Source organism: Candidatus Pseudothioglobus sp. Uisw_041 (genome assembly GCF_048087625.1).
Taxonomy (GTDB): domain Bacteria; phylum Pseudomonadota; class Gammaproteobacteria; order PS1; family Pseudothioglobaceae; genus Pseudothioglobus.
In genome coordinates, this window is the sequence record NZ_CP159805.1 from 1,210,072 (window position 1) to 1,440,757 (window position 230,686).

General features: G+C 36.2%; 230 protein-coding genes, 5 tRNA genes, 1 other RNA gene, 2 pseudogenes and 1 riboswitch (2 of these 239 running past the window's edge). Of the genes and pseudogenes, 95 read left to right on the top strand and 143 right to left on the bottom strand.

Features of this window, described 5'->3' with window-relative positions; all coding sequences use genetic code 11:
- The 3 genes in view from rlmE to dinG are tightly spaced (at most 8 nt apart) and all read left to right on the top strand, a layout consistent with a single transcriptional unit that may run on beyond the window.
- Nucleotides 1-432 carry the 3' portion of a 23S rRNA (uridine(2552)-2'-O)-methyltransferase RlmE gene (gene rlmE / locus ABXT44_RS06120; RefSeq protein ID WP_416686356.1) on the top strand. 186 nt of this gene lie to the left of the window's left edge, so the window shows 432 of its 618 coding nt (coding positions 187-618); its start codon lies beyond the left edge, outside the window; the stop codon is at nt 430-432.
- A gap of 6 nt (nt 433-438) precedes the next feature.
- Nucleotides 439-1,410, top strand: coding sequence for a polyprenyl synthetase family protein (locus ABXT44_RS06125; protein ID WP_416686357.1), 972 nt, complete (start codon nt 439-441; stop codon nt 1,408-1,410).
- An 8-nt stretch (nt 1,411-1,418) separates the two neighbouring features.
- On the top strand, nt 1,419-3,482 hold the full coding sequence (gene dinG, locus ABXT44_RS06130) for an ATP-dependent DNA helicase DinG (RefSeq protein ID WP_416686358.1): 2,064 nt from the start codon (nt 1,419-1,421) through the stop codon (nt 3,480-3,482).
- Between the two features lie 25 nt (nt 3,483-3,507).
- Here the strand turns inward: dinG and ABXT44_RS06135 are convergent, their stop codons facing one another.
- Nucleotides 3,508-4,107 (bottom strand): peroxiredoxin, encoded by a 600-nt coding sequence (locus ABXT44_RS06135; protein WP_416686359.1) that lies wholly within the window; start codon nt 4,105-4,107, stop codon nt 3,508-3,510.
- Between the two features lie 672 nt (nt 4,108-4,779).
- Here ABXT44_RS06135 and ABXT44_RS06140 point away from each other — a divergent pair.
- A complete protein-coding gene (locus ABXT44_RS06140; protein ID WP_416686360.1) occupies nt 4,780-5,916 on the top strand; it encodes a cation diffusion facilitator family transporter in 1,137 nt (378 codons plus the stop codon).
- A 3-nt stretch (nt 5,917-5,919) separates the two neighbouring features.
- Here the strand turns inward: ABXT44_RS06140 and ruvC are convergent, their stop codons facing one another.
- Entirely contained in the window at nt 5,920-6,390 is a 471-nt protein-coding gene (gene ruvC / locus ABXT44_RS06145) for a crossover junction endodeoxyribonuclease RuvC (protein ID WP_271537692.1), read from the bottom strand.
- A gap of 88 nt (nt 6,391-6,478) precedes the next feature.
- Between ruvC and trxA the strand changes: the two genes are divergently transcribed.
- Nucleotides 6,479-6,844 carry a thioredoxin gene (gene trxA / locus ABXT44_RS06150; RefSeq protein WP_416686361.1) on the top strand — a complete coding sequence of 122 codons (366 nt, stop codon included), beginning with the start codon at nt 6,479-6,481 and terminating at the stop codon, nt 6,842-6,844.
- On the opposite strand, the gene ABXT44_RS06155 is transcribed toward trxA, so the two are convergent.
- The 8 genes from ABXT44_RS06155 to ruvB are packed head-to-tail and all read right to left on the bottom strand — an operon-like array spanning nt 6,841 to nt 13,814.
- Entirely contained in the window at nt 6,841-7,182 is a 342-nt protein-coding gene (locus ABXT44_RS06155) for a Spx/MgsR family RNA polymerase-binding regulatory protein (RefSeq protein WP_416686362.1), read from the bottom strand. The two genes, trxA and ABXT44_RS06155, sit on opposite strands and share 4 nt — an antisense overlap.
- A 47-nt stretch (nt 7,183-7,229) precedes the next feature.
- A complete protein-coding gene (gene dtd, locus ABXT44_RS06160; RefSeq protein ID WP_416686363.1) occupies nt 7,230-7,667 on the bottom strand; it encodes a D-aminoacyl-tRNA deacylase in 438 nt (145 codons plus the stop codon).
- 4 nt (nt 7,668-7,671) lie between these two features.
- Nucleotides 7,672-9,708 carry a glycine--tRNA ligase subunit beta gene (gene glyS / locus ABXT44_RS06165; protein WP_416686364.1) on the bottom strand — a complete coding sequence of 679 codons (2,037 nt, stop codon included), beginning with the start codon at nt 9,706-9,708 and terminating at the stop codon, nt 7,672-7,674.
- A gap of 14 nt (nt 9,709-9,722) precedes the next feature.
- Nucleotides 9,723-11,264, bottom strand: a complete 1,542-nt coding sequence (locus ABXT44_RS06170; RefSeq protein ID WP_416686365.1) for a TonB C-terminal domain-containing protein — start codon at nt 11,262-11,264, stop codon at nt 9,723-9,725.
- A gap of 13 nt (nt 11,265-11,277) precedes the next feature.
- The gene (locus ABXT44_RS06175; protein ID WP_416651209.1) at nt 11,278-11,730 is read right to left on the bottom strand and encodes an ExbD/TolR family protein; all 453 of its coding nucleotides are present in this window, start codon (nt 11,728-11,730) and stop codon (nt 11,278-11,280) included.
- Complete coding sequence (gene tolQ / locus ABXT44_RS06180; protein ID WP_416651210.1) at nt 11,727-12,398, bottom strand: protein TolQ; 672 nt, start codon at nt 12,396-12,398, stop codon at nt 11,727-11,729. Before tolQ ends, ABXT44_RS06175 begins: the two co-directional genes overlap by 4 nt.
- Nucleotides 12,385-12,789: a tol-pal system-associated acyl-CoA thioesterase gene (gene ybgC / locus ABXT44_RS06185; protein ID WP_416686366.1), complete on the bottom strand. Its 405-nt coding sequence runs from the start codon at nt 12,787-12,789 to the stop codon at nt 12,385-12,387. Before ybgC ends, tolQ begins: the two co-directional genes overlap by 14 nt.
- On the bottom strand, nt 12,786-13,814 hold the full coding sequence (gene ruvB / locus ABXT44_RS06190; RefSeq protein WP_416651212.1) for a Holliday junction branch migration DNA helicase RuvB: 1,029 nt from the start codon (nt 13,812-13,814) through the stop codon (nt 12,786-12,788). The genes ybgC and ruvB overlap by 4 nt, the downstream gene beginning before the upstream one ends.
- A gap of 164 nt (nt 13,815-13,978) precedes the next feature.
- On the opposite strand from ruvB, the gene hemA reads away from it, so the two are divergent.
- Both hemA and prfA read left to right on the top strand, forming a co-directional pair.
- Nucleotides 13,979-15,247, top strand: coding sequence for a glutamyl-tRNA reductase (gene hemA, locus ABXT44_RS06195; RefSeq protein WP_416686367.1), 1,269 nt, complete (start codon nt 13,979-13,981; stop codon nt 15,245-15,247).
- A complete protein-coding gene (prfA, locus tag ABXT44_RS06200; RefSeq protein ID WP_416686368.1) occupies nt 15,247-16,335 on the top strand; it encodes a peptide chain release factor 1 in 1,089 nt (362 codons plus the stop codon). The genes hemA and prfA overlap by 1 nt, the downstream gene beginning before the upstream one ends.
- Here prfA and ABXT44_RS06205 read toward each other — a convergent pair.
- Both ABXT44_RS06205 and fur read right to left on the bottom strand, forming a co-directional pair.
- Nucleotides 16,332-17,120, bottom strand: coding sequence for a metal ABC transporter permease (locus ABXT44_RS06205; protein ID WP_416686369.1), 789 nt, complete (start codon nt 17,118-17,120; stop codon nt 16,332-16,334). The genes prfA and ABXT44_RS06205 overlap by 4 nt on opposite strands.
- Before the next feature lie 23 nt (nt 17,121-17,143).
- A complete protein-coding gene (gene fur, locus ABXT44_RS06210) occupies nt 17,144-17,551 on the bottom strand; it encodes a ferric iron uptake transcriptional regulator (RefSeq protein ID WP_416677406.1) in 408 nt (135 codons plus the stop codon).
- Between the two features lie 50 nt (nt 17,552-17,601).
- Here fur and ABXT44_RS06215 point away from each other — a divergent pair, with 50 nt between their 5' ends.
- From ABXT44_RS06215 to miaB, 10 genes are all read left to right on the top strand, one after another.
- Entirely contained in the window at nt 17,602-18,048 is a 447-nt protein-coding gene (locus ABXT44_RS06215; protein ID WP_416686370.1) for an outer membrane protein assembly factor BamE, read from the top strand.
- 81 nt (nt 18,049-18,129) lie between these two features.
- A complete protein-coding gene (gene ccmA, locus ABXT44_RS06220; RefSeq protein WP_416686371.1) occupies nt 18,130-18,732 on the top strand; it encodes a cytochrome c biogenesis heme-transporting ATPase CcmA in 603 nt (200 codons plus the stop codon).
- Entirely contained in the window at nt 18,729-19,394 is a 666-nt protein-coding gene (gene ccmB, locus ABXT44_RS06225; protein ID WP_416686372.1) for a heme exporter protein CcmB, read from the top strand. Before ccmA ends, ccmB begins: the two co-directional genes overlap by 4 nt.
- A 154-nt stretch (nt 19,395-19,548) precedes the next feature.
- Nucleotides 19,549-20,682, top strand: a complete 1,134-nt coding sequence (gene metK, locus ABXT44_RS06230; RefSeq protein WP_416686373.1) for a methionine adenosyltransferase — start codon at nt 19,549-19,551, stop codon at nt 20,680-20,682.
- A gap of 35 nt (nt 20,683-20,717) precedes the next feature.
- Nucleotides 20,718-20,786: riboswitch (S-adenosyl-L-homocysteine riboswitch) on the top strand.
- Nucleotides 20,787-20,807: 21 nt separating this feature from the next.
- A complete protein-coding gene (gene ahcY / locus ABXT44_RS06235) occupies nt 20,808-22,220 on the top strand; it encodes an adenosylhomocysteinase (protein WP_416686374.1) in 1,413 nt (470 codons plus the stop codon).
- A 140-nt stretch (nt 22,221-22,360) separates the two neighbouring features.
- Nucleotides 22,361-23,257, top strand: a complete 897-nt coding sequence (gene glyQ / locus ABXT44_RS06240) for a glycine--tRNA ligase subunit alpha (RefSeq protein ID WP_416686375.1) — start codon at nt 22,361-22,363, stop codon at nt 23,255-23,257.
- A 14-nt stretch (nt 23,258-23,271) separates the two neighbouring features.
- Nucleotides 23,272-23,850 carry a YqaA family protein gene (locus ABXT44_RS06245; protein ID WP_416686376.1) on the top strand — a complete coding sequence of 193 codons (579 nt, stop codon included), beginning with the start codon at nt 23,272-23,274 and terminating at the stop codon, nt 23,848-23,850.
- Nucleotides 23,840-24,337 carry a murein hydrolase activator EnvC family protein gene (locus ABXT44_RS06250; RefSeq protein WP_416686377.1) on the top strand — a complete coding sequence of 166 codons (498 nt, stop codon included), beginning with the start codon at nt 23,840-23,842 and terminating at the stop codon, nt 24,335-24,337. Before ABXT44_RS06245 ends, ABXT44_RS06250 begins: the two co-directional genes overlap by 11 nt.
- Nucleotides 24,337-25,371 (top strand): mechanosensitive ion channel family protein, encoded by a 1,035-nt coding sequence (locus ABXT44_RS06255; protein ID WP_416686378.1) that lies wholly within the window; start codon nt 24,337-24,339, stop codon nt 25,369-25,371. Before ABXT44_RS06250 ends, ABXT44_RS06255 begins: the two co-directional genes overlap by 1 nt.
- Entirely contained in the window at nt 25,372-26,694 is a 1,323-nt protein-coding gene (miaB, locus tag ABXT44_RS06260; protein WP_416686379.1) for a tRNA (N6-isopentenyl adenosine(37)-C2)-methylthiotransferase MiaB, read from the top strand.
- Between the two features lie 2 nt (nt 26,695-26,696).
- Here the strand turns inward: miaB and ABXT44_RS06265 are convergent, their stop codons facing one another.
- Nucleotides 26,697-27,719 (bottom strand): polysaccharide deacetylase family protein, encoded by a 1,023-nt coding sequence (locus tag ABXT44_RS06265; RefSeq protein WP_416686380.1) that lies wholly within the window; start codon nt 27,717-27,719, stop codon nt 26,697-26,699.
- A gap of 81 nt (nt 27,720-27,800) precedes the next feature.
- On the opposite strand from ABXT44_RS06265, the gene ABXT44_RS06270 reads away from it, so the two are divergent.
- The 14 genes from ABXT44_RS06270 to ABXT44_RS06335 all read left to right on the top strand — a co-directional run bounded on the left by ABXT44_RS06270 (nt 27,801) and on the right by ABXT44_RS06335 (nt 38,453).
- Nucleotides 27,801-28,715 carry a PhoH family protein gene (locus tag ABXT44_RS06270; RefSeq protein ID WP_416686381.1) on the top strand — a complete coding sequence of 305 codons (915 nt, stop codon included), beginning with the start codon at nt 27,801-27,803 and terminating at the stop codon, nt 28,713-28,715.
- A 2-nt stretch (nt 28,716-28,717) separates the two neighbouring features.
- Nucleotides 28,718-29,806, top strand: a complete 1,089-nt coding sequence (mnmA, locus tag ABXT44_RS06275; protein WP_416688453.1) for a tRNA 2-thiouridine(34) synthase MnmA — start codon at nt 28,718-28,720, stop codon at nt 29,804-29,806.
- Nucleotides 29,799-30,404, top strand: coding sequence for a high frequency lysogenization protein HflD (gene hflD / locus ABXT44_RS06280; protein ID WP_416686382.1), 606 nt, complete (start codon nt 29,799-29,801; stop codon nt 30,402-30,404). Before mnmA ends, hflD begins: the two co-directional genes overlap by 8 nt.
- A gap of 83 nt (nt 30,405-30,487) precedes the next feature.
- Entirely contained in the window at nt 30,488-30,748 is a 261-nt protein-coding gene (rpsT, locus tag ABXT44_RS06285; RefSeq protein ID WP_416651240.1) for a 30S ribosomal protein S20, read from the top strand.
- Between the two features lie 97 nt (nt 30,749-30,845).
- Nucleotides 30,846-31,340, top strand: coding sequence for a Smr/MutS family protein (locus ABXT44_RS06290; protein ID WP_416686383.1), 495 nt, complete (start codon nt 30,846-30,848; stop codon nt 31,338-31,340).
- On the top strand, nt 31,333-32,598 hold the full coding sequence (gene xseA / locus ABXT44_RS06295) for an exodeoxyribonuclease VII large subunit (protein ID WP_416686384.1): 1,266 nt from the start codon (nt 31,333-31,335) through the stop codon (nt 32,596-32,598). Before ABXT44_RS06290 ends, xseA begins: the two co-directional genes overlap by 8 nt.
- A 29-nt stretch (nt 32,599-32,627) precedes the next feature.
- Nucleotides 32,628-33,032: an RDD family protein gene (locus ABXT44_RS06300; RefSeq protein WP_416686385.1), complete on the top strand. Its 405-nt coding sequence runs from the start codon at nt 32,628-32,630 to the stop codon at nt 33,030-33,032.
- Entirely contained in the window at nt 33,033-33,392 is a 360-nt protein-coding gene (locus tag ABXT44_RS06305) for an FtsB family cell division protein (protein WP_416677436.1), read from the top strand.
- Between the two features lie 25 nt (nt 33,393-33,417).
- Complete coding sequence (gene ispD, locus ABXT44_RS06310; protein ID WP_416686386.1) at nt 33,418-34,128, top strand: 2-C-methyl-D-erythritol 4-phosphate cytidylyltransferase; 711 nt, start codon at nt 33,418-33,420, stop codon at nt 34,126-34,128.
- Nucleotides 34,129-34,131: 3 nt separating this feature from the next.
- Nucleotides 34,132-34,608 carry a 2-C-methyl-D-erythritol 2,4-cyclodiphosphate synthase gene (gene ispF / locus ABXT44_RS06315; protein WP_416686387.1) on the top strand — a complete coding sequence of 159 codons (477 nt, stop codon included), beginning with the start codon at nt 34,132-34,134 and terminating at the stop codon, nt 34,606-34,608.
- Nucleotides 34,605-36,017 (top strand): UDP-N-acetylmuramate--L-alanine ligase, encoded by a 1,413-nt coding sequence (gene murC, locus ABXT44_RS06320; protein WP_416686388.1) that lies wholly within the window; start codon nt 34,605-34,607, stop codon nt 36,015-36,017. The genes ispF and murC overlap by 4 nt, the downstream gene beginning before the upstream one ends.
- 27 nt (nt 36,018-36,044) lie before the next feature.
- The gene (gene murB, locus ABXT44_RS06325) at nt 36,045-36,857 is read left to right on the top strand and encodes a UDP-N-acetylmuramate dehydrogenase (RefSeq protein WP_416686389.1); all 813 of its coding nucleotides are present in this window, start codon (nt 36,045-36,047) and stop codon (nt 36,855-36,857) included.
- A complete protein-coding gene (locus ABXT44_RS06330; protein ID WP_416686390.1) occupies nt 36,854-37,732 on the top strand; it encodes a D-alanine--D-alanine ligase in 879 nt (292 codons plus the stop codon). The genes murB and ABXT44_RS06330 overlap by 4 nt, the downstream gene beginning before the upstream one ends.
- Nucleotides 37,725-38,453, top strand: a complete 729-nt coding sequence (locus ABXT44_RS06335; RefSeq protein ID WP_416686391.1) for a cell division protein FtsQ/DivIB — start codon at nt 37,725-37,727, stop codon at nt 38,451-38,453. The genes ABXT44_RS06330 and ABXT44_RS06335 overlap by 8 nt, the downstream gene beginning before the upstream one ends.
- Here ABXT44_RS06335 and ABXT44_RS06340 read toward each other — a convergent pair.
- The 4 genes from ABXT44_RS06340 to ABXT44_RS06355 are packed head-to-tail and all read right to left on the bottom strand — an operon-like array spanning nt 38,419 to nt 41,954.
- Complete coding sequence (locus tag ABXT44_RS06340) at nt 38,419-39,072, bottom strand: hypothetical protein (protein ID WP_416686392.1); 654 nt, start codon at nt 39,070-39,072, stop codon at nt 38,419-38,421. The genes ABXT44_RS06335 and ABXT44_RS06340 overlap by 35 nt on opposite strands.
- On the bottom strand, nt 39,069-40,607 hold the full coding sequence (locus ABXT44_RS06345; protein ID WP_416686393.1) for a LysM peptidoglycan-binding domain-containing protein: 1,539 nt from the start codon (nt 40,605-40,607) through the stop codon (nt 39,069-39,071). The genes ABXT44_RS06340 and ABXT44_RS06345 overlap by 4 nt, the downstream gene beginning before the upstream one ends.
- Before the next feature lie 2 nt (nt 40,608-40,609).
- Nucleotides 40,610-40,912 (bottom strand): BolA family protein, encoded by a 303-nt coding sequence (locus tag ABXT44_RS06350; RefSeq protein ID WP_416688455.1) that lies wholly within the window; start codon nt 40,910-40,912, stop codon nt 40,610-40,612.
- The gene (locus ABXT44_RS06355; RefSeq protein WP_416686394.1) at nt 40,905-41,954 is read right to left on the bottom strand and encodes an FAD-binding oxidoreductase; all 1,050 of its coding nucleotides are present in this window, start codon (nt 41,952-41,954) and stop codon (nt 40,905-40,907) included. The genes ABXT44_RS06350 and ABXT44_RS06355 overlap by 8 nt, the downstream gene beginning before the upstream one ends.
- Nucleotides 41,955-41,992: 38 nt before the next feature.
- Between ABXT44_RS06355 and miaA the strand changes: the two genes are divergently transcribed.
- Nucleotides 41,993-42,910, top strand: coding sequence for a tRNA (adenosine(37)-N6)-dimethylallyltransferase MiaA (miaA, locus tag ABXT44_RS06360; RefSeq protein WP_416686395.1), 918 nt, complete (start codon nt 41,993-41,995; stop codon nt 42,908-42,910).
- Between the two features lie 37 nt (nt 42,911-42,947).
- Here the strand turns inward: miaA and ABXT44_RS06365 are convergent, their stop codons facing one another.
- Together ABXT44_RS06365 and murD are read right to left on the bottom strand one after the other, a co-directional pair.
- Nucleotides 42,948-43,190, bottom strand: a complete 243-nt coding sequence (locus ABXT44_RS06365; protein ID WP_416686396.1) for a MarR family winged helix-turn-helix transcriptional regulator — start codon at nt 43,188-43,190, stop codon at nt 42,948-42,950.
- 68 nt (nt 43,191-43,258) lie between these two features.
- Nucleotides 43,259-44,575, bottom strand: a complete 1,317-nt coding sequence (murD, locus tag ABXT44_RS06370; protein ID WP_416686397.1) for a UDP-N-acetylmuramoyl-L-alanine--D-glutamate ligase — start codon at nt 44,573-44,575, stop codon at nt 43,259-43,261.
- 62 nt (nt 44,576-44,637) lie between these two features.
- Between murD and ABXT44_RS06375 the strand changes: the two genes are divergently transcribed.
- Nucleotides 44,638-45,297: a Bax inhibitor-1/YccA family protein gene (locus tag ABXT44_RS06375; protein WP_416677448.1), complete on the top strand. Its 660-nt coding sequence runs from the start codon at nt 44,638-44,640 to the stop codon at nt 45,295-45,297.
- Nucleotides 45,297-45,833 carry an RNA pyrophosphohydrolase gene (locus tag ABXT44_RS06380; protein WP_271556478.1) on the top strand — a complete coding sequence of 179 codons (537 nt, stop codon included), beginning with the start codon at nt 45,297-45,299 and terminating at the stop codon, nt 45,831-45,833. The genes ABXT44_RS06375 and ABXT44_RS06380 overlap by 1 nt, the downstream gene beginning before the upstream one ends.
- On the opposite strand, the gene csiR is transcribed toward ABXT44_RS06380, so the two are convergent.
- On the bottom strand, nt 45,830-46,492 hold the full coding sequence (gene csiR / locus ABXT44_RS06385) for a DNA-binding transcriptional regulator CsiR (RefSeq protein WP_416686398.1): 663 nt from the start codon (nt 46,490-46,492) through the stop codon (nt 45,830-45,832). The two genes, ABXT44_RS06380 and csiR, sit on opposite strands and share 4 nt — an antisense overlap.
- A gap of 128 nt (nt 46,493-46,620) precedes the next feature.
- Between csiR and glaH the strand changes: the two genes are divergently transcribed.
- Together glaH and lhgO are read left to right on the top strand one after the other, a co-directional pair.
- Nucleotides 46,621-47,580, top strand: coding sequence for a glutarate dioxygenase GlaH (gene glaH / locus ABXT44_RS06390; RefSeq protein WP_416686399.1), 960 nt, complete (start codon nt 46,621-46,623; stop codon nt 47,578-47,580).
- A 39-nt stretch (nt 47,581-47,619) separates the two neighbouring features.
- Nucleotides 47,620-48,822, top strand: a complete 1,203-nt coding sequence (lhgO, locus tag ABXT44_RS06395; protein WP_416686400.1) for an L-2-hydroxyglutarate oxidase — start codon at nt 47,620-47,622, stop codon at nt 48,820-48,822.
- Here lhgO and ABXT44_RS06400 read toward each other — a convergent pair.
- From ABXT44_RS06400 to ABXT44_RS06415, 4 genes are read right to left on the bottom strand one after another with little or no spacing between them, the layout of a single operon-like run.
- Entirely contained in the window at nt 48,814-49,533 is a 720-nt protein-coding gene (locus ABXT44_RS06400) for a glutamine amidotransferase-related protein (protein ID WP_416686401.1), read from the bottom strand. The two genes, lhgO and ABXT44_RS06400, sit on opposite strands and share 9 nt — an antisense overlap.
- Nucleotides 49,534-49,545: 12 nt before the next feature.
- Nucleotides 49,546-50,520, bottom strand: a complete 975-nt coding sequence (gene speB / locus ABXT44_RS06405; protein ID WP_416686402.1) for an agmatinase — start codon at nt 50,518-50,520, stop codon at nt 49,546-49,548.
- A 35-nt stretch (nt 50,521-50,555) separates the two neighbouring features.
- On the bottom strand, nt 50,556-51,824 hold the full coding sequence (locus ABXT44_RS06410; RefSeq protein WP_416686403.1) for an NAD(P)/FAD-dependent oxidoreductase: 1,269 nt from the start codon (nt 51,822-51,824) through the stop codon (nt 50,556-50,558).
- Between the two features lie 13 nt (nt 51,825-51,837).
- Entirely contained in the window at nt 51,838-53,211 is a 1,374-nt protein-coding gene (locus ABXT44_RS06415) for an aminotransferase (protein WP_416686404.1), read from the bottom strand.
- A gap of 166 nt (nt 53,212-53,377) precedes the next feature.
- Between ABXT44_RS06415 and ABXT44_RS06420 the strand changes: the two genes are divergently transcribed.
- From ABXT44_RS06420 to ABXT44_RS06475, 12 genes are all read left to right on the top strand, one after another.
- Complete coding sequence (locus ABXT44_RS06420) at nt 53,378-54,736, top strand: glutamine synthetase family protein (protein ID WP_416686405.1); 1,359 nt, start codon at nt 53,378-53,380, stop codon at nt 54,734-54,736.
- Nucleotides 54,737-54,827: 91 nt separating this feature from the next.
- The gene (locus ABXT44_RS06425; protein WP_271541051.1) at nt 54,828-55,919 is read left to right on the top strand and encodes a polyamine ABC transporter substrate-binding protein; all 1,092 of its coding nucleotides are present in this window, start codon (nt 54,828-54,830) and stop codon (nt 55,917-55,919) included.
- 64 nt (nt 55,920-55,983) lie between these two features.
- Nucleotides 55,984-57,114 carry an ABC transporter ATP-binding protein gene (locus ABXT44_RS06430; RefSeq protein WP_416686406.1) on the top strand — a complete coding sequence of 377 codons (1,131 nt, stop codon included), beginning with the start codon at nt 55,984-55,986 and terminating at the stop codon, nt 57,112-57,114.
- Between the two features lie 15 nt (nt 57,115-57,129).
- Nucleotides 57,130-58,035 carry an ABC transporter permease subunit gene (locus tag ABXT44_RS06435; protein ID WP_416686407.1) on the top strand — a complete coding sequence of 302 codons (906 nt, stop codon included), beginning with the start codon at nt 57,130-57,132 and terminating at the stop codon, nt 58,033-58,035.
- Nucleotides 58,032-58,835 (top strand): ABC transporter permease, encoded by an 804-nt coding sequence (locus ABXT44_RS06440; RefSeq protein ID WP_416686408.1) that lies wholly within the window; start codon nt 58,032-58,034, stop codon nt 58,833-58,835. Before ABXT44_RS06435 ends, ABXT44_RS06440 begins: the two co-directional genes overlap by 4 nt.
- A gap of 70 nt (nt 58,836-58,905) precedes the next feature.
- A complete protein-coding gene (locus ABXT44_RS06445; protein ID WP_416686409.1) occupies nt 58,906-60,360 on the top strand; it encodes an NAD-dependent succinate-semialdehyde dehydrogenase in 1,455 nt (484 codons plus the stop codon).
- Between the two features lie 123 nt (nt 60,361-60,483).
- On the top strand, nt 60,484-61,761 hold the full coding sequence (locus ABXT44_RS06450; protein WP_416686410.1) for a homoserine dehydrogenase: 1,278 nt from the start codon (nt 60,484-60,486) through the stop codon (nt 61,759-61,761).
- A 16-nt stretch (nt 61,762-61,777) separates the two neighbouring features.
- Nucleotides 61,778-62,845 carry a threonine synthase gene (thrC, locus tag ABXT44_RS06455; RefSeq protein ID WP_416686411.1) on the top strand — a complete coding sequence of 356 codons (1,068 nt, stop codon included), beginning with the start codon at nt 61,778-61,780 and terminating at the stop codon, nt 62,843-62,845.
- A 39-nt stretch (nt 62,846-62,884) separates the two neighbouring features.
- Nucleotides 62,885-63,784, top strand: coding sequence for a cysteine synthase CysM (gene cysM, locus ABXT44_RS06460; protein WP_416686412.1), 900 nt, complete (start codon nt 62,885-62,887; stop codon nt 63,782-63,784).
- A 108-nt stretch (nt 63,785-63,892) separates the two neighbouring features.
- Entirely contained in the window at nt 63,893-64,750 is an 858-nt protein-coding gene (locus ABXT44_RS06465; protein WP_416686413.1) for a transporter substrate-binding domain-containing protein, read from the top strand.
- Between the two features lie 46 nt (nt 64,751-64,796).
- Nucleotides 64,797-65,774: an amino acid ABC transporter permease gene (locus tag ABXT44_RS06470; RefSeq protein ID WP_416686414.1), complete on the top strand. Its 978-nt coding sequence runs from the start codon at nt 64,797-64,799 to the stop codon at nt 65,772-65,774.
- A gap of 2 nt (nt 65,775-65,776) precedes the next feature.
- Complete coding sequence (locus tag ABXT44_RS06475) at nt 65,777-66,532, top strand: amino acid ABC transporter ATP-binding protein (RefSeq protein WP_271541071.1); 756 nt, start codon at nt 65,777-65,779, stop codon at nt 66,530-66,532.
- 4 nt (nt 66,533-66,536) lie between these two features.
- Here ABXT44_RS06475 and ltaE read toward each other — a convergent pair whose 3' ends face one another.
- Genes ltaE through hemJ form a run of 3 tightly spaced genes read right to left on the bottom strand, consistent with a single transcriptional unit; the run spans nt 66,537 to nt 68,740 of the window.
- Nucleotides 66,537-67,598: a low-specificity L-threonine aldolase gene (ltaE, locus tag ABXT44_RS06480; RefSeq protein ID WP_416686415.1), complete on the bottom strand. Its 1,062-nt coding sequence runs from the start codon at nt 67,596-67,598 to the stop codon at nt 66,537-66,539.
- Nucleotides 67,599-67,611: 13 nt separating this feature from the next.
- A complete protein-coding gene (locus ABXT44_RS06485; RefSeq protein WP_416686416.1) occupies nt 67,612-68,268 on the bottom strand; it encodes a hypothetical protein in 657 nt (218 codons plus the stop codon).
- 46 nt (nt 68,269-68,314) lie between these two features.
- Nucleotides 68,315-68,740, bottom strand: a complete 426-nt coding sequence (hemJ, locus tag ABXT44_RS06490) for a protoporphyrinogen oxidase HemJ (protein ID WP_416651297.1) — start codon at nt 68,738-68,740, stop codon at nt 68,315-68,317.
- 149 nt (nt 68,741-68,889) lie between these two features.
- Between hemJ and ftsY the strand changes: the two genes are divergently transcribed.
- The gene (gene ftsY, locus ABXT44_RS06495) at nt 68,890-69,843 is read left to right on the top strand and encodes a signal recognition particle-docking protein FtsY (protein WP_416686417.1); all 954 of its coding nucleotides are present in this window, start codon (nt 68,890-68,892) and stop codon (nt 69,841-69,843) included.
- 9 nt (nt 69,844-69,852) lie between these two features.
- Here the strand turns inward: ftsY and ABXT44_RS06500 are convergent, their stop codons facing one another.
- Both ABXT44_RS06500 and hemC read right to left on the bottom strand, forming a co-directional pair.
- The gene (locus tag ABXT44_RS06500) at nt 69,853-70,143 is read right to left on the bottom strand and encodes a 4a-hydroxytetrahydrobiopterin dehydratase (protein WP_416686418.1); all 291 of its coding nucleotides are present in this window, start codon (nt 70,141-70,143) and stop codon (nt 69,853-69,855) included.
- Nucleotide 70,144: 1 nt separating this feature from the next.
- A complete protein-coding gene (hemC, locus tag ABXT44_RS06505) occupies nt 70,145-71,062 on the bottom strand; it encodes a hydroxymethylbilane synthase (protein ID WP_416688457.1) in 918 nt (305 codons plus the stop codon).
- 215 nt (nt 71,063-71,277) lie between these two features.
- Here hemC and argH point away from each other — a divergent pair, with 215 nt between their 5' ends.
- Both argH and fmt read left to right on the top strand, forming a co-directional pair.
- Nucleotides 71,278-72,663 (top strand): argininosuccinate lyase, encoded by a 1,386-nt coding sequence (gene argH / locus ABXT44_RS06510; protein ID WP_416686419.1) that lies wholly within the window; start codon nt 71,278-71,280, stop codon nt 72,661-72,663.
- Nucleotides 72,663-73,592 (top strand): methionyl-tRNA formyltransferase, encoded by a 930-nt coding sequence (gene fmt, locus ABXT44_RS06515; RefSeq protein WP_416686420.1) that lies wholly within the window; start codon nt 72,663-72,665, stop codon nt 73,590-73,592. The genes argH and fmt overlap by 1 nt, the downstream gene beginning before the upstream one ends.
- A 10-nt stretch (nt 73,593-73,602) precedes the next feature.
- Here the strand turns inward: fmt and ABXT44_RS06520 are convergent, their stop codons facing one another.
- Nucleotides 73,603-74,052, bottom strand: coding sequence for a tRNA (cytidine(34)-2'-O)-methyltransferase (locus tag ABXT44_RS06520; RefSeq protein ID WP_416686421.1), 450 nt, complete (start codon nt 74,050-74,052; stop codon nt 73,603-73,605).
- Between the two features lie 143 nt (nt 74,053-74,195).
- On the opposite strand from ABXT44_RS06520, the gene prmC reads away from it, so the two are divergent.
- Nucleotides 74,196-74,990 (top strand): peptide chain release factor N(5)-glutamine methyltransferase, encoded by a 795-nt coding sequence (prmC, locus tag ABXT44_RS06525; RefSeq protein WP_416686422.1) that lies wholly within the window; start codon nt 74,196-74,198, stop codon nt 74,988-74,990.
- Here prmC and ABXT44_RS06530 read toward each other — a convergent pair.
- Entirely contained in the window at nt 74,982-75,929 is a 948-nt protein-coding gene (locus tag ABXT44_RS06530) for a DMT family transporter (RefSeq protein ID WP_416686423.1), read from the bottom strand. The two genes, prmC and ABXT44_RS06530, sit on opposite strands and share 9 nt — an antisense overlap.
- Before the next feature lie 256 nt (nt 75,930-76,185).
- Here ABXT44_RS06530 and ABXT44_RS06535 point away from each other — a divergent pair, with 256 nt between their 5' ends.
- Both ABXT44_RS06535 and ABXT44_RS06540 read left to right on the top strand, forming a co-directional pair.
- Nucleotides 76,186-77,379, top strand: a complete 1,194-nt coding sequence (locus ABXT44_RS06535; RefSeq protein WP_416686424.1) for a cystathionine gamma-synthase family protein — start codon at nt 76,186-76,188, stop codon at nt 77,377-77,379.
- A gap of 18 nt (nt 77,380-77,397) precedes the next feature.
- Nucleotides 77,398-78,576: a M24 family metallopeptidase gene (locus tag ABXT44_RS06540; protein WP_416686425.1), complete on the top strand. Its 1,179-nt coding sequence runs from the start codon at nt 77,398-77,400 to the stop codon at nt 78,574-78,576.
- Here the strand turns inward: ABXT44_RS06540 and ABXT44_RS06545 are convergent.
- From ABXT44_RS06545 to ABXT44_RS06575, 7 genes and pseudogenes are all read right to left on the bottom strand, one after another.
- Nucleotides 78,569-79,072 carry an Lrp/AsnC family transcriptional regulator gene (locus ABXT44_RS06545; protein ID WP_416686426.1) on the bottom strand — a complete coding sequence of 168 codons (504 nt, stop codon included), beginning with the start codon at nt 79,070-79,072 and terminating at the stop codon, nt 78,569-78,571. The two genes, ABXT44_RS06540 and ABXT44_RS06545, sit on opposite strands and share 8 nt — an antisense overlap.
- A gap of 110 nt (nt 79,073-79,182) precedes the next feature.
- A complete protein-coding gene (locus tag ABXT44_RS06550; protein ID WP_416686427.1) occupies nt 79,183-79,914 on the bottom strand; it encodes an aspartate/glutamate racemase family protein in 732 nt (243 codons plus the stop codon).
- A 6-nt stretch (nt 79,915-79,920) separates the two neighbouring features.
- Complete coding sequence (locus ABXT44_RS06555) at nt 79,921-80,250, bottom strand: DMT family transporter (protein ID WP_416686428.1); 330 nt, start codon at nt 80,248-80,250, stop codon at nt 79,921-79,923.
- A gap of 90 nt (nt 80,251-80,340) precedes the next feature.
- Nucleotides 80,341-81,186 (bottom strand): hypothetical protein, encoded by an 846-nt coding sequence (locus tag ABXT44_RS06560; protein WP_416686429.1) that lies wholly within the window; start codon nt 81,184-81,186, stop codon nt 80,341-80,343.
- Entirely contained in the window at nt 81,186-82,082 is an 897-nt protein-coding gene (locus ABXT44_RS06565; RefSeq protein ID WP_416686430.1) for an inverse autotransporter beta domain-containing protein, read from the bottom strand. The genes ABXT44_RS06560 and ABXT44_RS06565 overlap by 1 nt, the downstream gene beginning before the upstream one ends.
- Nucleotides 82,083-82,163: 81 nt before the next feature.
- Nucleotides 82,164-82,515, bottom strand: an RNA gene (gene rnpB, locus ABXT44_RS06570) — RNase P RNA component class A.
- A gap of 66 nt (nt 82,516-82,581) precedes the next feature.
- Nucleotides 82,582-84,077: pseudogene (locus ABXT44_RS06575) on the bottom strand (fumarate hydratase).
- 92 nt (nt 84,078-84,169) lie between these two features.
- Here ABXT44_RS06575 and ABXT44_RS06580 point away from each other — a divergent pair.
- The 4 genes from ABXT44_RS06580 to mrdA are packed head-to-tail and all read left to right on the top strand — an operon-like array spanning nt 84,170 to nt 88,357.
- Nucleotides 84,170-85,201 carry a rod shape-determining protein gene (locus ABXT44_RS06580; protein ID WP_416686431.1) on the top strand — a complete coding sequence of 344 codons (1,032 nt, stop codon included), beginning with the start codon at nt 84,170-84,172 and terminating at the stop codon, nt 85,199-85,201.
- 25 nt (nt 85,202-85,226) lie between these two features.
- Nucleotides 85,227-86,030 (top strand): rod shape-determining protein MreC, encoded by an 804-nt coding sequence (mreC, locus tag ABXT44_RS06585; protein ID WP_416686432.1) that lies wholly within the window; start codon nt 85,227-85,229, stop codon nt 86,028-86,030.
- Nucleotides 86,023-86,490: a rod shape-determining protein MreD gene (mreD, locus tag ABXT44_RS06590; RefSeq protein WP_416686433.1), complete on the top strand. Its 468-nt coding sequence runs from the start codon at nt 86,023-86,025 to the stop codon at nt 86,488-86,490. The genes mreC and mreD overlap by 8 nt, the downstream gene beginning before the upstream one ends.
- A gap of 13 nt (nt 86,491-86,503) precedes the next feature.
- A complete protein-coding gene (mrdA, locus tag ABXT44_RS06595) occupies nt 86,504-88,357 on the top strand; it encodes a penicillin-binding protein 2 (protein ID WP_416686434.1) in 1,854 nt (617 codons plus the stop codon).
- An 11-nt stretch (nt 88,358-88,368) separates the two neighbouring features.
- On the opposite strand, the gene tgt is transcribed toward mrdA, so the two are convergent.
- From tgt to recA, 3 genes are read right to left on the bottom strand one after another with little or no spacing between them, the layout of a single operon-like run.
- Nucleotides 88,369-89,469, bottom strand: a complete 1,101-nt coding sequence (gene tgt / locus ABXT44_RS06600; protein WP_416686435.1) for a tRNA guanosine(34) transglycosylase Tgt — start codon at nt 89,467-89,469, stop codon at nt 88,369-88,371.
- Nucleotides 89,470-89,508: 39 nt separating this feature from the next.
- Nucleotides 89,509-89,934, bottom strand: coding sequence for a regulatory protein RecX (locus ABXT44_RS06605; RefSeq protein WP_416686436.1), 426 nt, complete (start codon nt 89,932-89,934; stop codon nt 89,509-89,511).
- On the bottom strand, nt 89,909-90,958 hold the full coding sequence (recA, locus tag ABXT44_RS06610) for a recombinase RecA (RefSeq protein WP_416686437.1): 1,050 nt from the start codon (nt 90,956-90,958) through the stop codon (nt 89,909-89,911). Before recA ends, ABXT44_RS06605 begins: the two co-directional genes overlap by 26 nt.
- Before the next feature lie 18 nt (nt 90,959-90,976).
- Here recA and ribD point away from each other — a divergent pair, with 18 nt between their 5' ends.
- Together ribD and coaBC are read left to right on the top strand one after the other, a co-directional pair.
- Nucleotides 90,977-92,050: a bifunctional diaminohydroxyphosphoribosylaminopyrimidine deaminase/5-amino-6-(5-phosphoribosylamino)uracil reductase RibD gene (ribD, locus tag ABXT44_RS06615; protein WP_416686438.1), complete on the top strand. Its 1,074-nt coding sequence runs from the start codon at nt 90,977-90,979 to the stop codon at nt 92,048-92,050.
- Nucleotides 92,047-93,240 (top strand): bifunctional phosphopantothenoylcysteine decarboxylase/phosphopantothenate--cysteine ligase CoaBC, encoded by a 1,194-nt coding sequence (coaBC, locus tag ABXT44_RS06620; protein WP_416686439.1) that lies wholly within the window; start codon nt 92,047-92,049, stop codon nt 93,238-93,240. The genes ribD and coaBC overlap by 4 nt, the downstream gene beginning before the upstream one ends.
- Nucleotides 93,241-93,682: 442 nt before the next feature.
- Here the strand turns inward: coaBC and dnaE are convergent, their stop codons facing one another.
- The 21 genes from dnaE to ABXT44_RS06725 all read right to left on the bottom strand — a co-directional run bounded on the left by dnaE (nt 93,683) and on the right by ABXT44_RS06725 (nt 119,168).
- Nucleotides 93,683-97,084, bottom strand: coding sequence for a DNA polymerase III subunit alpha (gene dnaE / locus ABXT44_RS06625; RefSeq protein ID WP_416686440.1), 3,402 nt, complete (start codon nt 97,082-97,084; stop codon nt 93,683-93,685).
- 128 nt (nt 97,085-97,212) lie between these two features.
- Nucleotides 97,213-98,667 (bottom strand): anthranilate synthase component I, encoded by a 1,455-nt coding sequence (trpE, locus tag ABXT44_RS06630; protein WP_416686441.1) that lies wholly within the window; start codon nt 98,665-98,667, stop codon nt 97,213-97,215.
- A 158-nt stretch (nt 98,668-98,825) separates the two neighbouring features.
- A complete protein-coding gene (gene rpoC / locus ABXT44_RS06635) occupies nt 98,826-103,007 on the bottom strand; it encodes a DNA-directed RNA polymerase subunit beta' (protein ID WP_416686442.1) in 4,182 nt (1,393 codons plus the stop codon).
- Nucleotides 103,008-103,021: 14 nt separating this feature from the next.
- Nucleotides 103,022-107,104, bottom strand: a complete 4,083-nt coding sequence (rpoB, locus tag ABXT44_RS06640; protein WP_416686443.1) for a DNA-directed RNA polymerase subunit beta — start codon at nt 107,102-107,104, stop codon at nt 103,022-103,024.
- A 96-nt stretch (nt 107,105-107,200) separates the two neighbouring features.
- On the bottom strand, nt 107,201-107,581 hold the full coding sequence (gene rplL, locus ABXT44_RS06645) for a 50S ribosomal protein L7/L12 (protein ID WP_416686444.1): 381 nt from the start codon (nt 107,579-107,581) through the stop codon (nt 107,201-107,203).
- Between the two features lie 24 nt (nt 107,582-107,605).
- Entirely contained in the window at nt 107,606-108,127 is a 522-nt protein-coding gene (gene rplJ / locus ABXT44_RS06650; RefSeq protein WP_416686445.1) for a 50S ribosomal protein L10, read from the bottom strand.
- A 221-nt stretch (nt 108,128-108,348) separates the two neighbouring features.
- A complete protein-coding gene (rplA, locus tag ABXT44_RS06655) occupies nt 108,349-109,044 on the bottom strand; it encodes a 50S ribosomal protein L1 (RefSeq protein WP_416686446.1) in 696 nt (231 codons plus the stop codon).
- A 2-nt stretch (nt 109,045-109,046) separates the two neighbouring features.
- Nucleotides 109,047-109,475 (bottom strand): 50S ribosomal protein L11, encoded by a 429-nt coding sequence (gene rplK, locus ABXT44_RS06660; RefSeq protein ID WP_416686447.1) that lies wholly within the window; start codon nt 109,473-109,475, stop codon nt 109,047-109,049.
- A 67-nt stretch (nt 109,476-109,542) separates the two neighbouring features.
- Nucleotides 109,543-110,076, bottom strand: a complete 534-nt coding sequence (nusG, locus tag ABXT44_RS06665; RefSeq protein ID WP_416686448.1) for a transcription termination/antitermination protein NusG — start codon at nt 110,074-110,076, stop codon at nt 109,543-109,545.
- A 13-nt stretch (nt 110,077-110,089) separates the two neighbouring features.
- Nucleotides 110,090-110,473 (bottom strand): preprotein translocase subunit SecE, encoded by a 384-nt coding sequence (gene secE, locus ABXT44_RS06670; protein WP_416686449.1) that lies wholly within the window; start codon nt 110,471-110,473, stop codon nt 110,090-110,092.
- 15 nt (nt 110,474-110,488) lie between these two features.
- Nucleotides 110,489-110,564, bottom strand: a tRNA-Trp gene (locus ABXT44_RS06675).
- Nucleotides 110,565-110,624: 60 nt separating this feature from the next.
- On the bottom strand, nt 110,625-111,815 hold the full coding sequence (gene tuf, locus ABXT44_RS06680; protein ID WP_416686450.1) for an elongation factor Tu: 1,191 nt from the start codon (nt 111,813-111,815) through the stop codon (nt 110,625-110,627).
- A 30-nt stretch (nt 111,816-111,845) separates the two neighbouring features.
- Nucleotides 111,846-111,921: transfer RNA gene (locus ABXT44_RS06685), tRNA-Thr, on the bottom strand.
- Nucleotides 111,922-111,936: 15 nt separating this feature from the next.
- A tRNA-Gly gene (locus ABXT44_RS06690) sits at nt 111,937-112,010 on the bottom strand.
- 23 nt (nt 112,011-112,033) lie between these two features.
- Nucleotides 112,034-112,118, bottom strand: a tRNA-Tyr gene (locus ABXT44_RS06695).
- A gap of 80 nt (nt 112,119-112,198) precedes the next feature.
- A complete protein-coding gene (locus ABXT44_RS06700; protein ID WP_416686451.1) occupies nt 112,199-113,422 on the bottom strand; it encodes a malic enzyme-like NAD(P)-binding protein in 1,224 nt (407 codons plus the stop codon).
- Between the two features lie 21 nt (nt 113,423-113,443).
- On the bottom strand, nt 113,444-114,382 hold the full coding sequence (gene mdh / locus ABXT44_RS06705) for a malate dehydrogenase (protein WP_416686452.1): 939 nt from the start codon (nt 114,380-114,382) through the stop codon (nt 113,444-113,446).
- 36 nt (nt 114,383-114,418) lie between these two features.
- On the bottom strand, nt 114,419-115,147 hold the full coding sequence (locus ABXT44_RS06710) for a succinate dehydrogenase/fumarate reductase iron-sulfur subunit (RefSeq protein WP_416686453.1): 729 nt from the start codon (nt 115,145-115,147) through the stop codon (nt 114,419-114,421).
- Entirely contained in the window at nt 115,144-117,072 is a 1,929-nt protein-coding gene (locus ABXT44_RS06715; protein WP_416686454.1) for a fumarate reductase/succinate dehydrogenase flavoprotein subunit, read from the bottom strand. Before ABXT44_RS06715 ends, ABXT44_RS06710 begins: the two co-directional genes overlap by 4 nt.
- Nucleotides 117,059-117,664: a hypothetical protein gene (locus ABXT44_RS06720; RefSeq protein ID WP_416686455.1), complete on the bottom strand. Its 606-nt coding sequence runs from the start codon at nt 117,662-117,664 to the stop codon at nt 117,059-117,061. Before ABXT44_RS06720 ends, ABXT44_RS06715 begins: the two co-directional genes overlap by 14 nt.
- A 163-nt stretch (nt 117,665-117,827) precedes the next feature.
- Nucleotides 117,828-119,168, bottom strand: coding sequence for an NAD(P)-binding domain-containing protein (locus ABXT44_RS06725; RefSeq protein WP_416686456.1), 1,341 nt, complete (start codon nt 119,166-119,168; stop codon nt 117,828-117,830).
- 132 nt (nt 119,169-119,300) lie between these two features.
- On the opposite strand from ABXT44_RS06725, the gene mraZ reads away from it, so the two are divergent.
- The 4 genes from mraZ (at nt 119,301) to ABXT44_RS06745 (ending at nt 122,826) form a co-directional block, all read left to right on the top strand.
- Entirely contained in the window at nt 119,301-119,753 is a 453-nt protein-coding gene (mraZ, locus tag ABXT44_RS06730; RefSeq protein WP_416686457.1) for a division/cell wall cluster transcriptional repressor MraZ, read from the top strand.
- Nucleotides 119,754-119,783: 30 nt separating this feature from the next.
- The gene (rsmH, locus tag ABXT44_RS06735; RefSeq protein ID WP_416686458.1) at nt 119,784-120,710 is read left to right on the top strand and encodes a 16S rRNA (cytosine(1402)-N(4))-methyltransferase RsmH; all 927 of its coding nucleotides are present in this window, start codon (nt 119,784-119,786) and stop codon (nt 120,708-120,710) included.
- A gap of 89 nt (nt 120,711-120,799) precedes the next feature.
- On the top strand, nt 120,800-120,979 hold the full coding sequence (locus ABXT44_RS06740; RefSeq protein ID WP_416686459.1) for a hypothetical protein: 180 nt from the start codon (nt 120,800-120,802) through the stop codon (nt 120,977-120,979).
- Nucleotides 120,976-122,826, top strand: coding sequence for a peptidoglycan D,D-transpeptidase FtsI family protein (locus ABXT44_RS06745; protein ID WP_416686460.1), 1,851 nt, complete (start codon nt 120,976-120,978; stop codon nt 122,824-122,826). The genes ABXT44_RS06740 and ABXT44_RS06745 overlap by 4 nt, the downstream gene beginning before the upstream one ends.
- Here ABXT44_RS06745 and dnaG read toward each other — a convergent pair.
- Nucleotides 122,823-124,649 carry a DNA primase gene (gene dnaG, locus ABXT44_RS06750; RefSeq protein WP_416686461.1) on the bottom strand — a complete coding sequence of 609 codons (1,827 nt, stop codon included), beginning with the start codon at nt 124,647-124,649 and terminating at the stop codon, nt 122,823-122,825. The genes ABXT44_RS06745 and dnaG overlap by 4 nt on opposite strands.
- A gap of 42 nt (nt 124,650-124,691) precedes the next feature.
- Here dnaG and lpxL point away from each other — a divergent pair, with 42 nt between their 5' ends.
- From lpxL to ABXT44_RS06775, 5 genes are all read left to right on the top strand, one after another.
- Nucleotides 124,692-125,597, top strand: coding sequence for an LpxL/LpxP family Kdo(2)-lipid IV(A) lauroyl/palmitoleoyl acyltransferase (lpxL, locus tag ABXT44_RS06755; RefSeq protein WP_416686462.1), 906 nt, complete (start codon nt 124,692-124,694; stop codon nt 125,595-125,597).
- Between the two features lie 81 nt (nt 125,598-125,678).
- Complete coding sequence (gene rpsO / locus ABXT44_RS06760) at nt 125,679-125,939, top strand: 30S ribosomal protein S15 (protein WP_416688460.1); 261 nt, start codon at nt 125,679-125,681, stop codon at nt 125,937-125,939.
- Between the two features lie 71 nt (nt 125,940-126,010).
- On the top strand, nt 126,011-127,105 hold the full coding sequence (prfB, locus tag ABXT44_RS06765) for a peptide chain release factor 2 (protein WP_416686463.1): 1,095 nt from the start codon (nt 126,011-126,013) through the stop codon (nt 127,103-127,105).
- A gap of 65 nt (nt 127,106-127,170) precedes the next feature.
- Entirely contained in the window at nt 127,171-127,551 is a 381-nt protein-coding gene (hisI, locus tag ABXT44_RS06770; protein WP_416686464.1) for a phosphoribosyl-AMP cyclohydrolase, read from the top strand.
- Nucleotides 127,544-127,861 carry a phosphoribosyl-ATP diphosphatase gene (locus tag ABXT44_RS06775; protein WP_416686465.1) on the top strand — a complete coding sequence of 106 codons (318 nt, stop codon included), beginning with the start codon at nt 127,544-127,546 and terminating at the stop codon, nt 127,859-127,861. Before hisI ends, ABXT44_RS06775 begins: the two co-directional genes overlap by 8 nt.
- 1 nt (nt 127,862) lies before the next feature.
- Here the strand turns inward: ABXT44_RS06775 and ABXT44_RS06780 are convergent, their stop codons facing one another.
- From ABXT44_RS06780 to ABXT44_RS06815, 8 genes are all read right to left on the bottom strand, one after another.
- Nucleotides 127,863-128,450 carry an ANTAR domain-containing response regulator gene (locus ABXT44_RS06780; protein WP_416677561.1) on the bottom strand — a complete coding sequence of 196 codons (588 nt, stop codon included), beginning with the start codon at nt 128,448-128,450 and terminating at the stop codon, nt 127,863-127,865.
- Nucleotides 128,451-128,515: 65 nt separating this feature from the next.
- Nucleotides 128,516-130,414, bottom strand: coding sequence for a BRCT domain-containing protein (locus ABXT44_RS06785; protein ID WP_416686466.1), 1,899 nt, complete (start codon nt 130,412-130,414; stop codon nt 128,516-128,518).
- A gap of 34 nt (nt 130,415-130,448) precedes the next feature.
- Complete coding sequence (gene bamC, locus ABXT44_RS06790; RefSeq protein WP_416686467.1) at nt 130,449-131,510, bottom strand: outer membrane protein assembly factor BamC; 1,062 nt, start codon at nt 131,508-131,510, stop codon at nt 130,449-130,451.
- Nucleotides 131,507-132,397 (bottom strand): 4-hydroxy-tetrahydrodipicolinate synthase, encoded by an 891-nt coding sequence (gene dapA, locus ABXT44_RS06795; RefSeq protein ID WP_416686468.1) that lies wholly within the window; start codon nt 132,395-132,397, stop codon nt 131,507-131,509. Before dapA ends, bamC begins: the two co-directional genes overlap by 4 nt.
- 85 nt (nt 132,398-132,482) lie before the next feature.
- On the bottom strand, nt 132,483-133,157 hold the full coding sequence (gene trmD, locus ABXT44_RS06800) for a tRNA (guanosine(37)-N1)-methyltransferase TrmD (protein WP_416686469.1): 675 nt from the start codon (nt 133,155-133,157) through the stop codon (nt 132,483-132,485).
- A gap of 31 nt (nt 133,158-133,188) precedes the next feature.
- A complete protein-coding gene (gene dapE / locus ABXT44_RS06805) occupies nt 133,189-134,316 on the bottom strand; it encodes a succinyl-diaminopimelate desuccinylase (protein WP_416686470.1) in 1,128 nt (375 codons plus the stop codon).
- A 5-nt stretch (nt 134,317-134,321) separates the two neighbouring features.
- Nucleotides 134,322-135,134 (bottom strand): c-type cytochrome biogenesis protein CcmI, encoded by an 813-nt coding sequence (gene ccmI, locus ABXT44_RS06810; protein ID WP_416686471.1) that lies wholly within the window; start codon nt 135,132-135,134, stop codon nt 134,322-134,324.
- Nucleotides 135,131-137,038, bottom strand: coding sequence for a heme lyase CcmF/NrfE family subunit (locus tag ABXT44_RS06815; protein ID WP_416686472.1), 1,908 nt, complete (start codon nt 137,036-137,038; stop codon nt 135,131-135,133). The genes ccmI and ABXT44_RS06815 overlap by 4 nt, the downstream gene beginning before the upstream one ends.
- 176 nt (nt 137,039-137,214) lie before the next feature.
- On the opposite strand from ABXT44_RS06815, the gene ABXT44_RS06820 reads away from it, so the two are divergent.
- From ABXT44_RS06820 to ABXT44_RS06830, 3 genes are read left to right on the top strand one after another with little or no spacing between them, the layout of a single operon-like run.
- On the top strand, nt 137,215-138,360 hold the full coding sequence (locus ABXT44_RS06820; protein WP_416686473.1) for an MBL fold metallo-hydrolase: 1,146 nt from the start codon (nt 137,215-137,217) through the stop codon (nt 138,358-138,360).
- Between the two features lie 23 nt (nt 138,361-138,383).
- A complete protein-coding gene (locus ABXT44_RS06825; RefSeq protein WP_416686474.1) occupies nt 138,384-139,292 on the top strand; it encodes an oxidoreductase in 909 nt (302 codons plus the stop codon).
- Nucleotides 139,293-139,298: 6 nt separating this feature from the next.
- Complete coding sequence (locus ABXT44_RS06830; RefSeq protein ID WP_416686475.1) at nt 139,299-139,856, top strand: TetR/AcrR family transcriptional regulator; 558 nt, start codon at nt 139,299-139,301, stop codon at nt 139,854-139,856.
- Nucleotides 139,857-139,877: 21 nt separating this feature from the next.
- Here ABXT44_RS06830 and ABXT44_RS06835 read toward each other — a convergent pair.
- The 4 genes from ABXT44_RS06835 to ABXT44_RS06850 form a co-directional block, all read right to left on the bottom strand.
- Nucleotides 139,878-139,962: transfer RNA gene (locus ABXT44_RS06835), tRNA-Leu, on the bottom strand.
- Nucleotides 139,963-140,026: 64 nt separating this feature from the next.
- The gene (gene cysG, locus ABXT44_RS06840) at nt 140,027-141,409 is read right to left on the bottom strand and encodes a siroheme synthase CysG (RefSeq protein ID WP_416686476.1); all 1,383 of its coding nucleotides are present in this window, start codon (nt 141,407-141,409) and stop codon (nt 140,027-140,029) included.
- A gap of 172 nt (nt 141,410-141,581) precedes the next feature.
- Nucleotides 141,582-142,250, bottom strand: a complete 669-nt coding sequence (gene hda, locus ABXT44_RS06845; protein ID WP_416686477.1) for a DnaA regulatory inactivator Hda — start codon at nt 142,248-142,250, stop codon at nt 141,582-141,584.
- Nucleotides 142,247-142,807, bottom strand: a complete 561-nt coding sequence (locus ABXT44_RS06850; RefSeq protein ID WP_416686478.1) for a CDP-alcohol phosphatidyltransferase family protein — start codon at nt 142,805-142,807, stop codon at nt 142,247-142,249. Before ABXT44_RS06850 ends, hda begins: the two co-directional genes overlap by 4 nt.
- A 52-nt stretch (nt 142,808-142,859) precedes the next feature.
- Here ABXT44_RS06850 and purM point away from each other — a divergent pair, with 52 nt between their 5' ends.
- The 3 genes from purM to ABXT44_RS06865 are packed head-to-tail and all read left to right on the top strand — an operon-like array spanning nt 142,860 to nt 145,169.
- Entirely contained in the window at nt 142,860-143,861 is a 1,002-nt protein-coding gene (purM, locus tag ABXT44_RS06855; protein WP_416686479.1) for a phosphoribosylformylglycinamidine cyclo-ligase, read from the top strand.
- A 4-nt stretch (nt 143,862-143,865) separates the two neighbouring features.
- Nucleotides 143,866-144,474, top strand: coding sequence for a phosphoribosylglycinamide formyltransferase (gene purN / locus ABXT44_RS06860; protein ID WP_416686480.1), 609 nt, complete (start codon nt 143,866-143,868; stop codon nt 144,472-144,474).
- A complete protein-coding gene (locus ABXT44_RS06865) occupies nt 144,471-145,169 on the top strand; it encodes a DUF3108 domain-containing protein (protein WP_416686481.1) in 699 nt (232 codons plus the stop codon). Before purN ends, ABXT44_RS06865 begins: the two co-directional genes overlap by 4 nt.
- On the opposite strand, the gene uvrA is transcribed toward ABXT44_RS06865, so the two are convergent.
- Nucleotides 145,166-147,982 carry an excinuclease ABC subunit UvrA gene (gene uvrA, locus ABXT44_RS06870; RefSeq protein WP_416686482.1) on the bottom strand — a complete coding sequence of 939 codons (2,817 nt, stop codon included), beginning with the start codon at nt 147,980-147,982 and terminating at the stop codon, nt 145,166-145,168. The genes ABXT44_RS06865 and uvrA overlap by 4 nt on opposite strands.
- An 84-nt stretch (nt 147,983-148,066) precedes the next feature.
- Between uvrA and pyrH the strand changes: the two genes are divergently transcribed.
- Nucleotides 148,067-148,789, top strand: coding sequence for a UMP kinase (gene pyrH, locus ABXT44_RS06875; protein ID WP_416686483.1), 723 nt, complete (start codon nt 148,067-148,069; stop codon nt 148,787-148,789).
- 3 nt (nt 148,790-148,792) lie between these two features.
- The gene (frr, locus tag ABXT44_RS06880) at nt 148,793-149,350 is read left to right on the top strand and encodes a ribosome recycling factor (RefSeq protein WP_416686484.1); all 558 of its coding nucleotides are present in this window, start codon (nt 148,793-148,795) and stop codon (nt 149,348-149,350) included.
- A gap of 22 nt (nt 149,351-149,372) precedes the next feature.
- Here frr and ABXT44_RS06885 read toward each other — a convergent pair whose 3' ends face one another.
- From ABXT44_RS06885 to ABXT44_RS06895, 3 genes are all read right to left on the bottom strand, one after another.
- Nucleotides 149,373-151,208 carry a hypothetical protein gene (locus ABXT44_RS06885; protein WP_416686485.1) on the bottom strand — a complete coding sequence of 612 codons (1,836 nt, stop codon included), beginning with the start codon at nt 151,206-151,208 and terminating at the stop codon, nt 149,373-149,375.
- A 103-nt stretch (nt 151,209-151,311) separates the two neighbouring features.
- Nucleotides 151,312-152,211 (bottom strand): hypothetical protein, encoded by a 900-nt coding sequence (locus tag ABXT44_RS06890; protein ID WP_416686486.1) that lies wholly within the window; start codon nt 152,209-152,211, stop codon nt 151,312-151,314.
- A gap of 90 nt (nt 152,212-152,301) precedes the next feature.
- A complete protein-coding gene (locus ABXT44_RS06895; RefSeq protein WP_416686487.1) occupies nt 152,302-152,802 on the bottom strand; it encodes a hypothetical protein in 501 nt (166 codons plus the stop codon).
- A gap of 87 nt (nt 152,803-152,889) precedes the next feature.
- On the opposite strand from ABXT44_RS06895, the gene cmoB reads away from it, so the two are divergent.
- From cmoB to bioC, 3 genes are all read left to right on the top strand, one after another.
- Nucleotides 152,890-153,855, top strand: coding sequence for a tRNA 5-methoxyuridine(34)/uridine 5-oxyacetic acid(34) synthase CmoB (gene cmoB, locus ABXT44_RS06900; RefSeq protein ID WP_416686488.1), 966 nt, complete (start codon nt 152,890-152,892; stop codon nt 153,853-153,855).
- A 61-nt stretch (nt 153,856-153,916) separates the two neighbouring features.
- Nucleotides 153,917-154,825: a zinc ABC transporter substrate-binding protein gene (locus ABXT44_RS06905; RefSeq protein ID WP_416686489.1), complete on the top strand. Its 909-nt coding sequence runs from the start codon at nt 153,917-153,919 to the stop codon at nt 154,823-154,825.
- Complete coding sequence (gene bioC / locus ABXT44_RS06910) at nt 154,813-155,598, top strand: malonyl-ACP O-methyltransferase BioC (protein ID WP_416686490.1); 786 nt, start codon at nt 154,813-154,815, stop codon at nt 155,596-155,598. The genes ABXT44_RS06905 and bioC overlap by 13 nt, the downstream gene beginning before the upstream one ends.
- A gap of 21 nt (nt 155,599-155,619) precedes the next feature.
- Here bioC and ABXT44_RS06915 read toward each other — a convergent pair whose 3' ends face one another.
- The 15 genes and pseudogenes from ABXT44_RS06915 to ABXT44_RS06985 all read right to left on the bottom strand — a co-directional run bounded on the left by ABXT44_RS06915 (nt 155,620) and on the right by ABXT44_RS06985 (nt 168,967).
- On the bottom strand, nt 155,620-156,462 hold the full coding sequence (locus tag ABXT44_RS06915; RefSeq protein WP_416686491.1) for an MOSC domain-containing protein: 843 nt from the start codon (nt 156,460-156,462) through the stop codon (nt 155,620-155,622).
- A gap of 18 nt (nt 156,463-156,480) precedes the next feature.
- The gene (locus tag ABXT44_RS06920) at nt 156,481-157,242 is read right to left on the bottom strand and encodes an ABC transporter permease (RefSeq protein WP_416686492.1); all 762 of its coding nucleotides are present in this window, start codon (nt 157,240-157,242) and stop codon (nt 156,481-156,483) included.
- Nucleotides 157,242-158,165, bottom strand: a complete 924-nt coding sequence (locus ABXT44_RS06925; RefSeq protein WP_416651414.1) for an ATP-binding cassette domain-containing protein — start codon at nt 158,163-158,165, stop codon at nt 157,242-157,244. The genes ABXT44_RS06920 and ABXT44_RS06925 overlap by 1 nt, the downstream gene beginning before the upstream one ends.
- Nucleotides 158,166-158,286: 121 nt before the next feature.
- Complete coding sequence (locus ABXT44_RS06930; RefSeq protein WP_416686493.1) at nt 158,287-159,210, bottom strand: carbohydrate kinase family protein; 924 nt, start codon at nt 159,208-159,210, stop codon at nt 158,287-158,289.
- Nucleotides 159,211-159,233: 23 nt separating this feature from the next.
- Nucleotides 159,234-159,569 (bottom strand): tRNA-binding protein, encoded by a 336-nt coding sequence (locus tag ABXT44_RS06935; RefSeq protein WP_416686494.1) that lies wholly within the window; start codon nt 159,567-159,569, stop codon nt 159,234-159,236.
- 8 nt (nt 159,570-159,577) lie between these two features.
- The gene (locus ABXT44_RS06940) at nt 159,578-160,588 is read right to left on the bottom strand and encodes an alpha/beta fold hydrolase (RefSeq protein ID WP_416686495.1); all 1,011 of its coding nucleotides are present in this window, start codon (nt 160,586-160,588) and stop codon (nt 159,578-159,580) included.
- Nucleotides 160,589-160,633: 45 nt separating this feature from the next.
- Nucleotides 160,634-161,947 carry a type III glutamate--ammonia ligase gene (gene glnT, locus ABXT44_RS06945; protein ID WP_416686496.1) on the bottom strand — a complete coding sequence of 438 codons (1,314 nt, stop codon included), beginning with the start codon at nt 161,945-161,947 and terminating at the stop codon, nt 160,634-160,636.
- Nucleotides 161,948-161,990: 43 nt separating this feature from the next.
- Nucleotides 161,991-163,314, bottom strand: a pseudogene (locus tag ABXT44_RS06950) (FMN-binding glutamate synthase family protein).
- A gap of 12 nt (nt 163,315-163,326) precedes the next feature.
- Complete coding sequence (locus tag ABXT44_RS06955) at nt 163,327-164,001, bottom strand: protein glxC (RefSeq protein ID WP_416686497.1); 675 nt, start codon at nt 163,999-164,001, stop codon at nt 163,327-163,329.
- 2 nt (nt 164,002-164,003) lie between these two features.
- Nucleotides 164,004-164,897 carry a class II glutamine amidotransferase gene (locus ABXT44_RS06960; RefSeq protein WP_416651438.1) on the bottom strand — a complete coding sequence of 298 codons (894 nt, stop codon included), beginning with the start codon at nt 164,895-164,897 and terminating at the stop codon, nt 164,004-164,006.
- Between the two features lie 122 nt (nt 164,898-165,019).
- On the bottom strand, nt 165,020-166,438 hold the full coding sequence (locus tag ABXT44_RS06965) for a glutamine synthetase family protein (RefSeq protein WP_416686499.1): 1,419 nt from the start codon (nt 166,436-166,438) through the stop codon (nt 165,020-165,022).
- Between the two features lie 33 nt (nt 166,439-166,471).
- A complete protein-coding gene (locus ABXT44_RS06970) occupies nt 166,472-167,023 on the bottom strand; it encodes an Lrp/AsnC family transcriptional regulator (protein ID WP_416686501.1) in 552 nt (183 codons plus the stop codon).
- 7 nt (nt 167,024-167,030) lie between these two features.
- Nucleotides 167,031-167,429 (bottom strand): cupin domain-containing protein, encoded by a 399-nt coding sequence (locus ABXT44_RS06975; RefSeq protein ID WP_416651444.1) that lies wholly within the window; start codon nt 167,427-167,429, stop codon nt 167,031-167,033.
- Between the two features lie 12 nt (nt 167,430-167,441).
- Nucleotides 167,442-167,864, bottom strand: coding sequence for a lactoylglutathione lyase (gene gloA / locus ABXT44_RS06980; protein ID WP_416651446.1), 423 nt, complete (start codon nt 167,862-167,864; stop codon nt 167,442-167,444).
- Complete coding sequence (locus ABXT44_RS06985) at nt 167,864-168,967, bottom strand: aromatic ring-hydroxylating oxygenase subunit alpha (protein ID WP_416686502.1); 1,104 nt, start codon at nt 168,965-168,967, stop codon at nt 167,864-167,866. Before ABXT44_RS06985 ends, gloA begins: the two co-directional genes overlap by 1 nt.
- A 242-nt stretch (nt 168,968-169,209) precedes the next feature.
- Between ABXT44_RS06985 and ABXT44_RS06990 the strand changes: the two genes are divergently transcribed.
- Nucleotides 169,210-170,580, top strand: coding sequence for a Rieske 2Fe-2S domain-containing protein (locus tag ABXT44_RS06990; protein WP_416686503.1), 1,371 nt, complete (start codon nt 169,210-169,212; stop codon nt 170,578-170,580).
- A 6-nt stretch (nt 170,581-170,586) separates the two neighbouring features.
- The gene (locus ABXT44_RS06995) at nt 170,587-171,615 is read left to right on the top strand and encodes a D-2-hydroxyacid dehydrogenase (RefSeq protein ID WP_416686505.1); all 1,029 of its coding nucleotides are present in this window, start codon (nt 170,587-170,589) and stop codon (nt 171,613-171,615) included.
- Here the strand turns inward: ABXT44_RS06995 and ABXT44_RS07000 are convergent.
- The 19 genes from ABXT44_RS07000 to ABXT44_RS07090 all read right to left on the bottom strand — a co-directional run bounded on the left by ABXT44_RS07000 (nt 171,612) and on the right by ABXT44_RS07090 (nt 192,607).
- Nucleotides 171,612-172,754: a glycerate kinase gene (locus ABXT44_RS07000; RefSeq protein ID WP_416686507.1), complete on the bottom strand. Its 1,143-nt coding sequence runs from the start codon at nt 172,752-172,754 to the stop codon at nt 171,612-171,614. The two genes, ABXT44_RS06995 and ABXT44_RS07000, sit on opposite strands and share 4 nt — an antisense overlap.
- A gap of 16 nt (nt 172,755-172,770) precedes the next feature.
- On the bottom strand, nt 172,771-173,637 hold the full coding sequence (locus ABXT44_RS07005; RefSeq protein ID WP_416686508.1) for a DMT family transporter: 867 nt from the start codon (nt 173,635-173,637) through the stop codon (nt 172,771-172,773).
- Nucleotides 173,630-174,331: a glycerophosphodiester phosphodiesterase gene (locus tag ABXT44_RS07010; RefSeq protein WP_416686510.1), complete on the bottom strand. Its 702-nt coding sequence runs from the start codon at nt 174,329-174,331 to the stop codon at nt 173,630-173,632. The genes ABXT44_RS07005 and ABXT44_RS07010 overlap by 8 nt, the downstream gene beginning before the upstream one ends.
- Before the next feature lie 44 nt (nt 174,332-174,375).
- Nucleotides 174,376-175,821, bottom strand: coding sequence for an NADH-quinone oxidoreductase subunit NuoN (gene nuoN / locus ABXT44_RS07015; protein WP_416679579.1), 1,446 nt, complete (start codon nt 175,819-175,821; stop codon nt 174,376-174,378).
- Complete coding sequence (locus ABXT44_RS07020; protein WP_416686512.1) at nt 175,821-177,368, bottom strand: complex I subunit 4 family protein; 1,548 nt, start codon at nt 177,366-177,368, stop codon at nt 175,821-175,823. The genes nuoN and ABXT44_RS07020 overlap by 1 nt, the downstream gene beginning before the upstream one ends.
- A gap of 9 nt (nt 177,369-177,377) precedes the next feature.
- Nucleotides 177,378-179,339: an NADH-quinone oxidoreductase subunit L gene (gene nuoL / locus ABXT44_RS07025; protein WP_416686514.1), complete on the bottom strand. Its 1,962-nt coding sequence runs from the start codon at nt 179,337-179,339 to the stop codon at nt 177,378-177,380.
- A 2-nt stretch (nt 179,340-179,341) separates the two neighbouring features.
- Nucleotides 179,342-179,647 carry an NADH-quinone oxidoreductase subunit NuoK gene (gene nuoK / locus ABXT44_RS07030; protein WP_416686516.1) on the bottom strand — a complete coding sequence of 102 codons (306 nt, stop codon included), beginning with the start codon at nt 179,645-179,647 and terminating at the stop codon, nt 179,342-179,344.
- On the bottom strand, nt 179,644-180,258 hold the full coding sequence (locus tag ABXT44_RS07035) for an NADH-quinone oxidoreductase subunit J (protein ID WP_416651466.1): 615 nt from the start codon (nt 180,256-180,258) through the stop codon (nt 179,644-179,646). The genes nuoK and ABXT44_RS07035 overlap by 4 nt, the downstream gene beginning before the upstream one ends.
- Nucleotides 180,259-180,267: 9 nt before the next feature.
- On the bottom strand, nt 180,268-180,759 hold the full coding sequence (gene nuoI / locus ABXT44_RS07040) for an NADH-quinone oxidoreductase subunit NuoI (protein ID WP_416651468.1): 492 nt from the start codon (nt 180,757-180,759) through the stop codon (nt 180,268-180,270).
- A 12-nt stretch (nt 180,760-180,771) separates the two neighbouring features.
- Nucleotides 180,772-181,839, bottom strand: a complete 1,068-nt coding sequence (gene nuoH, locus ABXT44_RS07045; RefSeq protein ID WP_416686518.1) for an NADH-quinone oxidoreductase subunit NuoH — start codon at nt 181,837-181,839, stop codon at nt 180,772-180,774.
- Between the two features lie 12 nt (nt 181,840-181,851).
- Entirely contained in the window at nt 181,852-184,095 is a 2,244-nt protein-coding gene (gene nuoG, locus ABXT44_RS07050) for an NADH-quinone oxidoreductase subunit NuoG (RefSeq protein ID WP_416686520.1), read from the bottom strand.
- Nucleotides 184,088-185,389, bottom strand: coding sequence for an NADH-quinone oxidoreductase subunit NuoF (gene nuoF / locus ABXT44_RS07055; RefSeq protein ID WP_416686522.1), 1,302 nt, complete (start codon nt 185,387-185,389; stop codon nt 184,088-184,090). Before nuoF ends, nuoG begins: the two co-directional genes overlap by 8 nt.
- Nucleotides 185,386-185,859 (bottom strand): NADH-quinone oxidoreductase subunit NuoE, encoded by a 474-nt coding sequence (gene nuoE / locus ABXT44_RS07060; RefSeq protein ID WP_416686524.1) that lies wholly within the window; start codon nt 185,857-185,859, stop codon nt 185,386-185,388. The genes nuoF and nuoE overlap by 4 nt, the downstream gene beginning before the upstream one ends.
- The gene (locus ABXT44_RS07065; RefSeq protein WP_416686526.1) at nt 185,856-187,109 is read right to left on the bottom strand and encodes an NADH-quinone oxidoreductase subunit D; all 1,254 of its coding nucleotides are present in this window, start codon (nt 187,107-187,109) and stop codon (nt 185,856-185,858) included. The genes nuoE and ABXT44_RS07065 overlap by 4 nt, the downstream gene beginning before the upstream one ends.
- Nucleotides 187,110-187,111: 2 nt before the next feature.
- A complete protein-coding gene (locus ABXT44_RS07070) occupies nt 187,112-187,726 on the bottom strand; it encodes an NADH-quinone oxidoreductase subunit C (RefSeq protein ID WP_416686528.1) in 615 nt (204 codons plus the stop codon).
- A gap of 3 nt (nt 187,727-187,729) precedes the next feature.
- Complete coding sequence (locus ABXT44_RS07075; RefSeq protein ID WP_271537727.1) at nt 187,730-188,209, bottom strand: NuoB/complex I 20 kDa subunit family protein; 480 nt, start codon at nt 188,207-188,209, stop codon at nt 187,730-187,732.
- Nucleotides 188,210-188,221: 12 nt separating this feature from the next.
- Nucleotides 188,222-188,578 carry an NADH-quinone oxidoreductase subunit A gene (locus tag ABXT44_RS07080; protein ID WP_416686530.1) on the bottom strand — a complete coding sequence of 119 codons (357 nt, stop codon included), beginning with the start codon at nt 188,576-188,578 and terminating at the stop codon, nt 188,222-188,224.
- A gap of 94 nt (nt 188,579-188,672) precedes the next feature.
- The gene (gene tldD / locus ABXT44_RS07085) at nt 188,673-190,091 is read right to left on the bottom strand and encodes a metalloprotease TldD (RefSeq protein ID WP_416686532.1); all 1,419 of its coding nucleotides are present in this window, start codon (nt 190,089-190,091) and stop codon (nt 188,673-188,675) included.
- Nucleotides 190,088-192,607, bottom strand: a complete 2,520-nt coding sequence (locus tag ABXT44_RS07090; protein ID WP_416686534.1) for an AsmA-like C-terminal region-containing protein — start codon at nt 192,605-192,607, stop codon at nt 190,088-190,090. Before ABXT44_RS07090 ends, tldD begins: the two co-directional genes overlap by 4 nt.
- A gap of 81 nt (nt 192,608-192,688) precedes the next feature.
- On the opposite strand from ABXT44_RS07090, the gene ABXT44_RS07095 reads away from it, so the two are divergent.
- On the top strand, nt 192,689-193,150 hold the full coding sequence (locus tag ABXT44_RS07095; protein ID WP_416686535.1) for a c-type cytochrome: 462 nt from the start codon (nt 192,689-192,691) through the stop codon (nt 193,148-193,150).
- 17 nt (nt 193,151-193,167) lie between these two features.
- Here ABXT44_RS07095 and ABXT44_RS07100 read toward each other — a convergent pair whose 3' ends face one another.
- The 6 genes from ABXT44_RS07100 to rdgB all read right to left on the bottom strand — a co-directional run bounded on the left by ABXT44_RS07100 (nt 193,168) and on the right by rdgB (nt 197,869).
- A complete protein-coding gene (locus ABXT44_RS07100; RefSeq protein WP_416686537.1) occupies nt 193,168-193,659 on the bottom strand; it encodes an asparaginase domain-containing protein in 492 nt (163 codons plus the stop codon).
- 32 nt (nt 193,660-193,691) lie between these two features.
- Entirely contained in the window at nt 193,692-194,330 is a 639-nt protein-coding gene (locus ABXT44_RS07105; protein WP_416686539.1) for a YggS family pyridoxal phosphate-dependent enzyme, read from the bottom strand.
- Nucleotides 194,330-195,190 (bottom strand): dihydroorotate dehydrogenase electron transfer subunit, encoded by an 861-nt coding sequence (locus ABXT44_RS07110; protein WP_416686541.1) that lies wholly within the window; start codon nt 195,188-195,190, stop codon nt 194,330-194,332. Before ABXT44_RS07110 ends, ABXT44_RS07105 begins: the two co-directional genes overlap by 1 nt.
- Nucleotides 195,183-196,055 carry an acetylglutamate kinase gene (argB, locus tag ABXT44_RS07115; RefSeq protein WP_416686543.1) on the bottom strand — a complete coding sequence of 291 codons (873 nt, stop codon included), beginning with the start codon at nt 196,053-196,055 and terminating at the stop codon, nt 195,183-195,185. Before argB ends, ABXT44_RS07110 begins: the two co-directional genes overlap by 8 nt.
- Nucleotides 196,056-196,155: 100 nt before the next feature.
- The gene (gene hemW / locus ABXT44_RS07120; RefSeq protein WP_416686545.1) at nt 196,156-197,289 is read right to left on the bottom strand and encodes a radical SAM family heme chaperone HemW; all 1,134 of its coding nucleotides are present in this window, start codon (nt 197,287-197,289) and stop codon (nt 196,156-196,158) included.
- Nucleotides 197,282-197,869: an RdgB/HAM1 family non-canonical purine NTP pyrophosphatase gene (rdgB, locus tag ABXT44_RS07125; RefSeq protein WP_416686547.1), complete on the bottom strand. Its 588-nt coding sequence runs from the start codon at nt 197,867-197,869 to the stop codon at nt 197,282-197,284. The genes hemW and rdgB overlap by 8 nt, the downstream gene beginning before the upstream one ends.
- Nucleotides 197,870-197,906: 37 nt before the next feature.
- Between rdgB and rpiA the strand changes: the two genes are divergently transcribed.
- The 5 genes from rpiA to ABXT44_RS07150 all read left to right on the top strand — a co-directional run bounded on the left by rpiA (nt 197,907) and on the right by ABXT44_RS07150 (nt 200,295).
- The gene (gene rpiA, locus ABXT44_RS07130) at nt 197,907-198,572 is read left to right on the top strand and encodes a ribose-5-phosphate isomerase RpiA (protein WP_416686549.1); all 666 of its coding nucleotides are present in this window, start codon (nt 197,907-197,909) and stop codon (nt 198,570-198,572) included.
- A gap of 82 nt (nt 198,573-198,654) precedes the next feature.
- A complete protein-coding gene (locus tag ABXT44_RS07135) occupies nt 198,655-199,086 on the top strand; it encodes a YeeE/YedE family protein (protein WP_416677649.1) in 432 nt (143 codons plus the stop codon).
- Nucleotides 199,083-199,493 carry a DUF6691 family protein gene (locus ABXT44_RS07140; protein WP_416686551.1) on the top strand — a complete coding sequence of 137 codons (411 nt, stop codon included), beginning with the start codon at nt 199,083-199,085 and terminating at the stop codon, nt 199,491-199,493. Before ABXT44_RS07135 ends, ABXT44_RS07140 begins: the two co-directional genes overlap by 4 nt.
- Before the next feature lie 47 nt (nt 199,494-199,540).
- Nucleotides 199,541-199,765, top strand: a complete 225-nt coding sequence (locus ABXT44_RS07145; protein WP_271558474.1) for a sulfurtransferase TusA family protein — start codon at nt 199,541-199,543, stop codon at nt 199,763-199,765.
- Nucleotides 199,766-199,779: 14 nt separating this feature from the next.
- Entirely contained in the window at nt 199,780-200,295 is a 516-nt protein-coding gene (locus ABXT44_RS07150) for a DsrE/DsrF/DrsH-like family protein (protein WP_271537945.1), read from the top strand.
- 1 nt (nt 200,296) lies between these two features.
- Here ABXT44_RS07150 and ABXT44_RS07155 read toward each other — a convergent pair whose 3' ends face one another.
- The 9 genes from ABXT44_RS07155 to ABXT44_RS07195 form a co-directional block, all read right to left on the bottom strand.
- The gene (locus ABXT44_RS07155) at nt 200,297-200,953 is read right to left on the bottom strand and encodes an HAD family hydrolase (RefSeq protein WP_416686553.1); all 657 of its coding nucleotides are present in this window, start codon (nt 200,951-200,953) and stop codon (nt 200,297-200,299) included.
- A complete protein-coding gene (locus ABXT44_RS07160) occupies nt 200,944-201,546 on the bottom strand; it encodes a TIGR00730 family Rossman fold protein (protein WP_416686555.1) in 603 nt (200 codons plus the stop codon). The genes ABXT44_RS07155 and ABXT44_RS07160 overlap by 10 nt, the downstream gene beginning before the upstream one ends.
- On the bottom strand, nt 201,543-202,826 hold the full coding sequence (hemL, locus tag ABXT44_RS07165; protein WP_416686557.1) for a glutamate-1-semialdehyde 2,1-aminomutase: 1,284 nt from the start codon (nt 202,824-202,826) through the stop codon (nt 201,543-201,545). Before hemL ends, ABXT44_RS07160 begins: the two co-directional genes overlap by 4 nt.
- Nucleotides 202,826-203,866: a DNA polymerase III subunit delta' gene (locus ABXT44_RS07170; protein ID WP_416686559.1), complete on the bottom strand. Its 1,041-nt coding sequence runs from the start codon at nt 203,864-203,866 to the stop codon at nt 202,826-202,828. The genes hemL and ABXT44_RS07170 overlap by 1 nt, the downstream gene beginning before the upstream one ends.
- Nucleotides 203,863-204,480, bottom strand: coding sequence for a dTMP kinase (gene tmk, locus ABXT44_RS07175; RefSeq protein WP_416686561.1), 618 nt, complete (start codon nt 204,478-204,480; stop codon nt 203,863-203,865). Before tmk ends, ABXT44_RS07170 begins: the two co-directional genes overlap by 4 nt.
- 16 nt (nt 204,481-204,496) lie before the next feature.
- Nucleotides 204,497-205,480 (bottom strand): endolytic transglycosylase MltG, encoded by a 984-nt coding sequence (gene mltG, locus ABXT44_RS07180; protein ID WP_416686563.1) that lies wholly within the window; start codon nt 205,478-205,480, stop codon nt 204,497-204,499.
- Nucleotides 205,471-206,304 carry an aminodeoxychorismate lyase gene (pabC, locus tag ABXT44_RS07185; protein ID WP_416686565.1) on the bottom strand — a complete coding sequence of 278 codons (834 nt, stop codon included), beginning with the start codon at nt 206,302-206,304 and terminating at the stop codon, nt 205,471-205,473. The genes mltG and pabC overlap by 10 nt, the downstream gene beginning before the upstream one ends.
- Nucleotides 206,305-206,433: 129 nt before the next feature.
- A complete protein-coding gene (locus ABXT44_RS07190; protein ID WP_416686567.1) occupies nt 206,434-206,745 on the bottom strand; it encodes a pyrimidine/purine nucleoside phosphorylase in 312 nt (103 codons plus the stop codon).
- Between the two features lie 9 nt (nt 206,746-206,754).
- Nucleotides 206,755-208,182 carry a leucyl aminopeptidase gene (locus ABXT44_RS07195; protein WP_416686569.1) on the bottom strand — a complete coding sequence of 476 codons (1,428 nt, stop codon included), beginning with the start codon at nt 208,180-208,182 and terminating at the stop codon, nt 206,755-206,757.
- Between the two features lie 78 nt (nt 208,183-208,260).
- Between ABXT44_RS07195 and ABXT44_RS07200 the strand changes: the two genes are divergently transcribed.
- Nucleotides 208,261-208,980 carry a DsbC family protein gene (locus ABXT44_RS07200; RefSeq protein ID WP_416686571.1) on the top strand — a complete coding sequence of 240 codons (720 nt, stop codon included), beginning with the start codon at nt 208,261-208,263 and terminating at the stop codon, nt 208,978-208,980.
- Nucleotides 208,970-210,238: a 16S rRNA (cytosine(967)-C(5))-methyltransferase RsmB gene (rsmB, locus tag ABXT44_RS07205; RefSeq protein WP_416686573.1), complete on the top strand. Its 1,269-nt coding sequence runs from the start codon at nt 208,970-208,972 to the stop codon at nt 210,236-210,238. The genes ABXT44_RS07200 and rsmB overlap by 11 nt, the downstream gene beginning before the upstream one ends.
- A 13-nt stretch (nt 210,239-210,251) precedes the next feature.
- On the opposite strand, the gene lon is transcribed toward rsmB, so the two are convergent.
- The 7 genes from lon to ABXT44_RS07240 all read right to left on the bottom strand — a co-directional run bounded on the left by lon (nt 210,252) and on the right by ABXT44_RS07240 (nt 219,917).
- Nucleotides 210,252-212,591, bottom strand: a complete 2,340-nt coding sequence (gene lon / locus ABXT44_RS07210; RefSeq protein WP_416686575.1) for an endopeptidase La — start codon at nt 212,589-212,591, stop codon at nt 210,252-210,254.
- Nucleotides 212,555-213,880: a ribosome rescue GTPase HflX gene (hflX, locus tag ABXT44_RS07215; protein WP_416686577.1), complete on the bottom strand. Its 1,326-nt coding sequence runs from the start codon at nt 213,878-213,880 to the stop codon at nt 212,555-212,557. Before hflX ends, lon begins: the two co-directional genes overlap by 37 nt.
- A gap of 40 nt (nt 213,881-213,920) precedes the next feature.
- Nucleotides 213,921-215,186 (bottom strand): ATP-dependent Clp protease ATP-binding subunit ClpX, encoded by a 1,266-nt coding sequence (clpX, locus tag ABXT44_RS07220; RefSeq protein ID WP_416686579.1) that lies wholly within the window; start codon nt 215,184-215,186, stop codon nt 213,921-213,923.
- 14 nt (nt 215,187-215,200) lie between these two features.
- Complete coding sequence (gene clpP / locus ABXT44_RS07225) at nt 215,201-215,797, bottom strand: ATP-dependent Clp endopeptidase proteolytic subunit ClpP (protein ID WP_416677676.1); 597 nt, start codon at nt 215,795-215,797, stop codon at nt 215,201-215,203.
- Between the two features lies 1 nt (nt 215,798).
- Nucleotides 215,799-217,097 carry a trigger factor gene (gene tig / locus ABXT44_RS07230; protein WP_416686581.1) on the bottom strand — a complete coding sequence of 433 codons (1,299 nt, stop codon included), beginning with the start codon at nt 217,095-217,097 and terminating at the stop codon, nt 215,799-215,801.
- Between the two features lie 69 nt (nt 217,098-217,166).
- On the bottom strand, nt 217,167-218,276 hold the full coding sequence (locus tag ABXT44_RS07235) for a mandelate racemase/muconate lactonizing enzyme family protein (protein WP_416686583.1): 1,110 nt from the start codon (nt 218,274-218,276) through the stop codon (nt 217,167-217,169).
- A gap of 18 nt (nt 218,277-218,294) precedes the next feature.
- The gene (locus tag ABXT44_RS07240) at nt 218,295-219,917 is read right to left on the bottom strand and encodes a GMC family oxidoreductase (protein WP_416686585.1); all 1,623 of its coding nucleotides are present in this window, start codon (nt 219,915-219,917) and stop codon (nt 218,295-218,297) included.
- Nucleotides 219,918-220,031: 114 nt separating this feature from the next.
- On the opposite strand from ABXT44_RS07240, the gene ABXT44_RS07245 reads away from it, so the two are divergent.
- From ABXT44_RS07245 to ABXT44_RS07265, 5 genes are all read left to right on the top strand, one after another.
- Nucleotides 220,032-220,793 (top strand): sulfite exporter TauE/SafE family protein, encoded by a 762-nt coding sequence (locus tag ABXT44_RS07245; protein WP_416686587.1) that lies wholly within the window; start codon nt 220,032-220,034, stop codon nt 220,791-220,793.
- A 123-nt stretch (nt 220,794-220,916) separates the two neighbouring features.
- Nucleotides 220,917-221,933: a glycine betaine ABC transporter substrate-binding protein gene (locus ABXT44_RS07250; protein ID WP_416686589.1), complete on the top strand. Its 1,017-nt coding sequence runs from the start codon at nt 220,917-220,919 to the stop codon at nt 221,931-221,933.
- Between the two features lie 157 nt (nt 221,934-222,090).
- Nucleotides 222,091-222,993 (top strand): ABC transporter permease, encoded by a 903-nt coding sequence (locus ABXT44_RS07255; protein WP_416679580.1) that lies wholly within the window; start codon nt 222,091-222,093, stop codon nt 222,991-222,993.
- A 9-nt stretch (nt 222,994-223,002) separates the two neighbouring features.
- A complete protein-coding gene (locus ABXT44_RS07260; RefSeq protein ID WP_416686591.1) occupies nt 223,003-224,037 on the top strand; it encodes a quaternary amine ABC transporter ATP-binding protein in 1,035 nt (344 codons plus the stop codon).
- Complete coding sequence (locus ABXT44_RS07265; protein ID WP_416686593.1) at nt 224,037-224,825, top strand: SDR family oxidoreductase; 789 nt, start codon at nt 224,037-224,039, stop codon at nt 224,823-224,825. Before ABXT44_RS07260 ends, ABXT44_RS07265 begins: the two co-directional genes overlap by 1 nt.
- 209 nt (nt 224,826-225,034) lie before the next feature.
- On the opposite strand, the gene ABXT44_RS07270 is transcribed toward ABXT44_RS07265, so the two are convergent.
- From ABXT44_RS07270 to ABXT44_RS07305, 8 genes are all read right to left on the bottom strand, one after another.
- Nucleotides 225,035-225,211 (bottom strand): hypothetical protein, encoded by a 177-nt coding sequence (locus ABXT44_RS07270; RefSeq protein ID WP_416677687.1) that lies wholly within the window; start codon nt 225,209-225,211, stop codon nt 225,035-225,037.
- A gap of 21 nt (nt 225,212-225,232) precedes the next feature.
- Nucleotides 225,233-225,421, bottom strand: coding sequence for a hypothetical protein (locus ABXT44_RS07275; RefSeq protein ID WP_416677688.1), 189 nt, complete (start codon nt 225,419-225,421; stop codon nt 225,233-225,235).
- An 18-nt stretch (nt 225,422-225,439) separates the two neighbouring features.
- Nucleotides 225,440-226,078 (bottom strand): c-type cytochrome, encoded by a 639-nt coding sequence (locus ABXT44_RS07280; RefSeq protein ID WP_416686595.1) that lies wholly within the window; start codon nt 226,076-226,078, stop codon nt 225,440-225,442.
- Between the two features lie 86 nt (nt 226,079-226,164).
- A complete protein-coding gene (locus ABXT44_RS07285; RefSeq protein ID WP_271556499.1) occupies nt 226,165-226,476 on the bottom strand; it encodes a c-type cytochrome in 312 nt (103 codons plus the stop codon).
- Between the two features lie 80 nt (nt 226,477-226,556).
- The gene (locus ABXT44_RS07290; RefSeq protein ID WP_416686597.1) at nt 226,557-227,342 is read right to left on the bottom strand and encodes an enoyl-CoA hydratase-related protein; all 786 of its coding nucleotides are present in this window, start codon (nt 227,340-227,342) and stop codon (nt 226,557-226,559) included.
- A gap of 23 nt (nt 227,343-227,365) precedes the next feature.
- Nucleotides 227,366-229,423 (bottom strand): acetate--CoA ligase family protein, encoded by a 2,058-nt coding sequence (locus ABXT44_RS07295; RefSeq protein ID WP_416686599.1) that lies wholly within the window; start codon nt 229,421-229,423, stop codon nt 227,366-227,368.
- Between the two features lie 6 nt (nt 229,424-229,429).
- On the bottom strand, nt 229,430-230,587 hold the full coding sequence (locus ABXT44_RS07300; RefSeq protein WP_271556503.1) for an acyl-CoA dehydrogenase family protein: 1,158 nt from the start codon (nt 230,585-230,587) through the stop codon (nt 229,430-229,432).
- Nucleotides 230,588-230,616: 29 nt separating this feature from the next.
- Nucleotides 230,617-230,686 carry the final stretch of a thioesterase family protein gene (locus ABXT44_RS07305; RefSeq protein ID WP_416686601.1) on the bottom strand. The gene runs 458 nt beyond the window's last position, so the window shows 70 of its 528 coding nt (coding positions 459-528); its start codon lies beyond the right edge, outside the window; it ends in the stop codon at nt 230,617-230,619.

A 230,686-nucleotide genomic window follows, 5' to 3' on the forward strand; every position in this document is an offset into this window, starting at 1 on the left:
TCACAAGTTGCAGTAAAGTTTACTGGTAAATCTGGGCAGGTAATTGCGAGCGATATTTTGCCAATTGAAGAAATAATCGGAGTTAGTTTTCTTCAAGGAGACTTTACAGAGCAGTCCGTATATGATGATTTGATATTAATGACTAATGGCAAAAAGGTTGATACTGTTTTGTCTGATATGGCACCAAACATGAGCGGCCAACTATCTGTTGATCAGCCTAAGTCGATGTATTTAGCTGAACTAGCACTAGATATGGCCGTTAAAACCTTGTCAAAAAATGGCAACTTTATTGTCAAAGTCTTTCAGGGTGATGGTTTTGATGTTTATGTTAAAAATGCTAGAAATATTTTTAAAAAAGTTTCTGTCATCAAACCAAAAGCATCTCGTCCAAGATCTAAAGAAGTTTATTTATTAGCAAGTCAGTTAAAATAAATCCTTATGCAAAATTTTAGTGAAATTCATGCTCTTATGAAGAGTGACCTAGTGATGATGGATGAAATTCTAGTTAATCGACTAGATTCAAATGTTGACCTCATTAGTCAAATGAGCCAGTACATTATTAACTCAGGTGGAAAGCGAATTAGGCCACTTCTTCTATTATTATGCGCCAGAGCAACTAACTATAAAGGTGATTATCATCACTCAATGGCAGTTGTAATTGAACTCATTCATACTGCAACTCTTCTGCATGATGATGTTGTAGATAGCTCATCCATCCGTCGAGGCCATGAAACTGCAAACGAATTATGGGGTAATGCCCCAAGTGTTCTAGTTGGTGACTTTTTATACTCAAGGGCATTTGAAATTATGGTTGAACCCAACTCGATGGAAATAATGAAAATCCTATCTAAAGCAACCAATCAAATTTCAGAAGGAGAGGTGCTTCAATTATTAAGCATTAAAAATGCTAACGTTTCTCAGACAGAATATTTTGAAGTAATTGAAAGAAAAACAGCGTGTCTCTTTAAGGCTGCATGCCAAATAGCTGGAATATTAGCTGAATCCAATAAAAACGTAATTAATGGGCTTGGTAGCTTTGGAAAGCATTTAGGTAATGCCTTTCAGATTATAGATGACACCCTTGATTATGAATCAAATTCTTCTGTTATTGGAAAAGAAGTTGGCGATGACTTGTCTGAAGGAAAAGTTACGCTTCCAATGATTTATGCCCTTGAAAATACGAAAGGGGCTGAAAAAGCAACTCTTTCCAATGCCATAACCAATGCTGACTCTTCAAACATAGATAATATTGTAAATATTCTTCTTAGTGTTAATGCATTTGAATATAGCCGCAAAGTAGCAAAAAATGAATCCACTAAAGCACTGAAGTTTCTGGAAGTTATTCCTAACTCCGAATACCGCTCTGCACTTCAACTATTATCTGAGCTTTCAATAAATAGAAACTCTTAAACCACTTAATGCTTACAACAAAACTTAAACAGCAAATACGCTCTTCCTTTGAAGATGCGAAAAAACAATTACCAAATTTTAGTAACCGCTCATCTCAAAATAAAATGATTGCTGAGATTTCAAAAACATTGACAGGTGAGTATGCCAATTCAAACCCAATCATATGTGTTGAAGCTCCAACTGGAACTGGGAAAACTATGGCTTACCTAGTGAGCTGCTTACCAATTGCAAAAGAGTCAAAAAAGAAGCTAGTTATTGCTTCTGCAAATGTAGCACTTCAAGAACAAATTCTAAATAAAGATATTGTTGAGGCAGAGAAATATTCTTCAGTTGATTTTGAATATGCTTTAGCTAAAGGAAGGTCGAGATATGTTTGTATTCGAAACTTAATTAACCTGACTGAAGACAATTCAAGCTCTCCTTCTGTTTTAGATGATGCTCTTCTTTGGGATGAAAAGCCAAGTAAAAATGACTTAGATGTTTTAAGTGAAATGACTGAAAGCTACTCTGCCACAAGGTGGAGTGGGGAAATTGACGACCTTGAGAATCCACCTGAAAATAAATTATGGCAAAAAATTGCCTGCAATCGATTTACATGCAACTCTAAAAATTGTGAATTTTATAATGATTGTGCTTTCTTTAAAGCTAGAAAAAAAGCCTCGCATGCTGACGTAATTATTGCAAATCATGATCTAGTTTTGGCTGATATTATAAATGGTAACAATGTTCTTCCTGAAGTTGAAGATTGTATTTTTGTTTTTGATGAGGCTCATCATCTATCTCAAAAAGCACTTTCTCATTTTTCACTGGGTGGCAGTACTGAGTTCATGAAAACATCTATCCGTCAATATCAGAGCGCCATAGATCAAATTATAAAAATTATTAAAATTACATCCCCTCCTAGTTATATTGAAAAGACAGACGAAGCTATAAGTGATCTAACTGAAGTCATCTCAAATCTTGAATACCAAGATGATATTCATCTATTTCCAATAACTGGCGTGCCTAGTGAAATACTGAATTTAACCAAAAAAATATTAGTCTTATTTAATTCAGCGTATAAAGATTTTTCAGAGCATAAAGATATTTGGGAAGAGCACTATAAAAGTAATAATATTGACCAGGCTATAACTGATAACTTAAATAATATAATTGGTCAAAATAATCAAAATCTATCTTCAATCTTATCGCTTTTAAATACATTTAATCAGAACCTAAATAATGAACAAGCTCCAACAAGTAACTGGATAAGTCAATCAAAGCTTGCTAATAAAAAAAATAACTATCAACTAAACACTGCAAAAATTGATGTCTCTAGCTATTTAGACAAATTAATATGGTCTAAAGCAGCAGGAGTTGTTTTTACATCGGCTACATTGACTGCTCTAGGAAGCTTTGATAGATTAAATCAACAACTTGGATTAAAGTTATTAGAAAATCAGTATCTTCGCCTGGCATCTCCGTTCAATCATGAGTCAGTTGACTTTATAATTGCCAAAATTAATGCAAGCCCAACACAGTCTTTTGATCACACTCAAGAAATTGCGCTAGAGTTAAAAAAACGTATTGATACATCAGCAGCGACACTCGTGCTTTTTGCATCAAACAATCAAATGCAGAGTGTGGCCGACTTAATAGAAAAATCATTAGATTGTGATCTATACATTCAAGGTGAATATAGCAAAAAAAATATCCTAGAAAGACATGTTGAAAATAGAAAAAATGGTAAGGGCAGCATAATTTTTGGTCTTGATAGCTTTGCTGAAGGTGTTGACCTTAAAGGTGATAATTTAAACCACGTAATTATTGCTAAGTTAAGATTTAGCGTCCCAACATCGCCAATTGAAAAAACCACTCAATCATATCTTGAGTCGTTAAACCGAAATTCATTTATGGAAATTTCTCTACCAGACGCTTCATTAAGATTAATACAAGCTTGTGGGAGGCTCATAAGAACTGAGACAGATACCGGTAAAATTACTATTTTTGATAATAGGCTAGTAACAAAGTTTTATGGAAAACATCTTATTAAAGCACTTCCAAATTTTAATATTATTATAGAAAAGCACTAATTATAAATATTTTATTTTTATCAAATTAAAGGTTGGCAGAATTTTTTGATAAATACTCTTCCACGCTTTTAGCTGATTCTTTCATTCCTTCATCACCCTTATTCCAACCTGCAGGGCATACCTCTCCATTTTCAGTATGAAAATCAAGTGCATCAACCATTCTTAGCATTTCATCCACATTTCTACCTAGAGGATGATCATTAACAACTTGATGACGAACAACAAAATTCTCATCAATTAAAAAAGATGCCCTTAAAGCTGTTCCCTCTGGGTGGACAATGCCATACTTTTCCATAATTTTATGATCCATATCAGAAACTAATGGAAAATCAATAAATCCAATACCACCATCATTTATTTTAGTATTTCGCCAAGCATTATGAGTATGTCTTGAGTCAATAGAAACTCCAATTAACTTAGTATCGAGCTTATCAAAAGCAGCAACTCTATGGTGATGTGCAAGAATCTCTGTCGGGCATACAAACGTAAAATCTAAGGGGTAGAAGAACAATACAATTTTTTTACCTTTAAAACTTGATAGTTGAAAATCCTCTACAATTTGCCCATCTGCAAGAACTGCTGTGGATATAAAGTCTGGTGCTTGCTGTGTAACTAAAACGCTCATAGTTTTGTCCTTATAGTAATGATTAATGTTTTTTTAATTCTGTAGTTAATGCAAATATAATTTATTACTTTTAATTAGTTATATTTGTAGTGATATTTGGAGATATCTCCCTTAAGTCTGAGGTCATTTTTAACCTCTTCTAAAATCACTTTTCCAATAATTTTTTTTGGAATACCTAATCTCCTCATCGATATGAAATCTAGTCGATTAGTTTTTTTTAAAATAAAGAGTTTGTATCTATACCAAAATTTCATTTCTATTTTTATATTCTATTAAAAAAGCCCTATGCAAGGAGGAAGACATAGGGCCAATTAATCACAGACATACACATTTAAAGGAAGTAAAAAAAATATGAATGTAATCAATTTATCACTTAGTTAAAACTCCTTTGATATTTGCTTCATCATAGTTCGGAGGGCTATTTTGAAGCTGTTGAAACAATTACCAATATAGAGCAGCATACGATCTTAGGAGATTGCATTAGGAAGCTGAATTTATTAGTAATCAATTTCGAACCTTTAATTAATTATTTATTAAATGATAATGATACTCATTCTCATTAACAATTGCAAGCTATATTTAAAAAAATATTTAAATTAAATGATTTCAATGAAAAAATAAAGGCATTTAACTTAAAATAGGTCGTTAAGTACTTGAACTATTAAGTTATCAATGCACTCTATAAATCGCACTAAAGAAAGTCAAAAAGCTACCGTTATAGGAGCAATTATTGATTTTTTACTTTCTGTTATAAAAGTTTCTCTTGGAATCATAGGTCAATCAGGAGCCCTTATTGCAGATGGAATTCATTCTTTCTCAGATCTCCTCACGGACTGGGTTACATGGTATGCCGCAAAACTTTCTGGAGAAGCGCCCGATGCGGATCATCCTTACGGACATGAAAGATTTGAAACGGTTGCGACTTTAGGATTAAGTATCTTTTTAGCAATAGTTGGTACTATTATTATTTTTGATGGATTTGGTCGTTTCAGCAATTCCAATGCTCTAAAGCACGAAAACTGGTTAATTGCTGCTGCTGCATTATCAATTCTTAGTAAAGAAGCTTTGTATTGGTATACAGTTAAAGTTGCTAAAAATATTAAGTCTGACTTACTTAAAGCAAATGCTTGGCATCATAGAACTGATGCATTTTCCTCTATAGTTGTTGTTATTGGAATAATAGGTGCTGCCAATGGATACTTTTTCCTAGATAGCGTTGCTGCAATTATAGTTGGCTTAATGATTATTTATATTGGCTGGCAACTTGGATTTGAAGCGACTAAAGAATTAGTAGATACTTCAATTGATCCAGAAGACATAAAAAATCTTCATAAAGCACTTGCTGATATTAAAGGTGTAAATAGCGTTCATACATTAAGAACCAGAAAAGTTGGTCATAAAAAATCGGCTGACGTTCATGTCCAGGTCAATCCATTTTTATCCGTTAGTGAGGGTCATATAATAAGTGTTAGCGTTGAGAGAGTTGCGAAAGAGTGTATAGAGGAGCTTGATGACGTTACTGTTCACATTGATCCTGAAAATGATGAAGAAAAAGAAGATGCGCCTTATAAGGACCTTCCAGAGAGAGCCCAAGCATTAAAGATCATTAGTCAGTCGCTCAAACTTGAGAATTGCTCTTATACAATTGAAAGAACCCAACTGCACTATCTAGAGGGTGAAATACTAGTGGACTTTTATCTTTCGGTTGATTATTTAGATAATAATGAAATTAGTACGATCAATTTTAATCTCAGCGAAATTATAAAAAAACTTCCAGGATTTGGCGAAGTAAAGGTTTACTTTAGTTAATTTTTATAGCGCATGGTAAGCATGACAAATGGCTCCTGCTAGTGCGTCTCCAGCATCTTCTTGTGGTGCTTTATTTAATTTGAGGAGCTGCTGCACCATAAAAGAAACCTGCTCTTTCGATGCGTGACCTCTTCCAACAACTGCCTTTTTAATTTGATTGGCTGTGTAATCTACAATTGGAATACCTTGGCCTCCAGTAGCAGAAATAATAGCGCCGCGAGCATGTCCAAGTTTAATTGCAGCATCAGGATTTGGCCTATCAGGCCTCATAAATACTCTTTCAATGACGACTATATCAATTTCATGCTTGGCGATAACCTCTTTAACGCCCTCATATATTGTAATAATTCTCTCATTTAAATCACCCTGAGTTCTGATACAACCACTACTAAGATATGTAAATTTTAGTTTATTTGCCTCAATTAAACCAAAACCAGTAATTCTAGAGCCAGGATCTATACCAAGTATTTTCATTGGGATATTTTATCAGCTATGTAAAAACTAACCAGTATTTTAGTAAAAAAGTTATAATACTTTTTAAAAATTTTTAAAAGGAAAATTTATGGCAGTAATTGAGCTTTCACAAGCAAATTTAGATGAGACTATTAACAATAATGAAATTGTAATTATTGATTTCTGGGCTCCTTGGTGTGGTCCATGTATTCAGTTTGCTCCAACCTTTAAAGAAATCTCTGAGAAGCTTGATGGAGTGACCTTTGCTAAAGTCAACACTGAAGATGAACAAGAACTTGGCGCTCAATTTCAAATTAGATCAATCCCAACTTTAATGATTTTTAGAGATGGAATTGGAATTTTTTCACAGCCAGGGTCTATGTCTGGAAAAGACTTAGAAGACTTATTAGAAAAAGCTAAATCAATTGACATGGATGAAGTAAGAAAAGAACTTGAAGATCAAAAACAAACCTAGCTAAAAAAATCTAAATATTTCTGCTCACTAAAGCCCACCATTATTTTGTCATCCCTTATCGTAACTGGTCTCTTAATTAAAGTTGGGTATTTCAAAATTAACTCAAAATTAATATTATCTTTTTCACTTTCAGTTAATGTTCGATAGGTGGTTGAGCGCTTATTTATAAAAACCTCCAATCCAACTTTTTCAATCATTTTTTGAAGTTCATTTTTTGAAATTGGATCCACTCTAAAGTCTATAAATTCATAAGCTATATCATTAGTAGATAAATACTTAAGAGCTTTTTTGACGGTATCACAGTTCTTGATGCCATAAATTTTATTATTGCTAATCATAATAAATATTGGAAAATACATTGAAGACAGATAAAAGCATAAATTACTTAAGTTTCTAAAAGAAAGGTTACTGGCCCATCATTAACAAGTGAAACCTGCATATCCACTCCAAAAATACCGCTTTCAGTAATGGTGCCCATAGATTGAGTTTTTTCAAGAAAATTATTGTATAGTTTTTCTGCTTCAGTTGGCAGCATTGCTGCTGAAAAACCTGCCCTTGTTCCGTTCTTGGTGTCAACTGCAAGAGTAAATTGAGATACGATTAAAAGCTCTCCATTTATATCACGAATACTTAAATTCATCTTCTCATCTGAATCTGGAAAAACTCGATATGAGAGTATTTTTTTTACCATCTTATCTGCGGACATCATGTCATCTTGCTTTTCAATACCAATAAAAACTAGCAGACCTTTACTAATTTGACCCACTACTTTTCCTTCAACTTCAACCTTTGAAGAGCTTACTCTTTGAATCAAAGCTTTCATTTAATTATGATGAGAGGTGAGAAATATCAGCAACAGATAAAAACAGAGCTCTAACTCGACTAATCAGAGCAAGTCGAGCCTCACGTACTTTTAAATCCTCTGTATTAACCATAACATTATCAAAGAATGTATCTATCACCTCTTTTAATTCAAGCAACGAGCGCATGGTCGTCTTGTAATCTTTCTTATCTGATAATTGTTTAGATAGTAACTCTGTAGCTTTATAAAGATTTTTTTCTGAGTCTTCAATTAACGCCTCAGAATTAAGGTCATTATGATGTTCAGTTGAATCTTTAAGAATATTTGCAATTCTTTTATTTGACTCAATCAAGCTCTTGGAATCAGCACTTTTAGTAAACTCATTAAGCGCTTCAACTCTCAAATGAAAATCAAACGGTGAATCTGGACTAACTGCCAAAACAGCTTCATACACGTTGCTATCGATATTAGCATCTTTATAGTAGGCTTTTAGTCGCTCCATCATAAATTTATAGATTGAGTCAGAGATGCTTCTATCTACTTCCTCTAGGTGTAAATCTAGAGAAAATTTAATTAATGACTTAAGGTTTAATTCTATTTTGGCCTCAAGCAGTATTCGTAGCAATCCAAGAGCTAGCCTTCTAAGTGCATAGGGGTCTTTAGAGCCTGTTGGAGCCTGTCCAATTCCATAAATACCAGTAATAGTATCTAGCTTATCCGCGATTGCAACTACAAGACCTTCACTTGTGGAGGGTAATGTATCTCCTGAAAACCGAGGTTGATAGTGCTCTCTAATAGCTATTGAAACAGCTTTTGACTCTCCATCATTAAGGGCATAATAGCCGCCCATAATTCCTTGTAAATCTGCAAATTCACCAACCATTTCACTTAAAAGATCAGATTTGCATAAAAGACCGGCGCGAGAAGATTCTTTAGGGTCAAATCCAACCAATTCAGCAATATAAGAACTTAGGTGCTCTATCCGTTTCGCTTTTTGAGCCATGGAGCCAAGAGACTTCATAAATAAAACGTTATCCAGCCCATCTATTCTCTGGTCAAGTCTGACGGCCTTATCTTGGTTCCAAAAAAACTCAGAATCTGATAGTCTAGGATGAATAACCCTCTCATTGCCCTCAATAACTACTTTTAAATTACTCGATTCAATGTTTGCAACAGAAATAAATAATGGTAACAACCCCCCCTTACTGTCTACTAAATGAAAGTATTTTTGGTGTGACTTCATTGCCGATATCAGAGCCTCGTGAGGAACTGATAGGAATTTTTCATCAAACTTTCCAGCAAAAGCTCTAGGGTACTCAACTAGGGAACAAACTTCATCCAGCAAAGATTCATCTATAACTACTTCAGCATTATTTTGCTTTGCTACTAATAAAACCTGCTCACGGATAATCTCTTTGCGCTTTTTAAAATCAACAATGATTTGAGCACTTTTTGACATAACCAACTCATACTCGCTCGCGTGTGAAAGTTCAATAGTAAGATCTTTTTGAAATCTTAAGCCCCTCGTAACTCTTCCACTTTCAAGTCCCATTATTTGTGCTGGAACAATCTCTTTATCAAGCATTACAACAAGCCAGTGGACGGGCCTAACAAACGAATGGTCTGCACTGCCCCATTTCATTGTCCTTGTAATTGGAATATTTTTAATTGAGCTTTCTATGATTCTTGGCAAGAGACTACTAATAATTTGACCAGCCTCTTCTTTTGAGTAAAAGTAGTATTCTTTGCCGCCTAATTGCTTTTTTTTAAGCTGACTTAAATCAACTCCACAAGATTTTGCAAAGCCATTAATCGCCATTTCTGGAGATTCTGTTGAAGGGCCTTTTTTTTCTATAACTTGGTCTTTTTGTTTGCTTTGTAGCTCTTTAATAGATACAGCCAAGCGCCTTGGGGTAGCGAAAGACACGATACTAGATGAAGAAATATTAATCTTTTTAAGTTCATCAGCAATATTGTTCTTAAGGGATTCTGAAAGCTTCAATAAAAGCTTTGGAGGCAGTTCTTCAGTTCCTAATTCCAATAAAAAATCATGTGTTTTCATAGATAATATTTAGATTAATTGACACTAAATATAAAGTAAAGCTCTTTGTCAAATACAGCCTCATCAGGAGCCCCAGGAAGTGGTGAGGCTTTATTTACAGCTCTTTCAATTGAGTCCTTGAATGACTTTCCAAGAGAACTATTACCAACATTAGCATTTTTAACATCTACCGCCTTAACATTTCCATCTCTATCTTGAACAACATAAACTTCAGCTGTCCAATCATCTTCAGCTGACTGGTACCTCCAAAAGGTTTTAACCCTGGCCGCTATATTATTTATATAAGCATTCTGAAGGGTATTAAGTTGATCTTCAATGATTAATGATCTTGCTGTATCTTGCTCATCTTGAACTTCTTTAGCAAGGAGCTGTCTATATTGAATTTCAGCTTCGGCCTCTTTAAGCGCTGCTATTTCTAATTCCAATTGATCCTTATTCTGCTGATCTTCTTCTAACTGTTTGGATGCCTCTTTGACGAGTAATTCAGCATCCTTAGTTTCTGCTTCAATAGCAATTTGCTTAACTTCAGCTGCTTTAATTTTAATTTCTAAGGCGACACGCTTTGCTTCTGCTAATTTTAATTTCAGCTCTTCAGCAATTCGTTTCGCTTCAGACTCCCGAAATTCTTTTTCAGCATTCTTTGCTTTAGCCTCTTCATTTATACGTATTTCCTCAGCTTCTTTTACTAATGCAGTTGCTTCTTTTGCTAATATTTCCGCTTCTTGAGTTTTAGCCTCTTCGGCTTTTCGTTTTATTTCTGCAAGTTTTGTTTTAACTTCCTCTTGCTTTCGTTTTGCTTCAGCTAGCTCAATCTTTTTAGCCGCAGCCTCAACAAGAATCTCAGCCTCTTTAGTCTTAGCTTCTTCAGCTATACGCTTCACTTCAGCTTTTTTTGCCTTGTCCTGTTCAATTTTTGTCTTTGTCTCAGCATCAGCAATTATTTCATTAGCTTTACTCGCTTGAATTTCAGCTTCTTTAGTCTTGGCCTCTTCCGATTTGCGCTGAAGTTCTGCCATAATTTTTTTAGCTTTTGCCTTTAGAGCCTCCTGCTCTGCAACTTTCTGATCTTTTTGAGCAGTCTCTGATCTCTTTTCTTCGCTTTTAATCTTTTGTTGCTTTTGTTTCTCTACGTCTTTTAACCGCTCTTGCTCTGCTTCAATTATCTCCATATCAATCATAACTGCTTGAACTGGCGCAGAAGGCAAGATACTTGAGTTTTGCTCTGGAGGACTCCAGCGCTCAACATTTGCATACAGTAAACCAAATAGAAGAGATGCATGTAAGATAACTGCGGCCCAAAAAGCGATTGGATGTTTTTTAGATATCTTAACCATTGGCTGCATCATTGTATTGATGAGGCCTAATATAAATAAGGCGAATTTTTTTAGGTACTTGTAAAGAACACTTGAAGCCTTAATAATGAAATTTTTAAATCCAGAGGTTTTAGCTTCTTGCACATCTGAAGACTTCCCTTTATCTTTTTCTTCTGAGTCTAATTCTGCTTTTTTAGGTATTAAGTTACTAAAAAACTGAGTAATTTTTTTAAAAAAATTCATAATTAGAATTCAACTAATTTGGGTTTTCGGTCATAAAGCCAACCTTATCAATCTTGCCATACTGTTTTAATACAGCAATAATTTCAATAACTTTTTCGTAAGCTACTTTTTTATCACCCCTAACAAAAACTTGCATATCTGGATAAATCTCTTTTCGAGCAAGCACTTGATTTATAGCCACATTTAATGAAACTGGTTCAAGATCTTCAATCGCGTCCATTCCAGGACTGGTCATTGGATTTATAAAGTAGTTTCCATCTACATCAACTGAAATAATTGAAGGCTGCTGGTCTTGGTAATCAACAACTCCTGCAGGGGCGCTTGGCAAGTCAACCTCAACACCTTGCTCAATAATTGGGGTAGTCATCATAAAGATAACTAAAAGCACTAGCATTACATCAATATACGGAACGATATTAATATCTGCATGGATATCAGGCCTTGAGCGCCTAGGCAGTTCTATCATTTTTGTCTCTGTAGGATTACAAAAATCTCTTCCACAAATGCGGTGTACTTATTACCAATTTCCTCAACATGCGAAACTAATCTGTTGTAAGCAATAGTAGCGGGTATTGCCGCAAAAAGTCCAAAAGCAGTTGCAATAAGAGCTTCCGCAATACCAGGAGCAACAATTGCTATCGTTGCCTGCTTAACTGATGCAAGACCAATAAATGAATGCATGATTCCCCAAACTGTGCCAAAAAGACCAATATAAGGGCTCGATGATGCAATCATCGCAAGAATAGAAAGGCTAGAGTCAAGCCGATCAATCTCATTACTCGCAGAAGTATTCATTGACCTATAAGCTCTTTCAGAATTCATAATGCGTAATTGACTTGACGTGGACTTGCTATGAGTAAACTCTTTGTAGCCAGAGCCAAAAATATCTTCCATTGCAGTCCAGTCAGAGGCTAAAGGAGGTAAATTTTTATACAGAACAGACAGCTCACTTTCTCTTTCAAATTCTTGGTGAAAATTTTCAACATCATTGGATGCATCCATCAATATCTTTTTCTTAGACATAATTACAGTCCAAGAGTAAATTGACATCAAGACCAATATAATCATAACTAACTGAACAACAAGTCCAGCGCTAAATATTAAGCCAACAATTGATAAGCTATTTTCTTCCATTTAGTTTCTCCATGATTTCTTGCGGAAAAGCGCAAGGCTTTAAATTATTTTTTAATACAGAAACCACCTTTACTTCAGCCTCAAATAATACCGTACTTTTTTCTATATTCGTTATTTTCTGAGCAAAAATTAAGCTCGCATGTTTAACTAATTCAATACTAGTTTGAACCTCAATAGTGTCATCAAGAAAAGCGGGTATTAGATAATCTGCCTTCACAGACTTCACAACAAAGACTAGCCCAATTTCTTCTGCAATAATTGCTAGCTCAAAACCAAGTTCACGGAGATGCTCAGTCCTACCCCTTTCAATATACTTTAAATAATTAGCATAATAAACAACGCCGCCAGCATCTGTGTCTTCATAATAGACTCTTATAGTTAAACTACTCATTTACCATATAAGTCTTGAGTATGGCTAAGACGAACCTCTCCTATATGAGAGAAAGCAAGGTCTGTAGCAATCCTGCCTCGCGGTGTTCTCATTATAAATCCCTGCTGAAGAAGGTAAGGCTCTATCATATCCTCTAAGGTTGATCGCTCTTCACCAAGCGCAGTAGCTAAAGTATCAAGTCCTACCGGTCCCGCTGAAAACTTAGTAATAATGAGGCTAAGGTAATCTCGATCGAGCTGTTCAAGGCCTGCCTCATCAACTTTTAACGTTTCAAGAGCTTCTTTTGCAATTTGTATATTTATTACACCATTTGTTTTAACATCTGCAAAATCACGAACTCTTCTTAAAAGGCGATTAGCTATTCTAGGAGTTCCTCTTGAGCGCTTAGCAATTTCTAATGAGCCCTGGCCTTCGATTTCAATATTTAAAATTGAAGCGGACCTTTCTACTATCTCTTGAAGCTCTTTAACATTATAAAAAGTCAAACGATGCACTATTCCAAACCTGTCTCTCAGAGGTGAAGTAAGCATTCCTGCCCTGGTAGTTGCACCAATTAGAGTAAATGGCGGCAGTTCTAGCTGGACTGAGTGAGCAGCAACGCCCTCTCCTACTAAAATATCGAGTTTAAAATCCTCTAATGCGGGATAAAGAATTTCTTCAACAACTGGGTTGAGCCTGTGAATTTCGTCTATAAAAAGAATGTCAAATGGTTCAAGCTTAGTAAGTATTGCAGCCAAATCACCAGAGCGTTCCAGAACAGGGCCAGACGTTTGTTTAATTCCTGCACCCATTTGATTGGCAATAACATTGGCAAGAGTTGTCTTACCTAATCCTGGAGGCCCATAAATTAGGCAATGATCAAGAACATCTGAACGTGACTTTGCTGCCTGAATAAATAAAGACATTTGTGATTTAACATCTTCTTGGCCAATATAATCTGCAAATGAATTTGGCCTAACTGAGGTAACTTTTAGATCCTCATTATTTTGATTTTCTCCGCCAACTAGACTGTCCTCTTCAATCATCTTTAATCATTTTATTTAAAATTTATGGTCTTTATTTTAGACCAATAGGTAGTTATATTTATTAATTATACAAAACTATCCCTTTATCTTAAACTGCTTTATCTTTTGATGAAATTGAATAGACAATGTATAATTAATGGATTAAATTATTTTCGTTTTTTTAAATGTCGAATATTGCAATACTGAGTGTAAACCATCAGATAGCCCCAGTAGCAATTAGGGAAAAAGTAGCCTTTGCTCATGGTGAGCTTGCGCCAGCTATTTCTTCTCTACTCTCACTCAAAGAAATTAAAGGCTGCGTTATCTTTTCTACCTGTAACAGGTCAGAAATTTACGTCTCCCATGACTCAAAGAATATTCGTGATGTTTTAATAAAGTTTTTAGCATCCAGTCACGGTATAGATCATCACTCTTTAATTGAGTATGTTTCTTATTATGAAGAAAATGAAGCCGTCCAACATATATGTAATGTTGCTTGTGGGCTAGAATCTTTAGTTCTAGGTGAGCCTCAAATTTTTGGACAACTAAAAGATGCTTATCAGCTCTCAAAAAATGAAAGTGCTTTAGATAAAATTTTAGAAAAATTATTTCAACATGTCTTTAAAATCGCAAAAAAAGTTCGTACTGACACAAATATAGGTTCTTCACCTGTCTCAGTTGCTTATTGCGCTGTTAAGCTAAGTGAAAAAATATTTACAAACCTTTCAAGCCAAACTGTTTTGCTTATAGGCGCTGGAGAGATGATTGAGCTAAGTGCTCAGCACCTTAGTAAAAGAGGTGTAAGAAAAATGATTTTTGCAAATAGAACTATAGAAAATGCCCAGCCAATTGCAATTAAGCATGATGCCGAGGCGATTTCATTAAAAAGCCTATCTGAAAATCTTCATAGGGTGGATATAGTTATCTCCTCAACAGCAGCGCCTATTCCAATTATTGGAAAAGGCTTAATTGAAACAGTTCTTCATCAAAGAAAACATAAACCAATGCTACTTATTGATTTAGCTATTCCTAGAGATATTGAACCAGAGGCGAATCAACTAGAAGATGTATTTCTATATAGTGTGGATGATTTACAGCAAATTGCTAATAGCAATTTAGAAGAAAGACTAAAAGAAAAAGTTATTGCTAAGAAGATAATTAATGCAAAAAGTGTTGATTTTATTGAATGGGCAAACAATATTCCTAATGAAGAGATAATTAAAAATCATAGAAGGCAAGCAAATTTACTTAAAGATGAGCTATTACAAACTGCCTTAAGAAAACTTAAATCAGGCTCAAATCCTGATCTAGTGGTAGAGGAGCTTGCTGACAAACTTACTAATAAATTACTACATAAAGCTTTAGAGAATTTAAAAAATCCTAGCAGTCTTAAAACTGACTCTCATGAAATAGTCGAAAAAGATAAAACAAATCTCCCTAAGATCGACAACTAATGAATCAATCAATCCTTACTAAATTAGAGCAATTATCCATGCGCCTTGAAGAAATCAACGTGATGCTCTCAGATCAGTCTATTGCCTCTGATCAAAATAAATTTAGAGAACTTTCCATAGAGCACTCTCAATTAAGCCCAATAAATGACAAGTACATTGAATATTTATCAGTCGCTGCTGATATTGATGCTGCAGAAGCTCTTCTCCAGGAAGATGACCAAGACATCAAAGAAATGGCTGAGGAGGAAATTGTTTCAGGTAGAAAGATTTTAGAGCAACTAGAATTAGATCTTAAGAAATCACTTCTTCCAAAAGATCCGAACGACTCACGTAATATTATTATTGAAATTCGAGCAGGAACAGGTGGGGATGAGGCAAGTATTTTTTCAGGTGATCTTTATAGAATGTACACTCGATATGTAGAAAAATCTAAATGGCAGCTAGAAATATTAAGCTCTAATTTAGGAGAGCATGGTGGCTTCAAAGAAATTATTGCTCGAATAAGTGGCACCAACGTCTACTCAAAACTTAAATTTGAATCCGGCGCTCATCGCGTTCAAAGGGTTCCTGAAACTGAGTCTCAAGGAAGAGTTCATACATCTGCTTGCACCGTTGCTGTAATGCCAGAAGTTTCTAGCATTGAAGAAGTTAATATCAATATGAATGATGTAAGGGTTGATACCTTTAGAGCTTCTGGAGCTGGAGGTCAGCATGTCAACAAAACTGACTCTGCAGTTCGCGTAACTCATATTCCTACTGGAACAGTTGTAGAATGCCAAGATGGCCGCTCTCAGCATAAAAATAAAGCTCAAGCTTTATCAGTTCTAGCATCCAGAATTTTGGATGCTCAACAACAAGAACAACAGAAGGAGCAGGCCTCTCAAAGAAAAGAACTTGTTGGAAGTGGTGACCGATCTCAAAGAATCAGAACTTACAATTACCCCCAAGGAAGGGTTACTGACCATCGGATTAATTTAACGCTCTACAAATTAAGCGAAGTCATGGAGGGTGAATTAGAAGCAATTATAGACCCATTAGTAATTGAGCAACAAACTAACCAATTGACCGCACTTAATGAATCCCTTTAACTGCCTCTATTTGGAAGGAATTGGGCAATAAAAAAGAAAACTCCTAAAGTAATAACTATGGCAGGACCAGTTGCTAAATCAAATGTAATTGAAGTGTAAAGCCCTAATAAAACAGAAACAATTGATATGATCATTGAGCTAAAAATCATTGCTATAGGTGAGTTTGAAAAAACTCGAGCTATTGCAGGCGGAATAATTAGTAAAGAGGTAATCAACAAAACGCCTACAATTTGGACTGAAACAGACACAGCCAGTGCTATTAAAAACATAAAAAGCAGCTCATAAAAGGTTTTATTAACGCCTTCAGCTTTGGCTAATTCTTCATTAAGTGTGAGTAATAACAGTTTTTTCCAATTAATAAATAATAGAAAAATAACACCGACCATAACAGAAAATATCCAATAGATATCTTTAGAGGTTATGGATAATATATCTCCAAATAGATAAGAAAAATAATCTATATTTTGATCCCCAATAAAGCCTAGAACTACAATACCTAGCGACAGAGAAATATGAGAGAAGATACCTAGCACAGCATCACTCGACCAGAAGTCTTTTTGCTGCAAAAAAACAATCAGAGTTGCAAATAGTCCTCCAACAATAACCAAACCAAAATTAATACCCAGTCCAGTTGCAAGTCCAAGAGCAACACCTAAAAGCGCACTATGTGAAATAGAGTCCGAAAAATATGAAAGGCGCTTCCAAATAACAAAACAACCTAGAGAGCCTGCGATTATTGATACGCCAATTGCCGCAATTAGTGCCCTATAAATAAAATCATCCATAATTTATAAAGCCCTAAAAAAACTTAATGACAGTCCTTGCATAAGCCATAAAGGTATAGTGAATGATCAGTCAATTCAAAGCCATGTTTTTTTGCAATTTGAAGCTGATGTTGTTCAATAACATCATCTTGAAATTCGATAATCTTACTGCACTTCACACACACTAGATGGTCGTGATGTTCTAAGCCGCATAACTCATAGACAGCCTGGTTATTTTCAAAATTTAATTTTTGAACAATTCCAGATTCTTCAAATTGAGATAAAACGCGGTAAATTGTTGCAACACCAACCTCTTCATTTTGCTCAATGAGAACTCTATAGATGTCCTCAGCACTCAAATGATGGTTTGGTGATTTCTCCAAAACTTCTAAAATCTTTAGCCTTGGAAGTGTAACTTTAAGACCAGCACTTTTTAAATCTTCTGCATCCATTTAAAAATCCTTAAGGTAAAATCTTATTTATATTTTATATGTTTTAACTAATGATGAAGAGATTAACTTTTATTCTACTTGGCTGTCTTATATTGACTGGGTGTACAAATTCTCTTCCTAAGGCGCCTGAAATTCCTAAACTGCCAAAGTTTTCTATGCCAGAGTTACCAAAAATGCCTAAGCTATCACTGCCTAGCTGGGCTAAGCCTAAGATGCCCTCAATTGATGTATATAAACCAACAATTATGCAGGGAACAATTTTAGATATTAAAGAAGTTAATCAGCTTCAATTAGGGATGTCAAAGCAGTCTGTAATGAACTTGATTGGCTCGCCAAGTATTATTGATCCTTTTCATCAATATCAATGGGACTACATTAATCACTCAACAATTGATGGTGAGATAGAAATTAGATACCGCTTAAGGCTTATATTTTCAGGTAATCTGTTATCTGAAATTGACAAGAGTGGCTTAGAGGAATTATTAAACTCTAATTAATAAAAGAATGTGTCTTTAAATTAAGTCCTAAGCTCCTTCGAATCTATCGCCTTTATTGAGCTTATCAACTAAAATAATGATATGTCAAAGCTATCGGTCAATAACTTAAGTTGCCAAAGAGGCTACAACCTTCTCTTTGAAAACTTATCTTTTGAATTAAATTCTGGTGAAGTCCTTAGAATCTCTGGTCAAAATGGATCAGGAAAAACCTCACTTCTAAAGATAATTGCTGGACTTAATACTCCAGAGCTGGGCTCCATAGAATTCGACCAAAATCAATCAAATAGCGAAAAATATCAAATAGAAACTCTATATCTTGGTCACTATGCTGCTTTAAGTTCGGAGCTTAGCTGCATCGAAAATCTAGAATATTTAACCAATCTAAATACAGAAATTTTATCGCCAAATTTTCATGACGCTTTAAAAGAAGTTGGATTAGAAAATTATGAATATGAGTCTGCTGGAAACCTTTCTGCAGGCCAGAAAAGGAGGGTAGCATTATCACTTCTTTTTATTAGTCAGTCGAAAGTGTGGCTTCTTGATGAGCCTTTCACCGCACTAGACTCAGATGGAACCAAGATAATTGAAAATCAAATTGAAAAGCATTGTGCAAATGGCGGTCTATGTATCTTAACAACCCATCAAGATTGCAATATTAAAAACCTTAAGGAGATTTCTCTTTGAATATCTTTTTAACAACTCTAACAAGAGATTTAAAAATGGCATTTAGAAATCCATCTAGCTTTCTTAACCCTCTAATGTTTTTTGTTATTTCTATTTCATTATTTCCAATTGCTATAAGCCCAGATGCTGAAACATTAATGAATATAGCGCCTGGTATTATTTGGGTTATTACAATGCTTGCAGTACTTTTATCACTTAACTCCTTGTTTCACTCCGACTATGATAATGGCGTTCTTGAGCAAATAGTTATTTCACATCACCCACTTCCCTTAATACTGCTTGCTAAAACTACTGCGCATTGGATACTTAGTGGGCTTCCAATCATATTACTTTCACCGTTACTTGGAGTAGCACTATTTTTAGACTCTAATAGCATCTATATTTTAATGTTAACGCTGTGTTTAGCCACCCCTTGTTTGAGCCTAATAGGTTCTATAGGGGCTTCATTAGTTGTTAGTATAAAAAACTCTGGAATGTTATTATCTTTATTAATACTTCCTCTTTATATACCTATTTTAATTTTTGCAACAAGCGCAGTCTCTCAATCACAATTCAACCTTTCAATTAATGGTCAGCTCTATTTTTTAGGCTCAATTCTTATTATTAGTCTTATAACTGCTCCATTTATAAGTGCGGTAGCATTAAGAATTAGCTTAGAATAATCTTTGCACATAATCATAAAAGATTATATAATTATCACGCGCTGATTTGTTTCGATTGCTAGCGTTGTCACTAAGGTGACTAAAATAAGCTAAAGTTGGTGTTTTCCGGAGAAACCCACTTTAATGGTTTTTTTATTTTTTATAGGAATGCACTATGATATTTACTTCTGAATCTGTTTCTGCTGGTCACCCTGATAAAGTTTGTGATCAAATCTCTGACGCTATTCTCGACGCCGCACTAAAACAAGACATTAATTCAAGAGTTGCTGTTGAAACTTTAGTTAAAGATAATCAAGTTGTCTTGGCTGGAGAAATAACTACTAACGCCCAAATTGATTATGAGGAAGTGGTTCGAAAAACTATTCTTGGTATAGGTTATGACAAAGAAGAATATGGCTTTAATGGGAACACTTGTTCAGTAACTAACCTCTTAGGCAGACAGTCACAAGACATTTCTATGGGCGTTACAGAAAGTGAAAATCACGAGCAAGGTGCTGGTGATCAAGGGCTCATGTTTGGTTATGCTGAAAATTCAACAGATGAATTAATGCCAGCACCTATTATGCTTTCTCATCAACTTGTTAAACAACAAGCAGAGCTAATGCTAAACGGCTCCATACCTTGGCTTCGCCCTGATGCAAAATCCCAAGTTTCTTGTATTTATGAAGGTAATCAAATAGTAGGAATTGATGCGGTGGTTCTTTCAACGCAGCATGATGGTGACATCTCATTAGAAGAGCTTAGAGAAACGATACTTGAAGAAATTATTGAGCCGATCTTGCCAGAAAAATGGCTAACAAATGATACTCAGTTCCATATTAATCCAACTGGTAACTTCGTAATTGGTGGTCCTGTTGGAGATGCTGGACTTACCGGAAGAAAAATTATTGTAGATACTTATGGCGGTATGGCTAGACATGGTGGTGGTGCTTTTTCTGGAAAAGACCCATCCAAAGTTGATAGAAGTGCAGCTTACGCAACTCGATATGTTGCAAAAAATATTGTGGCAGCTGGACTTGCTGAAAGATGTGAAATTCAAGTTTCTTATGCAATTGGCGTTGCAGAGCCAACGAGTATTAGTGTTGATACTTTTGGAACTGGAAAAATTCCTCACCATGAAATGGTGGCATTGATTAGAAAGCACTTTGATCTAAGACCTAAAGGATTAATTGCAATGTTAGATTTAAAGCGCCCTATATATCAACAAACTGCTAGCTATGGTCATTTTGGCAGAACTGAAGACTCAATTAGCTGGGAGAAAACTGATAGAGCAGATTTGCTAAAATAGTTTCTTTTTTAATTATTTTTTTGTATAATATCAAACTTACCAAGGAGCGTTGCATTGGGATACTTCTCAATCAGGCTTGGTAACCAAAACGACGCTCATTTTTTTTCAATTTAATAGGAAATAAAATGAGCGAATCAACAATAGATAATACTGGCTTTAAAGTTGCTGATCTTAATCTTGACTACAAAGTTGCTGATATTAATTTGGCAGAATTTGGCCGAAAAGAGATTGAGTTAGCAGAAGCTGAAATGCCTGCTTTAATGGCTCTTAGATCAAAATACAGAAAAGAGCAGCCTTTGAATGGAGCAAGAATTATGGGCTGCATTCATATGACAATTCAAACTGCTGTCCTTATGGAAACGCTAATAGATCTAGGCGCTGAAATTCGCTGGTCATCTTGCAATATTTTTTCAACGCAAGATCATGCTGCATCTGCGATGGCTGCAAAAAATATTCCAGTTTTTGCCTGGAAAGGTGAAACTGAAGAAGAATTTTTATGGTGCATTGAGCAAACTATTCTTCATAATGGTAAGCCATGGGATGCCAACATGATTTTAGATGATGGTGGTGATTTAACAGGAATGGTTCATGAAAAATATCCTGAAATGCTAGATAAAATCCATGGTATCAGTGAAGAAACTACAACGGGTGTCCATCGTCTTCTAGAGATGATTGAAAGTGGTGAGCTTAAAGTTCCAGCTATCAATGTAAATGATGCTGTTACTAAAGCAAAAAATGACAATAAATATGGATGTCGTCACTCATTAAATGACGCTATAAAGCGTGGAACAGATATGTTAATGTCAGGAAAGAAGGCACTTCTAATAGGCTACGGTGATGTTGGAAAAGGCTCTGCTATGTCACTTCGTCAAGAAGGAATGATTGTAAAGATAACTGAAGTAGACCCTATTTGTGCGTTTCAGGCTTGTATGGATGGCTTTGAGGTTGTTTCACCTTATATAGATGGAATCAACACAGGCTCAATGGATTGCATTAATAAAGAATTACTAAGCACTACAGACCTTATTGTTACTTCAACTGGCAATACAAATGTTTGTGATTCAGCAATGTTAAGAAGCCTAAAAGCAGGCTCTTTAGTTTGCAATATTGGTCATTTTGATAATGAAATTGATACTTTATATATGCGTGATAATTGGAAATGGGATGAAGTAAAACCTCAAGTCCACCGTATTTATCGCTCTGAAAATAAAAACGACTACTTAATTTTACTATCTGAAGGTCGTTTAGTTAATCTAGGAAATGCAACTGGTCACCCTTCTAGAATTATGGATGGCTCTTTTGCAAACCAGGTTTTAGCTCAAATGCATCTTTTTGAGAAAAAGTTTGCGAACCTTCCTAATGATCAAAAAGCTGCGAATGTCACAGTCGAGATTCTTCCAAAGAAACTTGATGAAGAAGTAGCTGCTGGAATGGTTGGAGGCTTTGGAGGCGTAATGACTATTTTGACTGACACTCAAGCAAAGTACATCAATACTCCTAAAGAAGGTCCGTTTAAGTCAGAGACTTATAAATATTAAGCTTTCTCTTAGTTAAATAAAAATGCGGGATATCTTCCCGCATTTTTTTTAATAGTATTTAATACAAAAATATAAATGCTAACCCTCAAAAGTTGCTGGTGAGGTAAAATTTTTAATATTGTTATTTTTAGTTCAAATTAATGTCAGCCGCAGAACTCGATACAACTAAATCATTTCAAAATTTGATCCTCAAATTACAAAATTATTGGGCTGAAAAAGGATGCGCTATTACTCAACCTTTTGATATGGAGGTTGGTGCAGGAACCTTTCATCCAGCAACCTTTTTGAGATCAATAGGACCTGAGCCATGGAAAGCAGCATATGTTCAGTCTTCAAGAAGACCAAGTGATGGTCGCTATGGAGAGAACCCAAACCGCCTTCAGCACTATTATCAATTTCAGGTTTTATTAAAGCCTTCTCCAAGTGATATTCAAGACCTTTATCTTGACTCGTTATCTTTTATTGGCATTGACCTACAGATGCATGATATTAGGTTTGTAGAGGATAATTGGGAATCACCAACATTAGGTGCATGGGGCCTTGGCTGGGAGGTCTGGCTTAATGGCATGGAGGTGAGTCAATTTACATATTTCCAGCAAGTTGGTGGCCTTTCATGTAAACCTATTTCTGGAGAATTAACCTATGGTTTAGAAAGGTTAGCAATGTACCTTCAAGGAGTTGATAGCGTTTATGACCTTGTTTGGACAGAAGGCTTAACTTATGGGGATGTTTTCCATCAAAATGAAGTTGAACAATCGAAATATAACTTTGAACTTGCAGATATTGAAGTTCTTTTTAGGCAGTTTGATGAAGCTGAAGCAATGAACTTAAAACTCATTGAAGAGAGCCTTCCTTTTCCTGCTTATGAGCAAACTATGAAAGCGTCACATCTTTTTAATCTTCTTGATGCAAGGCGAGCAATAAGTGTCACAGACAGAGCAAGGTTTATTCGAAGGGTAAGGTCAATGAGCCAAAAAGTAGCTCAAGCTTATCTTGACTCTAGGGAAAGGCTTGGCTTCCCAATGTTAAAAAAATAAGTCCTCATAAGTCAATGAGACCCTTTCACTTTATTTATAGCAAAATTTTAGATTGGTCAGCCAGTCGATTTGCAATCTTATGGCTATCTCTAATAAGCTTTTTAGAGTCCTCAATTCTCCCATTGCCAATTCAGGACTTATTGTTGGCTTCTATGTCTCTAAAAAATAGATCGAAGGCCTACTATTTTGCAACGATTTGTACTCTAGCTTCTGTTCTTGGTGGAATAGCTGGTTATTATATTGGAGTCTTTGCTATGGATCAAATTGGGCCTTTACTTGCTAACCTAGGTTACGAATCAAAGCTACAGAGTGCGCAAATTTATTTTAATACTTATGGAATTGTGATTATTCTTATCGCTGGCTTTAGTCCAGTTCCATACAAGCTATTTACTATTTCCGCTGGAATGATGTCCATGTCACTTATCCCCTTTGTGGCCTTTTCTTTAATTGCAAGGGGTGCTAGATATTTTTTAGTTTCGTTTCTAGTAAGAAAATTAGGAAAAATGGCAGATCAATGGTTAAATAAGTACATAGATTGGCTAGGCTACTTACTTATTTTTATTATTATTTTATTTGTGTGGTATGAATACTAAATTTTTGACTCTTTTTTTACTTATTTTTCTCTCTGGCTGCTTTACCAATGATGCCGGACAAGTTACTGTTGTTGAAAAATCATTTAACAAAGTAGAGGCTTTACAACAAAACACTAAAGCAAAAACCAGTAATTCAAATGTTAACAATGACTGGTCTTTGCCTATTGACGCCTCAATACTTAAAAGCTACTCTGAAAAAGACAGTCACTTTGGATTAACTTACAACAATTCTGCCGGTCAAGAAGTAAGGGCAATAAGAAAAGGCGAAGTAGTATATAGCGGTGATAAAATGACAAGCTATGGAAAAATGATTATTATCAAGCATGCTTATGGCTTCTATAGTATTTACAATCAAAATCAAGAGCTACTTGTAAGTGAGGGTGATATTATACAAAAAGGTGGGCTAATTGCCCTTACCAGCGACAAACCATTTTATTTCGAAATGAAAAAATACGAAGAACCTATTAATCCATTAAAATACCTCTGATGAATGAATTTATCCAAAACATTAGTCCATTTCAGATGGTTGCAGCTCTGCTAGTAATTGCTGTTATTGTTCACATTGCTTTAAGCTTTGTTCTTAAGCAAATCACAAAACATTCTGGCAGTACTAAAACGCAAATAGATGACCACTTAATTCGTGCAATCTCCGCCCCTCTTAAGGTCCTAATTTGGTATGGATGGTTATACTTGTCATTGCGTGAACTAACATCAGAAATTCAGTCACTTGATCAAATTGTTAGCTACATCAGCATCACACCTGTATTTATTTTGACATGGGGAATCTTAAGATTAATTTCAAGCATTGAAAACTTTATGCTTGAATCTGAAGGAAGCTTTGATAAAGATTCTGTAAGGTTATTTGCTCGATTAATGAAAATCCTTTTTGTATTTGCCATTATTCTTGGAGTTGCTCAATTTTATGGCTACGCTATCTCTTCAATACTAACCCTAGGTGGTGTCGGTGGTATTGTCGTAGGTTTTGCTGCTAAAGACATGCTTGCCAACGTTTTTGGCGGTCTTATGATTCAAATGGACAAACCTTTTTCTACTGGAGATTGGATTCGCACTTCAGATAGAAGTATCGAAGGCGTTGTTGAAAAAATTGGCTGGAGAATGACGCGAATTAGAACCTTTAGTAAAAATCCAGTTTATGTTCCAAACGGAATTTTTGCAACCATTCCTATTGAAACCCCTTCTCGAATGACTAACCGTCAGATTTATGAGGTTATTGGAATAAGGTACGATGATATTGCGCAAATGGAAAGTATTATTGAAAAGGTTCAAGCCTTGTTAGCAAACAACGACCATATTGCGAATGATCAGCCCTGCCGAGTATACTTTGATGTATTCAACGCGTCTTCACTTGATTTCGTAATTTGGGCCTTTAGTTCCGATACTGAGGTAGGAGAATTTAAGAAAATGAAAGGCAAGCTTCTCCTTGATATTGCTCAAATAATTGCAGATCATAATGCTGAGATTGCTTATCCAACTCAGACTTTGCATATTCAAAAGACATAAATGAGCATCTCTAAATTATACGTTCGCACCTTTGGGTGTCAAATGAATGAGTACGACTCAGATAAAATGGGTGACGTCCTTAAAGAGTCTCACGGCCTTGAATTAACTGAAGACATTACTGAGGCTGACGTTCTATTGGTAAATACTTGCTCAATTCGTGAAAAAGCCGAGGAAAAATTATTTCATCAATTGGGTCGCTGGAGAAAATTAAAAGAAAAGAAGCCAAACTTGGTAATTGGTGTTGGTGGATGTGTCGCCTCACAAGAAGGCGATCTTATTCTTAAAAGAGCGCCCTATGTTGATATGATTTTTGGCCCACAAACACTTCATAGACTTCCAAATATGCTAAATGAAGCCCTTAATGAGAATCAAATAAGCATCGATATCTCTTTCCCAGAAATTGAAAAATTTGATCACTTGCCTGAGCCTCATAGTGATGGCGCAACAGCATTTGTTTCGATAATGGAGGGATGCAGTAAATACTGTACTTTTTGTGTTGTTCCATATACAAGAGGTGAGGAAATCTCTAGACCATTTAATGATGTAATTCGTGAAGTGGAAATTCTAGCTAATCAGGGCGTTAAAGAAATCAACCTGCTAGGTCAAAATGTTAACTCCTTTAGAGGCCTAATGGATGATGGCGAAGTTGCTGATTTAGCTCTTTTAATAGCCATTGTTGCCCAAGTTTCAGGTATTGAACGCATTCGCTATACCACTTCTCATCCAGTAGAATTTAGTGACAGGCTCATTCAGGCCTACGCTGAAGTTCCGGAGTTAGTATCGCATCTTCATCTTCCTGTCCAGAGCGGCTCTGACCGAGTTTTAGGACTTATGAAACGTGGGCATACTGCAATTGAATATAAATCCAAAATTCGAAATTTAAAGAAAATTAGGCCAGGTATCTCTATATCTTCAGATTTTATTATTGGCTTTCCTGGTGAAACTGAAAAGGACTTTAATGACACAGTTAATTTAATTGAAGAGATTGGCTTTGATAAATCATTTAGTTTTATTTACTCAAAAAGGCCTGGGACAATTGCTGCAAGCTTTGATGATGATGTGAGCGCTGAAACTAAAAAACAAAGATTAGTCGTCATTCAAGATAAGCTTAATGAAAATACCGAAGAAATCTCTAAATCAATGATTGGAAGTATACAAAAAGTCCTTGTAGAAGGTAGCTCAAAAAAAGGAGCAACGTTGTCAGGTAGGACTGAAAACATGAGAACAGCTCACTTCATTGGCAATGAGCAATTAATTGGACAAATCGTATCAGTTAAAATTACTGACGGTATAGGAAACTCGCTTCAAGCAGAATTAATTTAAAACTACAACCTTAACCAGAGTTTAGAATACCAATAATATCGACCTTTTTCTTTATAGGGCATAGTGCAGTTATAGCGACTCCTTCCTGACAAGAGTGGGGCTTTTGATTGAATACTTACCGCCTGAAGGCCGCTCCAATGAAGGTCTGCTAGATCCTGTCCAGAAACAAAACAAGAAAAGTTATTTTTTTCATAAGTAGTTAGTGGCCTTGAAAAAACTAAATCTAATAAGGGCTTGTAATCATTTGAAATTATTAAAGACTTAGGGCTATAGTTTTTAATTGGCATATCCACAGTTTGAACTTTCAGTGAAAAGCTGTCCATTTTTGCATAAGGCCCTGACATTGAGAATCTAGGAAAATTTAAAAAATCACTGGCCTGACTTGCAACTCCAGACTGTTGTCCAAATGCAGTGTAGCCAAGTTCATCTAAATATGAATAAGTCTTATCGTCATACTCACCATATGGGTAAGCAAAAAATTTGTCATTAACACCCAACTCCTTTTTAATCCTGTCTTGGGCATAAGAGATTTCATTTTCTAGTGTCAAAGCATCTTGATTAACTAAATGAAGATGTTTATTACTGTGGTTATAAACATCTATTAAAGGTGCCATTTCACGAAGCTGGCTCCAAGACATCATTAAGTCATATTTTTTATCAATAGACTCCGTTGAAACAAAGACAGACATTGGAAATTGATAGTCAAATAGTAACGGAAAGGCCTCAGTATAGAATGACAAAAAACCATCATCAGCAGTCAAACTAACGCATTTCTCTGGTAAATTTTCTTTAGCTTGAAGGCTTTCAATAACTTTTTTTAAAGGCAGCACCTGGTAATCATTTTTCTTTAAATATTCTAAATGCTGATTAAAAAGATCTGGTGGAGTGCTTGTAGACTTTGGCTCTTCATCTGAAAAACGATGATAAACAAGAATCACACAACCACTTTCACTTGCGTAGGAATTTAGAGGCAGCAAAAAGCTTATTAAAATAAATAACTTTAAAAACAAATTTAATATTTTCATAAGATAAATGATAAATTAAATAGTGCACCAAATCATGCAACTTAACATTTGTTTTCAAAGTAATTCAGTAAAATAAAACCCATGAAATTTACACTCAACATTCAAAGCTCTGAGCAACTAGCAAATATTTGTGGAGGGCTTGACAAAAATATTGAGAATATTGCCACTAACCTTGGCGTTAATATCTCCAATAAAGGTTCAGACTTTAATATAAAAGGAGAGAATTCTGCTTTAGCTGTTTCAGTTTTGCAGGACCTTCTTATTGTATCTGAAACTAAAGCAATCGACTTTGGTGACATAGATCTTTGTATTAAATCACTTAACAGCCCTAATGGAGAAGTAAAATCTGTCACAATTAAAACCAGTCGAAAACATATTCATATTAGAAGCACTAATCAGCAAAATTATGTCAATGCAATTATAGAAAATGATGCTGTTTTTGCAGTTGGTCCAGCAGGGACAGGTAAAACATATTTAGCCGTTGCAAGAGCAGTTGAGGCTCTTGAAAGTTCAGATGTAAAGAGAATAGTTTTGGTTCGACCAGCAGTTGAAGCGGGTGAAAAACTAGGATTTCTTCCTGGCGACCTTAGTGAAAAAGTTGATCCTTACCTTCGTCCAATCTATGACGCACTTTATGAGTTTATAGGCTTTGAAAAAGTCAATAAACTAATAGAACAGCGAGTTATTGAAGTTGCCCCATTAGCATTCATGAGAGGAAGAACCTTAAATGAATCTTATATCATCCTTGATGAAGCCCAGAATACAACCATACCTCAAATGAAAATGTTTTTGACTCGGATGGGGTTTGGTTCAAAGATGGTAATTACAGGTGATGTTACTCAAATTGATCTGCCAAATCCAAAACAATCAGGACTAACAGATGCAATCAAAATTCTCAAAGATATTGAACAAATTGCTTTTTGTAACTTCGATGCCCAAGATGTTGTCAGGCATCAACTAGTTAAAAATATTGTAAGAGCTTACGATAATGCGTAATGATGGCAACTGACAACAAAATCATTGTTGGCCTTTCAGGAGGAGTTGACTCATCCGTTGCAGCTTTTCTTTTGCTTGAAAAAGGTTATGAAGTAGAAGCATTATTCATGAAAAATTGGGATGAAGATGATGACGATGAATATTGCAGCGCATCTCAAGATCTTGCTGATGCTCAGCAAGTAGCAGACCAGCTTGGGATCAAACTCCATACAGTCAATTTCTCTCATGAGTATTGGGAAGATGTATTTGAGCACTTCTTATCTGAACATAAAAAAGGAAGGACCCCTAATCCAGATGTTCTTTGCAATCAAAGAATTAAATTTAAAGCCTTTTTGGATTACGCAAAAGATCTCGGTGCAACAAAAATCGCAACCGGTCACTACGCAAGGATTGCAGAAGAGAATGGCAAGTTCCTATTAAAGTCAGGACTAGATGGAAATAAAGACCAAAGCTATTTTTTGCATTTACTTAACCAAGAACAACTATCTCAAAGTCTTTTCCCATTGGGTGAAATTGACAAGCAAGAGGTTCGTAAAATTGCAAAAAATAATAACTTTCTTAATGCTGACAAGAAAGACTCAACAGGTATTTGTTTTATAGGCGAGAGGCCTTTTTCAGAGTTTTTAACCACTTTCTTGCCAAAAGAGAAAGGTGATATTGTTGATCAAAATGGGGCCTTTATCAAACATCATGATGGGCTGCCTTTCTATACAATAGGTCAGCGCAAAGGACTTGAAATTGGAGGAGGCTTTAGCAATTCTCCTGAGCCATGGTTCGTTGCAGATAAAATTCTAGAGTCCAATAAAATTATTGTAGTGCAGGGTGACCACTCCTTACTTTATCATAACTCTCTAATTGCAGATGATATCCACTGGGTTGATAGCCCTCCCAAGTCATCTTTCAACTGCAGTGCTAAAATAAGGTATCGACAAGACTCACAGAAGTGCGATGTAAGCCTAAATGATGACCAGACTATTAGAGTTGACTTTATTGAATCACAAAGAGCGATAACTCCAGGGCAATCTGTTGTGTTTTATGATGGAGATATTTGCCTAGGTGGTAGCGTTATCAAATCAAAATCTAATGAATAAGACAGCAAAAAAAACGCTTGCACTAGCAAGTATATTTCAATCAACAGCTTTAGTGCATCAACTCGCTCTGACAGGTAAATGTGATGGCCATACTAATAAAGCAAGCCTTAGCAGTATTGTTAGCAAAAGTGACTCTATTGATGAAATATTTACCTCTCCCGAGGACCTAAAGTTAGGCTTTGATTCATTAAAATTAATTCTTGAGAAGAAAACAATTGATATGCACAATGTTATGCTCTATGCAACGGCCCTAATAAATTTAGAAAAAAAATTAATGAAAAAACCAGATTTATTAAATCAAATTTCAAAAGAAATTAGTGTTATTAATAAACAAGAATTTTTTGACATTCACCATAGCAATTCAATAGCTAGACTGGCAGAGCTTTATAAAAATACACTTGGAAGCCTCAATCCAACAATCATGGTCCGAGGTGAACAAATTTATCTTTCAAACCGTCATACTGCAAACCATATAAGAGCCTTGTTACTTGCAGGAATAAGAGCTGTGTCTTTATGGAAAACTCAAGGCGGTAATACTTGGCAATTATTGCTTAATAAGAAGAAAACACTTGAATGTATTAAATCTTTAGCAAATTAACCTAATGCAAACAAATGCTTGCATAAATCAAGTCGAGACTCTATAATTCATGTTTTCGTAATTTAAGCATTAACTAATAAAATATGGCCAATTCAGCAGGATCAAAAAAACGCGCAAGACAAGCAGTAAAGCGCAATAAACATAACTCTCAAATTAGAGCAAAAGTTCGTACCTTTATTAAGAAGGTTTCCTATGCTATTGATGCTGGAGATAAAAAAGAAGCAACTAGTGGTTTTACTGAAATGCAAAAAAATGTTGATCAGGCTGTAAGCAAGGGTTTAATGCATAAAAATCAAGCGGCTAGAAAGAAATCTCGTATTATTGCTCAAATTAAGGCGCTATAAAATTTGCTTACTGCAGGTTAATATATCGATAGCAAAATCATTGCTATAATTAAAGCCCTCTGTTGAGGGTTTTTTTATATTCAAATTTTTTACTAATATGATTAATGAAAGCGACAAATCATTATTTCGATCTACTATAGATCAACAGAAACCTATCGATAAAGATGGTGTTAAAAAAACTGCTACCTCTAAAAATGGGTCAAACAAACTGTTTCAAAAATATAGTTTTTTATATGAACCTAATATATCTGGCTCCGAAGCTGTAGTTCATTATAAATCTGGATTATCGCCAAAAGTTCTTAAAAAAATGAAACAAGGCAACATAGGCTCCACTCCATCAATTGACTTGCATGGCCATAAGATAGAGGAGGCATGCCAATCACTCTCTAAGTTTATTCATTTTCATTCAAACGAACGCTTTATTCATGTTATTCATGGAAAAGGTTATCACTCAGATAATGGCCTCTCAATTATGAAGTCCCAAGTAGTTCATTATCTAAAGCAACACCCAGAAGTGCTGGCATTCTGTTCCTGCACGCAGGAAATGGGCGGAACTGGGGCTGTTTTTGTTCACCTCAAAGCAAATGTTTAATATTGATGAAATTTATACCGTATCTAACTTCTTGAGGTTGTGTCGAAGCTCAATTGAAAAAAATGTGCCGCATTGTTTCATTCAAGGTGAAATTTCAAACTTATCTAAACCATCTTCTGGGCATTGGTATTTTTCATTAAAAGATTCAAGTGGTCAAATCAGATGTGCATTTTTTAGGTTAAATCAGCGAAAAGTACAATTTAATCCTGAAAATGGAATGTCTGTAATTATTAGAGGGGCGCCAACACTTTATGAACAAAGAGGAGATTTTCAGCTAATAGTTCAACAAATGGAGCCCGCAGGAATTGGAAACCTTCAGCTTGCGTTTGACCAACTAAAGAATAAGTTAAGGATTGAGGGATTATTTGAATTGGAGAATAAAAAAGATCTGCCCTTGTATCCTAAAAAAATTGGCGTCATCTCTTCATCCACTGGTTCAGTTATAAAGGACATAATTAAAGTTTTAAATTCACGCTACCCTTTTGCCGAAATTCTGCTTTATGACACAGTTGTTCAAGGTGAAAATGCGCATAAAAAAATAGTTAAAGCGCTTCAAGCTGCTGACAGTCAAAAAAATTGTGATGTTCTCATTCTGGCAAGAGGTGGAGGATCATTAGAAGACTTATGGGCTTTCAATGAAGAAGAGCTTGCTCGAGAAATATTTAAATGCTCAACTCCCATAATTAGCTCTATAGGTCATGAAACTGATACAACAATTGCTGACTTTGTTGCTGATATAAGAGCACCAACCCCATCAGCTGCTGCTGTTTCTGCAACGCCTGACCGCAACGTTTTAATCTATAAAGCATCTAAATTGAGAAAAAATTTGCAAGACTTAATGGTTCAGTCTTTGAGTCAAAAGCATGCATACCTAAATATGCTTCAGCTCAAAATTATTGATCCAAGTCAACAATTACTTCAAAATGCTCAAAAACTTGATGACTATGAGATGCGCTTATTTAGAATTACAAATAGTCTAATTGATAAAAATAAGACAAATCTTAATCAACAAATAACTCGATTAAAAAACTACTCAGATTACTTCTTTAAGCACCAAAAAAATGAATTAAGTAATAAAGCCAGTCTTCTTAATCTTCTATCACCTCTTAATACTCTTTCAAGGGGTTACACAATAACGCATAATGAAAAAGAAAAAGTTATAGTTTCATTTAGAAAAATTAATTCTGGAGACCTTATTGTTACTAAATTTCATGACGGTAAAGTCATTTCAAAAGTTACAAAGAAAGAGGATAATTAGAGCACATCAACACTCTAGTAAATTAAATTATGCAATCTAATGTTTCATTTTTACGTCGATTAGGCTCAATTACTTATGATCTATTGCTTGTATTCTCATTTGTATTTTTTATTGCCGGAATAGTAATTCTTATCAACCAAAAAGAGCCTATCACTAATAGTCTTTTCTTTTATCTTTTAACGCTTCCAGTAATCTTCTCTTACTTCTCCATATCATGGGTTAAAGGTAAGCAGACTCTGGGCATGAGAGCTTGGAAGTTTGAAATTACCCAGCAAGATGGTGAAAATGTCACTTATAAGCAATCTCTTTTAAGGTTAATATTAGCGATAACTTCATTAGCAGGAATTGGCTTTATATTTCAGTTTTTTAATAAATATAAGCTTCCATTGCATGATTACTATTCGAAAACTTACCTTACTGAAATTCATAAATAAATGAGTAATAGATCTGCCACAGGACTAATTGGGTTTATTAATAGAAATAAACTTACTCTGGTTCTCATTGTTATTTTATTTTCTCTAATAAAGCAGAATATTTTTACTAATAATTTCCCATATATTGTTTTAAATAAACAAAAAATAATCAATGATATTAAGAAAACTAATACTAATTTAATAGATCAAAATGCTCTGATTGAAGGTCAAATAAACAGCTTTACTGAAGAAGACTCAAGATTGGTTGAGTCTAAAGCTAGATTTAAATATGGCCTAATTAAGGAAGGGGAATATTTTTTTAAAATTAATAAGATTATCGTAACTGATAATTTAGAAGAAACTATTGATTCTTCTTTATAATTAATGGCATTATCTCAATCTTATAATGAAGCCTTTTGCTGACATGAATAATGATAATTATTACTTGGTAATGCCAGCTAGTGGCATGGGGAAGAGGATGAAATCTGAAACCCCAAAACAATACCTCAAGCTTAGTAATGGCCTAACTATAATAGATCAATGCCTTAAAACACTTCTAAAGGTTGACGTAATTTCGGGCTTTGTCATTGCTCTTTCTGAAAAAGACACTTTATTTAAATCTTCAATCTATTTTAACCACTCAAAAATGTTAGCAAGTGCCAAGGGAGGGAAGGAAAGATTTAATTCTGTTCTAAATGCATTAAATTCACTAGCAAAGATTGCAAAACCTAATGACTGGATTTTAGTGCATGATTCAGTTCGCCCTTGTGTTAAAAAAATAGACATTGAAATGTTGATTAATGAGTTATCAAATCATCAAACTGGTGGTATTTTAGCTACCGGTGTTGTCGATACAATTAAACAAGTTGCCATTAATGGAAAAGTGTCTACAATTGATCGAAGCAAACTTTTTAAGGCTCAAACCCCTCAAATGTTTAGGTATGGAGTCTTAAAAGATGCATTGGAAAATGCAGTAAAACTTAATCATAATATTACAGATGAGTCTGAAGCAATAGAAAACCTAGGTTATTCAATTAAAATTGTTGTTGGCTCTTCAAGTAATATTAAAATTACTCAAATAGATGACCTTGAGCAAGCGAACCACTACCTTCAGTAAATTATGACTATAAAAACAGGCATAGGACAAGACTCTCATGCATTCGAAAAAAAACCTGGAAAGCCTTTAATACTATCAGGCATCAAATTTGATCACTCTTTTGGCTTAAAAGGCAATAGTGATGCAGATGTTGTCTTTCATTCAATCACTAATGCTATATCAAGCATTACTGGTAAAAATATTTTAGGGACAGTAGCGGACAAACTTGTGCAACAAGGAGAAAAGGACAGTAGTAAATACCTTCAACTTGCACTTGATGATTTGCATGAATGGAAAATAAATCATATAGCAATATCAGTAGAATGCTTAAACCCAAAAATATCACCAAAAATTGATCTTATGAAACAAAAAATTTCTACTATCTGCAAAATAAAAATTGCTGATGTAGGCATAACTGCAACTTCAGGTGAAGGGTTGACCGCCTTTGGAAGAGGCGAAGGAATTCAAGCAATAACCATCATAACCGTTAGCAAATCATGACTCTAATAGATAACCCCACACGCTCAAAAATTAAAAAAATACACTTCATAGGAATAGGCGGCTCTGGGATGAGCGGTATTGCAGAAGTTCTTGCTAACTTAGGTTACGAAATATCTGGATCAGACATTCAGTCCAATCAAGCAACAAAAAAACTTGAAGAAATAGGCTGTAATATTAGCTATTCGCAAAAAGCTGAAAATGTTAAAGGCAAACAGGCAGTAGTTGTGTCTTCCGCAATCAATAAAAATAACCCTGAACTTCAAGAAGCTAGGCAGCAAAAACTATTAATTGTTCCAAGAGCTGAAATGCTGGGAGAGCTTATGCGCTTTCGCTTTGGAATAGCAATTTCAGGAACTCATGGCAAAACAACTACAACCAGCCTGATTGTTCACATAATGACTGAAGCAAAGCTTGACCCAACTTACATTATTGGGGGCATTATAAATGCAACCGGTATGAACGCCAAACTAGGAAAAAGTGATTATTTAATTGCCGAAGCAGATGAAAGCGATGCATCTTTTCTTCACCTTCAGCCCATGTTGAGTGTTATTACTAACATTGATGAAGACCACATGAGTACTTATAATCATAGCTATGACAACCTAACTGATGCCTTTATAAGCTTTACATCAAATCTGCCTTTCTATGGAGTTTGTGTTGCTTGTATTGATGATGGCGGAGTTAAGGACATCCTTAAAAAAATTCATAGGCCAGTTTTGAGTTATGGCTTCAGTGATGATGCAGATGTCCAGGCATCAAACGTTAAACAGAATGAAATGAAAATGTCATTTGATGTTAACTGTAAAAAATATCAAAAAAAATTTCCTGTGTCACTTAATTTAATAGGAAGGCATAATATCTTAAATTCTCTTGCTGCAATTAGTGTTGCAATTGAACTAGAAATAGAGCTTAAGGTAATACAGAAAGCATTGTCTCATTTTAGTGGAGTATCAAGAAGGCTTGATTACCACCAGAATTTAACTGTAAATACTTCTCTTATTCCACTCTTTGATGATTATGGACATCATCCCAATGAAATCACTGAGGTTGTAAGTACTTTAAGAAATACCTATCCAGATAAAAGGCTTGTGGTTATTTTTCAGCCTCATAGATATTCACGAACTAGAGACCTATTCAATGATTTTGTGAGCTGCCTATCTAAAGTAGATGTATTAGTTTTACTTAATATATATTCAGCCAATGAGTCGCCAATTAATACAATTAGCTCATCAACCCTTGCCGACTCGATAAGAAGAAGAAGTTCAATCGATCCAATCGTAGTTAAAGATATTGATGAAATAATTGAAATAATTCCAAATATAGTTACTGAAAATGATGTAATTCTTACTCTTGGAGCTGGTGATGTCAATAAAATCCCACACCAGTTAAAAGATCATTTTCATGAATAAAAGATAATGCTCAAGTTTAATGAACCAATGTCAAAACACTGTTCTTTAAGATCAGGAGGAATATCTAGTGAATTTCTTAAGCCTGAAGATGTTAATGAGCTCTCTAATTTTTTAAAAATCAATACAAAGCCTGTTTTAATGGTTGGGCTAGGAAGTAACCTATTGATCCGTGATAGAGGATTTAATGGCGTAACAATTAATACAAAAAATCTCAAAGATATTTCTATTTCAAATGGATTAATCGAGTCAGGAGCAGGAACCTCTCTCGCAAAATTATCAAGATTTTCTCAAGCAAATTTAAAATTTGGAGCTGAATTCCTTAGTGCTATTCCTGGAAGTGTAGGCGGCGCATTAGCGATGAATGCAGGTGCATTTGGCTCTGAGATATGGCAATATGTCCATTCAGTCAAAACCATTAATTTATCTGGAGAGATCCAAGAAAGATTTCCCAAAGATTATAAAATTTCTTATCGATCTACTCTTCATAAATTTAGTGACGAAGTTTTTATTAGTGCTATTTTTGACTTTAATTTAAAGCAGCCCAATGACAATGTTCGGGACTTGCTTCATAAAAGAAACTCGACACAACCAATCGGTTTAGCAAGCTGTGGGAGTGTTTTTAAAAATCCTAAAGATCATTATGCAGCTAAATTAATTGAGTCAACTGGCCTTAAAGGATTTTGTATTGGAGGAGCCTGTGTTTCAGAAATGCACGCAAACTATATTATTAATCAGAATAATGCAAGTGCTTCAGATATTGAAAATTTAATTACTCATATTCAAAGTGTAATAAAGAATAAACATAATATTGAACTTGAAACTGAAATAATAATCATATGATTGCTGTATTAATGGGAGGCTACTCAGCTGAGAGAGAAATATCACTTCTTAGTGGCCATGCTGTTTATGAAGCTCTTCTTAAAAGTAATGTGGATTGTTTCTCATTTGATCTCACCCATGAAAATCTTGAAAGTCTTTGGGAAAAAGAATTTGATAAAGCGTTTATTGTCTTACATGGCAGGGGCGGTGAAGATGGCTACATTCAATCCCAACTTATAAAAAAAGGTATCCCGTTTACAGGATCTAATGCTATTGCATCAAATCTATGCATGAATAAAGCTACTACTAAAGACTTATGGAGTAATCATAGCCTTCCCCTATCTCCCTCAATCGTGGCTATAAAAGGGCAGAATTTAGATTCAATAAATTTTCCTCTTCCATGGGCTGTAAAGCCAACTTTGGAAGGCTCTAGTATTGGTATTACAAAGGTTAAAAATCAGAATGAACTTGATGAAGCACTTAAAGCAGCATGGCATTATAACGATGAAGCATTAATAGAGCAGTGGGTTGAAGGTGATGAATATACTGTTGCAATATTAAATAACAAAACGCTCCCAAGTATAAAAATTATTTCTGACCATGATATTTACGACTATCACTCAAAATACTTTAGTAATAAAACCGAATATCTTTGTCCGTCAGGTTTAACTATAGCGCAAGAAAAAAATATTCAAATGATAGCTTTAAAGGCCTTTAATTTAACTGGCGCATCTGGCTGGGGTAGGGTTGACTTTATTCTTGATAAAAATATGAAGCCATACTTATTAGAAATAAATACAGTGCCGGGTATGACATCTCACTCACTTGTTCCAATTGCAGCTAAAGCCTCCAATATAAGTTTTGAAGAATTAGTAATCAAAATCCTTAATGGCTAGAGAAAGAAAAAATTACGTAAAGAAACCAAAAAAACCTTTTAAGTATTTTTTAAACAAAATATTTAAATTAGTTTTCTATATACTTTTTGCGCTTTCAATTGCCTTCTTGATATATCTTGTTGAAAAATCAACCCTACTCAAACCAAATATTTCATGGGAAATAAAGGGAGAATTGCAAGCCCAAGCTTATGAATATGATGAATTAATTAAACCTCTTCTTGTCAATAAATATTTACTTAATCTCTCTCAAATTAAAAATAAACTAGAACAGAGTCCGTGGGTTTCAAATGTAGAAGTTGAAAGAATATTTTGGAATAGGATTAGAATATCATTAGAAAAGCATGATATTGCTATGCGATATGGAACTGAAGGTTATATATCCTCTCGAGGCATATTATTTAAACCAAACTTAACAATTAACTCTGGAAAACCAATTGGAATAGTATCTGAATCAGAGGTTCAACAATTTTATTTTGACTTTACTATGTACCAGTCAATCCTTGAGCCGGTTAAAATTTCTCTTTTTGAAAGGACTTCCATTGATGAATTAACATTAGATAACAATATAAAGGTTATTTTAGGATATCAAAAACAAAATGAACGCCTAGAGTTATTTATCAAATCTTTTGAAAAACTAAAGAAGTATAAAAAAATTAGAACAAGAGGAATTTTTGATATGAGATACCCTAATGGCTTTGCGTTGAGCTATTCGCCATTATGACTTTGTAGCACAATGCTATGCTAATTGAAGTCCAGTAGAGTGAGATAAAACTAAAGAGAGAATCTAGATAGCTATTTTCAATTAGGCCTATCAACGAAATTAAAATAAATGGGCCTATAAAGTTGATTAAAAAAATGTTTAGGCGAGCCTGCCATGTCACTTCTATTCTCTTGTAGGGCACATCGTTTGCTATTGATACTAAATTAAGTGTTAATGGGATAAGTAAAAGATAAAACGGTAGCAAATAAATTGAAGAAAGTGTTACTGCTTGGCCAATGCCTAAAAGAATCACCAAAAGAAAGAAGCGGCCAAACCTTAGGCTAGGCAAAACAAAACCAAATCGATTTATAGAATTACCCCCTAGAATTACAACTCTATATATATTTATTAATATTGCCATTGAGGCATAAATAAACATTAGGAAATAAGTTATATGAAAACTAATATTTTCTGGCACTTCACTTCCAGGCTTTAGCATAGATAATAAATGCACCAGCTCAGGCAAGAATGGAAGAGCTAAAAGTATTGGGAAAATACTGGCCTCAAGTAACTTCTTCCAATTAGAAAAAGCAAATGCTAAGGTTGCTAAAATAGTTTTTTGTATCGGGATATTTGTCATGATAAGTTTGAGTTAACCACGTTAATAGTAATAGTTAATTTATCGCCTGGTTGTAATATATATTCTTCATTCAAATCATTCCAAGATCTAATTTCTGCAATTTTAACATTATACTTTTGGGCAATCCTTGATAGGTTATCGCCCTCCTTTACCGTGTAAAAAATATCTCTATTAATATCAATTCCAGTATTCGTTATTTTAGCCAACTCTGTCTTGTTTTTGTTATCCCTTAAGATAACTAATTCTTTTCCAATAGACAAATAGTCCGAGGGGCTAATTTGATTCCACCTTACAAGATTATTAATTGTGGTACCAAACTTAATAGAAATTTTCCATAGGCTATCTCCAGCAACAACCGTATAGATAATTTTTTCTGAATTTTTTTGAATATTTAATCTACTTTTTTCCCGTTGATTATCTGATAAAGAGTAGTAGTTCTCTGATTTTTGAGCTAAAGGGACAATTAAATACTTATCAGTCCTTATGGCATCATTATCAAGCTCATTAACGCTCATTATTTGACCGATTGTTGTATTGTAATTTTGTGCAATAAGGCTAAGACTATCGCCTTGCTTAATCTTATAACGAGTCCAACTAATTTTTGGTCTTTGGTCTTGCTTAGATAAATTGTCATTAAAGCTATAAATAACCTCTTCTGGAAGCAGCATTATGTATGGCAGGGATTCAGGAGTTGCCCAGCGTTTTAATCCAGGGTTGTAGTTATAAATCTGATCAATACTTAAGCCAGTCCACTGAGAAATAAGCGCTAAATCAAACTGTGAATCTAGTTCGACTTCATTTAAGAAGGGCTTATTATCGATCTCAAGCAGTTTTTGATTATAGCGAGAAGGATTTTTAATTACCTGACTAAGCGCTAGGAGCTTAGGAACATACTTCTCAGTCTCCTGAGGTAAATCTAGGCTCCAAAAATCTGTCTTTTTTCCAAGCTTAATATTTGTATCAATTGCTCTTTGAATTCTTCCAGGGCCTGCATTATAAGCAGCAATAGATAGAAGCCAATCTCCTTTAAACATTTTATTTAGATCATTTAAATAATTAGCAGCGGCTTTAGTTGAGGCAAGCACATCCCTTCTATCTGCATGCCACCAGTCTTCTTCTAGTCCATACATTCTCCCAGTAGAAGGTATAAATTGCCACAACCCTGCTGCCGTTCCATGAGAATATGAAAATGGATAGTAATCAGATTCAACAATAGGCAGCAAAGCAATTTCAATTGGAACGTTTTGCTTTTCTAGTTCAGAGACAACAAGATATAAAAAAGGCTCTGCTCTTTTTGAAATTAAAGATAGATACTCTGGATGATTACTTATCCAATCAATACGACTTTGAACTCTTGAATTAGAAACACTTTCAATACCCTGACGATTGGCAATAACTTGCCATAAATCATCCTCTTGAGAGTATTGAATAGTATTGACTGACTTACCCTTGGGGCTGGCTAAAGTTTGATTTTTATCAATGATCGATTGACAGCCAGAAAGAATCAAAAAGATTAATAAAAGAGCAGATCTCACTTCTACTTCTTACTTGAGCATTCGGGTGAATTAGGTGCAATCTGACGTTTTTTCCACTCTTGAGGGCTGTAGGTATGCATTGCCAAAGCATGAATATGCTTTAACTCTTCGGCAAAAAGCTTATTAATGAAACGGTGACGATCAATAAGCTTCATTTCATCAAAGGTTGGACTTACGACTACAATTTTAAAGTGCGACTCAGTAGCTGGTCCTGAATGCTGACTAGACTCATTACTAACTTCGCAATACTCTGGACTCAAAGCTAAATCAAGTTGATTTTTTAAATGATTTTCCATACTAGGCATCGTCATTACTCACATTTGCGTATTCAAAAGAATCAGAAAAGAAATTCTCTTTAACTAGTTGATGTTCAAGACAGCTTTTAGCTGCTGCATTAACCATTACAGGTGGGCCACAAGCATAAACCTCGAATCCTGTTAAGTCTTCAAAATCTTTAATAACTGAGTCATGAACATAGCCTTTATTTCCATCCCAAGACTCATTTGCTTCCGATAATACTGGAATAAAAGAGATGTTGGTATATTTTTCACTCCATTCAGATGGAAGGTTCGAGTACAAATCGACTTCATTTCTTACCCCCCAATATAAATAAACCTTCCTTTGAGACCCTATATTAATAAGGTGCTCTATTATTGCCTTAACTGGGCCAAAACCAGTTCCTCCAGCAATAAAAATGATTGGGCATTCGCTTTCTTCTCTTAGAAAAAAACTTCCTTTGGGGCCTTCAATTCTTAAAATTGATTTAGGGGTTAACGAATTAAAGATGAAGTTAGTGAGCTTTCCATCATCAACCAATCGAATATGGAGCTCAATCAGATTTGAGTTAGTTGGCGCATTGGCTATAGAGTAATATCTTGAGTCAAAATCTGAATGCTCTAAGTCGAGGTACTGCCCTGCTAAATACTGCAAAGATTGAGCGCCAGGTATCTTTAATATTAGCTGGATTACATCATGATTCAAATGATTAATTTGCTCTACTCGGCACGGCATACTGCGAACTTCAATAGCTGCCAGAGAGTCAAGCTCATCAACTGCAATATATAAATCACTCTTTGCTTTACACTGACAAAGCAATGCCATATTTGAATCAATGTCATCAGCGCTTAGAACTGATGGGATTTCACCAGCATAATCAATCTCTCCATTAAGGATAACTGCTTTACACTGACCACAAAAACCATTTTGACAGCCGTATGGAAAATTAAAGCCGTTTGAAAGCGCTCCATCTAGAACAGATTCTTCATCTCCGCACTTGAATGATTTACCACTAACTTGATTTAAAACCGTAAACATAGTTTTTGGAGATAAAAAATATAAAGGTGCCATTATAATGTAGGTCTTATAGTTATGAACTTACTATTATTATGGCAATTGAGCCAATAAATTTTGTAGTTTTTTTGATGGGACCAACAGCCTCTGGAAAGACTGAGTTAGCTATAGAAATTAGTAAGGACATTAACTCAAAATTAATAAGTGTCGACTCTGCCTTGATCTACCGGGGTATGGATATTGGCACAGCAAAGCCTAGCAAGGAAATTCTTACAGTCCATCCACATGAATTAGTTGATATTTGTGAGCCTGAAGATAGCTTTTCTGTCACTGAATTTATATCACTGGCAAAAGAACACATTAAATCGGCTCTAGCAGAAGGTAAATTACCTATTCTGGTTGGTGGCACTTCTTTCTACTTTAACGCTTTAGAGCATGGTTTATCAAAACTTCCTTCATCAACTGATGAGTCTCGAAAGCATTTTAATGAACTTTTAAAAAGTGAAGGCAGTGTAAAACTTCATTCAAAATTAGCAGAAATTGATCCTAAGTCTGCAGCGCGCATCCATTCAAATGACTCGCAAAGAGTAACCAGAGCACTTGAGGTTTTTCATCTCTCTGGAGAAACACTAAGCAAGCTTCAAGGCAAAAAAAATCAGAATAAGCTCGATCTTAGTATTAAAAAAATTGTACTCATGCCTGATAGAGCTATACTTCATCAAAGAATTGAGCAGCGCTTTATAAAAATGATTAAAGATGGATTTCTTAATGAGGTTGAAAACCTTAGAAAAAATAAAAAACTCAACCTAGATCTAGCCTCTATGAGATGCGTTGGTTATAGGCAAGCATGGAATTATTTTGAAGGGAACTATAGCAAACAAGAAATGATTGAAAAAGCAATCATCGCGACTAGGCAATTATGTAAACGTCAATGCACATGGTTAAGGGACGAAGATAAAGCCCTAACATTAAATCAAATAGAAGTTGAAAAAGTACTTAAATTTCTTCAATAAGTTGAAATTTTAATTAAGAAAAAATAATAACAAATATTTATCGAGTCTTGTCGTTTTTATTAAGCTCTTCCATTGTGTGAAGCATTGTTCTTAAACTATCTATTGAAGTTTCAAATTCATCACTTGTTAAGTTGGATACCGCATTATCTTCAATCTCACGAAATTTAGGAAAAACTTCTGCCATAAGATCTTCTCCAGTTTTAGTAATATGAACAACAACTCGTCTAGCATCTTTAGAATGAGGAACTCTTATACAATATCCATACTTTTCAATAAACAAGAAACGGTTGTTTTAAGAGTTTAGAAGATATGATAATTGGTGGAGATGGGGGGGATTGAACTCTCTACTCAAAATAAACTCTTATTTTCTTCAAGAACGAAGCGCTTAAAAGTCTCTCCACGCTCATTAAAATTGTTAAACATATCAAAGCTTGCACACCCCGGTGAAAGTAATACTGCGCCACCTTCTGCCATTGAAGTTGCCATTGATGCCGCCTTTTTCATTGATTTAACAACTTCCACATGAGGAGCAGTAATTTGCTTTGAAAAATCACTACTGCACTCACCAATTAAAACAACTGCATTAACTTTTTCATTTATTAATTTAAAAAGCTCTGAATAATCCTCTTTTTTTGATATTCCACCAGCAATTAAGGTCAAGTTATTATATTTTTCAAAAAGAGCATTAATAGCAGTTATGGTAGAAATTGCGTTGGTTGATTTTGAATCGTTGTAGTAATCTATATTGTTTATTGTTGAAACAAATTCCAATCTATGCTCCAATCCTTTAAAGTCAATTGCAGCCTGAGTCATTACTTTTAAGGATAATCCAAAACGATAGCCCAACGTTAAGGCCGCCAATAGATTTTCTATATTATGTCTTCCAACAACCTTCAAGTCATCACTTGTAATTAGACGATTGCCTTTATGAAAAACTTCATAGGTGTTACCATTTTGCTTAGCGATAAAGTCACATCTTAAGTTACTTGATTCAATTCCATAGTAGTTATCTCCATCTACGCCATTAGCCAAATCTACATCTAGATTTACAGTAGAGAATTGGCAATACTTGTATATAGAAAGCTTAGAGGAAATATAATCACTAAAGCTAGAGTACCTATCAAGGTGATCAGGAGTTATATTCGTAATCACGCCAGTTAATAAAGAAAGCTTATTTGTATAATCTAATTGATAACTTGAAAGCTCAACAACATAGAGTTCAGCTTCATCACTTAGACTGTCCATTACAGGCTTGCCAATATTGCCACAAATAACAGCATTTTTCCCATCAGCAATTGCCATCTCACCTAATAATTGAGTTACGGTTGATTTTCCATTTGAGCCCGTAATACCAATAATTGGTGCCTTTGTATAACGTCCAAATAACTCAATATCACTAATAATAGGAATACTTTGTTGCCGAGACCAGTCAACAATTGACTCAGTTTCTGAGATTCCAGGACTAATTATTATTTCTGTAACGCTTTCTAAAAGTGACTTACTCCATTCACCAAAGTGGCTATCTGAAAGTACACTCTCCTTCTCTGCTATGTCAAGCATAGGTGGCTCTTGACGAGAATCTGCAATGCGAAATGAGATATCTTTTTTAAAGAAAAAACGGGCTACAGAAAGTCCTGTAATACCTAACCCTAAAATAAGTTTCATTAAAACCTTGTGTTTTCGACCAAAATTGACTATATTTTACACTTTTACTTCACTATTTTATTATGCCTACAAATGTTCAAACAACTTCAAGCGCGATTGTAATAAATCGTACGTTAAGAAACACTTATCAGCTTTTGTCTGCTACGCTTCTTTTTAGCGGTTTAATGGCTTACTTATCAATGTACCTTAGACTGCCTTACTTCGGACTTTTAATAACGCTTGGTGGCTATTTTGGTCTCTTATTTTTGGTAGCAAAGCTTAGAAATTCGGCTTTTGGAATCCTCGCAGTCTTTGCACTAACTGGCTTCATGGGTTTAACTCTTGGGCCAATTGTTGGAGCCTACACAACGGCTTTCTCAAATGGGGCAGAGCTTGTTGGAATGGCAATGACAGGAACTGCGGTTATCTTTTTATCGCTTTCTTTCTATGCCATTACATCTCAAAAAGACTTTAGCTTTATGTCCGGCTTCCTAACTGCTGGAATAGTAGTTGCATTTTTAGCTGGTATAGCGGCGTACTTTTTTCAAATGCCTGCTTTATCTCTTGCAGTTTCATCTGCATTCATTTTATTAATGAGTGGTCTTATTTTGTATGAAACAAGTAATATAATTCATGGCGGAGAAACCAATTACATCATGGCAACGGTTACTCTATACATTTCTATTTACAATCTATTCTTAAGCCTTCTTCACCTATTAGGTGTGTTTTCTGGCGATGATTAGTGATAGATAGCGATGGATATCGCGCAAATGTTGGCATTGTAATTACCAATGAAAAAAAGCAAATACTTCTAGCAAAGCGCTTTAAACAAGATGCATGGCAACTTCCTCAGGGTGGAATTGATACCGATGAAACTGAGTTAGATGCTCTCTATAGAGAGCTTGAGGAAGAGGTTGGTCTTAATCCAGGCCATGTAACTCTTTTAGCTAAAACTCCTAAATGGCTTCGTTATGATCTGCCTGTAGAGCACATAAGGCGTCGCCAAAAACCCACCTGCATTGGTCAGAAACAGGTTTGGTTCCTATTAAAGCTTAAATCTGGTGATGACAATATTACTCTTGATTCACACCATGATATTGAGTTTGATGACTGGAAGTGGGTTGATTACTGGAAACCAGTTGATGAAGTGATTGACTTTAAAAGAGCGGTCTATGAAGACATGTTAAAAGCACTTGCGCCAATCCTTTTTGAAAATGAACACAGCATTCCGATAAAACTTTCTCGGCCTCTGCAGTTTACTGCCATCAAGCTTTATTAAGGTAAGTTTTTCTTTATAATCTCGACCGGTGTCATTATGTGGGCCTCTATAAGCTTTTGAGCAGGTATGGAATCTCTTTCAAGCACCAATACCATTAGCGCAACATGCTCGTTCTGATTTGCTTGCAGTCTTTCATAGTTAGTAACGTTTTCTTGAAGCCAAAGATTTCGGTATCGGGTAGATTTTTCATAAAGTGATTGCCTTATCTGAAAAAGTCTTGGGGAATTACAACCAGAAACTAATGCCTCATGAAATGAAAAATGTCGATTTTGCCATTCATCCATATCAATATTTTCAGATTTACTATATTTAGCTAATAAATGAGAAGCTGCAATTATTTTTGACTCCCAAAAATCACCACCTTTTTTTATAGCCATATCAAGACATAAGCCCTCTATTTTTGATCTTGCCTGATAAATGTCAGTTAAATCATCAATAGATATATTACTAACATAAAAGCCTTTTTGGTTTTCAGAAACAACTAAATCTTTGGCAATTAGTTGCGATAGTGCTTCTCTTATTGGACTTGTTCCAACTTTATAGCGATCTTTTAAAGTTTTAATTTGTAATTTTTCCCCAGGTGGGAACACGCCCTGAATAATATCACTAGTTAACGCATCAAGAATTTTAGAAGCTGTATTTTGCTTTGAAGTATCCATTCACTATTTTTTTATGTAATTTAAAGTTAGATAATTTACAATTTAACCACAGTATAGCTTGAATTATTTAAAAATGTAGTTATAATTTAATAATGTCGACATTATTGAAAAATACTTAATATATTACTATGAACTCAAAAAATACTTTAAATGTTGGTTTTGAATTGAGCCAACACAAAAATAACTCAAGAGTTCAGGTCCTTAAGCTGTCAAAAAATACTGTAGAAAAATTTTCTAAGAAAATAGTTGATCATAATGTTCAATCAATTGAATATAAACCGTTTTTAAGGTTTTATCTTGCTGATTGTCTAAACAAGCTAACTGATGATACTTTAGGTAAATTTCTATTAAAAACTCTTAAGAATCGATCAACAGGAGCAATATTACTGGAATGTGAGCTATTAAATAACTCAACGATTAATGGAATAGAGTTTATAGATTTCAATGTTCTACTTTCTACGGCAATTTCTCATCTTATCGGCATTCCAAATCTTGATTCAATGTCTGGCAAGTTTTATGCCAGATTTAGTGTTAAAAATGAAGATAATAGTGACAGCTATCTCCGTCAAGCTCATCGCAGAATGGAACTCCACAATGATGGGACTTATGTTGAAGAGACTACTGACTGGGTAATCATGCAAAAAATACTTGAAGTTGATGTCGAAGGTGGTGATTCACTTCTACTTCATGTTGATGACTGGAAGGATTTGGACAAATTTTATCATCATTCATTAGCAAAAGAAAATCTTCAATGGGGGTCGCCCTCTAGTAAAAATATTACTTATAAAACGTCTCATCCAATTTTTTTAGAGGAGATGAGTGATGGAAAGCCAATTATGTCTTTTATTGATCAATTCGTTGAACCTTTGAATATTGAGCAAGGGCTTTATTTGTATGAAATGGGAGAGTCACTTGAAAAAGAGACGAATACTTCAAATATAAAATTACCCGAAGGCAGTATGCTTATTATTAATAATTATTGCTGGCTTCATGGAAGAGACAAGTTTATAGCCAAAAAGAACCTTCATAGAGAACTTCTTCGTCAAAGAGGTGTTTTTGCTGAAAATACTGGCGATAATGATAAATAATTTATTCCATATACACTTGTATAAATGAAGACGGATCTAATGTTCGACTATGTAGTTTTAGGAGGAGGTATTGTTGGCGTATCGACGGCACTTTCGCTTATTACAAAACACCCTGATAAACGCATCCTGCTTGTTGAAAAAGAGGAATCTTTCGCTCAACACCAAACGGGTCACAATAGTGGCGTCATTCATGCTGGTGTTTACTATGAACCTGGCAGCTTAAAGGCAAAATTTTGCAGAGAAGGATTAACAGAAACAGTCAAATTCTGCTTGCTTCATAAAATCCCATATCAGCAATGTGGTAAGCTATTAGTAGCAACTAATGACACAGAATTGAAGCGGATGAAAGAGCTTTATGAGCGGTGCAAATCGAATGATATTGAAGTTGAAATTTTAAACGAAAAAACATTAAATGAAATTGAACCAAACATCTCTGGTATTGGTGCGCTTTTAGTCAAGTCAACTGGAATCGTTAACTATAAATTAATTACAAAGAAAATGTCAGAGCAATTTGAGTCATTAGGCGGCATGTTTCTTCTTAACACTAAAATAATTAATCTTAAAGAAGACGAAGATAAAATTCAAATAATAACTTCGAATGAAACATTCAGCTCAAGATATCTTGTTTGCTGCGCTGGGCTAATGGCTGATCGAATAGCAAAACTACTTAAAATTAAAATTAACTTTCAAATTGTTCCATTTAGAGGAGAATACTTCAAGCTTCCTGAAAAACATAAAAATCTCGTTAAGCATTTGATCTACCCAATACCTGATCCAACTCTCCCCTTCCTAGGAGTTCACTTAACCAAAATGATTGATGGAAGCATAACAGTTGGGCCAAATGCGGTTCTTGGATTTAAGCGTGAGGGTTATAGTCAGTTTAATTTCAGCCTAAAGGACACCCTTCAGTTATTATCATTCAAAGGGTTTCATAAAGTACTTATGAGAAACTTTAAATCGGGCTTATATGAAATGAAAAATTCAATCTTTAAGAGAGGTTATTTAAAGGAGGTGCAAAAATATAGCCCCTCAGTAAAACTTAACGATCTCCAGCCATACCCTGCAGGAATTAGAGCACAAGCAGTTTTGGATGATGGCACACTTGTGCATGACTTTTTATTTGCTGAGAGCAGGCGATCAATCCATGTATGTAATGCACCATCTCCTGCAGCAACTTCAGCTATACCAATTGGAAAATATATTACGGATAAAGCGACTGAGGCTTATAACAAACTAACTTAATTTAAAAAACTGCCTTATAGTCTCAGCAAACTGCGCTGATTGAACGCTTTCAGGCTTCGCTTTAAGCTTAATTAAAGCAGGGTCTACAAATTCTTTTGGGATTGTTATATCTCTTCGAGCAGCTAGAAGGTCCTTTGTGAAATCAACCAAAAATTCGGGATGCGCTTGCATTGTAAGAACTTTATCTTTGATATAAAAACCAGCATTTTCACAAAAATCAGATTTTGCATAAACAGTAGCGCCGACTGGTGCTTGAAGGACTTGGTCTTGATGACAAATATTTAAGGTCACCTCTTCCAACAAGTTGCTCATGTAACCTGTTTTATTGTTAATTTGGTAAGTATGAAGCCCCAAACCCCATCCTTTTATTGACTTTTCAACATGACCTCCAAGCGCCTGGGCAATTAGCTGGTGCCCAAAACATACTCCAAAGATTGGAAGGCTGTCCTTATAGATATTTTTAATCAGATCACTGACTACTGGTATCCAAGAGTGCTCCTCATAAACGCCGTGCGGAGAGCCGGTAACAATCCATCCATCACACTCAAGGTGATCTTTTGGAAATACTGAATCAAGAATATTAAATGTTTTAAACTCAAACACCTTCTCTTCAGAATTAATAAGCGCAATAAGCATTTCTGCATAAGTACCATACTCTTGAACCAAATCTGCTGAAGCCCTTCCAACTAATAATATTCCAATTTTCATCATATTCTTAAGAAATTAAATTTTTAATTTTTTCATTTTTTGCTTTGCTCTAATGACGAGATAATCATGCGCAATAGTCGCTGCAATAATTGCTGTAATCTCAGCATGATCATAAACTGGAGCCACTTCAACAACATCTGCGCCAATAAAATTTAAGCTATCTAAGCCCCTAATAATTCCTAAGGCCTGGGCAGAAGTTAAACCTCCCGAGACTGGTGTTCCAGTTCCAGGTGCATAGGCTGGGTCAAGACCATCAATATCAAACGTAAGGTATGCAGGGCGATCTTTAACGACTTCAATTATTTTTTTAATTACTTTATTTACGCCATTCTCATGAACCCACGGCGCATCAAGAATAGTCACCCCCTTGGTATTGCTATTATGAGTTCTTATTCCAACTTGTATGGAGTGCTCGGTATCAATTAAATTCTCTTTGATGGCTCTTGAAAACATCGTGCCATGGTCAAGCCTTCCATCTTCATCGGGCCAAGAATCTGTATGCGCATCAAAATGAACAAGCGCAATTGGTCCATGCTTTGCAGCGTGTGCCCTTAAAAGTGGATAGGTTACAAAATGATCACCCCCAAAAGTGAGCATCTCTGCTCCAGAGTCTAATATAGTTTTAGCATGGGCTTCGATTTGAGCAACCACATTTCCATGAAAACCATAATCCAATTCGCAGTCTCCATAATCCGTTACCGCTAATGTTTTGAAGGGGTCTATTCCATCTGGAAATGCTAATAATTCTGCAAGCTGAACTGAGGCTTCTCTAATTGCTTTAGGGCCAAATCTTGCACCAGGTCGAAAGCTCGTTGCAGCGTCAAATGGAATCCCACTTACAGCAATATCAACGCCCTTTAGATTCTTTGTATACTTGCGCCTTAAAAAACTAAGAGCGCCGCCATAGGTCATTTCATTGTCTCTGCCATAGAGAGTCTTTTTAGTGAAAGCTTGATCAGTCTTTATTTCTTCAAAGTCATCAGTACTCATTAATTTTTCCTATATGTTGAAAAACTAGCTTCATATTATAATCGGTCCATTAGCGAATAATATAGCATGCCGAGTTTCATACTTGGATTTCGCAAAAACCTTCCACCAGGAAAACTTTGCCTTGGAATCTTTGCCATAATATCAAAAGTCTCACCATTTCCAGTAATTTTCTCAGAAACTAATTTTCCAGAGTAGCTAGCAAGAGCAACACCTTGACCAGAATAGCCCTGGGCAGATATAACTTTTTCATTATGAAGAGTTGTAAAGAATGGCAGGCGATTCATTGTTATCGCAAGCTTTCCTCCCCAAGCGTAATCGATTTTTACGCCCTTTAAAAATGGATAAATTTTCTCTAAAGGCTTAGTAACTATGGGAATAATATTATTTGAAAGTTCTTGAGAATAATTCTCGCCACCGCCAAAAAGTAAGCGCTTATCAGCACTCATTCTAAAATAGTTGATTACAAATCTTGAGTCAGCAAAGGCAATGTCTTTTGGGTTTATCTTTTGAACCGTTTCATCGTCAAGCGGCTTAGTTGCAACAATATAGTTATTCATTGGCAGTATTTTTGATGTTAAGCTTTTTTCAAAATTACCAAGGTAACCATTACAAGCCAGAACAACTCGATCTGCTTTGATGGAGCCATCTTTAGTTATTACCTTAACATGGTCATCATTAACTTTATAACTTAATGCAGGAGTATTTTCAAAGATCTTTGCACCTGCAGAGATAGCAGCTTTTGCAATCCCAAGAGCATAATTAAGTGGATGACAGTGAGCCTCGCCTTCATCATAACTACCCCCATAATATGTATTTGAGCCAGTCACATCTCTCATTTCATTATCATCCAAATACTCAATGTCATGATAATCATAGTTTTCATTCATATGATCTACATATTGTTTTGACTCTTCGCAATATTTTTGCTTATGATTGGGGTGGGCAATACCTTTTTTATAATCACACTGAATTCGATATTGATCAATTAGATGTTTAGCATGATATTTTGATTTCTCGCCAATCTCCCATAAAACTTTAGCATAATCAACTCCTAACGTTTTTTCTAGATAGAACTGGTCTCTTCTCATGCCACCAGACACTTGGCCTCCATTAGCACCAGAGGCTCCAGATGCCAGCTTGTTGGATTCAAGCAGGAGAACGTTTACTCCTTCTTTTGCCAAATAAAGAGCGGTCGATAGACCCGTGTAGCCTCCACCAATTATGCAAACGTCAGCATGTACGTCGCCAGTAAGCTTAGGTTGATCAATCTCAATATTTCGAGATGCTAGGTAATAAGATTGCACGCAAAGATAGTATTTACTTAATTGATTTGGCAGTCAAATCAAGACACTTCCAAACCTTTTCAATTATCTCGTCAATATGCTCATTAGTACAAATTAAAGGAGGAGAAATAACCATCTTATTTTTAATTGCCCTCATTACTATGCCATTCTCATAACAAAAATCCCGACATTTTCCAACAATCTCTCCACTATTATCAAATCTCTTGCAATTTTCTTTATCTTCAACAATTTCTATTGCTGCAAGCATTCCAAGTTGTCTAGCTTCACCCACCAAGGAATGATTCTCTAAATCCTTCCACTTACTTCCCAAGTATGGGGCGGTATTATTTTTGACTTGGTGAATTATATTAGTGCTCTCCATTAATTCAAGGTTAGCTATAGCTGCTGCCATACAGGCTGGATGTCCTGAATAAGTATATCCATGATTAAACTCTTCCTTAGCTGAAGCTAATACATCGACAATATCATCATGAACAATAACACCTCCAACTGGCAGATAACCCGAAGTTACTCCCTTTGCAAATGCCATTAAATCTGGCTTAAAGTTAAAGTGTCCAGAACCAAACCATTCCCCAGTCCTTCCAAAGCCACATATTACTTCATCTGAAACTAAAAGGATATTTCTCTCTTTACAAATTCTACTAATCTCTGGCCAATAAGTTTTTGGAGGAATAATAACTCCACCTGCACCCTGAATCGGTTCCGCAATAAATGCAGCAACGCGATCTTCACCAAGCTCGTCTATCTTTTTAGCAAGGCTTTGGGCCATCTTAATTCCAAATTCATCCTCATCAATTTTTCCACCTGCCTCAACACAAGCATCATAATAGTAGGGTTGTTCTACATGTTCAATATCAGCAATTGGTAAGCCACCTTGAGCATGCATGGCGCTCATTCCGCCTAAACTGGCACCTGCCATAGTAGAGCCATGGTAAGCATTTTTTCGACTAATAATGACAGACTTAGAGGGCTTGCCTTTTGCACTCCAATAGTGTCTTGTTAATCTCACAACAGTATCATTTGCTTCAGATCCAGAACCACAAAAATAAACTTTATTCATCCCTTCTGGAGTTTTATCCGCAATCATTTCAGATAACTTAATTGCAGAAGGATGACTAGACCCAAAGAAATTATTATAGTAAACAAGTTCTTTCATTTGCTCATTCACAGCCTTAATAATTGATTGTTGACCATAGCCCATATTAACGCACCATAGGCCAGACATACTATCTAAAATCTTCTTACCATCATTGTCATAGATATAAACTCCATCTGCTCGGCTGATGATATGAGTTTCCTCAGGCTTATTGATGTAACTTAAATCACTAAAGGATTGAATTAAATGCTTGGCATTTTTTTGTTGGAGAGCTGATGTGCTTATAGTCATGGGAATTCCTCAATTAAATTATCAACTTAAAATCGCAAGAAATTGAAATTATCTTGCAACACAATTTTAAATGTTATAGTGTAATACTTTTTTGAATCATGAGTAAAAAATAATTTACGATTGTTCAAAAGTAACAAAAATAATTAAATAGCAAACTTTTAAATACATGACTAATATCGCTGAAGAATTTTTAAAGAATAACCCAGATTTAAAAAAAATTGAATTTATATATGTTGACTTTAATGGCATTCCAAGAGGAAAATATGCCGCACCAAAAACCCTAGTTAAAGCTTTTGATGGTGGCCTTAAAATGCCTATATCAAGCTATGTGCTTGATGTTTGGGGTGACAACCCTAAGGGAACTGGACTAGTGATGTCAGGCGACGGTGATGCAATATGTAGGCCCGTTATAAGCTCACTAGCAGTCACTCCATGGAGCACTCGCAAGACAGCCCAGTGCCTTGTTAGCATGGAAAATGGTCATGGAGAGGCAATTTATGCTGACCCAAGACAAATCCTATCTTCAGTTCTTGAGCGTTTTCAAAAGCTTAATTTAAAGCCAGTTATCGCACCTGAAATGGAATTTTATCTTGTTGATAAACAATTGCAAAAAAATGGCCATCCACAAATGCCAATCATTCCAGGCACAAACAGAAGATATGAAGATGTTCAGCTTCTCAACTTGAATGAGATGGATGACTTTGAAAGCTTCTTTGCCCTAGTAGAAAAAAGTGCTCACTCTCTAGGGATTCCTGCTGAGACTGCAATTAAGGAGTGTGCACCTGGACAATTTGAAATTAATTTACTACATCATGATGACGCCCTCTTGATGGCTGATCAAGCCTTTTTAATGAAACGCTTAATTAAAAACTGCGCCAGAGAATTTAATATGAATGCCACCTTTATGGCCAAACCTTTTTCAGATCAAGCTGGCAACGGTATGCACGCGCACCTAAGCATTATTGATAAAGATGGTAACAATGTTTTTACAGTCGACAAAGATAAACAGCCTCAAGGTATTTTTGCTAACTCTATTGCGGGCCTTTTAAAGAATGCCCCTGATTTTCTTTCTTTTTATGCGTCCCATTCAAATTCATATCGACGTTTAGTTCATAATGCAGATCACGCTCCAACAACATTAAGCTGGGGTAATGAAAATAGGACTGCCCTAGTAAGATTGCCGGAGGCATCCTCAAAAGCAACGCGTTTAGAGTTTAGACTTCCAAGTGCAGACTCTAATCCTTACTTAGTATTCGCATCTATTCTTTCAAGTGTTTTGTCAGGAATAACAAATAAATATCCACTTGATAAAGAAACCATTGGAAATGCTCATGCGCAGCATGAAGCTGCATTAGGAATAACCTGGAGAGAGGCCGTTCAAAAAACAAGTGAATCCCTAGTAGTTAAAGAATTTTTTGGTGAAAAGTTTCAAAAATCCTATCAATGCGTCAAAGAATCTGAGATAAAAAGATTTGAAAGTACGATTACTGACTTTGAATATAACTCATATTTAAGGCATCTTTAATATATGATTGAATTGTAATTTCAAAAAAAGGTGCCTATTAAAGAATAAACTTTAATATAATCTAGTTAGTAAAAATAAAAGGAGAATAATAATGAAAAATAAATTAAATAATCTACTTATTGCTGGAGCGTTAACATTTACCGCTCAAGCTGTAATTGCAGAAGAAGTAGTTAATGTTCTAAACTGGTCTGATTATATTGATGAGCAAGTTAATACAGACTTTACAGCTGCAACAGGTATTAAGGTTGTCTATGATGTGTTCGATTCTAATGAAGTCCTCGAGGCTAAGCTTCTTGCAGGAAGCTCTGGATACGACGTTGTCGTTCCTTCAAGTAGTTTCTTAGCGCGTCAAATTGAAGCGGGTGTTTTCCAAAAATTGGATAAATCAAAATTATCAAATATTGGAAATATGTGGAGCGACATTGAAGAGCAGGTTGCACAATTTGGCCCACTAAATGACTACTCTGTTAACTACATGTGGGGAACAACAGGTATTGGCTACAACGATGGTTTAATTAGTGAAAGGATGGAGAATGCTCCTACAACCTCACTTGCTATGGTCTTTGATCCAGATGTCGTTTCAAAATTTGCTGATTGCGGCGTTCATCTTCTAAATGCGCCAACTGAAATAATCCCTGCAGCACTTGCTTATCTTGGTGAAGATCCAAGAAGTACTGATTCGGATGTTATAGCTAAAGCAGAAGCTGTCTTGACTAAGGTTCGTCCGTATATTCAAAAATTTCACTCATCTCAGTACATTGATGCTCTTGCAAATGGAGATATATGTCTAGTTGTTGGCTGGTCAGGTGATATATTTATGGCTCAGTATGCAGCCTGGGATGCGGAGAATGGCGTAGAAATCGTTTATTCGATTCCTGATGAAGGTGCTCTAATGTGGTTTGATCAATTGGCAATTCCAGACGACGCTCCTAATGCTGATAATGCGCATAAGTATATTAACTGGATAATGGATCCTGAGCAAATTGCAACAGCAACAAACTATGTTTGGTATGCAAATGGTAATCTAGCCTCTCAACCTCTCCTAGAGGAAGACCTTCTAAATGATCCAGCAGTTTATCCAACACCTGAGGTTATGGAAGGTTTATACATTAGCCCAACATACGATTCTAAATCTCAAAGAGTGGTAACACGTACCTGGACTAAAGTCACAACAGGTCAGTAACTTTAAACTACTATTACCTTCATGATGCTATGCATCATGAAGGGTTTTTAATAATCATAATTCTATGTCTGAAAATATTAAAGTCAGCCCTTGGCTCGATTCAAGTCAGAAGCCGTATATCCAAATTCAAAATGTCACCAAGCGGTTTGGTGAATTTACAGCAATCGATAATTTAACTTTAGATATCTACAAAAATGAATTTTTCTCCTTACTGGGTCCTTCTGGTTGTGGAAAAACAACGCTCCTTCGAATGCTTGCAGGCTTTGAAAAAATCACTGACGGCAAGATTCTTGTGGATGGAGAAGATATATCTGAAATACCTCCTCACCTAAGGCCAATTAACATGATGTTCCAGTCCTACGCACTTTTTCCTCATATGACTGTTGAAAAAAATATTGCCTTTGGATTAAAGCAAGACAATCTCCCTGCTAACGAGATTAATCAAAGAGTAGAGGAAATGCTCGAGCTTGTTGAGCTTACTCACTTTGCTAACCGCAAACCTAATCAGCTCTCTGGAGGTCAAAGTCAAAGAGTTGCTCTTGCAAGAAGCTTAGCCAAGCGTCCAAAATTATTACTCCTTGATGAGCCTTTAGGAGCGCTCGATAAAAGATTGAGAGAGCAAACTCAGTTTGAACTTATGGATATTCAGGAAAAACTAGAGGTCACTTTTGTTATTGTCACCCACGACCAGGAAGAGGCGATGACTGTTTCAAGTCGAATCGGCGTCATGGATTCTGGAAATTTAGTTCAAGTTGCAACACCTACAGAAATCTATGAGGCACCAATCAACAAGGATGTTGCTGACTTTATAGGTGACGTTAATATATTAAAAGGAATCTATAAAGGACAAAATGAAGTTGGCACTCAGTTGTTTTCTGAAGACTCAAATTCAATTGTGTTTGCAACACAAGAAGTTGGCGCCTCAGTTGAAGATGAAATGTGGTTTGCAATCAGACCAGAAAAACTTGAAATATCAAAAGTAGAGCCTTCTCATGATCACAATATATTAAAAGGAACGATTGAAGATATTGCCTATGGAGGAAGCTTTTCCACTTACCATGTCAAACTAGATAATGGAAGAATCTTAAAAGCAATACGTGCAAATCGTGAAAGAACTAAAGAGCATCATTTAACATGGGATGATGAAGTTTACCTTCAATGGGCTCCACATTCTGCTGTGGTCCTTCTTTCTTAGCTTCCTGTGAAGCTTATGCAAACAAATCCAAACTTTTTTAAAAGTATCTTTAATGGAAGAAATGCCGTAATTGCAATTCCATATATTTGGCTGCTTTTGCTTTTTTTACTGCCTTTTATCTATGTTTTAAAAATAAGTTTTGCAGAAACAATTTATGCAAGGCCGCCATACTCCTCGCTTCTAATTTGGGGAGATTCATGGCTACCTTCAATTAAAGCAAGTTTTGATAACTATTTATTTCTTTTTAGTGACTCTTTGTATATTAAAGCCTATCTTTCAAGTTTAAAAATTGCTTTTATCTCAACAATAGTTACTCTAATAATAGGGTACTCAATAGCTTATAGCGTCGCAAGAGCTCCCACCCGATGGAGGGGAATATTGCTAATGCTTGTTATCCTTCCTTTTTGGACTTCTTTCTTGATAAGAGTTTATGCGTGGATTGGAATACTAAAGACGGAGGGCTTACTAAACTTAGCTTTAATGTCCATTGGAATTATTGAAAAGCCACTCATGATAATGAACACTGATCTTGCAGTCTATATTGGCATTGTTTACTCTTATCTGCCTTTTATGATTCTTCCTCTATATGCAAATCTTGAAAAAATGGATATGAGTTTATTAGAAGCTGCAGCTGATCTTGGGTGCAGACCCTTTAAAACCTTCTGGACAGTAACTGTTCCACTTTCTCTATCTGGAATTATCGCTGGTTGCTTCTTGGTTTTTATACCAGTTATGGGTGAGTTTGTAATCCCAGATTTACTTGGTGGCTCTGAAACACTAATGATTGGAAAGGTTCTTTGGACAGAGTTTTTCTATAATCGAGACTGGCCAGTGGCCTCAGCAGTCGCAATCCTTCTACTTGCAATTCTCGTTGTCCCAATAATGCTTTACCAAAGGTCACAAGAGAAGGCAATATCATGAAAAAGTTTGGTAGCTTCAATATTTTCTCATTGATTCTTGGATTTTCATTTTTATATATACCAATAATATTATTAATTTTATTTAGCTTTAATGAATCAAGATTAGTTACAGTTTGGGGCGGTTTCTCAACTAAGTGGTATGGTGAGCTATTGCAAAACCAGGGTATAAAAGATGCGGCCTGGGTAACAATAAAAGTTGCCTTTGTTTCTTCAACTATTGCAACAATTTTAGGAACTATTGCTGGCCTGGTAATGACTCGTTTTGGTAATTTTAAAGGCAGGACTCTTTTTTCAGGGATGATCTATGCACCAATGGTTATGCCTGAAGTAATCATTGGGCTATCAACTTTACTTATGTTTGTAGCGCTTGCAATTGATCGAGGTATTTTTACTGTTACTTTGGCTCATATAACATTTTCAATGTGCTATGTTGCAGTTGTTGTGCAGTCAAGAATGTCAAGCTATGATGATAGTCTTACGGAGGCGGCGCTGGACTTAGGGTGCACCCCATTTAGAACGTTTATCTTAATTACACTTCCAATAATCCTCCCAGCAGTTATTTCTGGCTGGCTTTTATCTTTCACTCTGTCACTTGATGATCTAGTAATTGCGAGCTTTACTTCTGGCCCAGGATCTACAACCCTTCCAATGAAAATATATTCTATGGTGAGACTTGGAGTCACTCCTGAAATAAATGCAGTTTCAACAATCTTAGTAGGAGTTGTCACTCTAGGAGTCATAGCCGCCTCATTAATTGGAAGACGACAGAAACAACAAATTCTAAAAACACAACATACGTGAAGGACATTTCAGATCAATAGAGCATTATAATTAGCACCTTTAAAGTTCAACACAGCTACAAGGATAAATTATGCTAAAAAATATTAACCTTTTAAAAACTCATGGCTACATCAACGGACAGTGGGTTGGGGATGATGCTCAATCGCGTTTTGATGTGACTAATGCTTATACAAATGAAGTAATTAGTACTTTGCCAGACATGGGTAAAAAAGAAACTGATGAGGCCATCGATGCAGCAAATGCCGCGTGGCCTGATTGGCGCAGCCGAACTGCTAAAGAAAGAGCAATTATCTTAAAAAAATGGTTTGATTTAATCATGTCTAATCAAGAAGATTTAGCTATATTAATGACAGCAGAACAAGGAAAGCCATTAGCAGAAGCTAGAGGTGAGGTTGGTTATGGCGCATCCTTCATAGAATGGTTTGCAGAAGAAGGAAAAAGGACCTATGGTGACATAATTCCAACGCCTGCAAATGACAGAAGAATACTTGTAATTAAACAACCAATCGGCGTTGTAGCTTCAATCACGCCTTGGAATTTCCCAATCGCAATGATCACAAGAAAATGTGCTCCTGCAATTGCTGCAGGCTGTCCAGTTGTTATTAAGCCTGCTGCAGAAACTCCATTATCAGCGCTAGCAATTGCAGAGCTTGCTGAGCAAGCTGGAATACCCAAAGGAATAATAAATGTAGTTGTTGGAACTAATTCAAGTGAAATTGGACAAGCCTTAACCAGCAGCCCAATTGTAAGAAAACTTTCATTTACTGGCTCAACTGCCGTTGGAAAAATTCTAACACGCAACTGCGCCGACACAATGAAAAAAGTATCTATGGAGCTAGGAGGCAACGCTCCATTTATAGTCTTTGATGATGCCGATATCGACTCTGCAGTTTCAGGCGCACTAATATCAAAATTTAGAAATACTGGACAAACCTGCGTTTGTACTAATCGCTTTTTGGTTCAAGAGGGAATTTATGACGAATTTGTAACTAGACTTGCTGAGGCGGTTAAAACCCTAAATGTTGGAAATGGAATGGATGAAGGAGTTAATCAAGGTCCATTAATAAGCCTTAAAGCACTTGATAAGGTTAAAGACCACTTGTCAGATGCTGTTGATCGAGGCGCTGTAATTGTTGCAGGTGGAAAACCTCATCAAAATGGTGGCACTTTGTTTGAGCCAACGGTCATTAGCAATGTTGATAGCTCTATGAAAATGGCTTCAGAAGAAACCTTTGGGCCACTTGCACCGGTATTCAAATTTTCAACTGAGAAAGAAGCGATAGATATGGCTAATGATACCGAGTTTGGACTAGCCTCTTATTTTTATACAAATGATATTAATAGAATATGGCGTGTATCTGAAGCCTTAGAATACGGAATGGTTGGTGTTAACGAAGGCGTCATTTCGAATGAAGTAGCTCCATTTGGTGGAATCAAAGAGTCAGGATTAGGAAGAGAAGGTTCGCACTATGGAATAGATGACTTTCTCGAACTAAAGTACATTTGTATGGGCGGGCTAAAGTAATTTTTTTTTAAACCTATTACTTTAATTTAGCTCAATAACTCTACTAACATTTTTAAACATGATTTCCAGTGCGCCTTTTCACTGGTTGGTATAATAGCGCATTTGAATTTATAAAATACAATAATGAAAGTTGGAATTCTTGGTCTTGGTACAGTTGGTGGTGGCGTTGTAAATGTATTGCAAAAAAATAGTGAATCTATTGAAAGGCGCACGGGCGTTAAAATAGAAGTTGTTTTAGCAGGCGTTAGAGATGTCAAACAAAAACGTATCTGCGATACCTCAAACATCAAATTAACTATAGATCCTTTTGAGGTTGTCAATCACCCTGATGTTGATGTAGTTCTTGAGCTAATTGGTGGAATTGGACTTACAAAAGAGCTAGTTGAAACAGCCATAAATAATGGAAAACATGTCATTACTGCCAATAAGGCGTTGATTGCGAATCATGGTAATGCATTAATTAAACTAGCCAATAAAAAACAAGTACGACTTTTATTTGAAGCCTCAGTGGCTGGAGGGATTCCAATAATAAAATCCCTTGAACAGGGCCTCAGTGCAAATAATATTGAATCGCTCGCTGGAATAATTAACGGTACGGGTAACTTTATTCTTACTGATATGAAGGAAAAGGGAAGGGATTTTGATGATGTTCTTAAAGAGGCGCAAGCATTAGGTTACGCAGAAGAAGACCCAACTTTTGATATCGAAGGCATTGATGCTGCTCATAAGTTATCTATTCTTGCTGCAATTGCATTTGGCACTGAACTACAATTTGATAAAGTCTCTACCAAAGGTATTAGTGATATAACGACTGAAGATATCATTCATGCTTCAGAGCTCGGTTATACAATTAAGCATCTAGGAATAGCAAAAAGATCTGGTGATGGAATCGAACTTCGAGTGCACCCTACTCTAGTTCCAAGTAAGCAATTAATTGCACAAGTCGATGGCGTGATGAATGCAGTTATGGTTAAAAGTGATGCCTTAGGAACTAGCTTATATTATGGCGCTGGAGCTGGTGATGAGGCTACCGCTTCTGCAGTTATTGCTGATCTAAATGACATCATTAACAATCAAACAAGTAATCATATCTTAGGCTGGAAATCTCAACAAAAACTTCCTGTAATTAAAAGTGATGATATTCATAGTGAATTCTTTTTAAGGTTATTAGTGAGTGACATTAAAGGAGTCCTTGCTAAAGTTACGGGAATATTTAATGACCATAATGTTAGTATAGATGCGCTAATTCAAAAGCAAGCCGATGAAAACAATAACGCTCATATAGCAATAACAACTGATAAAGTTAGCACTAAAACGATCATGAGCATCAAAAAATCGATTGAGGCGAGCGACTTTAATCAAGCAGAAGTTCAAATTATACATATTGAATTACTTGACTAAACTAATAGAGAGAACTATGAGATATACAGGATTAATTGATAAATATAGAGACACTCTGCCTGTCAGCGACAACACTCGCATCATAAGTCTTGGTGAAGGCAATACGCCATTAATTAGACTTGAAAATATCCCATGTGAAATGGGGACGCAAGTTGAACTATATATAAAGTATGAAGGATTAAATCCTACAGGATCATTTAAAGATCGCGGAATGACTATGGCAGTTACAAAGGCTGTGGAAAGTGGCTCTAAAGCAATTATTTGTGCGTCAACTGGAAACACTTCGGCTGCAGCTGCTGCCTATGCTGCAAGAGCAGGAATTAAAGCATTTGTTCTCATTCCAGAAGGAAAAATTGCGCTAGGCAAATTAGCACAAGCAATGATACATGGCTCTACTATTATTCAAATTAAGGGTAACTTTGATGACGGCATGCAGCTCGTTAAAGATGTTGCTGAATTTGCACCCGTCTCAATAGTCAACTCAATCAATCCTTTTAGGCTGCAAGGTCAAAAAACTGCAGCATTTGAAATTATTGAAGAGCTTGGTCATGCTCCAGATTACCACTGCCTCCCTGTTGGTAATGCAGGAAATATTACTGCGCACTGGATGGGCTATACAGAATATCACGAGAAAGGAAAAGCAGATTCAACACCTACCATGCTTGGTTATCAAGCTGAAGGTGCTGCTCCATTTATTCAAGGCTCGAGAGTTCATAACCCAGAAACTATTGCGACTGCAATAAGAATTGGAAATCCTCAAAGTTGGGATCAAGCTTTAAAACTTAGTAAAGAATCAAACGGATGGTTTGATGCATTTTCAGATGAAGAAATTTTAGCAACACAAAAGATGCTTACTGAAAAAGAAGGAATTTTTTGTGAGCCAGCATCTGCAATATCAGTTGCAGGAGCCTTAAGAGATATAAAGTCAGGAAAAATACCTGATGGCTCGAGCGTTGTATGTACTCTTACAGGTCATGGCCTTAAAGATCCTGATACGGCAATTGCTCAATGCGATACTAATGCAATGATCAACGTTAATCCAGCACTTGAGGAAGTAAAAAAAGCCATCTTAAACAATATGTAGTTCTAAAGGCTTTAAATTTGTGATAATAACTATCAAATTATGAGCAATAATAACTATAAAACAATTGATCAATGCATAGGAAAGACTCCTTTAGTGAGGCTGCAAAGATTAAATCCAAATCCGACTAATATAATTCTTGGTAAGCTCGAAGGCAATAATCCAGCTGGGTCTGTTAAAGATCGCGCCGCCCTTAATATGATTACTGAGGCAGAAAATAGGGGTGAGATTCATCCTGGAGACACTCTTATTGAAGCAACTAGTGGAAACACAGGCATTGCCCTAGCTATGGTTGCAGCAATTAAGGGTTATCAGATGATTCTGATTATGCAAGAAAATCTATCGCAAGAGAGAAGAGATGCGATGACTGCGTATGGTGCAGAATTAATTTTAGTGAGCAAAGAGCTTGGTATGGAAGGAGCGCGTGACCTTGCAAATCAAATGAGCTCAGAAAATAAAGGCCTTCAGCTTAACCAATTTTCTAATCAAGATAATCCAAGCGCTCACTATGCCTCAACTGCCAGAGAGATTTGGAATGATACAAATGGAGAAATTACACATTTCGTAAGCTCCATGGGAACTACTGGCACTATTATGGGCGTTTCAAGGTATCTCAAAGAAAAAAATCCAGCAATACAAATTGTAGGGATTCAACCTGATGATGACTCGCACATTCCAGGAATTAGGAGGTGGCCTAAAGAGTATCTCCCCACTATTTTTGACTCAACCAGAGTGGATAAAATTATGGATATCTCGCAATCAAGTGCAGAGCAAGCAACAAGGGATCTTGCAATTCGTGAAGGCATCTTCTCTGGTGTATCAGCTGGAGGCGCAGTAGCTTCAGCAATCGAGCTTTCTAAGCAGGTTAATAATGCCGTTATTGTTACAATTATTTGTGATCGTGGTGATCGCTATCTTTCTACAGGGGTCTTCAAAGCCTAAAAATCTAGATTTTTATATGTTTCTATCTGTTTTGAAGGCTAATTTTCTTCAAAAATATGTGTACAATTGTAAATTCGTAAATTCTTAAAATATAAATAGGAGAGACAAATGAGTATTAAGCTAGGCTTTACAAAGTCGTCGATTGCATTTGCAGTCGCGCTATTATCATTAAACATGACAGTTCAAGCAGGTGCAGTTTATGATTATATTAAATCAAACAATGAATTAATGATTGCAACTGATGCAAACTGGGCACCATATTCTTACATTAACGATGCCGGTGAAATGGAAGGTTTTGACGTTGATGTTGGTAGAGAAATTGCTAAGCGTATGGGTGTAGAAGCTCGCTTCATCACTCCTTCATGGGATATTATTACTTCAGGTAACTGGAATATGCGTTGGGATGTATCAGTTGGCTCTATGACGCCAACAGAAACTCGCTCTGAAGTGCTCAACTTCCCTGCAGTTTATTATTACACTCCAGCTGGTTTTGCTGTTCATACAGATTCACCTATAACAACATTGGCAGGTTTAAATGGGAAAAATGTTTGTACTACAGCAGCCTCAACTTGGGAAATGTATCTTGAAGGAAGTCTAGATATGATTGATGCTCCAGCATTTACATATAAAGTTACTCCAGGAACAATTACTTCACTTGCTGACGGTCATACATGTCTTGATGACACTCGCCTAGGTGCTGGTGTTCGTAATGACGGTATTATTGATTCTATTCCGATGATTCAAGGTGCTATAGAAGATGGATATCCAATTCGTTTCTTAGGTGACCCTGCTTTCTTTGAACCTCTTTCAGTAGCAACTGACAAAGGTAATGATGACCCTGAGTTAGATGCAGAGATTGCTAGAATTATTGCTGATATGAAAAAAGACTACACATTGACTTCAATGTCAATGAAGTGGTTTAAAAATGCAGATGGTAGTTCAAATGACTATACTATTGCATTTTAATTAAAGCATTTAGTTTCATAAGTTTTAATTAGTTTTAGAGAAAGGTATGTTCGTCGATACCGTTATTGAAGATAAGTCGCTGCACAAACCAGCGTTCCTTTTAGGATTATCAATAACGGTATTGGCGTTTTTCTTTGCTTTTAATTTTACCAACACCATATTTGGTGAATTCCTCAGTCCAGTTATTGGAAATCCACAAGAAAGTGGGTTTTTTGGTCGACTGGTTGTTTCGTTTGTACTTTCAATAATATTTGTCCTAAATTTATTATTAATTAGCTTTGCTAGGTTGAAAATTCAAATATTCATTGTTTGGATTGAATTATTTTTTCTTTTTCTTGCTTTTGCCTACTCTTTTGATCTTGAGTTAGCGTATATATTTATCGGTGAGCCAAGCAAAATTTGGCTTATGATTTCTAAGGGTCTATTTACTACGATTTATATTTCAGCAGTTTCAATTGCAATTGCTACTGCTATAGCAATCGTTGGAGCTATTGCTAAACTTTCAAATAATGGCTTTGCTTATGCGATAGCAAGTTTTTATACGTCTTTATTTAGAGGACTCCCTCTTCTTCTACAAATTTATCTAATTTATATGGGTCTTCCTCAACTAGGATTCATGATTGATGCTATTCCTTCTGGTATTGCAGCTCTGTCACTTTGTTATGGTGCCTACATGACGGAGATTTTTCGTGCAGGTATTCAAAGCATACCAAAAGGGCAATGGGAAGCCTCAAGAGCATTAGGTTTTAAATTTGGACTGATACTTCGAAAAATTATATTACCCCAGTCAATACCAATTATAGTTCCACCAACTGGCAATCAATTTATTGCGATGCTTAAGGATAGTTCTTTAGTTTCTGTTCTTGGGATTTGGGAGTTAATGTTCATGGCCAAAAAAATAGGCTCGAAAGATTTCAATAATTTAGAAATGCTACTGACAGCTGCAATGATTTATTGGGCCCTTACAATCATTCTTGAAATGATTCAAGCTCGCATTGAAAGAAAATACCAACAAAAAGCTTGATTGTGAATACTAAAGCTAAAAATGAAAACCCTGTTATATCACTGGATGGTGTCAGCAAATGGTATGGAGATTTTCAGGCGCTTAAAGATATAAATCTTGAAATAAATCTTAAAGAAAAAATTGTCATCTGTGGCCCATCTGGATCAGGAAAATCGACTCTAATTCGATGTCTCAATCGACTTGAGGCTCATCAAGAAGGTAAAATTCATGTTAGTGGAGTTGAGCTTCATGAAACCATGAAGGATGTTGATATTGTTCGAAGAGACATTGGAATGGTATTTCAAAATTTTAATTTATTTCCACATTTAACTGTCCTTGAAAACTGTATGGCTGGTCCAAACTGGGTCAGAGGAATTGATAAAAAAGAAGCTGAAAAAAGAGCAGTTGCCATGCTTGAACAAGTTAAGATACCAGAACAGGCAGACAAATATCCAGACCAACTATCTGGCGGACAACAGCAGCGAGTTGCTATTGCCAGGAGCTTATGTATGGAGCCTAAAGTCATGTTATTTGATGAGCCAACTTCAGCGCTAGACCCCGAAATGGTTTCAGAAGTTTTGGATACCATGGTCGAGCTTGCAAATAGCGGCATGACAATGATTTGTGTTACTCATGAAATGGGCTTTGCCAGGCAAGTTGCAGACAGGATAATATTTATGGCAGACGGGGAGATTGTGGAGCAAAATACTCCAGACGAATTCTTTAATAACCCAAAAAGTGATCGAACTAAAACTTTTTTAGACCAAATTCTTATCTAATTTTTTAAACATTTTTAAAATAATCTTTAAAAGCATCAATAACCACCAAAATATCTTCTTTACTAATACCTAAGTGACATACTAGCCTTCCTCGATCAAGATTAGAAATTATAATATTTCTATCATAAAGATGTTTTCCTAAGCTTTCTCTGTGCTCTTCTGGACAATCTACAAAAACCATATTTGTTTGATTTTCACCATAGTCTATAGTTAATTCAGAAACTAATGACAGGCCACTAGCAAGATATTTTGCATTATCGTGATCCTCTTGAAGCCTCTTTACATTATTCTTTAACGCATACATTCCATAAGCAGCGATAACACCAACTTGTCTCATGCCGCCACCAAGCATCTTTCGTAATCGTAAGGCTTTATTAATGGTAGCTTGATCACTTACTAAAAGAGACCCAATTGGTGCGCCTAAGCCTTTTGATAAACATATTGATATACTATCAAAACTTTCTGTTAAAGCCTTCATTGTTTTACCTGTATGTATATGTGCATTAAATAAGCGTGCACCATCCAAGTGTACTTTTAAGCCTTTACTATGTGCAGCTTTTGCTAATGCATCAAGCTCCTGTTGAGGCTGAACTTTTCCAGAAAAAGTGTTCTCTAAACAAAGAAGTTTTGTTACGGCATAGTGAGGATCATTATCTTTAATTTGACTGAGCATATCACTTACTTTCATAGATCCAGATGCTGAAGTATCAATAGGACAAATCCCCACACCACCTAAAACTGAAACTCCTCGAGCCTCATAAACATTAGTATGATAGTGTCTTCCAATCAAAACCTCATCACCTCTTTGGCAATGGGCGAGCATAGCAGTTAAATTACTTTGAGTGCCACTAGGGAAAAATAAGCTTGCTTCTTTTCCCAGAAGATTTGCGGCATATTCTTGAAGCTCGATTACTTCAATATCCTCTTGGTAAACATCATCACCAAGTTTTGTATTATCAATACTTGCAAGCATTTCATTGGATGGTAAAGTAATTGTATCACTTCGAAAATCTATTGGACCCTCTAACTTCTTTTGGTTACTAATATTTTTCTTATATTGGCTCATAACTGATTTACTCTTAAGACTTGTATTCTGGATAGGCTAAAGTGGCTACAAGATGAGTTCTGGGCTCATCTCCACCATTAAGAGCGGTGTGGTAACCCCTCGTATCCGTAAAATATACGGAGCCATCAGCAGGAAGGTGGGTGCAGTGATGATTAACTATAAATAAAGAACCCGGGTTTGTATAAATTGGAATATGTATCCTTGGCTCAGGATCTCTATGCCATGAATTGCAATTAAAGCTATCTTTCTCTAATATGCGAACCCTTCCAATAGGGTAACGAGCTGACAGCTCCTTGTGAATGGTTTCAAAATAAGTACCCTTAAACACTTCAACAAGCTCAGTAAATGAACCTTCATCAACTAACTCATCCTTGGCTATCTCTTCATAGCTATCATCTAAGCGAGTATAGTAGCGACCCACAAGATTATTATCAGACTCAACAGAGCTATTCTTTCTGCGAGTCATCGCAAGAGCATGAAACCCTGACGCAGCGGTTTTAAACTCTGACATAGCTTTAACCTCATCAAGTGCTTCGCGCATTTGATTAATATCAAACTTAAGATTTAATTTGATAATGTGCTCATTTCCTTTAAAAGAAGCAACTGATTCAATATCAACTTTTTTATTGATATATGAATTTAACTCTTTTGTGTCTTGCAAGATGCTCATCAGTTTATTTTTTTTGAAATAAAGATTTAAATTATATAACTAATTTTTAAAAAGGCTTAACAACAACAAGAATGATAATGCCAACAAGAAGTAAAACTGGAAACTCATTAAACCATCGATAGAAAGTATGACTACGTGTATTTTTATCTTCAGCAAATACTCTCACCAAATAGCCACAATAAAAATGATACGCAATTAGAACTGCAACTAAAGCTAGTTTAAGCTGAAGCCAATATTGATCAGCATATACTTCCCAAGCATAGCCATAGAGCATCCAGACGCCCATAAGCGTTGTGATAATGAAGCTTGGCATCATAATGCCTCTATATAGTTTTCGCTCCATTACTTTGAAGCGCTCTATACTAATCTCATCAGTTGACATAGCATGGTAAACAAAAAGTCGCGGCAAATAAAACAGTGCTGCAAACCAAGTTATTACCGTCAAAATGTGAAAAGCCTTAATCCAAAGCATTTGAACTCCAAATAGTTACATAATACCGTCAGAATACAATGAATTTATAGGATTAATTAAAGAAGTTATATGAAACACTATCTATTGATTAACAGTTATTATGTTGATTGACATAGTAAAATTTGCCTAGTCTTTATAATTGAACTTTAATGCTAAACTTTTTTAAAAAAAATCAAAGCCCTGAGTCTGAAGGTGAGACAAAAAAACCTTCACTAAAAGATCGGCTATTCAAATCCAAAACTAAACTTGGAGATGGTCTTTCATCCCTTCTTATGGGTAAAAAGAAAATAGATGAAGCACTTCTTGAAGATTTAGAAATGCTTTTAATTGGAGCAGATATAGGTATTCAAACAACTGACAAGGTTATTGAATCTGTGAGAAAAAAAGCATCTAGAAAAGAACTTAAGGACAGTGATGGTCTTTATGAACTTATAAAAATTGAACTTGAATCATTCTTAATTAAAGAAAATTTACTACAAACAAATGTTGATAAAACTTTTGTTATTCTTGTTGTTGGTATCAATGGTGCTGGAAAAACTACCACGATTGGTAAGCTTGCTAAGCTATTTCAAAGTGAGGGAAAATCTGTAATGCTTGCAGCTGGAGACACTTTTCGTGCTGCTGCTGTTGAGCAGCTTCAAGTTTGGGGAGAGAGGAATGATATTCCAGTCATCGCTCAAAAAACAGGGGCAGACGCAGCCTCGGTTGTATATGATGCTTACCAGTCAGCGATTGCTAAAAATATTGATATCTTAATTGCAGATACTGCAGGAAGACTTCATACACAAAATAATTTAATGCAAGAGCTTGAAAAAATTAAGAGAGTACTTAAAAAGCATAATGAAGATGCACCACATGAAACTCTCTTAGTTATCGATGGTGGGTCAGGTCAAAATGCGATTCAACAAGCAAATGAATTTCATAAATCCATTAACCTATCAGGACTCGCCGTCACTAAACTTGATGGAACAGCTAAAGGTGGAGTTTTATTTGCAATTTCAGACTCTCTTAAACTGCCTATTCGTTTTATTGGGGTTGGGGAAGCAATCGATGATTTAAAACCTTTTAATGCAAAAGATTTTGTTGATGCTTTATTTGATTAGTTAACTTATTTATGATTTTATAGAGCTACTGATAGTGTCAATCTTCTTAGCAAGCTCAGTATCAAGCTTTGTTATTCCACCCTCACTATGAGTAATCAAATTAATCTCAACTCTATTATAAACATTTGACCATTCTGGGTGATGATCCATAGCTTCTGAGGTAATTGCAACTTCCGTCATAAAACCAAAAGCTTGGATAAAGTTAGAAAACTTAAACGTCTTAGAAAGCTTTTCATTAACGATACTCCAGTCATTATGCTCTTCTAAATATACATTTAATTGTTTATTAGTTAAAATCAAATTAAACCTCGTTTAAGAGCTCTTTTGCTCCCATAGATAATAGCTTATTAGCAACAAGCTCACCTAATACCTTTGGCTTTGATATGTCGCCACTTTCTTCTACCCTCAAAATAACTCCAGAATCAACATTACCAACCATACCCTTAAGTCTCATCTCAGTGTTATTACTGGTTGCGTAGCCACCAATTGCAACTGAACATCCACCCTCAAGAGTAGAATTCATTGCCCTTTCAGCACAAACCTCATTCATGGTTTTTTTATTTACAAGCGGCTCAATAAGGCTAATTATGTCCATATCACCTTTTCTAATCTCTATACCTAAAGCACCCTGACCAACTGCTGGTAGGGATTTTTCAGCGCTCAGATGCTGCTTAATTCTACCTTCAAAACCCAGCCTTATAAGGCCTGAGCATGCCAAAATAATAGCGTCATACTGACCTTCATCTAGCTTTCTTAATCGAGTATTAACATTTCCTCTTAAATCTAAAATGGCCAAATCAGGTCTTAATGCTTTTAATTGAACTATACGCCTTAAACTACAAGAACCAACTCTAGCTCCATGTGGAAGTTCACTTATACTATCAAAATCATTTGAAACAAATGCATCAAAAGGATTTTCTCGCTCCAAGATTGCGCCAACCTCGAATTCCTTTGGAAGCTCATAAGGAACATCTTTCATAGAATGAACAGCAATATCAGCCCTTCCTTCCAGAATACCTATTTCGAGCTCTTTAATGAATAGGCTTTTGCCACCAATTTTTGAAAGTGGTGAATTTAATATCTTATCGCCCTGAGTAGTCATTTTTACCAACTCAACCTCTATATCAGGATTAAAAAATTGCAGTCTTGACTTTACAAACTCTGCCTGCCAAAGGGCCAGAGGGCTTTTACGTGTTGCAATTTTAAGCACTGTGATAATGTCTCCAATTCAATTTACTACCAACAATATTTTATCGGGTGTTTATTAATAATGTTGGCTTTTGCCAATTATATTTATAATGATAAAACATATATTTTTAGTAATCAAAACTCACCTAAAAAAGGTTTTTATATTATTTTCAGTAACTTACCGCCTATATAGTGGAATAATGTGCAGTTATTGAAATTCGTATTAATGACAGAGTAAATTGAACTATGAAGTCTGAAAAAAATCATTTATGGGGTGGGCGCTTTAATCAGCCAACAGATGAATTTGTCAAAATTTTTGGCGCATCTGTTACCTTTGATAAAGTTCTTGCAATCTATGACATTGAGGGTTCTATTGCTCATGCAACAATGCTCTGTGAAGTTAATGTCCTTACAAGCACTGAGCTAAAAAAAATACTTGAAGGTCTTGATAAAGTCAAAGATGAAATAGTAAATGATCAATTTAACTGGTCAGTTGAACTGGAAGATGTTCACATGAATATTGAATCAAGGTTAACTGAAATTTGTGGAGATTCAGGGAAAAAACTTCATACTGGTCGCTCTCGAAATGATCAAGTTGCAACTGACATTAGACTCTACCTTAGAGATCAAGTACGGCTAATTACAAAAGAGTTAGAAAGACTTTTAAATGCTCTTCTTGATCTAGCAGAGCAAGAAAAAGATACGATTATGCCTGGGTTTACTCACCTTCAAGCTGCTCAGCCAATTAGCTTTGGCCATCATTTACTGGCCTATTTTGAGATGCTCAAGAGAGATCGTGAGCGCCTGCAAGAGAGCTTTAAAAGAATTAATACAATGCCATTAGGGAGCGCTGCTCTTGCGGGAACTAGTTATCCAATTAATCGCGAACGTACTGCTGAACTTTTAGGATTTGAACGAATAAGCTTAAACTCGATTGATGCTGTCAGTGACCGTGATTTTGCGATTGAGTTTGCTTCAAATGCGAGTCTAATTATGATGCATCTTTCCAGGTTTTCTGAAGAGCTAATTCTATGGTCAAGCGCACAATTTGAATTCATATCTCTTCCTGATAGCTTTTGCACGGGCTCATCCATTATGCCTCAAAAGAAAAATCCAGATGTTCCAGAATTAGTGCGAGGTAAGACTGGCCGAGTAACTGGTAATTTAATTTCCCTATTAACAATAATGAAAGGTCAGCCGTTGGCATACAACAAGGATAACCAGGAAGATAAAGAGCCGCTATTTGATAGTGTTGAAACTATTTATTCTTGTCTTCGTGTTTTTGCTGATATGGCTCCAACGATCAAAACTAACAAAGAAAACATGTATCAATCTGCTCTTAAAGGTTATACAACTGCAACTGATTTAGCAGATTATCTTGTAAAGAAGGGTTTAGCTTTTAGAGATGCGCATGATGTTGTTGGCAAGGCTGTCTCTTATGGAATCAAAGAAGGTAAAGACTTAAGTGAATTTTCAATTAATGAGCTCAAAAATTTTAACTCTTTAATTGAAGAAGATATTTTTGATGTAATCTCTCTAGAAGGTTCTGTTAACTCTCGAAATCATCTAGGTGGAACCTCCCCAAATCAAATTTCAATTGCCATTAAAGCAGGGCGAAAATCCATTAAGTAATGCGCATAGTTTTTGCAGGAACCCCTAAATTTGCTGTCGAATCTCTAGCCATTCTTCATAGATCTAATCATGAGGTAATTGGGGTATATTGCCAGCCTGATAGGCCAAAAGGAAGAGGAAAAGTTTTAACAGCTTGCCCAGTTAAGCTATACGCAGAAGAAAATAATTTGCGAGTTATTCAGCCTGAAGATTTCAGTAGTAAGCAAAATCAAAAAATATTTACCTCACTAAACCCAGATATCATGGTAGTTGCAGCATATGGACAGATACTTCCAAGTAAAGCACTGAAAACCCCAAGGAATGGATGTCTTAACATTCATGCATCTCTACTACCAAGATGGAGGGGAGCTGCCCCTATCGAAAGAGCGATCCTTTCAGGAGATAAAGAAACTGGAATTTCAATAATGCAAATGAATGAGGGGCTGGACACTGGAGATGTTTTACTTAAACAAAAATATTTAATTGCCAGCAATGAGACCTCTCAATCACTAACAGACTCTTTATCAATCATGGGGGCTGAATTAATCTTTAATGCTTTAAATCGATTAAATGAATTAAAGGCCACTCCTCAAAACAATAAAGACGCGATTTATGCAAAAAAGATTGTGAAAGGGGAAGCTCAAATAGACTGGCATCAAAGTGCAAAAAATATAAGCCTGATGATTAGAGCCTTTAATCCAAGACCTATAGCTCAAACCAACGCAAAAGCTAAACAATTCGAAAGCAAGGTTATTAGAATTATTGAGGCTGATGAAGTTCAACATGAATCTTCAAAAATCCCAGGAACAATCATTGAGCAAAGTAAAAATAATTGTTATATTGCGACTGGAAATGGCGTCTTAAGCCTCAAGAGAGTCCAGCTTTCTGGAAAAAATGAAGTGTCAATTAAAGACTTTAATAATGCTTACCAATTAATTGAGCTAAGCTAAAAATATATTCTTAGTTAGAAAATCCAACCTGTCTCCAGGCCTCATAAGCTACTATTGAAACACAGTTTGAAAGGTTTAGGCTTCTCGAGCCTTTTTGCATGGGTAGAGTTATACCATCATATTCATCCATTATCTCTTTTGGAAGGCCCTTAGTTTCAGAGCCAAATAGAAATGAATCATCACTATGGTATTTAATGTCAGCATAGCTTCTACTCACTTTTGTACTTACAAAATAGAGTTTAGCTGGGTTAGCTTTGTCTAAGTAGTCATCAAAATTTTCATATTCATAAACCTGAGCTAACTCTTTATAGTCAAGCCCAGCTCGTCTTAAGCGCTTATCATTAATCTCAAATCCATAAGGCTTTATAAGGTGAAGATTTGCACCCATATTTGCTGACAAACGTATTAGACTTCCTGTATTACTGGGTATCTCGGGTTGGTATAAAACTAAATTTAACATACAGCTACTTTTCACAAATAACATTATCATCCCATAGAACATAAACCAATTACCAAAACTCGCTTGTTGATATAATATTAAAAATGAAATATTACATAGAAATTAGAAGCTTTTTACAATCTCAAGCAACCTAAATTTACTCCATGTCTATAAGAAAATCGACTAAAGACTATCTTAAGATGGATGTCAAAGATATATTAAAAATCTTATGTTTAGCACTTGATCAAACTAAAGAGCAGTTGTTTTCAAATCCTGATTATGAGCCAAATAATGCAGAACTTAAAACACTCGATAGTTTAATTAAGCAAAGAAGTAATGGCAAGCCTTTTGCCTATCTCAAAGGCACTCAAGGATTTTATGATCTTGATTTTATAGTCTCACCTGCAACCCTAATTCCTAGACCTGAAACAGAACTATTAATCGACATTGCACTTGATACGTTTGATATAAATAAAAAAATAAGCCTACTAGACCTAGGAACTGGAAGCGGCATAATTGCCATAACTCTTTCTGAAAAGCGTCCAAAATGGAAGATTTCAGCCACTGATCAGTCGATTGATGCGCTGAATATTGCCAAACTCAATTCAACTAAAGATATTGATTTTTATTGTGGTAATTGGTTTGACCCATTACCTCTTTCAAAATTTGATTTAATTGTCAGTAACCCACCGTATATTAATGAGCATGACCCACACTTACAAGATTTAAAATATGAACCTATTGAGGCCTTAGTCTCAGGCAATGATGGGCTTAATGACATCAAAGAAATCATCACCAAATCAAAAGAATTTCTTAATATCGGTGGTTATTTACTGCTTGAGCACGGATATGGCCAAAAGGATAGAATTGTTAAGTTATTAGAAGAGTCTTTTACAAATATCAAAACATTTAAAGATCTCAATAAGCTCGACAGGGCAATCCTTGCAGAACTAAGGTAACTCAAAAAATTCTGCCTTTTTCTTTGAAGACTTTTGTTGAGCTAATATAACCCCAGAAATAACGATTAAAGCTCCAAATGCTTGGTGCCATATCCAGCTATCGCCAAGAAGAAACAGCATAAACATGACGTAAAACGGAACGGCATTTAAATGAAATGACGCCAAACCAATTCCGAGTTGACTCACAGCCTTTATCCAGAAAATTTGAGAAATTCCCAACCCAAGCCAAGCGTAGATAAGCACTAAGCCTAGGTGCTCAATAGTAATAATTGAAGTAGCATTAGTTAAATCAAAAAATACACTACAGAAAAAATATAAGAATATTGATAGCCCCGCCATCCCAAAAGATGTGACTGCTGTTTGACCTAGGTTAGTCATGCCAGGAAGGCTTTTGACTGTTGCTCTGGAGCCCCATGCAAATAATGCAACTCCAATAACTCCTATGAGAGCAGCTATGCCAACATTATCCTCTCTCAATGAGGCGCCTGAAGCAATATAGCCGCCAAGTAATACTAGAACGACACCAAAGAAAAACCATAATGTCATTTTGCGTCCGTCAAGTAGCATCTCCAAACTCACAGCAAAAACTGGCATTGTGGCTACTGCCAGTGCTGCAATTACTGGTGTTGTTAATGATTGAAGCATAAGGATTAAAAAAGCCCCAATTCCAAATCCTGATAAGCCTATTAAAAAACCCTTTAACCATTTAGCAGATTTGACTTTTTGTATTCCTTCAATAAATAACCAAATTATAAAAATTAGAATAAAGGAAAAAACATTTCGAGCTGTGATTACGCTAACAACATCCCAGTCCTTTAATAAATATTCAGCAGCAGGAAAGCCCGTTGCAAAAAGAAGTATAGAAAACACACAAAGAAAGTTAGACTTAACAATTGTTGTTTTGTTGTCAGTTGACTCTTTTGAGGTAGATATACTCATAGTTTTAAAGAGTTGAATGTGGTGTATTGCAGACTCGCAATATATCAGAAACTATTAATTTAGCAATATTTATTTACTGCTCTAAGTTTATTGAAATCTCGATCAATATGAAAATTCAAGATTGTCAAAAGCATCGAAGTGGATGTATAATAATTTTTATCAAGATAAAGGCTTATTAAGCGCTGCCTTGAAAATAGGATTTAAGTGATTTATTATCATTTTTTTTTATACTCAACGCAACTATAAGAGGTTACTTATGCTTGAAAAAAAACACATCGGTCAATCCACTCAAAGTATTTGGGGTGGAGAGCAAGAGCACGAACTATATGAGCGCTCAACTCAAGTACCAGTCGTTCACAGCGTTTCATTTGCCTACGAAGATATTGATACTTGGCATAAAGTTGCCCTAGGTGAAGCTGAAGGCCATATATACTCTCGAAATACCAACCCAACAGTCCGCGCTTTTGAGGACAAAGTAAAAGAACTTGAAGGCGCTGAAGCGGCAACTAGTTTTTCCTCAGGAATGGCGGCAATTAGTAATACCTTGGCCACCTTTTTAAAGCCTGGTGACCGCCTTGTTTCAATCAAGGATAGTTATGGGGGCACAAATGTCATTTTTAATGAATTTTTGCCGCCACTTAATATTGATGTTAGCCTTTGTGAAACGGGTAATTATGAGCAAATAGAAAGTGAAATTGCTAGAGGCTGCAAGGTGTTATATCTAGAAACGCCAACAAATCCAACCATTAAAATTACTGACATCAAACGCTTAAGCGCGGCAGCTAAAAAAGTAGGCGCCCTTGTCGTTGTTGATAATACGTTCGCAACGCCAATCAATCAAAGACCGCTTGCGCTTGGTGCTGACATTACGCTGCACTCTGCCTCTAAGTACCTAGGGGGTCACGCAGATGCTCTTGGAGGGGTTATTTGTGGCAATCAAGACTTAGTTAAGAAAGTTTATCATTACCGTGAAATAAACGGTGCTACTTTAGCCCCAATGGACGCCTATAGCCTCCTAAGAGGAATGAAAACATTAAAGCTTCGAGTTGAAAGACAAAATGAAAGTGCTATGTTAATTGCAACGTTCTTACAAAATCATCCTTTGGTTGATCAGGTTAACTACCCTGGCTTAGATTCTCATCCAGGTCATGAGATAGCTAAAGAGCAAATGAATGGTGGATACGGCGGAATGTTAAGTTTTTCTGTTAAAGGTGGTCTAGATTCAATTAAGAAATTTTTACCAAAACTTAAATACGCTCATATGGCGGCTAATTTGGGATGCGTTGAAACGGTAGTTGGTCCTCCATTAACGACAAGTCATGTAGAGTGTAGCGCAGAAGAGCGAAAGGCTGCTGGAATACCTGAAGGCTTAGTCAGATACTCAACTGGAATTGAGGATGTAGAGGATTTGATTGCTGATTTAGAGCAGGCATTTAAAGAAATTTCTTAAGAATTTTAGGAGAATACAATGAAACAAGAAAGAAGAAGATTTTCTAAAGAGGAGTACCTTGATAGACAATTAAAGACTCGCAAGTCTATGAATGCTTTAAACGTAGAAGTTTTAATTGTTTACGACCCTGCTAATATGTTCTGGTTAACGGGTTATGATGGCTGGTCATTTTATGTTCATCAGTGTGTTGTAATTACAACAGATGGTGGTCTTTTTTGGTATGGCAGAGGGATTGATGCAAAAGGGGCAGAACTTACTACAGACCTTGAGTTAAATAATATCCTCTCATATCCAGATGATTATGTGATGAGCCCCGAGAGACATCCAATGGAGTTCCTTGCCAATATCCTAAAAGAGAAAGGGCTGCATAATAAAAGAATTGGCCTAGAAAAAGATAACTATTATTTCTCTGCTAGAGCCGCAGAGTCATTATATACTTCACTTCCTGCAGCAACTTTTAGTGATCATACAGGGCTAGTTAACTGGCAAAGAGCCGTTAAATCTGAAACTGAAATTACTTACATGAAGCGTGCAGGTAAGGTTATCGAAGGAGTTTATGAAAGGGTTATGCAGGTGGCAGAACCTGGAATGAAGAAAAACGACTTAGTTGCTGAAATATATCACGCAGGCGTTCAAGGACACCAAGGGCATTATGGAGACTATGCGTCATTCGTTCCTCTTATTGGCGCAGGAGAAGAAGCGGCGGCCTGTCACATGACATGGAATGATGAGCCACTAAAAAATAATGAAGGTATGTTTTTAGAGCTTGGAGGAGCGTACGCAAGATATCACTGCCCCTGCTCAAGAACTTTATTTTTAGGAACGCCCCCTCAGCAGTACTTAGATATTGAAAAGGTAATTAATGAGTGCATTGTAAATGCTATCGAGATGTTCAAGCCGGGCAATACCTGCGCTCAGATTTCAGACAACTTTACAGCGACTCTAAAAAAATATGGCTATGAAAAAAATAACCGATGCGGCTACCCTATTGGTTGCAGTTACCCACCTGACTGGGGCGAGCGCACAATGAGTCTTCGAGGAACTGATCAGACAGTTTTAGAAGAAAACATGACATTTCATTTTATGCCCGCGATCTGGTTTGATGACTGGGGCTTTGAAATGACTGAGAGTATTCGCGTTGGAAGTAATGGCGGCGAATGCCTATCCAATGTTCCCAGGAAGCTATTAGTTAAGTAAGGTTATTCTTCACTAGGTCTGACTTTTTGATTAAACCTTCTGGAATAACATCAATATCTTTGATTTTATTCAAGACTGCATAACTGAAATAACGCCTCATGCCAATATCTGCCTTTAAGACTTTCTTAATGAATTCTTGGTAACCAGTAACGTCTTTAACAAGGACCTTTAATATGTAGTCTAATCCTCCGCCCACAGACCAACATGAGAGCACCTCATCAAAGCCCAGTATAGCTTCTTCAAATCTAGCAAACTGGCCTTGTTTATGACTCTCAAGTTCAACCTCAGTAATCACTAGGTGGAAATTGTCTAAAAATGAAGAGGACAGTCTTGCGCCGTAGCTTTCAATAATCCCAGCCTCCTCTAATCTTTGGAGTCTATCCCAGGAAGGGGTAAGTGATAAGTTAAGTTTTTCTGCAAGGGCGGTTTTAGTTATTCTTCCTTCTTTCTGAAGAATGACCAGTATTTGAATGTCTCTTTCATCGAGCTTATGCATGAACCTATTATGACTCAAAAAAAACACTTATTAAGTGAAAAAAATTCACTTAATTATGAAATTTTAATAAAAATCAGTACTTTATAAGCCCTAGAGATTCTTTGGTCTGGCTAATTAAGACTACCTATAATTTGAGAAATTTGATCAAAAGTAGCCTGGTTTGAAGTAAAGACTGGCTTGCCAATAGCCGCTTCAATTTCAGGAATTATTTCTGCTGATCTCATTGCTGTGCACGATATAAAGATCGCATCAGCATCCTCATGAATTGCAGCCTTTGCTGCTGCAATGATTTCATCAGCGGGGAGCATAGCAACATCTCTGTCATCATCCATATCCATATGCATTGACGACACCATTTCAACGCCATTACGCTCTAAATAGCCCCTCAAAAGAGAGGAAACCTCTTCGCTATAAGGCGTCAGAACACTAATCTTTTTAAAGCCTCGCGCTTTGAAATTAGCTACTACAGCTTGGGAAGTAGATAAAACTTTTGCAGTTGGCTTACTTTCTTTAATTGCATTCTCTATTGCTTCATCGCCAACTATGGATGATGAAGAGGTGCAATTAAATACAACTAGATCGAGATCATAATTAGGAAGTATTAGTGCTGCAGCTTCAGTCAAGTCATCACCAATTGCAGCTAGAGACTGAGGCGTCATTGGATTAGCAAAATGAATTCGGTTGAAATAAAAGTCATAGTCTGGTTTTTTTTCTGAGTACATCCTTACAAAATCACGCTCAAAAGTGAAATCAGTATTTAAAACTATCAGACCAACTGATGGCCTATCCCTCCTCTCACTCAAAGCATCTGATATTTGATATTTTTTTGATTCTATAGTCATAATAAATTAATTTTTAATTGATGTTGAAAAAAGGTGCATCACTACAACTCCTGAGATAATTAAAGCCATACCAATAATTGATGCGAGATCAGGCATCTCTTTATAAATAATTGCCCCAGAACATGCAACCAAAACAATGCCTAATCCAGACCAAACAGCATACACCACGCCTAATGGCAATTCTCTTAAAGCTAGAGTCATTAACCAAAAAGATATAAGGTAGAAAATAACCAAAAAGGTGGTTGGTACTAGCTTAGAAAACTCTTCTGTAGCCTTTAAAAGAGTTGTTCCAGCAACCTCAGCTGCAATAGCAAGTGCCAAATATACATAGGTCATTATGATTAAAGTGTCTATAAAAAATAACAGTATAACCTTAAGAAATTACCTATACAAAAAAAAAATTGACTTTAATAAGTCAAAAAGAAATTAGTCTGTAATCGTAATTTCGGTTTTTACATAATATGGAGAGATAGAACAAGACGTCCCATTCGCTGTATCACCACTGAGAGACATGCTCGTTCCAAATGAAAGATTTATTTTGGGTGCTACTTCAGAAACCGTATAAGGTTTTGTAAGGGCAAATATCATAGAGAAGTCATCATCAGAGTTAGTAACATCTTCAATACTTAAGCCAAAACGAGTATCGATATTATTGGGCAGATCTTTATTATAACTATCCCAAGTATAAGTATCAGTACAATCTTGATTTTTACACATTCCCATTTGATTTGCTGCATTTTGACTAACATAACTAACCCCATCACGAGTTTGTTCACCACTATCAGTATTTAAATAATAAGTCATCAAAGTTGGTGAGCCAGATACTTTCCCAGCAAGAAGTCTTAAGTATTTATTAGCACTATTAAGAGTGGCACCTGAATCTGTATGACAAGTGAATGTTGTAAAGCCACTGCCTGAAACTGAAACCGATCCTTGCAACTGAATTTTTCTTAACATTGTTGGCTTAATATGGGTAAAGGTTGACCCGATTGGGAGGCCATTGGTTGAAGCAAATGTCGCAATAGCCTGTTTAGGGAGTACTGAAGTAACATCAAACTCTAAGGAGCCTGTTCCTACTGTAACTGCTCCATTACAAGTCACGTCATAAGGACCAGTATTTGGAACGCTAGTGCAAAGCTCCAGTTTGGTCATAGTTAAAATATATTTAGAAGGCTGCGCACAATTTCCCTCACTCCCTGCACAGCCGGCTGAATATACTTGCGATGAAATTAATCCTAAAAATAGTGGAAGAAGTTTATATATTTTATTCATTAGTCAAGCCTCGAAATAGTTACGCCAACGCCTTCAGACTCGAGCGTAATTTTGTTTGATCGCTTTACCTTTGATAGGAGCTGTGAGCTCATATCACCCTCTGGGAATGCTTCATCTGATATAAATTCTGTTGATGCTGTAGGGCCTTCTCTGGGAGGGAAAACAAAGGATATTTTTACAAAGTTATCTTTCTTTTGGATGTTGTTATCATCAACGCCTAACTCCATAACTAGACTAGGGGTTAGATGCAAGTCAAAGCTTAATTTATCACCCTTGGAATTTTTAGAGTTGTTAATTTTCTTCCATTCGTAATGCGTTAAATTAATTTTTGCCCAAGGAAGATAGGGGATCTGACCACTAACACTCATGTCATTACCATCAAGCGCCCTTTCTTTAAAGTCACCCACCGTCTTTTGACCTGACATTGCTTCATAGTGGTTAATTAGGACATCAAAGACTGCATTCCTAAATTCAAAACCTAGGCTGTATCTTGAATTACCCTTCGCATCATAGTCAACAAAGACGTTTCCACCAATCATTGTTTTTTTATTATCTGATAGTGTCCTATAACCTAGACCAATGTTTGTTGTCATTCTACTTTTACTTCTAATTTGAGTATTACTCAGTTGCAGCTGAACAAACCAAGCATCTTTGCCAGGGTGAACAGATATTGGCCTTACCGTCATAATTGAAAATTCAGGCTTGTTATTTTCTTTAGCGCTAAACTGAACTTCAGTATCACCCTGTCCGCCAATAATGCCAGCAATAGAAGAAGCAATGCCAGAAGACATACTTGAAAGTAAGCCTTGCTTTATAGCGTCGGATTCATCTGCATATGCATATGAACTAAAAATAAAGAGCATAAGTAGGGGTATTTGTAATAGTTTATTTTTCATGGTTAATTTAGAATTATATATTCCGAGTAAATTTTATAGCAGAAGAGCTTTGATGTATATAATCCAAAAAGAACTACAAAGAAGTGAAGTTGGCCTATAAGCCGGGTTCTGTTCAGCCGAAGCCTTGATAGTCATTCATCTACGGTACTTGTCACCAAGCATCTTTAGCACTCTACCCGAAGACAACGCGAGCAGCGCCAATGCCTCCCTATTTGAGCTTGCTCCAAGTGGGGTTTACCATGCCACACTTATCACTAAGTGCGCGGTGAGCTCTTACCTCACCATTTCACCCTTACCTATCGAAACAGGCGGTTTATTTTCTGCTGCACTTTCCGTCGCATCACTGCGCCTAGCGGTTAACTAGCACTTTGCTCTTTGGAGCCCGGACTTTCCTCCTAGCACAATTGCACTCGGCGACCATCCGGCCAACTTCAAGGGAAAATTATACGCTAGGAATTCACCGTTTAAACAGTGTACTAAGATCGAATAAAGACTTTATCTAATTCTGAAATGTTATAGGAATATTATCCAGCACTTGATGGATATTTTCACCATCAGTATCAACTGCAACAGTTACTGGCATATCTTTAACTTCAAGTTCATAGATCGCCTCCATACCCATCTCTTCAAAGGCAACAACTTTTGCCTTCTTGATAGATTTAGAAATTAAATAAGCCGCGCCGCCAACAGCAATTAAATAACTTGCTTTATGTTTTTTAATACTTTTAATAGTTGCTTCACCGCGCTCAGCCTTACCAATCATGCCCAAAATTCCTGTGTTTTCTAGCATCATGTCAGTAAATTTATCCATCCTACTCGCAGTTGTTGGGCCTGCTGGACCTATCACTTCATTACCCACAGCATCTACTGGACCGACATAATATATAAATTTGTTATCAAAATTAACGCCTTTAGGAAGCTCCTCTCCATCATCAATCATTGACTTAAGGCGCTTATGGGCAGCGTCCCTTCCAGTAATAATTGTTCCAGATAGTAGCAGTGTGTCTCCAATATTCCAATGCTCCATTTGAGATTGAGTTAGGTTATTTAAATCTACCTTTGTGTACTTAGAAACGTCCATCTCCAAGTCTGGATAGAGACTTAAATCAACCTCTGGCAATTCAGCAATTCCAGAGCCATCTAACGTAAAGTGGACATGCCTCGTAGCAGCGCAGTTTGGAATCATTGCAACTGGCAGTGAAGCTGCATGCGTTGGATAATCTTGAATCTTAACGTCAAGAACTGTTGTTAAACCGCCCAGACCTTGAGCGCCAATTCCAAGCGCGTTGATCTTATTAAATAAATTAATTCTTAGGGATTCTATTTCAGTGGGATCACTTTTATCTTTAATTTGATTAATATCGATTGGATCCATGAGCGCTGATTTGGCCATTAGCATGGCTTTTTCAGCAGTTCCGCCAACTCCAATACCTATCATTCCTGGAGGGCACCAACCCGCACCCATCGTTGGAATTGTTTTCAGAACCCAATCCGTCAGATTATCATCAGGATTTAAAACTGTAAACTTTGATTTGTTTTCAGAGCCGCCTCCCTTAGCTGCAACCGTAATATCTAATTTATTTCCTTTAACTAATTTGGTATGGATAACTGCAGGAGTATTGTCTTGAGTATTTTTTCGACTAAACAATGGATCACTAACGATTGAAGCCCTTAAGCGGTTATCAGGCTCATTGTAGGCCCTCCTTACTCCTTCATTGATCATCTCTTCAAGGTTAAGCTCAGATTCCCACTGAATATCCATTCCAACTTCAACAAAAACGTTTACAATTCCAGTGTCTTGACAAATTGGCCTCTTACCTAGCGCGCACATCTTAGAGTTTATCAAGATCTAGAGATCGCATTTTTTGCGCTCTGATTAGTCTCTCTTTCATAAGCCGAAACCATTGCACTAATAAAATCAGGTGAATGATAATAAGAAATATACTGCAATGCAGAATGAATACTCTGTACTAAATGGTCTTGTTTAATTATCATATTTATTTGGATTCACCTATTGTCTAGTATATTAAAGCAAGATATATTATAATCTCTTTTCATTTTAATCATTTTTTTGCTAGGATTCCCTTATGTTCAATTTATTCAACGGCCAAAATCTATCAATCGATCTTGGAACAGCTAATACACTTATTTATATGGACGGTAAAGTAGTCCTCAATGAGCCTTCAGTTGTTGCATTAAGGCATGAAAAAGGTGCCTTAGAGTCAACAGTCATCGCTGTAGGTCAAGAAGCAAAAAATATGCTTGGAAGAACTCCTGGCTCAATTGAAGCTATTAGACCAATGAAAGATGGCGTAATTGCTGACTTTAAGGTCACTGAAAAAATGCTTCAATACTTTATGAAAAAAGTTTTAAAAGCAGGCTTTTTCTCCCCAAGTCCTAAGGTGTTAATTTGTGTCCCATGCGGCGCCACTCAAGTTGAAAGGCGCGCGATCAAAGAAAGTGCTGTAGGCGCTGGAGCAAGAGACGTTTACCTTATTGAGGAGCCAATGGCGGCAGCGCTTGGCGCTGGAATGGCCATTGAAGAGGCTTCAGGTGCAATGGTTCTTGATATTGGCGGTGGAACCTCTGAGATTGCCATACTATCTTTAAATGGAATTGTTTATTCTGACTCCCTTAGAGTTGGAGGAGATGTTTTTGATGACACTATTGTTAAATTTGTAAGAAGAGTCCACGGGATTATTATCGGCGAGGCAACTGCTGAGCAAATTAAAGAAGAAGTTGGAAGTGCTTTTGAATCAAAAATTATACGAAAAAACGAGTTCAGAGGACGAGCAGTTTCTACTGGTCTTCCTGTTGCTTTTGAAGTCACTAATTCTGAGATATTAGAAGCTTTGAGTGAGCCTCTTGGAATGATAATCAGCGCACTAAGAACAGCCCTTGAGCAAACGCCTCCTGAATTATCATCAGATATTGCGCAAAATGGCCTAGTTATTACTGGCGGTGGTGCACTTTTAGAGGGTATTGATAAGCTAATTCATAATCAAACAAACTTGCCCGTTACTATTGCAGATGATCCACTTACCTGTGTCGCAAGAGGCGGAGGAATTGCCCTAGAAATGATTAATCAGCATGATATGGGATTTTTAGCTGCTGAGTGAAACAAAATAAGTCGAGGAATTAATAATGCGGCTTGTCAAACTTTTCGTACCAGTACTTCTTTCAATTATCTTAATTGTATTAGATACTCGTTTCTCTTACTTAGATAATTTTAAAAAATTCACCTTAACTCTTCTTAGCCCAATTTATGTAATTGTTGATTTACCCAGCCAAGTCATTAATTGGGTCAACGATAAGGGCGCTGATAATGAGATTCTAATTGGTGAAAATGATTATCTAAAAAGTCAATTAATTGAACTTAAAGCAAGACTTCAGACGTACAATAATCTAGCTTTAGAAAATCAAAAAATTTCAGAGCTTTTAGATTCAAGCTATGAAATACCAAATCATGATGTTTTGCTTGCACGTGTTAAGTCAATCTCACAGTCCAGACTGTCCAAAAAAATAGTTATTGATAAGGGTTCAAATGATCAAATATCTTTATCTCAACTTATTATTGGCTCAGACGGGGTTGTGGGTCAAGTTACGCAAGTTACTCCTATGTTCTCAACGGTTCGTCTTCTAACCGACCCCACCCAATTTATGCCCGTTAAAAATTCAAGAAATGGAATTCGAGGTATCTCCAAAGGAGTGGCATCAAATGAAGAAGGCATGATAGTTGAGTATGTGCCATTAGATTCAGATGTTAAAGTTGGAGATTTATTCCTTACTAGCGGAATTGGTAATTCATACCCATCTGGCTATCTTGTGGGAAGAGTAACTTCAATCGATGATTCTTTAGTTGCTTCATTCTTATCTATTACGCTTCAGCCATCTCAAGATATGAATAAATTAGAAATGGTCCTTATTATTAAAGGAAAAAATGACTAATTCAAATCACTTCTTTCTTCTAGTTAAAATATCTATTATTGCATTCATTACTGGTGCAATTTCACTGCCGTCTTTTCTAGAGCTTGCCTCTCCTTTTTGGTTATTACCTTTTTTTAGCTACTGGGTTATTTATTCAAATGGCAAGAATATTTTTGCTTCTGCATTTATTCTTGGAATATTATTTGATATTATTGAGGGAGGAACTCTAGGTCAAAACGCTGTTGCCCTAGTGCTCAGCTCTGCTTTTATTTTAAATGTAAAAAAATCTTTTTTTGTTTCAAATTTAACGACTCAACAAGTTTATATTTTTTTAGGATCTATAATTTATTTGATTATATTTTTATTGGTTCAGCAATTAACTCAAGGCCTAAATTTTGAGTGGTTAATATTACTTTCTCCATTTACTAGTGCAATATTATGGCCCTTAATTCGATACTTATTAGCAAAGCTTAAACAATAATTAAGTTAAAGATATGGAAAAAATTGGAAATATTAAGCGCGAAAAAGTAGTATTCAAATCAAGAGTAATTTTTTCCGCAATCATAATGCTTTTGATAACTCTGATCTTAATAGTAAGACTCTTTAATCTTCAAGTAACTAAGCATGATTACTATTTAGAAGAAGCGCTTGGTAATCAAATGCAAAATCTTCCTATAACACCAATTAGGGGTGATATTCTAGATCGAAATGGGAAAATATTAGCAACTAATGAATTTTCTTATATATTAACAATCACTCCAGAAAAAGTAACTAATTTAAACGAAACATTGATAGGATTAAAAATAAGGGATTTAATTACTTATGACGATATTAAAAAATTTAATAAAAAATTAAGTCGTTTTAAAAAATTTCATAATATACCCTTAAAATTTAATCTCTCCGAGTCATCCGTTGCTTCATTTTTAGTAGAAAACCAACTCCCTGGCGTTGAGGTTGAGCCGTATTTTCATCGAGTTTATCCTTATGGAGAATCGAGTGCTCATCTCATTGGATACGTCTCTTCAATGAGTAAAGCAGACAAAGGTATTTATGATAAAAAAAATTATAATGGTACAAATTTTGTTGGCAAAACAGGTATTGAAAAACAATATGAGAAGCTACTTCATGGGCAATCTGGTATTAAACAAATTGAGCGAAATGTAGCTGGCCGAATTGTGGATACCAAAATTATAACGCCCTCTATTGCTGGCCAAGATATCTACTTAAATATTGATATAGACTTACAACTTAAAGCTGAATCACTTCTTGGAGATAGTAGAGGTGTTATCGCACTTATAAATGTTAAGAATGGGTCAATACTCAGTTTAGTCAGTACCCCTTCATATAATCCAAATTGGTTTGTTAATGGAATTTCAGTCGAAAGATATAATGAGCTCAGTAATAACGAAGACTTGCCACTTTTTGATAGAAGCATTAAAGGACTCTACCCTCCTGGATCGACTATCAAGCCAATGGTTGCTCTTGCTGGTTTAGAGCTTAATAATATAACTATTAAAGATAGTACCTTTTGTCCTGGATACTACAAATTAAATAATTACTCTAGAAAGTTTAATGACTGGAAACGAACTGGTCATGGGAAAGTAGATGTGATTGAGGCTATAGCTCAATCATGTGATGTATTTTTCTATGATTTAGCTTTCAATATGGGTATTGATCAAATTCATGATAGCCTTTCATATTTTCAATTTGGCAAAAAAACAGGAATTGACTTACCAGGAGAACTTGGCGGTATCCTTCCCTCTAGAGAGTGGAAAAAGATTAATAAGGACGAGCCTTGGTATAGAGGAGAAACTCTTATAACAGGAATTGGCCAAGGTTTTATGACTACAAGCCCTCTTCAACTCGCTTTAGCAACAGCAGCTATAGCAAACAAAGGTCAGTTATTAATGCCTCAAGTAATGATGCATTCTCAATCAAAAAATGGTGATTTATTTGAAGAACAAAACCTAAAATCAAATCAAATACCTATAAAGGATATCAATAATTGGGAGTTAATTATTGAAGCAATGAAGCAAACAGTATATGGTAAATTTGGGACAGCCAAAAGACTTAACAATAAGCTTAAATATAGCCTAGCAGGTAAAACTGGAACCGCACAGGTTTTTGGTCTTGACCCAGAAGAAGAGTACATTGCTGAAAATATTGAAGAAAAATTAAGGGATCATGCTCTATTTACTGGATTTGCACCTATAGAAGATCCCCAAGTGGCAATTGCTATTATTGTTGAAAATGCAGGAAGTGGTAGCTCAAAAGCAGCACCTTTGGCAAGAGAACTTTTAGACGAATACTTTATTAAAAATCCAGTTGAACTAAATACACTAAATTAGATTAAATCTCTTTATAGCTTTTCAGTATAGAATTTTTTTCTAAAGTCAGAAAATGTATTACTCTTGATTGCCCCTCTAATTGACTTCATCAAATACTGGTAATAGAAAAGATTATGAAGGGTGTTTAGGCGGGACCCTAGAATTTCATTTGATTTTTGTAAGTGGTGAAGATATGCCCTTGAATAATTTTGACAAGTTGAGCAATGACAATTAGGATCTAGAGGGCTAGTATCTTTCTTATATTTTGCATTGCGAATTTTTACAACGCCCTCTGAAGTAAATAAGTACCCATTTCTTGCATTACGAGATGGCATTACGCAGTCGAACATATCAACTCCAGCTGCAACACCTTCAACTAGGTCTGAAGGAGTTCCAACACCCATAAGATACCTTGGCTTGTTAGATGGCATATGATCAGGTAAGTAGCTGAGAACCTCCATCATTTCTTCTTTTGGCTCTCCAACCGACAAACCGCCAATAGCATAACCGTCAAAATTCATCTCAACTAATGACTCAGCTGAATGAAGACGAAGCTCTTTATGCATTCCTCCCTGAATAATTCCAAAAAGAGCATTCTTATTGTTGAGTCTTTTATGCTCATCTAAAGATCTTTTAGCCCATCGAAGTGAAAGCTGCATAGATTGATCAACAACATTTTTTTCAGAGGGATAAGCCGTGCAATCATCAAATATCATAACAATATCTGAACCCAATTTATACTGAATTTGCATAGATTCCTCAGGACCCATAAAAATTGCTGATCCATCCTTTGGTGATCTGAATTTAACGCCTTGCTCAGTTATTTTCCGCATCTTACCTAAGCTAAAGACTTGGAACCCACCAGAATCAGTTAGAATTGGGCCATGCCAATTCATAAAATCATGGAGATCACCATGAGCCTCAATCACATCAGTTGAAGGTGTTATTGATAAATGAAATGTATTCCCTAGGATAATTTCAGCGCCTAAATCCCTCACCTCATCAACAGTCATTGCCTTAACTGTTCCATATGTTCCAACAGGCATAAAAGCTGGGGTATTAACCTCACCACGCTCAAAAGTAAGCTTACCTAATCGAGCTTTATTATCTGTATTTTTAAGTTCAAATTTCATAGTAAAGTTATAAAAAATATGCGATTTTTTTTAGCTTAATTAGAATGCTTGATTTATTTCATCAAACCCAAAGCCTCTTGATTGTAAAAAACGTTTTTGCCTAGCCTTTTCTTTATAGTCTAAAGATTTGCTATCACCAAATTTTTTATACTTAACGTCTTTTGCAAGCTCAAACCAATTAAATAAAGTTAAATCAAACTTACTAATACCTCTTGATTTTAGCTCCATAGAAATTTTTACAGGCCCTTTGCCTTGATTAAAGCGCATAAGTATGAAAGCCTCAGAAAACCTTTCATCACTCTGGTATTTTTGCTCAGCTAATAAAGAGATGCTGTCATTAATGACAGCATCATCAAAATCTTTAAGGTTTAATTTTTGTCTTAATTCTAATTTGGAGTGCTCTCGCCTCATTAACATCTTTAATGCGGCTGCGTAGCATTTACTCTGCTGACTCTGTTTCGTCATTATCGCTCTTTACGGGCTGTGTTTCATCATTATCATTACTCATTAATTTCTCACGAATTTTAGCCTCAAGCATTTGACTCATTTTAGTATTATCTTTTAAGAAATCACGAGAATTATCCTTACCTTGGCCAATTCTTTCCCCTTCAACACTATACCAAGCTCCTGCCTTTTCAACAAAACCATGCTCAACTCCTAAATCAATTATCTCACTCTCCCTAGAGATGCCTTGATTATATAAAATTTGAAACTCAGCCTTTTTAAATGGAGGGGCTACCTTATTTTTGAGAACCTTAACACGCGTCTCATTACCAAGAATTTCATCACCTTTTTTAATAGCTCCAATTCTTCGAATATCAAGTCTTACGGAGGCATAAAACTTAAGAGCATTTCCACCAGTTGTAGTTTCAGGGTTACCAAACATCACACCAATCTTCATTCTAAGTTGATTAATAAAGATTACCATGGTATTAGTTCGCTTTATATTGGATGTAAGCTTTCTTAATGCCTGAGACATTAGCCTAGCTTGTAAGCCCATATGCGAAGCACCCATTTCGCCTTCAATTTCAGCTTTAGGAGTTAACGCAGCAACTGAGTCAATAACAACAATATCAACACCTCCAGAGCGAACTAGCATATCTGTAATTTCTAAAGCTTGCTCACCAGTATCAGGTTGGGAAATTAGAAGGTCGTCTGTATTTACGCCCAATTTTCTAGCATAAGAGGGATCTAGAGCATGTTCTGCATCAATAAATGCCGCCGTTCCACCCAATTTTTGCATTTCGGCAATAACATGAAGAGTCATAGTTGTTTTTCCTGAAGACTCAGGACCATAAATTTCAACAACTCTACCTCGAGGTAAGCCACCAATTCCTAAAGCAATATCAAGACTTAAACTTCCCGTTGATACAGCTTCAATATCACTTCTCGCCTCTTCATCACCCAAAAACATGACAGAACCTTTTCCGTACTGTTTTTCAATTTGTCCAAGTGCTACTTGTAGTGCTTGTTTTTTCTTTTCATTCACTCCGTTCTCCCGCGTAAAATGATAATAAATTTATATGCAATTATTATAATGGCTTTCACTCATCAAGATACAGAATGTATGGCTCTTGCACTAAAACTTTCTCAGTTTGGTCGCAAAGCTGTTGGTGCAAATCCAATGGTTGGATGTGTGATTTCTCGTGATGATAAAATTATTGCTCAAGACTACCATCGCCTTTATGGAGAGGGCCATGCAGAGGTGAATGCCTTAGAAAAAATTAATTACAAAGGTGGAAATACTAACGTATATATTACTCTTGAACCATGTACTCATTTTGGTAAGACGCCGCCTTGTGCTGACGCACTAATTAGGGCTGGAGTTAAGAAGGTATTTATTGCAATGCTTGATCCAAATCCATTAGTTTCTGGAAGTGGAGTTAGGGCGCTTCAAGATAATGGAATCGAGGTTGAAGTTGGGCTACTTGAAGTGGAAGCTAATGAAATTAATCGCGGTTTTGTCAAAAGAATGACGAGTGGTTTGCCTTTTGTAACATCAAAAATTGCAATGAGCCTTGATGGAAGAACGGCAATGAAAAATGGGGAGAGCAAATGGATTACTTCTAAAGCTTCTCGAGAGGATGTACAAATGCTGCGAAGCTTAAATCAGGCGATTTTGACAGGCTCAGGCACAATCAAAAGCGATAACCCGATGATGACTGTTAGGACTGAGAGTGCAGATTCAAACCCACTTCGTGTTGTTATTGACAGTAATAATATTATTACTGATAAATCTCTTAACATTTTTTCATCTGATGCTGAAACTCTTATTTTAAATAACAATAATTCAGAAATGCTTGCTAATGGTAAATTAGATCTTAAATCTGCGCTTATAAAACTAGGAGAAATGGGTATTAATAATTTACTTTTAGAAGCTGGCAGCGGTCTTAATGGGGCTATGACTGAAGCTGGGCTAATTGATGAGTTTATTATCTACACTGCTCCATTAATACTTGGAAGTGATGCCAATCCGATGATAGAAATTCCTTTAAAAAAAATGTCTAACAAAATTAAACTTAATATTATTGAGGTTAGTCAAATAGATTGTGATATTAAAATTAGAGCCACTATTAAATGAATAACTTGACAAATAAAAGAATTCTATTAGGAGTTAGTGGATCTATTGCTGCCTATAAATCACCTGACATTGTTAGAAGGTTGCAAGATTTAGGTGCAGAAGTTAGAGTCATTATTACTAGTGGAGGGAGAAAGTTTGTTAGCGAACTATCACTTCAAACGGTTTCAAAAAATAAAGTTCATGACAACCTCTGGGATAAAGAAGCAGAACTAGCAATGGGCCACATTGAACTCGCAAAATGGGCTGATGCAGTAATCATTGCTCCAGCATCAGCAAATACAATAGCCAGACTTTGTCATGGCAAGGCAGATGACCTTCTATCAACAGTAATTCTTGCAACGAATGCTTCTATACTAATTGCCCCGTCAATGAATCAACAAATGTTTGCATCAAAAGCAATTAAAGAAAATCTCAAGATACTTAATAATAGAGGCGTGATAACAATAGATCCAGGATTTGGAGAGCAAGCTTGTGGAGATGTAGGTGAGGGAAGACTTGCAGAGCCAGAAGAAATTGCAAGACAAGTAGCAACTATATTTTCAAGTAGCGCTCTTAGTGGAAAAAAAGTTCTAATAACAATTGGGGGGACTATAGAAGCAATTGATCCAGTTAGGTATATATCAAATCATAGTAGTGGAAAAATGGGAATGGCGCTAGCAAATGCATGCATCCAAGCTGGAGCAGAAACTACACTAATAGTTGGATCAATATCAGTTGAAGTGGAAAAAAGAGCTACAGTAACTTACATAGCAAGTGCTAATGAAATGTACGATGAAGTAATGAAAAAAATAAAAACTCAAGATTTATTTATTAGCTGCGCCGCAGTTGCAGATTTCAAACCAAAGCAAATAAGCCTAAATAAAATTAAAAAAGATAGCAACTTATCCACAATTGAACTTATAAAAAATAAGGATATTTTAGAAAGTGTTTGTAAGCTTAGAAATAAACCTATCTGCATTGGATTTGCAGCTGAAACTGAAAATTTTCTTGCCAATGCAAAAGCTAAATTAAAGAACAAGAGGTGTGATGCAATTATTTTAAATGATATTTCAAGTAGTGAAATTGGGCTAAACTCAGATGAGAATGAAGTTCACTTTATATTGCAAGAAAAAACTGAGAAAATAGATAGAAGTAATAAGCAAATTATTGCAGAAAAGATAATAAAAAAAGTTACAAAATATTTTTTCTAAACGCTGTAAATGCTTATAAATCAAGGGTTAATCGACTTACCCACAATGCTGTGGATAACTCTGTTGATATCTCAAAATTCAGACTTAAATTAAGCGTTAGACTAACAATTTCTATGGTTTTGGTTAATAAATAATCATATCAATTTTTTTGTTATAAATCAATGACTTATATTTTTATAAATTTACGAATTTATTTCTACTTCTGAAGGCAAACTACTAAATTATCAATTCGCGGATAACTTTTTTAGTTTTGCCCTTATAGACTGGGGTTTAAAGGCTAAATTGGTGAAATTAAATCCCTATTAATGCTCAATAATAAAAGGTTAATTTTTGGGTTAAACTAAATTAAATAATGCTTATAAAACTTCCAATAAATTTAACGTAGTTAAAGGCCTTAATATAGCTCTTTAAGCCACTAATTGAAGGTAATTTTGTGTTTTATTTAATATTGAATTTGATATTTTTGATGACCAAATTTTTTCTCAATTAAATCTAAAAAGTCTCGATTTAATGAAATATCAAATTCTTTAGGAAGAGGGATTCTTCCAGATGAATTAGTCGACTGATACTCAATAATTACTGGACACTTTCCTGGATATTCTTTCAATAATGCACACAGCTCTAGGTACTCATTTTTGTTCTCTTTTGTTAGTTTAATTTTGAGATATTTAGCATATTTTATTTGAACTCTATTCACTGGATCTATCCGATCCACAACTATCTGCCATTGTTCTCTAAAATCTTTATTTACCTTACCTGAAACTACTACCACTTCATCTAATAATATATGTTCACTATTTCCAGCAAGTTTTTGTGAGAAGACCGCTGCATTTATTCTTCTCTCTCCATCTTCAAGTGTCAGGCTAGCCATTTGGCCTCGTCGTGTATTTCTGTAGACAATGTCAGAAATTAGTGAAAGAACCCTCACTTCACGATTATTTCTGAATACTAAATCTTTCGGGAGCGTACAAACTATTGATTTCAAATCTGATTTATACCAATCCGTAGGGTGGCGTTCTAAATAGTATCCCATTACATTTTTTTCAAATTTCATCACATTTTTAAAAGAAAGAAACTCTCCTTTTATGTAATTTTTTTCATACTCAGTATGGCTATCCACTTCTGTAAAAAGGCTATTTTGTCCTTTTGATGAATCACTTTGTCTCTGTTCTGCTTGCCTCACTGCTCTTGGATACGTCGCAATTAATGTTGCCCTTTTAATATCAAATAAATCAAATGCTCCACTGTATATAAGAGCTTCAATAGCTCTACGATTTAAGAATTTTTTTTCTATTCGAAAACATAAATCAAAAATATCAGAGTATTCTCCATTTTTTTCTCTCTCTAAAACTATCTCCTTTACAAGAGCCTCGCCAACACCTTTAATAGCACCTAGTCCATATATAATTGTTTTATTATCAGTAATACTAAACTCATATTCAGATTGGTTAATATCAGGCGCTATAACTATAACTCCGTTTTTCTTAGACTCTCCAACTGTAAACGCAACTCGATCAGTATCGTCCATAACACCTGACAAAACAGCCGCCATAAATGGAGCTGGATAATGTGCCTTTAGCCAAGCTGTTTGATATGAAATATAAGCGTAAGCAACTGAGTGAGATTTGTTAAACCCGTAACCTGAAAACTTATCAATAAGATCAAAAATTTCATTTGCCTTACTCTCATTAATACTTTTTTCAGCTGCTCCCTTTACAAATACTTCACGCTGCTCTGCCATTTCTTCAACTTTTTTCTTACCCATTGCGCGACGTAAAATATCTGCGCCACCTAATGAGTAACCAGCCATAACTTGAGCAGATTTCATTACTTGCTCTTGGTATAAAAATACCCCATTTGTTGGCTTTAAAATTTCCTCTAACATCTCATGTGGATATCTTACTTTTGCACCATGTTTTACCTGGATATAATCATCTACCATACCTGCATCCAGTGGGCCTGGTCTATAAAGTGCCAGCATAGCAACAATATCTTCAAAAGAGTCAGGTTTAAGCTTTTTTAAATAGCCACGCATACCATCTGATTCAAGCTGAAAGACCCCAGTAGTATCGCAATCTTGAAGTAACTTAAATACTTTTGGGTCGTCAAGCTTAAGCTTGTCAATATCAATCAAACCTTCACTTAAGCCTTTTTTGGCTATGATTTTTACCGCTTTATCTATTACTGTTAGGTTTGATAATCCCAAAAAGTCAAATTTAACAAGTCCTACAGCCTCAACATCATCTTTATCAAACTGTGAAACAACAACATCTGATTCATCAGATCCTTTATAAATTGGGCAGAAATCACTAATTTTACTTGGTGCAATAACCACTCCACCAGCATGGGTGCCGACATTTCTAATAAGCCCCTCTAGATCCTGAGATAAATCAATCAGCGTTGAAACACTTTCTTCAGAATCATATCTTGCTTTCAATTCATTAGAGTCTTCTAAAGCCTTACCTAATGTCATTTTTAATTCATTTGGTATCATTTTAGAGATCTGGTCACTAAAACCATAAGGATGCCCTAAAACCCTCCCTACGTCTCTTACCACACCCTTAGCCGCCATTGTTCCATAAGTAATGATCTGTGACACTTTCTCTGAGCCATACTTGTTAGAAACATAGGCAATAACTTCATCACGACGATCTGTACAAAAATCAATATCAAAATCTGGCATAGAGATTCGCTCTGGATTCAAAAAACGCTCAAATAAAAGATCATGCTGAATAGGATCAACATTTGTAATAGAAAGTGCCCAGGCGACAAGAGAACCAGCACCTGAACCTCTACCTGGGCCAACTGGAATTCCATTTTCTTTTGCCCACCTTATGAAATCGGAGACAATTAAAAAATAGCCTGGAAAATCCATTTCAAGAATTACTGATAATTCAAAATTAAGCCTGTCAAAATAACTCTTTTGATTTACATTAAGGTCTTTAAGTCTAACTTGGAGGCCTTTATTTGATTCTTCACGAAAAAATTCAGCTATAGACTTTCCTTTTGGTGTTGGAAAAGCTGGAAGGTAATTCTTTTCGAATAATTTAAAGTGTAAGTTGCATCTTTTGGCTACTTCAGAAGCATTTTCTATTAACTGAGGATAGTCTTTAAATAATTCAGACATTTCATCAGGAGTCTTTAGATATTGACTATCACTAAAAAATTTTAAACGCCTGGAATCATCAAGCAGCCCTCCCTCAGCTATGCAGATTCTAGCTTCGTGGGCATCAAAATCAGTTTTACTAATAAACTGCACATCATTAGTAGCAACCACTGGAATATCTAACTTCAATCCTAATTCAATCGTAAGATTAAGAAGATTTTCATCTGAATGTCTATCTGTTCTTTGTGCCGATATATAATATCGGTCATTAAAAATAGCTTGCCAGTATTTAGCTTTAGAATGAGCAAGTTCCAACTCATTTGTCAAAAGAAATTGAGATATGTCCGAGCTGATTGGAGTTGCAATCATAAGCAAGCCCTCTTGGTGAGAAATTAATTGTTCTTCTGTAACACTAACAATTGAAATTCCTTGCTCATTTAAGTAAGCCTTTGAAATAAGCTCTGAAAGATTTAAATAGCCCTCATGGTTTTGACAAAGTAAGAGAACATCATAATGACCTAAATCAAAATCTATAGATACATTTGCACCAATAATAGGCTTTATACCAGCACTAGTTGCTTTTTGATAAAATTTAATCGCAGAAAAAAGACTCATACCATCAGTCAGAGCGATGCTATTCATTCCTGCCTCTTTAACACTTTCTATAAGTTTTGAAACGCGAACTAAGCTATTCTTTACAGAATACTCACTTTGACATTGAAGATGAACAAAATCCACAGAACTCTTTGATCCGAAAAAAAATATGAAATTTACTGATCTATTTTACAAACAATTTCAATACTAACTTTTAGCTTTTTAAAAATTAGTATTGAAATTTAATTATAAAAAATAAACTAATTTAAAGGTTAGATATTTTGAGCGGCCTTAATTAGAGCTTGTGCTTTATCCATAGTTTCTTGCCACTCCATTTCAGGTAAAGAATCATAAACAATTCCTGCTCCAGCTTGTATATATAATCTCTGATTTTTAATAACAGCAGTCCGAATAGCAATTGCTAGGTCCATTCCACCATGCCAGGATAAATTGCCAATAGCGCCAGAATAAATATTACGCTTTAAATCTTCAACTTCATCAATAATCTCCATTGCTCTTACTTTTGGTGCACCGCTTAATGTACCTGCTGGAAAAGTAGCCTTCAATACATCAATAGAACTCATATTTTCTTTTAACTCACACTCCACATTTGAAACAATATGCATAACGTGTGAATAGCGCTCTATAAACATTTTATCTGTAAGAGTAACGCTTCCTGTTTTAGCAATTCTGCCTAAATCATTCCTGCCAAGATCAATTAGCATTAAATGCTCGGCAATTTCTTTTTCATCTGACAAGAGATCTTTCTCTAGATCAAGGTCCTCTTGCTCTGTTTTTCCTCTTGACCGAGTTCCTGCTATAGGCCTTATAGTTGCAATATTATTGTTATCGACTCGAGTTAATATTTCAGGAGATGAGCCGACTATTGCAAAGTCATTTAAATTGAGAAAATACATATATGGAGAAGGATTAAGTATTCTTAATTGTCGATATAATTCAACTGGATTTGATTTAAAAGAACAGCTTAATCGCTGAGAAGGTACAACTTGCATTACATCACCAGCTTTAATGTATTTTTGAACTTTTTCAACTGCACTTATGTAATTTTCCCTTCCAAAACTTGACACAAAATCTTCTGACTTTATATTTTCAGAAGGAATAGATGACTGTTCAAATGATTTCTTAATATTTGCTTCAATTAAGCTAAGTCTTGTAAGCCCATCTTCAAATTTTTCTTCATTAGGATTGACATGAGTAATTATGTGCACCTTACTACTTAAATTATCAACTACAAGAAGATCATTTGAGACCATTAATAAAATATCTGGAACATTTAGTTCGTCAGTTTTATCAATATGCGCCAGCTTTGGCTCTATGTAACGAACTATTTCATACCCAAAGTAACCAACTAAACCACCATTAAAATCTGGAAGGCTGGATAACTGTGGTACTTTAAATTGATTTTGGTATTCTTCAATCCACGCAAGCGGATCCTCTACTGAGAACTCTTCAGCTAACTTTCCATTTTTTTCAACTTGAACCTGATAATTATTTACTTTAATTACTGTTTCAGCAGCCAACCCAATAAAAGAATATCGCCCCCACTTTTCCCCACCTTGAACAGATTCTAAAAAATAGCTATAGGGATTATTGGCAAGCTTAAGATATAAAGCTAAAGGCGTTAATGTATCAACAACAATTTCCCTAGAAAGAGGGATATGATTAAAGCCTTCTTTAATAAGACGATTGAAATGTGACTTTTGCATGGGTATATTTTATCATTACCCAGATTGTTAATCCTTAAGATTATTTATCCTTCAGGTGATTTCTAAAATCATGAGATTTAGCACTAACTTTATAAATAAAAAAGGCATTCCATTTTAGTAAACTAAATTGAAATGCCTTTATTTTAAACTAAGCCTTATTATTCTTCAGCTTCAACTTCACTCAACTGAGTAGATAGCTCTTGCTCAGCTTCATTGGTTTGCATAAAAGAAGCATCTATGCGTTTCCTTCTCTTTTCCTGATGGTGCTTAAAGCCTGTTCCTGCAGGAATAAGTCGGCCTACAATTACATTTTCTTTAAGCCCTCTAAGATCATCTACTCTTCCTGTTATTGAAGCTTCAGTAAGAACCCTTGTAGTCTCTTGGAAAGAAGCAGCAGAAATAAACGACTCTGTAGACAATGACGCTTTTGTAATACCCATTAATAGTCTTTGGAATACAATCTCATCTTTCTTTTGAGCCTTTAACTGTTTATTTTTCTCTACAACATGAACAAATTCAGCAGTTTCACCATTCACATAATGAGAGTCTCCATTATCAATAATTTCAACTTTTCTAAGCATTTGCTTAACAACTACTTCAATATGCTTGTCAGAAATCTTAACTCCCTGAAGCCTATAAACATTTTGAACCTCTCTAACCATATAGTTAGCCAAAGCTTCAACACCTAACAAGCGAAGAATATCATGAGGATTATAAGGTCCATCTGATATCACATCACCTTTTTCAACAGTTTCGCCATCAAACACATTTATTGACCTCCAATGATGAATCATCATTTCAGTTACCTCACCTTCAGGACCCGTAATAAGCATACGAACCTTTGATTTTGTAGGACTTCCAAAACTGATAACACCCAAAGTTTCAGCTAAAATAGCATGATCTTTAGCTTTACGAGCTTCAAATAAATCAGCAACTCGCGGTAACCCGCCAGTAATATCACTTGTCTTTGAAACAGCTTTAGGAATCTTAGCGAGTATTTCACCTGCTGTAATAAGCTGACCGTCCTCTAAATTTATTTTGACTCCTGATGGTAAATAATGCGTCGATAATATAGATTTTTTATCCTTTTTATCAACTAATTGAAGCATTGGCTTCATATCTTTTGCTGCCGAAGTTCTTTCTGCCTCTTCAATTATTTCAAAGAAGATTAAACCAGTCAATGGATCTGAATTTTTTACAACTGTTAATCCTTCAACAAAATCGATGAATGAAACTCTTCCAGAATTTTCAGCTATGATTGGATGTGTATGTGGGTCCCAATCAGCAATCTTATCTTTAGCTTTAACTTTACCGCCATCTTTAAAGTGAACTATAGCACCGTAAGGCAACTTATAGCGCTCTTTTACTTGGCCTAATTCATTTCTAATTGAGGCTTCAGAAGATCTTGATACAACAACAAAATCACCATTAGCATTTTTAATAGACTTCATATTTTCAAAATGAACAATGCCATCGGTATTAATATTAATACTATTAACAGCCGTAGATGAGCTTGCAGCTCCACCAATATGGAAAGTACGCATTGTTAGCTGAGTTCCTGGCTCACCAATTGATTGAGCAGCAATAACACCAACAGCTTCACCCACTCCAATCTTATGACCTCTTGCCATATCATTTCCATAACAAGATGCACAAACACCATATGATAATTCACATGTAATTGCCGAACGTACTTTAATGAACTCAATACCCAGTTCATTAATCTTATCTGAATTATCCAGTGTAATTAAATGATCTTTTTCTAAAAATACGTCTTTTGTATTTGGCAGCAATATGTCATCAGAGACAACCCGACCGAGTACTGCAGTTCCTAGGGTTTGAACAACATTTCCCCCATCAATAACGGATTTCATTACCAAACCATTTTTAGTTCCACAATCTTCTTCAGTTACCACTAAATCTTGGCCTACATCAACAAGTCTTCGAGTTAAATAGCCTGAGTTAGCCGTTTTTAGTGCCGTATCAGCTAAACCTTTTCTTGCTCCATGAGTCGAAATAAAGTACTGCATATTATTAAGACCTTCACGGAAATTACTTGTAATTGGAGTCTCAATAATTGATCCATCTGGCTTTGCCATTAGACCACGCATTCCTGCTAACTGACGTATTTGTGCAGGAGAGCCTCGAGCACCTGAATCTGCCATCATATAGATTGAATTAAATGATGGTTTCTTTTCTATATTTCCTTCAGCATCGGTTATATCTTCATAACCTACTTTGTCCATCATTGCTTTAGCAACTTCTTCTGAGGTTCTTGACCAAATATCAATAACCTTGTTATAGCGCTCACCATTTGTAACAACACCAGAAGCAAATTGCTGCTGAACATCTTTTACTTGAGCAGAAGCCTTTTCAATCATATCAGCTTTTTCACTAGGAATAATCATGTCATTTGAACAAAATGATATACCAGATTTAGTTGAATATTCAAAACCCATATACATCATCTGATCAGCAAAAATTACAGTCTCCTTAAGCTCCTGAGATCTGTAACAGACATGAATTAAATTAGAAACTACTTTTTTAGTTAATGCCTCATTAATTAAATCAAATGACAAGCCTTTAGGTAGAATTCTAGAAAAAATAGCTCTACCGATTGTAGTATCAACTATACGAGTATTTGTAGATTTAAAACCAGACTCTGCTTTTTCATAATCATGCACTCTTAATTTAATTTTTGCATGCAGACTTACAAGTTTAGCATCATAGGCAGAATGAGCCTCATTGGTATTGGCAAAGATCATTCCTTCACCCTGTTGATTAACCATTTCTCTAGTCATATAGTAAAGACCTAAGATTACATCTTGAGATGGAATAATAATTGGGTCGCCACTAGCCAAATGAAGAATATTGTTTGATGCCAACATTAGAGTTCTTGCCTCTAACTGTGCTTCCTCAGAGAGAGGAACGTGCACAGCCATCTGATCACCATCAAAGTCTGCATTAAATGCAGTGCATACTAGAGGATGAAGTTGAATTGCCTTGCCTTCAATTAGAAGCGGCTCAAATGCTTGAATGCCAAGTCTATGAAGAGTAGGTGCACGGTTTAATAAAACTGGATGCTGATGAACAACTCTTTCCAAAATATCCCAAACTTCAGGAATTTCACTTTCAACCATTTTTTTTGCAGCTTTTATAGTAGAAGCTAATCCATTTGCTTGAAGGCGATTATAAATAAAGGGCTTAAAAAGCTCTAATGCCATTTTTTTAGGCAATCCACACTGATGAAGCTTTAAATATGGCCCACAAACAATAACTGAACGCCCAGAATAGTCAACTCGTTTTCCAAGTAAGTTTTGACGGAATCGTCCTTGCTTACCTTTTATCATATCCGCAATTGACTTAAGAGGGCGTCTATTATTGCCCATAACAGCACGTCCACGACGCCCATTATCAATTAGTGAGTCGACAGCTTCTTGAAGCATACGTTTTTCATTTCTAACAATAATTTCTGGTGCATCAAGCTCTAATAACCTTCCAAGACGATTATTTCTATTAATTACTCGGCGATATAAGTCATTTAAATCAGATGTTGCAAACCGGCCTCCATCTAGAGGAACCAAAGGCCTTAAATCTGGCGGCAGAATAGGAAGCACATTTAAAACCATCCACTCAGGTTTATTTCCAGACTTTATTAATGAATCAACTAGCTTAAGTCGTTTATTGATTTTCTTAAGTTTAGTTTGTGATTTAGTATTTAGAGCATCTTCTCTCAAATTTGCAGCTTCTTTTTCAAGTTGCATCTCTGCAAGAACATCCTGCATAGCTTCTGCGCCCATCTTAGCAACAAACTCATCATCTCCATACTGGTCTAAAGCATCAAAATACATCTCTTCCGTAAGGAGTTGCTTTTTGATTAAAGGCGTACTACCAGGATCAGTAACTAAAAATGCTTCAAAATAAAGAACTCTTTCAATATCTTTTAAGGTCATATCCATAAGCAACCCTAATCTAGATGGGAGTGACTTCAAATACCAAATATGTGCTACAGGAGCAGCAAGCTCTATATGACCCATTCTTTCACGTCTTACTTTAGAAAGAGTAACTTCAACGCCACATTTTTCACAAACCACATTTCTAAATTTCATGCGCTTATATTTACCACATAAGCACTCAAAGTCTTTCATTGGGCCAAAAATCTTAGCACAAAATAACCCTTCTCTTTCAGGTTTGAAAGTTCTATAGTTAATAGTTTCAGGTTTTTTTACTTCACCAAATGACCATGAACGAATTTTCTCAGGAGAAGCTAAACCAACTCTTATTGCATCAAAATCTTGTTCTTTATTTTGCTGTTTTAAAATTTGTAATAAATCTTTCAAGTGATTCTCCTAATTTAATGTTGTTCAAGTTCAGTATCAATACCTAGAGATCGAATTTCTTTTACAAGAACATTAAACGACTCTGGCATTACTGACTCAGTACGATTTTCACCATCTACTATATTTTTATACATTTTTGCCCTTCCAGTAACATCATCAGACTTAACCGTTAACATTTCTCGAAGAGTATATGCTGCGCCATATGCTTCTAACGCCCAAACTTCCATTTCACCAAACCTTTGACCACCAAATTGAGCTTTACCGCTAAGTGGTTGTTGAGTAACTAAAGAGTATGGACCTGTTGAGCGAGCATGCATCTTATCGTCAACTAAGTGGTTAAGCTTAAGCATGTGCATATAACCAACCGTTATATCACGGTCAAATGAATCACCAGTTCGTCCATCAAATAATTGAATTTGACCACTTTCTGGTAAATCAGCCATCTTAAGTAAAGATTTAATATCCTCTTCTTTAATTCCATCAAATACTGGGGTTGCCATTGGGACGCCAGATCGTAAATTATTAGCTAACTCAAGTATCTCATCATCACTAAATGACTTTAAATCTTCAGTTTTTCCATAACTATTGTAAATAGAATCTAGCATTGAGCGGATTTGCTTAATTGTATCTTTACGATGCTCATCTAGCAAATTACCAATCTTATAACCTAGGCCTTTAGCAGCCCAACCTAAGTGAACCTCAAGTACCTGACCAACATTCATACGTGACGGAACACCAAGTGGATTAAGGACAACATCTACTGGAGTACCATCTGCCAAATGGGGCATATCTTCAACTGGGGATACACGCGAGATGACACCTTTGTTTCCATGTCGTCCAGCCATCTTGTCACCAACCTGAAGTGTTTTACGTGTTGCCACATAAACCTTGACCATCTTCTGAACGCCTGGAGGTAATTCCGCACCTTCTTTAATTTTTGCACTCTCTTGCTCATAAAAAAGTTCAAACTCCTCTTGTTTAGCTTTTGACTGTTTAACAAGTGAGGCTACTTCTTTATTTACAGCTGCATCTTTAACTTTTAATTTTGCTAATTCACTATTTTCTAGAGACTTTAAATCCTTAGAGGCTAGTTTATCTCCACTCTTAATATTACCAATATTACTAGTTGAGAGGTTTCCAGAGAGTTTTAAACGAATTCGGCGAAAGATGTCCCCGTCAATTATTCCAAATTCATCATCAATATCTTTTTTAATAGTCTCTAAACGTTCTTCATCAATAACCAGTGCACGAGAATCTTTTGCCACTCGATCTTTAGTAAATATCTGAACATCAATGACAACACCAGATTTTGAGGCTCCCATTCTTAAAGAGGTATCTTTAACATTGTTAGCTTTTTCTCCAAAGATAGCACGCAATAATTTCTCTTCTGGAGAAAGAACTGTTTCGCTTTTAGGGGTTACCTTTCCAACAAGAATATCGCCGCCTTTTACTCGAGCACCAACATATACAATACCGACATCATCAAGTTTTGATAGTGCAGACTCACTTACATTAGGTATATCTGCAGTAACTTCTTCAGCGCCAAGTTTTGTATCTCTAGCATAAGCAGTCAATTCTTCAATATGAATTGAAGTATAGCGGTCTTCCTGGACTACTTTTTCTGATATGAGTATTGAATCTTCAAAGTTATATCCATTCCAAGGCATAAAGGCAATCATCATATTTTGACCTAATGCTAACTCACCTAAGTCAGTTGATGGGCCATCTGCCAAGACATCGCCAGCAACAACCTTATCACCTGGCTGAACAAGTGGTTTTTGATTAATACAAGTATTTTGATTTGAACGAGAATATTTCACTAAACTATAAATATCAACACCAAGCTCTCCAGCCTTTGCTTGCTTAGCGTCGACACGAATTACGATTCTTGAAGCATCTACTGTTTCAACAACTCCATCATGATTTGCAACAACACAGACACGTGAATCAGTTGCAACAACTCGCTCAATCCCAGTTCCAACAAGTGGCTTTTCAGCTCTAAGCACAGGTACTGCTTGACGCTGCATATTTGATCCCATTAATGCGCGGTTAGCATCATCATGTTCTAGAAAAGGTATAAGTGATGCAGCTACAGATGATATTTGTTTTGAGTCAATATCAATAAGTGTTACTTCTGACTTACCTACAAGGACAAATTCATTTTTATGGCGTCCTGAAACAAGGTCTTCTACCAAATAACCCTTGCTATCTACTTTAGAGTTTGCTTGAGCAATAGTGTGTTCAATCTCATCAATTGCTGACACGTACACAATTTCTTTAGTGACTTGTCCTTTCTTAACTATTTGATAAGGAGTCTCTAAAAAACCATAATCATTCGTTCTTGCATAAACTGCTAAAGTATTAATTAATCCAATATTCGGACCTTCAGGTGTTTCAATTGGACACAATCGACCATAATGAGATGGATGAACATCACGAACTTCAAAGCCAGCACGTTCTCTTGTCAAGCCACCAGGCCCTAGTGCTGATATGCGTCGCTTATGAGTCACTCCAGACAATGGATTAACTTGATCCATAAATTGAGATAACTGTGAGGAGCCAAAAAACTCCCTCACTGCCGCCGAAACCGGCTTAGAGTTAATAAGATCTTGCGGAGTTAGCTCGTCTGTTTCTGCAAGGTTCAATCCTTCTTTCACAGCTTTTTCTACACGAATTAGGCCGATTCTAAATTGGTTTTCAATCATTTCACCAATAGCTCTTACTCTTCTATTGGCTAGCGTATCGACATCATCTACTACATCATGTCCATTTTTAATAGCAATTAACTGTTTAATTACATTAATAATATCATCATGAGTTAGCACATGCTCACCAGTCTCACTAGCAACACCTAACCTTCTATTTAGCTTCATTCGACCAACACGAGAAAGGTCATAACGATCATTATTAAAAAACAGATTAGAAAAAAGTGTGTTAACTGCGTCTTCAGTAGCAGGCTCACCCGGTCTCATTACATGGTAGATTGACATGCGAGCTTCAATTTCTGTTTGCAACTCATCTAGACGTAAAGTGTCAGAAATATAGATACCATTTTCAGCATCATTAAGATAGATAATATTGATCTTCTTAATCTTAGTCGCAGTTAATACCTCTATAGATTCTTCAGTTATTAATGAGTTTGCAGCTAATAAGATTTCACCAGTATCAGTATCAACTATATCTGCAGAAATGACTTTTCCAATAAGATATTCAAGTGGAGCATTAATTGAGTCTACTTTTGCGTCCTGAAGAATTTTTGCGTGCTTAGCAGTAATTCGACGCCCTTGTTCAACAACAACATCCTTTCCAACCTTAATATCAAACTCTGCAATAATTCCTTTCAAACGTTCAGGTTTAATGACTAGATCACACGATTTAGATTTTAATTTAACAACAATATGATCAAAGAAAGTATCAATAATGTCATTTGTTGACTGTCCCATAGCTCTTAGCAAGGTAGTCACAGGTAATTTTCTTCTTCTATCTATTCTAACAAACAAGTGCTCGTGATGATCAAACTCAAAGTCTAACCATGAGCCACGGTAAGGAATAATACGTGATGAGAATAATATTTTCCCAGAAGAGTGAGTTTTCCCCTTATCATGCTCAAAAATAACTCCTGGAGAACGATGAAGCTGAGAAACCACAACACGCTCAGTTCCATTAATTACAAAGGTTCCAGTATCAGTCATCAATGGAAGTTGCCCTAAATAGACACTTTCTTCGATAATTTGCTTAACGCGACGCTTCTTCTTTAAATTAGAACCATTTTTGTCAAAAAGGACCAAGTTAAGTTTAACTTGCAGGGTTGCGGCATACGTTACTCCACGAAGCTTACATTCTTTAACATTATACTTAGGCTCTTGAAGCTCATAATCCAAATATTCAATTTCGGCATAACCATTTAAGGCTGTAATTGGAAATACAGATTGAAAAACAGAGTGAAGACCAATATTTTCCTTTTCAGTAGCCCCTTTTTGAATAAAGCTATTAAATGAATTAATCTGGATAGATAATAAATCTGGCTCTTTGAGAATAGACTCTCTTGTTCCAAAATTATTTCTGATACGTTTTTTTTCTGTAAATGAATAAGTCATGGATGCCTCGCAATAATCAATAAATGGTTTTCAAAATTACTTCTAAAAAAGCACCAAAATCCCCTGTGGGGATTTTGGTTTGTAGCATTGAACAAATTACTTAAGTTCTACGCTAGCGCCAGCTTCTTCAAGCTGCTTTTGAATATCATCAGCTTCCGCTTTTGATGCGCCTTCTTTAACTGCTGCAGGTGCACTTTCAACAAGATCTTTAGCCTCTTTAAGACCCAATCCTGTAATAGTACGAACAGCCTTAATAACTGCAACTTTCTTTTCACCAAAACTTGTTAACATTACATTAAACTCAGTCTTCTCTTCAACCGCTGCACCAGCATCCGCTGCTGCTGCTACTGGGGCCGCTGCAACTGCTGCTGCAGAAACTCCAAACTTCTCTTCCATTGCTGATACTAGTTCAACAACATCCATTACAGACATATCTGAAATTGCACCTAAAATATCTTCATTGCTTAATTTCGCCATGATATTTACTCCTCTATATAATTATTATTGTTTTTGATCACGAATAGCTGCTACAACACGAGTTAACTTAGTTGGAACTTCGTTTAAAGTTCTAACTAACTTCTCAGTTGGTGCAAGCATCAACGCCATCAACATACTGATTGCTTGATCTTTAGTTGGTAAGCTCGCGATTCTTTTTAGTTGATCTGCATCAATAAATTCACCGGATACCCCCAAACCTTTAACAACTAATGCTTCATTATCTTTAATGAAGTCACGAAAAACACGAGCTACAGCGCCCGGATCTTCTTGGGAAAAACCCAAGATAACCGGTCCACTTAAGACTGGAGTAATACACTCACATCCTGTCTCAGCTAATGCTCTCTTTGCAAGCGTATTTTTTACAACACGCAAAGAAACTTCTGCGTCCATAGCAGCATTCCGCAAATTAGTCATTTGTCCAACATTCAATCCACGATACTCAGCAACACCAACAGACACAGCACCATTAGCTACTGCATTTACCTGTTCGACGACTGCTTTTTTTGCTTCAAGACTTAGAGCCATAATCTCTCCTGAACAATTAAAAAATGAAAGCTATAAAATTATAACTTTCGCCACAAGGTATTTCCATACCCTCTACATAGGCAAATTGAAGGATCAATTTATTAAGCAACAAGTCATAATCAACCTGTCACACCTATGGTCTTTGAGGCAGAACAAGTCACCTTGTCGCCCAAAGAATTTTTTAGCTGATAATTATTTAATTAACAGCTGTTTAAATCTACTTAAATATCTACACTTGCACCATCAACACTAAGGCCTGGACCCATAGTTGATGAAACGCTTACTTTTTTGATATAAATACCTTTCGTTGAACTTGGTTTAGCTTTCTTAATCGCATCAATAAGTGCAACAATATTCTCTTCCAACGCTTTTACGTCAAAAGAAGCTTTTCCAATACCAGCATGAACAATTCCAGCTTTATCAGCACGGTAACGAACTTGGCCCGCTTTTGCATTTTTAACTGCAGTAGCAACGTCAGGTGTTACGGTTCCAACTTTAGGATTTGGCATCAATCCACGAGGCCCAAGAACTTGACCTAATCTACCAACAACGCCCATTGCGTCGGGAGATGCAATAACAACATCGTAATTTAAATCTCCATCTTGCATGCTTTTCATTAGATCATCCATACCAACAATATCTGCGCCTGCATCAGTTGCTTTTTGAACATTATCACCCTGAGTAAAAACTGCAACACGAACAACTTTTCCAGTTCCATTAGGAAGGACAACTGCCCCACGAACATTTTGATCTGATTTCTTTGTATCAATACCTAGGTTAATACTTACATCAACCGACTCATCGAACTTGGCTGACGCACAATCCTTTACTAATGCTAGAGCCTCAGTAATTGCATATTTAGAACCCTCTTTAATTTTTAAAGCGCTTACTTTTTGATTTTTTGATAAATTAGCCATCTTTAACCCTCCACCACAATGCCCATTGAGCGAGCAGTACCCGCTACAATTTGAACTGCTGCATCTAAATCATTTGCGTTTAAGTCTTTCATTTTTATATTCGCGACTTCTTCTAATTGAGCACGAGTTACTTTACCAACCTTATTAAGATGTGGCTCACCACTTCCTTTTTCAATACCTGTCACTTTAAGAAGTAAAACTGCAGCTGGCGGTGTTTTAGTAACAAATGTAAAACTACGATCACTATAAACAGTAATAATTACTGGAACGGGCATACCCTTGTCAAGCTCTTGTGTTTGAGCATTGAATGCTTTACAAAAATCCATAATATTTACACCATGCTGACCCAATGCTGGACCAACTGGTGGCGAAGGATTTGCTTCTGCTGCAGGAACCTGCAACTTAATATATGACTCAATTTTTTTTGCCATTTTTATCTCCTATGGGTTCAATCGCTTTTAAGCTCCCCGTTAACATTTTCAGTCGCTTGCGACTGACTTATGTTTTCTCTACTTGAGAAAACTCTAATTCAACTGCAGTAGTTCGTCCAAAAATTAAGACCTCCACTGTCAGCAAACTCTTTTCATAATTAACACTTTCAACAGTTCCATTAAATTCATTAAATGGACCATCAATAACCAAAACTTCTTCGCCTGGTTGAAATGCAACCTTAGGCTTAGGTTTATCAGCACCTTCTTGAACGCGTGCAAAAATTCTATCTACTTCTCTCTGAGTAATTGGAGAAGGCTTTCCAGATGACCCACCTATAAACCCTATAACGTTATTAGTATTTTTAACTAGTAACCAGCTAGGCTCAGTGAGCTCCATCTTAATCAGCATATAGCCTGGGAAGAATTTACGCTCAGTTTCTTTTTTCTTTCCAGCTTTTAGCTCAACTACTTGCTCAGTTGGAATAAGAATCTCATCAACTAAATCTTCAATACCTTCTCTAGTCACAGCTTCTTCAATAGCTATTTTAACTTTCGCTTCATAGCCGCTTCTAGCATGGATTACAAACCAATTCTTAGACATAATAATCCTTTACTTAAAAAATATTAATTGACGAAATTGATTGAACACCCCAAGTAAAGAATGCATCAATAATCCAAAGGAAAATTGCAACTATAACTACTGCAACCATAATGATTCCAGTTGTTTTTATTGTTTCTGGACGAGTTGGCCAAACAACCTTTCGTAATTCAATTCGTGTTTCTTTCAAAAAATGAACAAATCGATCACCTTGATCAGATTTAACAAAAACAGTTACCGCTAGAGCAAAAACTACAAGCGTCACTAAAACTTTTGTAAGCGCATTAAATCCTAAAGGATTGACATAATATAAAGCAAGTCCAGCAACTACAATTAAAATTGCTAAGATAGTTTTCCACTGATCAGAACCACTCTTTAAATTTTCTATTTGTTTAGCCACACATATCCTTTAATTTGGCAGGCAAGGAGGGACTCGAACCCCCAACCAATGGTTTTGGAGACCACTACTCTACCAATTGAGCCACTTGCCTAAATATCAAACCCTATAAAAGTGGCTACTCATAAAAAGCAACCACCTACTAATCTATCTTTTAACTCGTAATTTTCGAGACGACTCCAGCACCTACTGTGCGTCCACCTTCTCTAATTGCAAATCTTAATCCTTCTTCCATTGCAATCGGAGCTAGTAACTCAATTGTCATCTTCACATTGTCACCTGGCATAACCATTTCAACGCCTTTTGGCAGTTCGCATGCACCAGTAACGTCTGTTGTTCTGAAGTAGAACTGTGGACGATAATTGTTAAAGAATGGAGTATGACGTCCACCTTCTTCTTTACTTAAAACATAAATCTCTGCTTCAAACTTAGTGTGCGGGTTAATCGTACCTTTCTTAGCCAGTACTTGACCACGTTCAACGTCTTCACGCTTCGTTCCGCGAAGAAGAACACCAACGTTATCACCTGCTTCACCTGAGTCAAGCAATTTTCTAAACATTTCAACACCTGTACAAGTAGTCAGCTGCGTGTCTTTAATACCAACGATTTCGATTTCATCACCAACATTAACAACACCACGTTCGATACGACCGGTTACAACCGTTCCACGACCTGAGATTGAGAACACGTCCTCAATTGGCATTAGGAATGATTTATCCGTGTCACGAACTGGAGTTGGGATGTACGTATCTAATGCTTCAACTAGCTTCATAATAGAAGGTACACCAATATCAGATGTGTCGCCTTCTAATGCTTTTAAAGCTGAACCAAAGATCACTGGAGTGTCATCACCTGGGAATTCGTACTCTGTTAAGAGTTCACGGATTTCCATTTCAACAAGCTCTACTAATTCTTCATCATCAACCATATCGGCTTTGTTCATATAAACAACGATGTAAGGAACACCAACTTGACGAGACAATAGAATGTGCTCACGCGTTTGAGCCATTGGTCCATCAGTTGCAGCAATTACAATAATTGCGCCGTCCATTTGCGCAGCACCTGTAATCATGTTCTTAACGTAGTCGGCGTGTCCCGGACAATCAACGTGAGCGTAGTGACGAGCCGCTGACTCATACTCTACGTGCGCTGTTGAGATCGTGATACCACGCTCTCTTTCTTCAGGAGCATTATCAATATTTGCATAATCCTTAAATTCACCACCGTTCATTTCAGCCATAACCTTAGTAAGGGCTGCAGTTAAGGTAGTTTTTCCATGGTCAACGTGACCAATTGTTCCCACATTTACGTGTGGTTTGGTTCTTTCAAATTTCTCTTTTGCCATTTCTAATCCCCTATATTCATTCAATTTATATGGAGCTCACCACCGGATTTGAACCGGCGACCTCTTCCTTACCAAGGAAGTGCTCTACCAACTGAGCTAGGTGAGCACAGCCCTAACCACATGGAGCGGGTGATGGGAATCGAACCCACCTCATTAGCTTGGAAGGCTAAGGTAATACCAATATACGACACCCGCAATTTCTTATTCTCATGTTCTTCTGGTGGAGGGAGTTGGATTCGAACCAACGTACTCAGAGAGAACGGATTTACAGTCCGTCGCCTTTAACCACTCGGCCACCCCTCCAAAAAAACAATCGGACATTATCCCATAACTAATTTAGCTTAGCAAGGTTTAAATGTAGTAATTAAAAGGTTATTCGTTGATTATTTTTGCCTTGAAGCACCACTAGCAACTGCTGCTTCAAATATTGCTTTTGGAACAACTTTGATTAGCCTAGGATCAAACGGTTTAGGAATAAAATAGTCTTTTCCAAAAGTCAAACTAGTATCTTTATAAATCTCTATTAATTCTTTAGGAGCTGGAAGCTTAACCAAGTCTTTAAGTGCATGAACCGCTGCAACCTTCATTTCAGTATTAATAATTTTAGAGTTGGCATCAAGTGCTCCTCTAAAAATATAAGGAAAGCCAAGAACATTATTTACCTGATTTGGATAATCACTTCTTCCTGTAGCCATTAACACGTCATCTCTACAGGCATAAACATCTACTGGTGAGATTTCTGGATCAGGATTAGATAATGCAAAAATTATTGGTCTTTTAGCCATCGATTTCACCATCTCTTGAGTTACAAGATTTCCTCTAGCAACACCTATAAAAACGTCAGAGCCATCGATAGCATCACTTAAAGTTTTTTTATCAGTATCTACTGCAAAAGCAAGTTTTTCCTTACTTAAGTTTTCACTTTTTGTTGAAACTACTCCATTTCGATCAACCAGCAAAATATTGTCTTTACTAAAACCAAGTTCAAGTAATAAATTTAATGTTGCAATTCCAGCAGATCCAGCACCTGCGCATACAATTTTGGCTTCCTTGAAGTTTTTTTCTTGAATTTCGAGCGCATTTAAAAGTCCTGCTGCAACAATAATAGCAGTCCCATGTTGATCATCATGAAAAACAGGTATATCTAACTCATCAATTAATCTCTTTTCAATCTCAAAGCAGCGCGGCGCAGAAATATCCTCTAAATTAATCCCACCAAATGTTGGCGCAATGTTTTTAATTGTACTGATAATTTCTTCAACATCTTGAGTATCAAGCTCTATATTAAAAACATCGATACCTGCAAAACGCTTGAATAATACAGCTTTACCTTCCATCACTGGTTTTGCCGCCAAAGGCCCAACATTTCCTAAGCCAAGGACAGCTGAACCATCAGTAATTACTGCCACCAAATTACCTTTAATAGTATATTTATTAACAGCACCAGGATCTTTTACAATTTCTCTTACAGGAGCTGCAACGCCTGGACTATAAGCTAAACTCAGATCCTGATCGTTATCTAATTTCTTGTGAGAAGTAACATTAATCTTTCCAGGCCTTCCTTCCTGGTGATAAGCTAAAGCCTTATCATGCAGAGTTTGTGACATTTTCACCTTATTTAATGGTTTTTAAGCTTGTGAAACAAACTCTTCACCAATTTTGATATCAGATCTAAGGGTTTCAAGTGCAGCATTAAGTGTTTTTTCTTCAAATGCTGAAAGATCTCCAAAACCTAATATTTTCTCAACACCATTTTTACCCAACAGGACTGGTTGTGCAAAAAAGCGAGCCCTATCTCCAGAGCCTTCAACATAAGTACACTCTATTACGCCTTCTTCACCATTAAGAGCGCGAACTAGAGACAAACCAAATTTTGCTGCTGCCTGACCCATTGATAAAGTAGCTGAGCCACCACCAGCTTTTGCCTCAACAACTTCGGTTCCTGCATTCTGAATACGTTTTGTCATTGCAGATGCACTAGCCTCATCAAAGTCAAAACCTGACTGTGAAAGCAACGGAAGGATAGTAATTCCTGAGTGGCCACCAATTACAGGAACACTTACATCTTCAGGATTAACCCCATTAACTTCAGCAACAAATGTACTAGAACGAATAATATCTAAAGTCGTAATGCCAAATAATCGTGCTGGATCGTAAACTCCTTTTTTCTTTAGAACATCTGCTGCAATTGCAACCGTTGTGTTTACAGGATTTGTAATAATTCCAATTAAAGCCTTTGGACAAGTATCTGCACATACTGAAACGAGGTTTTTAACAATACCTGCATTAATATTAAAAAGATCGAACCGATCCATTCCTGGCTTACGAGCAACGCCAGCTGAAATTAATACAATATCTGCATTTACTAGAGCAGGTGAAGGGTCTTCGCCTGCAAAACCAGAAACTTTAACTGCCGTTGGTATATGACTCAAATCTGCCGCAACACCTGGTATCACGGGAGCAATGTCATACAATGACAATTCAGTTCCATTTGGTAACTGTGTTTTCAATAATAATCCTAACGCCTGACCAATTCCGCCAGCAGCACCTAAAACAACAACTTTCATAACATCTCCCTAAAAATATAAAAAATAGCTATGCAATTATGCTAGTAGCAAATTATTCATTGTAGCAATATTACTAACTGAAATTTCTTTTGGACAAACAGTCTCACAATGCCGATGATTTGAACAACTTCCAAAGCCTTCTTCTTCCATTTGATTTATCATTCTTTCTGCTCGCTTCTTGCTTTCAATTTTGCCTTGGGGCAACTGCTCAAAATGATTAATCTTTGCAGCCACAAATAAACTTGCTGAAGCATTTGGACAAACTGCAACACATGCACCGCATCCAATACAAGTTGCTGAGTCAAATGCACAATCTGCATCGTCTTTATTAATCAGTTGAGAGTTAGCTTCAGGGGCAGAGCCAACAGAAACAGAGATAAACCCTCCAGACTGAATAATTCGGTCAAACGCTTCTCGCTTAACAGCCAAATCTTTCATAATTGGGAAACTTTGAGCACGCCATGGCTCGATCCAAAGCTCTCTCTGATTAGCATAATCCCTCATATAAAGCTGGCAAGTAGTCGTTGCTTTCTTTTCACCGTGAGGGTGGCCATTAATTACCAATGAGCAGGTGCCGCAAATTCCTTCTCTACAATCATAATCGAACACTACACAATCTTCACCTTTGTCAATAAGCTTCTCATTTAAGTGATCTAGCATCTCTAAAAATGAGGTGTCGCTATCAATATTTTCAACATGGTAAGTTACAAAGCTTCCGTCACTACTCGTATTTTTTTGTCGCCAGATATGCAGTGTGAAATTCATTTATAGTCCCTATATGTTGGCTTAATAAATTCATAATTAAGCTCTTCTTTATGAAGCTCCGAGCCATTCTCGTTAAATTCCCATGCAGCTACATAACCATAGTTCTCATCATCTCTCATAGCATCACCACTTTCAGCGAGATACTCAAGGCGCGCATGTGCGCCACAAGACTCTTCACGATCAAGAGCATCAACACACATTAGATGGCCAAGCTCAATAAAATCTGCAACCCTACCAGCCTTTTCTAGGGTTTGATTAAAGTCAGTATCTGAGCCAGTTACTTTAATACTTTTCCAGAAATCAGACTTTAGTTTTTCAATTGATTTCACCGCCTCTTCAAGCGCATTCTTATCTCTTGCCATTCCGCATGCAGCCCATAAGATACCACCTACTTTTCTATGAAAATAGTCGGGAGAATGTTCTGGCATAGGCGCATTCATTAGCTTATCTATACGACTTTTAACTGCATCGATAGAGGCTATGACATCAGGGTGATCATTACTTACCTTTTCAAATGTTCCGCGCGCTAGATAGTTAGCAACAGTTTGTGGCGCAATGAAATAGCCATCTGCTAATCCTTGCATCAACGCAGAGGCACCTAATCGATTTGCCCCATGATCAGAAAAATTAGCTTCACCACACGCAAACAACCCATCAATCGTTGTCATTAGGTTGTAATCAACCCATAATCCACCCATTGTGTAATGCGGAGCAGGATAAATCTTCATTGGCACTTCATAAGGATTTTCACCTGTAATATTTTTATACATATCAAACAAGTTACCGTATTTCTCTTTAACTTTATCAATGCCCATTTTTTCAATGACCGAAGAAAAATCAAGATAAACGCCAAGCCTTTGATCATTAATGATTGAACCAACACCTCGCCCTTCATCGCATATACCTTTAAGTGCTCTTGATGCAATATCTCTTGGCACTAAGTTTGCAAATGCAGGGTACATTCGCTCCAGAAAATAATCTCTATTTTCTTCTAAAATCTCATTTGGATTTTTATCGCAATCTTCAATATTTTTTGGGGCCCATATTCGACCATCATTTCTTAAAGATTCACTCATTAGTGTTAATTTGGACTGACTGTCACCAGTTGGTGGAACGCAAGTTGGGTGAATCTGAGTGAAACTTGGATTTGCAAAATAAGCACCATTTTTATGTGCTCTCCATGTTGCAGAAGTATTACAACCCTTTGCATTAGTTGACAGGAAGTATGCATTACTATAACCACCAGTGCACATTACAACACAATCAGCAACATGTGAAGAAATTTCACCCGTGATTAAATCACGCACTACGACTCCTCGGGCCTTTCCATCAATTATTATTATTTCTAACATTTCAGATCTAGAAGTATGTTTTACTTTTCCAGATGCTATTTCTTTGCTCATTGAGCTATATGCCCCTAACAAAAGTTGCTGTCCAGTTTGTCCACGAGCATAAAAAGTTCGAGAAACCTGAGTACCACCAAATGACCTATTTGCCAAATAACCACTATATTCTCTTGCAAAAGGAACACCTTGGGAAACTGCCTGATCAATAATATTGCAACTTAATTGAGCTAAGCGATATATATTGGACTCCCTTGCGCGGAAATCACCACCCTTGATTGTGTCATAGAAAAGCCTCCAGGTACTATCACCATCATTTTGATAATTTTTACTAGCATTAACGCCTCCCTGAGCAGCTATTGAATGCGCTCTTCTTGGGCTGTCATTGTAACAAAAAGACTGGACATTGTAGCCTGCCTCTCCTAGTGTTGCGCATAAAGATGCGCCTGCAAGACCAGTTCCAATAACAATAATATTATATTTTTTTCTATTTTGCGGCGCGATAAGAGCTAAATCAAATTTATGTTTCTCCCATCTACCCTCTAAGGGCCCAGTCGGCACGTTTGGATTAAATTTTTGCATACAAAATACCTAGTGGAATTGAAGCATAGCCTGCCATGATTACAAAGACAATCCCAAATGCTAAGCCCTTGGGTTGTTTACTGGAAATACCGAATGTTTGAAGTACGTTTATCAACCCATGATGCAAGTGTGTTGATATTGCAATCATTCCAAGGCCATAAATAGCCCACATCATTGGTCTTTGAAAAATTAACTGGATTTCTGAATATAAATCAGTAGAGTCGATTGAAAACATTTGAATACTATGAGTAACTATAAAAATAAGAATAATAGATGCGCCAGACCATGCAACTAATCGTGGTATGGCTTTAGGATAAGGCTTCTTATATCTATCACCAGAACTAACATTATTTGATAATTGCCTAGTCACTGCAGTCACAACATGAAAGACAATTGTTATGCTCAATAAGGCGATTAATATTGGAGAGAAGATTGAGCTATTAAACCAAACATAAAGTGCTGTAAAGGCTTTCTCACCAGCATGAAAAGTCAAAGCTCCTAAAAGATAAAATATTAGGAAAAAAAACCAGAATAATCCAGCTAATGCCATCAATTTTTTCTGTCGTACAGTGTTATTTTTAGTAGAATTCATTTAACAGCAATTTAGCTAATTAACAGCTATTTATTATATTTTAAAAAAGATGGAATTTTAGTCTTAATTAATCTATGTAAAGGTGTTTTTTATATGGTTAATTCGATTTTTTTAGTTAACTACTTGTCATTATACAAAAGTAATATTTACTAGCTCATTTAAATCAAATGTCTAAATAGGTCTCTAGAGAATCATCTAACGCCTTCAGCCATGGCGTATGGTGAGGTGGTGACTGGGTTCCTGTCATCAAAGATGCATGAGATTTATCTCTAAAAGTCATAATTCCATCTTTTTTATCATGCTTCCAATCCATAAATGTCTTATTCACTCCTTTGATATCAAAATTGGGATAATCAGTTTCATCAATTAACATTTGAGTGTAGGCGCCTTGAAAGTCAATTGCATAAGCAACATCTTCTTGTGCTGTTTCTCGCTGATGCCATTCAAGTGTATGCGCCTGCATATCATCAAATAAAGGCAGCTCTATTTTTTCAAGAATAACGTCTCTTGCATACCAAGCTTGGGCATCAAACATATTAAAGGTATACCATTGATCTTGCATACCTAAATACATCAGCTTTGGATTTTTCTCCCAGACAACGCCTTTAAATAAACCTAATGGATAAAGAATATTATTCGTTTTTAAGCGAAGTGAATCTGGCAAGAATGGGAAATGGTGAATATAGCCTGTACATAGAATAATTGAATCAACATCTTTTGAGCTCCCATCGGCAAAATGAGCAGTATTTCCTGAGACTTTAATTAATGCAGGCTTCTCCTCCCAATTATCAGGCCAGCCAAATCCCATTGGAGCCGTTCGATAACAACTTATAATTGACTTGGCTCCATATTTGTAGCATTGAGAGCCAATATCTTCAGCAGAATAACTACTTCCAATTATTAAGATATCTTGGCCTTCAAACTCTAAAGCATCTCTAAAGTCATGGGCATGAAGTATTCTGCCATTAAAATGACTAAATCCTTCATAACTAGGGACATTAGGGGTGGAAAAATGTCCAGAAGCAACAATAACGTAATCAAATTCTTCAGAATACGTCTCATCATCAACTAGGTTACTGATAGATAAAGTAAATAGCCCACTTTGCTCACTGTATTCAACATTTCTTATGGCGGTATTAAATCTTATCTTATCTCGAACATTAGCTTTTTTAACCCTTCCCTGAATATAATCAAACAAAACCTCTCTTGGTGGAAAGGAGGCTATAGGATGACCAAAGTGCTCTTCAAAGTAATAGTCTGCAAATTCTAAGCACTCTTTAGGGCCATTTGACCAAAGATAACGGTACATACTGCTGTGTGCAATTTCGCCATGTTCATCAAGTCCCGTCCTCCAGCTGTAATTCCAGAGTCCTCCCCAGTTATCTTGCTTCTCAAAACAAACAATCTCCGGGACGATTTCACCATTTTCTTCCGCTGATTTAAAGGCTCTAAGCTGGGCCAGACCAGATGGACCAGCACCAATAATTGCTACTTTTTTATTCATTATTTTTGCCTAAATTAGTTAATTTTTTGTAAAAAAAATTTTAAATATTATTTATTATGTTACACACTTAAATATCAATTTAATCTTAAATATTTGTGGTAATAAATGGTATTTAATGGTATAAAATGGTTTATGTTTCGTGGAATTCACCTATTATCAATTGATTCGAAAGGAAGGGTAAAGATACCTGTTCGCCATCAACATCAAGTAGCCAAAATCTGCTCTGGGGAAATGGTCCTTAGTATTCATCCTGATGACCCTTGTTTAGTTTTATACCCACTTCCTAATTGGCAACAACTTGAACGGAAGATTGCTGAACTCCCTTCGCTGAATGTTCATTCTAAGAAAATATCCAGAAAACTTATAGGCCATGCATGTGATTGTGACTTAGATAAAATTGGCAGAATTTTATTACCAAGCTCTCACAAGAGTTATGCAAATTTAACAGATAAAGCAATTCTAAGTGGCCAAGGCACAAGTTTTGAAATTTGGGATGAAAATGCATGGCATCAGCAAATTGAAAAGCTTGAAAGATTAAGTTCTCAAGATGAAGTTCCTGAAGAGATTTCAAAACTTTCACTTTAAAGCGATGAATCAATTAAGTGTAATAACTCAATGATAGAATCAAATCATCATGAATCAGTCCTTTTCAATGAGTCTATTAAAGGCCTTAATATTAAGCCTAATGGTGTCTATGTTGATGCCACTCTAGGTAGGTGTGGACATACCAAGGGGATACTAAATAATCTTGGAAATTCTGGAAAGGTTATTGGCCTTGATCAAGATATGGAGGCAATCAATTATGCACAAATAAATTTTCCAGACTCACGCCTAACCCCAATTCATTGCAATTTTTCAAACCTTCAAGATACTCTTAGTCAATTGAATTTATTAGGAAAAGTAGATGGCATATTAATGGATCTTGGCATCTCTTCACCTCAAATTGACAATGCTGAAAGAGGGTTTAGCTTTATGAAAGATGGCGCTCTTGACATGAGGATGGATCAAACCCAAACTACTACTGCAGCAAGCTGGTTAAGAGATAGTAGCGAAACCGAAATTGCTAATACTCTTTTTCAGTATGGCGAAGAAAAAAGAAGTAGAATTATCGCCTCAACCATTAAAGCATATCAAAAAAATAACGATCTGAACTCAACGCTTGAGCTAGCAAATATTATCTCTAGTGTTGTAAGACCTGGCAAAAAAAAGCACCCAGCGACTCGCTCATTTCAAGCTATTAGAATTGCAATTAATGATGAATTAAAAAAACTTTCAGAAGCTCTTGAGCAAACTATTGACGCATTATCTCCCAAGGGAAGACTTGTAATTATTACTTTTCACTCAATTGAAGACAGAATAGTTAAACAATTCATTCGTAAACATTCTCGACCTAAGCAACTCCCAAAAGGATTACCAGTCATTGCCAATGATGAGTCTGAATGCTTACTGAAAGATTTAGGAAAAATTAAGCCTTCTGATGAAGAGATCAAAGTGAATAGAAGATCACGAAGTGCAATCCTCCGTTTGGTTGAAAAGTGCTAGCGATAATTAAAAAAAAATTCATTATTAATATTTTATTAATAATTTCGATCGTTTCAATTTCAATATTAAGCATTCATTGGCATCATCAAATGTATTTGCTACATCAAAATGAAAAAGTTGTTAAGTCTAATCATGAGCGTATAAATGCTCTTAACAGGCAGCTAATGATGGAATATTCAGAGCTTGAAAGTGGGATAACGATTTATCAAAAATCAAAAGAAGAATTATTGATGTTCGTCCCAATTGAAACTGAAGAGATCTCTATATGAAGATTACAAGGGTACAGGGTTATAGAAACAGACAAGCATTAATTAAAATTAGTTTCATTATCATTGTGTTCTTTTTTATTTATAGGGCTTTTAGTATTACCGATATTATTGCTAATGACTTGTCATTAAAACTTAAGGCCTCAAATAATTCTGAGTTTACAATTATTGAAAAATCCATAAGGGGTAATATCCTGGACAGGAATAATAATCTTCTTGCTATAAACCTCATACACAAGAAAATTAATCTTGACCCAATGATTCTTCAAGATGAATATATTGATCTTTTGGCTGAAGCCTTGAATATTCCAACAGATGAATTTAGGGAAAAAATAAGTAAAAAGAGAGAGAATAAAAGAAAGTACTTTATTGTTAAAGAAAAATTAAGAGTAAATGACCCTATTCTAAGTAATATTGCTGAACTCAAAAATAAACGCGTTAACATTTGCTTGAAAGAACTTAAATTACCATCTAATAATTTGGCAGATAAAGTTAAATTACTTGTAGGCTTAAATTTAGCAGTAAAAGAAAAAATAGAAGAGGAGAAGTGTACTAGGCAATCAATAGCTGGGGTAGCAATCGAATCTAGTGGTTTTCGCTACTATCCTAAAAAAGACTCTGTAGCGCCATTAATTGGAAAAACTAATATTAATAATATTGGGGTATTTGGGATTGAATCAGAATATGACCAATATTTAGCTGGATTTGATGGTGTTAAGCGATTAGCAGATAACAAAAATGGTTCTAATATCTACTATGATGCAGAGTTAATTAAAAAATTTAAAGAAGGTGCTGATTTAAATTTAACTATTGACTCAGATATTCAATTTCATGTCTACAATGCAATCAAAGAGCAGGCTGAATTCCACGAGGCAGACTCTGCCGCTGCGATTGTGCTATCACCTAATGGTGAAATATTAGCCCTTACAAATTACCCATCAACAGACCCAAACAATCATCAAAATTATAGTGCTGATGATTATCGTAATCGTGTTTTCTCTGATAAAACTGAGCCAGGATCTACCATGAAGCCCTTTACAATGCTTCTTGCTTTAGATAAAGGCGTAATAACTGCAACAGAAGATGAATTAATTGATGTGACAAGTCGTGTTGGAAACATACTGCCTGATAAAAAATATACAGAGATGACGATTCAAAGAATTCTTGAAAAGTCACATAATTTAGGCACAGTAATGGTTGCAGAAAATATTAAAAATGAAGAGTTCTACAACACATGGAAAATGCTAGGTTTTGGAAGCTCCCTTGGATTAATGCCTGGAACTGAAAATCCTGGAGTTTTAAGACATTATAGTAGTTGGGGCTTAGCTGACAAACGCTCACTTTCATTTGGGCACGGTCCCATGAATACAAATCTTGCACAACTGGCAAGAGCTTATCTTGTATTTGCCAATGAAGGCGCAATACCTTCATTAAAACTTTTTAAAAACAATAGTGCTCCTGATAATTTAGAGCAAGTCTTTACTCCAGAATCAACTAAAAGAATAGCTCAAATACTCGACTCGGTTGCTTCAGATAATGGATCGGGCTATCGAGCGGTAATTGATGGATACTCAGTTGCCGGAAAAACAGGTACAGCAGAAATGGTTATTGATGGAAAGTACAGCAAAGATGGCGCTAAAAGAACTTATTTCATTGGGTTTTCTCCTGCTGAAAATCCAAAATATATTATGGCAGTTAGGCTTGATTACCCTAAAAAATGCTTTGTATCTTGGGATCCAACTATGAGAAATCGATGTGAAGGCTCTAATTCAGCCTCTATGGCATTTCAAAAAGCGATGAAAAGAATACTGATTAATGATCCAGATATTAAATCAAAGTTTGAAGGCTAAGTTAACTTTTTAGATGCTGGGTTAGCCTTGCTTTTCATAATATTTTCCATAACAAGCTTTTCATCGTCATGAGTTTTAGCTGAGAGAATAGAGGCTTTTGTTGATTTTCTTTCGTAGTATTTTTCTGCTGCCGTCAAAGTGTAGCCAAATTCCTCCTTGGCTTCATATTCACTTAAAAATGGCTCCATTACACTTAGCTCTTTAAGCCGAGAATATACTCTTTCTTGGGACTTGAAGGGAGCCAATAAACCATCCTTTGAAAGGTCAGACTCAACCTGAGCATATCTTATCAATTCAACCAATACTTCTGACTTAGGTAGATTTCTTACTCTCTCTTCAATAACACTTGAGGATTCAAGATCATTTACAATTATTGGATAATTAATGACGCACGAAATCATTCTTGACATAAGGCTTTTCATGCTCGAAGAGCGAACGGCAGCTATATTGTTTTGAATTGGCCTATATGGTGGCTCAATTTCATCATAATCATCTGCATTAAACGATGGCATCTCATCAGCAACACTTTGCTCAATAGCCTTTTCAACCTGAACAACGTTCTGCCCAATGGTTTGGGCGACACCTTCAATTAATTGCTGACGGTATATTGGATAAGTCACTAAGTTAATTAAAGCTGCAGATTTTTCTAAAAACAAGGTTTTGCCTTCAATTGTATTAAAGGGAACTTCTGATTTTATATGATCAAATAAAAAACTAGATAAAGTCTGAGACTCCTCTACCCTTTTGGTAAAAGATTTTACTGACTCACTTTTTATTAATGTATCTGGATCCTCTCCATCAGGCAACAATAAAAACTTAATAAGGAGTCCTGAAGTTATTACTGGCAAAGAGGTTTTTAAAGCTTTCCAAGCTGCATCTCTTCCAGCTTTATCGCCATCAAAACAAAAAATAATTGTCTCCGCTGAGCGAGATAAAACTTGCAAATGAGCCGGGGTAGTAGCAGTTCCAAGAGTAGCAACAACGTTCGTTATGCCTTGTTGATGAAGAGCAATCACGTCCATGTAACCCTCTACAACTATTATATAATCAATACGCCTACTATGCTTTCTGCAGTGATAGAGGCCATAGAGTTCTTTTGATTTTGAGAATAAAGGGGTTTCAGGTGAATTAAGATACTTTGGATTATCCTTGTTTGAAAGGACCCTTCCACCAAAACCTATAACATTACCTTTGGTGTTATGTATTGGAAACATTAATCGATCGCGAAACCGATCATAGAAATCATCTTTCTTATCTTTTTTTGGAACTAACATCCCCATTGTCAGGAGATCCTGAATTGCTTCATCATTATCTTTAAACGCATCGTAAAGATTGGTCCAACCGGGAGGCGCAAAGCCAAGCTCAAATCTTTTAGCTATAGTGCCGCTAATGCCTCTACTTTTGGCATAGTCAACCACCTTTTTTTTAGCTGCAGATTGCTTTAATTGATTTTGATAAAATTCGCTAAGCTCTGACATCAATTTATTGTATCGCTCAAACCTCTTATCAACAGGCTTAGCAGCCTGGTCATATACAACTGAAACCCCAGACTCTCCTGCCACTGTTTCAATAGCCTCAACAAAAGCTAAATGATCATACTTCATTATAAAATCTATTACACCACCACTTTCTCCACAGCCAAAACAGTGGTATATTTGTTTATTTGGAACGACCGTGAATGATGGAGTCTTTTCTTCATGGAAGGGACAGCATGCCTTAAAATCCTTTCCAGCCTTTTTTAAAGCGACTCTCTTATTAATTAGGCCGACAATATCTACCCTATTGGGCAAATCATTGATAAAATCTCTGTCAATAAAAGGCATAATTTATATGTTAATCTTTAGTTTCATTTTATTTTTATTTTAATGTTAAACATCAAATTTATTCACCCTAAATTTTTTCCAACTTGGATTTTAATTTTGCTAATGCGAATTGGAGTCCTTATTCCTTTTAGTACACAAGTAATTATAGGTAAATTTATTGGTAAGGTAATTTATCCATTTATGACAAAATGGCGCTCAACAGCTTACGCCAACATATCGCACTGCTTTCCTGAAAAAAAACAAACTCAAGTTATTACTTTAGTTAAGCAACACTTTGAAGCGATTGGAATTAGTCTTTTTGAAACTGCAAATGCTTATTATGCAAGTGATAAAAAAATTAATAAGCTATTAACAATTAATCAAGAGCACTACTTTACAGATGCTCTCAAACAGGAAGGTGGGGTTATTATTTTATGTGCTCACTTTATGCCGCTTATGTTAGGAAGTCGTGCTTTATTGATTAATCACACAATTGCTAATATTTATAGACCACAAAATAATGAGCTTTTTGATCAGGCAATGGTCAAAGGTTATAAAAAAAATGGTGCTGTAATGATTAAAAGTAAAGATACAAGGTCAATTATAAAAGCCATAAATAATAGCCTACCTATTTGGTATGCGCCTGATCAGGACTTAGGAAAAAATAATAGTGTATTTGCTCCATTATTTGGAATTCAAACTGCAACTGCCTCTGCTACTGCAAGACTTGCCAAAAACAATAACACTAGAGTCATACCATATAGCTTTGTTAGAACAAGTAAAGGGTATGAAATGTCTTTTGAAAAGCCTCTTTCAGGCTTTCCATCTAGTGACCCAATTATTGATGCAACAACTACAAACAAAATTCTTGAAAAACAAATAAATAAAACTCCAGAGCAGTACTTATGGATCCATCGTCGTTTTAAAACAAGGCCAGATGGTGCAGAAAACTTCTATAAAAATAATTAATAATATTTTATTAGAAATACAACAATTCAAAAAAATAGAGTATAATTCCGTTCTTAAATTTTGTCACATACACTGTTAATTATGTCAATCGATACACAAGCTATTATTAAAGAATACCAAAATGACGCGGCTGATACTGGGTCTGTTAACGTGCAAGTTGCTCTTCTAACTGCAAGAATCAAACATTTAACTGAGCATTTTAAAACACATAAGAAAGACCATCACTCAAGAAGAGGTCTTTTACGTTTGGTCTCTCAACGTAAAAAATTATTGGCTTATGCTAGGATTAATGATGTCACTACTTACTCAAATTTAATTTCACGACTAGGCCTTAGAAAATAAATATTAGCGTGAAATAAATTAAAGCCCCTATTTTGGGGCTTTTTTATTACTTGTCGTATTAAAATAGGGTTATGGAACTGTCTGCTAACTATCAAAAAATATCTGAACTAATTGAGCGCTCAACTGCTTTAGCTAAGCATCTGGTGATTGACGAAAAGATTGAACGCTTAGAAGAAGTAAGATTGGAATTAGAGAATCCCAAAATATGGTCAGATCCTGAAAAGGCACAGTCTTTAGGTAAAGAAAAAGTCGACCTTGAAAGCCTTTGCGAAGCATTTTCTTACTCATCAAGTATTTTAAATGATGCTAAAGAGCTCCTTGATATGGCTGAAGCTGAAAATGACACAAACACAGTTAATGGAATCGTTTCAGATTTAAATGAAATAGAAAAATCAATTGCATCATATGAATTTAGAAGAATGTTTAGTGGCAATATGGATCAAAATTCTGCATATCTAGATATTCAATCAGGATCTGGAGGAACTGAGGCCCAAGACTGGGCTGAAATGATTTTAAGAATGTATTTAAGATGGGGTGATAAACATAATTTTAAAGTTAAGTTAATGGAGGTTTCAGCTGGAGATGTTGCTGGAATTAAATCTGCAACTATTCACTTTGATGGTGACTATGCATTTGGCTGGCTAAGAAGTGAAATAGGCATCCATAGGTTAGTTAGAAAATCTCCATATAATGCAAATGGAAAAAGACATACCTCATTTTCTTCAGTTTTTGTGTCCCCAGAAATTGATGACAATATTGAAATAGATATAAACCCTTCTGACCTTCGAATTGATACTTATCGCGCCTCAGGAGCAGGTGGTCAGCATGTTAATAAAACTGAATCTGCTGTTAGAATTACGCATTTACCAACTACAACAGTCGTTCAATGTCAAGACGGAAGGTCTCAACATGCTAATAAAGATCAGGCAATGAAACAATTAAAATCTAAACTATACGAGCTTGAAATGCAAAAAAGAAACAGTGAAAAGCAGGATGTTGAAGATTTAAAGTCAGATATCGGCTGGGGACATCAAATACGCTCATATGTTCTTGACCAGTCACGTATTAAAGATTTAAGGACAGGGGTTGAAAGTAGTAATACTCAGGATGTACTTGATGGTAATTTAGATCAATTTATAGTAGCAAGCCTAAAAGCAGGCCTATAAAAATAAACCTTCATCGATTTAAATTGCATTGGTAAAATTGTTACTAAACAAATTAAAGCTAAACAATGAAAGCCCTAGATAAAATTCAGTTTAATGAAAACGGACTAGTTCCCGTAATTACTCAGGACTTTTCATCTTCTGAAATTTTAATGATGGCGTGGATGAATAAAGAAGCACTATCTTTAAGTGTGAAAACAAAAAAAGCAGTATATTTTTCAAGGTCTAGAAAAAAACTTTGGTTTAAAGGCGAAGAGTCTGGCCATAGTCAAGATATAGTTGAGATTTATACAGACTGTGATCAAGATGTTATTTTGCTTAAGGTAAGTCAACAAGGCGGTATTGCTTGTCACACAGGCCGTGCTAATTGTTTTTTTAATAAACTTGAAAATAATGAATGGCAAAGTATCTCAGAGGTCATAAAAGATCCAAAGGAAATCTATGGATAACATGCTTTTAGCTCTCGAAAAAATACTTGAAGAGAGAAAATTATCCTCAGGAGATAAATCTTATGTTTCCTCTTTATATCGTCAAGGAACAAATAAAATCCTAGAAAAGATTAGCGAAGAGTCAGATGAAGTTATTAAAGCTACTAAAGAAGAGGGAAGGGAAGAAGTTATTCATGAGGTAGCAGACCTTTGGTTTCACTTGTTAGTTTTACTGCGTCATGAAAATATTTCACTTGAAGAAGTTGAATTAGAGTTAGCCTCTCGTTTTGGCATATCTGGTCATGAAGAAAAGGCTTCTAGAAATAAATAGATTATTGTATCAACTCAAAAGCACTTATAATTCCATCAGCTACGTCAGTAATTCTTTTATTTTTGTCCATAGCCATCTTCCGAATAGATTGATAGGCTTCATCTTCAGTTATTTTTTTATGCTTCATCAGTAAACCTTTAGCTTTTTCAACTGCTTTTCTCTCAGCTAACTGATTTCTTGTAGCATCTAACTCATCTTTGAGTGCTTGAAACTCTCTAAAACGGGCAATTGCAACATCAATAATCGGCTGAACTCGTTTTTCCTCAAGACCATCAACAATATATGCATTAACTCCTGACTTAATAGCAGTACCAGCCATATGATCTTCTGAGCTTTCTGTAAACATAACAATAGGCTTAGGTTTAGTTTTGTTAACATCCCTCAAGTTAGCAAAAACAGCCTCATCTGGAATATCTGCATTGACAATGACAACATCAGCATGAGTAATTTCGTTACTGGTTGCAAGATTAACACTCCCCTCTAAACGAGAGATAACTTCATGACCTTTATCTTGAAGTGCGCGTCTAAGAATCGCAGATCGCCCCATATTCTCATCAACTAGTATTATTTTTAACGCTGTTTGTTTCATTATAATTTTAAGTTTATTTTTGTTGGCTGGTAATATACCTCATTGAACTCATCTTTCATATTTAATTAGAGTTTTAGTAGTTTTAAATATTCTGCTTCGGTAAGAAGGTCAACCTGATGAGTTTTGGCATCTTTAATTTTTGATTGACCAACATTTTCACCAATAATTAAAAAATCAGTTTTTGAACTAACGCTCTTTCCAACATTTGCCCCGAAAGCTTTGGCTTGTTTTTGAAGCTTAGCCCTAGATTCACTCATTGTTCCAGTAAAAACAATTGTCATACTATTAAAAGGACTATTACTTTGATTTAATTCAGTATTTAAGAGTGTTTGTTCTAATTTAAAACCTCCTGAAATTAAAACCTCATATTGAGGCTTAATTAAGGTTAAGCCATCAAAAATTAACTCTGCAGTTATTTCAGCAAAGCCATTAATATTTGAAATGTCTTTGATAGATAAATCAAAAATTTTTTCAACTGAATAATTTCTTAGTAAATTCTCACAGTTTCCCATTCCAAGTCTTTGCACCCCAAAAGCAGCCAAAAACCTCCAGTCTTCAATACTTTCTTTTCTTGATCTAATGAGCTGATTAATTAGATTATGGGAGGTTTTTTCACCAAAACCCATAGACATTAATTTAGCTTCATTTAGAAGATAAATATCACTTACTTGGTGAATGCCTTCAGCGTATAGTTTTTGAATTGTAGCTTGTCCAAACCCATCATTATTTGCAAGAATTCGGAAAAAATATATTATTTTTCCCATAATTTGTTCTGGGCATTTTTCATGGTTAAAACACATTAAAAAATCAGAATCCCAGCTTAGTTTATATCCACAACTTGGGCAATTAGAAGGGATATCTACTTCTGCAGTTTTCAAAACTTTATTAATTTTAGGAATAACTAAGCCACTTCGAGTCAATTCAATAACACTTCCAGCACCTAAACCTTGTTCTTTTACAAGGCCATAATGATGGCCAGAAGCACGATAAATTGTTGCTCCACTAAGCTGCGTTGGCTCTAACTCGGCAACAGGTGTTATCTTTCCAGTTCTGCCAACCTGAGCTGTGACTGATATAACTTTAACTTGAGCTTTTTCTTTATTCTCTTTGAATGCAATTTGCCAGCGGTGAAATTTTCTGTTAGAACCCATATAATCTTTAAGCTCGGGATTTACTATTTCGAATACCACACCATCAATATCAAAATCAACCCCGCTCTCCAATTGACCAACTATATCTAAAAATTGATTACTAAATTCTTCAATACTGCCAAGCCATTGAGGTAGTTGCGTAAATGGAACAAATAAAGCAGCTTTATTACTAATTGCTTCAATTGCTAATGAATCTAACTCTTTTTCTTTAATAAGGCTAGCCTGGAAGTTTCTTGGATATTCGAAATTATTACTAAGATGCTTTTCAAAATAACTACGTTTAACAACTATTTCTCCAGGACCTTGTCCTCTTTCACTATTATTAAAAATTCCAAGCCCCCTTGCGAATACTCTACTTATATCACTTCCTTTATTACCATCTCCCCTTGTATAGAGTTTAGAGCCATCATCGTACCCAGCAAAGCCATCTAACTTAGCTGTTCCTTTTATTTGAATATCAGCAAGTGGATAATCAATTTCACTTGAAAACTTAGAAACTCTATCTAGCCACTTATTTATCTCTTCCCAACTATAGGCTTTATCTGTAGATAGCATTTTTTGAGGAAGTTTAATTTTCTCTTCTGAAAAACCTTCATTTTCAGCCTCAATTTTTTGCAAAAAAGAATGATCTGGAAGTCTTTTTGATAACTCAGGATTAAATACAAAGTCATAGTCCTCGTCACTAATGATAGGATTTCCATCTCGGTATCTTTGATTTGCAATTTGACAGAATTCAAGTAAATCATCATCTGTTAAATCGCTAATCAAAATTTTCTGATCAGCGATATCTTGAATTTTTATATTAGTGAGCATGATTTAAATAAAATCTAGCTAGTATTTAAAAAGATTAAAACTTTGACGCAATTTGATTAAAAAGTTCAAAACTATAAGCTAAGGTATCGTCCTCATCTTCCTCAGATAAATCGACAAAATAAACATAGGTTGAAAGCTCATCAACCTCTCTAACAATCAACTGATATGTTTTGGTTGAATTAGCCGTATTAAGGAGTCTAGAGAAATATCCTGAATATGGCTTTACATTTATAAAGTAACTACCTTCAATTGGGTCTCTGTCATCTATGTCAATATTGAGCTCATCAAGGGCCCACCCAAGATAGCTCCATGACTGCTCTTTATCATAAGGGTAAATTAAGCTAGCATAACCATTTTCAGAAGTTTCAACTAAAGCAGTTGCCTCTTTACTAGTTTCATTTGATTGTATTTTATCAATAGCTTCTGCCCTATCATTGCCTAAAAATACCATTAGAGTTAGTAGCATCTCTGTCTCAAGCTCAACATCTTTTTCTCTTGGCTGCCAAACTCTCATTGCCCCGCTTACAACTTCGCCAATTGATGAAAGAGTTAAGTAAACTTCAGATTTATTTTGACCTTCAACAGGTTCTATTCGAATGCGGTACTTATCAGCAATTGGGAGCCCATATTGGGTTTTTAAGGCTCTTGCTAATGCAGCTCTTATTGTACCAAGCGATTTATCAGGGACTACGGTTTCTATCTCAAGATAATCAGTCTCTAAAATACCAATTTTTTGATTTTCTTTGTTAATCTTAAAATTATAAGATCTAAAAAATTCTTTAGAGAGCTTCCATACTTCACTTGGAGGCAGGTCTACAACAAGCCAGCGGCGATACTTATCACGCATAACTTCAACATTTTGAACTCTTTTTACAACAATTTCTTTATCACTTACTTCAGTAACTTCAGTAAATACGCCCTGAGAACTTGGCGCAGTAAGATCTGGAGGAATTATTAAAGAATCAACTTTTTCATCAGCTTGATAGTTTACGACACGATTTCCTATATTTACTTTCTTAATGGGATCTGAAATCTTTGAACAACTCACAGCTAAAAAGCTAATTAGAATAATGGTTAAATAGTTGATATTTTTCATACTAAATTTAGCTCCTTTAGGTCATGCTCAATAGTTGATTTGAACTCATTAGATAATTCCAGTAATGGAAGTCTAATACCTTTATCACACTTTCCCATCTTATGAAGAGCCCATTTAACAGGAATTGGATTTGCCTCTATAAATAAATTTTTATGGAAATTTATTAGTTGCAAGTTTAATTTTTTAGCCAGCTCTTCATTCCCCGCAATTGCTGATAAGTAAACTTTCTGAAGCTCTTTTGGAACAATATTAGCGGTTACAGAAATACCGCCATGGCCACCCGCAATTAAAAAATCAACAGCTGTAGCATCATCTCCAGTTAATAACAAGAAGTCATTGGGACACTTTGCAACTAACTGTTTTATGATTGAAAGATCTCCAGTTGCATCTTTAATTCCAATAATATTAGGAATTTCAGATAACCTACAAGTTACATCCACAGACATATCAACTGCAGTTCTGCCAGGGACATTGTAAAGAATTTGATCGATATTAACACTTTCTGCTATTAATTTAAAGTGCTGAAATAATCCTTCTTGAGTTGGCTTATTATAATATGGAGTAACTAATAAACAAGCATCGGCACCTAGGTTTTTTGCTTCTTGAGTAAGCTCAATAGCTTCAGATGTTGAATTAGCACCTGTACCTGCAATTATTGGAATTCTTTTCGCAGCATACTTTACTGTATGGTCTATTATTTTTAGATGCTCCTTTACTCCTACAGTCGCAGACTCACCAGTAGTTCCGACGGCAACAATTGAACTTGTTCCTGAATCAATATGGAAATCAATTAAATGATTAAGTGCCTCATAGTCAACAGCTCCATCAATAAACATTGGGGTAATTAATGCAACATTTGAGCCTATAAAAGAGTGATTTTTATTCATTTAGAGATTGATTCAAAATATAGCTGAAATTATATACGATTGGCCTAGTAATAACAATTCTACTAGAGACTTTATCATAATAGATTTACTTGGTTATAAGGTCGGGTCTTTTTTGATTAGTTTTTTCAATTGATTGCTGATTACGCCACGAATCTATTTTAGCTTGATTTCCACTTAATAAAACCTCTGGAACAGTTTGGCCATCAATAGTCTCTGGCCTAGTATAGTGAGGATAATCAAGTAAATTATTAGTAAATGAGTCTTTTAAAGAATCCTCATTTCCCAAAACATTGGGTAAGCGACGACTCACTGAATCAATTAACACCATAGCCGCTAATTCACCACCACTAATAACGTAGTCTCCTATAGAAACCTCATAGTCAATATCATTTTCTATAATTCTCTCATCCACCCCTTCATAACGACCACAAAGCAAAGTTAATGAATCAAAGGATGCTAGTTTTTCTACTAAACTCTGGTTTAATGCTTGGCCTTGAGGTGACAGGTAAATAACTTTGGTTTCTGGAGTCTGCTCTTTAATCTTTGCAATACAATCCCTGATTGGTTTTACTTGCATTACCATTCCACCACCACCACCATAAGGCTTATCATCAATATTTTTGTATTTATTAGAGCTGAAGTCTCTAAGCTGCCATTCTCTAATTGAGATAATCGACTTCTTTATTGCTCTTGCAACAACGCCCTCCTCTGTAATCGCAGAAAACATTTCAGGGAAAAGAGTAATAATTTCGAATTTCATTTATTAACCTGTAGCGTTATTAATAACAAGCCTAGACCAATAGATTAGTTAAAATTTGTGAGTAAATTTTAGTCAGATCATCTAAATCTTGGACCAAAACTGACTCATTAATCTGATGAATTGTTGCGTTAATAGGACCAAGTTCAACCACCTGCGTTCCTTCTTGTGCAATAAATCGACCATCAGAAGTGCCTCCAGATGTTGAAAGCTCTGGTTTAATTGACTTTATTTTTTCAATTGCATCAATACATGCAGAGACTAAGACTCCTTGTGGAGTTAAAAATGGGTAGCCTGAATGTGACCAATCAATAGAATAATTAAGTTTATGACTATCTAAAATATCATTTACTTTTTTCTGAAGCTCTTCTTTTGTAGTTTCTGTTGAATACCTAAAGTTAAACATTATTTCTACTTCACCGGGTATAACATTTGTTACTCTCGAGCCAGAATGGATATTTGAAATTTGAAATGAAGTAGCTGGGAAGTAATCATTCCCATTGTCCCATTGCTGCTGACATAAATCATTCAGCGCTGAAGTCATAAGATGATTAGGATTCTCTGCAAGATGTGGATATGCAATATGCCCTTGCTTTCCTTTTATAGTTAAAAGGCCATTTAACGATCCCCTTCTTCCATTTTTTATAACATCTCCAAGCACTGAGGTAGATGATGGCTCACCAAGCAAACAATAATCTATCTTCTGACCAAGACTTTTAAGATAATCCATCACTTTAACCGTTCCATTAACAGCCACTCCCTCTTCATCAGAGGTAATTAAAAATGCAAGAGTCCCTTTGTGATTAGGGTTTTTTTCAATAAAGTTTTCTGTTGCCACAAGCATCGAAGCCAAACCTCCTTTCATGTCAGCTGCGCCCCTACCAAATAAGAGTCCATCTTTTACTGTTGGCTCGAAAGGAGGTGTTTTCCATGCCTCATCATCTCCAGCAGGAACGACATCAGTATGGCCCGCAAAAGAAAAAATTGGACCAGTATTTCCATGAGTAGCCCAAAAATTATCAACATCTCCAAACTTAAGAGGGTGAATCTTAAATCCAATTTTTTCAAGACGATCAATCATGATGGCTTGACAGCCCTTATCATAAGGAGTTATAGAAGGCCTACTTATAAGTGATTTTGCTAATTCTAATGTTTGACTCATGATGGTTATTTTACTTGTAAATTTAATACCGTATTAAGAGCCTCTTCGATAATATTTCTATCAGGGTGAGTATCTGGCATAAGATATAAAGCTTTTTGCCAGTAACCTATTGCCCCATCCAGGTCAGATTGATGAGCTAAAACAATGCCTGCAAAATACAGCACCTGAATTGATTGAGGATCAAGACTTAAAGCCTTTTCAATTAAAGTTTTAGACTTGCCATAAAACATGCCATCTTGATTCGCAGCTATAGCGCTAGCAAACTGAAGAAGTAAATCAATATCATTTGGATTCAATTCAAACGCACTCTCAAAAGTCTTAATTGCATCATCAACACTTCCAACACCAACTTGCGCCAGACCTAGCATTTTTAACGCTTGAAAATCATTTGGATTTTCTATTAAATAATCCTGTAATTTTTCAATACTTTCACTCATAGTCAAAGGCTCAGTTAAAGCAGTATCAGAATTTGGAATTATTTTTGGAGCCAGCTGAGAATAAACTAATAAAGATAAAATTCCAATGGATAAAACTATCAGAGCTAGCCATTTTAATGGCTCAATGGTTATATTTTTTGCAGGACTGGTTTTTAGCTCTGATGCTAAAGTGCTAATAATTTCTGACTCCGCTTCTTGATATTGAGCGCTCTCAATATGTCCTTGGTTAAAATCTATTTCAAGCTCAGCCTGCCTTTGTTTATTAATTGCTATATTTGAATCATCATCACTAAGGTTTGACTTCACTGGCCGATACAGAAACCATGCTAAAAATAAGCTAGATAAAACAATCATCAAAATAAATTGCCAGCTTAGGATCATGATTTAGCTCTCACAAAATAACGCCGGTCAATTGCTGCAAAGAGAGCTCCAAGGGCAATCATTAATCCACCTAACCATATCCATCTCACCAGCGGCTTATAATAAATTCTTACGCTCCAGGCACCGCCTTGCAAACCTTCACCTAAAGCTACATAAAGATCTCTAGTTATTGATGGATCAATTGATGCTTCAGTCATTGGCATCCCGCTTTGGTAATATCTTTTCTCAGGAGCAAGCTGTGCAATTTTTTCTCCTTCACTATAAACACTAATGTCACCAATAAAGCCTGAATAATTATCTTTCATATGAGGACTTACCCCATTAAAGACAAAGTCATATCCTGCAATATTTTGAGATTCTCCAACATTCATTTTTATATCTTTTTCAATACCAAGTTGGGTTGTTACTGTAGCGCCAAGAACAAAGACTGCAATTCCAAGATGGGCAATTATCATCCCAATAAATGCAAATGAAAATTTTGATTTTGTCCTTATTCTTTTCGTTAATAAAATAATGACATGAAAGGTAACCCAGATAAACAGGCCAATTGCAATTAACACATAAATATTATCTGTAATTACAACTCTTGCAAGCAAGATTAATAAAGCGATGCCAATCCAGTTTAGGCGCAGTAATAAAGTTAATCTAGATACGCTATCTTTCTTCCAGCGAACAAAAGGGAAAATAGCTAATGCTAAAACTCCTGGCAGCATAATTGGCACAAAAACTGCATTGAAATAAGGCGCACCTACTGATATTTTTCCAAGATTTAATGTATCAAGAATTAATGGATAAAGTGTCCCCAAAAGAACTGTAAACATTGCCGTGATAAGCAATATATTATTTATTAACAGTCCAGTTTCTCTTGAAAGTAGTGCAAATTGATTACTTTTTTGCAATAAGTGAGAGCGCCATGTGAATAGAACCAAAGAGCCGCCAATAACAATAAATAAAAATAGCAAAATAAACAGACCTCTTGTTGGATCTGTTGCAAAAGCATGGACAGAAGTTAAAACTCCAGAGCGAACTAAAAAAGTTCCTAACAAACTTAATGAGAAACCACCAATAGCTAAAAGAACTGTCCACTGCCTAAATGCGCCTCTCTTTTCACTAACGCTTAATGAATGGATAAGCGCGGTCGCAACAAGCCAAGGCATAAATGACGCATTCTCTACAGGATCCCAGAACCACCATCCTCCCCAGCCAAGTTCGTAATAAGCCCACCAACTTCCAAGCGTTATCCCAACAGTCAAAAAAGCCCAAGAAATTAACGCCCATGGCCTTGTCCATCTTAGCCAAGTGCTATCTAACTGGCCTCTGATTAATGCAGCCAATACAAAGGCAAACGGAACTGCTAATCCAACATACCCCATATATAACATTGGCGGATGAACTGCCAAACCAAAATCTTGGAGGAGTGGGTTTAGCTCTCTCCCTTCTAATGGAGGAATCAGTAAACGCTCAAATGGATTCGATGTAAAAAGTAGAAAAAGCAAAAATCCAAAACTTATAGCACCCAGTATTACGAGAATTTGATTTAATAAATCCGACGGAATACGCTTAGAAAAAATACTAACCGAGATAGTCCATATTGAAAGCACAAAGACCCATAAAAGTAATGAGCCTTCATGAGCTCCCCAGACTGCAGATGCCTTGAATAAAACTGGGAGCTGAGTATTTGAATTATCAGCTACATACTTCACTGAAAAGTCATTCGTGAGGAATGCACTCATTAGAATAATAAAAGCAATAACAATCCAAAAACCTTGCGCCCAAACTAATGGCTTTGCAAGTTGAGCAAGACTAGATTTATTCTGATAAAGACCTATTGATGGCAATACCATCAATAGCACAGAAAATATCAATGCAAGAACGAGGGAAAAGTGTCCAATTTCAATCAACATAAGTCCAAGTTTTTATTATGTTTTTAAGAGCTAATATTTTACAGTATTTCTTATGTTTATTCTTAATAGACATCACTTAAATTAAAGTAACTAAGAAATAAGATTACATAATGACTGACTGGTCACTCATTTAGTAGTATATAATTTATTTTTTGAAAAAATACAGGCACTTAATTATGGAAATTCTTTTTAATATATTAAATGTAATCAAATATTTAATCTATGCGCTACTTATAATTGCTTTTGTTATTTTTATTTTTCTTAATGTCTCCCCTGTCTTTGGCGCCTCTCCTGACAAAAATACCAAGGAAATAATTGTTAATTCAGAAAACTTTTTTGAGGGTAAATTTCGCAACATTAAAACAACATACACAAACTTTCGAACTTTAGAAAGAAAGTCGACCCTAAAGGAATGGTTCTTTCCGCCAAAAGATAAAAACCCTTTGGGCCCTCTTCCAACAATAAAATTTCAAGGTCAAGATTTAACAGAGGGTAAATTTGTTTGGTTTGGTCACTCCACGCTTCTTATGAAAACTGAAGATTTGGTTGTTATGACTGATCCAGTCTTTAATAGAGCATCACCATTACCGTCGTTCAGCTCAAAAAGTAAAAGTAGTTTTTTTAATGGGAAACCATTTGTATTTGAAAACCCAATATTGATAGAGGATCTTCCAAAGGTCAACGTTGTTATCATTTCACATGATCACTATGATCACCTTGACTCTAAAGCAATTAAAGACTTATCAAATCTAGTAGATCATTTTATTGTGCCTTTAGGGGTTGGAGCACATTTAGAAAGATGGGGAGTAGATAAAAATAAAATTACTGAGCTTGACTGGTATGAAAGCAAGAGCTATAAAGATGTTGAGTTTATCTTTGCGCCAGCTCTTCACTTTAGTGGAAGAGGCATAACCAATGGTAACTCGACATTATGGGGCTCTTGGATTGTTAAATCAAAATCATTAAGTGCCTATTTTAGTGGTGATGGAGGATACTCAGAGACATTTAAAAAATTAGGTAATGAATATGGTCCTTTTGACATTGCCTTTATCGAGAATGGTGCTTACAACATAGACTGGTCAAATGTTCATATGTTTCCTGATGAATCTGTTCAAGCCAGTATCGACTTAAAAGCAGAAGTGCTATTCCCGATTCATTGGTCTAAGTTTGATTTATCGATTCATCCATGGGATGAGCCAATCATTCGAATTACTAAGGAAGCTGCGAAAAGGAATGTCAACATTGCAACCCCAATGATTGGTGAAGTATTTGAGCTAACCAACTTACCAAAAAATCCTTGGTGGGAAAAGCTTAGAAATTAAACTAATATTATTTAAGGAAAAAAATGAAAAAAGAAAATTGGAACGAATCAAATATCCCTGATCAATCAGGGAAAATTTTTATAGTAACTGGACCAACAAGTGGTCTTGGTAAAGAATCGGTTAAAGTTCTTGTTCGAAAAAACGCAACCGTTATTATGGCTGCTAGAAATATTAAAAAAGCTGATTCTGTAAAAAAAGAAATTCTTGCTGAAAATAACAGTGCGAAGATAGATATTCAAGAGCTAGATTTATCAAGCCTCGAATCAGTCAATAATTTCTCAACATCTATAAACAAAAAATACAAAGCACTAGACTGCCTTATCAATAACGCTGGCATAATGGCCTGCCCTTATTCAAAAACAAAAGATGGCTTTGAGATACAGATGGGCACGAATCATTTAGGTCATTTTGCTTTAACAGGTCAACTAATATCTCTACTCAAAAAGACGCCAAATTCAAGAGTTGTAAATGTAGCTAGTATTGCTCACACCTCTGGAAATATTGATTTTGATGATCTTAATTGGGAAAAAAGAAAATATAAAACTTGGAGCGCCTACAGTGACACTAAGCTAGCAAATTTATATTTCACCTATGAATTATCTCGTAAACTTGGTCAGGATAAAGGAAGTCCAATGGTATTAGCTTCACATCCAGGGTGGACTGCTACAGATCTTCAGAAGCATTCTGGTATGGCAAATTTTATGAATATTTTTCTTGGACAGAAAGTTAAGGTAGGTGCTCTTGGAGGCCTCAGAGCAGCTACCGATCCAACTGCCCAGTCAGATAATTATTTTGGCTCTCCATCAATGGGCGGTATGAAAGGTCACCCTGCATTAGTTAAATCAAATGATTTATCGTATAATGTAGATAATGCAAAAAAACTTTGGAAGCTATCTGAAGAACTAACTGGAGTGAGTTACTCCATTGACTAAAAAATAATGCTCTCAACTAAAGATAAAATCTATCAAAGCGCTCTAGAGCTATTTGCCAGTCAGGGCATTCAGTCAACTTCAACTGCTCAAATTAGCAAAAAAGCAGGGGTTGCCTCTGGAACGCTTTTTGTACACTTTAAATCAAAGCAAGAGCTTATTGACACAATATACATAAGCATTAAAAAAAATGCTTTTTCTGACTTAAATGAAAATATGCCTGATAATTCAAGTGTTGAACTTCAGTTCAAAGAAGCTTCCCGAAAAATTATTGAGTATTTTTTAACTAACTACAATGAATTTATCTTTTTAGGTTTAGTTGATATCGATCCCATGGTATCTGAAGAAGCAAGGGCAATAGGCTTCAAAAATTTTGAAAAATCAATGACCGATATGAAACTATTTTTTAAAGAAGGTTATTTTAGAGATATTGATTTTGACCTACTCTTTCAAATAAGTTGGTCAGCAACTGAAACGATTATTAAAAACTTAAAATTAAGAAATCTTTCCAAGCCAAGTGAGAGTGAACTGAATGTAATCTGGGATATTATGAAAAAGAGCTCCTAAGAGCTCTTTTTTAAAAATATATGGTGCGGAGAGAGAGACTCGAACTCTCACGTCTTGCGACACTGGAACCTAAATCCAGCGTGTCTACCAATTCCACCACCCCCGCGAAGATTTTGAAATTATACCGAATTAAATCAAACATTTCTTATTTAAGAAATAGATTTTCTTATTTAATTGCCGTACCAGCTTAACTTTTCATTTAGACTGACGACCTCTCCTACAATCATCAAAGTAGGTGCATTAATATCTTCTTTAATTAACAAATCAGGCAAGTCTTTTAGAGAGGTAATATAAACTTTTTGCTCAGGCATTGTTCCTTTTTCAATAATCGCAATTGGCATCTCCTCTCTCATGCCGTGAGCAATTAACTGTTCACAAATGTAACTTGCCCCACTCAATGCCATATAAAAAACAATCGTCTGCTGCTCAACAATAAACTCTTCCCATGCAAGGTTAGTCGTGCCATCTTTTAAATGGGCAGTCACAAAACGGCAGGATTGAGAAAAGTCTCTATGGGTTAACGGAATGCCTGCATAAGAAGAGCACCCTGATGCAGCAGTTATTCCGGGCACAACCTGAAAAGGGATGCCGTGCTCAGAAAGAGACTCGATTTCTTCACCCCCTCGGCCAAAAATAAAAGGATCACCGCCCTTTAACCTGCACACTCTCTTGCCTGATTTTGCCAGATCAACCAAAAGAGCATTAATATCTATTTGCCTAGTAGATTTATTACTGCCACCTTTTTTACCGACATAAATGAGCTCTGAGTCTCTCCTAACAAGCTCCATAACACCTTTAGAGACCAGCCTATCATAAAGTACAACATCGGCTTGCTGGATAAGCCTCAAAGCTTTAAACGTTAATAGGTCAGGATCGCCAGGACCAGCGCCAACTAAATAGACCTCTCCCAAGTTCATCTCAACTGCGTCAATAAGCTGCTTTTCAATATCAGTCTTTGCTTCTTGAATACGCCCTGAAAAAACTTTTTCAGCTATAACGCCAGAAAAAGTAGCTTCCCAAAATGCCCTTCTATCTTTAATTTTTGAAAACCTGTCTTTAACTTTCTGCCTATACTCACCAGCAATTTCAGCAAGTATGCCATAAGATCTTGGAATAACTGTTTCAAGCTTTGCACGAATTAAACGAGCTAGAACTGGCGCCTTACCGGATGAAGAGACAGCAATTACCACCGGAGACCTATCAACTATTGAGGGCATGATAAAGCTTGATAGCTCAGGCGAGTCAACCACATTTACCAGTATACGACTTTCTTGAGCTATCTTAGAGACAGATTCATTTACTTTTGAGTCATCTGTAGCAGAAATAATTACTGAATAATTTGAAATATCAGATGCCTCAAAGCGCTTATTAACTAAAGTTACATTGCTATCTAAAGACAAGGTTTTTATGCCTTCACAAAAATGGGGAGAAACGCATGTAACCTTAGCCTGAGCTTTTAATAATAAGTTTATTTTTCTTAATCCGATATCTCCGCCTCCAACGACTAGGGCTGGCTTTTGTCTTAAATTAATAAAGATAGGCAGATGGTCCATAAAAATATATTAAGCTCTCAAGGTTAGAGCATTGTTTAAAATATTTTACGAAGTATAGTAAAAAATTCTATATTTTTATTATTATTGAGTTCAAAGATATGAATTTTTCTTAAAAAAACAAAAATTTAGAAAAATATTTTATATTTCCTAGTAAATTGATATTTAGTAGCTACTAAAGTTGAAGTACTATTTTAACAAAAGGAATTGAAATTGCCTTTTTTGATTGGAGTGATGCTTTATCTAGCTCATTCATCGCAGATACTAAAGTATTTAAATCTCGAGAATAATTCTTAAATAAATATTCGTAAATTTTTGAGTCGATAGTTAAATTTCTATCACTCATTTGTTTATTAAGTACGTCCATTGTTAACTCATCATTAAGTTCTTCTAATTTATAAACAGCAGCTAAACTTAAGCGCGTCTTAAGATCCTTCATAACGGTTAAATCAGCTGGCAAACTAGAGCCACTGACTAAAACAACAACTCCAGCCTGTCTTACTCGATTATACAAATCGAAAAATGTCTCTTGGTTATCACTACTAATAAGATCAACATTATCAAAGCTAATAAAATTTAATTGGTCTATAAAGTCAAATAAATGCTCTGGAAAAGAATCAATACAATCGATATAAATTGCATTCATATCCATTTCTAAGGCCTTTAATACTACTCCTTGAAGGACATGCGTTTTGCCTTGACCTGTTAATCCATATACGTAGATTTCAGAAGCTTTTTTTTTCTGAAAAAGTTGGTGAATTAAATTAACAAGCTCACTATTAGCAATAAAGTTATCTAAAAGCATTTTGGAGTTCAGTGAGATTGGAAGGCCTAGTTGATTCATTTTTTAGTCTCTTGCAAGATAAACTTTTTAACCCAAAGTAACACATAGTCCGCACCACTTAAACCGGTCGAAGTGGCAACCACTATGAAGACCATATCTCTAAGGCTATTTAATTCGGTATATATTTGAATTAACAGCAAAAATAAAACCAAGGCGATTTGTAATACTGTATTAAATTTACTAATTAAAGAAGGCTCTAGCAAATCACTATCCCTAGATATTTCACCTAGAAAATATCCCAATGCGCCCGCTACAATAATAACATCACGAACAAAAATTATCATCAGTAGCCATAAGGGCATAATCCCAACCCAATATAAAGCAATAAAAGAGCAGGTTAATAATATCTTATCTGCCATTGGATCAAGAATAGAGCCAAGACGGGACTGTAATGAAAACTGTTTAGCTATCCAACCATCTAATGCGTCGGTAATTCCAGCCAATAGAAATAATAGAAGCGTCAAAAGATACTGCTCTTTTAGTAGCGCTATAACTATTGGAACTGTTAAAATAATGCGTATTATTGAAAGCGCATTGGGTAGCATTGAGTAGCTCATTATTTTGCTTAATTAAATTCATTTTTTAGACCTTAATTATACGGAAAACAAGATGTCATCATTGACTTATAAGGACTCTGGAGTTGATATTACTAAAGGTAATCAGCTTATTGAAGAAATTAAACCAATTGCAAAATCAACGTTAAGACCTGGTGTTCTTGCTGGTCTTGGCGGCTTTGGTGCAATGTTTGAAATTCCTTTAGATAAGTATAAAAAACCAGTTTTAATTTCAGGAACTGACGGCGTTGGAACAAAATTGATGGTTGCTGAGATGCTTAATAAGCATGATACTATTGGTATTGATTTAGTTGCAATGTGCGTCAATGATCTTATAGTTCAGGGCGCTGAGCCATTGTTTTTTTTAGATTATTACGCAACGGGCTCTCTTAATCCAGATGTTGCGATTTCTGTTATTTCTGGAATTGGTGAAGGCTGTCGTCAATCTGGATGCTCATTAATTGGAGGGGAAACTGCTGAAATGCCCGGAATGTATAAAGGCGAAGAGTATGATCTTGCTGGGTTTTGCGTAGGCATTGTTGAAAAAGATAATATTATAGATGGCTCTAAAGTTTCATCAGGTAATCACATAATAGCACTTGGTTCATCCGGTCCTCACTCAAATGGATACTCACTCATCAGAAAAGTTTTGGAAAAAACAAAGCCAACATCAAGCCAGCTCAAGGAACTTATTGAGCCAACTAAAATTTATGTTAAATCAATCTTGTCATTAGTTCAAAATCTACCCATACATGCAATATCGCATATTACAGGCGGTGGCCTTCTTGAAAATATTCCCAGAGTAATGCCAGAGCATTTAGCTGCAAAATTGGATGCAAACTCTTGGGAGTTTCCAGAAATATTTCAGTGGCTGCAGACTGAAGGAAATATAGATACAAGTGAAATGCATAGAGTTCTTAACTGCGGCGTTGGCATGATCGTTATTGTTCCAAAAGAATCCTCAAATGACGCTATTAAGCTATTAAATTCTAAAGGTGAAAAAGCCTGGTTAATTGGAGAAGTTGTTGAGTCTAAAGGCGAGCAAGTAATAATTTGATACTATGAAAGCTGTTATTTTAATTTCCGGTAATGGCTCTAATTTACAATCAATAATTGATAATGCAGATAGAATTGACTTGCAAATTAGCTGCGTCATTAGTAATAACAAAAATGCTTTTGGCTTGAAAAGAGCTGAATCTGCAAAACTTCAGACCGCCATTATTGATCCTGAATTATATAACTCCAAGGAAGCTTTTGATAGAGAGCTCATTTCAATTATTCAACAGCATGGGGTAGAGTTAATTGTTTTAGCTGGTTATATGAGAGTTCTTACTCCATTATTTGTGTCACATTATTTTGGGAAAATTCTTAATATTCACCCGTCCTTACTCCCAAAATTTCCAGGACTCAACACACACCAAAGAGCTATTAACGCTTCTGAGAAAGCTCATGGTGTAAGTGTTCACTTTGTTACTAAAGAATTGGATGGTGGTCCTTTAATTTGTCAAGAGTCAGTTATTATTGACAATCTAGATACTAAGGAAACACTCTCTATGAAAGTTTTAAAAAAAGAACATGTCATCTACCCTAAAGTGATTCATTGGTATACTAAAAAAAGACTTCACCTAATTGATGATAAAACTGCAACACTTGATGGAAAAATAATATGAATAAAGTAATTTTCTTATTTTTAGCACTTCTTTACTCTGCCCAATCTTTGTCCCTAACCCCGTATAAGGGAAATTATGAGCTTTATGCTGAAACTGTAATGGGCAACCTAAAAATTGGCACTGCAATATTAAACTTAGAGGTCAATGACAATCAGTTTGAATTCACAACTGAAGCCAGCACAGCATCAGTATGGAAAGCTTTATATGATTACTCAAGATCTGAAAAAAGTATAGGTGATGAAATTGATGGGCAGATCATTAATACTTCCTTTAGAGTCATAGAAAAAATCAAAAATGAAGTTAAAAAGAACTATGAAATTACCATCGAAACTGATAAAAATTATGCCGTGTCAAGCAGTGGTGATGAGTTTGAAATAAAACCTGGTCTTCTAGTTGACACTTTAAGTGTTTATCTCGCATTATCCAATGATATGGTTAATAAGCCTAATGAATCAGAATTTACCTATCAAGTTGTTGATGAAGTTGGTGTTAATTATCTTCAATTCAAGTTAGATGGATCTGAAAAAATTTTAATTAATGAGCGTGAGATTGAAACTGTGAGGGTAATTTGTAATGAATTGCAATTAATTCTAAATCTGTCTGTTGAAGAGAATTTTCAGCCTATAAAAATTCACAAGATTAATGGTAAAACTGCTTTCACAATGACGCTTATAGGCTTTGAAACTTTAATCTAAAGATGCTCCTTAAGGAACTGCCCAGTATATGATCTTGGATTCTTGGACACCTCTTCTGGAGTCCCGAATGCAATTATTTCTCCGCCTTTGTTCCCACCTTCGGGGCCAAGATCAACAACCCAATCAGCAGTCTTAATAACGTCTAAATTATGCTCGATTATAACAATTGTATTATTTCGATCTCGAAGCCTAAAAATTACTGATAGCAATTGCTTAATATCATGAAAATGGAGTCCACTTGTTGGCTCATCTAATATATATAAAGTTTGTCCTGTATCTGTTTTAGAGAGTTCTTTAGCAAGCTTTATACGCTGAGCTTCTCCACCAGAAAGGGTGGTTGCATTTTGGCCAAGCGTAATATACGAAAGTCCAACATCCATTAAAGTTTGCATTTTTTGATTAATCTTTGGAATCGCTTTAAAAAAATCAAGCGCGTCTTCGACAGTCATCTCTAAAACCTCTGCAATTGACTTTCCTTTGTATTTAATTTCTAAGGTTTCTCGGTTATATCTATGGCCATGACAGATATCACATGAGACGTAAACATCAGGCAAAAAGTGCATCTCTACCTTAATTAAGCCATCTCCTTTGCAAGCTTCACATCTTCCTCCTTTAACATTAAAACTAAAACGTCCAGATTTATATCCACGCGTCCTAGACTCAAGCGTCAATGCAAAAAGGTCACGAACTAACGTAAAGACGCCCGTGTAAGTAGCTGGGTTAGATCGAGGAGTCCTCCCAATTGGGCTTTGATTAATATTAACTACTTTATCAAATAGATCCATACCCTTAACCTCTTTAAATGGAGCAATATCAGTTTGAGCTCCATTAAGTGTTTTTGCAGCTAACTCATAAAGTGTATTGTTGATTAATGTTGACTTTCCAGAGCCAGAAACACCTGTAATACAGGTTAAAACGCCAACAGGGATTTTTAAGTCAACATGCTTTAAGTTATTTCCACTTGCTCCAGTAATATTAAGCCAGCCATTTGATTTTTTTCTAGTTTTAGGAGTGCTGATTTCTAGTCGACCACTTAAATAATCCCCAGTAAGGGATTTTGTATTAGCTATAACTTCATCAGGTGATCCTATCGCAACAATTTCACCGCCATGAATACCAGCACCAGGCCCAATATCCACAACATAATCTGCCTGTCTTATTGCGTCTTCATCATGCTCAACAACAATAACTGTGTTACCTAAATCTCTAAGATAAGTCAACGTATCAAGTAACTTTTGATTATCGCGCTGATGCAGTCCAATTGATGGTTCGTCTAAAACATAAAGTACCCCAATTAAGCCCGCACCTATTTGAGAGGCTAATCTTATTCGTTGAGCTTCCCCGCCAGATAAAGAGTTGGCTTTTCTCTCTAAATTAAGATAATCGAGCCCAACATTAATTAAGAAATGCAAACGCTGTGAAATTTCACTTAGAATCTTACTTGCAATTTCCCCACGCTGACCTTCTAGCTCAAGAGATTCAAAAAAATCAAATACTTGGTCTATAGTTAACTTTGTTAGATCTGAAATATTTCTATTATCTATAAAGACATTTCTTGCAGATGCATTAAGTCTATCTCCATTACAACTTGAGCAGGGCTTGCTTATTACATATCTAGATAATTCTTCCCTAATTGAGCGGATATCACTGTCTGCATAACGACGCATCATTCTTGGAATTACGCCCTCAAAAGGTTTTTTCTTACTTGTCCAACCTCTTCTTCCTTTAATTTTCGAAAAATCAATAACCTGGCTTCCACTTCCATAAAGAACAATTTTTTTATTCTCTTCTGAGAGCTCATTAAATGGTGTGGCAATATCAAATTTATAATAATTACCAACTAAAGAAAGCATTTGATAAAAATAGGCATTACTTTTACTCCAACCATAAATTGCACCATCTTCCAGGCTAAGCTCAGGATTAGCAACAACTCTTTCTTCATCAAATATATCTTTGATACCTAAACCATCGCATGTTTCACATGCCCCCACAGGATTATTAAATGAAAAGAGTCTTGGCTCTAACTCTTCCAAAGAGTAACCACAGTGAATACAAGAAAACTTTGCTGAAAATGTTAACTCCTTAAAGCCAGAGTCAATATCCATAGGGCAAGCTATAGCAATACCCGAGCTCATATTAAGGCCAGTTTCAAGAGACTCAGATAACCTTGACGTTATATCTTGCCTAACTTTTAATCGGTCAATTACGATCTCGATGGTATGATTTTTATTACCATCAAGCTCATCAATTTCTTCAAGTAGCATAACCTCACCATCAACTCTCGCACGTAGGAAGCCTTGATGAGAAAGTTCTTGTAATAATTTTAGATGGCTACCCTTTCTATTTTTTACAATTGGTGCAAGTATCATAATCTTTGCATCTTCTGGAAGGTCCAATATTGCATCTACCATTTGAGAAATTGTTTGTGCCTGTAAATCATCTCCATGTTCAGGACATCTAGGTGAGCCAACTCTGGCAAAAAGTAGTCTCAAATAATCATAAATCTCAGTTATGGTTCCTACTGTAGAGCGAGGATTATGAGAGGTAGCTTTTTGTTCGATTGATATTGCAGGAGATAGTCCTTCAATATGATCAACATCTGGCTTTTCCATTAATGATAAGAACTGCCTTGCATATGCTGATAATGACTCAACATACCTTCTTTGGCCTTCAGCATAAATTGTATCAAAGGCTAATGATGACTTGCCAGAACCCGATAGCCCAGTAATAACTACAAGCTTATTTCTTGGAATGCTTACGTCAATGTTTTTTAAATTATGGACTCTAGCGCCACGTATGTTTATTGAATCCATAGGTTAGTTATTTTATGGTGGACAAAGGGTTCATTATACTCATGCGTTGTGTAAAATCTTAATTTTGTATTCAATTCTTAGCACATGGTTTCTTATCGTCGAATCTTACTCAAACTTAGTGGTGAAGCGCTAAAAAGTGACAATAATAATATTGATCCTGAAATGCTAAAAAAAGTAGTCACTATTGTTCAATCTGCCCTGGATCTTGGCGTTGAAATCGCCATAGTAATTGGTGGTGGAAATATCTATCGAGGCGCTGCCCTTGCAAGTGATGGAATGAACAAAATCACTGGAGATCATATTGGAATGCTTGCTACAGTGATGAATGCATTAGCAATATCAGACGCTTTTAAAAGAAATAATATTCCTTCAATTGTCATGTCTGGCTTTTCGATTGGTGGTGGTGTTTGTGATTCTTTTAATCATACTGAAGCTAAAAATGCGCTATCAGATGGTAAGGTAGTGATTTTTTCTGCTGGTACTGGCAGTCCTTGCTTTACAACCGATACTGCCGCTGCCTTAAGAGCAGTTGAAATTGAGGCTGATATTGTCTTTAAAGCCACTAAGGTCGACGGTATTTATTCAAGTGACCCATTGAAAGATTCAAATGCTATAAAGTTTGACGCGCTTAGTTTTGATTCGGCTATTGAAAAGAATATTGAGGTCATGGACACTGCTGCATTTGCATTATGTCGAGAAAATAATATAAGAATTTGTGTTTTTAGTATGTTTGATGATAATTATGCTTTAGCTAATATTTTAAATGGCCAATCAATTGGCACGATTGTTAGTCAAAATGGAGAATAAATAATGATTAATGAAATTCATAGTGATGCAAATAGCCGAATGAGTAAATCACTCGCTTCTCTTGAGACTGACTTTAGTAAGATTCGTGCTGGAAGGGCTCACCCTTCACTTCTTGATCAAATTACCGTTGAATACTATGGCAGCATGGTTCCTCTTTCACAAGTTTCTAATGTAAGCGCTGAAGACTCAAGAACTCTTAAGGTTTCACCCTGGGAAAAAGATATGGTTGGACCAATTGAAAAAGCAATTATGACGTCTGATTTAGGTTTAAACCCAAACACTCAAGGACAGGTTTTGCGAATTCCTTTACCCCTTCTAACTGAAGAGCGCAGAAAAGAATTAGTAAAAGTTGTTCGTGATGAAGCTGAAAATGCGCGCGTGGCAATAAGAAATATTCGAAGAGATGCTATATCTGACTTTAGAGAGCTCCTTAAAGAAAAAGAAATATCAGAAGATGAGTCACATAGAGCTGAAGATAATATACAAAAAATTACAGATCAACATATCTCTTTAATTGAAAGATCTTTGACTGACAAAGAAAATTCATTATTAGAAATATAATAGTTACTTATTAAACAATTTTTTATATTCTCTTAGAGCCAACACACTCTATATAGTCGTCCCATCGATTCGATGAAAATTCAGTTCCATTTGTTACCTGAGGACCAACATTTCCTAAATAACCACCCTCTAAGGCCTTCTTAAATAGTGCAATATTGCTATCAGATAGTCCTAAATTTACTTTACAAAAATCGTGTATTGCAACCGTTACTATTTCTCCAGAAATTGTGCCTATGAATTTCTCATCTTCTAGCTTCTCTGTCGCTTTATTTATAAGCTCATCTTTGATAGTCGATTTATAATCATCAATAATTCCTATCTCATCTAATTGAACAATTAAATCATCCATAATTTTAGTAACCCTCACATCATAAGCAAGCTTAGCCTGATATGCAGCAGTTGACGCTGCAGCAGCAGCTTTTTCATCCACAAGTTTTGCTTGGAATATAGCAAGAGCATCCAGTCTTGCCATCTCAATCTTAATTTCAGCCATCATTTCAGCAGCATCTGCTTCAGCTTTAATTTGAGCCTCAAGCGCTGCGAACTCTGCATCTAAAAGACTGTCTTGGTAAGCAGCAGTCGAGGCAGCAGCAGCCGCTTTATCCGCAGCTAGTTTTGCCTGGAAGGTTTCAAGGGCAGCTTGTCTTGCCATTTCTGCTTGTATTTCAGCCATCATTTCTTGAGCGGCTAATTCAGCCTCAAGTTGTGCTTCAAAGGTAGCTAATTCTTTTTCAGTATTAAGCTGGTCCATAAGCGCAGCAATCCTTGCGTCATTTGCACGTTTAGATTGATAAGCAGCTGTTGACTTCGCAGCAGCAGCTTTATCCGCAGCTAGTTTTGCTTGGAAGGCATCAAGGGCAGCTTGTCTTGCCATTTCTGCTTCTATTTCAGCCATCATTTCTTGGGCGGCTAATTCAGCCTCAAGTTGTGCTTCAAATGCCGCGAGTTCTTTTTCAAGCTTAAGTTTAGCTCTCTTGTTCTTTAATCGTTCATCGCGTGCTACCTTAGCTTGGTAAGCAGCAGTCGAGGCAGCAGCAGCCGCTTTATCCGCAGCTAGTTTTGCCTGGAAGGTTTCAAGGGCAGCTTGTCTTGCCATTTCTGCTTGTATTTCAGCCATCATTTCTTGAGCGGCTAATTCAGCCTCAAGTTGTGCTTCAAAGTTAGCCAATTCTTTTTCGGTATTGAGCTGGTCCATAAGCGCAGCAATCCTTGCGTCATTTGCACGTTTAGATTGATAAGCAGCTGTTGACTTCGCAGCAGCAGCTTTATCCGCAGCTAGTTTTGCTTGGAAGGCATCAAGGGCAGCTTGTCTTGCCATTTCTGCTTCTATTTCAGCCATCATTTCTTGGGCGGCTAATTTAGCTTTAATTGCCTCATCAGAGCCAGCAAAAATAAACAGCATTTGCTCAGGACTTTCTTCAATTGAGACAACTAGATCAGAGCAAGGAACTCCAAAATCAAAAATAAACTCTTCAATAATTGAAACATTTTCACCCTTACCGACAAGTTTTTCACCTAGAGAAAATGATTTAAAGCCAGTTTCAGCAGTTTGATAATAAATCAATTTATTTGATGAAGGATCATATGAGTCAACAATGGCTCTTGCATTTGTTGAACCAATAATCATGTCACCTGGAGCAAAGAGGGTCTCTCCAGATAACAAAAGTGAGGAAGTAATGTTATTAGCTTCTGAATCACTAATTTCATATTGATCTGTGCATGTAAATTCATCCATCAGAATAATATCATTAGTTCCCTGCATTAGTGAATCACTTACATCATCACTTGAGTGAACATTGAATGATAATAATAAAAGACATGCTAATTTTATAAGAATACTTATTAAATTATTTTTCATAAATTCATTATAAATAAAAAAACCCAGAGCAAGCCCTGGGTTTATATCTCTGACACATTTTGCATTTACATTAAGAAAGCAAAATGACTAATTATCTTAAACCTTAGAAAGGGTTGACATAGTTACTCACACAGTTTGCATATTCGTCCCATCTATTTGCAGTAAATTCAGTTCCAGAAGAAACTTGAGGTCCTACATTGAATAGAGTTCCATCAGCCAATCCAGATTTGAAGAGCGCAATGTTACTTTCAGATAAATTTAACGCATATTTACATGCCTCATGCGCAGCTTCTGTAACAACTACCTCTTCAATGACACCTATAACTTCTTCATCAGCAAGTGAGGCTTGGTAAGCAGCAGTTGACGCTGCAGCTGCAGCTTTTTCATCCGCTAGTTTTTGCAAGAAATCAGCAAGAGCCATTTCTCTCTCAATTTCAGCCATCATTTCAGCAGCATCTGCTTCAGCTTTAATTTGAGCCTCAAGCGCTGAGAACTCTGCATCTAAAAGACTATCTTGGTAAGCAGCAGTTGACGCTGCAGCAGCAGCTTTATCAGCAGCTAGTTTTGCTTGGAAGGCATCAAGGGCAGCTTGTCTTGCCATCTCTGCTTGTATTTCGGCCATCATTTCTTGAGCAGCTAATTCAGCCTCAAGTTGTGCTTCAAAGGTAGCTAATTCTTTTTCAGTATTAAGCTGGTCCATAAGCGCAGCAATCCTTGCGTCATTTGCACGTTTAGATTGATAAGCAGCTGTAGACTTCGCAGCAGCAGCTTTATCAGCAGCTAGTTTTGCTTGGAAGGCTTCAAGGGCAGCTTGTCTTGCCATCTCTGCTTGTATTTCGGCCATCAGTGCATCGGCATCAAGATCAGCAGCAATTTGAGCTTCAAAGGCAGCCAATTCTTCATCTAAATTTGCATAGTAGGCATCATCGCGATCATCGCCACCAGCGAAAACATTAAATGAAATGAAAAAGATTATAAAAAATTTAATTGATTTGTTTATCACGCTAACCTCCAAAAGAGTTAAAAGAATTATATTTAAATATATTGAACTTCTGCCTTAAGCATTCAAAATGATTAATCATCCACCTCAATCTTAAAAAGGATTGACATAATTACTTACACAGTTTGCATATGCATCCCACCTATTTGCGCCAAATTCTGTTCCGTTGGAAGATTGAGGACCAACATTGAATAAAGATCCATCAGCCAATGCAGATTTGAAAAGCTCAACATTACTTTCAGATAAGTTTGATGCAGATTTACATACTTCATTAACAGCAACTTCTTCTACAACCACTTCTATAGCTTCTTCAGTCTCAAGAGAAGCCTGGTAGGCCGCAGTTGACGCAGCAGCAGCAGCCTTATCATCAGCTAACTTCTGAAGAAATGCATCAAGGGCAGATTTTCTTGCCATTTCAGCTTCGATTTCAGCCATTAGTTGTTGTGATGCTATTTCGGCAGCAACCTGAGCCTCAAAAGCAGCTAATTCTGCATCTAAATTTTCATAGTAGGCATCGTCACTCTCATCACCACCTGACAAAACATTAAATGAAATTAAAAGAAGGACAAAAATTTTAATTGATTTATTTTTCACACTATTATCACAAAAGTTAAAAGTTATATACATATATATACGTTACTTTATTTTATACTAGATATATTTTATGAATATATTTAATTTATGATTTTATTTACGGATGAATTTAGGCTATTTTTCAATGATTCATCTCTCCAAGAAATTGCAGATAAATGCCTCAAAATAAGCCTAGATGCCTTCAACGTTAATAATGGAAATATTCCTAAATGGACTATAGCATTAGATGAGTTAAAAGCAATTCCTAAAGGTGAAATAGGGCTAAATGAACCTTACATTAGAATAGATCAAAATGGCGCAGACCCTATTGAACTCGAGAGGGCATTCAAAAGACTTCTGCCATGGAGGAAGGGCCCATTCAGATTCAATAATTTAAAACTTGAGAGCGAATGGCAAGGCGATTTTAAATGGAAACGTCTGCAAAAGCACATTAGTCCATTAAAAAATAGAAGGGTTCTTGATGTGGGTGCTGGGAATGGTTATTTCACATTAAGAATGGCGATGGAAGGCGCTAAGAAAGCACTAGGAATTGAGCCTTTCCTTTTATTTAATTACCAGTATGCTGCAATTAAATCGTTAGTTAATAAGGACATTAATGCGATGCTTCTTCCTATTAGACTTGAAGAAATGCCTAAATTATCAATCTTTGACACTGTCTTCTCAATGGGCGTTCTATATCACCAAAGAAGTCATATGGAACATTTGCTTCAGTTAAAAGATATGATGGTGCCAGGCGCAGAGCTAATATTAGAGACCTTAGTAGTTGAAGGTCCAAATGGGTACTCACTTATCCCAGATGGTCGCTATGCTCAAATGCGGAATGTTCATTGCCTGCCTAGTGTTGAGACTCTGAAATCATGGCTTGTTGATGCCAAATTCAAAAATATTAAAGTTATTGATATTAGCAAAACTTCCCCTGAAGAGCAAAGGAGAACTGAATGGATAGGAGATAATGCGGCTTCATTAGAGGATTTCCTTGACCCATCTGACTCATCTCTCACAAAAGAAGGTCACCCTGCACCTACTCGAGTAATCATTATTTGCAACAACTAATTCAAAGTTGAATTCATCGATTAACGTATAATTTATCTTCAATTTCAATTTTAGTCTTATTATGAAATATCGTCTCCTCCTAAGTTTTATTTTTCTTTTAGCTATCAAAAATGTTGCTGCACAATCAACGCCGTCTGTCGTCGTCAGTATTAAGCCTATTCATAGTATCGTGACGAGCCTTATGAGCGGCATTGCAGAGCCACAGCTATTACTTAAGTCGAGTAACTCAGCACACACATTTCACTTGAAGCCCTCACAAGTCCAGATGCTTGCAAATGCTGACTTAGTAATAATCATTAGTGGAGACTTTGAATCTGGATTAAGAAAAGCAATTAAAAACATAGATGACGATTCGCTATTTCAAATTATTAGTTTGAATAATCTCAGTATCCATAAATCGAGGTCTGAAATACTTAAGTCAAAGGAACATGATGACGCTGATGAGCATGAAGAGAATATTTATGATTTACATCTATGGCTAGATATTAACAACATGAAGCTTATAGCCAAACATATTAATAATCTGCTCATTAAAATAGATCCAGTCAACGAAGATAAATATAACAACAATTTTCTAGAATTAATGCTTGATCTTGAGGAACTAAAAATAGATTTAGAAAAAGAGATTGCTCCTTTTCTAGCTTCACAGTTTGCAGTATTTTCAGATACTACGCAGTACTTCGAAAAGAGCATGAAGCTTATAAGGCCTATTATAATAACTCCATATCACGGGGCAAGATTGAGCATCATTAGAACTCTTATGGCCAAGAAAGCTATGAGTGATTTAAGTGTTTCATGTCTACTCTATGGACAAGAAGCCAAACCAAATCAAATAAGTGTCTTGTCGGAGGGTCTCAGCTTAAAAACATTCGAAATTGATATTTTGGGAGTCAAATATCCAGCTGGGCCTGATCAATACTTTAACTTAATGAAAAGAATTTCAAGTCAATTGGCCTCATGTCTAAAATAAGAAGCACTTTTAATGGCGCTGCTTGCAATTATGATGATAATGCTTTTCTTCAAAGTGAAATAGCAAATAGACTGGCTGAAAAATTGAAAGTCATTTCAATTAAGCCTCAAACAATAATTGATCTTGGCTCTGGTACTGGACTTCTTAGTAATAAAACAGCTGAAATATTTCCAAATGCAAATCTAATTTGTGTAGATTTTGCGCAACAATCACTTTTAAAAAATTCTCAAAACTTAAAGGTTTGTGCAAATGCCTACGAGCTCCCATTTGCTTCAAATAGCGTTGACTTTATTGTTTCTAACTTAATGATGCAGTGGTGTCCTGATTTAAAAGCACTTTTTAATGAATGCTTTAGAGTTCTGAAGCCTGAAAGCTTAATTCTTTTCACTACCTTTGGGCCAGATACTCTAAAGGAGCTTAAGCGGAGTTGGTCAGCAGTTGATAATAGCGCGCATGTTAATGATTTTATTGACATGCATGATATAGGCGACCAGATGCTTCAATCAGGCTTTCAAAGCCCAATAATGGAAATGGAGAATATAACCCTCACCTATGAAAAAGTGCTTGACTTAATGCATGACCTGAAATCAATTGGCGCACAAAATGTAGGTAGTCGATCAAAAGCACTCACTGGGAAAACTAAATTTAAAAAAATGATAGAGATGTACGAAAGCTATCGCTCTGATGGAAAACTGCCAGCAACCTACGAAGTAATTTATGGACATGCCTGGAAAAACGAAAACAAGCTTGGCGCTATTTCACTGGAGAATTAAACCAGAATAGCGCTATCTAAACTAGCCAATTGAAAGCTCATCGCCCACTTTAAGAATATAATTTTTTGTCGATAACAAAATCGCATTTTGTCCAAAAAATGCACCATTTATCTCATCACTAAACCTCAGAGAAGCTAGCGTTGCTAAAGGCTCTTTTGGGTTATCAATTTTCCCGTCATCTTGGTTAATCGTAATAATTTTGCAGCGCTTGCAGGGCTTTCTCAGTCCAAAGCTATAACCACTTTGCTGGCATAAAAAATTTTGAGATGTTTTTTTCTCAAGATCTTCAACACCCTTGACAACAATATTAGGCCTAAAGCGATCCATTTTAGCCACTTGAGAGCCATTGTTAATGAGGCCTTTATTCAGCTTATCTAGAGACTCCCATGACGTTATTAGATAGGGAAATTGATCCGAAAATGCACTCTGAGCCTCCATACCTTCAAGATACTTAGAGGGCACTGGACGGAGTCCTTGACTGGCAAACCTCACAAGCCTTAGGGACTTACCTTTATACTGACCTAAGACGCTAGTTAGCCACAACGAAACATCATCACCCTCGTCATAGGCATCACAAATATCCCCCCAAACAGATGCCTTAATTGACTCAGATTTAATTGAATCCAAAGGAATATTATGTTTAGTGTTAGTCTTTGAGCTAAGCGTTAAAGCGCCTGAATCAATACTCACTTCAATCGTTGACATCGACTCGATTTCGCGCTGAGTAATAAATTCGTAATCAATAGTAGTCACCATCCATTCACGATCATACTGAAGACCACGAAGCGCAGTCATTGACTCTTCTAGGGCAATACCTTTGAGTGATTTAACAGGATAGATAAATAGATCAGTAATTTGAACCATAAAGCCCCTGAATTTAGCTTACTGTTTTAACTTATAACCAGTGTTGAACATCCAGGCTATTATAGCAATACAAATACTTAAGAAAAGTAAAACCATTAGTAGGCTCACTCCGACTCCAACATCTGAAATTTCAAAGAAACTCCAACGGAAACCACTCACTAAATAAAGAACAGGGTTAAATAAAGTGACCTTCTGCCATACCGGTGGGAGCATACTGATTGAATAAAAACTTCCACCTAAAAATACTAATGGAGTAATAATTAACAGAGGGATTATTTGAAGCTTTTCAAAGTTATCGGCCCATAAACCAATGATAAAGCCAAATAAGCTAAATGCCACGCAGGTCAAAATTAAAAAACTCAGCATCCAGATTGGATGCGCAATATTCAAATCAACAAAGAGGTTAGCCGTCAGTAAAATGATAGTTGCCAAAATTAATGACTTAGTCGCAGCGGCTCCAACATAACCAATTAAAGTCTCATAGAATGAGACAGGGGCAGATAAAAGCTCATAAATCGTGCCTGTAAATTTTGGAAAAAAGATACCAAAAGATGCATTTGAGATACTTTGGGTTAATACAGAGAGCATTGTCAGGCCCGGAACAATAAAAAGCCCATAAGAGATACCATCAATATTTTCAATCCTTGAACCAATTGCTGAGCCAAAGACTACAAAATATAGAGCTGTTGATATTACTGGAGAGGCGACACTCTGAAAAAGTGTATTCCAGAAACGCATCATCTCGTTTAAATAAATTACTTTGATTGCCATTAAATTCATTATTTTTCCTTAACTAAGTCTACAAATATATCTTCGAGTGAGCTCTGAACAATTTTAAGGTCTTTTATATGCAATCCAGAATTTGTAATTTCCTGGAGTACCTCAGACATATCAGTTTCTTCATCTTTAACAATATACGTGTATGAAATATGCATACCATCTTCAGAAATCTCAATATTGTGCTTATCAAGAGAAGAAGGTACTTTGGAAAGTGACTCTTTTAGCTCAACAATTAACTGCTTTTTTCCAAGAGTTTCCATCAAATGCGCTTTTTTCTCAACGAGTAAAAGTTCGCCATTACTAATAACGCCAATCCTATCAGCTAACTCTTCAGCTTCCTCAATATAGTGAGTCGTTAAAATTATGGTAACGCCTTTAGATTTCAATACATTAACAATCTTCCATAAATCCTTACGTAGCTCAACATCAACGCCCGCAGTAGGCTCATCAAGAAACAGTATTTTAGGGTTGTGAGAGAGTGCTTTAGCAATCAGAACTCGCCTCTTCATTCCTCCAGAAAGCATTCTAATTTCAGAGTCTTTTTTATCAAAAAGAGATAAGTCTTTTAAGAGCTCTTCAAGATAAGCATCATCTCTCTTGGCTCCAAACAAACCCCTACTAAAACGAACTGTCCCCCAAACTGTATCAAATGATCCAAGAGTTAACTCCTGAGGAACAAGGCCAATTATTGATCGTGTTTTTCTAAAATCCTTAATAATATCAAAGCCATCAACAGTGACTTCACCAGAGGTTGGAGAAACGATTCCACATATTGTTGAAATTAAAGTTGTTTTGCCAGCTCCATTTGGACCCAAGAGTCCCAATATTTCGCCTGTATTTATGTCTAGATTAATACTTTTCAAAGCATTAAAGCCAGAATCATAAACTTTTGATAAATTCTTAATTGAGATAATTGTTTGCATTGATATCTAATCGGGGGAATCGAAAAAAGTATTTTAACCTTTCACTAAGAATGTATTGCCTTAAATATTGAAAACAGACTCTTGATAAATTGTCATAAATAGATCTAATCTATAAGGCTATTTAAATCTCATTAAGCCAAGGCGGATTTGCACCTTTCTTCATAACAGTTAAGCTTGCAACTTGATTTGCAAAAGTGAGTGTTTTTTTAAGAGAAGCTTCTTCCATCAAACTCAATTTATCTCTACTAAGAAGCCCTTGTTGTTCAAGACTAAACAGAAAGCCGCCATTAAAACTATCACCCGCAGCAATTGTATCAACGACTTCAACTTGGTTACTCTTGACGTATACTTCTTTGCCACCATCAAAAATTACTTTTGAGCCTTCACCGCCCAAAGTCAAGATGACTAATTTAACCCCATTCTTGAGCCACTCTTTGCTAACTTCTTTAAAATCCTGCGCACCATAAAGATAACGATAATCCTCTTCAGAAATTTTTATTATGTCAACTTTTGAAGTAAGTCTTTTGAAACGGTTTACGTAATGATTTTTAACCTCAATAAAATCAGGCCTAATATTAGCATCAAAATAAACTGGCAAATGGCCAGAGATTTGCTCAACTAACCACTGCCAGCTTGATCCACAAGGCTCCGCTTGAAGACTAATCCCTCCAACCAATAATGCTTTTGCCTTCATCACTCTACTCAAAAAAGGCTTTAAACTAGCCCTATCTAGCATTCGTCCAGCTGAATGTTCATCAACAAATGTATATTCGGCAATACCATTAACCACATCTGCATAGGCAAGAGTGGTTGGTCGGTTAGTTTTTATAATGAATTCTTCTCTGACATTAGAGTTTTTAAGAGAGTCTTCTATTAGCTTTCCATAGTTATCATTTGATACAGCGCCAAAATAATAACTATCAGCGCCTAAACGACCAAGAGCAATTGCAGAATTAAAGTTACTACCACCTACATGAGGAGTATATTCAGGCTCTCCTTTGAAAGAAACCATATCAATTAAGGATTCGCCAGCACAGATAATCATTTGTAGTTTATTTAAAAGTTATATTATAAAAGTCGAGAACCATTACTAACAGGTAGATCATTTGTAGCCAAAACAACTGAGTTATCTTGGCGATAAAATCCTAGCACTAAACATTCACTCATAATAGGTCCAACTTGTTTTGGTTCAAAATTTACAACTGCCATAACTTGTTTGCCTTGCAATTGCTCCTTGGTATAAAGATCTGTAATTTGAGAGCTGGATTTTTTTAATCCAATTTCTACTCCAAAATCAACATGTAATATGAAGGCTGGATTTCTTGCCTCAGGAAAATCTTCAACCTCAACAATAGTTCCAACCCGTATGTCAACTTTTTCGAAATCTTGCCATGTAATTGTCATCTCAGTCTTTACTCTTCAAGTAATTCATTAATGGCTCGCTCAAGTTCAGCTGTGAAATCAGGATCATTTCCAGGGTTTGCTGCGCAGTGTCCCCATGGAGAATTAAATGGTCGAAAATCAGCACCATTTATATAGCCTGCTTCAATTTCATTATCTTCAGGTGGGAAGTAAAGATCATGCATACAGGGCATCAAGATAGTTTTGGCCTTAATAGCATTTAACGCCATCTCTATGTTTCCGTTATATATTGGGCCAACACTGATATCACTAGTCTGCCAAGTATCAAGCTTACAAAGGAGATTATTGGCATCCCAATTCTTAGAATGATCTTCCTCCCAATCGACAAGTAAATCTTCTAAGGAGTCGTATCCAATCTCTTTATATAGAGAGTTACGATAAAAAGTTTGTGAAAATGCCCAACCTGCGTAAACTCTTGCAAATGCCTTAAGGCCAGCAACTGGAGGAGAAGAATAATCACCATTATTCCAATTTTGGTCCGCACAAAGTGCCGCCTTTACCCCTTCCAGGAATACATGATTATGAGGGGATGTTTTAGCTGAAGCACAAAAAGGCAAGATTGCTTTAACAAAATCAGGGTACTGTGCAGCCCATTGATAAGCCTGACAACCTGCCATTGACCAGCCAGTAACTAGCGCAATTTTCTCGACACCTAAATGCTCTTTTAATAGCTTGTACTGACAAGCAATATTATCCCAAAGAGAAATACGCGGGAATCTTGGGCCATCTTGAGGCGATTTTGAATTACTCGGTGAAGAGGAGAGTCCATTTCCAAATAAGTTAATTGAAACAATAAAATGTTTTGCCGGATCAATTGCCCTACCTTCTCCAAAAAAGCCCTCATTTCTTTGATGTGAGCCAGTATAAAAAGTAGGCATAACAACAACATTATCTTTACCTTTATTCAGCTTTCCATAAGTTTTGTAAATTAAAAAGGCTGAATTTAACTCCTCTCCTGATAAAAGAGAAACATCACCTAGCTCAAACTTTTCATAATCCATCACAAAGTTTCATTTTAGTTATAAGAAGATCATTAAATTTTGCGCCTAACAATCTAAAGTATTATCCCTCTCCCATTGAGTCAGATGGGAGGCATAACCACTCCACTCTGTATGCTTTAATTTTATATAAGCATCAATTATGCTGTCTCCAAGTCTTTCTCTAAGAACATCTGAATCTTCAAGTAATCTAAGCGCATCAAGTAAATTACGCGGCAGCTGCTTATAGCCCTCAATGTCTTTTCCAAGCTCATACATATTTATGTCAAGTGGATCCCCTGGGTCACGGTTGCCAGCAATGCCATCAAGACCGCAAGCAAGTATTGCTGCCTGCATTAAATAAGCATTTGCTGCGCCATCCATTAATCGTAATTCAAAACGACCTGAGTCTGGAACTCGAATCATATGAGTACGATTATTTCCACCATAAGTAATTGAACTAGGAGACCACGTTGCACCAGAAACTGTTCTTGGGGCATTAATACGTTTATAGCTATTTACAGTTGGGTTGAAGATGGCAGTTAAGCGATCTGCGCTATGCATAATTCCACCTAAAAACTGATACGCAAGAGGTGACAATCCTAAACCTCTGCTATCATTTTCACCATTAAATAAATTTTGAGAACCATCTAGATTCCATATTGAGACATGAGAATGGCAGCCATTACCCGTAAGATGACTAAAAGGTTTTGGCATAAATGTTGCGCGCATGCCATGAAGCTCAGCGATTGATTTCACCATAAATTTAAAAAATACTTGGCGATCAGCAGTTTTTAGAGCATCATCAAAATCCCAGTTCATTTCAAATTGACCATTAGCATCTTCGTGATCATTTTGATATGGACCCCAACCTAACTCAATCATGCTGTCACAAATTTGCTTAATAACTGGATATTGGCGCATTAAGGCCTGCTGGTCATAACAAGGTTTGCTTTGAGTATCTTTCTCATCAGCAATATCAGTTCCATCTTCATTGATGAGATGATATTCACACTCAACACCTGTCTTCATTCTAAAACCCTGCTTTTCAGCCTCTGCCAATTGCTTCTTTAATGCAACTCGCGGAGAAGCCTCAACAGGCTTACCATCCATCCATAAATCTGAGGCTAACCAAGCAATTTCTGGCTTCCAAGGCAACTGGATAAGGCTATCAGGATCTGGAATAGCAAACATATCGGGGTGCGCAGGCGTCATATCTAACCAGGCTGCAAATCCTGCAAAACCCGCTCCATCTTTTTGCATTCCATCAATGGCCCTTGCAGGAACCAACTTAGAACGCAAACTTCCAAAAAGATCTACAAAGCTAATAAGAAAATATTCAATACCTTTATCTGCAGCTACTTTACTAAGTTTAGTGGCCATAATTTCTCCTATTTATTCGTTATTATTTTTATTCAATTAGTAATTATATTCCGCCCTTACCTGGAATCCAATCAGTACCAGCTAGGGGAACGCCAGCCATCGCAGCTGCCTCCATAGTTAATGCTACCATATCCTCTGGCTCTAAATTATGCACATGACTTTTACCGCATGCCCGGGCCAATGTTTGCAATTCAAGCGTAAGAACATTTATATAATTCGCAAGTCTGCGGCCACCTAGAATTGGATCTAATCTCTTTGCAAGCTCAGGGTCTTGAGTCGTAATACCAGCTGGATCATTTCCCGCCTGATAGTCATCCCAAAAACCTGCCGCTGAACCTATCTCTTTATATTCATCATCAAATTCAGGGCTTTGGTCGCCCAGAGCAATTAATGCAGCAGTCCCTATTGAAACTGCATCCGCACCCAATGCCAAGGCCTTTGCAACATCTGCCCCACTTCGAATACCACCAGAAACGATCAGCTGTACCTTACGATGCATATCCATTTCTTGGAGAGCTTCAACAGCCATTCGAACTGCTGGAAGCGTCGGTATTCCAACGTGCTCAATGAAAACATCTTGTGTTGCTGCAGTTCCGCCTTGCATGCCATCAACAACAACAACGTCAGCACCTGCCTTTACAGCAAGGGTGACATCATAAAAAACTCGCGTCGCTCCAACTTTGACATAGATCGGTTTTTCCCAGTTTGTTATTTCACGTAATTCCTGTATCTTGATTTCAAGATCATCTGGACCCGTCCAATCTGGATGACGACATGCAGATCTTCTGATCTATCCCTTCTGGAAGGTTTCGCATTTGTGCTACTCTAGGAGAAATTTTTTGCCCCAACAGCATACCTCCACCTCCCGGTTTTGCGCCCTGACCCAAAACAATTTCGATTGCATCTGCCTTCCTTAAGTCATCTGGATTCATCCCATATCTTGAAGGCAAGTATTGGTAAACTAAAGTTTTAGAATGCCCTCTTTCTTCTGGAGTCATTCCGCCATCCCCTGTAGTTGTGCTAGTGCCTGCTATAGTCGCACCTCTTCCAAGCGATTCTTTGGCTTGAGCTGAAAGGGAGCCAAAACTCATGCCTGCAATTGTGATTGGTGTTTTTAAATGAATAGGATTTTTTGCAAACCTATCACCTAAAATGACCTCAGTTGTGCATTTTTCTCTATAGCCCTCTAATGGATAGCGAGAAGTTGAAGCACCAAGAAATACTAAATCGTCAAATGTAGGAATATCTCTTTTAGCACCAAATCCACGAATATCATAAATTCCTGTTTTAGCTGCACGCTGAATTTCCGCAATCACATGCCGAGGAAAAGTTGCAGACTCTATTAATGTTGGATTATCTTTGCTCATAATCTGATCTCCTTAGTAGTCATCGACTTGGTCAATGTCAAAATTATATAATTTGCGCGCAGAACCATAACGTCGAAATTCTTCAACCCCATGACTCATTTTTGATTGGCTTAGTAATTGCTGAAGCTCTTTCTTATGCTCATCTCGCATCTCTTTTTCGATACAATCTGTACCTAGGCTTTTGACTTTACCTCGAACATAAATTTTGGCTTCATAAATTGAATCACCCAGAGCATCTCCAGCATCTCCACAAACGACTAAGCATCCAGATTGCGCCATAAATGCACTCATATGTCCAATATTACCGCCAACAACAATATTTACACCTTTCATCGAAATTCCACATCGTGAACTTGAATCTCCCTCAATAACTAATAGTCCACCATGTGCTGTTGCAGCAGCATATTGAGAGGCATTTCCAGTAACACGTACCTGACCAGACATCATATTTTCAGCTAAACCTGGCCCAGCATTTCCATTAATTATTATATTGGCCTGTTGATTCATACCAGCGCAATAGTAGCCAACATGTCCATTAATTTCAACATCTACATTTGTTGTAAGACCAACTGAAAGAGCATGCTTTCCAACAGTATTATTTACAGAAAATTTATCACCAGATGACCCTGCCTGCAATGCTTCATTAAGCTCTCTAATAGTGCTTTTTTCTAAATTAATTTCAGTCATTATTAACTCCTTTTCCAGCTATAAATCTGAGTTGGTTCAGGCTCCCAAATGCGCGCATTTTCAGCGCCTGGCAAAGTTGCAATAGCACGATATTCAGAAGACATCGCAGCCCAATCATCAGTTTCTGCCATAATTGCTGGCTTACAACCAATTGGATCACGCATAACTGCAAAACCATCCCTGGTTCCAATTGCAAAGGTATAGAATCCATCTAAATCCTCTATGGCATGATTCAAGGCTTGATCTAGATCATCCCCCTCACTTAAGCGCCAGCTCAAATATCCAGCAGCAACTTCGCTATCATTATCGGTTTTGAAATGAACACCTTTTTTTCGTAAAGTTTCACGTAATCTGTTATGGTTTGATAAAGAGCCATTATGCACAAGACATAAATCTTGGCCTGTTGAGAAAGGGTGGGAGTGCTCTGTTGTAATTGCACTTTCTGTTGCCATTCTGGTATGTCCAAGTGCGTGAGTCCCAGTCATACTTTTAATATCAAACTGATCAATAAATTCAGCTGGGTTACCTTTACCTTTAAAGATCTCAATATTTGTTCCTGCACTTGTAATACTAAGATCACTCCAGTTATCTCTCATCCAAACTTGAACATCATCAATTTCAGAATCTAGACTTAAAACTGCATGATTGCGGGTTACTGTAATATCTCTTAAAGAAAAATGATTACTTATTGCAGCCTCTAAAGCACCCCAATCAAAGTCTTGGTGCTGAGCAAGAACAGTAATCTTACAGCCATTCTCTTGAGGATTACGATAAACGGCAATACCTGCGCTATCTGGCCCTCTCTCAGTCATCTCACTGAGCATTGGTGCTACAAGCGCACCTAATTGAGACTCTAGAGCTTGATTTTTAATAAAAAGTCCTACAATTCCACACATAAAAACTCCAAAAAATTATTATAGCCCCTGTATTCATGCATGACATGAACTCAAGGGCAATAGTTTAAATGAAAAAAAACGATTAACGCTTTTATCTATTATCTTTTGATAAAAAACCTGGCTTAATAAAGCCTTAAAAACTCCTCAACTTCCCAGTTTGTAACAGCCTGATGATATCGATCCCACTCATCTTTCTTATAAGAGAAAAATTGAAGGAGCATTGAATCACCTAAAACTTCTCTTGCAAAATCATCCTCATTTAAAGCCTCAATTGCCTCTAAAAGATTACGAGGTAAAGATTTAATGTTTGCTTCCTTCATTTCTTCAGGGCTTAATGTATACAAGTTTATATTTAAAGGATCACCTGGATCAATCTTATTCTTAATTCCATCCAAAGCTGCAGCTGTTGTAAGTGCTAAGGATAGGTATGGATTCATGCACATGTCAGCAGCACGATTCTCGATACAAAAACGGTTTTGAGGGAGTCGAATCATGCAAGATCGATTATTATCTCCATAGGCCATTGTTGTCGGCGCCCATGTATAGACTCCTCCTTCAAATCCACCAACTATTGGAACCAAACCGTTATATGAGTTTACCGTTGAACAAGCAATAGCAGTAATTTCTGTTGCATGCTTTAGCAATCCACCAACTACATGATAAGCTGTATCAGAGAATTTTCCATCCTTACCTTCAAAAACATTTTTGTTATCCGAGTTACTCGTCATACTAAAATTAATATGCGCTCCAGACCTCCAATCACCAATCGTTGGCTTTGGCATAAAGGTAATAAACATCCCATACTTTTTAGCAACCTCTTTAAGAAGAACCCTTAAGAAAACTAATCGATCTGCCATCTGAAGAATATCTGTATAAGTGAAGTCAAGCTCAAACTGTGAGTAGGCGCCCTCACAAACCACATCCTTCATATCCCAGCCTAAATCATTTACAGTATCAATTAATTCTTTGAGGAATTCCATTGAATCAATTGAATACTCAACATCGTATCCAAAAGCTTGTCTGCGAGGACGTAAGCCGTCACCTGGTAATGGATCATCATCAAAAGCCTTAACAGGCTGACCATCTTCCCATCGCATCGCAATAAATTCTGGCTCAATACCACAAAAGGCTTTATATCCAGCGTCATCTGCTTTTTGTACTGCTCTTTTAAGAGTTTGACGAGGGCACAAGTTATAAGGCTTACCTTCCCACCATAAATCTGAAAAAACCCATACACACGTCTTATCCCATGGACAAATTACCAAGCTATCTAAATCAGGTACAGGGATTTGATCTGAGTCATTAGGCCCTAATTCAGGAACAAAAGAAACTGAATGAACCGCAAATTGAGGGCCCTTTCCTGCACACAATGCTTCAAACTCCTTCATAGGAATTGGCTTTGTTTTAGGAAGGCCAAGCATGTCAATCCAACACGACAGAATGTACTTTACGCCTGCTTTTTCTAATCGAGCTTTTTCCTCTGCAACACGTTTCTTTGATGGCAGGGCATCTGCCATTGTTGTGTGATAAATCTTTGCCATATTCTTCTCCTTATTTATGAATTTATTAAATATTTATAATTTTTCTTGCGATTTTAATAAAAATTGATTTTTATATGTTGCCAGGCCTTTCATTACCTCAACATCCTTTATATCACCGTTATTAAAACAATGTTCATCTAGAAACCTAGTAAGGGTCTCATCTCCTTCAGAGGCAATTTCTACTAAAAGATCATATCGACCTGTGACCCAGATAATAAAGACTATTTCATTGCAATCTTGAAGACGTTTAGCAACCTCAGTAGGGCTAGAAGTTGAAGCAACTTTTATTCCGAGCATCGAATCTGTTGCATAATTTATAGCAGAGCGATCTACCAATGCTTTGATTTGCAAGACACCTGCATCTTTCATGCGATTCACACGATTCCTGACAGTCCCTTCAGAGATTTCCAGTGACTTAGCAATTTCGTTAAATGGCTTTCGTCCATCAATCTCAAGCATATCAATGATTCGTTGATTCAATTTATCTTTTAGCGTATCCCTAGTTGGAACACGCGGAAGTTGATCGCTATCATTATTATCATTAGATTGACTTAGGTGCACTATACGATTACTTGAATTACTCATTTAAATCCTAGTTTTGAGGCATGTCTTCTGGATCTATTCCAGGCACAAAAGTAATTCCTGCTTGTTGCTTCCAGTCATGAGGATAAGCAGCATAGAATATTACGCATTTTTCATCACACTCATAAGCTATAGAATTATCTTTAGGGATATAAAGGACATCACCTGGATTGCAGTTATAAGACTCACCATCACACGTTAATCTAAACGTCCCCTCCATACAATAAATAATCTCATCGCATGTTAACTCCCATGGCACAGATACTTGGTTTAAAAAATTCAAACCGCCACACATCGTATCACTAACTGCACTAGTAACAAAAGGCTTGATATAGCTTTGTCCTGGCTCTAAAGTGTGTAAACGGTGCTCAATGTCACCAAATTTATATAGTTGTGGTTTATTACTCATTTTTATCCCTTTTTAAGTTAAGTTAAGTTTTTCATTAAGTTCTACGACATATCCATCTGGATCTTCAATAAATGCAAGTATTCGAGTTCCAGCATTCATAGGTTTAGCTGGACTAATGATTTTGGCACCTCCAGCTTCTAGGTCTTCAACAGCTTTGTATACATCTGGCGTTTCAATACAAATGTGCCCCCATCCATTACCTTTGTCATAGTGCTCTTCTTGATCCCAGTTATGGGTTAGCTCCAGTGCAGGAAATTCAATTTCAGGACCATAACCTACAAATGCATTTGTAAATCTTCCCCCCGGGTAATCAGTTCGCCTGAGCACTTGCATACCTAAAATGTCACAATAAAAATGAAGTGACTTTTCTAAGTCAAGAACTCTCATCATCGTATGTGCTAATCTAAAGTCACTATTAAAACTTGTATCGGTCATTAAATTCTCCTTTGTGTATTATTTTTTGGTGGGTTAGTAACGGCTTCTGCAATCATTTCTTGAAAAGCGCGAACACTATCTTCCCAGTGAGGTGATAACATACCACCATCTTTTGAAACTGGAGACGCTCTCCCAAGCTGCATCCTTTCACAAATTGCATGATCTTCTTTGTGGACATCCCACCATAGCTTTTTCATTTCATCAACCTCTTTAATTGAAACGCTCTCGCCTTCTGTGGTGTAGATAACCCTTTTTTGGTGCGTATGACCTTCATCAACTGGAACATTCAAATAGACTCCAATTTGATCCGGAGCATAACGACCAATTATAAAATTTGGAAAAAGAGTTAAGTATCTTGAACTTACAGACAAACTCCCCTTTACCTTATCATCATCATCAAGATCAATAGCGCTTCCTAGACAAACGCCATCAACAATTGTGTAATGATCCTCAAGAGGCTGATTTGTTGTTGTTCGATGGACAAATTGAACATGGTAAGGCTCTATAAAATTTTCCATAAGAAATTTCCAGTTCGTAGAAATCTCACCAAAATCCAACGTAGCTACAGGCTTCACTTTTTGAAAATCTATATCACTAAAATTTTGAATAAGTGGCGCTGCATAATCCTCAAAATTGGCAGCATTGCCACTTAAATTAATAAAAATCCAATCTTGCCAAATAGCTATTTTTATTGATTTAAGATTATGATTTGACATTTCAAAGCCTTCTGGCTGATGCTCTTTGCCACCAAAGAACGGAGTAGCACAAAGATCACCATCAAGACTGTATGTCCATGCATGATAGGGGCAAGATAACATCTTGCCAACATTCATTGGCTCATCAACTAACTTCAAACATCGATGAGAGCATGCATTATGGAAAGCTGAAATTTTTCCTTCATTATTTTTAATTAAGACTACTGGCTGACCAGCAACCATAATTGGTCTAGCATCCCCTGGCTCATTTAGCTCATGAGCAAAACCTACAAAAACCCAATTATCGGTAAACACGGTATCGCACTCAGAGCGAAAAAAATCAGCGCTAGTATAGGCAGATGAGGGCAGTCCATGCTTAAGCTTGCCTTTCTCAAAAAAAGATGACATGTCAAGTTTATTAATTGTAATACCTCAAAAAATAAATGAAACAAATGATAATGACAAAAATTATAAACCTAATTATTACATTAAATGTAATAAATTAAAGAATAAGTTACCAATACAGCTATTTATTATATTAAAAATAATTAATATGTAATAATCATAAAAATTATTTACTGTTAACATTCGTATTAATTTGGTATGATTTGTAACTTTCATTAACACTTTTAATCAGGAGAGGATGCAATATGGGCATTAAAGGAAGTGACTTCGAGGTTGAATTGAAAGGATATTCAGGGCATGGATTAATCCACTCAAAAGATGTTGATGATGAAATTACACGTATTGGTCCTGGATCGCCAGCAGGTGAATACCTTAGAAGATACTGGCAGCCAGTTTTTATCTCTTCTGAACTCGATGATCTTCCTTTATCAATAAAAATTCTGGGTGAAGAACTTGTTCTATTTCGAGACAAAAGCAATCAATTAGGATTGGTTCATAAACAATGCCCCCATAGGCAAGCTTCTCTTGAATTTGGTATTTGTCAAGAAATAGGAATTCAATGTTGCTACCATGGATGGCACTTTGGCATTGATGGAACATTATTAGATGTTCCTGGGCAGCCTGCACATGTAGCTGACATTATTAAACAGAGGGTTCGACTTGGCGCCTATCCGACTTATGAATTTAAAGGTTTAATTTTTGCCTATCTTGGGCCAATTGATGAAAAACCCGAATTCCCAATGTATGACAGCCTAAATTTTAAAGATATGGAAATGGTACCCTATAAGGCACCCTTCAATTGCAACTGGCTTCAGGTTTTGGATGCTATAGTTGATCCAATTCACACCTCTTTCCTTCATTCAAATATGAGTCGACAACAGTTTTCAGAAGGCTTTGGAGAAGTTGGACAGATTGATTTTTTTGAGCGTGATAGTTGGATTTTAGGCTGCAATACCAGGAGAGTTGGTGACAATATTTGGTTTAGGATTAACGAAGTTGTTTTGCCAAACTTTACTCAAGCAGGCGCAGCTTTTGCTGCAGATGGAACAAAGCAAATACACTATGGTAGAAGTTCATTTACACGATGGGTTGTTCCAATCGACGATGAAACAACTATCTGCTATGCCTGGGCTAATTTTGGGGAGAGAGGAGATCCACAGGAATTTAACACTCCAGAGGGTCCTGAACTAATTGAACAGGGTGAAATTTTTGATCGCCCCTACAAAGAACGTCAAAGATTTCCTGCAGACCGAGAAGCATGCGAAGGCATGGGTCCAATAAATATCCATAAAAATGAAAATTTATTACCAAGTGATCAAGGAGTTGCAATGATGCGTCAGAGAATTAGAGAGCAAATAAAAACTGTTGCCTCCGGCAAAAAACCATATCTAGCAAGTGGCATTAATGGATTGCCAGTTCCAACTTATGGAGGTGATTCTGTCCTTAATATTCCAGCGAGTAATTTGGAAGACAATTCCTTCTTAAGTAAACTTGCACATGAATTCGTTCAAATTCAATTTGAAGTCGATGGAAAGGTTGAAGAAGAGAGAGTTAAAATAGTCACGAAAAAATTAAAAGAAATACAATCAAGAGAAACTTCAAATACCAATAAATAAATACCTATGGCAAGTGATAATAAAATAAGAGTTCATTTTAAGAGTAATCATGCTGACCCTGATTCATTCCCACCAACTATTGAAGGGGAAAGTGTTTTTGCTATTACCAAAGAAAGGTTTGATAATGCAATTGAAAGCTACCCTGATTTAAAAAACAAAATTGAGCCAATTTTTGATTGGGATTTAGAGAACTTTTATGAATCCATGAAGACTGCTGAGGTTCTTGTGTGCTGGGATTTTCCTACTGAGAATCTTGCTGAAATTGCGCCTAAACTTCGATGGATTCATATTATTGGTGCAGGGGTAGAACATTTATGTCCAATGGACTGGGTGCCAGAACACGTTTCAGTTGTTAATAATCGGGGCGTGCACTCAGCAAAAGCAGGGGAGTTTGGTCTAATGAGTGTGCTAATGTTGCATACGCATATCCCTGAAATCATTCAAAATCAACAAAACAAGCATTGGGAATCTCTCTATTCATCTCCAATATTAGGTAAGACATTGCTGGTTATAGGTACAGGCAATATAGGACATGCTGCGGCAAAAAAATGCAAATTATTGGGCATGAAAGTAATTGGGGTAAGTCGTCATGGGATGCCTTTAGAAGGCGTCGATCAAATGGTTAAGGTAGACAAATTAGATGAAGTACTCCCTGCAGCTGATTACATTTTTATGTCTACACCGAATACAACTGAAACATTTAATTTATTAGATAAAAGGCGTCAATCATTAATGAAGCCAGGAGTAGGTATTGTTAATGTTGGAAGGGCTGCCACAATGGACTATGATGCTCTTGTAGAGAACTTAAATTCTGGTCACATCAAGGCTGCTATTATTGATGTTTTTGATCCTGAGCCACTCCCTTCAAATTCAATATTATGGGACACACCGAACTTAATGGTTATGCCGCATATATCTGCTGATGATGGTGATACATATATTCCTCTAACACTTGATCTCGTTCTAATGAATATGCAAAGATACATTGCTGATGAAAAATTAAATAATTTAATAAACCCTGATCTAGGATATTAAAGATTTAAATAATATTTTTTATAGTGCTGGGCTGCTTTTTTTGCAGTAGCCATTAGACTATCATTGGGATTTGCAATTGACTGTTCAAATGATAGGTCATTAGAAATAATACTAAATACCTTGTCGATATCATATTTATTTTCCAGTATTTCATCATTCTCTGCACTACCTGCAATGACAAAGATACTGCATTTATGCTTTCTTGCATAATCAATTACTCCCATTGGAGCTTTACCTCTAAAACTTTGACTATCAAACCTACCTTCGCCTGTTATTAGAAGATCTGTAGTTGATAGATGTTGCTCAAAATTAAGTTTTTCAAGAATAATTTGTACCCCACTTTTTTGATCCGCCTTTAAAAAAGCAAGAAAACCATAACCTATGCCGCCTGCTGAACCTGCTCCTGGGTGCATTGAGAGGTTATTATTTAATTTACTGGAAGCAATTCTGGAGTAATGACTCAATAGATTATCTAATTGATTAATCATCTTTTCATCAGCACCTTTTTGAGATCCAAAAATAACTGATGCGCCTTGCTGTCCAATGAGAGGATTGTCCACATCGCATGCAATCTCAAAACTGACTCCTTTGAGGCGTGAGTCGATAGAAGTAATATTAATATCTGAAAGTGTATTTAAACTTTCTACACCTCCAGTGAGTTCCTTACCAAAAGAATCTAAAAACTGGATTCCAATTGCCTCTAAAAAACCCATTCCTCCATCATTTGTTGCACTTCCTCCTAAACCAATAATAATATGCTCAGCACCTTCATCAATTGCAGCAAGTATGAGTTCACCAACTCCAAAACTAGAGGTATTCATTGGATTTCTTTTTTTAAGTGGAACTAGTTGCAAGCCACAAGCTTCAGCAATTTCGATTACTGCTGTTTTTGAATTGCCGAGCATACCCCACTTGGCATTGATATATTCTCCTAGAGGACCTGACACTTTCGTTGAAAAATACTTGCCTTGGGTTGCAGTAACTAAGACATCAACTGTTCCCTCTCCACCATCAGCAATCGGTAATTTTAAAATATTAGCATCTGGAAAAATACCTAAAAAACCTTCCTCAATTGCATTTGCTGCATCAGAAGCTGTTAAGGTTTCTTTAAAAGAATCAGGTGCAATTAATATCTTCATATTTTACTTCTTTAACTTAATTATATTTTTTACCCCACCTCTCAAGTGAGATTGTTGCAGTAAAAATAATAAACATACCAAGCCACTGATTCATGCCCAGCATATCTTGAAGAAGAATTACACCTAAAATAATAGTAAAAATAGGCTCTAAGTACATCACATTTGAGGTTCGCACGGGTCCAATAATTGATATTGACCTAAAGAAAAAGTAAATACCTCCAGTCATCCCCATTGCTGAAAGAATACTCCAAATTAACATCTCTGAAGATATTGAAGCTATAGGTTCTAAAGTGACTATAAAATATAACAACACAAAAACTACTGAAGGCAATACCATAATATATTGAATTAGGCCCCATCCTGATTCTACACTTTTATGGCGAGATAAAATATTTACAGTAACCTGGGCAAGAGAAGCAATAAGGCCCCAAAAAACGCCCCATAAATTCCAATCACTTGAATCTCCTTGAACTAAAATCCAGATGCCAAATAATGACACAAGAAGTGCGGCAGCTGATAAAAAATCAATGGATCTACTCTTAAGTATTGAGTTAACAAAAAAGGTAATAATTGGGAAAGTATAAATCACTACTACGGCTAAACTTAATGGAATCAAGCTTATTGAATACATATACGATGCAATAAAAATTGCTTGAAAAATACTAATTAGTATTAATCTAATGTGTGTTGCCTTGCTTTTAATTTTCTTAGGTGATTTATTTAAAATACTTGCAAAAATAAAAGTACTAACATAGCGAACAGAAAGAAGAAGAAATACGCCTCCTCCAACACCATAGAAATAGGGGGCAGTAGTGGCTGCAAGAGAAAAAAAGAATGCAGATAAAATTGCTGTAAAAATACTTGAAAATATCTTATTACTCATTTTGGATTTGGCCTGGATTATCTGTTGTGATAGATTGTACTCTCCAGCTAATCAATTTATTAGCAATATCAATATCATCAATTGTCCATGAGTGGTATTCAAAACCAGCATCCATAACTCGGTCAATTAAAGTTTTTGAGTTTTCATTATCTGAACTGAGGCCATCGGCCTTAATATCATTCAGTACATCTAATATTTTATTTAAGTCATAGTTCGGCTCATATGAATATAACCAGTAAGCCTTATAATTAGGTGCTGCTGATTTAAAAGTCTTAATAACTCTCTCATCAAATGAAATAATCACAGCTTGCTCGGTATGTATTTCAGATTGAGAAAGCTCTTTAATTAGGGGTCTTATAATCTCAATACCACACTTTATCTCTATAAATATTTTTTTACCAGAAGGCAATACGTTAAGCACTTCAGCTAGAGTAGGAATTTTTACTTTTGAATTATTAGAAATTTTATGAGATAAGTTGAGTTGCTTTAACTCTTCAAGAGTTGAGTCTTTAACAATTAACTTTTGATTACAAACTCTTTGAGTATCATCATCATGAATACAAACAATGGCACCATCCTTGGTAAGATGAAAATCACCTTCTATCCCATCCACTCCTTTATCCCATGAGGCATTAAAAGCTGGTAAAGAATTTTCTGGTAGATCAAATGAAATACCTCGATGTGCAATAATCATTGAGATATTCTACATAAAAATTTAGCAGTCTTTTTTTAAAAAACTTAGAATAGTGAAACAGATAGCTCCATCCAGAAACTTGGCATCAAGCCAACGACTAGAATAAGAATTCCATTGATAGAAAGCACAACCTTCATATCTAACGGAGCAGAAACCAGTATCTCTTTATCTACATCATCAAAATACATTGTTTTAATAATTTGCAGATAATAGTAAGCACTTATTACAGCAAAGATTACCGCTGTTATAGCAAGAATTACATAGCCCTCTGCAACCACTTGCTGAAGAATAAATAACTTAGAATAAAAACCAATAAAGGGTGGAACACCAGCCATTGAAAGCATAACCACCAACATAATTAATGCAAACCATGGAGAATGTTTACTCAAACCTTGAAAATCAGAAATTTGATCAGCCTCAAATCCCTTCCTATTTAGAACAATAATTGAACCAAAGGCCGCTAAACTCATCAAGATATAAGCCAGCACATAAAAGACTGCAGCGCCATAACCATCTACCACTCCTGTAACAAAACCTAGCAACACAAAACCAATATGGGATATTGTTGAGTAAGCAAGCATTCGTTTGATATTAGTTTGAGTTAATGCAACTAATGATCCTATTGCAATTGAGAGGACAGCTAAGATCATAAATAGATCTGCCCAGTAATGCTGAAGCTCTCCTAAACCATCAATTAACAATCGAATCAGTAATGCGATCGCGGCAATTTTTGGTACAGTTGATAAAAACATAGTAACTGAAGTTGGTGATCCTTGATATACATCTGGAACCCACATATGAAAAGGCACAGCTCCAAGTTTGAAAGCAATGCCAATGACTAAGAAAACTAAACCAAAATTAAGAATTAATGTTTGCTGAGAGCCCAAAGTTGAGGCACTTGCAAAACTTGATATCTGGGAAATATCCAGGCTTCCACTTATTCCATAAATCATGGACATTCCATAAAGCAATAATCCCGAAGCAATAGCGCCCAGAACAAAGTATTTAAGGGCAGCCTCAATAGCACTAGCTCTGTCTCTTGCTGTGGCAATAAGTGCATACAACGATAGTGACATTATTTCTAAACCCAAGTACAAAGTAAGGAGGCTATGTCCAGAAACCATTACCATCATTCCCAGTATTGACATCATTGCCAGAATAAAATACTCATTTCTTAAAAGCTCATGCGCCTTAAGATAATGACGAGTATAGACAAGGGCAATAATTGCAAACCCAAGTATGAAAACTTTAAAAGTTGAGCCTAAAGAATCAAGAACAAAAGTACCAGAAAAAATTGTTGCATTCTCGCCAATTAAATTAAACGCCAAGAAACCTGTTATTAGAAGTGCTAACTGCGTCAAGTAATAAGTAAATTGCTTTAAACGTTGGCTTACAAAAAGGTCAAATAACAATATAAGTGAAATTGCAAATAATAAAAACAACTCTGGTAAAGCAAAGAGAAGTTCTGCAACATTAAAATTAAAGTTCATCATAATAAAACTGGTAGTTTAGTTGTAAGTGCTTGCTCAAGAAGATTAACAATGGAAGCATGCATTACCTCAATTACTGGCTGTGGGTATAAACCCATCCATAATACAGCAATAGCTAAAATAGCTAAGATTCCAAATTCCCTAGAATTGATATCACTCAAAGTGCTTACCTCTGGGTTAGTTATCTCTCCCCAAAAAACACGCTTAACCATCCACAATGTATACGCAGCACCAATGATCAAAGTCATTGAAGCCAAAAATGCAAACCAAAAATTAGCTTGTAAAGCTCCAAGAATAACCATAAACTCCCCGACAAAACCTGAAGTTCCAGGAAGACCAGCATTTGCCATTGCAAATAGAACAGCAAAACCTGTAAATTTAGGCATTGAGTTTACAACCCCTCCATAGGTAGATATTTCTCTTGAGTGAAGTCTGTCATAAAGCACGCCAACAACTAAGAACATTGCTGCAGAAATAAAGCCATGAGAAATCATTTGAATCATTGCACCTTCTAAGCCAAGATAAGCACTCTCAATACTTGCGCCACTAATAGAAATTAGCTCACCATTTGATCCCATTTTCATAATAGAAAATAACGCAAAAACACCTAAAGTAACAAAGCCCATATGGGAAATTGACGAGTAGGCAATCAATTTTTTCATATCTTTTTGAACCAGCGCTACAAAACCAATATAAACAATTGCGATCAAAGAGAGAACGATTACTACAGTTGCAAATGATGATGATGCATCCGGCGTGATAGGCAGTGAGAAGCGGAAAAATCCGTAACCACCCATCTTTAACATTATAGCTGCCAAGATTACAGAGCCACCTGTTGGCGCTTGGACGTGAGCATCTGGAAGCCATGTATGGACAGGAAACATAGGTACCTTTACCGCGAAAGCAAGGAAGAAAGCCCAAAATATCCAACTCTGCTGAGCCATAGTAAGCGGCAAGGTGTACATTTCAGAAATTGCGAATGAGCCACTTAAATTGTACATATAAATAAGTGAAACCAGCATAAATACTGACCCTAGAAAAGTGTATAAAAAGAATTTAATCGAGGCATAGACACGATTTTGACCACCCCAGACACCAATAATTAAAAGCATTGGTATTAGTGATGACTCCCAAAAAACATAAAACAACATGGAGTCCATTGACGAAAAAACACCAATAATGAGGCCTTCCATGATTAAAAAAGCTGCCATATAATCTGCCACTCTATTCTTGATAACTTCCCACCCAGCAACAATTACTAATATTGTTGAAAAGGTGGTAAGAATAATTAGTGGCATTGATATTCCGTCAACACCTAGATGGTAAAAAATATTAAATTGAGTAATCCAACTGACCTTTTCTACAAACTGCATTGAGGAGGTTGAAGTGTCAAAATCTAAAAATAAATTTATTGATAAGACGAAAACAATCACAGAAATACCAGCGCTTACCCAGCGGGCAAGTTGAGCTCTATTGTTTCCTATAAATAGGACTAAGCCAGCCCCTAATATAGGAAGCCAAATTAAAATACTTAGTAATGAATCCATACTATTACCTTAACTAAAAAATGAATAATCTGAGGCAATAAGAACCCACCCCAAAACAAACATCAAACTAATGATCATAAAAAATGCATAGTGATAGACATACCCAGTTTGAACTGGTCGAATAAAAGCGCCTACGTAACGAGCGAATCTAGCACTTCCATTAACCAAAAGCTGATCAATGATTGCCATATCTGAAATTTTCCACAACAGATTACCAATTTTCAGTGATCCACGAACAAAGACAATTTCATTAAATCGATCAAAACCATACAAAGAATTCAACACATAATTAATACGTTTGAATTTACTCTGAATTAGGTCTGCCCAGTCAGTTCGATATATGCAGAAAACCCATGCTGTCAAACCACCACCAACCATCATCCAGAATGGAAGTGTCATGACTGAATGCGTTATTAAAGAGAACGCTGAATGAAAGTGATCCTCAAGTTTTGAAACGGCAAGATGAGAAGAATCAATAAAAATTCCGTTTTCTAGCCACCCACCAAAAAGCATCGGCTCAATTGTAAAATACCCAATCAATACAGATGGTATCGCTAGTAATATTAAAGGAACCGTAATTGATGGAGCTGTCTCATGAACATGCTCTTCAGTATGACTATCAAGCCTTGACTCACCATGAAACACTAAAAATAATAGTCGTAAACTATAAAAAGCGGTAATGAATACGCCCAGCACAACTGCAAAATAAACCCACCCAGCAAAAGGTAGGTCCGAATAATGAACGGCCTCAATTATCATATCTTTTGAATAAAACCCTGCGAAGCCAGGAAAGCCGATCAGAGCTAAAGTACCTAAAAGAGAAGTAACGTAGGTTATTGGCATTTTCTTTCTTAGGCCGCCCATTTTTCGAATATCTTGTTCATGATGAAGTGCAACAATTACTGATCCAGCTGCTAAAAAAAGCAAAGCTTTGAAGAAGGCGTGAGTCATTAAGTGAAAAATTGCAACTGAGTAGGCGCTTACTCCTAGAGCAACAGTCATATAGCCAAGCTGAGAGAGTGTGGAATAAGCAACAACTTTCTTTATATCATTTTGAACAATGCCTAGTAAACCCATAAATAGGGCTGTTATGGCTCCTATTACCATGACTACTGTTAGTGCAACATCACTTAACTCAAATAAGGGTGACATTCTGGAAACCATAAAGATACCAGCCGTTACCATTGTTGCCGCATGAATCAAAGCAGAGATCGGAGTGGGGCCTTCCATTGAGCCAGGCAGCCAAACATGCAGAGGAACCTGTGCTGATTTGCCCATTGCTCCTACAAAAAGTAGAAGGCAGACTACCGTTATAGCAGAGACGCCTCCAAATAAAGTTTGTCCAATAATTTGATCTTTTTGACTGAATGTTTCGGCGTAATCTAAAGTACCAAAAAACATCAGGACCATTGCAATTCCTAAAAGAAAACCAAAGTCACCAACCCGGTTCACGAGAAAAGCTTTTAAGTTAGCCTGAACTGCTGATTCCTTATGGTGCCAAAATCCAATTAAAAGATAGGAAACCAGACCAACAGCCTCCCAGCCAAAGAATAGCTGCATAAAGTTATTTGAAATTACAAGTGTAAACATTGCAAAAGTAAATAGGGATATGTAGCTAAAAAATTTAGTGTATCCCTTATCATCATGCATATAACCTATAGTGTAGATGTGCACCATTAGTGAAACAAATGAAACCACCACCAACATCAGAGCGGTCAAGTTATCAACTAAAAAGCCGACACTAATATTGAGTCCTCCCATTTGCATCCATGTATAGATGTTCTGATTAAAAATTTCACCATCATTTAGAACGTGATGATTAAAAACATATAGTGATAGTGCGGTAGAGATTGCTACCCCTAGAATCGTAATTGAATGCGAAGCTTTTCGTCCGAGTCTATTCCCAGCAAGTCCAACTATGATTGAACCAATTAGGGGCGCTAGTACAATTGTAGAATAAATATTAAGCATAGCTACCCTTTCAACGTATTAGTTACATCAATATCAATCGAGCCACGACTTCTAAACATCAGCGTGAGGATTGCAAGACCTATAGCCACTTCAGCAGCAGCAACTGTCAAAATAAAGAATACAAATATTTGTCCAGCAAGGTCACCGCCATAATATGAAAAGGCAATAAAATTAGTATTAACTGCAGCCAAAATTAACTCGACACACATCAAAAGCATAATGATATTAGTTCTGTTAATAAAGATTCCAGCTAGACCGATACAAAAAACTATTGAGCTCAGAATTAGGTAATCAGATAGTGCTATCATTTTGACTCCTTTGCTGACTTTGGCTTAATAGAGGCCATTCTCATTCTATCTTTTGCCTGAACATTAATTTGCTCTGAAATATCTTGCTTTTTGCTTCTAGATTCATTTCGATGAACAAGAGTAATTGCTGCAATAATTGCGATTAAAAGAAGTATTGCTGCTAATTCAAAAGGGTACACATAAACTGTATAAAGCTGCTCTGCAATGGCAGTAATATTGCTATATGAAGCGTCATGCTTTTCTGGAACACCCGTCATTGCTAGATCAAACTGACCAGCATTAAGGACTAGCACCATTTGCGCAATCACAATTATAGATACAAAAATTCCCAATGGCAGATAGCGCGTGAACTGAGCTCGAAGGGTAGATTTATCGGTATCAAGCATCTTAATAACGAACATAAATAACACCATAACGGCGCCGACATAAATTAATATAAGTGTAATTGCTAGAAACTCTGCTTCAAGAAGCAACCATAAGCTAGCAGCACTAAAAAAAGTTAGTATTAAGAATAAAGCAGCCTTTGCAGTATTCCTTGATGTAATCATCATTATCGAGCTAACGATAAAGAAAAAGGAGAAGACATAAAATAAAATTGATGAAAATTCCATAGCTACCTATTATTTATATTTAGAGTCTTCAAGTCTGGCTTTGCTAATCTCTTTTTCATTCTCATCGCCAATAGCCAAAAGCCCTTTTTTATCAATAATGCTTCCCTCTCTTGACTCAAACGCATAATCAAAAATATGAGTCTCTACAATGGCATCAACGGGGCATGCTTCTTCACAGAAGCCGCAAAAAATACATTTAAAAAGATCAATATCATATTGAGTTGTTCGGCGAGTACCATCTTCTCTCATTTCAGAATCAATAGTTATCGCATTTGCTGGACATACCGCCTCACAAAGCTTACAAGCGATACACCTTTCCTCTCCATTTGGGTAGCGACGAAGAGCATGAAGGCCTCTGAATCTGGGTGAAATTGGCGTTCGCTCTTCTGGGAACTGAACCGTAATATTGTTATTTAAAAATTCTTTACCAGTCACTTTAAGGCCAGTTCGTAGCTCGCCTAAACCAAAATCTTTTACTAGTTTTTTAACTTTTTTTATCATATCTTTTTCTCCTTAAAACCAAGGTCCTATATGAAGCTGTGTCATCAATGCAACCACAAAGATCCACACAATCGTTAAGGGTAAGAAAATTTTCCAACATAAACGCATAATCTGATCGTACCTAAACCTTGGAAAGGAAGCACGAATCCAAAAATATAAAAATAAAAAGAAACTCATCTTAAAGAGTAGCCAGAATAAATCAGGAACAAACTCAAACCAACCCTCAAGAAGAGGTATACCTTCGAATGGTGAATGCCATCCGCCAAAAAATAATAAAACTGCCAGCATAGCCATAAAAATCATGTTGAAATATTCTGCCATAAAGAACAATGCAAAAGGCATTCCAGAATACTCAACATGCGTGCCACCAACAATTTCTGACTCGCCCTCTACAACATCAAATGGTGCCCTATTTGTTTCAACTAAAGCCCCAATCCAAAAAACTATCATCATTGGGAATAGTGGAATCCAATACCAATTAAGTATCCCTCCAGCTTGTTTTTCTACAACAGTATTTAAATTAACAGAGCTTGCAATCATTACGACTGTTACAAGAACAAATCCAATTACAAGTTCATAGGAAATCAGCAGAGCTGTGCTTCTTAAAGCTCCAAGAAGTGGATACTTAGAGTTAGATGCCCAGCCTGCAAGAACAATTCCGTAAACACCGACTGAACCGATTGCCATAACATACAGCAAGCTCACATCAAGATTAGCAATATAAAAGCCTTCTCCAAATGGAACCACTGCCCAAACTGCTACTGCAGGAACAAAGGCCAATACAGGCGCTAAAAGAAATAGATAAATGTTTGACTTAGTAGGAAAAATTATTTCCTTAAACATCATTTTAAAAACGTCAGCAAATGGTTGTAATAACCCTAATGGTCCCACCCTATTTGGACCAATTCTAAGCTGCATGAAGCCAATAACTTTGCGCTCAGCATAAGTCATGTATGCCATCGCAATTATTAATGGAAATATTAGGGCAAGGCCCTTGATTAAGATAATTATTACGTCTGCAAGTCCGCCACCAAACCAAGGAATTAAATTATGGATACTGTCTACTAATGATTGCCACATAGTCAATACCTCCTATCCCTTTCTCGATTGATAAGTATGAACAAAGACACATCCATCAGCAACAGTTTCATTAATAGAAACTGGAACTCCATGAAACAAATCACCACCTGAAAGCTTCAACTCTTTGGCCGTTACTAAAGAAATAAATGCAGCATTCATTTTTCCAATTGGTGTTTCTTGGAGAGATTTAGCTTTGCGAGTTACTCCATCGACTGCATAAGGCGAATACTGCCAATGAATTGCAATCTTAGAGTCATCAGTTGCTTTAGTATTCTTATCAACAATATCATTATTTCCAATTGAAGTAATAGCAAGCGCTTCATCAGCTACTTGAGTTGAATCGGTATATTCAAAACCTTTGAACTCAAATAAATCTGCAAGAACTTTAATAATTTTCCAGCCTGGTTTAGAGTCTCCTGGACCTTTAACTGAGGCGCTAAATGATTGAGCAATGCCATCAAAATTTATATGCGTACCTGAACTTTCATAAAAGCTAGCTAACGGTAATATTACATCAGAGTTCATTTGAGACGCTTCATCTTCAAAACTATTAAGTGAAACAACAAAGACATCATCTTTATTAAAAGTATCGGCAGCTAATTTTGGGTTAATAAAGTCATAGTTCAAATCAACGTCCATCAGTATAAATGCTTTAGTATTTTCAGAAAGCATTGAGGTTGCATTTTTTCCTTTATTAGAAGGCTTAAATCCAACTTTTTCAGCAGATAATGAGTTTCCACTATGGCTTAAGTTGGCAATTTTTGCATTCGCAAGCGTTGCAATTTCAGAAATAATATTCATAATATCTGAAGAAGATATATTGCTATTTACGTGCTCGCCTATAACAATCACTGGCCTTTCTGCAGTAATTAAGTCATCTGCAATTTTATTTTGACTATCGTCAACTGTGATCTTAGATAAGTGCTTTGGAGCAGTAGTCTTAGTTTTGTCATGAAGAGACTTGAGGACAGACTGAAGCATTAATACAGTTTTTTGCGGAGAAGATAAAACTTCCAAATTAGTCCGATAGTTAAAGTCAAAATTTTTATTATTAATCGTATTAACCGAGGCGCCATTTAAAGTTGCCTTTCTAATACGATGATTGATCATTGGTTGCTCTAATCGAAGGTATGAATTAACAATTAAAGCGTGGTCTATTGATTCCATTTCAGATAAAGAAATATTTGAAAGCATGGAACTTCCAATGCTTAGGTCTGCTTTATCTAAACGATAATCAATATTTTCTGAGCCAAAACTACGAGCTAATTTTTGCATCAAATAATATTCTTCTAGTGTTGAGTTTTTTGAAGCTAATACGCCCAATTGATTTGGATTTTGTGCATTTTTTTTCAGGCCACTAATCGCAAAATCAAGAGCAACCTCCCAACTGGCTTCCTGCCATTTATTATTCTTTTTAATTTTAGGGTGTAATGCTCGGCTTTCATGATTTAGTCCTTCGTATGAAAAGCGATCACGATCAGAAATCCAAGTTTCATTTATTAATTCATTATCTCTTGCAACAACTCTTTTAACCTTACCTCTGTAGGTTTGGGTATAAATATTTGAGCCTATTAAGTCATGCCTTGCAATTGTTTCCACGGCATTCATTTGCCAGGTTCTGGCTTCATACCTAAATGGCTTTGAAGTTAAAGCACCAACTGGGCAAACGTCAATCATATTTCCAGAAAGCTCTGATTGAATACCTTCAGTTAAAAATGGCTCGATTTTTACGCCTTCACCCCTTCCAGTTCCACCCATTTCAACTATACCTGCAACTTCTGCGCCAAAACGAACGCAGCGAGTACAGTGAATACATCGAGTCATGTCAGTTTGAATTAATGCACCAATACCTTTGTCTGCAACTATTCGTTTTCCTAAGTTAAATTTTGAAACATCTGTCCCATACTCCATTGCCACATCTTGAAGTTCGCACTCACCACCTTGGTCACATATTGGACAATCAAGAGGATGATTAATTAGTAAGAATTCCATCACCGCTTTTTGTGCACTCTTAGCTTTATCATTTCTAGTATGAATTTTCATACCATTTGCAACAGGAGTAGAGCAAGCTGGCTGGGCTTTTGGAACACCCTCAACATCAACTAAACACATCCTGCAGTTTGCTGCAACTGATAGCTTTTTATGGTAGCAAAAACGAGGTACATCAATACCTTCTCTATCCGCAATAGAAATAATAGAGTCGCCTTGATTAGCGAAAACTAATTTACCATCAATTTCAAATTCAATTTCAGACAATTGCCTCTTCCTCAATTAAATTATGCTCACTTTCTACGATACTTCTACCATGCTTAATATAGTATTCAAACTCATGTCTAAAATGTCTTATAAAGCTCTCAACTGGGGTTGCCGCTGCGTCACCAAGGGCGCAAATAGTGTTGCCACTTATTTTCTCTCCAACTGAAACAAGCAAGTCTAAATCTTCATTTTTTCCATTACCATCTAAAATGCGCTGCAATACTCTATAGAGCCAACCCGTACCTTCACGACAAGGAGTACACTGTCCACAAGACTCATCATAATAAAAGTGAGCTAATCGTGTTAGGGTTTTAACCATGCATGTAGTGTCATCCATTATGATTACTGAGCCTGCACCAAGCATTGAGCCGGCATTTGCAATACTGTCATAATCCATTGTCATATTCATTGCAATATCTGCTGACAAAAGTGGAGTCGACGAGCCACCTGGAATAACTGCTTTGAGAGTTCTTCCTTCTTTAAGGCCACCAGCTAACTCTAACAGCTTACTAAAAGGCGTACCCATTGGCACTTCAAAATTAGCAGGATTCTTTACATTACCTGTAACTGAGAAACACTTTGTACCGCCCGAATTTTCAACCCCTAAATCAGCAAACCACTGCCCACCTCGAGTTAAAATTTCTGGAACATTAGCAAATGTCTCAGTATTATTAATGGTTGTTGGCTTACCATATAACCCAACATTTGCTGGAAAAGGAGGCTTAAATCTTGGCTGACCTTTTTTGCCTTCAAGAGACTCTAATAATGCAGTTTCTTCTCCGCATATATAAGCTCCAGCACCTAAATGAGTATATAAATCAAAACTAACCGCACTCCCCTGAATACTCTTACCAAGTAACCCTGCATCATAAGCATCCTTTAAAGCTTCTTCAAAACGGTAATAGGGCTCCATGAACTCGCCACGAATATAATTATAGCCAACAGTTGCATTCATTACGAAGCCTGCAATAGCCATCCCCTCAATTACAGAATGAGGATTGTATCTAAGAATATCTCGATCATGACAAGTGCCCGGCTCACCTTCATCAGAATTACAAACTACATATTTTTGTCCTTCTTGATTGCGAGGCATAAAACTCCACTTCAAGCCAGTTGGAAAACCTGCTCCGCCTCGTCCTCTTAATCCTGATGTTTTTAATTCAGCAAGAATATCCTCAGGAGTTAAGTCTCCATTAAGAATTTTTCTCCAAACTTTATAACCACCTGTTGATTCATAGGTTGCAAAACTTGCTGGGTTTTTTTTATCTAAGTTTTTAAAGCAGACTTCATTCATTTTAAATTATCCAAAATATTATCTAATTTACTCGGCGTTAAATGTTCATGGTATTGATCACCAATCTGACACATTGGACCTCCAACACAGGCACCCAAACACTCAACTTTCTTAACACTTACCAGACCATCCTTACTTACCTCACCAGTCTTTACTTCTAACTTTTGCTCAAGATATGAGATTAGCTCATCTGAGCCATTAAGCATGCAAGAAATGTTGTGACAGAATCTAATAATGTGCTTGCCGACTGGTTTATGGTTATAGTTCTCATAAAAAGTTGCAACCTCTTGGACGCTAATGCATGGCATTTGAAGGTGATCAGCAACCTCTTGCATTAATTCGCCCGTCAAGCTCCCATTATTTTCATTCTGAACAATTGTTAGTGCCTGCATTACGGCTGAACTTTGCCTTCCCTCTGGATATTTTGTTACCCAAAAATCAATTTCTTTTTTTGCTTGATCAGAAATCATCTATCAACCTCCCCAAAAACAATATCTTGAGAACCAATAATGGTCACTACATCTGAAAGCATATGGCCCTTTGACATCTCGTCCATTGATGCAAGATGAGGAAATCCAGGTGCTCTAATTTTTACTCTGTACGGCTTATTGGCTCCATCTGAAACTAGATAAACTCCAAACTCACCTTTGGGCGCCTCAACGGCTGTGTAACTCTCACCTTCGGGAATACAAAAACCTTCAGTAAATAATTTAAAGTGATGAATCAATGACTCCATATCATCCTTCATAGCTTCACGGTTTGGAGGAGTAACTTTATGATCATCTGACATTACTGGTCCAGGGTTAGCTTTAAGCCATGCAACGCATTGATTTATAATTTTAGTTGATTGGCGCATCTCTTCCATTCGCACAAGGTATCGATCATAGCAATCACCAGTTACGCCAACTGGAACATCAAATTCTAATTTTTCATAAACTGAATAGGGCTCATTTTTTCTAATATCCCACTCAACCCCAGAACCTCTAAGCATTGCTCCAGTAAATCCAAGTTGTTTTGCACGCTCAGCAGATACAATAGCAATATTTACAAGCCTCTGCTTCCAAATCCTGTTATCAGTCAATAAGTCAGAGTATTGCTTAATACTTTTTGGGAAATTAATCGCAAAATCTTCAATAAAGTCTAGTAACGAGCCTTGGCGATTTCTATTAATCTCTTCAAGCTTTTTATCACTTCTTAACTTAGACTTTAGATATTGAGGCATCTTGTCTGGTAAGTCTCTATAGACTCCACCTGGTCTATAGTAAGTTGCGTGCATTCTTGAGCCACTTACTGCCTCATAACAATCAATTAGAGCCTCTCGCTCACGAAAAGCGTACAAGAAAACACTCATAGCACCGACATCTAGTGCGTGAGTTCCAATCCACATTAGGTGATTCATGATTCGGGTAATTTCATCAAACATGACCCTTATATACTCAGCTCGCTCTGGAATTTTAAGGCCCAACATCTTTTCTATACCCATCACATAGGCATGCTCATTGCACATCATAGAGACGTAATCAAGGCGATCCATATATCCAATAGACTGGTTATAAGGTTTAGACTCTGCTAGTTTCTCGGTGCCTCTATGAAGAAGTCCAATATGAGGATCAGCACGTTCTACAACCTCACCATCAAGCTCAAGAATCAATCTAAGAACTCCATGAGCAGCAGGGTGCTGCGGTCCGAAATTAAGCGTGTAGTTTTTCATTTCAGACATAGTTATTTCCTTATGACTCTGGGGACATTTATATTAGGCTCGATGCTTACAGGCTCATAAACTACCCTGCCTAGCTCTTCGTCATATCTCATCTCTACTTCACCAATCATTGGAAAATCTTTTCTTAGAGGGTGGCCAACAAAGCCATAGTCTGTCAGTATTCTTCTCAGATCATTATGGTTTTCAAACAAGATTCCAAACAAATCAAATGCTTCCCTTTCATACCAGTCAGCACAATTCCAAATTTTCGTTACAGATTTAATCATTAAGTTTTCTGAAGAGAGAACTGCTTTGACTCTTAACCTCTGATTGTCTGAGACTGAAAGGAGATGGTAAACAACTCCGAAACGTTGATCTTTTTTATTTGATGATTTTAGTGCTTGGCGCGCCCTTCCAAAACCTGAAGAGCTGGCATTTCCATTCCAATCTGACTCTCCATAGGTCAAGTAGTCAATTCCGCAAAGGTCAATCAAAATATCAAAATTAAAATCGTCACGTAATTGCGTGCAAACCTCAATGACATTATCACTATTAATAACAAGCGTTAACTCGTCGAAAGACTCGCTTAGATTTTTCTTGCCAAAAGCTTTAGCTAAATTTTTCTTAAATTCTTTCATAACTTAAGTGCGAGCAATCGTGTTGGTTCTTCGAATTTTATCTTGGAGCTGAAGAATTCCATAAAGAAGAGCTTCCGCTGTTGGTGGGCACCCAGGAACGTAAACGTCAACCGGCACAATGCGATCACAGCCTCTAACAACAGCATAAGAATAATGGTAATAGCCGCCACCATTTGCACAAGAACCCATTGAAAGAACATATTTTGGATCCGGCATTTGATCATAAACTTTACGCAATGCTGGAGCCATCTTATTGGTTAGAGTTCCAGCAACAATCATCAGGTCAGACTGGCGTGGAGTTGGACGAAAAACAATCCCAAAACGATCAAGATCATAACGAGCTGAACCCGCTTCCATCATTTCAACAGCACAACATGCAAGACCAAAAGTCATTGGCCATAGCGATCCAGTCCTTGCCCAGTTAATAACCTTATCAAGTGATGTGGTAACAAAGCCTTCCTTCATTAAACCTTCAATAGCCATATTTAATCCTCATTATTCCCACTCTAATGCGCCTTTCTTCCATTCAAAAATAAAACCAACTACGAGTAGTAGTAAGAAAATAGACATAGCCACAAATCCAAACCATCCAAGTTTTGCCTGGACAACTGCCCACGGGATGAAAAATGCAACTTCTAAATCAAAAAGAACAAACAAAATAGCAACAAGATAGTAGCGAATATTAAAGTGCATCCGCGAGTCATCAAATGCAGGGAATCCACACTCAAACTGTGAGTTTTTTTCCTCACTAGGATTGCTTGGACCGAGAAGATAACCAACCAACGTAAGCCCGACTCCAAAGGCTATTCCAAGGAATATAAATACGATAATTGGCAAATAATTTTCTAGCATTGTTTATCCTAAATTAAACAACGAGATATTATAACAAGATTATTGGAAAACAGCTAGTTATTAGCCTTCAAATAATTGCAAAAAAGACAACAAACTATAGCTGAGTTCCGCCAACGGTTAGCATGTCAATTTTTAAACTGGGTTGCCCCACTCCAACTGGAACACTTTGACCATCTTTTCCGCAAACGCCGACCCCTGGATCGAGTTTTAAATCATCGCCAACCATTGAAATTTGATGGAGAACCTCATCTCCAGCACCAATAAGAGTCGCTCCTTTTATAGGAGTTGTTATTTTTCCATTTTTTATTAAATAGGCTTCATTAGCTGAAAAAACAAATTTTCCAGAGGTAATGTCAACCTGACCACCATCGAAATTCTTGGCATAAATTCCATCCTCAACCGAGGAAACCATGTCTTCAAAATGATCCTTTCCATTTAGCATATAAGTATTAGTCATTCTTGGCATTGGAATATGAGCATAAGATTCTCGCCTCCCATTTCCAGTGCTAGGCTTATTCATTAGGCGACCATTCATCTTATCCATCATGTAGCCCTTTAATATTCCATTCTCTATCAATGTTGTTTCTTGAGTTGGTGTTCCTTCATCATCAATTGTAAGGCTACCACGACGATTAGCAATTGTTCCATTATCTACAATAGTGCATTTATCACTCGCAATCTTTTCACCAACTTTTCCACTAAAAACAGAGCTCCCCTTTCGATTAAAGTCTCCTTCTAGACCATGTCCAATAGCTTCATGCAATAAGACGCCAGGCCACCCAGAGCCTAAAATAACAGGCATCTTTCCTGCTGGCGCATCTTTAGATTCAAGCGCAACAAAGGCCAAGCGAAGGGCTTCTTTAGTGTAAGTTTCAGCAAGCGAATTTCTTGCAAAGTAGCCGTAATCATAACGACCACCACCACCACTTGAGGCTTGCTCTATCCTTCCATTATGCTCCACAATAACCGTTACACTTACTCTGACCATTGGCCTACAATCTATTTGATATACGCCGTCAGTTGAAGCAATTAATACCTCTGTATAGGCTCCAGATAGAGAAGCACTAACCTGGACAACCTTGGGCTCCTTTCTTGCAATCGAATTGATTTCCCTCAGTAGATCAACTTTTTCCTTTGAAGTTAAACTATCAAGTGGACTTAAAGCGGCATACTTAGTGGGATAATTAATAGTCTTTAAAATCTCTGGATCTTTGCTGGAGTTACTATTAGATATACCTTTTGCAAAATCTACAGCCCCCTTAATAGCTTTAATATTAAGATCGTCAGAATAAGAAAAGCCAGTTTTATCACCTGATACACATCGAGCACCTACTCCATGACTAATATTGTATGAACCATCCTTTACTATCCCTTCATCAAGAACCCATGACTCTGCAACAGAGTGTTGAAAATATAAATCAGAATATTCCGCTCCTGTTTCAGATAACGAACTAAGTAAATTAAATACTTCATTCTCATTAATCTTGTGTTCACCGAGTAATTGCTTAATCATAAAACTTTAACTCCATCTAGTTTTTCAATAATTGGATCAGACCATGGGCCAGAAATCATAAAGGTTATTTCAACAACATTGTCTAATAGTTCGCCAATCACCTTACCCCCAAAAAGTACTTTGTCTGCAGCCCAAACTCCCAATCCAACTAGTCCACCTCCAGCAAAATAAGTAGCAATTGGAATAGTATCAGCGATTGAAGGTTGAACATTTGCTGCTAAATTATAGTCTCTTTTAATTAGGTCAACAGAGCCAGTAAGTTCAATATCACTTTCTTCACTTTCAACTAGAAAATAATCCACCTTAGCAACACCATCTTCAAATAATAACTTAGCATTTATTTGATCATATACATAACCCTGCTCTCTCAGCTCACTTCTTGAAAGCCTCAATCTATTTGCAATAAATTCTAGGTTAATAAAAGAAAGAAGCTTTATGAGGCTTGGGTCTTGATTCGTAAAGACTCCTTTTTCAACATCCGCTTTCATGAAGCCACTAACTTTTTTCATAGAAACTTGCCACGGCTCACAGTCGCAATATAGTCTCAAATCGACATTAAAACTGCCTCCAATAACTGGCTCATCAACTCCAAATTTGGTTAAAAAGTTTGACAAGTTATCATTCGATGCTTTTGCCCTAAGCACAGTCTTACCATTAAGCCAATTTCCATTAAAAATTAAATCCTCATTACTAAGACCGATATTTTCAAAAATCAGATTTTTAATTTCCATCACATCTTCATTATTAACTAGATCAACCTCAAGATTAGGGATAGTTTTTCCATTGAACTTAGCATTCTTTGAGGATAAATGAAAACTAGGAAACATATTAGGCGTTAACTTCCAAGCATCTACATTCTCAAAATTCTCAACATTTAAATCTTTCAAGTTAACAAAATAATTACCGTTTTGATTAATTATTAGACTAATATTAGCTTGTAAGTTATCTGACTCAATGACGCTATCCCATTGATTAGCTAAATTTTTGGTGACATAAAAATTAGTTTCACTATCCAAGTGACTTAACTTAACTCTAAAATTATTATCTTGGTCGTCAATCCATTCTTTAGGATTTAAAGATATTTGAAAAAGTTCGCCGCCAATAAGACCTTTGCCTTTTGTTCTTATCAACCCATCACTAAATGAAAGTTGTGAACTAAATTCATCAACTTTTAATTTTCCAGAAAGAAGTGTTAATGAATTTTCAGATGCGAACATATCAAAAGCAATTTTAGTTTTTTGACCGCTAGTTTTTTGAAGTGGTTCTATTAAATTAACATTACCCCACAACTTTCCATTAAGCTCAAACTCATCAAAATAACTTTTAATTTTTAAAGGGACTTGGGACTGAGTTATAAATTTAGCAATCTTCTTGCTTTGTGAGCTAAATCTTCCATTTAATGACAGTACAGCATTTGGTTGATTAAAATCCCTTGTAGTGATGCTCAAGTAACTTAAATCAATACCTTTCATGCTTGCTTTATTTCCAACTATCTTTAGATAATCATTTGAAAAAGTAACTTTTGCATCTAATTCTTCAATAGAAGGCCAATCAGAGCTAACATTTATTTTCGCTCCCAACAGATTTGCAGAAAATTTTGTATTTGGCGCCTCAAGATCGCCTGACATATTAAAACGAGTTGTCAGCTTTATATCAGTCAAAACACCTTCAGTCAAAACATCATTTATCCATCGAGCACCCTCAGTATTAGCAAGAATATCAGGTATATTCTGATTAATTTTTGAAACTTCAATCTGATCAATATAACTCTCAAACTCAAGGTAAACTTTGTCTTGTTGAGTAAAAATTTTAAGCTGAGCTGAGAGACTAAAGTCCTCATTTTTTAGTGAAAAAGGAATGACTGCAATTCTATCCTCTCTTGCTTTTGAAACATCAATAGTGCTGCTTATATTTACTATACTCCCAAGCTTAGGAACTTTGGGGCTAGTAAAAATTGTCTGGTCTCTCATTGACAAACTTACCTTTTGTTTATTTCTTGTTATTTCTATAGGCGCTAGCTCAACTGACTGATCTCCGATTAACTTCGTTCGATTGATAGAAAGCGATTTAAGAGCCAAAAGGCCAGACAACCCAAGGCTAGATAAAACTGAATCTGTATTTATAATCGAAACATACTCATCAATTGACGAAGTGTCAATTAATAATTCATTGACATCAATATGGCCAGGTATTTCAATCCCTCTATATAGAGCAATTAAATTAGCATCCCATCTCAGGACATCTATTGAGGCAATCGGCTCAAGCCCTTCAGCATAAATTTCAACATTTCTAACTGCCAATATAAGCTCATTATCTTGAAATTCTAGAGAAATTTTATCGATACTAACGCTCAACCCACTCACTTGAGAGAGGCGATCTTCAATTGATCCTTTAATCGTCTGAGGGAATAATATAAAAAAAGCAACAACAGCCAATAAAGTAAAAGCAATAAATGCAGCTAACCATGTGCTAATCTTTAAAACATTGAAGCTTCGTAATAGAGTTTTTTTAAGCATATTTTTATTGCATTAAACTGCAAGTTATTATAACCAAATGTATAATATTCCGGAATTTAATATAATCTAAGGAAAGGCGCAATGAGTCAGGGTTCTAAAGGTTCTACAAAACTAATGATTATCGTTTGGGTGCTTGCTATGCTTTTTATTGGCTACAAAGCTCTCAACTCATCAAGCGAAGAGGCATCTAATAGTGATGTTATGATTGATAGCGCCTTACTTGAAAGAATAAAACCTATAGGCGAAGTTCGGATTGATAGTAGCATTGTTGTTGCCTCATCTGCAAGCTCAGAAAAAGCTGAGCGCACTGGAGAAGAAATTTATAGTGCCAACTGCCAAGGCTGTCATAGCTCTGGAGTAATGGGTGCGCCTAAGTATGCCTCTTTGGAAGATTGGGCTCCAAGAATTGATTTGGGTCTTGAAAAACTTACTTTATCAGCTATTGCAGGAAAGGGCGGTATGCCTGCAAGAGGAACCTGTATGGATTGCTCAGATAACGAAATCAAACTATCAGTTCAGCATATGCTTGATAGCCTAGAGTAAAGAGCTATGATTCAAACTTAGGAGTTTAAGGCCTGAAAGACGCCTCGACTCCTGTTTTTTTCAACATCAGTCCAAGGTAAAACCCTTCCATTCATTGCAACATAAACGCCGCATTCTAGTAACTGAAGAGACCCTAAAGCACACCCAAAATTAAACAAAGCATCCGAGTTATTCACTGCATAAGGCACCATCGATCCAAATAAAATAATTGTTTTGTCAATTGAGGCCTCACCTAAAAGTTTTGCTGTGTCACACATGGTATCTGTTCCATGAGTAATTAAAACAAATTTCTCCTCACAGCCAACACACCTATCTATTATTAAATCTCGATCTGCATCAACCATATCTAAACTATCAATTAGCAGAACTTGTTCAGGCGTCAAGTCCACCTCAATTCTTGATCTAGAAATCATTTCTGGAAAGTGTGTTTTATCAAACTCAAGCTCGCCATTTGATTGGTTATAAACCTTATCAATTGTTCCGCCCGTAATAAGTAGTCTTACTTTCATAACATTATCATCCCAAAAAAATACATTAATAATTAACTTCTTGGTCCAAAAATATCCGTTCCTACTCGGACAAAGGTTGCACCATTTTTTATCGCAAGCTCTAAGTCTGAGGACATGCCCATCGAAAGTGAGTCAAGAAAAGGGTATTTTGATATTAAATTTGCCATCTCTTTAAAGCTCATAGCTGAGTTTTTTGGACTTGGAATACACATAAAGCCCCTCAAAGATATATTAGGCAGATCACTCACTTCTGAAATAATTTCATTTAAATCTTTAAGAAGCAAACCAGACTTAGTCTGCTCTTCGTCAATATTTATCTGAATAAGAACGTTGAGCTTTCCTAGAATAGGGTCTCTTTGATCACTGAGTCTTTTTGCAATTTTAAGCCTATCGACGCTATGGACCCAATCAAAATTTTCTGCTATTGAGGCTGTTTTATTTGATTGAATTGGACCAATAAAATGCCAAATTAGTTTACTTTCTTTAAAAAAAGAAATTTTATCTAGGGATTCTTGTAAATAGTTTTCTCCAAAATGAACTTGGCCAGCATTTATCGCCTCTTGGATTTCAGCAGTAGATCGAGTTTTACTAACTGCAATTAACTGCACTTCATGATTGCATTCAATTGAATTTATACGTGAAGTTACCCGCTTTAAATTACCAGCAATCATTAAAACACTGTCTGCGCTTCAAAAACTGGGCCATCAACGCACACTCTTTTCATTGCTGGGCCATTCTCAGTTTGGACCTCTACAACGCATCCAGCACACCCACCAACAGCACAAGCCATATATTCTTCAAGTGATACCTGGCAAGGCAAGTTGAAGTCTTTAGCTAATTTAGAGACAGCTTCAAGCATAGGGTGCGGCCCACACGAAAAAATTTCAACATTTAATAAATCATCCTTAGACAAACTGTCTAAATATTCTTTTGCCAAACCAGTCACATAACCCTCATATACCCCTTCAAAGTTTTGTAGACTTGTTAGTCCGCCCTGGACGCCCCACTCTTCCAGTAAAGGCATGGTATGAATTTTTGAAGAATAAAACCCGCCTAGGTTACTTACCACAGTGTCAAAAGGAAATGGCACTTCAGACCCTAAGATAACGTATGGATTAAAGTAATCATTATCTTTAATGTTTTGAGCAATTGCTATAATTGGAGGCATTCCAACGCCGCCACCTATCAAAAGTGGAATTTTTTTATCAGTCATTTTAAAACCGTTACCAATAGGCCCAATAACCGACAAAACATCTCCAATTTTACGATCTGCCAACTGCCTAGTTCCCTCTCCTACAATTTTATAAAGAAGATCGAAGGTTCCATTTTCCTTATCAACAGACATAACAGAAATAGGCCTTCTCATAGCAAGCATCCCAGAAACAGAAAGATGGACAAATTGACCAGGTTGAGTATTTTCTGCAATCTCTATTGAGGCTAGCGTGATAATATATTGCTCTGCTTCATATTTATAGTGGGCTAATATCTGGCAATCATTAACACTAATTGTATCTCGATTACTTTTAACCATTTTTTGTAACTAACGTTCCAACACCAGAGTCAGTGAAGACCTCCAAAAGAACTGCGTGAGAAACTCTGCCATCAATAATATGACTCGCTTCAACGCCATTTTCAACTGCTGACAAAGCGCATCCAATCTTGGGAAGCATACCGCCATGAATAGTTCCATCATCAATCAGTTTTTTGACCATCTTCGAGCTCATTCCAGCCATAAGCTCTCCATCATCATCCAACAAACCAGCAGTATTAGTAAGAAGAATAAGCTTTTCAGCATTTAATGACTCTGCAATTGCGCCTGCAACTAGATCTGCATTTATATTGTATGAATAGCCGTCTTTACCAACACCAATTGGCGCAATGACAGGAATAAAATCTCCCTGTAATAATAAGTTAATTACTGAAACATCTATCTGATCAACTTGCCCTACATGGCCTAAGTCAATAATTTCTGAAGTAGGCTCAACCTTAGTCTTCAGTTTCTTTGCTGTAATAAGCCGCCCATCCTTGCCAGTAAGCCCAATAGAATTTCCACCATGTTGATGAATAAGATTAACAATTTCTTTATTAACTAGGCCGCCAAGGACCATCTCAACAACATCCATAGTTTCGCTATCAGTAACTCTCATGCCATCTACAAATTTACTATTTTTTCCTAATTTTTCAAGTGTTTTACCTATTTGAGGGCCGCCGCCATGAACCACAATAGGATTCATGCCGACAGATTTCATAAGGACTATATCGCTCGCAAAACTCGATTTTAGATCCTCATCAACCATAGCATTTCCACCATATTTAATGACAATTGTCTTGCCTTTAAACTTTTGGATATAAGGCAAAGACTCAGTAAGAACGTCAGCAATTGTATGAGATTTCATATTGTTATAAGTTTATAAAAACTAGAAAGTATTTTAACAGCCATAAACCCTAGTGTCAGGCTTTACCTATTTTTTTTAATAGAATTAATTAAAAGGAGTTTTATAAAAAAATTTCTTGCAGCTCGTTAAGAAAATTAAAACCTTTCGATGTGGGCTTTATCCAATTACTCTTATTTTCTAATAAACCAAGATTTTCTGCTCTTCCTAGCTCAGAACTCAAAGATTTAATTAATAATCCTGTTCTTGATTCAAACAATGAAGAGCTAAAACCATCTTTTAGCCTAAGACTATTAAGCATAAATTCAAAAGCCACATTATCCACTTCTTTTTTAGTTGAAATATCTTCTCCAGTCTGCATTTTAGATAAGTATTCCTTTGGTGATTTAGGCTTAAGTGTTCTAAATATTTGTTGAGACTCAACATCTGTTATCTTTCCATGCGCTCCAGCACCAATGCCAATGTAATCTCCAAATTTCCAATAATTTATATTATGTTCTGAAGGCTTCTTGCTATAAGCTGAAACTTCATATTGTCTGAACCCATTCTGATTTAAAAGAGCGGCTCCTTGCTCACCCATATCCCATATCTTTTCATCAATTGGAAGTTTTGGTGGGTATTTTGCAAACAATGTATTTGGCTCAAGGGTTAGCTGATAAAAAGAAATATGACTCGGCTTTAATTCAATTGCTTGCATCACATCTTCAAGACACATATCAATAGTTTGATCTTTTAGGCCATACATTAGATCAATATTCAAATTATCAAATCCTACTTTTTTAGCTTCAGAAATTGCCCTTAAGGCATCGCCTCCACTATGAATTCTTCCTAAAAATTTAAGCTGATTGTCCTTGAATGATTGCACCCCTACTGAAAGGCGATTAATGCCTGCCTTTCTAAATTCAGCAAACTTTTCTACTTCAAATGTTCCAGGATTCGCCTCAAGCGTGATTTCAATGTTTTTTGATATTGATAGCCTTTCATTTAAACCATCAAACAACTCATAAGCATCCTCTATACTCATCAAACTTGGTGTTCCACCACCAATAAAAATTGAATGAATTTTTCGGTTTTGAATAAACTTTAAATTATCATCTAAGTCTTTAAGTAAAGCCTTAATATAGCCATTATGAATTGGCCCCTCATGCGAGTTAAAATCACAATATGGACATTTCTTGACGCACCATGGATAATGGATATAGAGAGCGAGTGGTGGCAGTTCCAGAAAATTATTCAAAAGATAATAGTTGCTTCAATAGCTCACTTAAAGCCTGTCCTCGATGTGATATCTCATTTTTTACCTGGGGCTGAAGCTGAGCTGAGCTACAATCATGATCTGACAAATAAAAAATAGGGTCATAACCAAAACCATTAACGCCTATTGGCTCTCTCAACAACTCTCCTTCCCAACGCTTTTCAATAATGATTGGGCATGGATCATTAGCACTATGTATAAAGACCATCGCACAACAAAAATGAGCTTTGCGATTACTGTGCTGATCCATATTTAAAATAAGCTTTTCAATATTATCTTTATCCGTTGAGTCCACGCCAGCATACCTCGCAGAATAAATACCTGGATCACCATTAAGAGCTTCAACTTGAAGACCAGAATCATCTGCTAGAGCTGGTAATTTCGAGTGGAGAGATGCATTTCTAGCTTTAATTAATGCATTTTCAATAAATGTAGTTCCAGTTTCAGGAACTTCTTTGACTTGCATATCATTCTGAGAAATTACTTTGTAATGGCCCTTAAGCATGGCATTAAGTTCTCTCACTTTGCCTTCATTGCCTGTTGCAAGGATTATTTTTTTCATAGTGTATAATAATTTTGAACAATAAAATTAAGAGAAAATGACCCAAGACGAATTAAAAAATGAGGTTGCAAAAGCAGCGCTTAAGTATGTTATTCCAGGAACTATTATAGGCGTTGGAACAGGCTCAACAGCAAATTTTTTCATTGATCAACTTGCTACAATTAAGGATTCAGTTCAAGGAGCTATAGCGAGCTCAATTGATACTGAAAATCGTCTTAGGGGCCACGGAATAGATGTTGTTAATTTGAATGAAATTAAAGAAATTTCAGTGTATGTTGATGGTGCTGATGAATCAGATCATCAGCTCAATTTATTAAAGGGTGGTGGTGGAGCACTGACACGTGAAAAGATAGTTGCTGCAGTTTCTAACCAATTTATTTGTATAGCTGATGAATCTAAACTTGTTGATGTGATGGGTAAATTTCCTTTGCCAATTGAAGTGATTCCTATGGCTGCAAACTATGTAAAACGTGAAATTATTAAATCTATTGGAGGCAATCCAATCTTAAGAGAAGAGCTAACAACAGATAATGGCAACTTAATACTTGATATACATGATCTAACTATAGATGACCCTAAAACTCTTGAAAATAGATTAAATAATATTGTTGGGGTTGTTACTAATGGACTATTTGCAAATCGAAGTGCCGATATTCTTCTTCTGGGGTCTGAGAGTGGCGTAAAAACAATAGTTTCAGATTAACTTATTTACCGTCCTTTAAACAATTGAATAATTCTGTTATGATTAAAGTAATTAAATTAGATTTTGTTTTAGCTTTATATTAATGAACAACTTTACACCTTTTAGCGCTCTTTTAGGAGGCGTAATCATTGGACTCTCTGTAGTTTTTTATTTCTATATGACAGGCCGGCTGGCAGGAATTAGTGGAATTTTTGAAAATGCCATAACTAAAGCCTCTCAAAGGCTTTCAAATCTTGCATTTTTACTTGGCTTAGTAATTGGGCCTTTAATTTACTTCAATTTTATTGCCTCCAGTGCTCCTGTAGCATTCAACATAACCCACTCTTATCTTTTAATTATTCCAGGTGGCTTTTTAGTTGGTTTTGGAACAAGACTTGGAGGGGGCTGTACTTCTGGGCATGGGATTTGTGGAATTGGAAGGCTATCAACAAGCTCTATAATCGCTACTGGCATTTTTGTAGCAATTGGAATGCTTACTGTTGCTGTTCTTCAGCAGTTTGGGATTTACTTATGAACGATAAAATTATCTCTTTAATTTGCGGGATTATATTTGGTATTGGTTTAGTTATTTCAGGAATGACAAATCCCGAAAAAGTCATAGGTTTTTTAAGTATTACCCACAACTGGGATGCCTCTTTAATATTTGTTATGGGCGGGGCTATTATTACTGTAGGCCCATTCTTTTACTTCTTAAAAAATAAAGAACATTCAGCCCTAGGTGATAAAATTAATTTGCCTATTAAACAAAATATAGATAAAAAACTAATTATAGGTTCATCACTATTTGGAATTGGTTGGGGGCTTGTTGGTCTTTGTCCTGGACCCGCAATCTCAGCATTAGCAACCTTTGATCCAATTACCCTAGTCTTCCTAATTTCAATGGCTGCAGGTGTTTTAGTTAAAAAAAATACGATAAAATAGAGTTAATTAGCAACTAAAATACTCTTACTTAATCCTTAAGGTACATTATGGCAGATCAAACTCTAGATATGTGCGGCTATGCATGTCCAATGCCTATTTTAAAAACTAAGCAGGCATTAGCCAAAATGAACACGGATGAGGTAATTGAAGTAACGTGCACAGACCAAGGTTCAAAAAAAGACTTTGAAGCCTTCTGCAACCAACTTGGTCATAAGTTATTGTCACAAAAAAATGATGGAAATAAAATCATCTTTAATATTCAAAAAAATTAATTTACCAAACAAAAATGCCTAACTCAAAAGAAATGACTGTTATTGCCTCTAAAGGCACTCTTGACTGGGCATATCCGCCCTTTATACTAGCTTCAACAGGTATTGCGATGGGCAAAGAAGTGACAGTTTTTTGCACTTTTTATGGCTTAAACCTTCTCCTTAAGGATTTGTCACATCTTCGTATATCACCTCAAGGAAATCCAGATATGCCAATGAAAATGCCATTTGGCCCAAAGTGGTTTCAAGCTATAGATTTTAGCCAAAAAATTCCAAATATTTTTTGGAACATCCCTGGCATGGAACTTTTTGCAACTCGAATGATGCTAAAAACCTTTAAAAATAATGGTATGGCTTCAATTGAAGAGCTGAGATCTATTTGTGTTGAAATGGGTGTTAAATTTATTGCCTGCGAAATGACAATGGGTATGTTTGGATTTTCAAGAGATGACTTTATTGAAGGAATAGAATTTGCTGGAGCCGCAACTTATCTTGATGTTGCCGATAAATCTAGCCAAGATTTGTTTATCTAGACTAACGCCAGTCTAGATTCAACCAACCCCTTTTCTTAGCCTCTAAGGTTAAAATTTTGTCAGCATTTATTGTAACTGGGTGATCAACTAACTCCAAGAGTGGAAGATCATTATGTGAGTCTGAATAAAAAGAAGAATCTTCTAATGTTTCATTATTTTTAGCCATCCATGGCATTAAATTATCTATTTTTCCTGACTGAAAGCATGGAGTCCCAGAAATCTTTCCAGTGTAACGTCCTAACTTTATTTCAGGCTCAGTTGCCAGTAAATGATCGATCCCATACCTCTTGACAATTGGAGAAGTAACAAAGGTATTTGAGGCTGTTATGACGAGAACTGTGTCTCCATTTATTTTATGATTATCTATACAATTTTGAGCCTTATCTAAAATAATTGGTTCAATTTTTGCAGTCATAAATTTATGATGGAGCTCGCCTAACTCCTTTATGGATTGTCGCGCCAGTATCTCAAAACTAAACTCTGCCCATGCATATATATCTAATAAGCCTAGTTCGTATTGTTGATAAAAATAATCATTCTTTTTTTGAAATGATTGGCGATCGGTAATGATACCTTCATCGCATAAAAACTCGCCCCATAAGTGGTCACTGTCACCGCCGATCAGAGTATTATCAAGATCAAAAATTGCTAAAGACATACTTCTGTTTCCACAATATCAATAATTTCTACAATTGAGTCAACCACTCTTATTAATTCAAAATTTTCTTTACTTACATAGGATTTTTCGACTGACTGCTCAATCCACAAAAGTAATGATGCCCAAAATTTTGAATCGTACAAAATTATTGGAACTTTTTTCATTTTGTTAGTTTGCATTAGAGTCAAAACCTCCATTAACTCATCTGCAGTTCCATAACCTCCGGGAAAGTACACACAAGCACTAGAGTATTTGACAAGCATAACCTTTCGAGAAAAGAAGTAGTCAAATGTAATATTCTCATCAAGATAAGAATTACTAGATTGCTCTTGTGGTAGTTGAATATTCAGGCCTATACTTTTTGATTTCCCCTCATACGCCCCCTTATTTGCAGCACTCATGATGCCAGGACCGCCACCGGTAAATATGTTATAGCCACTATTAGATAAACTTTTTCCTAGCTCATAAGCATCATTATACAAAGGGTCTGTCAGCTTAATTCTAGCGGAGCCAAAAACAGTAACATTATTTTTAAATATCTGAAGTCGCTGTTTTGCAGCCAATAATTCAGCACCAACTGTTACTAAGCTCATATTAAAGAAAACGCAGTTGCAGCTGCATTGATAGTTTTATCAAGGTCATCATCTGTGTGAGCATTTGATAGAAAGCCCGCTTCATATGCAGATGGCGCTAGATAGATCCCTTGCTTCAGCATCGCATTATAAAATTTCTTAAATAGTTCTATATTACAGCTTGATGCTTGAGAAAAGTTACTAACCTTTTTTTCAGAACTGAAAAATAAACCAAACATTCCTCCAACACTATTACTTGTCATCGGAATATTTTGTGCTTTAGCTTCAGAAACTATTCCATTAACTAAATACTGAGAGCGCTTACCAAGGTTTTCATAAAAAGATTTATCAGATTCCAAAGCGCTCAACATGGCAAGTCCAGAAGCCATTGAAAGAGGATTTCCAGAGAGTGTTCCAGCTTGATAAATAGGTCCAAGAGGGGCAATTTGATTCATAATTTCTTTCTTCCCTCCAAACGCTGCACAAGGAAGGCCACCTCCAATCACTTTTCCTAAGGCAGTAAGATCAGGTTTAACATTATAAAACTCTTGAGCACCACCTAAAGCCACCCGGAAACCTGTCATCACCTCATCAAAAATAAGCACAGCACCATATTCATCACAAATCTTACGTAGACCTTGTAAAAATCCTTCTTTTGGAGGAATACAGTTCATATTTCCTGCAACTGGCTCAACAATAATACATCCAATTTCTTCGCCCATCTCAGAAAATAATTCCTCCACAACCTCTAAATTATTATATTCAAGTGTCAGAGTATGTTTCGCCAGGTCTTTTGGCACTCCAGGTGAAGTTGGCACACCTAAAGTTAATGCACCTGAACCTGCTTTTACCAATAAAGAGTCAGAATGACCATGATAACAACCCTCAAATTTTAAAATTTTATCTCGCCCTGTATACCCTCTAGCCAGGCGAATTGCGCTCATAGTTGCTTCAGTACCTGAACTCACCATCCGAACTAAATCAATTGAAGGAACAAGCTTACAAACTTTCTTTGCAAGAGATGTTTCAATTTCAGTAGGCGCCCCAAAACCCAATCCTTTCTCTAAAACAGCTTTTACTGAATCTATAATTAAAGGATTAGCATGCCCTAAAATCATTGGCCCCCAAGAGCCTACATAATCAATATAAGAATTGCCATCTACATCATAAAGATAAGCGCCTTCTCCACGCTCAAAAAATATTGGAGTTCCGCCAACACCATTAAAGGCACGAACAGGCGAATTCACGCCTCCAGGCATATAGTCTTGAGCCTCTTTAAATAATGCTGATGATCGATTCATTAGTTTTCCTGAATATTAGTAATAGTTGGGTATTTTTTTAAATGAGAAATATGTGACCAGACAATTAATACATTATCCAATAATAACTTCATATTGACAGTAGTTTGTGACATAGAAATCGCAGAATTAATATCATCTTGCAGATTGAATAAATAATTACTAGATGTTCTCTCAACAACCCTATTTAGCTCTAGGTTAGCCCCTTCATGATTTAAGATTTTTATTTTTATCCCTTCATTAATTAGCTGTTGTAAACATTTCAAAACCCCAATTTCATTTCCGTCAAATATTTCAGTATCGTAAATCTTAGTTGGGCTTATTGCAATCTCCAATAGTAAATTCTGCCAGTTTTGATACTGAAAAAAATAGTCCCCTTTTAAATCCTCTAGGGCCTTATAAGGTATTCCATGGGAACTTTCTAATAGTTGCAAAGCATCAAAATCATCCTTTGAATCTTTGTCAATATTTTTTGAGAGCCAATCTGCGCTTTCTTGCTCATATGTGGGGTTGATATGGATAGTTTGGCATCTAGATAAAACAGTTTGCGGAAGTGAGCGAGCATTGTGAGCTAATAAAATAATAAGAGTATTTTTTCTAGGCTCTTCTAGAGTCTTTAAAAGACCATTTGCAGCATTTACATTCATTTGGTCCGCGTAAAAAATAATGCCAATTTGCAGTGAGTCAGCAGTTTTTCCAAGTGATTCACAAAAAGCACGAATCTGATCTACACGAATATCCTTAGACATAGAGCCTGAGTCATTTAGTTCAGCTCGGCAATAAATTAAGTTTGGATAATGCGATCGTCGTATTAATACACTATGCTCTAAATTAGCATTTGGATCATCTTTTGTTAAAGATAAACAGACTGCACAGTTTCCACAGGATGAATCTTTACAAAGGAGTTTTTGAATTAGGGTTTGGGCAAATTCGAATTTACCAATCTTTTGAACTCCAGTAATAAGAAGCGCATGTGGCAAATGATTCTGATCAATCATTTTATTTATCTTTTTATGAGCACTACTATGCCAAGGCAAATTCATAATACGTCTAAAAATAATTTTATGTTGTTATGAATTTCACTTATTGAGCCGCTTGCATCAATTAATTTTATTCTCTCTGGATAGGATTTAGATCTATCAATAAAAACTGAGCGTACCCGCTCAAAAAAGGCTCTTTCCTCCAACTCAATCCTATCTTTGGCAGCTCGTGCTTCAACTCTTTGCATTCCAACATCAACACTCACATCAAGAAACAACGTTAAATTTGGTTGAAATTCACCTAATACCCAGCTTTCAAGCTTAGAAATACGATTTAAGTCAAGCATTCTACCTCCACCTTGATAAGCAAATGAAGCATCAGTGAATCGATCACTAACAACCCAAGAGCCCTTATTTAGAGAGGGGATAATTTTATTCTGTATTAACTCATTACGAGAGCTAAACATTAGCAATAACTCTGTATCACTATGCATTTCTTTATTATCAACATCAAGCAATAGGGAGCGAATTTTTTCACCTAGATCAGTACCACCTGGCTCACGAGTTCTTACAACATCTATGCCTTTTCGCTGCAAATAACTACAAATAAGATCAATTTGAGTACTTTTACCAGAACCTTCAACACCATCAATTGTAATAAATTTTCCTTTATTCATAACTTTCAATTTTAGACTAGTTATTATTTAAATATTTCTTGATATTTTCTTTATGTTTCTCATAGTTTGGTGCAAAAGCATGACTACCATCTTTTTTTGAAACAAAATATAAGTCAGTATTGCTTGAAGGATGAAGGGCGGCGAACAGAGACTGATAACCTACAGAAGAAATTGCTCCTGGTGGTAGCCCTTTATTGCGGTAGGTATTATATAAACTGTTTATCCTTAAATCACTCTTCTTAAGTGGAGGGGAGTAAGCATCTCCTAAAGCATAAATAACAGTTGGGTCAGTTTGAAGCCGCATCCCTTCATTAAGTCTACGTATAAATACACCTGAAATTAATGATTTTTCTTCATCTAGGGCTGTTTCATTTTCTATTAGAGAGGCTAGGATAATAGCTTCATACGGTGACTTAAGTGGCAAACCTTTATCTCTTTGATCCCACAATACCATTAAATTTTTCATCAATTCTTGATGAGCCCTTTTCAATACATTCTCAAGGCTCTCTCCATAATTAAAACTATATGTTTCAGGAAAAAACCATCCATCATATGGCTCATTAATACCAATTGATGTCATTACCTCTTTAAGAGAGCCACTAGGCTTAATAGAAGGGTCATTAGTTAATTGATTGAAATAAAATTTAATAGTCTTACCTTCTATCAAGGTCACCTTAGTTGAAAGAACAGATCCTGTTGAAATTTTATCTATAAAAGTCCATACACTTGTGCCTGGCAATATCTCATAATAACCTGACTTTAATTTCTTATTAGCATTAAGAAACTTACTGAATGATGTAAAAAATAACTCAGACTTTATAAACCCCTTATTACTTAATTCTTGAGCAATAGAGCCCATTGAAGATCCTTTTTTAACCTCAAATATATGGCTTTCAGTAGCTATCATATCTTTCGATGAAAGAAACCAGATGGCAAATAATAGCAGAACAAATAAAGCTGCTAATTTTGAAAACTTTTTATTCTTATCACTTATGGACATGTCCACGAACTAATTTCTTTTGTTTTAGATAAAAATGCTTTTTGAATCTTTTCTGTTAGTGGGTTTTGACCAAGCTTATAACTCTCAATTGAATGGACAGGTTGAATACCTATCACGCTATTTGAAATAAATACCTCGTCTGCCTTTTGAGCTTGATTAATAGAAATATTACTTTCTAAAGCTTCCATTTTAAGTGACATTGCAAGCTCAAGAATAAGCGATCTTCTGCTACCCACAACACCGCAGCTATCTAATTTAGGAGTTAATAACTTATTTCCAAATATAAAGTAAATATTGCCTTGAGTTACCGATATGATATTTTCTTTTTCATCCAGCATAATTGCCTCATTACTTGACAAGCTAGACCTTGCTAAAATCTGTTCAAGCCTATTACAATGCTTTATGCCAGCTAATTGTGGATTTGAATGAAAACCACTTTTTGCATATTCAAGAGAAAATTCTTTATTAAATAAAGGTTGATACATTTCAGAAACAATAACAACTCTTACAGGCTCAATGTCATCTTTATAGCCATACCCTCGAAGAGAATCACCACGTGACAAGATCAACTTAACAATGCAATTTTTCTTCGAAGATAACTCAAATGCCTTCTTTATATCGCTCAGCCATAGCCACTCATCTATCTTATTAATGTTGAGTTTTATGCAGCCTATTTCTAAGCGAGAATAATGACGTGGCCAAAATAAAATTTGATTATCCCTAGCAACACAAGTTTCAAATAAACCGTCACCATACTGCATATTTCGGTTAAAAACTGAAATCTTGTCCTGCTCTACTCCATTAATCAATACAACTGGATTCATATCATGATTTTGTCTTTTTGTAAGAATAAATTATAGCGAAAGAAAAGTTAACCTTATAGCTACCTTAATTGAGAGAATGTGAGTCAACCAAACAAAGCTCTATAAAGAAAGAATCAAGAATAGCCTTGTTTATGAGTAAGAGCAGCAGTAATCTACTAAAGATTTTACTTCCAACTTAAAAGAGCTGTTTGCAGGAACCTCAAACGATTCCCCGCCATGAATCGTTTGCCATTTAGTTTTTCCAGCTAACAATACATTCATTTCACCAGCCGTGATTTCCATTAATTCATTCTGTTCAGTGCCAAATTCAAAGGAGCCTGGCATCATAATTCCAAGAGTTTTAACTACTCCATCTCTAAATTTAACCTTTCTACTTGTAACCTTACCATCAAAATAAATATTAGCCTCTTTACTAATTTCTACATTTTTAAATGTTGACATAATGTACTCCTAAACTTGGTCCATGACATACTGAGTTAATAGAGGAACTGGCCTTCCTGTTGCGCCTTTTTTTGAACCTCCAAGCCAAGCAGTTCCTGCAATATCAATATGTGCCCAAGAGTAATTCTTAGTATAACGCGCTAGAAAACACGCAGCAGTTACAGTACCCGCTTCTTTCCCACCAATATTTGCCATATCTGCAAAATTAGACTTAAGTAATTCGTCATACTCGTCATCAAGAGGGAGCTGCCAAACTGTATCCATTGATGAAATACCTGAAGCTTTAAGGCTATCAGCAAGATTTTGGTCATTAGACATAACGCCAGAGTGATGTTTACCTAAAGCAACAATTACAGCGCCAGTAAGAGTCGCAACATCAATCACAACCTTAGGATTAAATTTTTCACAGTAAGTTAGGGCATCACAAAGAATCAACCGGCCCTCTGCGTCTGTATTTAGAATCTCTATGGTTTGGCCAGACATGCTTTTTACCACATCACCTGGTCTAGAGGCGTTGTGAGCAGGCATATTTTCAACAGTAGGCACTACAACTGTTAAGTTAACTTTAAGGCCCATCTCCGCTACCGCGCTCATGGTTCCAAGGACTGATGCAGCGCCACACATATCATACTTCATCTCATCCATACCTGATCCTGGCTTTAACGAAATACCTCCACTATCAAAAGTTACCCCTTTTCCAACTAGAACAATCGGGTCTTCTTTTCCACCATTAGAGTAATTTAAACTAATTAGCTTTGCAGGTTGAGACGATCCAAGAGAAACTGAGAGCAATGAATTCATCCCCAAGGCCTCCATATCTGACTCCTCTAAAACCTCACATTTCAGTTTGTAGGTTGATGCTAATAATTGAGCTCTTTCAGCAATATAAGTTGGCGTGCATATATTAGGCGGCAAGTCGCCTAACTCTCTTGCCAGAGCCATTCCATTTGCAATTGCAACTCCTTTACTAATTTCTGTAATACCATTATTTTCAGAATGAATATTCACTGCCTCAAGAATGGTAGCTTTCTTTTCCACTTCTAAGCCAACTTTTTTTATCTGGTAACTTTCATTTTTTAACACTCGAGCAGTTGTAATTTGCAACCAAGAATCGTCACGTCCCTCTACTTCAAGACTAGGTATTACAACATTTTTTACTTTTGTATCATCCATGGCTGAAGAAAGTGACTTAAGCACCTTAATATATTTTTTTTGAGTTAATGGCGACTCTCCCAAGCCAATTGCTAATACCCTTTTTGATTTATAGCCTTCGACCTTACCCAGCATTAGGGTTTCGCCTAGACTTGCTTCAAAACGATGGAGCTCAAGAAGCCCTTGAAGAATTCTATTTTCATTAGTTGTATCTTTAAAAACAAAAGCGACTGAGCAGTCACCACTGTAATGATCCGCTGCTTGATGAGTAACAAAAAATTCCATGACTTTTTCCGAAAATTATAATCCCGGTATTCTACCAAAAAACTGTAAAATTTACTTCTTTAATCTTGAATTTTTAATATGAAAAAGCTTCTTCTTTTATCTTTAATCATAATTACTAACTCCGTAACTGCAAATGTTGACAAGGTTTTTGATAATTTAAAGCCATTCTTCCCAACTATTAAAACTGAGAATATAAGTAACTCAGAATTGGAAGGTTTTTACGAGGTAGTTCTTACCAATCCTCAGATTGAGGTTTTGTATATTTCGCTTGATGGGCGTTATGTTATTCAAGGTGCAGTAACCGACATAGAGTTAATGGCTAATCTTTCTACTAAAAGAATAAACTCAGAAAAAATTAAAATTTTAAATAGTATTGATGAAAATAATAAAATAGTTTTCAAGGCCGAAAATGAGCAATACATTCTCCATGTTTTTACGGATGTAGATTGTCCTTATTGTGCAAAGCTTCACTCAAATATGCAGGGTATGAATTCTCTAGGTATCACAGTTAAATACTTAGCTTCTCCAATTGAACAACTTCACCCAAATGCACAAAGCGCTATGGAAAAAATATGGTGTGCTGAAGACAAAGCCATTGCAATGCATAACTATAAAACTAATCGTGATTTACCGAATAGCCCTGATTGCATAAATCCTGTTGAAGATCAACTTGCAATCTCTAAGCAATTAGGAGTTAATGGAACGCCTTCAATCTTCCTTGAAAATGGCTCAAATATTCCTGGCTACCAAGAGCCCAATCAACTTTTAAATAGTATCTTACAAGCAATTGCTCAATAACGGAAACTCCAGGGTTATAGCTCATAAAGCCATCTGCCTAGTAGCTTTAGAGAAGCAAGCTTTATCGGACGCCTTATTTCCAGCGGAAAGTACTGAATCTCCTTTTGCAAAATCCTTGGTATATGGCTCAATCCGATTCTATCATCATCTTAATGACATAATTACGCCCCGTATAAAGAAGCCTTTAGAAAGGAAAAACCTTGATATCCATAGTATATTGATTCTTGGAGCATATCAGCTTCTGTACACTGATATTTCGAGTCATGCAGCAATCAATGAAACTGTTGAAATTGCAGAAAAAATTGGAAAAACCTGGGCCAAAGGTTTTGTTAATGCAATACTTAGAGGAATTGATCGAGATAAAGACTTAATCTTGAAGACAGCTCATCATTCTCATCCAAGCTGGCTTGTAAAAAAATTAAAAAAAGATTACCCGTTAGACTTCCAAGAAATATTTTTTGAGAATAATAAAAAAGCCCCAATGTCAATTCGAGTTCACCCATCAATTGATCTAAGCGCTTTTCAAGAAAAATTAAAAAAACAAGGTATATGTTCTGAGAAATCAAACATTGCCCCGCAAGCACTTATTCTTGAGAGTGCTGTAAAAGTAGGCAGCCTGCCAGATTTTGAAAAAGGGTCTTGCTACGTGCAGGATGTATCTGCTCAACTTGCAGCTCATCTAGTCTCACCAAAAAAAGGGGAATTAATTCTTGATGCATGTTGTGCTCCTGGAGGTAAAACAACTCATATAGCTGAACTATGTCCTGAAGCAAATATAGTTGCTCTAGATAATGATGAAACACGGTTACTAAAAGTTAAAGAAAATATTGATCGCCTTAAAACTAAGAATGTTGAAATGATTGTTGGGGACGCAACAAGGCAAGACTGGTGGGACCAAAAACAGTTTGATAAAATCTTAATTGACGCCCCCTGTTCAGGAACAGGAGTCATTCGAAGACACCCAGATATTAAACTATTAAGAAAACTAAAAGATGTCAATCAAATTACTAAAATTCAAGCGTTAATTCTTGATAATTTATGGCATCTCTTAAAGCCCGGTGGGGAGCTTATATATTCTACTTGCTCAGTTCTTCCAGATGAAAACGAGAGACAAATTGTTAGCTTTCTTGAAAGGTTTAAAGATGCTATCAACGAAGAAATATCCCTTTCATGGGGAGATGGGTTCATTGGAAAACAACAACTTCCTAAGAAAATATATGACGGCTTTTATTACGCTAAACTTACAAAAAAGCTATAAAAGTTAATTGCCTTTATTTTTCCTCAAGTGCAATGTCTAAAACCTGATCTATCCACTTAACTTTAATAATCTCAAGTTTACTTTTAATTTTTTCGGGCACTTCAGATAATTCACGCTCATTATCTTCAGGAATAATGACAGTTTTAATCCCGCCCCGCATCGCTGCAAGTAATTTTTCTTTTAGCCCACCAATTGGAGTTATTTCGCCTCTTAGAGTTATTTCTCCAGTCATTGCCACTGCAGCTTTTACCTTTCGACCTGTTAAAACCGACACAAGTGCGGTGCACATTGCAGCTCCAGCACTTGGACCATCCTTCGGAGTTGATCCGTCAGGCACATGAATATGAATATCAAGTTTTTCATGAAAGTCATCCGCTATACCAAGTGATTCAGCTCGCAATCTTGTTACAGACATTGCCGCCTGAATGGATTCCTTCATGACATCACCAAGCTGGCCTGTGTAATTAAGCTTTCCTTTACCTTTGTATGAAGAAGCTTCAATTGTAAGCAAGTCTCCACCAACAGATGTCCATGCCAGTCCAGTCACTTCACCAATTTGATTGTGTTCTTCAGCAAGACCGAAGCGATATTTCTTCATACCCAAAAATTTTGGAAGGCTTTTTGAATTGATGATTGCCCTAGCTTTTCGTTTTTTTAGAGTGATATCTTTAATAACCTTTCTACAAATACTTCCAATTTCACGGTCGAGGCTTCGAACTCCTGCCTCTCTTGTGTAATAACGAATAATATCCATTATTGCGGAGTCTTTAAAAATAATTTCAGAGCTTTTAACACCATTATTTTTCATTTGTTTAGAAATTAGATGGCGCTTAGCAATTTCAAGCTTCTCATCTTCAGTATATCCAGACAAGTGAATAATTTCCATGCGATCTATTAAAGCTTCAGGAAGATTTAAAGAGTTTGCAGTAGCAACAAACATGACTTGGGAAAGATCATAATCAACTTCTAGGTAATGATCATTAAAAGTATGATTTTGTTCTGGATCTAAAACTTCTAGCATTGCAGAGCCAGGATCTCCTCTAAAATCAGATGCCATCTTATCAATCTCATCTAATAGAAATAATGGATTTTTTACATTAACTTTTTGCATTTTTTGGACAATTGAACCAGGCATTGCCCCAATATAAGTTCTTCTATGGCCTCGAATTTCAGCTTCGTCTCGAACTCCTCCAAGAGCCATACGAACATATTTACGATTGACTGATTTTGCAATTGACTCTCCAAGAGAAGTTTTTCCAACTCCTGGTGGTCCGACCAAACATAATATATTCGCTTTATTATGGGTGACTCGACTTTGGACTGCTAAGTGCTCCATGATCCTCTCTTTAACTTTATCCAAACCATAGTGATCTTCATCCAGAATTCTTTGAGCTTCTACCAAATCTTGGTTTGTTTTCGTTTTTTTACTCCAGGGAACTAAGCATAAATTTTCTATGTAAGTCCTAATGATTGAAGCATCAGATGATTGAGAAGACATTCTTTGAAGCTTATTAAGCTCACCTTGGGCCTTCTTCTTAGCTTCTTTAGGCATTTTTGCCTTATTAATACTGTTTTGTAATTCTTCAATCTCATTCTCATCATCGACAGTTCCAAGCTCTTTTTGAATGGACTTCATTTGCTCATTCAAATAGTAATCCCTTTGATTGGATTCCATCTGTTTGCGCACTCGACTTTGAATTTTTTGCTCTGCGCCAAGAACATCTAGCTCACCTTCAAGGATTGATAGAATTTTCTCGAGTCTTTCTATTGCCTCACTGCTCTCAAGCAAGTTCTGCTTTTCTTCAATTTTAAGATTAAGGTTCGCAATAATGACATCACTGAAACGCTCGATATCTTTAATCTCTTTAAGTACTTTATATACCTCTTCAGGGATTTTTTTACTAAGCTTTATATATTTTTCAAAGTTTTCAAGGGCTAAACGCATCATAGCCTTTATCTCAGTGTCATCATCATGAGTCAAACTACAGTCACTTAAAATTACTTCTGTATGCTCACCTAAATCAACAAATTCTTCGATTTTTGCTCTTTTAACACCTTCGACTAAAACTTTAATAGTTCCATCTGGAAGTTTCAGTAATTGAAGAATTGTTGCTAGGGTTCCTACCTTATGTAGCTGTTCATTATTTGGCTCTTCAATTGTTTCATCTTTCTGGGTAACCAAAAAAATATTCTTATCAGCCTCCATAGCCTGAGTAACTGCATTAACTGAAGATTTTCTTCCTATAAATAAAGGAATTACCGTGTGCGGGAAAACTACTACATCTCTAAGAGGAAGTAGTGGAATTGATTGCTTGCTTAAGCCGTTAGGCTCTGTGGTGATTTCTGTTCCCATAATAATGAAACGCCTTGCTTGTCTAGTAATCTTTCTAGATAGTGTCGAGTGACATTAATTTCAAGTAGCCATTGCCCAAATTCATTCATTATTTCTTTTTGAATAAATCCAACTTTATGAATTTCACTTCTAATGTAAGCAGATTGAACATCTAACTTAATTCCTGCAAAAGTCATCATTCCACTTAAACTCTGCGAAAGTGCCTGATAAAGTAGATCTATTCCTTCTCCCGTATGAGCTGAAACCCAAACTCTATAAATATTACCATCATGGTCTTTATCAAGGCGAGGTTTGAAATCAGCAATTCCATCAATCTTATTCATTACAATAATTTTTGGAATATCTTGGGCCTCTATTTGCTCAATAATATCCTCTACCTGCTCAATTTTATCCCTATTATTCGGATCTGAAGCATCGACCACATGAAGTAGGACGTTAGCTTGTCGTGTTTCTTCAAGAGTCGACTTAAAAGCCTCAACCAGCTCATGAGGTAGATCTTGAATAAAGCCAACCGTATCAGCTATAACTGCCTCACCAGAAGCTGGCAGAATAACGCGTCGAATAGTTGAGTCTAGTGTCGCAAATAACTTGTCATCTGCATAAACTTCGGCTTTAGTTAGAAGGTTAAAGAGGGTTGATTTTCCTGCATTGGTATATCCTGCAAGTGAAATCATAGGAAGTTGATTCTTAATTCGGGATTTACGTCCCAAATCATGCTGCTTATGAACCTTATCTAGTCGCTTATTAATATTTTTTATACGTACTGAAATTAATCGCTTATCAGTTTCTAGCTGCGTCTCACCTGGACCACGAAGTCCAATACCACCTTTTTGTCTTTCAAGGTGAGTCCAGCCTCTTACAAGTCTAGTAGATAGATGCTTCAACTGTGCTAGCTCTACTTGCAACTTTCCCTCAAAGGAGCTTGCTCTTAATGCAAAGATATCTAATATTAAGCCAGTTCGGTCCATCACTTGACACTTTAATGCTTTCTCTAAATTACGTTCTTGAGAGGGGGATAACTGAAGAGAAAAAATAACTAAATCGATTTCATTGTCACACACAATTGTTGCTAGCTCATCAACCTTCCCAGTACCAATAAAAAACTGAGCTTTAGTAATACTTCTTTTAACTGTTATAGTGTCAATAATACTGAGGCCAGAGGACAATGCCAACTGCTGGAATTCACCAATACTGCTTGATGCCTGTCTATTTGAAGTTAGCTCAATATGAACCAATATAGTTCTTTCACCTTGGCCAACTGCATCCTTTTGACGATCAAAAAGCTCCATAGATGTTCTTAAGAGGCCAGTATATAAAAAATGAAATTAATCAACTTGCTTTACGAATATTGCTTTGTTTTTTATCAGAAACATGAACAATCACAGGTTGTTTTTTTCTTTCCACAACCTCTTTATCTACAACAACTTCTTTAACGCTTGGAGTTGAAGGTATTTCATACATCGTTTCCAGTAGTAAATCTTCTAAAATAGCTCTCAAGCCCCTCGCACCAGTTTTCCTTTTCAGCGCAAGTTTTGCAATCGCCAAAAGAGCATTTTTCCTTACAGTAAGCTTAACACCCTCAATGGCAAAAAATTGCTGAAACTGCTTGACTACAGAATTTTTGGGCTTCGTAAGAATTTGAACCAAAGCCTCTTCATCAAGTTCATCTAAAGAAGTATGAACAGCTAAACGACCAACTAATTCAGGAATTAATCCAAATTTAATTAAATCATCTGGCTCTAAAAATTTATAAAGCTCAGTTAATGTTTTTTTACCACTTGCTTCCTTAACATTAGCAGAAAAACCAATACCAGTAGCCTTTTCAATGCGCCTATCAATAACTTTCCCAAGCCCATCAAATGCACCACCACAAATAAACAATATTTTTGAAGTGTCGACATCAATAGTTTCTTGGTTAGGATGTTTTCTGCCACCCTGAGGAGGAACCGATGCAATAGTGCCTTCAATCAACTTAAGCATAGCTTGCTGAACTCCTTCACCAGAAACATCTCTTGTGATTGAGGGAGAGTCAGACCGGCGTGAAATCTTATCGATTTCATCTATAAAAATAATGCCTTGTTCTGCCCTTTCTGGATCAAAATCACATTTTGAGAGTAGGCTTTTAATTACATTCTCTACGTCATCACCAACATAGCCAGCCTCTGTTAAAGTTGTTGCATCAGCAACAGCAAAAGGGACGTCCAGAAAACGCGCCAGAGATTGCGCAAGAAGCGTTTTGCCACTTCCTGTTGGGCCTATAAGTAAAATATTTGATTTATCAAGCTCTACATCATTTGAGATGTAATTTGTTTTTAGTCGCTTGTAGTGATTATAAACTGCCACTGAAAGAACTTTTTTTGCGTGGGACTGGCCAATCACATATTCATCTAAAGAGGCATACAATTCTTTTGGGGTATTATTCCAATCCTGATGTTGATCTTTTTTATCCTTAATAGTTTGCTCTTGAATCAAACTATAGCAGGAATCTATACATTCATCACAAATATAAACTCCCGGGCCTGCAATTAGGCGAACTACTTCATCTTTGTGTTTTGAGCAGAATGAACAGCTAAGGTCTTCAGTATTTTGGTCCATAGACAAACTTAAATTTATCGCTTATTAATTACTTTATCAATGAGCCCATATTTCGCAGACTCGCTCGCTGACATAAAATTATCTCTATCAGTATCTTTCTGAATATTTTTCATACTTTGACCAGTATGGTTCTTAAGTATGGTGTTTAAGTTATCTCTAACTTTAAGAATTTCTTGTGCATGAATATCTATATCGCTTGCCTGACCGGAAAATCCTCCAAGAGGCTGATGAATCATCATCCTAGCATGAGGTAGCGCAAACCTTTTCCCCTTTGTACCAGCTGTAAGAAGTAATGCACCCATACTTGCCGCCTGTCCAATACAAAGAGTAGAAATATCTGGTTTAATAAATTGCATTGTGTCATAGATAGCAAGGCCTGCAGTTACTGAGCCGCCTGGTGAATTTATATACAAATGAATATCTTTGTCTGGATTCTCAGATTCTAAAAAAAGCAACTGAGCTACTACTACATTTGCAGTGTAATCTTCAACCGGACCAACCATAAAAACAACTCGCTCTTTGAGAAGCCTAGAATAAATATCATAAGCCCTCTCTCCTCTTCCAGAGCTCTCAATTACCATTGGGATTTGATTTAAGTTTTGAATTGTCATATTAATTTTGTGGGCTCATTATTTCTAAAAAGGTCTTGTCTGTCATCGTTACTTTGGCTTGATCTGCAACATGTTTCGCAACCATATCTTCAACGACAATTGATTCAATGTTGGCAAGTCTTGAAGGATCTATATTATACCAATCAATCATTTGCTGAGCACTTTCACCATATTGGAGTGCCATTTCATTAAGTTTAGCATCAACCTGTTCTTTTTCAGCTTTTATTTCACCATCTGTTGCAATTTTATTAATTAACAAACCAAGTTTAACTCTTCTTGCCGCTTCCTCTTGAAACATTTCTGCAGGTAATTTACCTTTAGAAGGCATACCTTGCTGCTCCATTCTAGATTCCATATCTTGCTGTAGCTTGAGCGACTCAGCAGAAACGCTGCCTTCAGGCACCTCAAAATCATTTGCATCTAAAAGAACTGAAAATGCGGTGTCTTTATTTTGCTGAACTAATCGAGATTCTAATTCAACTTGCATCTGCTTTGACATTCTCGATTTCATAGTTTCAAAATCTTTTTCACCAAATTTTTTGGCAAATTCATCGTCTCTCTTTACTTCTGTTGGTGAACCTACTTCATTAACAGTAACTTTAAAGATGGCCTCTCTTCCTGCCAGATTTTCTACATGATAATCTTCCGGAAATGTTGCAGCTACTTCAACGGTTTTTTCAGGCGCGATATCTATAAGACCTTTTTCAAAACCTTCAATCATAGTACCTTTGCCTAAAACAATTTCAAAACCCTCAGCAGCTCCACCTTCAAATGACTCTCCATCTAGCAAGCCTTCAAAATCTACAATTAAACGATCCCCTTCTTTAGATTTTCTCTTGACAGTCTTATATTCAGTTGACCTATCTTGTAGATCTTGAAGAGCTCGTTCCTCATCTTCTTCAGTAACTTTTGAATTAATCTGATCCATAGTCAAGCTTTTTAAAGAGCCCACTTTGATCTCTGGAAACACTTCAAACTCTATTGTATAAATAAAACTTTCTGAATTCTCAGTATCTACATTCACCAATGACGGCTGAGCAGCCGGAGAAACATCTGCATCTTTAAGGGCATCCGCCAAAGTCTCAGTAACAATTTCATTAGCAGCATCGGATTTAGCACTACCGCCAACGCGTTGACGCAAAATTGCAGCTGGAATTTTTCCTTTCCTAAAGCCATCAATACGAACTTTTGAGGCAAGGCTCTTGATAATTCTTTCTGTTTTTTGATTGAAAGTGTCTACAGGCAATTCAACCAGAAGGGATCTTTTTAATCCCTCAAGTTTAGTGAGTGAGGTCTTCATCTAGTTATAAATCCGTAACTTATTAAAAAAAAAGAAATTATACAGGATTTTCTTACCCAAAAAATTGCACTAAAAGCGAGACCCTGTATAGCTTACTTTGTAATCTGATAAAGACAGCCATTCTTGATTTATTTCAACCCCCCAACCAGGCTTGTGGATCATCTCAAGACACCCATCAATAATTTTATAGTTTGGGTAAAAAATATTATCTTGCCATGGGTAGTAATCAGGACCTTCTATTGAAAACTCCAAATATTTTCCTGGGTTTTTAATAGAGCCCATAATGTGAGCCGAAAAAAGTGTCACTAGAGAAAGGTTTGCTGAATGCAGAGTTACAGGAAGATTTGCCTTCTCTGCCATCTTTACAACTTCTAGTGTCCTAGTAACGCCTCCCATGTAGCATATATCAGGCTGAACAATATCAACAACCTTAGTATCAATCATATTACTCCAAACCCTCATATCATTGTCTTGCTCGCCACCACTGATATCAATATCTAGTGAATTTTTAACTTCTCGAGTCCAATCTGGCTTCCAGTATGGGCAAGGTTCTTCAAAATGACTTACGCCATAATCTTGGAGCATGTGTCCAACTTCAATTGCCTTTTTGGGGCTAAAAGCACTATTTGCATCAACAAGCAAAGCAACATCATCTCCTAGAACTTTTCTCACTTCTTTTATAATTGCCTCAGTTCGCCCAGGCCATTGATCAAAATCATGGCCACACTCTTTTCCAATCCGAAATTTAAATGCGAAATAACCATTTACTTCCTTTAGCGCAAGAAGTCTTTCGGCCTCGGCTTCTGGACTAATCTCTCTCTGCATACTTGAAGCATAAACTGGAATAGATTGTTTTTCACCGCCCAAAAGCTGGCAAACACTCTTGTTCGAACGCTTAGCTTTAATGTCCCAAAGCGCGGTATCAATTCCACTTAAAGCTCTATAAAGGTATGTACCAGGAAACTTATGCTCTCTCTCTAAGACCTCTCTATTTATATCTTCAATGTTAAATCCACTGAGTCCTAAAATATGAGGAGCAACTTGTCTATGAACTACCTGAGAACTAATATCAGAATTATAGGTAGAGGTTTGACCCCACCCTTCATCGCCCTCATCAGTTCTTATGCGAACTAAACCGACGTATTCATTCGTAAAAGTTTCAATACTAATTATCTTCATAAGGATTCTTTAATAACTTTAATTATTTTCTGCACTTGCTAATATTAAATCTGATGCTTTTTCACCAACCATGATTGTTGCGGCGTTAATATTACCACAAACTATTTGAGGAAATATTGAGGCATCTGCCACTCTCAGATTTTTGATGCCATGAACCCTCAGATTGCTATCAACAACATTTTTCAGTGGATTAGGGCCCATTTGGCAAGTACCACAAGGATGAAAAACAGTCCAAACAGTATCTTTAATATGCTGGATCATTTGCTCATCAGTCTGACATGCCTGCCCAGGACGAAACTCTTCTCCAATAACTTCTCTAAAACTATCAGTTTTAGCCAACTTCCTAAGGACCTTAACCCCCTCTAATAAATCTCTGATGTCATCTTTATGAGAAAGATAGTTAGGTTCAATGATTGGAGGTTTTAATGGGTTATTACTTTCAATATGAACTCTTCCCCTTGAAAGAGGGCTACAACTTGAAATTCCAAATAACATTGCTGAAAAGGGATCTGGGCTCATCATTGCCCTTTTTTCAGGAGATTCCAGAGAGTAACTGACGGGCGAAAAATAAAGCTGGATATTGGGCTTCTCAAGACCATCACGTGTCTTAATGAATCCTCCTGATTGATTAACACTTAAACTCAGTGGCCCTCTTCTTGTAATAATATATCTTAGACCCTGATATATCTTTCCTAGAAATGGCCTTAACTGATCATTTAGGGTTGGTACTTTGCTTTTATAAAAATAACTAACCCCCAAATGGTCTTGTAGGTTTTCTCCAACAGCTGGACTATCATGAATTAAAGAAACTGTAGCTTTATCTAAAACATCTTTTGGGCCTACTCCTGATAGCTGAAGAAGCTGAGGAGAATTAATTGATCCTGCGCTTAATATAACTTCACATGAAGCCATCACTTGATGAATCTTACCTGACTTAATATACTCAACTCCATAGGCCTTTTTATCTTTAATTAATACTCTTGAAACCAAAGCATTTTTAATAATAGTAAGATTAGTACGACTCTTTATTGGCCACAAGTAAGCTCTTGAGGAGGACATTCGCTGACCCTTATGAGTTGTGATTTGAAAGTTGCCAACTCCTTCCTGATTTTTTCCATTCATATCTCTATTAAGATTAATACCAATCTCTTGAGCTGCAGATAAAAAATTCTTACATAATGGGTGTAACTGGTCAGACACCTCCGAGACATTTAATGGCCCATCACCGCCTCTAAAACTATCAGCACCATTTTGCCAAGATTCCATTTTCTTGAAGTAGGGCAGAACATCATTATATGACCAGCCTGTATTCCCCATCTCAGACCACTGGTCAAAATCTTTATGATTTCCTCTCACATAAACCATTGCATTAATTGAGCTAGATCCGCCCAAAACCTTTCCTCTTGGCCAATAACTTGGCTTATTATCAGCTTCTGGACTTGGCTTTGTCATATACATCCAATTAACAGCTTTTTGATGGTAGGTCACCCCATATCCAATTGGCATTTGGATAAAGAATCGACGATCTGAACCACCGGCCTCTATTAGCAAAACGTTATTAGATGAGTTTTTACTGAGCCTATTTGCAAGGACACAGCCGGCGGAGCCGGCCCCTACAATTATGTAGTCATAATTAGACATAAATTAGAAGTAAATTAGAAGTAATAGGGCCATTTGATAATCAAAATTTAAAATACCTAACATCGTCATTATATTGAAATCAAATACAAATAACAAAATAATCTATATACTCATATGCATTATTTTGGCAATTCTTTAAAGATCATTTCTGACCCATCAATATATTTATTAATTTTAATTTCAGGAGCATTTACTGCAGCATTTGTCCAGGGAGCTAGTGGCTTTGGAAGTGGTCTTGTTCTTAATGCATTTTGGCTTCACATAATGGAACCTGCTATCGCAATTCCATTAAATATAATTACTTGCTTATTGATATCGGGTTGGCCATTATTTAAATTAAGAAAAACTCTTGATTTTTCAAAACTGAGACCATTTGTTATTTCTGGTTTAATTGGTATACCCCTTGGTATGCTTCTTCTAAAAACTACTGACCCAAGATTATTTAAAATATCTATTGGCATTTTTTTAGTTTTCTATGCAATATTAATATTTAAAAATAATAACCTATCCGTTAAAGTTAACAACAATAAATTAATTGATTGTTTTATAGGATTGATAAGTGGATTTATGGGCGGCTTTGCAGCGCTTGGAGGAATATTTCCAACAATTTGGGTTAGTCTGCAGAAATTACCAAAAAATACTCAGCGAGGAACTTATGAACCTTTTATTTTTATAACAAGCATTATGGCAGTTATAAGTTTTGCTATCGCTGGCCTATTTACATTGCAAATATTTTATGACCTTCTTTTGACTATTCCAGCTTTAATTATTGGCTCTTTTCTTGGCATGAAAATCTATCATGTTATTGATGGCGAGGTGTTTCAAAAAACAATTCTAGGATTAATTTTTATAGCAGGAATAGTTTTATTAATTTAATATTTCCTATTAATATGTGTTTTTAATCATCGAATATAATTCAACTTGCACTGAAATTTTATATATACTAAAAATCAATCCTTATATTTAATAAGGATTTTGTTTTAAACCTAAGGAGAAAAAATGAAACTAATAAATAAACTATTAGCTATCTCAGCTATTTCAGTTGCTCTAATGCCAGGAGTTGTTAGTGCTGACTGCGGTAAGGCAAGACTAGCTGATTTTGACTGGAGTAGTGCTAATATTCATACTGCTATTGCTGGCTTCATCTTAGAGCATGGTTATGGGTGTGAAGTTAGTATAACTAAAGGAAGTACAACACCTATTATGGCTGCGCACTATGATGGACAGCTTGATGTAGTTACTGAGCTTTGGTATGACAACATTAAAGATACTTTTGATGGTCATGAAGCAGATGGAACTGTGAGAAACCTAGGAGTAAATACTCCTGACTCTCAGCAAGCATTCTATGTTGATAGAGCAACTGCTGATAAGTACAATCTTACAAATGTTCTAGATATGAATAGGCCAGAAATTGCTGCGTTATTCAGTGATCCTGAAAACCCATCAATGGGAAGAATGACAAGCTGTATTGGTGGCTGGACTTGCTACACAATTAATCTTGTTAAACAAAAAGCTTATGGACTAGATAAATACTATACTAACTTTGATCCAGGTTCAGGTGGAGCACTAGATGCAGCAATTGCAGGTGCGTTTGCTAAAAAGCAACCAATCTTTACTTACTATTGGGCGCCAACTGGTCTAATGGGTAAGGTTGATCTAGTTAGACTAGCAGAGCCTCCATTTAACTCTGAGTGCTGGGCATCTATGCAAGTTGTTGTTGAAGACATCAAAGCCAATGGTGAGGATGCATGGGTACCTACTTGTGGAGTTGAGTACAGAGACATGTCACTAGACAAGTCAGTTCTTTCTTCATGGGCGGATTCACACCCTGCAGAGACTGCATTTTTAGAAGCTTATAGCATACCAACTGCGCAAGTTAACAGACTACTTGCATTCTATGAAGATGAGTCAGATGGTGATATGGAGCTAACTGCAATGGAGTACTTAGCGAATGATGATTCATGGAAATCTTGGGTACCAGCAGACGTTGCTGCTAAAGTATCTGGAGCTCTATAAGTTAATCTTAATATAAAAAAGAGCTCACTTGTGAGCTCTTTTTTTCATCAAAATAATTATGATAAGAAAAATTCTCACATACTTTACATTTCCAATATTCTTTGTATGGCTTTTAGTCGTCAGTTATAACTCATCAAAAAGAAAGCCCGATAGTGTTATGGAGCTTTTTACTGATTTAAGTTGGCTCTATGATTGGCCTAAATGGTTAGATATTCCTCTAATGAAATGGATTAATGACGGCTTTAAGGTCTTTAATGAAAAATATGGAATTTACTTCGAAGTAATCAACGATTTTCTTCTTGGTGCAATTCTATCTCTTAAGAAATTCTTAATCGTTCTACCTTGGCCAGTAGTCATTGCACTCGTTGTTGCAGTTGTTTTCTTTTCTAGTGGCAGAAAAATAGGAACCACCGTTTTTGTTGGTTTTTGTACATTTTTTATAGGCTTCCTACATCCAAAGTTTTGGGATAAAGCTATAGAAACAACCTCTATTATGATAATTGGAATTATTATTTGTATTATTATTGGTATTCCATTGGGTATTGCAATGTCTCGAAATAATAAAGTTCGAAATGCAATACTGCCAGTTCTTGATTTAATGCAAACAATCCCAAGCTTCTGTTACCTAATCCCAGGAATTATGCTGTTTGGATTGGGCGCTGTTCCAGCAATTATTGCAACTGTTATTTATGCTGTTCCTCCATTAGTTCGATTGACTGATCTTGGAATTACTCTGGTTGATACCGAAGTTATCGAAGCAGCTGAAGCATTTGGGGCTAGCCCCAAACAAAAATTACTTGGAGTACAGTTACCTCTTGCCCTTCCGAACATTATGCAAGGAATCAACCAGTGCACAATGATGGCACTAGCTATGGTTGTCATTGCCTCAATGATTGGAACTCGAGGCCTTGGTGATGAAGTTTTACTGGGACTTCAACAGCTAAATGTTGGAAAAGCAACTGAAGCCGGTCTCGCAATTGTTCTATTAGCAATTGTGTTAGATAGAATTACGCAGGCTTATGGTAAAAGAATACAAGATAGAAATAAACCACCAGAATAAACCCCTATTATGTCAAAAATCGAAATTAAAAATATTTATAAAATATTTGGTCCCAAGCCTGACCAGGTTTTATCAATGGTCCAAAACGGGGCAGATAAAGAACAAGTTCTAGAAGAGACTGGACATACTGTTGGCTTAGATAACGTTTCATTATCTATCGAAGAAGGTGAAATTTTTGTTTGCATGGGCCTATCTGGCTCAGGTAAGTCAACTTTGATTAGGCATATTAATAGATTAATTGATCCTACTGCAGGACAAGTTCTTGTAAATGATGTAGACGTATTAAGTTTAGATGAGAAAGAAATTTTAGAATTTAGAAAAAAAACCATGAGTATGGTTTTCCAGCGCTTTGGATTATTCCCTCACAAGACAATCATTGAAAATGTGGCTTATGGACTTGAAATTCAGGAGGTTCCTGAAGAAAAGAGAAAAGAAATTGCTCAAGGTCAAATTGATGCTGTAGGGCTCCAAGGATTTGAGAACCAATACCCAGCTCAACTTTCTGGCGGAATGCAGCAAAGAGTTGGACTTGCAAGGGCTCTTGCAACTGACCCACAAATCCTTCTAATGGACGAAGCGTTTAGCGCTTTAGATCCTTTGATTAGAAGTGAAATGCAATCCCAACTTGTTGACCTTCAATCGAAACTTAAAAAAACGATTGTCTTTATAACCCATGACCTTGATGAATCGCTTAAACTTGGCGATCATATAGGAATCCTAAATGGCGGACGATTGGTTCAAGTTGGTCGCCCAGAAGATATTATCCTCAATCCAGCGGATGATTACGTTAAAGCTTTTGTTAAAGACGTTAATCGCTCAAAAGTTTTAAGAGCTAAGACTGTAATGACAAAAATTGATAAATTTGATACCTCCGGCATTAACCCATCATCAACATACAAGTATGATGAAGATACTTTTATTGAAGAACTAGTCCCTAAGGTTTTGAAAGATAGATCAACTATTGAAGTTATTGATAAAAATGGAAGCACAACTGGATACATCTCATCTGACGAACTCTCTGAAGCCTTAACAAAAACAAAGTAATGTCTCAGGGTAATTTTGCAAGTAAAAATATAATCATTTCAGCCTCAGCTGATGGACTTGGCTGGTGTATGGCTAATGTTTTGATAGATCAAGGCCACACAGTTTACTTATCTGACATTAATCAGCAAAAAATTGATGAAATTCATAAGCATCCGCTTTTCAATAAAAGGGTATTTATTGAAAATGTTAACGCTGGGAATCCGGAGTCAGTTAAGTCTTACTTTAAAGCCCTTTCTCAAAAAGTTACACGCATTGATGTTCTCATAAATAATGTTGGTATTGCTGGTCCCACTGGACCAATGGAAGATTTAACCATCGAGGACTGGAGGCAAACGATAGATATAAATTTAAATAGCCACTTCTACTTCACTAAGTTTGCAATTCCGCTTTTAAAGAAGAATAAGGGGGGCTCAATTATTAATCTATCTTCAACAGCTGGACTATTTGGATTTCCACTAAGGACTCCTTACGCTGCTAGTAAATGGGCCATCATTGGAATTACAAAGTCACTCGCCATGGAGCTCGGTGAATTCGATATTAGAGTAAACGCGATTTGCCCAGGGTCAGTATCAGGCGATAGAATTAATCGTGTTATTAAAGCAAGAGCCAAATCAATAGGCTCTTCTGAAAATGAGGTAAAAGAAGACTATGAGGCAATGGTTTCTCTTAAAACATTTGTAGATAAAGAAGATATAGCAAACATGGCAAGTTTTTTAATATCAAATGAAGCAAGCAAAATTTCTGGTCAAATAATGACAGTCGACGGCAACACAGAGAGAATGGGTTAAGCTCAAAAGTTACGCGTTTATAATTTTAATAGTGCCTATAAAAGCTCTTATTTAAAACTAGACTATTCTATTAAAAGACTTAACAGCCCAATGTTATTTTTTATCTTCTGACTCTAGACGTTTAAATTCTACAACAGTCATTACCGCTCCTACTAAAGCAAGCGCAAAGCAAAATAACCCAGTAAAGAATATTAGTGAATCATCCATAATTAGTCCTTCCTGGCTATTATTTTAAAATAAATAGCGAACGTTAAAATAGATGGAATCCAAGTTGCGGTAAACAATGCTTCTTGCTTTGTGTCCACTCCTTGAAACCAAAGAAAAGCAGTTGTTACAAATGCAACACCCACTGACATTAAAATACATATATCTGACGTTTTCATCATAATTACATCCTTCTTTAAAAATTAATCTTCGTTCCAAAAAGCCGCAGAACCTATCAACAAGAAAATTACTGCTAGTGAGGCATGCGCTCTTATACTTGTTTCGTTCGGTAACTCTATCAAAAGTGGCACCAAATTAGCCATACCAAGCAAAAGCCAGAGTACTGCCAAAAATGATAGGGATAGGGCTACTATCCCAATTTTTCTTTTCATAAAATCACCAGCTCTAGTTTAATGAAGTCCAGCTATATATTGTGACAAAGCTTCAATTTCAACTGTCGTTAAACCTTTAGCAACATTCACCATCATCTCATTTGCCCTAGAAACATCTGTGGAGCCCGTTTGTTCATTTATGGAATATTGACGGAATGCTTTTAGCTGTGAAGTAGTATATGCTGCATGCTGACTGCTGATTGCTGGGAAGCCTGCAGTTGGAATACCTAAACCTTTAGCTCCATGACAAGCAATACAAGCTGTCGTTTGAGTATCCATTTTTCCACCAACATAAATCTTACGACCAAGCTCAAGAGTTTCAGCATCTGCATTCGCACTGTTTTCACTTATAGTTTGGATTGAATAGTAAGCTGCAATGTCCATCATGTCTTGCTCAGAGAGCATTCCAGCAACACCATTCATCATTGCATTCTTTCTTTCACCTGACTTAAAGTGCTGTAATTGTTTTATAAGATAAGCCTCACCTTGTCCAGCTAACTTAGGAAAAGTAGGAATAGTGCTATTACCTGCCAGACCATGGCAACCCATACATGTTGCAGTCTTTACTTGACCTGCCTCAGCATCACCAGCAGCAATAATAGGGCTACTGAAAGAAGCAATTAATATATAAGCTAAAGCAATAATGGTCTTTTTCATTCTTAATCTCCAAAAAATTCAAGGAAATTATACGTGAAAAATAATGGTATCGTAAACTTCAATTAGGACAGTTTTATCGACTAATATTAGTATTTAGAATTTTGAATAGAAAGATATTCAGCAATCGAGCGTTCAAATCCTTCAGCCATTGGAGCCATTGCATTCATGTATGAGTTCTGACGCTCACCTGACTGAAAATATTCTAATTGCTGAACAATCCAATCAGCATCTTTTCCAGCTAAAGAAGGTGCATTTTCATCTGTCGAATGTCCATTCTGGCCATGACAACTTACACAGCCCAAAGCACTATACATTGCTTCGCCTTCACTATTGGCATTTGAACTTAGCGAAAAAATAGCTAAAGCAATTGTGACTGATGTTAAAAAATATCTTTTCATTGAATCTATATCCTAACTTAATTCATCAAATAAATTATACCCAGTTCTAGCTTGTTCAAAATCTGTTGTATTTATAATGATTATTTTCCTTTCCAGCTTGGAGGTCTCTTTTCAGAAAAAGCTTTAGGACCTTCTTTTGCATCTTCAGAGTTCAACATTTTCTGATAAGCCTGGATCTCACCAGATCGCATAACTTTATAAGCACTTTCTAAATCCATTTGGTCTGTTTGCCTTAATACAGATTTTATTGCTGCCAGAGATAGAGGTGCAGACTTAGCAATTTGATGTGCCCACTCTATTGCTGAATCTTCTAATTCACTTAAAGTACAGCTTCGATTAACTAGGCCAAAGTGTTTTGCTTCATCTACGGCCATTCGTCGACCTGTCATAAGCATGTCCATCGCCACTGCAGATGGCAATCGTCGTGGCAATCTTAAGACGCCACCACTATCAGGGATAATGCCTAAGGTCGCTTCTGGAACAAAAAACTCTGCAGTATCTGCTGCAATTATAAGGTCAGCTGCTAAAGCTAACTCAAAGCCTCCTCCAACTGCTAGTCCATTAACTGCGGCAATGACAGGTTTATCAAGATCCCACAACTCCGTTAGTCCTGCAAAACCACCAAGCCCAAAGTCTGCATCAATTGCCTCGCCTTCAGATGCGGCTTTTAAATCCCAGCCACCGCAAAAAAAACGATCACCAGCCCCCGTTATCACAGCCACCCGTAAATTATTATTATCTCTAAAACTGATAAATGCATCACCCAGCGCATGACTTGTTTTAGCATCAATTGCATTAGCTTTTGGTCGGTCCAAGGTAATCAATATTACGTCATCATAGATTTTGCAATTAACACTGTTGTTCATAAATTTCCCAATTAAAAGGCTGATTAGCCTAAGTTTAACTTAATAAGAGTGTCGACAGCAATAACTCCGCTGCCTCTCTTCAATACTAATAATGGATTAATATCCAATTCATCAATATCATTTTCACTAACTAGTTTGACAGTAGCCATTACGCAATCAATAATCATCTCAACGTCTCCTTGTGGATTACCTCTATAACCATTAATTAAAGGAAAAGCTTTTAATTTTGATAAGGCTAGAGAAACATCCTTCCTATTAACTGGAAATAGAAGTGGAATACTTTCTTTGAAAAGCTCCACCAAAATTCCACCACTTCCAATAATAATATATTTTCCAAAAATTGGGTCAAGGCCAACACCAATAATCAATTCAGCAACTGAATCTTGCACCATTTTTTCAATAAGAAGGGATGAACCAATCTTAAATAAATCCTGGCAAGCCTTCTCTAGCGCTAAAGGATCATTTATATTTAGCATAACAGCACCTAGCTCTGTTTTATGTACCAACTCAACATCTGAAACCTTCAGTGTTATAGGGTAATGTATTTTTTCAGCGGCAATTAAAGCCTCAGAGGTGCTACTAATAATTTTTCCATCTGGCACAGGAATTCCATATTTTTTCAACAATTTCTTGCCTTCAAACTCTGTTAGTGTTGAAATTTTAGAAGGGTGAGATAATGAGCGTAATATCTCTATCGATTGCATTGAGCTTTTCTGAAAAGCGAGTCCAATTCTATAGGAGTGATTAAGAGCCTTCAAGCAAATATCCAGCCCTATCATTGGCGCGATACCATATTTTTGGCATTCCTTAATAATCCTTTTAGGCATACAATCTGCAATTGAAGCTAATACTATAGTCTTCTCACGTGTCCCAGAAATCGCATCAGAGAGAGCCAATAAAGTTAAGTCCCAATCTTTTTGTTCTGATTCTTGCGTTCTTGGCCAGTCCAATAACAACATTGTTGCAGCAAAATTGCCACTAATCATCTGCTTAAAGCATTTTGAAGTTCTTTTTCGGTCACCCCAAATAAAGGTATGGTAATCAAGTGGATTATCAACCTCGACATAATCATTAAGCGCTAGTTTAACTCTATCTTTATGAAGATCATCAAGGCTAGGAAAGGTGATATCCAGACCATCAATCAAATCCGCCATCATTCCTGCCTCTCCTCCAGAGCAGCTCATAGATGCAACACCGTTATGGTCAATGGTTCCTAAAATACTTAGCAATTTTAAAGTTTCTAGGAACTCTGGAACAGTATCCACTCTAGCAATCCCGAGTCGCTCAAAAAATACATTAAAAAGTTGGTCCAAGCCTGTCATTGAGCTGGTATGACTGAGTGCAATCTTTGCAGAAACATCAGTACGTCCAGACTTAATTGCAACAATTGGAATTTTTTTATCAAGGGCTCTTCGAGCAGCAACATCAAACGATTTGATATCGGAAATTCCTTCGATATGCAGGCCTATTGCATTGACTCTATTGTCATCGAGCATCGCATTAATAATATCTGCAATATTTGTATTTGTTTGATTGCCAAGAGTAAACATGTAGGCAATTGGAAGCCCGATCGATTGCATTGTAATATTAAGGCCTATATTGCCACTCTGTGTAATAATTGCAACCCCACTCAAAACTGGCTCACAACCATGAACATCAGGCCACAATGCAACTCCATCAAGACTATTGATAAAGCCATAACAGTTCGGTCCAATTAATGGCATTCCATCAGCAGCCTCTTCCAGCCTCTGATTTCGTTTTATTCCTTTTTCTCCAAGCTCTCCAAAACCAGAAGCGTACAAAACTGCTCCACCACCTCCAATCGACTTTAAATCAGCAACTATAGCTATAGCAGACTCGGCATTAACTGCTATAAACGTAGCATCTGGAGCCTCAGGAAGATCTTTAATATCTTTGTAACACTTAATTCCCTCAAGAAAATCTAGAGTTGGATGGATTGCCCAAATTTTATGGTTATAGCCTAATTTTTTACTTTCTCTAATCGCAAAATTTGCACCACGATTTCCAACCACAGCTATTGATTTTGGTGATATTAGCCGACTCAAATTAGTTCTACTCATAAAGGACTACTCAAATGGTCTTAGTAGTGACCTTGAAATGATATGTCTTTGAATTTCACTCGTACCATCCCAAATTCGTTCAACTCGATGGTCTCGCCATATTCTTTCCAAAGGCAGCTCTTCCATTAGACCCATACCTCCAAGTATTTGTATGGCTTCATCAGAAATCATTGCAAGAGTCTCTGTAGCTTTCAGTTTTGCCATTGCAGCATCACTATTAGTCATTTCTCCTTGCGTATCCTTCCATGCAGCTTTTAAAGTTAATAGTTCTGCAGCATGAAGCTCCATTGACATATCAGCAAGCTTAAAAGAAACTCCTTGAAATTTACCAATCTTTTGACCAAATTGTTCACGCGTTGCAGCCCATTCTGTTGCAATTTGCAGGGCTCTTTCAGCTCTGCCAAGACACATTGCTGCAACTGATAATCGCGTAGCGCCAAGCCACTCATTTGCCACATCAAATCCATGGTCTACCTCACCTAATACTTGAGATTCATGGACACGGCAATTATCAAAATTAAGAATAAAGTTATGATATCCCCTATGAGAAACACTTTTGTATCCAGGCTCTACAGAAAACCCTGAGGTACCAATATCCACCAAAAAGCTAGTTATTTTTTTCCTCTCTCCTCTGGAAGTCTTCTCAGTTCCAGAAGCTGCAAATAAGATAACGTAGTCGGCCACATCCGCATGACTAATAAAATGCTTTGAGCCATTAATTACAAAAAACTCTCCATCTCTCTCTGCCTTGCACTGCATAGATCGAACATCTGACCCTGCGTTAGGCTCTGTCATTGCAAGACATTCAACCTTATCTCCTCGAATCGTTGGAATTAAATAATCTTCAATTTGTGCTCCTTGGCAAGCCAGCAATATATTACTAGGTCTTGCGACAATATACTGAAGGCCAAAATTTGCCTTACCTAACTCCTTCTCTAAAAGGCATAAAGTCAAAGTATCAAGACCCCCACCTCCATGTATTTCTGGCATATTACTAGCATAAAGACCTTGATCGATTGCCTTTTTTTTGATATTTTCAGCTAGGTGTTTGTTAATTTTATTACTTTGTTCAACCTCATCTTCGTGAGGATAAAGCTCTTGCTCCACGAAACTTTTAACTGAATCGATAATCATTTCTTGCTCATTAGAAAGGCCAAAATCCATCTCTACTCCTACAATTTAATTAACTTACTTTATTTTTTAATCGCCATAATGCGGCCTTTTTGCCTTGGTGTAGACAATTTTTTATGATATCCCCAAATC

Coding starts and splice junctions, on each gene's coding strand:
- ABXT44_RS07195 (WP_416686569.1), bottom strand. CDS start 208,182: ATGGAATTTTTTGTTACTCATCAAGCAGCGGATCATTACAGTGGTGAC.
- ABXT44_RS06450 (WP_416686410.1), top strand. CDS start 60,484: ATGAAAGTTGGAATTCTTGGTCTTGGTACAGTTGGTGGTGGCGTTGTA.
- glaH (WP_416686399.1), top strand. CDS start 46,621: ATGAACTCAAAAAATACTTTAAATGTTGGTTTTGAATTGAGCCAACAC.
- ABXT44_RS06545 (WP_416686426.1), bottom strand. CDS start 79,072: ATGCATAAGCTCGATGAAAGAGACATTCAAATACTGGTCATTCTTCAG.
- ABXT44_RS06255 (WP_416686378.1), top strand. CDS start 24,337: ATGAATGAATTTATCCAAAACATTAGTCCATTTCAGATGGTTGCAGCT.
- purM (WP_416686479.1), top strand. CDS start 142,860: ATGTCATCATTGACTTATAAGGACTCTGGAGTTGATATTACTAAAGGT.
- ABXT44_RS07155 (WP_416686553.1), bottom strand. CDS start 200,953: ATGTCTTTAGCAATTTTTGATCTTGATAATACTCTGATCGGCGGTGAC.
- ABXT44_RS06995 (WP_416686505.1), top strand. CDS start 170,587: ATGGCAAGTGATAATAAAATAAGAGTTCATTTTAAGAGTAATCATGCT.
- ABXT44_RS06250 (WP_416686377.1), top strand. CDS start 23,840: ATGAATACTAAATTTTTGACTCTTTTTTTACTTATTTTTCTCTCTGGC.
- ABXT44_RS06785 (WP_416686466.1), bottom strand. CDS start 130,414: ATGCTCACTAATATAAAAATTCAAGATATCGCTGATCAGAAAATTTTG.
- nuoF (WP_416686522.1), bottom strand. CDS start 185,389: ATGAATGAAGTCTGCTTTAAAAACTTAGATAAAAAAAACCCAGCAAGT.
- rsmH (WP_416686458.1), top strand. CDS start 119,784: ATGATAGAATCAAATCATCATGAATCAGTCCTTTTCAATGAGTCTATT.
- rdgB (WP_416686547.1), bottom strand. CDS start 197,869: ATGAAAAAAATAATCCTTGCAACAGGCAATGAAGGCAAAGTGAGAGAA.
- ABXT44_RS07265 (WP_416686593.1), top strand. CDS start 224,037: ATGTCTCAGGGTAATTTTGCAAGTAAAAATATAATCATTTCAGCCTCA.
- ruvB (WP_416651212.1), bottom strand. CDS start 13,814: ATGATTGAAGAGGACAGTCTAGTTGGCGGAGAAAATCAAAATAATGAG.
- ABXT44_RS07200 (WP_416686571.1), top strand. CDS start 208,261: ATGAAAAAGCTTCTTCTTTTATCTTTAATCATAATTACTAACTCCGTA.
- ABXT44_RS06850 (WP_416686478.1), bottom strand. CDS start 142,807: ATGAGCTACTCAATGCTACCCAATGCGCTTTCAATAATACGCATTATT.
- dapA (WP_416686468.1), bottom strand. CDS start 132,397: ATGAATAAAAATCACTCTTTTATAGGCTCAAATGTTGCATTAATTACC.
- ccmI (WP_416686471.1), bottom strand. CDS start 135,134: ATGATCCTAAGCTGGCAATTTATTTTGATGATTGTTTTATCTAGCTTA.
- ABXT44_RS07000 (WP_416686507.1), bottom strand. CDS start 172,754: ATGAAGATATTAATTGCACCTGATTCTTTTAAAGAAACCTTAACAGCT.
- mreD (WP_416686433.1), top strand. CDS start 86,023: ATGACTAATTCAAATCACTTCTTTCTTCTAGTTAAAATATCTATTATT.
- ABXT44_RS07005 (WP_416686508.1), bottom strand. CDS start 173,637: ATGAGTAATAAGATATTTTCAAGTATTTTTACAGCAATTTTATCTGCA.
- ABXT44_RS07160 (WP_416686555.1), bottom strand. CDS start 201,546: ATGAGCTTAGTAACAGTTGGTGCTGAATTATTGGCTGCAAAACAGCGA.
- ABXT44_RS06135 (WP_416686359.1), bottom strand. CDS start 4,107: ATGAGCGTTTTAGTTACACAGCAAGCACCAGACTTTATATCCACAGCA.
- ABXT44_RS06745 (WP_416686460.1), top strand. CDS start 120,976: ATGAAGATTACAAGGGTACAGGGTTATAGAAACAGACAAGCATTAATT.
- tldD (WP_416686532.1), bottom strand. CDS start 190,091: ATGATTAAGCAATTACTCGGTGAACACAAGATTAATGAGAATGAAGTA.
- dtd (WP_416686363.1), bottom strand. CDS start 7,667: ATGAAAGCTTTGATTCAAAGAGTAAGCTCTTCAAAGGTTGAAGTTGAA.
- dapE (WP_416686470.1), bottom strand. CDS start 134,316: ATGAGTCAAACATTAGAATTAGCAAAATCACTTATAAGTAGGCCTTCT.
- ABXT44_RS06400 (WP_416686401.1), bottom strand. CDS start 49,533: ATGATGAAAATTGGAATATTATTAGTTGGAAGGGCTTCAGCAGATTTG.
- fur (WP_416677406.1), bottom strand. CDS start 17,551: ATGGATGCAGAAGATTTAAAAAGTGCTGGTCTTAAAGTTACACTTCCA.
- ABXT44_RS06740 (WP_416686459.1), top strand. CDS start 120,800: ATGTATTTGCTACATCAAAATGAAAAAGTTGTTAAGTCTAATCATGAG.
- ABXT44_RS07090 (WP_416686534.1), bottom strand. CDS start 192,607: ATGCTTAAAAAAACTCTATTACGAAGCTTCAATGTTTTAAAGATTAGC.
- nusG (WP_416686448.1), bottom strand. CDS start 110,076: ATGTCTAAGAATTGGTTTGTAATCCATGCTAGAAGCGGCTATGAAGCG.
- ABXT44_RS06140 (WP_416686360.1), top strand. CDS start 4,780: ATGCACTCTATAAATCGCACTAAAGAAAGTCAAAAAGCTACCGTTATA.
- ABXT44_RS06415 (WP_416686404.1), bottom strand. CDS start 53,211: ATGACTATAAGCACATCAGCTCTCCAACAAAAAAATGCCAAGCATTTA.
- tig (WP_416686581.1), bottom strand. CDS start 217,097: ATGAAGACCTCACTCACTAAACTTGAGGGATTAAAAAGATCCCTTCTG.
- ABXT44_RS06205 (WP_416686369.1), bottom strand. CDS start 17,120: ATGGATGATTTTATTTATAGGGCACTAATTGCGGCAATTGGCGTATCA.
- ABXT44_RS06865 (WP_416686481.1), top strand. CDS start 144,471: ATGAATAAAGTAATTTTCTTATTTTTAGCACTTCTTTACTCTGCCCAA.
- ABXT44_RS06155 (WP_416686362.1), bottom strand. CDS start 7,182: ATGATTAGCAATAATAAAATTTATGGCATCAAGAACTGTGATACCGTC.
- ABXT44_RS06920 (WP_416686492.1), bottom strand. CDS start 157,242: ATGAATTTAATGGCAATCAAAGTAATTTATTTAAACGAGATGATGCGT.
- ABXT44_RS06445 (WP_416686409.1), top strand. CDS start 58,906: ATGCTAAAAAATATTAACCTTTTAAAAACTCATGGCTACATCAACGGA.
- ABXT44_RS06555 (WP_416686428.1), bottom strand. CDS start 80,250: ATGACCTATGTATATTTGGCACTTGCTATTGCAGCTGAGGTTGCTGGA.
- pabC (WP_416686565.1), bottom strand. CDS start 206,304: ATGAATCCAGTTGTATTGATTAATGGAGTAGAGCAGGACAAGATTTCA.
- trmD (WP_416686469.1), bottom strand. CDS start 133,157: ATGAAATTCGAAATTATTACTCTTTTCCCTGAAATGTTTTCTGCGATT.
- ABXT44_RS07070 (WP_416686528.1), bottom strand. CDS start 187,726: ATGAAAGAATTTAAGAAAAATTTAGCTAAAGCTTTTGGCAAGAAAAAT.
- ABXT44_RS06270 (WP_416686381.1), top strand. CDS start 27,801: ATGAAATTTACACTCAACATTCAAAGCTCTGAGCAACTAGCAAATATT.
- glyQ (WP_416686375.1), top strand. CDS start 22,361: ATGTCAGCCGCAGAACTCGATACAACTAAATCATTTCAAAATTTGATC.
- ABXT44_RS06175 (WP_416651209.1), bottom strand. CDS start 11,730: ATGATAGAACTGCCTAGGCGCTCAAGGCCTGATATCCATGCAGATATT.
- ABXT44_RS06540 (WP_416686425.1), top strand. CDS start 77,398: ATGAAACAAGAAAGAAGAAGATTTTCTAAAGAGGAGTACCTTGATAGA.
- miaA (WP_416686395.1), top strand. CDS start 41,993: ATGGCAATTGAGCCAATAAATTTTGTAGTTTTTTTGATGGGACCAACA.
- ABXT44_RS07245 (WP_416686587.1), top strand. CDS start 220,032: ATGCATTATTTTGGCAATTCTTTAAAGATCATTTCTGACCCATCAATA.
- tmk (WP_416686561.1), bottom strand. CDS start 204,480: ATGAATAAAGGAAAATTTATTACAATTGATGGTGTTGAAGGTTCTGGT.
- metK (WP_416686373.1), top strand. CDS start 19,549: ATGATATTTACTTCTGAATCTGTTTCTGCTGGTCACCCTGATAAAGTT.
- ltaE (WP_416686415.1), bottom strand. CDS start 67,598: ATGAGCCAATATAAGAAAAATATTAGTAACCAAAAGAAGTTAGAGGGT.
- ABXT44_RS06560 (WP_416686429.1), bottom strand. CDS start 81,186: ATGAATAAAATATATAAACTTCTTCCACTATTTTTAGGATTAATTTCA.
- tuf (WP_416686450.1), bottom strand. CDS start 111,815: ATGGCAAAAGAGAAATTTGAAAGAACCAAACCACACGTAAATGTGGGA.
- pyrH (WP_416686483.1), top strand. CDS start 148,067: ATGGTTTCTTATCGTCGAATCTTACTCAAACTTAGTGGTGAAGCGCTA.
- hemL (WP_416686557.1), bottom strand. CDS start 202,826: ATGAATCGATCATCAGCATTATTTAAAGAGGCTCAAGACTATATGCCT.
- dinG (WP_416686358.1), top strand. CDS start 1,419: ATGCTTACAACAAAACTTAAACAGCAAATACGCTCTTCCTTTGAAGAT.
- rpiA (WP_416686549.1), top strand. CDS start 197,907: ATGACCCAAGACGAATTAAAAAATGAGGTTGCAAAAGCAGCGCTTAAG.
- rplA (WP_416686446.1), bottom strand. CDS start 109,044: ATGGCTAATTTATCAAAAAATCAAAAAGTAAGCGCTTTAAAAATTAAA.
- ABXT44_RS07010 (WP_416686510.1), bottom strand. CDS start 174,331: ATGATTATTGCACATCGAGGTATTTCATTTGATCTACCAGAAAATTCT.
- hisI (WP_416686464.1), top strand. CDS start 127,171: ATGAAAGCCCTAGATAAAATTCAGTTTAATGAAAACGGACTAGTTCCC.
- rplL (WP_416686444.1), bottom strand. CDS start 107,581: ATGGCGAAATTAAGCAATGAAGATATTTTAGGTGCAATTTCAGATATG.
- ABXT44_RS06935 (WP_416686494.1), bottom strand. CDS start 159,569: ATGACAATTACATGGCAAGATTTCGAAAAAGTTGACATACGGGTTGGA.
- ABXT44_RS07270 (WP_416677687.1), bottom strand. CDS start 225,211: ATGATGAAAACGTCAGATATATGTATTTTAATGTCAGTGGGTGTTGCA.
- hemJ (WP_416651297.1), bottom strand. CDS start 68,740: ATGCTTTGGATTAAGGCTTTTCACATTTTGACGGTAATAACTTGGTTT.
- ABXT44_RS07135 (WP_416677649.1), top strand. CDS start 198,655: ATGAACAACTTTACACCTTTTAGCGCTCTTTTAGGAGGCGTAATCATT.
- miaB (WP_416686379.1), top strand. CDS start 25,372: ATGAGCATCTCTAAATTATACGTTCGCACCTTTGGGTGTCAAATGAAT.
- ABXT44_RS07080 (WP_416686530.1), bottom strand. CDS start 188,578: ATGCTAGAAAATTATTTGCCAATTATCGTATTTATATTCCTTGGAATA.
- ABXT44_RS06780 (WP_416677561.1), bottom strand. CDS start 128,450: ATGAAACAAACAGCGTTAAAAATAATACTAGTTGATGAGAATATGGGG.
- ABXT44_RS06245 (WP_416686376.1), top strand. CDS start 23,272: ATGAGACCCTTTCACTTTATTTATAGCAAAATTTTAGATTGGTCAGCC.
- ABXT44_RS07020 (WP_416686512.1), bottom strand. CDS start 177,368: ATGGATTCATTACTAAGTATTTTAATTTGGCTTCCTATATTAGGGGCT.
- ABXT44_RS06985 (WP_416686502.1), bottom strand. CDS start 168,967: ATGTCATCTTTTTTTGAGAAAGGCAAGCTTAAGCATGGACTGCCCTCA.
- ABXT44_RS06915 (WP_416686491.1), bottom strand. CDS start 156,462: ATGGTTCAAATTACTGATCTATTTATCTATCCTGTTAAATCACTCAAA.
- mrdA (WP_416686434.1), top strand. CDS start 86,504: ATGGAAAAAATTGGAAATATTAAGCGCGAAAAAGTAGTATTCAAATCA.
- ispD (WP_416686386.1), top strand. CDS start 33,418: ATGAAGCCTTTTGCTGACATGAATAATGATAATTATTACTTGGTAATG.
- ABXT44_RS06955 (WP_416686497.1), bottom strand. CDS start 164,001: ATGACTGAAATTAATTTAGAAAAAAGCACTATTAGAGAGCTTAATGAA.
- ABXT44_RS07095 (WP_416686535.1), top strand. CDS start 192,689: ATGAGTCAGGGTTCTAAAGGTTCTACAAAACTAATGATTATCGTTTGG.
- ABXT44_RS06305 (WP_416677436.1), top strand. CDS start 33,033: ATGAGTAATAGATCTGCCACAGGACTAATTGGGTTTATTAATAGAAAT.
- ABXT44_RS06965 (WP_416686499.1), bottom strand. CDS start 166,438: ATGGCAAAGATTTATCACACAACAATGGCAGATGCCCTGCCATCAAAG.
- mraZ (WP_416686457.1), top strand. CDS start 119,301: ATGTTTCGTGGAATTCACCTATTATCAATTGATTCGAAAGGAAGGGTA.
- ahcY (WP_416686374.1), top strand. CDS start 20,808: ATGAGCGAATCAACAATAGATAATACTGGCTTTAAAGTTGCTGATCTT.
- ABXT44_RS06930 (WP_416686493.1), bottom strand. CDS start 159,210: ATGATTATCTGTGCTGGCGAATCCTTAATTGATATGGTTTCTTTCAAA.
- nuoI (WP_416651468.1), bottom strand. CDS start 180,759: ATGATAAAAAAAGTTAAAAAACTAGTAAAAGATTTTGGTTTAGGCGAG.
- frr (WP_416686484.1), top strand. CDS start 148,793: ATGATTAATGAAATTCATAGTGATGCAAATAGCCGAATGAGTAAATCA.
- prfB (WP_416686463.1), top strand. CDS start 126,011: ATGGAACTGTCTGCTAACTATCAAAAAATATCTGAACTAATTGAGCGC.
- clpP (WP_416677676.1), bottom strand. CDS start 215,797: ATGACAATTCAAAACTTAAATCAAATCCCAATGGTAATTGAGAGCTCT.
- ABXT44_RS06535 (WP_416686424.1), top strand. CDS start 76,186: ATGCTTGAAAAAAAACACATCGGTCAATCCACTCAAAGTATTTGGGGT.
- ABXT44_RS06990 (WP_416686503.1), top strand. CDS start 169,210: ATGGGCATTAAAGGAAGTGACTTCGAGGTTGAATTGAAAGGATATTCA.
- ABXT44_RS06905 (WP_416686489.1), top strand. CDS start 153,917: ATGAAATATCGTCTCCTCCTAAGTTTTATTTTTCTTTTAGCTATCAAA.
- ABXT44_RS06550 (WP_416686427.1), bottom strand. CDS start 79,914: ATGACTATAGAATCAAAAAAATATCAAATATCAGATGCTTTGAGTGAG.
- hflD (WP_416686382.1), top strand. CDS start 29,799: ATGAATAAGACAGCAAAAAAAACGCTTGCACTAGCAAGTATATTTCAA.
- coaBC (WP_416686439.1), top strand. CDS start 92,047: ATGAATAACTTGACAAATAAAAGAATTCTATTAGGAGTTAGTGGATCT.
- ABXT44_RS07065 (WP_416686526.1), bottom strand. CDS start 187,109: ATGTCTGAAATGAAAAACTACACGCTTAATTTCGGACCGCAGCACCCT.
- ABXT44_RS07240 (WP_416686585.1), bottom strand. CDS start 219,917: ATGTCTAATTATGACTACATAATTGTAGGGGCCGGCTCCGCCGGCTGT.
- ABXT44_RS06465 (WP_416686413.1), top strand. CDS start 63,893: ATGAGTATTAAGCTAGGCTTTACAAAGTCGTCGATTGCATTTGCAGTC.
- mnmA (WP_416688453.1), top strand. CDS start 28,718: ATGGCAACTGACAACAAAATCATTGTTGGCCTTTCAGGAGGAGTTGAC.
- rpoB (WP_416686443.1), bottom strand. CDS start 107,104: ATGACTTATTCATTTACAGAAAAAAAACGTATCAGAAATAATTTTGGA.
- ABXT44_RS06820 (WP_416686473.1), top strand. CDS start 137,215: ATGGAAATTCTTTTTAATATATTAAATGTAATCAAATATTTAATCTAT.
- mdh (WP_416686452.1), bottom strand. CDS start 114,382: ATGAAAGTTGTTGTTTTAGGTGCTGCTGGCGGAATTGGTCAGGCGTTA.
- murC (WP_416686388.1), top strand. CDS start 34,605: ATGACTCTAATAGATAACCCCACACGCTCAAAAATTAAAAAAATACAC.
- rpsT (WP_416651240.1), top strand. CDS start 30,488: ATGGCCAATTCAGCAGGATCAAAAAAACGCGCAAGACAAGCAGTAAAG.
- ABXT44_RS06975 (WP_416651444.1), bottom strand. CDS start 167,429: ATGAGTAATAAACCACAACTATATAAATTTGGTGACATTGAGCACCGT.
- cysG (WP_416686476.1), bottom strand. CDS start 141,409: ATGGACCATCTGCCTATCTTTATTAATTTAAGACAAAAGCCAGCCCTA.
- ABXT44_RS06300 (WP_416686385.1), top strand. CDS start 32,628: ATGCAATCTAATGTTTCATTTTTACGTCGATTAGGCTCAATTACTTAT.
- ABXT44_RS06290 (WP_416686383.1), top strand. CDS start 30,846: ATGATTAATGAAAGCGACAAATCATTATTTCGATCTACTATAGATCAA.
- glyS (WP_416686364.1), bottom strand. CDS start 9,708: ATGAAAACACATGATTTTTTATTGGAATTAGGAACTGAAGAACTGCCT.
- gloA (WP_416651446.1), bottom strand. CDS start 167,864: ATGACCGATACAAGTTTTAATAGTGACTTTAGATTAGCACATACGATG.
- argB (WP_416686543.1), bottom strand. CDS start 196,055: ATGAAATCTCATACAATTGCTGACGTTCTTACTGAGTCTTTGCCTTAT.
- ABXT44_RS06700 (WP_416686451.1), bottom strand. CDS start 113,422: ATGTCACAAACTCTGCATGATAAGGCTTTAGCTTATCACCAGGAAGGA.
- nuoH (WP_416686518.1), bottom strand. CDS start 181,839: ATGTGGCAATCATTAGTAGACAGTATCCATAATTTAATTCCTTGGTTT.
- thrC (WP_416686411.1), top strand. CDS start 61,778: ATGAGATATACAGGATTAATTGATAAATATAGAGACACTCTGCCTGTC.
- ABXT44_RS07110 (WP_416686541.1), bottom strand. CDS start 195,190: ATGGTTAAAAGTAATCGAGATACAATTAGTGTTAATGATTGCCAGATA.
- ribD (WP_416686438.1), top strand. CDS start 90,977: ATGATAATAAATTTATATGCAATTATTATAATGGCTTTCACTCATCAA.
- tgt (WP_416686435.1), bottom strand. CDS start 89,469: ATGAAATTTGAACTTAAAAATACAGATAATAAAGCTCGATTAGGTAAG.
- prmC (WP_416686422.1), top strand. CDS start 74,196: ATGTCTATAAGAAAATCGACTAAAGACTATCTTAAGATGGATGTCAAA.
- ABXT44_RS06960 (WP_416651438.1), bottom strand. CDS start 164,897: ATGTGTGGAATTGTAGGACTTTTTATTAAAAATCAAGCTCTAGAGTCT.
- ABXT44_RS06215 (WP_416686370.1), top strand. CDS start 17,602: ATGATGAAGAGATTAACTTTTATTCTACTTGGCTGTCTTATATTGACT.
- ybgC (WP_416686366.1), bottom strand. CDS start 12,789: ATGAGTAGTTTAACTATAAGAGTCTATTATGAAGACACAGATGCTGGC.
- csiR (WP_416686398.1), bottom strand. CDS start 46,492: ATGGATACTTCAAAGCAAAATACAGCTTCTAAAATTCTTGATGCGTTA.
- prfA (WP_416686368.1), top strand. CDS start 15,247: ATGAATCAATCAATCCTTACTAAATTAGAGCAATTATCCATGCGCCTT.
- bamC (WP_416686467.1), bottom strand. CDS start 131,510: ATGAAAAATATCAACTATTTAACCATTATTCTAATTAGCTTTTTAGCT.
- tolQ (WP_416651210.1), bottom strand. CDS start 12,398: ATGGAAGAAAATAGCTTATCAATTGTTGGCTTAATATTTAGCGCTGGA.
- nuoK (WP_416686516.1), bottom strand. CDS start 179,647: ATGATAGCACTATCTGATTACCTAATTCTGAGCTCAATAGTTTTTTGT.
- mltG (WP_416686563.1), bottom strand. CDS start 205,480: ATGTCCATAAGTGATAAGAATAAAAAGTTTTCAAAATTAGCAGCTTTA.
- ABXT44_RS06885 (WP_416686485.1), bottom strand. CDS start 151,208: ATGAAAAATAATTTAATAAGTATTCTTATAAAATTAGCATGTCTTTTA.
- ABXT44_RS07140 (WP_416686551.1), top strand. CDS start 199,083: ATGAACGATAAAATTATCTCTTTAATTTGCGGGATTATATTTGGTATT.
- trxA (WP_416686361.1), top strand. CDS start 6,479: ATGGCAGTAATTGAGCTTTCACAAGCAAATTTAGATGAGACTATTAAC.
- cmoB (WP_416686488.1), top strand. CDS start 152,890: ATGATTTTATTTACGGATGAATTTAGGCTATTTTTCAATGATTCATCT.
- ABXT44_RS06355 (WP_416686394.1), bottom strand. CDS start 41,954: ATGGCACCTTTATATTTTTTATCTCCAAAAACTATGTTTACGGTTTTA.
- nuoN (WP_416679579.1), bottom strand. CDS start 175,821: ATGAACTTTAATTTTAATGTTGCAGAACTTCTCTTTGCTTTACCAGAG.
- ABXT44_RS06435 (WP_416686407.1), top strand. CDS start 57,130: ATGCAAACAAATCCAAACTTTTTTAAAAGTATCTTTAATGGAAGAAAT.
- ABXT44_RS07235 (WP_416686583.1), bottom strand. CDS start 218,276: ATGAAGATAATTAGTATTGAAACTTTTACGAATGAATACGTCGGTTTA.
- ABXT44_RS06170 (WP_416686365.1), bottom strand. CDS start 11,264: ATGAATTTTTTTAAAAAAATTACTCAGTTTTTTAGTAACTTAATACCT.
- ABXT44_RS06830 (WP_416686475.1), top strand. CDS start 139,299: ATGCTCTCAACTAAAGATAAAATCTATCAAAGCGCTCTAGAGCTATTT.
- ABXT44_RS07285 (WP_271556499.1), bottom strand. CDS start 226,476: ATGAAAAGATATTTTTTAACATCAGTCACAATTGCTTTAGCTATTTTT.
- ABXT44_RS06520 (WP_416686421.1), bottom strand. CDS start 74,052: ATGTTAAATTTAGTTTTATACCAACCCGAGATACCCAGTAATACAGGA.
- ABXT44_RS06720 (WP_416686455.1), bottom strand. CDS start 117,664: ATGAATTCTACTAAAAATAACACTGTACGACAGAAAAAATTGATGGCA.
- trpE (WP_416686441.1), bottom strand. CDS start 98,667: ATGCAAAAGTCACATTTCAATCGTCTTATTAAAGAAGGCTTTAATCAT.
- argH (WP_416686419.1), top strand. CDS start 71,278: ATGAAGTCTGAAAAAAATCATTTATGGGGTGGGCGCTTTAATCAGCCA.
- ABXT44_RS06470 (WP_416686414.1), top strand. CDS start 64,797: ATGTTCGTCGATACCGTTATTGAAGATAAGTCGCTGCACAAACCAGCG.
- hflX (WP_416686577.1), bottom strand. CDS start 213,880: ATGGAGCTTTTTGATCGTCAAAAGGATGCAGTTGGCCAAGGTGAAAGA.
- ABXT44_RS07250 (WP_416686589.1), top strand. CDS start 220,917: ATGAAACTAATAAATAAACTATTAGCTATCTCAGCTATTTCAGTTGCT.
- speB (WP_416686402.1), bottom strand. CDS start 50,520: ATGAGTACTGATGACTTTGAAGAAATAAAGACTGATCAAGCTTTCACT.
- ABXT44_RS06925 (WP_416651414.1), bottom strand. CDS start 158,165: ATGCAAACAATTATCTCAATTAAGAATTTATCAAAAGTTTATGATTCT.
- ABXT44_RS06125 (WP_416686357.1), top strand. CDS start 439: ATGCAAAATTTTAGTGAAATTCATGCTCTTATGAAGAGTGACCTAGTG.
- ABXT44_RS06425 (WP_271541051.1), top strand. CDS start 54,828: ATGAAAAATAAATTAAATAATCTACTTATTGCTGGAGCGTTAACATTT.
- dnaG (WP_416686461.1), bottom strand. CDS start 124,649: ATGCCTTTTATTGACAGAGATTTTATCAATGATTTGCCCAATAGGGTA.
- ABXT44_RS06350 (WP_416688455.1), bottom strand. CDS start 40,912: ATGCCTAGTATGGAAAATCATTTAAAAAATCAACTTGATTTAGCTTTG.
- ABXT44_RS07190 (WP_416686567.1), bottom strand. CDS start 206,745: ATGTCAACATTTAAAAATGTAGAAATTAGTAAAGAGGCTAATATTTAT.
- ftsY (WP_416686417.1), top strand. CDS start 68,890: ATGCTAAACTTTTTTAAAAAAAATCAAAGCCCTGAGTCTGAAGGTGAG.
- ABXT44_RS07280 (WP_416686595.1), bottom strand. CDS start 226,078: ATGAAAAAGACCATTATTGCTTTAGCTTATATATTAATTGCTTCTTTC.
- ispF (WP_416686387.1), top strand. CDS start 34,132: ATGACTATAAAAACAGGCATAGGACAAGACTCTCATGCATTCGAAAAA.
- ABXT44_RS07150 (WP_271537945.1), top strand. CDS start 199,780: ATGCCTAACTCAAAAGAAATGACTGTTATTGCCTCTAAAGGCACTCTT.
- ABXT44_RS07275 (WP_416677688.1), bottom strand. CDS start 225,421: ATGAAAAGAAAAATTGGGATAGTAGCCCTATCCCTATCATTTTTGGCA.
- ABXT44_RS06940 (WP_416686495.1), bottom strand. CDS start 160,588: ATGGATTATGAAAAGTTTGAGCTAGGTGATGTTTCTCTTTTATCAGGA.
- nuoL (WP_416686514.1), bottom strand. CDS start 179,339: ATGCTTAATATTTATTCTACAATTGTACTAGCGCCCCTAATTGGTTCA.
- ABXT44_RS06815 (WP_416686472.1), bottom strand. CDS start 137,038: ATGTTGATTGAAATTGGACACTTTTCCCTCGTTCTTGCATTGATATTT.
- ABXT44_RS06440 (WP_416686408.1), top strand. CDS start 58,032: ATGAAAAAGTTTGGTAGCTTCAATATTTTCTCATTGATTCTTGGATTT.
- cysM (WP_416686412.1), top strand. CDS start 62,885: ATGAGCAATAATAACTATAAAACAATTGATCAATGCATAGGAAAGACT.
- fmt (WP_416686420.1), top strand. CDS start 72,663: ATGCGCATAGTTTTTGCAGGAACCCCTAAATTTGCTGTCGAATCTCTA.
- ABXT44_RS06430 (WP_416686406.1), top strand. CDS start 55,984: ATGTCTGAAAATATTAAAGTCAGCCCTTGGCTCGATTCAAGTCAGAAG.
- ABXT44_RS06725 (WP_416686456.1), bottom strand. CDS start 119,168: ATGAATAAAAAAGTAGCAATTATTGGTGCTGGTCCATCTGGTCTGGCC.
- ABXT44_RS07100 (WP_416686537.1), bottom strand. CDS start 193,659: ATGAAAGTAAGACTACTTATTACGGGCGGAACAATTGATAAGGTTTAT.
- xseA (WP_416686384.1), top strand. CDS start 31,333: ATGTTTAATATTGATGAAATTTATACCGTATCTAACTTCTTGAGGTTG.
- ruvC (WP_271537692.1), bottom strand. CDS start 6,390: ATGAAAATACTTGGTATAGATCCTGGCTCTAGAATTACTGGTTTTGGT.
- nuoE (WP_416686524.1), bottom strand. CDS start 185,859: ATGATTTCTGATCAAGCAAAAAAAGAAATTGATTTTTGGGTAACAAAA.
- rplJ (WP_416686445.1), bottom strand. CDS start 108,127: ATGGCTCTAAGTCTTGAAGCAAAAAAAGCAGTCGTCGAACAGGTAAAT.
- glnT (WP_416686496.1), bottom strand. CDS start 161,947: ATGGCCACTAAACTTAGTAAAGTAGCTGCAGATAAAGGTATTGAATAT.
- ABXT44_RS06330 (WP_416686390.1), top strand. CDS start 36,854: ATGATTGCTGTATTAATGGGAGGCTACTCAGCTGAGAGAGAAATATCA.
- ABXT44_RS06825 (WP_416686474.1), top strand. CDS start 138,384: ATGAAAAAAGAAAATTGGAACGAATCAAATATCCCTGATCAATCAGGG.
- hda (WP_416686477.1), bottom strand. CDS start 142,250: ATGAATCAACTAGGCCTTCCAATCTCACTGAACTCCAAAATGCTTTTA.
- ABXT44_RS06420 (WP_416686405.1), top strand. CDS start 53,378: ATGACTAATATCGCTGAAGAATTTTTAAAGAATAACCCAGATTTAAAA.
- uvrA (WP_416686482.1), bottom strand. CDS start 147,982: ATGGATTCAATAAACATACGTGGCGCTAGAGTCCATAATTTAAAAAAC.
- ABXT44_RS06565 (WP_416686430.1), bottom strand. CDS start 82,082: ATGAAAAATAAACTATTACAAATACCCCTACTTATGCTCTTTATTTTT.
- ABXT44_RS07290 (WP_416686597.1), bottom strand. CDS start 227,342: ATGAACAACAGTGTTAATTGCAAAATCTATGATGACGTAATATTGATT.
- ABXT44_RS07295 (WP_416686599.1), bottom strand. CDS start 229,423: ATGAGTAGAACTAATTTGAGTCGGCTAATATCACCAAAATCAATAGCT.
- ABXT44_RS07035 (WP_416651466.1), bottom strand. CDS start 180,258: ATGGAATTTTCATCAATTTTATTTTATGTCTTCTCCTTTTTCTTTATC.
- ccmA (WP_416686371.1), top strand. CDS start 18,130: ATGTCAAAGCTATCGGTCAATAACTTAAGTTGCCAAAGAGGCTACAAC.
- ABXT44_RS06710 (WP_416686453.1), bottom strand. CDS start 115,147: ATGAATTTCACACTGCATATCTGGCGACAAAAAAATACGAGTAGTGAC.
- ABXT44_RS06265 (WP_416686380.1), bottom strand. CDS start 27,719: ATGAAAATATTAAATTTGTTTTTAAAGTTATTTATTTTAATAAGCTTT.
- rplK (WP_416686447.1), bottom strand. CDS start 109,475: ATGGCAAAAAAAATTGAGTCATATATTAAGTTGCAGGTTCCTGCAGCA.
- ABXT44_RS06485 (WP_416686416.1), bottom strand. CDS start 68,268: ATGAGCATCTTGCAAGACACAAAAGAGTTAAATTCATATATCAATAAA.
- ABXT44_RS06335 (WP_416686391.1), top strand. CDS start 37,725: ATGGCTAGAGAAAGAAAAAATTACGTAAAGAAACCAAAAAAACCTTTT.
- murB (WP_416686389.1), top strand. CDS start 36,045: ATGTCAAAACACTGTTCTTTAAGATCAGGAGGAATATCTAGTGAATTT.
- ABXT44_RS07260 (WP_416686591.1), top strand. CDS start 223,003: ATGTCAAAAATCGAAATTAAAAATATTTATAAAATATTTGGTCCCAAG.
- hemA (WP_416686367.1), top strand. CDS start 13,979: ATGTCGAATATTGCAATACTGAGTGTAAACCATCAGATAGCCCCAGTA.
- ABXT44_RS07075 (WP_271537727.1), bottom strand. CDS start 188,209: ATGGCTATTGAAGGTTTAATGAAGGAAGGCTTTGTTACCACATCACTT.
- ABXT44_RS06715 (WP_416686454.1), bottom strand. CDS start 117,072: ATGCAAAAATTTAATCCAAACGTGCCGACTGGGCCCTTAGAGGGTAGA.
- rpsO (WP_416688460.1), top strand. CDS start 125,679: ATGTCAATCGATACACAAGCTATTATTAAAGAATACCAAAATGACGCG.
- ABXT44_RS06970 (WP_416686501.1), bottom strand. CDS start 167,023: ATGAGTAATTCAAGTAATCGTATAGTGCACCTAAGTCAATCTAATGAT.
- clpX (WP_416686579.1), bottom strand. CDS start 215,186: ATGGACCAAAATACTGAAGACCTTAGCTGTTCATTCTGCTCAAAACAC.
- ABXT44_RS06605 (WP_416686436.1), bottom strand. CDS start 89,934: ATGACGAAACAGAGTCAGCAGAGTAAATGCTACGCAGCCGCATTAAAG.
- ABXT44_RS07170 (WP_416686559.1), bottom strand. CDS start 203,866: ATGAATTTGCCTTGGCATAGTAGTGCTCATAAAAAGATAAATAAAATG.
- ABXT44_RS06580 (WP_416686431.1), top strand. CDS start 84,170: ATGTTCAATTTATTCAACGGCCAAAATCTATCAATCGATCTTGGAACA.
- purN (WP_416686480.1), top strand. CDS start 143,866: ATGAAAGCTGTTATTTTAATTTCCGGTAATGGCTCTAATTTACAATCA.
- lhgO (WP_416686400.1), top strand. CDS start 47,620: ATGTTCGACTATGTAGTTTTAGGAGGAGGTATTGTTGGCGTATCGACG.
- ABXT44_RS07145 (WP_271558474.1), top strand. CDS start 199,541: ATGGCAGATCAAACTCTAGATATGTGCGGCTATGCATGTCCAATGCCT.
- ABXT44_RS06375 (WP_416677448.1), top strand. CDS start 44,638: ATGCCTACAAATGTTCAAACAACTTCAAGCGCGATTGTAATAAATCGT.
- ABXT44_RS07300 (WP_271556503.1), bottom strand. CDS start 230,587: ATGGATTTTGGCCTTTCTAATGAGCAAGAAATGATTATCGATTCAGTT.
- ABXT44_RS07105 (WP_416686539.1), bottom strand. CDS start 194,330: ATGATTGCTGGTAATTTAAAGCGGGTAACTTCACGTATAAATTCAATT.
- lpxL (WP_416686462.1), top strand. CDS start 124,692: ATGTTAAACATCAAATTTATTCACCCTAAATTTTTTCCAACTTGGATT.
- ABXT44_RS07255 (WP_416679580.1), top strand. CDS start 222,091: ATGGAGCTTTTTACTGATTTAAGTTGGCTCTATGATTGGCCTAAATGG.
- mreC (WP_416686432.1), top strand. CDS start 85,227: ATGCGGCTTGTCAAACTTTTCGTACCAGTACTTCTTTCAATTATCTTA.
- ABXT44_RS06340 (WP_416686392.1), bottom strand. CDS start 39,072: ATGACAAATATCCCGATACAAAAAACTATTTTAGCAACCTTAGCATTT.
- ABXT44_RS06775 (WP_416686465.1), top strand. CDS start 127,544: ATGGATAACATGCTTTTAGCTCTCGAAAAAATACTTGAAGAGAGAAAA.
- lon (WP_416686575.1), bottom strand. CDS start 212,591: ATGGGAACAGAAATCACCACAGAGCCTAACGGCTTAAGCAAGCAATCA.
- bioC (WP_416686490.1), top strand. CDS start 154,813: ATGTCTAAAATAAGAAGCACTTTTAATGGCGCTGCTTGCAATTATGAT.
- murD (WP_416686397.1), bottom strand. CDS start 44,575: ATGAAACTTATTTTAGGGTTAGGTATTACAGGACTTTCTGTAGCCCGT.
- ABXT44_RS06530 (WP_416686423.1), bottom strand. CDS start 75,929: ATGAGTATATCTACCTCAAAAGAGTCAACTGACAACAAAACAACAATT.